This is a genomic window from Bacillus swezeyi (assembly GCF_001969815.1).
Lineage (GTDB): Bacteria > Bacillota > Bacilli > Bacillales > Bacillaceae > Bacillus > Bacillus swezeyi.
This window is the reverse complement of sequence record NZ_MRBK01000001.1, coordinates 57,264-287,949: the sequence shown is the minus strand read 5'-3', so window position 1 is coordinate 287,949 and position 230,686 is coordinate 57,264. Positions and strand designations below refer to the sequence as shown.

The 230,686-nt window shown below is 45.3% G+C and carries 178 protein-coding genes, 8 pseudogenes, 1 riboswitch and 1 other annotated feature (1 of these 188 running past the window's edge); of the genes and pseudogenes, 59 read left to right on the top strand and 127 right to left on the bottom strand.

Annotated features, from left to right (window positions below; all coding sequences use genetic code 11):
- From BTA30_RS01245 to BTA30_RS01200, 10 genes are all read right to left on the bottom strand, one after another.
- Positions 1–14,581 carry the 5' portion of a non-ribosomal peptide synthetase gene (locus BTA30_RS01245; RefSeq protein ID WP_076758251.1) on the bottom strand. 557 nt of this gene lie to the left of the window's left edge, so the window shows 14,581 of its 15,138 coding nt (coding positions 1–14,581); the start codon lies at positions 14,579–14,581; its stop codon lies off the left edge, out of view.
- Positions 14,582–14,644: 63 nt separating this feature from the next.
- Positions 14,645–15,394 carry a polyketide synthase gene (locus BTA30_RS01240; RefSeq protein WP_076758249.1) on the bottom strand — a complete coding sequence of 250 codons (750 nt, stop codon included), beginning with the start codon at positions 15,392–15,394 and terminating at the stop codon, positions 14,645–14,647.
- Between the two features lie 43 nt (positions 15,395–15,437).
- Complete coding sequence (locus tag BTA30_RS01235) at positions 15,438–16,217, bottom strand: enoyl-CoA hydratase/isomerase (RefSeq protein ID WP_094777258.1); 780 nt, start codon at positions 16,215–16,217, stop codon at positions 15,438–15,440.
- Positions 16,205–17,467 carry a hydroxymethylglutaryl-CoA synthase family protein gene (locus tag BTA30_RS01230; RefSeq protein WP_076758245.1) on the bottom strand — a complete coding sequence of 421 codons (1,263 nt, stop codon included), beginning with the start codon at positions 17,465–17,467 and terminating at the stop codon, positions 16,205–16,207. The genes BTA30_RS01235 and BTA30_RS01230 overlap by 13 nt, the downstream gene beginning before the upstream one ends.
- Positions 17,468–18,715 (bottom strand): polyketide biosynthesis malonyl-ACP decarboxylase PksF, encoded by a 1,248-nt coding sequence (gene pksF, locus BTA30_RS01225; protein ID WP_076758242.1) that lies wholly within the window; start codon positions 18,713–18,715, stop codon positions 17,468–17,470.
- Positions 18,693–18,941, bottom strand: a complete 249-nt coding sequence (locus tag BTA30_RS01220) for an acyl carrier protein (RefSeq protein WP_076758240.1) — start codon at positions 18,939–18,941, stop codon at positions 18,693–18,695. The genes pksF and BTA30_RS01220 overlap by 23 nt, the downstream gene beginning before the upstream one ends.
- Positions 18,942–19,045: 104 nt before the next feature.
- Entirely contained in the window at positions 19,046–21,367 is a 2,322-nt protein-coding gene (gene fabD / locus BTA30_RS01215) for an ACP S-malonyltransferase (RefSeq protein ID WP_076758237.1), read from the bottom strand.
- Positions 21,368–21,372: 5 nt separating this feature from the next.
- Positions 21,373–22,338 carry an acyltransferase domain-containing protein gene (locus BTA30_RS01210; protein WP_076758235.1) on the bottom strand — a complete coding sequence of 322 codons (966 nt, stop codon included), beginning with the start codon at positions 22,336–22,338 and terminating at the stop codon, positions 21,373–21,375.
- A 557-nt stretch (positions 22,339–22,895) separates the two neighbouring features.
- On the bottom strand, positions 22,896–23,762 hold the full coding sequence (fabD, locus tag BTA30_RS01205) for an ACP S-malonyltransferase (protein WP_076758233.1): 867 nt from the start codon (positions 23,760–23,762) through the stop codon (positions 22,896–22,898).
- A 392-nt stretch (positions 23,763–24,154) separates the two neighbouring features.
- A complete protein-coding gene (locus BTA30_RS01200; RefSeq protein WP_076758231.1) occupies positions 24,155–24,832 on the bottom strand; it encodes an MBL fold metallo-hydrolase in 678 nt (225 codons plus the stop codon).
- Positions 24,833–25,468: 636 nt separating this feature from the next.
- Here BTA30_RS01200 and BTA30_RS23145 point away from each other — a divergent pair.
- Entirely contained in the window at positions 25,469–25,615 is a 147-nt protein-coding gene (locus BTA30_RS23145; protein WP_158027593.1) for a hypothetical protein, read from the top strand.
- A 65-nt stretch (positions 25,616–25,680) separates the two neighbouring features.
- On the opposite strand, the gene BTA30_RS01185 is transcribed toward BTA30_RS23145, so the two are convergent.
- Positions 25,681–26,535: a LysR family transcriptional regulator gene (locus BTA30_RS01185; RefSeq protein WP_076758224.1), complete on the bottom strand. Its 855-nt coding sequence runs from the start codon at positions 26,533–26,535 to the stop codon at positions 25,681–25,683.
- 128 nt (positions 26,536–26,663) lie between these two features.
- Here BTA30_RS01185 and BTA30_RS01180 point away from each other — a divergent pair, with 128 nt between their 5' ends.
- Both BTA30_RS01180 and BTA30_RS01175 read left to right on the top strand, forming a co-directional pair.
- A complete protein-coding gene (locus BTA30_RS01180) occupies positions 26,664–27,782 on the top strand; it encodes a Gfo/Idh/MocA family protein (protein WP_076758222.1) in 1,119 nt (372 codons plus the stop codon).
- Positions 27,783–27,975: 193 nt separating this feature from the next.
- On the top strand, positions 27,976–28,638 hold the full coding sequence (locus tag BTA30_RS01175; RefSeq protein WP_076758220.1) for a YczE/YyaS/YitT family protein: 663 nt from the start codon (positions 27,976–27,978) through the stop codon (positions 28,636–28,638).
- 29 nt (positions 28,639–28,667) lie between these two features.
- Here BTA30_RS01175 and BTA30_RS01170 read toward each other — a convergent pair whose 3' ends face one another.
- On the bottom strand, positions 28,668–29,531 hold the full coding sequence (locus BTA30_RS01170; protein WP_076758219.1) for an AraC family transcriptional regulator: 864 nt from the start codon (positions 29,529–29,531) through the stop codon (positions 28,668–28,670).
- Positions 29,532–29,570: 39 nt separating this feature from the next.
- Positions 29,571–30,356: an alpha/beta hydrolase gene (locus BTA30_RS01165; protein WP_076758217.1), complete on the bottom strand. Its 786-nt coding sequence runs from the start codon at positions 30,354–30,356 to the stop codon at positions 29,571–29,573.
- A 137-nt stretch (positions 30,357–30,493) separates the two neighbouring features.
- On the opposite strand from BTA30_RS01165, the gene BTA30_RS01160 reads away from it, so the two are divergent.
- Positions 30,494–31,165: a 4'-phosphopantetheinyl transferase family protein gene (locus BTA30_RS01160; RefSeq protein ID WP_076758215.1), complete on the top strand. Its 672-nt coding sequence runs from the start codon at positions 30,494–30,496 to the stop codon at positions 31,163–31,165.
- Between the two features lie 45 nt (positions 31,166–31,210).
- Here the strand turns inward: BTA30_RS01160 and BTA30_RS01155 are convergent, their stop codons facing one another.
- Positions 31,211–32,560 carry an aminotransferase-like domain-containing protein gene (locus tag BTA30_RS01155; RefSeq protein WP_076758364.1) on the bottom strand — a complete coding sequence of 450 codons (1,350 nt, stop codon included), beginning with the start codon at positions 32,558–32,560 and terminating at the stop codon, positions 31,211–31,213.
- A 136-nt stretch (positions 32,561–32,696) separates the two neighbouring features.
- Here BTA30_RS01155 and BTA30_RS01150 point away from each other — a divergent pair, with 136 nt between their 5' ends.
- Positions 32,697–33,608 carry a DMT family transporter gene (locus BTA30_RS01150; protein ID WP_076758213.1) on the top strand — a complete coding sequence of 304 codons (912 nt, stop codon included), beginning with the start codon at positions 32,697–32,699 and terminating at the stop codon, positions 33,606–33,608.
- A gap of 47 nt (positions 33,609–33,655) precedes the next feature.
- Here BTA30_RS01150 and BTA30_RS01145 read toward each other — a convergent pair whose 3' ends face one another.
- The 10 genes and pseudogenes from BTA30_RS01145 to BTA30_RS01100 all read right to left on the bottom strand — a co-directional run bounded on the left by BTA30_RS01145 (position 33,656) and on the right by BTA30_RS01100 (position 68,512).
- Entirely contained in the window at positions 33,656–34,396 is a 741-nt protein-coding gene (locus tag BTA30_RS01145) for a thioesterase II family protein (RefSeq protein WP_076758212.1), read from the bottom strand.
- A complete protein-coding gene (locus BTA30_RS01140) occupies positions 34,397–38,248 on the bottom strand; it encodes a non-ribosomal peptide synthetase (protein ID WP_076758210.1) in 3,852 nt (1,283 codons plus the stop codon).
- Positions 38,249–38,308: 60 nt separating this feature from the next.
- On the bottom strand, positions 38,309–49,081 hold the full coding sequence (locus BTA30_RS01135) for a non-ribosomal peptide synthetase (RefSeq protein WP_076758208.1): 10,773 nt from the start codon (positions 49,079–49,081) through the stop codon (positions 38,309–38,311).
- Between the two features lie 20 nt (positions 49,082–49,101).
- Complete coding sequence (locus BTA30_RS01130; RefSeq protein WP_076758206.1) at positions 49,102–59,853, bottom strand: non-ribosomal peptide synthetase; 10,752 nt, start codon at positions 59,851–59,853, stop codon at positions 49,102–49,104.
- 183 nt (positions 59,854–60,036) lie between these two features.
- Positions 60,037–60,123, bottom strand: a riboswitch (cyclic di-GMP riboswitch).
- Between the two features lie 469 nt (positions 60,124–60,592).
- The gene (locus tag BTA30_RS01125; protein WP_239693725.1) at positions 60,593–61,405 is read right to left on the bottom strand and encodes an ABC transporter permease; all 813 of its coding nucleotides are present in this window, start codon (positions 61,403–61,405) and stop codon (positions 60,593–60,595) included.
- Entirely contained in the window at positions 61,395–62,264 is an 870-nt protein-coding gene (locus BTA30_RS01120; RefSeq protein WP_076758204.1) for an ABC transporter permease, read from the bottom strand. The genes BTA30_RS01125 and BTA30_RS01120 overlap by 11 nt, the downstream gene beginning before the upstream one ends.
- Positions 62,251–63,363, bottom strand: coding sequence for an ABC transporter ATP-binding protein (locus tag BTA30_RS01115; RefSeq protein WP_076758360.1), 1,113 nt, complete (start codon positions 63,361–63,363; stop codon positions 62,251–62,253). Before BTA30_RS01115 ends, BTA30_RS01120 begins: the two co-directional genes overlap by 14 nt.
- A gap of 9 nt (positions 63,364–63,372) precedes the next feature.
- Complete coding sequence (locus BTA30_RS01110) at positions 63,373–64,455, bottom strand: ABC transporter substrate-binding protein (RefSeq protein WP_076758202.1); 1,083 nt, start codon at positions 64,453–64,455, stop codon at positions 63,373–63,375.
- A gap of 4 nt (positions 64,456–64,459) precedes the next feature.
- A pseudogene (locus BTA30_RS01105) lies at positions 64,460–66,452 on the bottom strand (hydantoinase B/oxoprolinase family protein); the annotation flags it as partial.
- A complete protein-coding gene (locus BTA30_RS01100) occupies positions 66,422–68,512 on the bottom strand; it encodes a hydantoinase/oxoprolinase family protein (protein WP_076758200.1) in 2,091 nt (696 codons plus the stop codon). The pseudogene BTA30_RS01105 and the gene BTA30_RS01100, both read right to left, overlap by 31 nt.
- Positions 68,513–68,958: 446 nt before the next feature.
- Between BTA30_RS01100 and BTA30_RS01095 the strand changes: the two genes are divergently transcribed.
- A complete protein-coding gene (locus tag BTA30_RS01095) occupies positions 68,959–69,702 on the top strand; it encodes a ribonuclease YeeF family protein (RefSeq protein ID WP_076758198.1) in 744 nt (247 codons plus the stop codon).
- 237 nt (positions 69,703–69,939) lie between these two features.
- Here the strand turns inward: BTA30_RS01095 and BTA30_RS01090 are convergent, their stop codons facing one another.
- Positions 69,940–70,458, bottom strand: a complete 519-nt coding sequence (locus BTA30_RS01090) for a DJ-1/PfpI family protein (RefSeq protein ID WP_076758196.1) — start codon at positions 70,456–70,458, stop codon at positions 69,940–69,942.
- Positions 70,459–70,598: 140 nt separating this feature from the next.
- Between BTA30_RS01090 and BTA30_RS01085 the strand changes: the two genes are divergently transcribed.
- The gene (locus BTA30_RS01085; protein WP_076758194.1) at positions 70,599–70,976 is read left to right on the top strand and encodes a winged helix-turn-helix transcriptional regulator; all 378 of its coding nucleotides are present in this window, start codon (positions 70,599–70,601) and stop codon (positions 70,974–70,976) included.
- A 382-nt stretch (positions 70,977–71,358) separates the two neighbouring features.
- Here the strand turns inward: BTA30_RS01085 and BTA30_RS01080 are convergent, their stop codons facing one another.
- Genes BTA30_RS01080 through BTA30_RS23285 form a run of 3 tightly spaced genes read right to left on the bottom strand, consistent with a single transcriptional unit; the run spans position 71,359 to position 73,879 of the window.
- The gene (locus BTA30_RS01080) at positions 71,359–72,870 is read right to left on the bottom strand and encodes an FAD-dependent monooxygenase (protein ID WP_076758192.1); all 1,512 of its coding nucleotides are present in this window, start codon (positions 72,868–72,870) and stop codon (positions 71,359–71,361) included.
- 20 nt (positions 72,871–72,890) lie between these two features.
- Positions 72,891–73,703 carry a serine/threonine protein kinase gene (locus BTA30_RS01075; protein WP_083696890.1) on the bottom strand — a complete coding sequence of 271 codons (813 nt, stop codon included), beginning with the start codon at positions 73,701–73,703 and terminating at the stop codon, positions 72,891–72,893.
- A 5-nt stretch (positions 73,704–73,708) separates the two neighbouring features.
- Positions 73,709–73,879, bottom strand: a complete 171-nt coding sequence (locus BTA30_RS23285) for a hypothetical protein (protein ID WP_164470202.1) — start codon at positions 73,877–73,879, stop codon at positions 73,709–73,711.
- Positions 73,880–74,185: 306 nt separating this feature from the next.
- Between BTA30_RS23285 and BTA30_RS01070 the strand changes: the two genes are divergently transcribed.
- Both BTA30_RS01070 and BTA30_RS01065 read left to right on the top strand, forming a co-directional pair.
- Complete coding sequence (locus BTA30_RS01070) at positions 74,186–74,632, top strand: NucA/NucB deoxyribonuclease domain-containing protein (RefSeq protein WP_076758190.1); 447 nt, start codon at positions 74,186–74,188, stop codon at positions 74,630–74,632.
- A gap of 20 nt (positions 74,633–74,652) precedes the next feature.
- A complete protein-coding gene (locus BTA30_RS01065) occupies positions 74,653–75,051 on the top strand; it encodes a competence protein ComJ (RefSeq protein WP_076758188.1) in 399 nt (132 codons plus the stop codon).
- Positions 75,052–75,090: 39 nt separating this feature from the next.
- Here BTA30_RS01065 and BTA30_RS01060 read toward each other — a convergent pair whose 3' ends face one another.
- The 4 genes and pseudogenes from BTA30_RS01060 to BTA30_RS01045 all read right to left on the bottom strand — a co-directional run bounded on the left by BTA30_RS01060 (position 75,091) and on the right by BTA30_RS01045 (position 78,515).
- The gene (locus BTA30_RS01060) at positions 75,091–76,527 is read right to left on the bottom strand and encodes a glycoside hydrolase family 1 protein (protein WP_076758186.1); all 1,437 of its coding nucleotides are present in this window, start codon (positions 76,525–76,527) and stop codon (positions 75,091–75,093) included.
- A 70-nt stretch (positions 76,528–76,597) separates the two neighbouring features.
- Positions 76,598–77,323 (bottom strand): AAA family ATPase, encoded by a 726-nt coding sequence (locus BTA30_RS01055; protein ID WP_076758184.1) that lies wholly within the window; start codon positions 77,321–77,323, stop codon positions 76,598–76,600.
- Between the two features lie 97 nt (positions 77,324–77,420).
- A pseudogene (locus BTA30_RS22455) lies at positions 77,421–77,967 on the bottom strand (ABC transporter ATP-binding protein); the annotation flags it as partial.
- Positions 77,964–78,515 carry an NAD(P)H-dependent oxidoreductase gene (locus BTA30_RS01045; RefSeq protein ID WP_076758356.1) on the bottom strand — a complete coding sequence of 184 codons (552 nt, stop codon included), beginning with the start codon at positions 78,513–78,515 and terminating at the stop codon, positions 77,964–77,966. The pseudogene BTA30_RS22455 and the gene BTA30_RS01045, both read right to left, overlap by 4 nt.
- A 210-nt stretch (positions 78,516–78,725) precedes the next feature.
- On the opposite strand from BTA30_RS01045, the gene BTA30_RS01040 reads away from it, so the two are divergent.
- The 3 genes from BTA30_RS01040 (at position 78,726) to BTA30_RS22940 (ending at position 80,679) form a co-directional block, all read left to right on the top strand.
- Positions 78,726–79,586, top strand: coding sequence for a transporter substrate-binding domain-containing protein (locus tag BTA30_RS01040; RefSeq protein ID WP_076758354.1), 861 nt, complete (start codon positions 78,726–78,728; stop codon positions 79,584–79,586).
- 11 nt (positions 79,587–79,597) lie between these two features.
- Positions 79,598–80,281, top strand: a complete 684-nt coding sequence (locus tag BTA30_RS01035) for an amino acid ABC transporter permease (RefSeq protein ID WP_076758181.1) — start codon at positions 79,598–79,600, stop codon at positions 80,279–80,281.
- A gap of 116 nt (positions 80,282–80,397) precedes the next feature.
- Complete coding sequence (locus tag BTA30_RS22940; RefSeq protein WP_076797444.1) at positions 80,398–80,679, top strand: hypothetical protein; 282 nt, start codon at positions 80,398–80,400, stop codon at positions 80,677–80,679.
- Here BTA30_RS22940 and BTA30_RS01030 read toward each other — a convergent pair.
- The 3 genes from BTA30_RS01030 to BTA30_RS01020 form a co-directional block, all read right to left on the bottom strand.
- Positions 80,638–80,979 carry a DUF3147 family protein gene (locus BTA30_RS01030; protein ID WP_076758179.1) on the bottom strand — a complete coding sequence of 114 codons (342 nt, stop codon included), beginning with the start codon at positions 80,977–80,979 and terminating at the stop codon, positions 80,638–80,640. The genes BTA30_RS22940 and BTA30_RS01030 overlap by 42 nt on opposite strands.
- Positions 80,970–81,392 carry a MarR family winged helix-turn-helix transcriptional regulator gene (locus BTA30_RS01025; RefSeq protein ID WP_076758177.1) on the bottom strand — a complete coding sequence of 141 codons (423 nt, stop codon included), beginning with the start codon at positions 81,390–81,392 and terminating at the stop codon, positions 80,970–80,972. The genes BTA30_RS01030 and BTA30_RS01025 overlap by 10 nt, the downstream gene beginning before the upstream one ends.
- A gap of 96 nt (positions 81,393–81,488) precedes the next feature.
- Positions 81,489–82,445, bottom strand: coding sequence for an acetylxylan esterase (locus BTA30_RS01020; protein ID WP_076758175.1), 957 nt, complete (start codon positions 82,443–82,445; stop codon positions 81,489–81,491).
- A gap of 108 nt (positions 82,446–82,553) precedes the next feature.
- Here BTA30_RS01020 and BTA30_RS01015 point away from each other — a divergent pair, with 108 nt between their 5' ends.
- From BTA30_RS01015 to BTA30_RS01005, 3 genes are all read left to right on the top strand, one after another.
- A complete protein-coding gene (locus tag BTA30_RS01015) occupies positions 82,554–83,177 on the top strand; it encodes a flavin reductase family protein (RefSeq protein ID WP_076758173.1) in 624 nt (207 codons plus the stop codon).
- Between the two features lie 184 nt (positions 83,178–83,361).
- Positions 83,362–84,249 (top strand): permease, encoded by an 888-nt coding sequence (locus BTA30_RS01010; RefSeq protein WP_076758171.1) that lies wholly within the window; start codon positions 83,362–83,364, stop codon positions 84,247–84,249.
- A 4-nt stretch (positions 84,250–84,253) separates the two neighbouring features.
- Complete coding sequence (locus tag BTA30_RS01005; RefSeq protein ID WP_076758169.1) at positions 84,254–85,099, top strand: TIGR03943 family putative permease subunit; 846 nt, start codon at positions 84,254–84,256, stop codon at positions 85,097–85,099.
- An 82-nt stretch (positions 85,100–85,181) separates the two neighbouring features.
- On the opposite strand, the gene BTA30_RS01000 is transcribed toward BTA30_RS01005, so the two are convergent.
- From BTA30_RS01000 to nadE, 8 genes are all read right to left on the bottom strand, one after another.
- Positions 85,182–86,426, bottom strand: coding sequence for a PucR family transcriptional regulator (locus BTA30_RS01000; RefSeq protein WP_076758167.1), 1,245 nt, complete (start codon positions 86,424–86,426; stop codon positions 85,182–85,184).
- Between the two features lie 163 nt (positions 86,427–86,589).
- A complete protein-coding gene (putP, locus tag BTA30_RS00995) occupies positions 86,590–88,038 on the bottom strand; it encodes a sodium/proline symporter PutP (protein WP_076758165.1) in 1,449 nt (482 codons plus the stop codon).
- Between the two features lie 119 nt (positions 88,039–88,157).
- The gene (gene pruA, locus BTA30_RS00990; RefSeq protein WP_076758163.1) at positions 88,158–89,708 is read right to left on the bottom strand and encodes an L-glutamate gamma-semialdehyde dehydrogenase; all 1,551 of its coding nucleotides are present in this window, start codon (positions 89,706–89,708) and stop codon (positions 88,158–88,160) included.
- Between the two features lie 23 nt (positions 89,709–89,731).
- A complete protein-coding gene (locus tag BTA30_RS00985; RefSeq protein ID WP_192855973.1) occupies positions 89,732–90,643 on the bottom strand; it encodes a proline dehydrogenase family protein in 912 nt (303 codons plus the stop codon).
- A gap of 381 nt (positions 90,644–91,024) precedes the next feature.
- On the bottom strand, positions 91,025–91,795 hold the full coding sequence (locus BTA30_RS00980) for a nucleotidyltransferase domain-containing protein (RefSeq protein ID WP_076758159.1): 771 nt from the start codon (positions 91,793–91,795) through the stop codon (positions 91,025–91,027).
- 569 nt (positions 91,796–92,364) lie between these two features.
- The gene (locus tag BTA30_RS23140) at positions 92,365–92,511 is read right to left on the bottom strand and encodes a hypothetical protein (RefSeq protein ID WP_158027591.1); all 147 of its coding nucleotides are present in this window, start codon (positions 92,509–92,511) and stop codon (positions 92,365–92,367) included.
- Positions 92,512–92,658: 147 nt separating this feature from the next.
- Complete coding sequence (locus BTA30_RS00975) at positions 92,659–93,216, bottom strand: shikimate kinase (protein WP_076758157.1); 558 nt, start codon at positions 93,214–93,216, stop codon at positions 92,659–92,661.
- Positions 93,217–93,353: 137 nt separating this feature from the next.
- A complete protein-coding gene (nadE, locus tag BTA30_RS00970; protein WP_076758155.1) occupies positions 93,354–94,172 on the bottom strand; it encodes an NAD(+) synthase in 819 nt (272 codons plus the stop codon).
- A gap of 173 nt (positions 94,173–94,345) precedes the next feature.
- Here nadE and BTA30_RS00965 point away from each other — a divergent pair, with 173 nt between their 5' ends.
- On the top strand, positions 94,346–95,677 hold the full coding sequence (locus BTA30_RS00965) for an amino acid permease (RefSeq protein WP_076758152.1): 1,332 nt from the start codon (positions 94,346–94,348) through the stop codon (positions 95,675–95,677).
- A 7-nt stretch (positions 95,678–95,684) separates the two neighbouring features.
- Here the strand turns inward: BTA30_RS00965 and BTA30_RS00960 are convergent, their stop codons facing one another.
- The 3 genes from BTA30_RS00960 to BTA30_RS00950 form a co-directional block, all read right to left on the bottom strand.
- A complete protein-coding gene (locus BTA30_RS00960; protein ID WP_076758352.1) occupies positions 95,685–96,323 on the bottom strand; it encodes a LysE family translocator in 639 nt (212 codons plus the stop codon).
- A 126-nt stretch (positions 96,324–96,449) separates the two neighbouring features.
- A complete protein-coding gene (locus BTA30_RS00955) occupies positions 96,450–98,072 on the bottom strand; it encodes an L-lactate permease (RefSeq protein WP_076758150.1) in 1,623 nt (540 codons plus the stop codon).
- Positions 98,073–98,108: 36 nt separating this feature from the next.
- Entirely contained in the window at positions 98,109–99,068 is a 960-nt protein-coding gene (locus tag BTA30_RS00950; protein WP_076758147.1) for an L-lactate dehydrogenase, read from the bottom strand.
- A 265-nt stretch (positions 99,069–99,333) separates the two neighbouring features.
- Here BTA30_RS00950 and BTA30_RS00945 point away from each other — a divergent pair, with 265 nt between their 5' ends.
- Together BTA30_RS00945 and BTA30_RS00940 are read left to right on the top strand one after the other, a co-directional pair.
- A complete protein-coding gene (locus BTA30_RS00945) occupies positions 99,334–100,575 on the top strand; it encodes an MFS transporter (protein ID WP_239693616.1) in 1,242 nt (413 codons plus the stop codon).
- A 119-nt stretch (positions 100,576–100,694) separates the two neighbouring features.
- Complete coding sequence (locus BTA30_RS00940) at positions 100,695–101,900, top strand: nitrate/nitrite transporter (RefSeq protein ID WP_076758143.1); 1,206 nt, start codon at positions 100,695–100,697, stop codon at positions 101,898–101,900.
- Positions 101,901–102,151: 251 nt separating this feature from the next.
- On the opposite strand, the gene BTA30_RS00935 is transcribed toward BTA30_RS00940, so the two are convergent.
- From BTA30_RS00935 to BTA30_RS00880, 12 genes are all read right to left on the bottom strand, one after another.
- Positions 102,152–102,853 (bottom strand): cytochrome c biogenesis CcdA family protein, encoded by a 702-nt coding sequence (locus tag BTA30_RS00935; RefSeq protein WP_076758141.1) that lies wholly within the window; start codon positions 102,851–102,853, stop codon positions 102,152–102,154.
- Positions 102,854–103,005: 152 nt separating this feature from the next.
- Positions 103,006–104,100 carry a toxic anion resistance protein gene (locus BTA30_RS00930; RefSeq protein WP_076758139.1) on the bottom strand — a complete coding sequence of 365 codons (1,095 nt, stop codon included), beginning with the start codon at positions 104,098–104,100 and terminating at the stop codon, positions 103,006–103,008.
- A gap of 17 nt (positions 104,101–104,117) precedes the next feature.
- On the bottom strand, positions 104,118–105,722 hold the full coding sequence (locus tag BTA30_RS00925; protein ID WP_076758135.1) for a YceG family protein: 1,605 nt from the start codon (positions 105,720–105,722) through the stop codon (positions 104,118–104,120).
- The gene (locus BTA30_RS00920) at positions 105,712–105,948 is read right to left on the bottom strand and encodes a helix-turn-helix domain-containing protein (RefSeq protein ID WP_076758132.1); all 237 of its coding nucleotides are present in this window, start codon (positions 105,946–105,948) and stop codon (positions 105,712–105,714) included. The genes BTA30_RS00925 and BTA30_RS00920 overlap by 11 nt, the downstream gene beginning before the upstream one ends.
- Positions 105,949–105,959: 11 nt before the next feature.
- Positions 105,960–106,775 (bottom strand): HAD family hydrolase, encoded by an 816-nt coding sequence (locus BTA30_RS00915; protein ID WP_076758130.1) that lies wholly within the window; start codon positions 106,773–106,775, stop codon positions 105,960–105,962.
- Positions 106,772–107,881 carry a cysteine protease StiP family protein gene (locus tag BTA30_RS00910; RefSeq protein WP_076758127.1) on the bottom strand — a complete coding sequence of 370 codons (1,110 nt, stop codon included), beginning with the start codon at positions 107,879–107,881 and terminating at the stop codon, positions 106,772–106,774. Before BTA30_RS00910 ends, BTA30_RS00915 begins: the two co-directional genes overlap by 4 nt.
- Positions 107,874–109,193 carry a phosphoribosyltransferase family protein gene (locus BTA30_RS00905; protein WP_076758124.1) on the bottom strand — a complete coding sequence of 440 codons (1,320 nt, stop codon included), beginning with the start codon at positions 109,191–109,193 and terminating at the stop codon, positions 107,874–107,876. Before BTA30_RS00905 ends, BTA30_RS00910 begins: the two co-directional genes overlap by 8 nt.
- Positions 109,183–110,376, bottom strand: coding sequence for an HpcH/HpaI aldolase/citrate lyase family protein (locus tag BTA30_RS00900; protein WP_076758122.1), 1,194 nt, complete (start codon positions 110,374–110,376; stop codon positions 109,183–109,185). The genes BTA30_RS00905 and BTA30_RS00900 overlap by 11 nt, the downstream gene beginning before the upstream one ends.
- A 93-nt stretch (positions 110,377–110,469) precedes the next feature.
- Positions 110,470–111,243, bottom strand: a complete 774-nt coding sequence (locus BTA30_RS00895) for a TerC family protein (RefSeq protein WP_076758119.1) — start codon at positions 111,241–111,243, stop codon at positions 110,470–110,472.
- A 62-nt stretch (positions 111,244–111,305) separates the two neighbouring features.
- Positions 111,306–111,884 carry a TerD family protein gene (locus BTA30_RS00890; RefSeq protein ID WP_076758117.1) on the bottom strand — a complete coding sequence of 193 codons (579 nt, stop codon included), beginning with the start codon at positions 111,882–111,884 and terminating at the stop codon, positions 111,306–111,308.
- A 69-nt stretch (positions 111,885–111,953) separates the two neighbouring features.
- Positions 111,954–112,535: a TerD family protein gene (locus BTA30_RS00885; RefSeq protein ID WP_076758114.1), complete on the bottom strand. Its 582-nt coding sequence runs from the start codon at positions 112,533–112,535 to the stop codon at positions 111,954–111,956.
- Between the two features lie 27 nt (positions 112,536–112,562).
- Positions 112,563–113,165 carry a TerD family protein gene (locus tag BTA30_RS00880; RefSeq protein WP_076758112.1) on the bottom strand — a complete coding sequence of 201 codons (603 nt, stop codon included), beginning with the start codon at positions 113,163–113,165 and terminating at the stop codon, positions 112,563–112,565.
- Positions 113,166–113,456: 291 nt separating this feature from the next.
- On the opposite strand from BTA30_RS00880, the gene BTA30_RS00875 reads away from it, so the two are divergent.
- Both BTA30_RS00875 and BTA30_RS00870 read left to right on the top strand, forming a co-directional pair.
- Positions 113,457–113,909, top strand: a complete 453-nt coding sequence (locus tag BTA30_RS00875; protein WP_239693613.1) for a helix-turn-helix transcriptional regulator — start codon at positions 113,457–113,459, stop codon at positions 113,907–113,909.
- A 104-nt stretch (positions 113,910–114,013) separates the two neighbouring features.
- A complete protein-coding gene (locus BTA30_RS00870; RefSeq protein ID WP_076758110.1) occupies positions 114,014–114,484 on the top strand; it encodes a DUF4188 domain-containing protein in 471 nt (156 codons plus the stop codon).
- A gap of 307 nt (positions 114,485–114,791) precedes the next feature.
- Here BTA30_RS00870 and BTA30_RS00865 read toward each other — a convergent pair whose 3' ends face one another.
- Both BTA30_RS00865 and BTA30_RS00860 read right to left on the bottom strand, forming a co-directional pair.
- The gene (locus BTA30_RS00865) at positions 114,792–116,684 is read right to left on the bottom strand and encodes a DUF2207 domain-containing protein (protein WP_076758108.1); all 1,893 of its coding nucleotides are present in this window, start codon (positions 116,682–116,684) and stop codon (positions 114,792–114,794) included.
- 134 nt (positions 116,685–116,818) lie between these two features.
- Complete coding sequence (locus tag BTA30_RS00860; RefSeq protein ID WP_076758105.1) at positions 116,819–117,406, bottom strand: TetR/AcrR family transcriptional regulator; 588 nt, start codon at positions 117,404–117,406, stop codon at positions 116,819–116,821.
- Positions 117,407–117,558: 152 nt separating this feature from the next.
- Between BTA30_RS00860 and BTA30_RS00855 the strand changes: the two genes are divergently transcribed.
- The 3 genes from BTA30_RS00855 to BTA30_RS00845 all read left to right on the top strand — a co-directional run bounded on the left by BTA30_RS00855 (position 117,559) and on the right by BTA30_RS00845 (position 119,837).
- A complete protein-coding gene (locus BTA30_RS00855; RefSeq protein ID WP_076758103.1) occupies positions 117,559–118,446 on the top strand; it encodes an ABC transporter ATP-binding protein in 888 nt (295 codons plus the stop codon).
- Positions 118,443–119,255: an ABC transporter permease subunit gene (locus BTA30_RS00850; RefSeq protein ID WP_076758101.1), complete on the top strand. Its 813-nt coding sequence runs from the start codon at positions 118,443–118,445 to the stop codon at positions 119,253–119,255. Before BTA30_RS00855 ends, BTA30_RS00850 begins: the two co-directional genes overlap by 4 nt.
- A 369-nt stretch (positions 119,256–119,624) precedes the next feature.
- On the top strand, positions 119,625–119,837 hold the full coding sequence (locus BTA30_RS00845; protein ID WP_076758099.1) for a lipoprotein: 213 nt from the start codon (positions 119,625–119,627) through the stop codon (positions 119,835–119,837).
- A gap of 460 nt (positions 119,838–120,297) precedes the next feature.
- Here the strand turns inward: BTA30_RS00845 and BTA30_RS00835 are convergent, their stop codons facing one another.
- Positions 120,298–121,632, bottom strand: coding sequence for a coiled-coil domain-containing protein (locus tag BTA30_RS00835; protein WP_076758094.1), 1,335 nt, complete (start codon positions 121,630–121,632; stop codon positions 120,298–120,300).
- A gap of 320 nt (positions 121,633–121,952) precedes the next feature.
- On the opposite strand from BTA30_RS00835, the gene BTA30_RS00830 reads away from it, so the two are divergent.
- Positions 121,953–122,948 (top strand): LLM class flavin-dependent oxidoreductase, encoded by a 996-nt coding sequence (locus tag BTA30_RS00830; protein WP_076758092.1) that lies wholly within the window; start codon positions 121,953–121,955, stop codon positions 122,946–122,948.
- A 73-nt stretch (positions 122,949–123,021) separates the two neighbouring features.
- Here the strand turns inward: BTA30_RS00830 and BTA30_RS00825 are convergent, their stop codons facing one another.
- Positions 123,022–123,450 (bottom strand): cell wall hydrolase, encoded by a 429-nt coding sequence (locus BTA30_RS00825; protein ID WP_076758089.1) that lies wholly within the window; start codon positions 123,448–123,450, stop codon positions 123,022–123,024.
- A 163-nt stretch (positions 123,451–123,613) separates the two neighbouring features.
- On the opposite strand from BTA30_RS00825, the gene BTA30_RS00820 reads away from it, so the two are divergent.
- On the top strand, positions 123,614–124,459 hold the full coding sequence (locus BTA30_RS00820; protein ID WP_076758087.1) for a sulfurtransferase: 846 nt from the start codon (positions 123,614–123,616) through the stop codon (positions 124,457–124,459).
- A gap of 36 nt (positions 124,460–124,495) precedes the next feature.
- Here BTA30_RS00820 and BTA30_RS00815 read toward each other — a convergent pair whose 3' ends face one another.
- The 3 genes from BTA30_RS00815 to BTA30_RS00805 all read right to left on the bottom strand — a co-directional run bounded on the left by BTA30_RS00815 (position 124,496) and on the right by BTA30_RS00805 (position 127,866).
- Positions 124,496–125,887, bottom strand: coding sequence for a YcdB/YcdC domain-containing protein (locus BTA30_RS00815; RefSeq protein ID WP_094777257.1), 1,392 nt, complete (start codon positions 125,885–125,887; stop codon positions 124,496–124,498).
- A gap of 102 nt (positions 125,888–125,989) precedes the next feature.
- A complete protein-coding gene (locus BTA30_RS00810; protein WP_076758350.1) occupies positions 125,990–126,988 on the bottom strand; it encodes a DUF1835 domain-containing protein in 999 nt (332 codons plus the stop codon).
- Positions 126,989–127,089: 101 nt separating this feature from the next.
- Positions 127,090–127,866 (bottom strand): glucose 1-dehydrogenase, encoded by a 777-nt coding sequence (locus BTA30_RS00805; protein WP_076758083.1) that lies wholly within the window; start codon positions 127,864–127,866, stop codon positions 127,090–127,092.
- Between the two features lie 171 nt (positions 127,867–128,037).
- Here BTA30_RS00805 and BTA30_RS00800 point away from each other — a divergent pair, with 171 nt between their 5' ends.
- Entirely contained in the window at positions 128,038–128,994 is a 957-nt protein-coding gene (locus BTA30_RS00800; protein WP_192855972.1) for a trypsin-like serine peptidase, read from the top strand.
- Positions 128,995–129,086: 92 nt separating this feature from the next.
- Here BTA30_RS00800 and BTA30_RS00795 read toward each other — a convergent pair whose 3' ends face one another.
- The 4 genes from BTA30_RS00795 to BTA30_RS00780 form a co-directional block, all read right to left on the bottom strand.
- Positions 129,087–131,168 carry a glycosyl hydrolase family 18 protein gene (locus BTA30_RS00795; protein WP_076758346.1) on the bottom strand — a complete coding sequence of 694 codons (2,082 nt, stop codon included), beginning with the start codon at positions 131,166–131,168 and terminating at the stop codon, positions 129,087–129,089.
- Positions 131,169–131,241: 73 nt separating this feature from the next.
- Positions 131,242–133,032, bottom strand: a complete 1,791-nt coding sequence (locus BTA30_RS00790; RefSeq protein WP_076758081.1) for a glycosyl hydrolase family 18 protein — start codon at positions 133,030–133,032, stop codon at positions 131,242–131,244.
- A 494-nt stretch (positions 133,033–133,526) separates the two neighbouring features.
- Complete coding sequence (gene chbG / locus BTA30_RS00785) at positions 133,527–134,261, bottom strand: chitin disaccharide deacetylase (RefSeq protein ID WP_076758079.1); 735 nt, start codon at positions 134,259–134,261, stop codon at positions 133,527–133,529.
- Positions 134,262–134,276: 15 nt separating this feature from the next.
- Positions 134,277–134,993, bottom strand: a complete 717-nt coding sequence (locus BTA30_RS00780) for a GntR family transcriptional regulator (protein ID WP_076758077.1) — start codon at positions 134,991–134,993, stop codon at positions 134,277–134,279.
- 163 nt (positions 134,994–135,156) lie between these two features.
- On the opposite strand from BTA30_RS00780, the gene BTA30_RS00775 reads away from it, so the two are divergent.
- From BTA30_RS00775 to BTA30_RS00750, 6 genes are all read left to right on the top strand, one after another.
- Positions 135,157–136,494, top strand: coding sequence for a 6-phospho-beta-glucosidase (locus tag BTA30_RS00775; RefSeq protein ID WP_076758075.1), 1,338 nt, complete (start codon positions 135,157–135,159; stop codon positions 136,492–136,494).
- Positions 136,481–137,764, top strand: a complete 1,284-nt coding sequence (gene celB / locus BTA30_RS00770; protein ID WP_076758344.1) for a PTS cellobiose transporter subunit IIC — start codon at positions 136,481–136,483, stop codon at positions 137,762–137,764. Before BTA30_RS00775 ends, celB begins: the two co-directional genes overlap by 14 nt.
- A gap of 20 nt (positions 137,765–137,784) precedes the next feature.
- The gene (locus BTA30_RS00765; RefSeq protein WP_076758073.1) at positions 137,785–138,117 is read left to right on the top strand and encodes a PTS sugar transporter subunit IIA; all 333 of its coding nucleotides are present in this window, start codon (positions 137,785–137,787) and stop codon (positions 138,115–138,117) included.
- Positions 138,114–138,416: a PTS sugar transporter subunit IIB gene (locus BTA30_RS00760; protein WP_076758071.1), complete on the top strand. Its 303-nt coding sequence runs from the start codon at positions 138,114–138,116 to the stop codon at positions 138,414–138,416. Before BTA30_RS00765 ends, BTA30_RS00760 begins: the two co-directional genes overlap by 4 nt.
- Positions 138,417–138,546: 130 nt before the next feature.
- Positions 138,547–139,959 (top strand): glycolate oxidase subunit GlcD, encoded by a 1,413-nt coding sequence (gene glcD / locus BTA30_RS00755; RefSeq protein WP_076758069.1) that lies wholly within the window; start codon positions 138,547–138,549, stop codon positions 139,957–139,959.
- Complete coding sequence (locus BTA30_RS00750; RefSeq protein ID WP_076758067.1) at positions 139,956–141,278, top strand: (Fe-S)-binding protein; 1,323 nt, start codon at positions 139,956–139,958, stop codon at positions 141,276–141,278. Before glcD ends, BTA30_RS00750 begins: the two co-directional genes overlap by 4 nt.
- A gap of 71 nt (positions 141,279–141,349) precedes the next feature.
- On the opposite strand, the gene BTA30_RS00745 is transcribed toward BTA30_RS00750, so the two are convergent.
- On the bottom strand, positions 141,350–143,065 hold the full coding sequence (locus BTA30_RS00745; protein ID WP_076758059.1) for a serine hydrolase: 1,716 nt from the start codon (positions 143,063–143,065) through the stop codon (positions 141,350–141,352).
- 163 nt (positions 143,066–143,228) lie between these two features.
- Here BTA30_RS00745 and BTA30_RS00740 point away from each other — a divergent pair, with 163 nt between their 5' ends.
- Together BTA30_RS00740 and pepF are read left to right on the top strand one after the other, a co-directional pair.
- Positions 143,229–143,495 (top strand): GlsB/YeaQ/YmgE family stress response membrane protein, encoded by a 267-nt coding sequence (locus BTA30_RS00740; protein WP_076758057.1) that lies wholly within the window; start codon positions 143,229–143,231, stop codon positions 143,493–143,495.
- A 319-nt stretch (positions 143,496–143,814) separates the two neighbouring features.
- Complete coding sequence (pepF, locus tag BTA30_RS00735; protein WP_076758054.1) at positions 143,815–145,650, top strand: oligoendopeptidase F; 1,836 nt, start codon at positions 143,815–143,817, stop codon at positions 145,648–145,650.
- Between the two features lie 24 nt (positions 145,651–145,674).
- On the opposite strand, the gene BTA30_RS00730 is transcribed toward pepF, so the two are convergent.
- Complete coding sequence (locus BTA30_RS00730; protein WP_076758052.1) at positions 145,675–147,168, bottom strand: amidase; 1,494 nt, start codon at positions 147,166–147,168, stop codon at positions 145,675–145,677.
- A 90-nt stretch (positions 147,169–147,258) separates the two neighbouring features.
- Between BTA30_RS00730 and BTA30_RS00725 the strand changes: the two genes are divergently transcribed.
- A complete protein-coding gene (locus BTA30_RS00725; protein WP_076758050.1) occupies positions 147,259–147,711 on the top strand; it encodes a GNAT family N-acetyltransferase in 453 nt (150 codons plus the stop codon).
- Between the two features lie 29 nt (positions 147,712–147,740).
- Here BTA30_RS00725 and BTA30_RS00720 read toward each other — a convergent pair.
- A pseudogene (locus BTA30_RS00720) lies at positions 147,741–148,328 on the bottom strand (asparaginase domain-containing protein); the annotation flags it as partial.
- A 233-nt stretch (positions 148,329–148,561) separates the two neighbouring features.
- Here BTA30_RS00720 and BTA30_RS24280 point away from each other — a divergent pair.
- Positions 148,562–148,684 (top strand): putative holin-like toxin, encoded by a 123-nt coding sequence (locus BTA30_RS24280; protein ID WP_350339421.1) that lies wholly within the window; start codon positions 148,562–148,564, stop codon positions 148,682–148,684.
- Positions 148,685–149,101: 417 nt separating this feature from the next.
- Here the strand turns inward: BTA30_RS24280 and BTA30_RS00715 are convergent, their stop codons facing one another.
- Positions 149,102–150,271 (bottom strand): M20 family metallopeptidase, encoded by a 1,170-nt coding sequence (locus BTA30_RS00715; protein WP_076758043.1) that lies wholly within the window; start codon positions 150,269–150,271, stop codon positions 149,102–149,104.
- A gap of 125 nt (positions 150,272–150,396) precedes the next feature.
- On the opposite strand from BTA30_RS00715, the gene BTA30_RS00710 reads away from it, so the two are divergent.
- Positions 150,397–151,797, top strand: coding sequence for a YfcC family protein (locus BTA30_RS00710; RefSeq protein ID WP_076758042.1), 1,401 nt, complete (start codon positions 150,397–150,399; stop codon positions 151,795–151,797).
- A 700-nt stretch (positions 151,798–152,497) separates the two neighbouring features.
- Entirely contained in the window at positions 152,498–153,565 is a 1,068-nt protein-coding gene (locus BTA30_RS00705; protein ID WP_076758040.1) for a DUF5105 domain-containing protein, read from the top strand.
- 32 nt (positions 153,566–153,597) lie between these two features.
- Here BTA30_RS00705 and BTA30_RS00700 read toward each other — a convergent pair whose 3' ends face one another.
- The 3 genes from BTA30_RS00700 to BTA30_RS00690 all read right to left on the bottom strand — a co-directional run bounded on the left by BTA30_RS00700 (position 153,598) and on the right by BTA30_RS00690 (position 156,912).
- Positions 153,598–155,676 (bottom strand): class I SAM-dependent methyltransferase, encoded by a 2,079-nt coding sequence (locus BTA30_RS00700; RefSeq protein ID WP_076758038.1) that lies wholly within the window; start codon positions 155,674–155,676, stop codon positions 153,598–153,600.
- 95 nt (positions 155,677–155,771) lie between these two features.
- Positions 155,772–156,512, bottom strand: a complete 741-nt coding sequence (locus tag BTA30_RS00695) for an SDR family NAD(P)-dependent oxidoreductase (protein WP_076758036.1) — start codon at positions 156,510–156,512, stop codon at positions 155,772–155,774.
- The gene (locus tag BTA30_RS00690) at positions 156,496–156,912 is read right to left on the bottom strand and encodes a tautomerase family protein (protein WP_076758035.1); all 417 of its coding nucleotides are present in this window, start codon (positions 156,910–156,912) and stop codon (positions 156,496–156,498) included. Before BTA30_RS00690 ends, BTA30_RS00695 begins: the two co-directional genes overlap by 17 nt.
- Positions 156,913–157,027: 115 nt before the next feature.
- On the opposite strand from BTA30_RS00690, the gene BTA30_RS00685 reads away from it, so the two are divergent.
- Positions 157,028–157,912, top strand: coding sequence for a LysR family transcriptional regulator (locus tag BTA30_RS00685; RefSeq protein ID WP_076758034.1), 885 nt, complete (start codon positions 157,028–157,030; stop codon positions 157,910–157,912).
- Between the two features lie 94 nt (positions 157,913–158,006).
- Here BTA30_RS00685 and BTA30_RS00680 read toward each other — a convergent pair whose 3' ends face one another.
- From BTA30_RS00680 to BTA30_RS00615, 14 genes and pseudogenes are all read right to left on the bottom strand, one after another.
- Positions 158,007–159,386: a sensor histidine kinase gene (locus BTA30_RS00680; RefSeq protein ID WP_076758032.1), complete on the bottom strand. Its 1,380-nt coding sequence runs from the start codon at positions 159,384–159,386 to the stop codon at positions 158,007–158,009.
- Positions 159,377–160,039, bottom strand: a complete 663-nt coding sequence (locus tag BTA30_RS00675; protein WP_076758030.1) for a response regulator transcription factor — start codon at positions 160,037–160,039, stop codon at positions 159,377–159,379. The genes BTA30_RS00680 and BTA30_RS00675 overlap by 10 nt, the downstream gene beginning before the upstream one ends.
- A 21-nt stretch (positions 160,040–160,060) precedes the next feature.
- A complete protein-coding gene (locus BTA30_RS00670) occupies positions 160,061–160,831 on the bottom strand; it encodes a lantibiotic immunity ABC transporter MutG family permease subunit (RefSeq protein WP_076758024.1) in 771 nt (256 codons plus the stop codon).
- A 1-nt stretch (position 160,832) separates the two neighbouring features.
- Complete coding sequence (locus tag BTA30_RS00665; RefSeq protein WP_076758021.1) at positions 160,833–161,591, bottom strand: lantibiotic immunity ABC transporter MutE/EpiE family permease subunit; 759 nt, start codon at positions 161,589–161,591, stop codon at positions 160,833–160,835.
- Positions 161,588–162,304, bottom strand: coding sequence for a lantibiotic protection ABC transporter ATP-binding protein (locus BTA30_RS00660; RefSeq protein ID WP_076758018.1), 717 nt, complete (start codon positions 162,302–162,304; stop codon positions 161,588–161,590). Before BTA30_RS00660 ends, BTA30_RS00665 begins: the two co-directional genes overlap by 4 nt.
- 147 nt (positions 162,305–162,451) lie before the next feature.
- Positions 162,452–163,519: a YecA family protein gene (locus tag BTA30_RS00655; RefSeq protein ID WP_076758016.1), complete on the bottom strand. Its 1,068-nt coding sequence runs from the start codon at positions 163,517–163,519 to the stop codon at positions 162,452–162,454.
- A 599-nt stretch (positions 163,520–164,118) separates the two neighbouring features.
- Positions 164,119–165,072 (bottom strand): DMT family transporter, encoded by a 954-nt coding sequence (locus BTA30_RS00645; protein WP_076758014.1) that lies wholly within the window; start codon positions 165,070–165,072, stop codon positions 164,119–164,121.
- A gap of 16 nt (positions 165,073–165,088) precedes the next feature.
- Positions 165,089–165,250 (bottom strand): anti-TRAP protein, encoded by a 162-nt coding sequence (gene rtpA / locus BTA30_RS00640; RefSeq protein WP_076758013.1) that lies wholly within the window; start codon positions 165,248–165,250, stop codon positions 165,089–165,091.
- A 97-nt stretch (positions 165,251–165,347) separates the two neighbouring features.
- Positions 165,348–165,599, bottom strand: a binding site (T-box leader).
- Positions 165,600–165,971: 372 nt separating this feature from the next.
- A complete protein-coding gene (locus BTA30_RS23585) occupies positions 165,972–166,049 on the bottom strand; it encodes a putative holin-like toxin (RefSeq protein WP_125921372.1) in 78 nt (25 codons plus the stop codon).
- A 289-nt stretch (positions 166,050–166,338) separates the two neighbouring features.
- A complete protein-coding gene (locus tag BTA30_RS00635; protein ID WP_076758007.1) occupies positions 166,339–167,094 on the bottom strand; it encodes a MerR family transcriptional regulator in 756 nt (251 codons plus the stop codon).
- Between the two features lie 156 nt (positions 167,095–167,250).
- On the bottom strand, positions 167,251–168,066 hold the full coding sequence (locus BTA30_RS00630; protein ID WP_076758005.1) for a DUF4885 family protein: 816 nt from the start codon (positions 168,064–168,066) through the stop codon (positions 167,251–167,253).
- Between the two features lie 27 nt (positions 168,067–168,093).
- A complete protein-coding gene (locus tag BTA30_RS00625; protein ID WP_076758003.1) occupies positions 168,094–168,921 on the bottom strand; it encodes a PPC domain-containing protein in 828 nt (275 codons plus the stop codon).
- A 144-nt stretch (positions 168,922–169,065) separates the two neighbouring features.
- Positions 169,066–170,295, bottom strand: coding sequence for a serpin family protein (locus BTA30_RS00620; protein WP_076758002.1), 1,230 nt, complete (start codon positions 170,293–170,295; stop codon positions 169,066–169,068).
- Between the two features lie 136 nt (positions 170,296–170,431).
- Positions 170,432–171,157, bottom strand: a pseudogene (locus BTA30_RS00615) (MFS transporter); the annotation flags it as partial.
- 16 nt (positions 171,158–171,173) lie between these two features.
- On the opposite strand from BTA30_RS00615, the pseudogene BTA30_RS00610 reads away from it, so the two are divergent.
- Positions 171,174–171,801 (top strand): annotated as a pseudogene (locus tag BTA30_RS00610) (zinc-binding dehydrogenase); the annotation flags it as partial.
- A gap of 119 nt (positions 171,802–171,920) precedes the next feature.
- Here BTA30_RS00610 and BTA30_RS00605 read toward each other — a convergent pair.
- Positions 171,921–173,435 (bottom strand): class I adenylate-forming enzyme family protein, encoded by a 1,515-nt coding sequence (locus BTA30_RS00605; protein ID WP_076757999.1) that lies wholly within the window; start codon positions 173,433–173,435, stop codon positions 171,921–171,923.
- Between the two features lie 280 nt (positions 173,436–173,715).
- Here BTA30_RS00605 and BTA30_RS00600 point away from each other — a divergent pair, with 280 nt between their 5' ends.
- Entirely contained in the window at positions 173,716–174,138 is a 423-nt protein-coding gene (locus BTA30_RS00600) for a MarR family transcriptional regulator (protein ID WP_076757998.1), read from the top strand.
- Between the two features lie 51 nt (positions 174,139–174,189).
- Here the strand turns inward: BTA30_RS00600 and BTA30_RS00595 are convergent, their stop codons facing one another.
- The 18 genes from BTA30_RS00595 to phoD form a co-directional block, all read right to left on the bottom strand.
- A complete protein-coding gene (locus BTA30_RS00595; RefSeq protein WP_076757997.1) occupies positions 174,190–175,098 on the bottom strand; it encodes a macrolide 2'-phosphotransferase in 909 nt (302 codons plus the stop codon).
- Between the two features lie 776 nt (positions 175,099–175,874).
- Complete coding sequence (locus BTA30_RS00590; protein ID WP_076757995.1) at positions 175,875–176,936, bottom strand: DUF3900 domain-containing protein; 1,062 nt, start codon at positions 176,934–176,936, stop codon at positions 175,875–175,877.
- 140 nt (positions 176,937–177,076) lie between these two features.
- On the bottom strand, positions 177,077–177,427 hold the full coding sequence (locus tag BTA30_RS00585; protein WP_083696936.1) for a hypothetical protein: 351 nt from the start codon (positions 177,425–177,427) through the stop codon (positions 177,077–177,079).
- A 15-nt stretch (positions 177,428–177,442) separates the two neighbouring features.
- Positions 177,443–179,359: a DUF6792 domain-containing protein gene (locus BTA30_RS00580; RefSeq protein ID WP_076757993.1), complete on the bottom strand. Its 1,917-nt coding sequence runs from the start codon at positions 179,357–179,359 to the stop codon at positions 177,443–177,445.
- Positions 179,349–180,059 carry a lipoprotein YvcA gene (yvcA, locus tag BTA30_RS00575; protein WP_076757991.1) on the bottom strand — a complete coding sequence of 237 codons (711 nt, stop codon included), beginning with the start codon at positions 180,057–180,059 and terminating at the stop codon, positions 179,349–179,351. Before yvcA ends, BTA30_RS00580 begins: the two co-directional genes overlap by 11 nt.
- 1,018 nt (positions 180,060–181,077) lie before the next feature.
- Positions 181,078–181,776 (bottom strand): ABC transporter permease, encoded by a 699-nt coding sequence (locus BTA30_RS00570; protein WP_076757990.1) that lies wholly within the window; start codon positions 181,774–181,776, stop codon positions 181,078–181,080.
- Positions 181,777–181,790: 14 nt separating this feature from the next.
- A complete protein-coding gene (locus BTA30_RS00565) occupies positions 181,791–182,714 on the bottom strand; it encodes an ABC transporter ATP-binding protein (protein WP_076757989.1) in 924 nt (307 codons plus the stop codon).
- A gap of 95 nt (positions 182,715–182,809) precedes the next feature.
- Positions 182,810–183,745, bottom strand: coding sequence for a HAMP domain-containing histidine kinase (locus BTA30_RS00560; protein WP_076757987.1), 936 nt, complete (start codon positions 183,743–183,745; stop codon positions 182,810–182,812).
- 1 nt (position 183,746) lies between these two features.
- A complete protein-coding gene (locus tag BTA30_RS00555; RefSeq protein WP_094777261.1) occupies positions 183,747–184,427 on the bottom strand; it encodes a response regulator transcription factor in 681 nt (226 codons plus the stop codon).
- A gap of 191 nt (positions 184,428–184,618) precedes the next feature.
- The gene (gene garD, locus BTA30_RS00550) at positions 184,619–186,151 is read right to left on the bottom strand and encodes a galactarate dehydratase (protein WP_076757983.1); all 1,533 of its coding nucleotides are present in this window, start codon (positions 186,149–186,151) and stop codon (positions 184,619–184,621) included.
- Between the two features lie 133 nt (positions 186,152–186,284).
- The gene (locus BTA30_RS00545; protein WP_076757982.1) at positions 186,285–186,998 is read right to left on the bottom strand and encodes a FadR/GntR family transcriptional regulator; all 714 of its coding nucleotides are present in this window, start codon (positions 186,996–186,998) and stop codon (positions 186,285–186,287) included.
- Between the two features lie 102 nt (positions 186,999–187,100).
- Positions 187,101–188,468, bottom strand: coding sequence for a glucarate dehydratase (gene gudD / locus BTA30_RS00540; protein ID WP_076757977.1), 1,368 nt, complete (start codon positions 188,466–188,468; stop codon positions 187,101–187,103).
- A 36-nt stretch (positions 188,469–188,504) separates the two neighbouring features.
- Entirely contained in the window at positions 188,505–189,881 is a 1,377-nt protein-coding gene (locus BTA30_RS00535) for an MFS transporter (protein ID WP_076757970.1), read from the bottom strand.
- Positions 189,882–189,965: 84 nt separating this feature from the next.
- Positions 189,966–191,432, bottom strand: coding sequence for an alpha-ketoglutaric semialdehyde dehydrogenase GucD (gene gucD / locus BTA30_RS00530; RefSeq protein ID WP_076757968.1), 1,467 nt, complete (start codon positions 191,430–191,432; stop codon positions 189,966–189,968).
- Between the two features lie 18 nt (positions 191,433–191,450).
- Entirely contained in the window at positions 191,451–192,377 is a 927-nt protein-coding gene (kdgD, locus tag BTA30_RS00525; protein ID WP_076757966.1) for a 5-dehydro-4-deoxyglucarate dehydratase, read from the bottom strand.
- 201 nt (positions 192,378–192,578) lie between these two features.
- Complete coding sequence (gene tatC / locus BTA30_RS00520; RefSeq protein WP_076757965.1) at positions 192,579–193,313, bottom strand: twin-arginine translocase subunit TatC; 735 nt, start codon at positions 193,311–193,313, stop codon at positions 192,579–192,581.
- Between the two features lie 75 nt (positions 193,314–193,388).
- Positions 193,389–193,601, bottom strand: a complete 213-nt coding sequence (locus BTA30_RS00515; protein WP_076757963.1) for a twin-arginine translocase TatA/TatE family subunit — start codon at positions 193,599–193,601, stop codon at positions 193,389–193,391.
- A gap of 21 nt (positions 193,602–193,622) precedes the next feature.
- A complete protein-coding gene (phoD, locus tag BTA30_RS00510; protein WP_076757961.1) occupies positions 193,623–195,374 on the bottom strand; it encodes an alkaline phosphatase PhoD in 1,752 nt (583 codons plus the stop codon).
- Positions 195,375–195,749: 375 nt separating this feature from the next.
- Between phoD and BTA30_RS00505 the strand changes: the two genes are divergently transcribed.
- A complete protein-coding gene (locus BTA30_RS00505) occupies positions 195,750–196,301 on the top strand; it encodes a GNAT family N-acetyltransferase (protein WP_076757959.1) in 552 nt (183 codons plus the stop codon).
- 48 nt (positions 196,302–196,349) lie between these two features.
- On the opposite strand, the gene BTA30_RS00500 is transcribed toward BTA30_RS00505, so the two are convergent.
- The gene (locus tag BTA30_RS00500; RefSeq protein WP_076757957.1) at positions 196,350–197,285 is read right to left on the bottom strand and encodes a DNA-binding domain-containing protein; all 936 of its coding nucleotides are present in this window, start codon (positions 197,283–197,285) and stop codon (positions 196,350–196,352) included.
- An 8-nt stretch (positions 197,286–197,293) separates the two neighbouring features.
- Positions 197,294–198,622, bottom strand: a complete 1,329-nt coding sequence (locus BTA30_RS00495; protein WP_076757955.1) for a sensor histidine kinase — start codon at positions 198,620–198,622, stop codon at positions 197,294–197,296.
- A 388-nt stretch (positions 198,623–199,010) separates the two neighbouring features.
- On the opposite strand from BTA30_RS00495, the gene BTA30_RS00490 reads away from it, so the two are divergent.
- Complete coding sequence (locus BTA30_RS00490; RefSeq protein WP_076757954.1) at positions 199,011–199,994, top strand: glutaminase; 984 nt, start codon at positions 199,011–199,013, stop codon at positions 199,992–199,994.
- A gap of 27 nt (positions 199,995–200,021) precedes the next feature.
- Positions 200,022–201,452 carry an alanine/glycine:cation symporter family protein gene (locus BTA30_RS00485; RefSeq protein WP_076757953.1) on the top strand — a complete coding sequence of 477 codons (1,431 nt, stop codon included), beginning with the start codon at positions 200,022–200,024 and terminating at the stop codon, positions 201,450–201,452.
- 283 nt (positions 201,453–201,735) lie between these two features.
- Here the strand turns inward: BTA30_RS00485 and BTA30_RS00480 are convergent, their stop codons facing one another.
- Positions 201,736–202,461 carry a vWA domain-containing protein gene (locus BTA30_RS00480; RefSeq protein WP_076757952.1) on the bottom strand — a complete coding sequence of 242 codons (726 nt, stop codon included), beginning with the start codon at positions 202,459–202,461 and terminating at the stop codon, positions 201,736–201,738.
- A 247-nt stretch (positions 202,462–202,708) separates the two neighbouring features.
- Here BTA30_RS00480 and BTA30_RS00475 point away from each other — a divergent pair, with 247 nt between their 5' ends.
- Entirely contained in the window at positions 202,709–203,107 is a 399-nt protein-coding gene (locus tag BTA30_RS00475; RefSeq protein WP_076757951.1) for a ribosomal maturation YjgA family protein, read from the top strand.
- A gap of 21 nt (positions 203,108–203,128) precedes the next feature.
- On the opposite strand, the gene BTA30_RS00470 is transcribed toward BTA30_RS00475, so the two are convergent.
- The gene (locus tag BTA30_RS00470) at positions 203,129–205,270 is read right to left on the bottom strand and encodes a thioester domain-containing protein (protein WP_076757950.1); all 2,142 of its coding nucleotides are present in this window, start codon (positions 205,268–205,270) and stop codon (positions 203,129–203,131) included.
- 304 nt (positions 205,271–205,574) lie between these two features.
- On the opposite strand from BTA30_RS00470, the gene BTA30_RS00465 reads away from it, so the two are divergent.
- Together BTA30_RS00465 and BTA30_RS00460 are read left to right on the top strand one after the other, a co-directional pair.
- A complete protein-coding gene (locus BTA30_RS00465) occupies positions 205,575–206,285 on the top strand; it encodes a gamma carbonic anhydrase family protein (RefSeq protein WP_076757949.1) in 711 nt (236 codons plus the stop codon).
- A complete protein-coding gene (locus BTA30_RS00460; RefSeq protein WP_076757948.1) occupies positions 206,273–206,995 on the top strand; it encodes a DUF421 domain-containing protein in 723 nt (240 codons plus the stop codon). Before BTA30_RS00465 ends, BTA30_RS00460 begins: the two co-directional genes overlap by 13 nt.
- A gap of 49 nt (positions 206,996–207,044) precedes the next feature.
- Here the strand turns inward: BTA30_RS00460 and BTA30_RS00455 are convergent, their stop codons facing one another.
- From BTA30_RS00455 to chbG (BTA30_RS00440), 4 genes and pseudogenes are all read right to left on the bottom strand, one after another.
- The gene (locus tag BTA30_RS00455) at positions 207,045–207,818 is read right to left on the bottom strand and encodes a MerR family transcriptional regulator (protein ID WP_076757947.1); all 774 of its coding nucleotides are present in this window, start codon (positions 207,816–207,818) and stop codon (positions 207,045–207,047) included.
- 147 nt (positions 207,819–207,965) lie between these two features.
- On the bottom strand, positions 207,966–208,172 hold the full coding sequence (locus tag BTA30_RS00450; RefSeq protein WP_076757946.1) for a hypothetical protein: 207 nt from the start codon (positions 208,170–208,172) through the stop codon (positions 207,966–207,968).
- Between the two features lie 35 nt (positions 208,173–208,207).
- Positions 208,208–209,582, bottom strand: a pseudogene (locus BTA30_RS00445) (PTS transporter subunit EIIC).
- Between the two features lie 13 nt (positions 209,583–209,595).
- Positions 209,596–210,336: a chitin disaccharide deacetylase gene (gene chbG / locus BTA30_RS00440; protein ID WP_076757944.1), complete on the bottom strand. Its 741-nt coding sequence runs from the start codon at positions 210,334–210,336 to the stop codon at positions 209,596–209,598.
- Between the two features lie 242 nt (positions 210,337–210,578).
- Here chbG (BTA30_RS00440) and mmuM point away from each other — a divergent pair, with 242 nt between their 5' ends.
- The 3 genes from mmuM (at position 210,579) to BTA30_RS00425 (ending at position 213,389) form a co-directional block, all read left to right on the top strand.
- Positions 210,579–211,526, top strand: a complete 948-nt coding sequence (gene mmuM, locus BTA30_RS00435) for a homocysteine S-methyltransferase (protein ID WP_076757941.1) — start codon at positions 210,579–210,581, stop codon at positions 211,524–211,526.
- Positions 211,526–212,941, top strand: a complete 1,416-nt coding sequence (gene mmuP, locus BTA30_RS00430; protein ID WP_076757938.1) for an S-methylmethionine permease — start codon at positions 211,526–211,528, stop codon at positions 212,939–212,941. The genes mmuM and mmuP overlap by 1 nt, the downstream gene beginning before the upstream one ends.
- A 64-nt stretch (positions 212,942–213,005) precedes the next feature.
- Positions 213,006–213,389: a DUF2512 family protein gene (locus tag BTA30_RS00425; RefSeq protein ID WP_076757935.1), complete on the top strand. Its 384-nt coding sequence runs from the start codon at positions 213,006–213,008 to the stop codon at positions 213,387–213,389.
- A gap of 44 nt (positions 213,390–213,433) precedes the next feature.
- On the opposite strand, the gene BTA30_RS00420 is transcribed toward BTA30_RS00425, so the two are convergent.
- A complete protein-coding gene (locus BTA30_RS00420) occupies positions 213,434–214,315 on the bottom strand; it encodes a Vgb family protein (RefSeq protein ID WP_076757933.1) in 882 nt (293 codons plus the stop codon).
- Between the two features lie 579 nt (positions 214,316–214,894).
- Between BTA30_RS00420 and BTA30_RS00415 the strand changes: the two genes are divergently transcribed.
- The 3 genes from BTA30_RS00415 (at position 214,895) to BTA30_RS23135 (ending at position 216,996) form a co-directional block, all read left to right on the top strand.
- A complete protein-coding gene (locus BTA30_RS00415) occupies positions 214,895–215,659 on the top strand; it encodes a sulfotransferase family 2 domain-containing protein (protein ID WP_076757931.1) in 765 nt (254 codons plus the stop codon).
- 146 nt (positions 215,660–215,805) lie between these two features.
- Positions 215,806–216,570: a SurA N-terminal domain-containing protein gene (locus BTA30_RS00410; protein WP_076757928.1), complete on the top strand. Its 765-nt coding sequence runs from the start codon at positions 215,806–215,808 to the stop codon at positions 216,568–216,570.
- Positions 216,571–216,819: 249 nt separating this feature from the next.
- Positions 216,820–216,996 carry a hypothetical protein gene (locus tag BTA30_RS23135; RefSeq protein WP_158027589.1) on the top strand — a complete coding sequence of 59 codons (177 nt, stop codon included), beginning with the start codon at positions 216,820–216,822 and terminating at the stop codon, positions 216,994–216,996.
- 79 nt (positions 216,997–217,075) lie between these two features.
- Here the strand turns inward: BTA30_RS23135 and BTA30_RS00405 are convergent, their stop codons facing one another.
- The 5 genes from BTA30_RS00405 to BTA30_RS00385 all read right to left on the bottom strand — a co-directional run bounded on the left by BTA30_RS00405 (position 217,076) and on the right by BTA30_RS00385 (position 222,878).
- Positions 217,076–218,137 (bottom strand): sugar ABC transporter substrate-binding protein, encoded by a 1,062-nt coding sequence (locus tag BTA30_RS00405; RefSeq protein WP_411813149.1) that lies wholly within the window; start codon positions 218,135–218,137, stop codon positions 217,076–217,078.
- A 27-nt stretch (positions 218,138–218,164) separates the two neighbouring features.
- Positions 218,165–219,871, bottom strand: coding sequence for a methyl-accepting chemotaxis protein (locus BTA30_RS00400; protein ID WP_076757923.1), 1,707 nt, complete (start codon positions 219,869–219,871; stop codon positions 218,165–218,167).
- Between the two features lie 131 nt (positions 219,872–220,002).
- Entirely contained in the window at positions 220,003–221,058 is a 1,056-nt protein-coding gene (locus tag BTA30_RS00395) for an iron-containing alcohol dehydrogenase family protein (RefSeq protein WP_076757921.1), read from the bottom strand.
- A gap of 60 nt (positions 221,059–221,118) precedes the next feature.
- Positions 221,119–222,189: a saccharopine dehydrogenase family protein gene (locus BTA30_RS00390; RefSeq protein ID WP_076758339.1), complete on the bottom strand. Its 1,071-nt coding sequence runs from the start codon at positions 222,187–222,189 to the stop codon at positions 221,119–221,121.
- Entirely contained in the window at positions 222,189–222,878 is a 690-nt protein-coding gene (locus tag BTA30_RS00385; protein WP_083696901.1) for a class I SAM-dependent methyltransferase, read from the bottom strand. Before BTA30_RS00385 ends, BTA30_RS00390 begins: the two co-directional genes overlap by 1 nt.
- A 113-nt stretch (positions 222,879–222,991) precedes the next feature.
- Here BTA30_RS00385 and BTA30_RS00380 point away from each other — a divergent pair, with 113 nt between their 5' ends.
- Entirely contained in the window at positions 222,992–224,038 is a 1,047-nt protein-coding gene (locus BTA30_RS00380; RefSeq protein WP_239693624.1) for a LuxR C-terminal-related transcriptional regulator, read from the top strand.
- Between the two features lie 213 nt (positions 224,039–224,251).
- Here the strand turns inward: BTA30_RS00380 and BTA30_RS24050 are convergent, their stop codons facing one another.
- Positions 224,252–224,386: a hypothetical protein gene (locus tag BTA30_RS24050; RefSeq protein WP_275667181.1), complete on the bottom strand. Its 135-nt coding sequence runs from the start codon at positions 224,384–224,386 to the stop codon at positions 224,252–224,254.
- Between the two features lie 23 nt (positions 224,387–224,409).
- Positions 224,410–224,852 (bottom strand): annotated as a pseudogene (locus BTA30_RS00370) (helix-turn-helix transcriptional regulator).
- A gap of 148 nt (positions 224,853–225,000) precedes the next feature.
- Between BTA30_RS00370 and BTA30_RS00365 the strand changes: the two are divergent.
- The 5 genes from BTA30_RS00365 to BTA30_RS00345 all read left to right on the top strand — a co-directional run bounded on the left by BTA30_RS00365 (position 225,001) and on the right by BTA30_RS00345 (position 228,414).
- Positions 225,001–225,837 carry an AraC family ligand binding domain-containing protein gene (locus BTA30_RS00365; protein WP_076757919.1) on the top strand — a complete coding sequence of 279 codons (837 nt, stop codon included), beginning with the start codon at positions 225,001–225,003 and terminating at the stop codon, positions 225,835–225,837.
- Positions 225,834–226,745 carry a DMT family transporter gene (locus BTA30_RS00360; protein ID WP_076757917.1) on the top strand — a complete coding sequence of 304 codons (912 nt, stop codon included), beginning with the start codon at positions 225,834–225,836 and terminating at the stop codon, positions 226,743–226,745. Before BTA30_RS00365 ends, BTA30_RS00360 begins: the two co-directional genes overlap by 4 nt.
- Positions 226,742–227,158 carry a DUF2000 domain-containing protein gene (locus BTA30_RS00355; RefSeq protein WP_076757915.1) on the top strand — a complete coding sequence of 139 codons (417 nt, stop codon included), beginning with the start codon at positions 226,742–226,744 and terminating at the stop codon, positions 227,156–227,158. The genes BTA30_RS00360 and BTA30_RS00355 overlap by 4 nt, the downstream gene beginning before the upstream one ends.
- A gap of 320 nt (positions 227,159–227,478) precedes the next feature.
- Complete coding sequence (locus BTA30_RS00350; protein ID WP_076757912.1) at positions 227,479–227,928, top strand: hypothetical protein; 450 nt, start codon at positions 227,479–227,481, stop codon at positions 227,926–227,928.
- Between the two features lie 33 nt (positions 227,929–227,961).
- On the top strand, positions 227,962–228,414 hold the full coding sequence (locus BTA30_RS00345) for a hypothetical protein (protein WP_076757910.1): 453 nt from the start codon (positions 227,962–227,964) through the stop codon (positions 228,412–228,414).
- 33 nt (positions 228,415–228,447) lie between these two features.
- On the opposite strand, the pseudogene BTA30_RS00340 reads toward BTA30_RS00345, so the two are convergent.
- Both BTA30_RS00340 and BTA30_RS00335 read right to left on the bottom strand, forming a co-directional pair.
- A pseudogene (locus BTA30_RS00340) lies at positions 228,448–228,709 on the bottom strand (YiaA/YiaB family inner membrane protein).
- 147 nt (positions 228,710–228,856) lie between these two features.
- On the bottom strand, positions 228,857–230,491 hold the full coding sequence (locus BTA30_RS00335; RefSeq protein WP_076757908.1) for a Na/Pi cotransporter family protein: 1,635 nt from the start codon (positions 230,489–230,491) through the stop codon (positions 228,857–228,859).
- Between the last annotated feature and the right edge of the window lie 195 nt (positions 230,492–230,686).

The following is a 230,686-nucleotide window of genomic DNA, read 5'->3' as shown; positions in this document are numbered from 1 at the left end:
TCATGACTTCCTTTTGCGCCTCCAGATTAGGTGTTGCCGGCCCTGCGGTTCTTCCGTCATTATTGACCGAGGCCGCTTTGACCACAGCATAAATGGTATCTCCGTCTTGCAAGGCATGTTTTACCGTTTTTAACAGAACCATTCCGACACCCTCACCTAAAACAACGCCATCAGCACGCTCATCAAATACATGGAAGGATGATTGCCTGCTTAAAATGCCGCGCTGGTCAAACAGACGGTGAGAGGCGTCTGAACCAAGCAAGCTGACCCCGCCTACTACAGCAGCTTTAATATCTCCGCTAAGGAGGGCCTGAATGGCCATGTTCATGCCGACTAAAGCTGATGAACATGCTGTATCTAACACAACACTCGGACCGCGGACATCAAAAAATTGTGAAATATTAGCCGCTACATAATTCTGGCCGACTGTCACGATCGGATTCTTCGCATGAAGAAGACTCTCTTCATCAGGCTTGTGCTGGCTTCTGCCTCCAAGATAGACGCCGACGGATTCGCCCTTTATTTCCTCTGGTGTATATCCGGCGTGATACCAAAGCTTCAGACACTCTTCCAACACCAATAATGCTTGCGGGTCCATCGCCCTTACATCTTCTTCATGGAGCAGGAAGAAATCAGGGTCGAAATGGCTGACGTGATCAATGACTCCGGCATAATACGGCGTTTGATAACCCCAGCGCTCTGCCGGAACCGGACCGATTGACGAACGTCCCTCAGATAATAATGACCAATATGTCTCCAGTGTATCTGCCCCCGGAAAGCGGGAAGATAGTCCGACAACGGCGATATCCTCTGCATGAGAACCCGGTGAAAAGGACGCTGGCGCTTGTCTTTGGCTGACAGAAGCCCGATTCTCCGCAGGATCAGATCTGACTGCCTCAGTTTTGTTTTCCAATGACGCTTCGGCATTTTCCGACTCTCCAAAAAGAGCAGTTAAGGATTCGGCATAAGATCCGACAAGCCAATCGGCAAAGCGCTGAATCGTTGGATATTCATAAAGAATAGATGGATCGAGCGCTGTGTCTAACTTTCGGTTAATACGCTGGAGCAGCTGCGCCAAGATGATAGAATCCACACCATAATCCTGAAATACATCATCAATTTCCAAGTGTTCCCGATCGATTCTCAGCTCTTCAGAAAACAATTGAACAAGCCATGTCCGTGTTTCATCTAAAAGCAGCTCATGTTTAGCCGATCCTGCGGTTTTCTCGACGTTTTCAGCTTGCGGTCTGAGCGAAGTTTCTTCCTTCAATCCAGCCTCTTGCCGGATCCGCCGCTTCATCAGCTGATCTGGTTTCCAATTTTCCTGATTCGCCACAGCAGGGAGGACAACCGGCTGCAAGGTTCCAGATAATATTTGATCCAGAAAACGCAAACCCTCTGCATTCGTCATACTCAGCAAGCCGCTTTCTCGATAAGCATGATTTGTCACTTCCCCCATACCGGTTTCTTTCCAATTCGACCACTGAATGCTGATAATTGGCGCATTTTCCTTATGTGCTTCTGCAAAATAATCCATATAGCTGTTGGCCATGGCGTAATCAGCTTGTCCCGCTGAAAGTGCCGGAATAATGGCCGAGACAGAAGAACATAATACGAAAAACTGTAACGGTTCATGACTTACATGGTGATACAGGGTTGTAAGCCCCGCCACCTTCGGCTCTAGCACTCGCTGCATATCAGCAGCAGTTTTTCGGATAAACGCCAAGGTATCCATGTCCGTTATGCCTGCACAATGAATGACTCCGCCGATCGGTCCCAATGTTTGATTGATTTCATGTAATGCTTGCTGTACTTGAGTTTCATCAGACAAAGAGAGCGACAGCATTTGTACTTGTACGCCTTGTGCCTCCAGCTCCCGCACCGCTTGGATTTTCTGTGCCGCGGAAGTATTTAATGTCTCAACATGAGCCCACTCCTCTCGCGGAGGAAGCTGCTCACGTCCTGTCAGAACCAGTTTTTTCACTCCATAGTGTTCTGCAAAATGCCTGGCGCATAATAGTCCGATTCCTCTTGTCCCGCCTGTAATGAGAAGCACGTGTTCTTCCGGGAAGGTCTTTCGCTCTTCAGTTCCTTTCCAGGTTTCCGGATTCTCTTTTAGGTAAGCCTGGTATCGCATGCCCTCCCTGTAGCAAACCTCCGTATCCTCAGAATCGGAATAAAACTCCTCAGCGATCTGACCCGCGAGAATATGATGATCAACGGATTCTTCCGCATCCATATGCCTTGATGTGAGATGGCTGTATTCGCTTTGGAGCATACGATACAAACCAGCTCGGGAAGCCCCTGTCATCCGGACGGAGGTGTTTTGGAATGATTCCAGCCCTTTCGTCACACAAAGCAGCATGATTCCATCTTTATGTCCGTCTTCAACCAGCCTTTGAATCCATTCAATCCAATTAAGCTGTTCTTCCTCATGTCCGCCGCAACCGATTAAATCCACAAGGCCGTCAAACCGTTTCCAATCATCGCTTGACTGATCACTTTCGACCCGGCTCACATCTAACATGAGATGATTCGGAAAATACTTAGACACTTCAGCCGCCAACTCTGCCGTCTCTTCATTGCTCAGGATCGCAACGGTTCGTGTCCCCGGCTCTTTCGGGGTAACCGCACTTAAGCTCCATTGTTTTGTCAAAACACATGGGTTGCGTTTTTCACTATGATCTGCGATGTCCGGTTCTGAAAGGTGTTCCTCTGCCGGAAGCCAATAGTGATCCTTCGCAAATGGGTATGAAGGAAGACTGATCAGATGCGGTTTGACCTCACCATACAATTTACCCCAATCGATCGCGACGCCTTTGACCCATAAATCCGCAAGCTTGGCGTATTTCCTTTTTCTGATCCAAGCTTCAATAGCCATTGCCAAGTCCTCATCTGCAGAAAAAATGGCCAAGGTTTCTTTGTTTCGATTAGCCTGTCCGCGGAAGAGCCCCTCAGCCCCTTCCTTGCCGTCAATATACGCTTGCAGTTTCTCTTCAAGCTCCTGCATCGTGCCCGCAATACACGCCAGACGTTCATCCATTCCTTCCCGCCCGACTTGGAGCGTATAGGCGATGCGGTGCAGATCTTGATCTGTATATTTTTTCTGACGAATGGCACCCAGCAATTGCGCAGCCCGATCCGTAAGCCTTTGTTTATTTTTAGCCGACAGTACAATCATGTTCGGCTGTTCGGAAAGCGCATGTCGGGAACCTGCTTTTGGAATATATTCTTCAATCACAATATGGGCGTTTACTCCGCCAATCCCAAACGAACTTATTCCGGCACGGCGCGGCAATTCGTTTCCGTTCCGGTCTTTGACAGACTTCCATTCCTGTTTTTCTTGAACAATGTAAAACGGACTGTCTGTAAGCTGCAAGTAAGGATTGAGCGTTTCGCAATGCAGGCTTTTGACTAAGGTTTTATGCTTCATTTGCAGCAACACCTTAATCAGTCCGGAAATACCTGCTGCAAGCTCTAGATGACCGATATTGCTCTTAACTGAGCCGATCCCGCAATGATGGTCGGGAACTTCTGGCTGGGTATGCTCTTCCATATTAGACAGTTCTTTAAACGCGGCTTTCAGCCCGTTTATTTCTATCGGGTCTCCCAATTCAGTCCCCGTTCCGTGCGCTTCGATATATGTGACTGTACTCGGATCTATGCCTGCCCGGCGATATGCACGCATCAGCAAATCAGCTTGCGCTTTCGGATTAGGCGATGTCAGCGTATTGGCTCTTCCTCCGTGATTTTCTGCCGTACCCCGAATGACGCCGTAGATGTGATTCCCATCGCGCTCAGCATCTGTCAGCTTTTTCAGCATGACCATTCCGACACCTTCACCTCTGACATAACCATTCGCATCAGCGGAGAACGTTTTACATCTTCCGTCTTTGCTCAGCATGCCAGCTTTGCTGTAGCTAATGTGCGCCTCCTCGGTTAATATCGTGTTCACGCCTCCTGCGATTGCCATCTCACAGTCTCCGCTTTGCATAGCGGTCACAGCGCGATGAATCGCAACAAGTGAGCTTGAACATGCGGTTTCTATCGGTTCACTCGGACCGTGGAGATTTAAGAAATAACTCATTCGATTCGGACCGACCGAAGGAATCATATGGCCTGTTGCGGCATGACCTTCAATTGGCAGGTTTGCTTTGTTAAATAGATCTTTATATCCTGTATTTCCTGTGCCGATAAAGAGCCCTGTTGCTGTACCTGAAAGGCTCTGCGGCGAGCACCCGGCATCTTCTATCACCTTCCATGCATATTCCATTAACAGCCTCTGTTGAGGATCTACATAATGGGCTTCTCGCGGTGATATACCGAAAAACAACGGATCAAACTTGGCTACACCATCAATAAATCCGCCCCATTTAATGTCGGTTTTATTGGCTTCTGAGTCAGGGTTTCCATAATGCTCCCGCCAATCCCACCGATCTTTCGGAACTTCCGTGATACTGTCTATTCCTTCTTCAAGATTTATCCAGAATTCATCTATGTCATGAGCTCCAGGGAATCGGCCGCTGATGCCGACAATGGCGATCGGCTCAAAATCGGCTGTTTGATTTGTGTTTCTTTCCTCTTTCGCCATCACAGTCTGTTTAAAGCGCCGTTTTCTCCTCTTTGTGATGCTTGGCGCCGCAGGAGCTGTTTCTTGTAACTCGTCAGGAACCGATGATTTTGCGTGCTCTCCGGCAAAAGCCTCCTTGTATTCATCTATCAGATAGTCAGCCAAACTTTGTATGCTTCCATATTCAAAGAAAATCGTCGGCGTCAATTCCAATTGATAAGCTTCGTTAATCTGATTCGTAAATACAGTGAATGTAACTGAATCAAATCCATACTCACTGAGCTCAGTATTGATATCGATATCTTCAACGTTTACTTTTAAAATGACGCTGACCATGTGACTTAGCGAAGCTTGCAGGCTGTCTGCAGCATGTAAAGAGTTTGATTGCTCATCAGCGCCGCTGACGGATGCATCTTGATGCAGCCATTCATCCTGATATTCAGCCATTACGTATTCAGCCAGGCTTTGTATGCTTCCATATTCAAAGAAAATGGTCGGCGCTAACTCCAATCGGTGCGCTTCGTTAATCCGGTTTGTAAATACAGTAAATGTAACTGAATCGAATCCGTACTCACTGAGTTCTGTATTGATATCAATATCTTCAATGTTTACTTTTAAAATCTCTCCGACCATCTGGATGAAAGATTGCTCCAATTTTCGAGTTTGTCCGTTATGATGATCTGCGCTTTTTTGATCCGGCCGTTTGATTTTAGACCCGGAAGAGAGCAGTTTTTGCTTCATTTTCGCAAGCTGACCTTCCATCACGAATACTTGCGGCTTTTCTGAAGCGATTCCTTGATAAAAGGCTTTAATGCCGTGATCACTTTGCAGCGGGACCATTCCCACGTTTTTCATCATTCTTTTTTCAATTTCAGCATCGACTTGCATACCGCCCTCTTTCCACAACGGCCAGTTGAAGGAAATGGTTGAGCCGTGCCGCTTCTTAGATGCGGCAAGCGCGTTTCTGTATGCGGCAAATGCATCCATAAATGTATTGGCTGCGGCATAGTCTGCTTGTCCGGTGTTTCCTAAACACCCGGACACGGATGAAAACAAGATGAAAAAGTCCAACTGCCAATCCTTGCTGCATTCATCTAAATAAAACAATCCGTCCACTTTTGGCTGTAACACTTCTTGAAATTCTTTATGTGTTTTATGGACAATGAAATGATCTTTTATGACGCCTGCACCGTGCAGGATACCATTGAGATGGCCGTACATCTCTTTGATTTCATCCATGAGCCGCAAGACCGCCTTTTGATCTCCCACATCCGCTTGTTTATAGATAACTTCCGCACCCAAATTCCGGAGAGCATCCAGCTCCTGCTCCTTATGCTCACTTAAGACTGAGCGCCCCGTCAGAATGATTGCGGGATGAACGGTTCGATTGGCAATTTCTTTTGCAAACAGAAGACCTAAGCTCCCCGCTCCGCCTGTGATAAGGTAAACGCCATTATCCTTCCATGGCATATGAGGCTCAGCAGCTGCCGGCAGCTCTATTTCACGCCAATCTTTGACAAAACGGCCTCCAGCTTCATATTTGATCTGTTTGTCATCAGGCCTCTGACTGTCGTCTTGCAGCTTTTGATGAAGGCCAATGATCTCTTCCGGATTCTCGATCTCAATGATCTGGGCTGTAAGTTTGCTGTACTCCAATTCTGCTGTTTTGAGTAATCCGGACATTCCCGCAAACAATTGCTTCTCGTCTTTCCCCGGCACGATAACTTGGATGATGAGATGACCTTCAGCTTTGGAGCGAATCTTCCTTTGAATGAGTTCAAAAACCTGCTGTGTGTAGCTTTGAAAACGTTCAGCGATATTTCCTTCAGCTTCATTTAACGTAATGACACGAACATTCTGCATGCGGGCTGCCATGTCTTCACTGACATTTCGTTCGGTTTCGCAGATGACAACGAGATGCTCTGCGTATGATGTCACATCTTTATCGATAACCTCATCCTGCTTATTCCATATTGGCTCAAGCATTAACTGTTCATGAGTAAATGCAGGTTTTGATGAATGAACCTCTCCTTCCAATACTCTTGTCGAGAATCCCTTCATCCTGACGCATACGTCCCCAGTCTCGTCAAGCAAATCGATATCCGCTTTCTGCACCATCTCCCCGCTGCGATCGCCGTCACTTAAACGGGCATATGCCCACATCGCGGACGTACTTCCTTTGATCACTTCAAGCTCTTCAAGCGCAAACGGCAAAATCAGCTTTTGCTCGGTAAATTCCTGCATGATGCAGATTGTAGCGGCCTGCACAGCGGAATCCATTATACTTGGATGCAGTATAAAACGTTTCTGTGTGTCAGAAACAGAAGCAGGCAGCTGCAATCGTGCCAAAACCTCCTTGTTTCCGATATCCACTTTCTGAATTCCTTGGAATGCCGGACCATGGAACATTCCTCTGCTTCTGCCTTCCTCGTAAAATTGACGAGGCGAAAGCTCCCTCTGGCTGCAGCGGCGCTGTAATTCACCAAGATCCCATGCCGGCTTTTCTGCTGCAGTTATCAGTTCGGCACTGCCTTGACTGTGTATGACTGAGTCTGCCCCTTCTCCTGTACTGTAAATGTCATATGTGATTTTCCCATCCTCTTCCGGAAAAAGACTGATATGCACATGAACCGGCTGTTCCTCGACCACTACAGGCTGAACCCAAACGGCATGATTCAATTTGATTCTGACATCCTGCTCGTTCGCACCGCCAATCGCCTTGTTTACAGCCATTTGCGCCATTTCAAGATAGGCAACCCCAGGGAGCACCGGCTTCCCTCTCACCACATGGTCTGTCAGAAAGAATTCCTCACCTGTTAAAACTGAACTGAATCTCTGCTCAGCAAAGTCTGACGTGTTTTGATGAAGCAGCGGATGCAATACACTGACACCGGTCTGATGAGCGGACATTCTTCCCTTAAGCTTGTGATCATCCTGTGATGCCCAGTATCGTTCCTTTGCAAAAGGATATGTCGGCAGACTCATTCTGTTTGGGCGCACATCTTTGTAAAGCTGCAACCAATCAATATGCGCTCCTTTGCTCCATATCTCCGCCAGCTTGTTCACTTTTCCTTTAGCGATCCACTTTCCAATCAGTTCTGCGCTGTCTTCATCCTCAGTCAGCCATGAAACGTCCTTGGCTTGCTGCTTTTCTCCTTGAAAACAGCCTTCAATCGGTGTTTTTCCATTGATAAAATCAGACAGCCTTTGTTTTAACTCATCCACATGACCAGCGGTAAAGACAACCCGATGCTCCATCGCTTCACGCCCGACCTGAAGGGTATAAGCGAAATCAGACAGCCGGCCGTTCTCAAGCCCGCTTCTTTCTAAATGTGTCAGAATGTCATGCACATACTCATGCAGCCGCTCCTTATTTTTTGCCGATATCGGAATGATGCAGTCCCCTGTTTTTTTCTGATCAGCAGGAACCGTTTTGTATTGCTCGAAAATCGCATGAGTGTTTGTCCCGCCGAGTCCGAACGAACTGAGTGCAGCCCTGTGCGTTTTTATTTCATTACTTAATGCTTTCTTTTGATCGACGACGTAAAAAGGAGAATTGGCTAAGTCTGTATTTGAATTCGGCTCCTTATAATTGATGCTAGGAGCAAGCTCATGATGGTAAAGGCTCAGCACAACCTTAATGCAGCCTGCCAGCCCGGCAGCCGTATCCAAATGTCCGATATTTGATTTCACCGATCCGATTCCGCAAAATTGCTTTTTATTTGTATACTGCCTGTAAACCGCCGTCAAAGCTGACAGCTCGATTGGATCTCCAAGCTTCGTTCCTGTTCCGTGCGCTTCAACATAGCTGATGGATTCAGGCTGGATCTTCGTTTGATTCATGACCTTTTGAATCACGTTCGCCTGTCCTTTTACACTTGGAGCATAAAAACCGACTTTGTCAGCTCCGTCGTTATTTACACCTATACCTCTTAACAACGCATAGATGTGATCTCCGTCTTGTACGGCATCCGCCGCTTTTTTCAGCAATACAACGGCAACGCCCTCACCGCCTATCATTCCGTCGGCAGAAGCGTCAAACGCCTTAATATGTCCATCACTTGAAAAATTCAAACCTGACTGATGCACATATCCGATATTTGACTCGGTGTGCAATGTCGCGCCGCCGACCAAAGCATAAGCGGACTCGCCAGACAACAGGCTTTGATAGGCGGAATGCAATCCGATTAAAGAAGAAGAACAATTGGCATGGACGAAATAGCTAGGCCCTTTCAATCCGAGCTTATGAGAAATCATTGTCGGAATCGTCCCGCTCTGCGCAAGCACCCACGATACATAACCATCCGGCGTTTCAAGGCTCTCCGTTGTTTCATTTGGCAAGAGCGCGCGATATGAATTATTGCTTGCCGACATATAAACACTGGTTTCCGGAATCTGTTTGGAAACGTAACCGGCATCTTCTATCGCTTTCCAGGAGTGGGTCATGAGCATCCGCAGCTGCGGGTCCATAAATTCAGCGTCTTTAGGTGATATTTGAAAGAAGCTTGGGTCAAACCGGTCCTTCCCTTCAATCGAGGATTTAGCCGGGACATAGCGTGAATTCCCTGTCAGTTCCTCTGAAACACCATAACTCTGAAGCTCTTCTTCACTGAAAAATTTTATACTTTCCTTGCCGTCTCTAAGGTTCTCCCAAAACTCAGCATGGTTTTTCGCACCCGGAAATTCACACGATATCCCAATAATCGCTACACTGTCCTCATAATAATCCGGAAGTTCACCAGTGACATTTTGCATATGAATAGGCTCATCTGATTTTTCCGCTGATTCTAACGGTAAAGAGAAACCAGTATCCGTTATTTGCTGTTCAGTGATGTATGTACTGATGCCTTTAATCGTTGAGTACTCAAACAAGTCTGTGACAGTAAACTCACAGGATAGTTCATGTTTGATGCGTTCGGCCGCCGTAACAGCGAGAAGCGAATCGCCTCCCACATCGAAAAATCCGTCTTCCGGCTCAATGTCATAAACGTTCAGTACATCTTGCCAAATGGATAAAATGGTTTCCTGTATCTTTATAGAAGACATATTCCTTTGCTTTGGCTGCTGCGCTGTCATTTCTCGGTTCTTCAGAGTGTTTCTGTCTACCTTGCCGTTCGGTGTTAACGGCATATGGTCAAGCTGGATAAAATAAGAAGGCACCATATAGGCTGGTAAACTGTTTTTCAAATAATTTCGCAGCTCCCTTGATGCAAGAGATGAATTTGCAGCTTTCACTGTATAATAAGCGGCAAGCTTCTCGTCTCCGTCCTGTTCAGCTGCAACAATGACGCTTTCCTGAATAGCTGGATGTTCATTGAGCCGGCTTTCAATATCGCCAAGCTCAATACGGAATCCGCGTATTTTCACTTGGTTATCGATACGGCCGATATATTCAATCCTGCCTCCCGGGAGCCAGCGTGCCATGTCGCCTGTTCTATAAAGCTTTGACACAGGTTCAAAAGGGCTGTCTATGAATCTTTCATTCGTTAATTCAGGCTGGTTGTAATAGCCCTTTGCCACTCCGTCCCCCGCAATGCAAAGCTCTCCCGGGACACCGGCCGGGACAGGCTTAGCCTGAGAATCGGTAATATAAATCCGTGTATTTGCGATGGGCCGGCCTATCGTGATGTGAGAGCTTTCTTCATTCACACGCTGGATCGCAGACCAGACAGTTGTTTCGGTAGGACCGAACATATTCCAGGCTTCGCTGTCCGTATTCAGAAAATACGATTTTAGTTTTTCAGGCAATGCTTCGCCTCCGCATAGAATCTTGACTCTCTCTTCATTTTTCCAGCCTGAATAAAAGAGCATTTTCCATGTGGCAGGGGTTGCTTGCATGATTGTCGGTCTAATATTTTGTATGTCCTGTTTCAGTTTTTCAACGTCTTTTGTATGATCAGTTTGACAAATATGGCACTGCGCCCCATTCATCAAAGGCAGATATAACTCTAAAGCGGCTATATCAAAACAGTAGGTTGTCACGGCAAGCATGTTATCCGTTGATGAAAGACCAGGCGTCTCACTCATGGAAACGAGAAAGTTTGTCAACGCTTTATGCGGAATCATGACCCCTTTTGGTTTTCCTGTGCTGCCGGAGGTATAAATGACATAAGCCAAGTTTTCGGGCTTAACGGTGCGTGAAAGACCTCTCCGATCAGAAGCGGCTTGAGTGATGTCATCCCAGTCTTGATCTAACAGAACCGTCTGGACCCCGTTCCAGCTTAAAGTATTTACTAATTCGGAAGTGGTCAGCGTAATGGAGACTTCACTGTCCTTCAGCATGTATTCCAATCGCTCAGCCGGGTAAGACGGGTCTAACGGCACATATGCTCCTCCGGCCTTGAGAATCGCCAACAATCCCACAATCATTTCCAGCGATCGATCCACATAGATTCCTGCCAAGCGATCCGGTCCCGTTCCATGTGCCTGCAAATACATGGCCAGCTGTGTGCTTTTTTCATCGAGCTCCCGATACGTCAGTGTTTCACCTTTATAGCTGACAGCCGCCCGATTAGGCGTCTTTTTCGCCTGCTGCTCAAATAACTCATGAAAACACGTATATGGATAATTCTTGTCAGTGGCGTTCCACGTTCTGAGAATCATTTGTTCCTCTTCCCCGGATAATAAGGAATACTCTTTTAAAGGCTGAGAAGGATTCACAACGGCCTGTTCTGTTAAATAAATAAAGTGATCGAACATAGCGGAAATAGAAGCGGTATCAAACAGCCCGGTATTGTATTTGATGTTCAGCTCCATTTTTTCTTCTTCTTCCCATAGCTCAAACACCAATTCGTATTCACCCTCTTGATGAATACTCCCAACGAAGTCAACAGAAAAGGAATCCTTATATCCGCTCAACAGACTTTGATAACTTCCAGATTGAAGAAAATTCTGATAGAAAAAAGCTGTCTGAAAAACGGGTGAACCTGCTTGTTGGCGAGAGATATTTAAATCCCGCACCATTTTCGGAAAAGGATAAGATGCATGATCCAGCCCATCAAGGATTGTGAATTGCAATCTTGAAACGAACTCAGAAAAAGTTTCCGCCGCTTTCAGCTCACTCCGAATAGGGAGCATATTGAGAAAATGTCCAATAGAGGAATCAAATCGCTCTTCCGGTCTCACCATTGCAGGCATACCGACAATCAGTTCCTTCTGATCGCAATAACGGCCTAACAGCATCATATAGCAGCTCAGCAATACCGTTGATACATTCGTAGAATGCTCTTTGGCAAACGATCTGACACGATTCATTAAGCTGCTGGGCAGCCGCCGAGCGTATGTGTCTTCCTTAAACTCAGAAACGGACGAACTGGTGCTTACAGTCGGCAGCTGAAGATTCGGCAATGTTCCCGATAGCTGTTTCCGCCAGTACGAACGATGCTTCTCGCCGTCTTCACCGGCAAGCATGTTCTGTTCCCAAGCGGCAAAATCATGATAAACTGCCGGAGAAACAGACTCTTTCGGCTCCCGTCCTTCTAATAGAAGCTTATAGCTGTCAAAAAGACTGCGAATAAACGTCACGGAAGAAATCCCGTCAAAAATAATATGGTGAATGACCACAAGCAAAAAATGCTCTTCTTCTGATCTGGAAAAAACCCGGACGCGCATTAACGAGCTGTTTTCCTTTACATACGGTTCCTTTACTTTTTTTCTAAGATAAGCAGTCGTGTCAGACTCTTTCATACCCGAAATGTCTTCTGTTTTGATGTCAAGAGATAGCGCTGGCTCGTTTTTGAGACAAGGTACTCCGTCTTTCTCTTGAATCACGTGCTTTAATATCGGATGCTGATTTAATAGAAGGTGAAAAGCTTGCTTTAATGTTTCAAGGTGAAGCGCTGACGTAAATCGGAAACAGAGCGGTACATGATAAGCGCTTTTGTCAGGTGACATTTTCTGCAATGTCCACAAACCTTTTTGAACTTGAGAAAGAGATTGAAAGGTTGCTTGCTTTTTTTCTGCCTCTGTTTGAGGTTTATCAATGTTCTCCCTGTCATCAGAAAGAATGCTGCGTATTTCTTCTTTTTCAGATAGATAGTCAGCCAGTGATTCGATCGTAGGATACTTGTATAACTCTCTCGCTGTGAGTCTGATGCGATATTTTTTCTCGACCGCCCGAATGAGCTTGATCATCTTAATAGAGTGAATACCGAGGCTTTGGATATTGGTGTTGGGCTCAATCCAATCGCGGGAAACATTCAGCTCCTCAGTAAAACAGCTGAGCAGATATTCCTGTATACCCTCCCTTATTCTTTTGGCATCAACTGCTTGTTGCTTCTCTCCCTCACCGTTCATGCGGTTCGGTTTGTGCAGCAAGTGATCGAACGCTCCATTTTCAAATGCCGTTTTCAGCTGCGCGCGCTGGATCTTTCCTATAGCTGTTTTCGGAATCTCTTCTTTATGGACCGGCAGCAAAAATTCAGGAGTCACACCGATCGTCTGCGTGACATGGTATTGTACGTTTCTAAGAAGCTGATCGATTTCATCATCATTCATCTCGGTGGAAGTAACAAAGAAGATAGCCAGCTGATCCGTTGTATTGTTATTTACACGAACAGCACAAGCAGCAGTATAAGAAGTTTCGATTTCCGCTAATTCTTCAACTGCGGATTCAATCGCATGACTGTAGTAATTGACACCATTAATAATAATCGCGTCTTTCGTACGGCCCGTAATGGTTAGACGCCCATTGCGCAAAAAACCGAGGTCGCCGGTTTCAAACCATCCATCCTCCGTAAACACGCTCTCATTCAAATCCGGGCGCTGATAATAACCGCTCGTAACAGAGAGGCCGGAGACTTGAAAACGGCCGATCTCGCCTTCCTCAACCAATTCATTATGTTCATCCACAATCCTCATGGAGAATCCCGGAATCGGTGAACCTATTTCCACAAAATCATCATCATCGCTTGTTGCTGCACGGGTAAAATCATGAGAGAAAATCACTCCGGATGATGTTTCGGACATGCCCCATGCAGGACGAATCGCGTCAGCAGGCAATCCGTGAGGTTCTAAAAGCTCCAGTATTCTGCGCCCCACTTTAGTCACCATCGCTTCACCGCCATTGAGCATATAACGCATTGACGACAGGTCCCAGTTTCGATTTTTCATTTCATCAGAAAAATCAGTGACCAGTCCGAAAGCAAAATTCGGCGCCCACGTAACAGAAGCACGGTAATGATCAATCCAATCAAGCCATTTTAGAGGTTCCATCAAAATCGTTTCACTTGCGACGTTAATTTCTTGGCAGCCGAGATAAACATCCCGCAAATGCAGCATCCCGATGCCTCCGACATGGTCAAACGGCATCCAGTTAAACGTGATATCCTCTCTTGTAAAACCTTGCATTTGAATAATACCTTTCACCATGCTCAAAATGTTTTGATGATTGAGCATGACTGCTTTGGGAGTTCCCGTACTCCCTGAAGTCAGCAGCAGAAGCGCCAAATCTTCAGGATGAGCCTGATGCCAGCCGGTTTCCATCTCATCACAGAAAAGGTCCTCGACAGCCAGGGCGCGAAACCCTTCAAGTTCTTGCTCTTTTGCCCAATCGGTCATTTCCTGAAGTAAATCCCTATTTGTAATCACCGGCGGCCTGTCAAGAAGTGTCCATGCGTCTTTCAGCTTTTGAGTGCCGCTGTTCGACTCTGTGTACATCGGGGCAACAGCTAAAGGAGCCGGAACAATTCCAGTTGAAACACAGCCCCAAAAGGCAGGGATAAATTGTGAATTGTCGCCAAGCTGCAAGATCACATGATCCTTTGCTTTCAGACCAGATTGGCGGAGTCCTTTGACGATGCGCAGCGCATCATTCCATAAACGGCCATAAGATTGATGAATCTCAGTTCCATCCGGCTGCAGATAAATGATCCCCTTTGTCTCCCCAAGCTCCGCTGCGGTTTTATATAATACCTCGGGTATTGTAGCCGGTTGATCTTCGGATATATGTAATGGCTCCCCGTAACTGACAGAAGGATTAGCTAATCCGCGGGTATTCACATCATTTCTCATAGAGCTGCCTCCATTTCACCTGCAAATTTTTATGTAGCACACGACGATCGTTTCTATTTTCAGTTAACTCCCGTACAAACCTGTGATTCTCGTTTTGACTTCGTCTTGATGAAATGTTTTCTCATGCATAACGAGCTCCTGTTCTATCACGCCGGGAAGCTGCTCGCGAAGCGGCGCAACCAAGTGGTCTTTTAATGTAATTAAGGAGTTTCTCGGCTTTTCCGCCAGCTCACGCGCCAGCTCCGCAGCATACTCCAATACGTCCGATCGAGGGAGAACTTTAAAAGGTATCCCTCTCTTTTCAAGTTCGGCTCCGCGGTAATTGCCTGCATTCATTAATAACTCCTGCGCCAAGCTGAACCCGAGTTTTTGGGGAACGATAAAAGTAGCACCCATACCAGGCGTAAACCCGTATTTCATAAAATTTGTCGTATACACACTCTCCCTGCTCAGAATAATAAAATCAGCAAAGAGACCCATGACAAAGCCGCCCCCAATTCCGTGACCCTGCATGGCAGCAATGACTGGAATTTTGCAATCAAGTGCCAGAGAATAAAGATTGTCATCAGTAAATTGGGTGATTCCCTGCTGGATTCTCAGCAATCCTTCTTGTGTTCCGCCTGAAGCAAAATAATTGTCGTATCCTGTTAAAATCACTGCTTTATAGCTTTGTTGATTGCGAATGTATTCGAACGCTTGAATTAATCCGTCTGTGAGCTCTTGCGAAAACGCGTTTTTATGAACACGGTCATGCATCTTCACCTGAATAATAGCGGGCTCGATTTCAAAAAGCTCTACAACAGAATGCGTCATGATGTCCTCCTAACTGTTTCTGATTGTATGTATTTTACACAGTTTATTGGTTTTCCCAAGGGAACTGCCCCGTTTCAACGTACCTTATGATTCCCATTTGATTTTGAGGGTCGGAAAACATGTCTTGATTTTCAGTCAAAGCCATGGATTTCGTTCGGCGCGGGTGGTCATCCAATGAATTGATAAACTGTTTATATCGCGCGATTGCCTTTTTATTTAACCGCCGCAGACGCAATAAATGCTTTCTCAGCAGGACCTCGCTTTGAGCGTCACAGGCATCTATCAAGCCCCATTCCCTGGCTTCCTGAACAAAAATCGGTTTTGTCATTAATGTCATATAATGCGCTTTTTGATAGCCGATCCGGCGAATCAGAAACGGCAAAACACAAGCTGGATAAAGACCAAATAATAGTTCAGACAGACTGAATGATGCCGTTTCATCTGCAATGACAATATCACTGGCAGCCACAAATCCAAGACCTCCGGCGTTCACTTTTCCCCGCACATGTGAAATGGTGATAAAAGGACCAGTCTGCAATTTCAGCCACAAATCATAGAGAGGTTCTTGGGAACCAGCTTGGTTTCTGCCGCGTTTCATCTCCTGATATATGTCTTGAAAATCCGCTCCGAAACAAAATACCTCCGGGAGCCCTTCTAAAACGATGACCGTAACGGACGATGTTTCACATTGATTCATCACTTGCAAACATTCATCTATTAATTTGTCATTGATCGTATTATTAGCATCAGGACGATGAAAGGTGAGATAGCAAATTGACCCTTCAAACCGAGCCTTAATTGTTTGATATGTCACGACAACCACCTGTACTTGCGATGAAATTCAGATATTTCTTCCAAGAACAGTCGCGGTTTCTGTTGATGAGACTGCAATACTCCCGGAATCATCTCAAGATCCAGTTTGACATTACGCGTCCCGAACCGGACCATCCCGCTCCCCTTGAACAGCATTTCATATTCATCCATCGAAAGATGATATCGATTGTCTAAGTGCTTCTCTATTTCAAATAAGCGCTGGCGTTCTTGGCCTTGAGGCGTTGTAATTCCGCTGTAAAATTCAGAACAGCAGCCTGATCCGTAGGAAAAACAGCCGATTCGTTTAGGCGAGTCAAGCTGCGCTTTGTCAATCGTACTGGCCAACGCCAGAAGCAATGCAGCCCCCATAATGTTTCCGACCCTTTGACAATAGAGTAAACCAGGCTGTACCCGCTTCAGAAAATCGGTTTCAATCTCGGCCGTTTTCGCCTTTGCCATCTTACGCATCATCGTCCGGTGCGCCCCTTTCACCATCCCGCCAAAAGGCGTATGGTAGGCGAGATATTGAAACGTATCTTGATAATGGGCGCCGGGTACACGTTTTTGATATTCCAAGAATGTTTGTTCACAGCAATCCAAATATGACATTAAAGACAGGTCAGCATCTCCCGCCTCACTGTCGGGGATGGGACGGCATGTATCCATCACTTCATAGCCGTAATAGCCGTTTGCCCCGGGATCTACTTGAAACACCTCGGGATTTTCCCCTACTAAAACAGCCACCGCTCCCGCTCCGGCACTCGGCTCGGCATAAGACCAATCCTCACTTAAAGCGTCTCCGCCTTCAGCGATTAAAAAACGGGAAATATCACTGGCAATGACCAGCGCTTTGGCGCCCGGAGACGTCTGGGATAATATAAAATTCACCGCCATTTGAAATCCGGCAGTCCCTGAATAACACGCCTGTTTTATCTCAAACAAACGGCAATTGCGATTGAGCCCTAAATATTCATGGATATACGTGCTTAACGATTTCCCAAAATCGATCCCAGATTCGGAACAAGTGATCAGCAATTCAATCCGGTCCTTCTCTTGATCACTTAATGAATCGATAATCGGTTTAGCCGCATTCACCCCAAAGGTCACAGGATCTTCGTAAGGCAGTGCCACAGCTTTTTCCTTCATTAATAAATTTTCAAATCTGGCAGTATCTAAATGTCTGTACTTGACTAATTGCATGACATCGAGGTATGCCGTTCCGCCAAAGACATTCATCGCTTCTATTCCGGCAGAAACCATTTATGATTCTCCTTCGCATTTTTCAATGTTTTGTATACATACAGCGGTATTCATTCCGCCAAAACCCATGCTTAAACTCAACGCGTTTTTGATGTTGTGTGAAATTGATTGATCCTTCACCCAATGAAAGGAGGGATCGATTGGATCATGTAAATTCCGGCTCGGATGCAGGCGTGATTCTTTCATTTGAAGCAGTACAGAAATCATCTCAACAGTGCCTGCTGCACTGAGCCCATGACCGGTTATTGATTTTGTTGCGTTGATATAGGCATGAGAAAGACCGCAAGCATGCAGCGCCTTCAATTCAATCTCATCTCCAATGAAAGAACCCGTGCCATGTGGATTAATATAATCAATATCTTCAGGTGAAAGACCGGCTCTCTCCAAAGCCTTTTGTACGACATGAATCTCTCCTTCTAATGAAGGATCAGGGTTGCGGTTCCCGTCTATTTTGATTGACCATCCAGACAATGCAGCATAGGGTTTTACGCCCCGGCGGACGGCCGTATCTTTTCGTTCTATCACCAATGCGCCACAGGATTCTCCATAAATAAATCCATCTCTGTTCTGATCAAATGGACGGCACGCCTTATCCGGCTCTTCAGCATATTTGTCCGTTCCCATAGCGCCTAAAGCCCTGAGCGCCTCACATTCCATATAGGAAATATCCATTAACGCCCCAAGTGCGATGCAAATATCAACCTCTCCTGACAGGACTTGCTGAATCGCTTGAATCACCGCCAACTGGCCGCTTGCGGAAGCACCTCCCGCCGTATAAGCTAAACCGGTGATTCCAAACTGATCTGTACAAAGCCCGCAAAGATCGCTATCCATAAAAGACAGGCCATAAGCCGGCGAAATGAAACCAGAGCGGTCTTTATAATTTTCAAAGAGCTGCAAGGTCTCTCTTTGCTGAAAGTTTGATCCTCCAGCTATTAGCCCTATACGCGCGGAATCAGCACCGTCTAACTTCGCCTCCTCCCAGGCTTCTGAGAGGGTAACCAAAGCAGCGCGGCTGGAAAATGACGCTTTTCTTAACAGTTTTTTAGAAAGCCGTTCCGGATATGATAACGAAGGAATTTCAGCTCCGATAAACCGGCTGTCTTTTTGTCTGCCCGGACGCTGCATCACATCAAAGGCATGCTCCCCAGACAATAACGAAGAAACAAAAGCCTCCTTTCCTTGGCCGATCGCTGCCGTTACTCCGACACCGGTCACCAGCACCTCAGACGGATTGTACTTTGTCATAAAGCACCTCAGCTAATTCGCCGATGTTGTTCACACCAGACAGCTCAACACGAGGAATTTTTAATGATAAATCCTCCAGCACCATCGTTATAATTTCAGCCCTGTCTACAGAATCAGCTCCTAAATCAGCTAATCGATCTTCGGGCTCAAAACGGTGCCCGTCCAATTCCGGAAGCACCTCACATATATTGGTTACCAATACTTCAAAGACTTTCTGTTTATTCATAACGTTCGTCTCTCCTTTGGGCTGAAATGTTTAACATGACTTCAAGTGTTTTGTTATCAATACGATTTCGAAACATTCAGTCTTTTATTATTACAAAATAGGTTTTAAAGTGCCGCTTGAGAAAATAATGCAATTCTGTCGTTAAGTAGCTTTGCGGTTTCCGTCATTAATTTTTTTCCGATATCGTCCACATGGCGGTTCCGCCAGTTCTCCAATTTCGAGCCTTTCACCCATTGATTAAAAGCTCCTAACGCGGGGCCGCAGTGAACTTGATAATCGACTTTAGACTCTTCGCTTCCGCTGATCGCCAAATGCGAGCTGTACCTAAAGTACCATCTGAAAATCAATGCCATTTTATGTTTCGGATTCCGTTCGGCCTTCTCAATCTCTGCCGCTGGATAGTGCAATTTAATATCTTCATATACTTTTTCGATACTGCGTTTAAAGTATTTCTCCTCAAGCTGAGTTAAGGTCTTTTGATCGATTTCACCCAATGATCCAAATCGCTGGTATAATTCATGCAGCTTGCTGGCTCGTGCCGGAAAAAACACGCCTTTTTTCAGCACTTGCACTTTGCTGCCCGATTCGAACATATCACCCGCCGGCGCATACGCCGTATCTTGCACATTCATTTGCTGCAATAAATCTTTCACTCTGTCACTTGTGGCCGCTTCTACCGTACACTGATTGATTGAACCCGTTAAAATAAAATCGGCACCGAGCATAAAGGCAGCCATCGCCGCCTCAGGAGTTCCTATCCCGCCTGCCGCACCGACTCGTATTTTTTTATCGTATCGATACTTTTTCATCATTTCGTCTCTTAATGATGTCATCGCCGGCATCAGGCTGTATGCGACACCGCCGTCAGTATGACCGCCTGAGTCTGCTTCCACACAAATATCCTCTGCCACAGGGATCTTCAGCAATAACTCAGCTTCACTAGTTGTAATTTTATTTTCTCCTAAAAGCTTTTCTACAACATTCTCCGGCGCAGGACTTAGAAATGATTCCGCAACCTCAGGCCTTGAGATTTTCGCTATGATACGATTTGCACATATCACTTCACCGCTTGGACTCCGTTTCAATCCTTTGGCGCGATATCTCACTAAAGCAGGTGTGACACTTAAAAATGCGGAGGCTTCCAAGTTCCTTACCTTGTACTTCAATAAAAGATCAATCATTTTTTCTTCTGATTCAGTATGCTTCATATTGTGCACCAGGTTGATGCCGTAGGCTTGTCCCTGCTCCAATTCGCCTTGAATAGACAAAATCGCATCCTCAACCTTATTCAGATTCAAACCGCCTGTGCCAAAGAACCCCATCATCCCCGCTTTTGACATCTTTACAACCATTTCTTTCGAAGCAATTCCGCGGTACATTCCTCCGGCAAGGTAAGCGTATGTAAGGTTATAATCTTGTTTAAATTCTGTACTTCCTAAGGAAAATGCCGTAATCTCATCAGGAAAACGAGATGAATGGGCATCACGCTCTTCTCGCTCCAACTGCTCAGGGCTTGAAGCAGATAACATCCCGTCACCTGGTTCTTGAACCGCGGCATCATTTTTTATTAATGGTTCCGCTTCGTTTTTAATACGTTGAATTAAGCCTGTTAACACTTTTCCCGGACCGATCTCTTCAAAATCCATGTCTCCTCTTCCCATAAGAAAACGAATACTATCCGTCCATTTCACCGTGCTATTCATTTGTTCAGATAATGTCTCTTTTAACCTCTTCTGATGATAAGGCTCTGCGTATACATTGGAGATCACAGGAATAGACAAAGGCTCAAAATGGAATGTATCAATAAATTGCTTAAATTCCTGTTTTGCTTCATTCATATATCTTGAGTGAAAAGCTCCGCTCACGTTTAAAGGATGGAACAGCTTCACATCCTTGATGGTTTCAAAAACAGTTCCCGCTCTTTCGATATCTTGTTTCAGCCCGGAAATAACAATTTGGCGGGGAGTATTTTCATTTGCTACATCAATCGTATGTAAATGATGTTCTTTTAATACGGCTGCCACTTGTTCCTTATTCAGGCCGATCACCGCGGCCATTCCGCCTCCGGTAATCCGCCCCATCAGCTCCCCTCTTTTTTTCACGAGTTTTAATCCGGTCTCAAAGTCAAATGCGCCCGCTGCAAGCAGCGCATCGTATTCTCCCAAGCTATGACCGGCTACAAAATCAGGTTTTTCACCGGTCTCCTCCACTCTCTTCAGATAGCAGAATGCATTTACAACGTATAAAGCCGGCTGAGTATATTGCGTATGATTTACATCTAAATAGGCTTCTTCTGTACAAAGTTTTTTTATTGAATATCCCAGTATGTCATCTGCTTGGTCCGTCAAGTGCTGATAATGCTCAAAAAGCCCCTGGCCCATTCTTTTTTGCTGGGAGCCTTGTCCCGGAAAAACATATGTAATCATCTTGTTTACTTCCTTTCTAGTTTCTGTAAACACTCAAGCGTCTTCAAATTTTTCAGCTCCTGATGAAATGGTGTGATAATAGAATAACAGCGGTTCGCTGAATCTCCCGAGAGCAGCTGTTTGACAAAAGCAGTCAGGGTTCCTGAAGGCCCTAAATCTACGAACCGGCATGTATGCTGACTTTCCAAAAATCGAATAGCTTCCCGGAATCGTATTGGTTTTCTTACCGCATCCCAAAAAAAATGGTTATGAATCTCATGAATGCCGCTTCCCGTCAGGCAGGATATCCAAGATATTGAAGGACTATCAAAAGATTTTGACCTTAAAAACTCTTTATAGGCTCCTTCTGCAGAATCAATAAGTGAAGAATGAAATCCGTAAGATACAGGCAGCAGCTGATAAAGTATCTGACTCTCCTTTAGAAAATGAATGATCCGCTGTATGTTTTCAATTTCACCCGAAATCACAAAGTGTGAATCATAATGAATTGAGGTTAATTCACTATGTTCAAACAGCTGCGGATAATCATTAAATAATTGCGGTTTATCGAGTATAGCCAGCATATTTCCTTTATCGCAATTTTTTTCGATGATCATGGCCTGCTCAAGTATGCATTCCAACATATCCTCCGCCTCTATAACACCGGAAGCGGCGGCTGCCGCGAATTCTCCTAAACTATACCCCAGCACGTAATCAGGCTTGATCCCGATCTCTGACAAAACCCGATATAAAGAGTACTCAACCATAAAGATAGCCGGATGCGTATAAAGAATGCGATCAAATGGATCTGACACACGTTTAGCGGGATTATACATTTCACTGACAATGGACTTCCCGATTCGCCGGGTAACAATGGCATCCATCTCAAGCATGTAATGACGAAATGCAGTGTTTTCATTAAACAATTCCTTTCCCATATGATAGTACTGGGAACCTTGTCCGGAAAACATCAAAACGATTGGTTCGTTCATTTGCATAACCTTCTTTTTTATGTAATTAACGAGCGAATTGCCGATATGTCCTCAAAAAATATGCTGAAAAAGAAGATACACAGCAGCCTGATACAAAACAAGCAACCGCGTCAAACCGAAAAATATGATGTGAAAGTGAAGAAGAGCTTAAAAATCAACTGAAGATATTATGTAGTGTTGTTCTTGATGTTGAATTCGTTTGTGAAGTGATCTTGGTGTAGTGTTGATATCTCAAACTTAATTTAAATTGACAATGGCATCATCAAAAACATCGTCTCTATTATGGCTTAGGTGTGGTTTAGATAAAACGGGTATGTCTTTTTATAGAGCGATGGTTTTTCATCATGAGCAGACCGACTGGAATAGTGCAAATGTCCAATATGGGACGGACTTTTTTCATCAGCCTCTTTATGTTACAGTATATAAATTTTATTGAACGTTAACAGTGTCCATCGAATCATGCCCCCCCAAACTTCCAACCCTATACACAGGGAGCCGTGCCTTTTTCTCCGGTTTATGAAATGAAGCGCAGTTATGCTCTCTCAAGAAAATCTGTTTTAACGGGGCATTGGTTCTGCATCTTTCTTAATACGGTGAATTAATCCGGTTAGTACATGTCCAGGACCTATTTCCTCAAACTCCATTTGGCCTTTCCCCATTAAAAAGCGAATACTCTCAGTCCATTTGACTGACTGGTTTATTTGATCCGACAACGTCGTTTTGATTGATTCGTTTGTGTAAGGGCGGGCAAAAACGTTTGAAATAACCGGTATAGACAAAGGAGAGAAATGAAATGATTGAAGAAACTGTTCAAATTCTTGTTTTGCTTGATTCATGTATCTTGAATGAAACGCACCGCTGACGTTTAAGGGGAGAAACATCGTAACTTCTGTAATGTCTTCAAAAATGGATGCGGCTTTTTCAATATCTTCTTTTTGACCTGAAATGACAATTTGATAAGGGGCATTGACATTAGCAATGTCAATTGTATGTAAATGGTTTTCTTTCAATGCTTCCGCAACTTGCTCTTCACTCAGTCCCATAACAGCCGCCATACCGCCGTTTCTTACCATACTCATCAGCTCGCCTCTTTTTCTGACAAGCTGTAAACCTGTCTCAAAATCAAAGGCTTCAGCCGCAAATAACGCATTGTATTCTCCCAGGCTATGACCCGTAACAAAATCGGGTTTTGCTGCTGATTCCTGTATTTTCTTCAGATAGCTTAATGCGTTTACCACATATAAGGCCGGCTGAGTAAATTGGGTTTTGTTTAAGTTGGAATAGGGATTTTCTACGCAAAGGCGTTTGATCGAATATCCTAAGATCTCATCTGCTAGTGCCGTCAGTTCCTTGAATTCATCAAATAGTTCGCTGCCCATTCCCTGTTTTTGTGAACCTTGCCCCGGAAAAACATATGTGATCATTCTCTTAAAGCCACCCTTCCCGCTTTTAGATGATTAATTTACAGACTTACGATATAAAATGATGAATGTTGTCCTGATAAAGAAGCATGTCCAAGTTGATGGTAACCTTGTAAATATTATCCGTCAAGTTAATTTTTCCTACAGTCTACACAGCTTCCTCCCTACTTTTTTGCATGCGGGCTTAACGAATCAGAAAATGTAACAAAACATAAGAATATCGGCCTACCTGAGCATTTGTAACAAAAGATGTCAACAATACGTTTCACCTCATGCATAAAACCATTGCTATAAAATTAAGTAATTCTTTGTCATCATTTTCCCACAGACTCATCTTTCGTTTCCAGAAGAAAAATAGTCTATTAGAATCATTTCTAAGAAGATAGAAGAAGGAATTATTTAAAATCAAAAATACCCTTCTGATTTTTTCTATTGCGAAATTTCACAAAATGTTCTTTTTTATCAATTTGAAAATAAATATTATGTTTTAAAAGTTCATCCATCGTGTGACCCGGTGTTTTACCAAATGAGTGGCCCGGGTAAACCCGCACTTCAGACGGAACTTCCGATTTGACCCTTTGAATACTTTCAAACATATCTTCCGCTGAACTGCCATGATCCTCACATATCCCGCATCCTTCTGTAAAAACGGTATCTCCGGTGAATATACTATCAGAAAAAAGATAACACATCCCGCCGGCTGTATGGCCCGGTGTAAGCAAGCACAGCGCTTTCGTGATACCTATGCTGATGGTTTGCCGATCATTTAGCGCGATTAAATTTCTGCATCTGAATTGATAAAAATCAATTTCTTTTTTTGACATATAAACATGGGGATTAAACAATTTCGATAGCGGCTCTACCAGATTTACATGATCATAATGAGAGTGCGTTAATAGAATTGCTGACAAATCAACTTCTAATTCAGAAAGTTTATTTGTTATTTTACTAAGTTCCCACGAAGGGTCAACAACTATTGCAGATCTGCTTACAATATCTACAATTATGTAACAATAGTTCGTCCATCCGCGATGAAATGTTTTGATTGTGTGTACCTCATAAGTAAGATCCATTTTCACCATTCCTATCAAAAATGAAGTTCAATTCTAAAAAGACGGTTATCGACCTGCTTAAACCGCTGCCTGTTCATTTCCACTTTACCAAACGGCATATTGTTTTTCCATTTTTCGGTCATTCCAATAAAAAAGTTATTCTCTTCGGAACTTGTCCAAGAAAAAACAAAATCTCATTTCCTATTCAATTCGTTTCAAGTTTAGATACTTATCAAGGGAAATATTCCTTCTCATATGATGCGACTGAGAGACAAGAAGAAATAACAACAAAAAATAGTCCAAGTAAGAAAAAAGAAAAAGTTGAAACCTCTGAATAAAGTAACCACGCCCTCACTTACCGAGTACAAGAGAATAGTATTGAAGGGAGTCCAGTACCTGTAAATTCGGATGGTTCAGGTGGCTTATTGTTGGGGATGTACCGGCTAATTCAATAAAAAACCTTCTTAACATCTTGTTAAGAAGCGCTTTGACTCATGTCTATTATCTGAATGAATACCTTGGATTCCGCAGGATGAATTTTTATTGTTTGTCGCCGGGATGGCTTAAGTCTATTTCTTTTCAGTTCATGCTCTCCATAAAAAGAAGCGGAATTAATGCTTTTTATTTCCCTTTTTTAAGGCTTTTATTTCAATCTTTATGACAAGATACAGACAAACGGCAAGAGCGATGATGGAAGCGATCCAAAGGGGCATCGCCAAAAAAGGCGCAAATTCCGATACAAACATCAATATGACGGCGGCCAATACATACAGACTGATGAACCTTAAAATGATCAGCAGCTAAATCACCCTTTTTCAATGATGGTATCACAACATTTAACATAAATGAACATTTTCCCAAAATACTATTCAATGATCCATCAGCGTATGGCTCAGCTCTGCGAACTGCTTTTCTATCGGGGTCAGCTGGTGATGAACCCGGGTGATCATATACATATTGACATATCGATAAGACGGTGGCACCTCTAAAAATTGATTGATGTTGAAGCGTTTTGCAATCCGTTTGGAAACAAGGGAAATGCCCATACCGATGGAAGCCAGCTGAACGAGCGTCTGCATATCGCCGACCTCGATGATTTCGCCTTGGTTGATCTTTTTTTCTGCAAAAAGATCTTGCAGGATGGAGAGATACAAACATTTATCTGAAAGCATAAGCAGATTTTTACCCTCTAAATAGGCTTCTAATCCCGTGTTTTCTTCGATGCCGCCCCCTATAATGAGCATCTCTTCAATCCCGGATTTTTCGTAATGGATGTTCTTGTTATCCAATGATCCGATCGTGAAGGCCAAATCAATATGTCCAAGCAGAAGCTGCTCCTCGATGTACTCCGTCGACCCTGTTTTCAATGTCACCGACAAGTCCGGATACATTTGATAAAGCCGGCTTAGAGAGCCGGCAAGCTGTGCTCCGCCGACAGACATCATGGCACCTATCCGGAGTTTTTCATCATACTTTTTCATCTTATTTTCGGTTTCTTCCCATATCAGCAGCATTTTTTTAAACTGATCATAGAGTACTTTACCTTCTTTTGTTAACTGGACCCCTTTAGAGCTTCTGATAAACAGCTCCTGCTCATAATGAGCTTCCATTTTTTTGATTTTAGCCGTCATATTGGATTGGAGATGATTCAGCTTTGCGGCGGCAGCCGAAATACTTTGCAGTTCTGCGGCAGCAACGAATGCCTTCATGTTTTCGATATCCATCTATTTTCGCCTCCTCATCAAAAATTTTGATATAAGCATCACTTATTAACATTTTTCATGATGATCATTTTTCATTATACTTGGATTGAATTGAATTGCCACTTAATCGGCACCGGGGGGGATCATTGATGGAACATCACATCATCAAAACGGGCATCATCGGAGGCTCTATGAATAATCAGTGGGCGAGCCGCACTCATATTCCAGTCCTTCAAGAAAGTCCACATTTTCAAATAACGGCGATCGGAACGTCCAAAATGGAAACAGCGAAAAAGAGCGCCGCTGTCATAAATGCGCCGCTCGCATTTACAGATTACAGGTCATTGACGAAATCAAAAGATGTCGATCTAGTCGTCGTCAGTGTCAAGGTTCCTTTCCATTATGAAGCTTTAATTGCAGCCATAGCGGAGCATAAACATATTTATTGCGAATGGCCGCTGTGCTTAAACACAACTCAAGCCAAAGAGCTGGCAAATTTAGCAGCACAGGCGAAGATCCACCATGCCGTAGGACTGCAGGCGAGACAATCTCCGGAAATCAATTGCTTGAAGCAGGCGGTGGAAAATGGCGAAATCGGGAAAGTGCTGTCCTGCACAATGAAAGTGGCCACTCAAGGAAAAGGCGGAATAACCGACCGGAAAAACAGCTATCTTTTCGAAAAAGAAAATGGCGCAGACCTGCTGGCCATCAACGGCGGACATTCTCTTGACGCGCTTTGCTATATCCTGGGCGGCTTTCATGACCTGTCTGCTGTGATGAACAGCAATTACCCGGCAGCCGTCGTTCAGGAAACAGGCGAAACCATTCCTAAAAACACCGCCGACCAAATTTTAATAAACGGAACGCTGACGAACGGGGCATCAGCCTCTATTCATATTCAAGGCGGGGTTTATCCGGCATTTCTTTTAGAAATCCAAGGGGAAAAAGGCGCTTTTCGGCTGTCACAGCGGAGGTCTCTGGGACATGTGCAATTCGGCAATCTCATCATCGAAAAACTGACATATCCCGACACCGCTTCTTTTTTGAAAGGAACAGAGGATATCTGCTGGAAAGTCATCAAACGCTCCTCAGAAAAAGACATGCATCCGGCAGGATATGTTGAAAAAGCGTATCATGTGTTAGCGAAAGATATGTCGGAAAACACACGGGACATTCCCGACTTTCATGACGCCGTAAAATTGCATGAGCTGTTGGATGCAGTACGCAAGTCTGCTGAGACGGGGAGAAAGATTGTATTAGACAAGTAGGGACAGACCTCGAGTGCTGTCCCTTATACCTATGCAGGATATTATTGGATTTAAGTCAACTCCGCCCCGGGCAAGGCGTTTAGCAGCTGAAATGCTTGTACCACCGGCATTAAGGGAAGAATTCCTATTCTGCTGAGAAGCAGATTATGCTACAATGACAATCGATTGTTTTTTTGGAAAGAGGGGAAATCCATTGAAGCGTGAACTCGTTCTGCGCTGGTTTTTTTATTTTGTCGGATTGCTTGTTTTGTCTTTTGGGGTTTCTCTTACGATTGAAGGAAAAGCGCTCGGCATAGGTCCCTGGGATGCGTTCCATTATGGCCTGTTTATGCTGCTGGGGCTTTCGGTCGGCCAATGGGCGATCATTGTCGGAGCCGTCATCGTAGGCTTAACATCATTGTTTACAAAGGCATGGCCGAAAATCGGCGCCGTGTTAAACATGTTGCTGATCGGTATTTTTATAGATTTCTTTAATTATATTCTTCCAGATCCGAAGACGCTCTTTTCTGCCTCTGTCGTATTCTTTCTGGGCGTCATTTTTATCGGGTACGGGGTCGGCATTTATGTATCGGCAGATCTGGGCGCGGGTCCCCGCGACTCCCTGATGCTTTTGATATCAGAAAAAACGGGCTGGAATGTTCAGTGGGTCCGCAACGGAATGGAGCTGACGATTTTATTCATCGGCTGGCTGCTCGGAGGACCGATCGGCATCGGCACTGTTTTGACCGCCATCATGACAGGTCTGATTTTGCGTTTTTCTTTGCCGCAGTCCAAACAGCTGCTTGTCCTAACAGTAGCCGGACGGCGGCGGAAAGCTGCTGAGCCTGTACATATGTCGTTGAAGAAAAACGTATGACATGCATGTCATACGTTTTTCTCCTGCCATTATTTCTTCACAATCGGTATCCAAATCTGAGTGACATGATCCTTTGCCATAACATCCCCGTCTTCCGGATATGCTTCAAGTTGAGGAGCATTGGCAAGTTCATAGCCTGTTGCCGGAAACCATTCTGAGAAAATCCGATCCCACGTTTGGTGCACAGCCTGATCAACAGGACCGACAGCTTCAAATACAGCCCAAGTCGCGGCGGGAATCTCTTTTACGATACAGCCTTCCGGGAGGTCAGCGGTCGTTTTTTCGATGCCGATGCAATAGTTGAAAGTGTCGGCTTGATCGTTAAAATCCATACATACGCCAAGAAAGCCAAGCGGTCCGGCGTACGGCTGCAAAGAATCAGTGAACCCGTTTTGATTTAATTCGTCCCAAAAAGCCGGAATCGCCGTTTGGTTTTGACCATCCTTCACAGTGACTTCCAACGCTTTGCCGATTATCTGAAACGATTCTTTCTCAATAACTTTGTATTTCATGTCCTCCACTCCTTTGATCCTGATTTGAAAGGAAAGACGCGGAAAAGCCTTGAGCGTCCCGCCTTCTTCACGCGCCTGCGAAGGGCTCATTCCGTGAAGCCTGCTGAATGCCTTGGAAAATGATTCGGGTGTGTTGTAGCCATACTTGAGGGCAACGTCAATGACTTTAACGTCTGATGCAGCCAGTTCCTGGGCCGCAACCGTCAGCCTGCGCTTGCGGATGTAGTCGGCGAGGGTGACGCCTGTCAGCATGTAGAACATCCGCTGAAAGTGAAATTTTGAACAGTAGGCAATCTTGGCGATATCCTCATGCCGCAAATGCTGATCGAGATGCTTCTCAATATAGTCAATGCTTTCAGCCAAACGATTCAGGATTTCCATTATTCTTCTCCTCTCGCTTTCTACAATAGCATCTCTGTTTTAAAAGCTCCTGTCATTCTGTGCGTTGTTGTGACAGGGGCCAAACAGCCATTTGACCGCTTCCGGAAAACGTTTCGCAAACCGCTCAAGCCGATGGGCTCCGCCTTCATCAATGACAAATTTCAGATCTTCCCGGGACATCATGCTTTCGGTTAAAATGCGGAAGGCCTCCTTCGTCCTCGGTATCATCTCCTTCTGAAGATTGCTTCGGTCTGTTCCTTCCGTGCTCCCGACATCCATATAGATGCGCAGATTTGCATTTTCAAAGGTTTGAAAGCGCATAAATTCGATCATTCCCGAAAACCAGAAAGACCCTGACAAAGAGCCGATTTTCCCAAAGGTTTCTGAAGCGAGGTACGCGGTGTAGATTGAGATCAGTCCGCCGAACGACTTCCCAATCATTCCGGTGCTTTCACGTCTTGGATCCGTCCGGTAGCTTCGGTCAATATAAGCCTTTAGCTCATGCGCCAAAAACGCAGCATACAAAGCGCCTTTTCCGCCGTACGTTTGACCAGGCTTTATTAAATGCGGCTCAGAAAAGGGAGTGTATTCGCTTTCCCTGTTCTCTGCAGCCACTCCTACGAACAGCAATTCAGGCAGCTCGTGATTCGAACACAGCTTTTCGATAGCTGACAAACTGCCGCTGTAGGCCGGATCAAACAGATCTCCCCGATCATGAACGTACAGGACGGGATAACGCTTAGCCCCAGTCTGATATGAAGGAGGCAGATAGATTAAAAGCTCCCTCCCGGAAAACGTATCTTTTATCAATGTTCCGCTTAACATATATTTCGCTCCAATCATTTCACATACATTCATATTATGGGGAAATACAGACCTGTACAACACCAATGTATCTTTCCGGCTGTCTGTTTGCTAAAATCAAAATAAGAAAAAAATATCATGTAAAGAGGTTGCATTTGATGAAGATTTACGCTGTTTATATGGATCAGCTGCCCGGGTCCGATCAATTTCAACGGATGATGGACATGGTGTCTGAAGAGAAACGAAAAAAAGTCAACAGATACAAATTTCCGGAGGATGCAAACCGGACACTGATCGGGGAAGTCCTGATCAGGCATATCATCAAAGAAACATTCGATTTGCCGAATGAACAGATCACATTCACGGAGGGACGGTACGGAAAACCGTCTGTCGCAGGCCTGCCCGACTTTCATTTCAACATTTCCCACTCGGGAAAATGGATCGTCTGCGGGGCCGGCAGCACGCCGATCGGGGTGGATGTCGAGAAAATCAAACCGATCAATTTTGCTATTGCGGAGCGGTTTTTCTCACCTTCTGAGCATCGCGACTTGATGGAGAAAAAAGAAGCGGAACGCCTATCTTATTTCTATCATTTATGGACGATGAAAGAAAGCTTTATTAAACAGGCGGGAAAAGGCCTGTCACTGCCGCTTGATTCATTCTCCGTCAAACTCGGAGAACAGGGCCGCGCCTCTATTGAAACGCCGCCGGACTATCCTCCCTGCTATATCAAAACATATGATATCGATCCCGGTTATAAAATGGCGGTTTGTACTGCTGCCGATGATTTTTCAAACGGGATTGTCATGAAAAGCTATGATGAACTGTAATGGCGGCGAATCTGCATCATGGACTGCATGCTCACCGCCGGGCTTTTAGTAGAAAGCTGTTTCAATTACTTGTTTTAATTGTTCGATGCCGCGCCGAATATCTTCTTCCTTTACATTGGATGTATTGATTTTTAATAGATTTCTTTTTTCAAAGGATGACAAATAATGAGGAACAATAGGCTCCAGCAGGATATTGCGCTTTTTCATGCTTTTGATCAGGCGGGAAGCCGAAAGCTTACGGTCCAATACCAGATGAGCATGGATGCACGGCTGTTCAGCAGGCCGGAATTCCGCCGCATGCCCCGCCGCCATAGAAACCTCTTGTAATAAAGCATTCAAGAGGCTTGATCTTTTTTCATATGATGAACGGATTTTTTGCTTATGCTTTTCAAACATCCCGCTTTTTAAATAAATTTCTAAAGCGGCCTGCGACAGCATTGAACTGTCGATGTCGAGCAGCTGTTTATACTGATTGAACACCTTTGCCAACGAATCAGGCAGTACCGCTGCTCCGACGCGCAACCCCGGAAAAATCACTTTCGAAAAACTTTTCAAATAAATCACACGTGAAGAAACATCATAAGCGAATAACGGGTCCGCCTTTTTATTCCCCTCTAGATCGCCGAGATAGTCATCCTCGGCGATAAACACATCGTACTTTTCCGCCAGCCTGACGATGCTCTTTTTTTCTTGTTCCGTATAGGAGGTCCCGAGCGGATTGTGAAACCTCGGCATCGTGTAGAAGAATTTGATGTCTTCTGTTTGAAAGATGCGCTCCAATTGCTGAATATCGATGCCTTGCGCCGTTCGTTCAATGCCGATTGCCGGAAGACCGTGGACTTCGAGATACTTGATCAATAAATGGTAGCTTGGCTGTTCAATTAAAATTTTCCGCTTCCCGTTCGGAAAAGGCATCGAGGCAAGCAATGCCAAAGCCTGCTGGACGCCTGACGTGATGAAAATATTGTCCTGATTTGTGAACACTTGAGTATTTGCAAGCTCTTTTTGGATCACTTCTATTAATGACGGGAGCCCTTTGGGCGTTCCATAAATAAACAAATCATTTTTATATGTATCAATGGCTTTATTGATGCAATGCTGAAAATCAATGTATGGAAAAACATCCGGATCAGGTGCTGAAGCGGCGAAATCAATCACAGTCTGCCGGCGGCTCAGTTGTTTATTTGTTTTTTTCACGACGTAGTAGCCGCTTTTAGGCACTGAATAAATGAGATGCCGCTTCTCAAGTTCGCTTAATGCCCGAATTGCCGTGCTTTTGCTTACACAAAACTGCGCGGCAAGCGTGCGGATGGACGGCAGCCTGTCCCCTTCTTGATAGGATTTCCCTTCGATGAGAGCCTCCAATTCATTCATCAGCTCGACGTATTTTTGCATGTTATTCTCCCTTGTCTGAACTCTGTATCGGTACAGATCAGTATTTTTTGTATTGTGCCAAACTTCGCTTCCAGATAAGATGACAGAAGCCGGCAAATATACAGTATTGCATGCATACGCGACGGAGTTGTCAGCCATGAACAAATCTGCTTATCTTGCAGCTTTATTATACGCTTTTATCATCGGATTTTCTTTTTTCTTTATAAAATTGGCGCTCACCACGGCGGGACCGGTTGATATCCTGGCCCACCGCTTTACCATAGCTTTTTTGGCCGCGCTTTTTCCCCTGTTATTCGGCTGGGTCAACATCAGGCTCAGATTTAAAGACGTGCTGGTGATCCTGCCTTTGGCGTTATTTTATCCTGTCATGTTTTTTGCTTTTCAAGTGTTCGGGCTCGTCTATACGTCTTCTTCGGAAGCAGGCATCATTCAAGCGGCGATTCCGATTTTCACGATGATATTAGCTTCTTATGTTTTGAAGGAACGATTTACGAAACGCCAGTTCTTTTTCACTGTCTTGTCGGCAGCGGGGGTGGCCTGCATTTTCTTTATGAAAAACGCTGATGCCGGAGGCTCCGATTTGAGAGGAGCCGCGCTTATTTTGCTTTCGGCCCTTTCATCTGCAGGCTACAATGTACTGGCCAGAAAGATGACGCGCACCTTCAGTTCTCTTGAGATCACATATGTGACCATCTGCGCCGGCTTTCTCTTTTTCAACGGAATCGCCGGAGTGGAGCATATGGCAAACGGTACGCTCGCCGGCTTCTTTACACCTTATACAGACCCGGTGTTTTTGCTGGCCATCCTGTATTTGGGTGTTTTATCATCGTTGGCGACATCCTTTTTATCAAACTATGCTTTATCAAAAATCGAAGCTGCGAAAATCAGTATGTTTAATCATTTAGCTACATTGGTGACGATTTTAGCGGGAATATTATGGCTTGGGGAAACGCTTGAATGGTTTCATTTCCTCGGAAGCGTGATGATTATCACCGGCATTATCGGCGCCACTGCCATTCAATCAAAAAAGAAATACGCAAATAGCTGAAAAAAGCGGAAGATCGGCTAATGTTATACACCGATTTTCCGCTTCTTTTAAATGGTTTTAACAGATCGCTTGCCGATCGCCGCGACGATTGATCTGATGCGCGCGGCAACCTGCTCCGTTTCTGAAAGCAGAAACATATGGCCGCCCTTAAAATAATGAAAATCAATATCTTTCACCCATTTGTTCCAGCCGAATGCATCCTTCATACATTTCTCATCCTTGTTTCCATTTAAAATATGGACCGGCGAGCTGAGCAAGGCATGGTCAGTATGGCTGAACGTCTCCAGCGCCCTGTAGTCGGCTCTGAATGAAGGCAGGAAAAAGTTCATGATTTCCTTGTTCTTCACCAGTTCCTCGGGCATTCCGCCCAGCTGGATGAGATGGTCGAGAAAAGCATCATCATCATAATGAGAAACTTTTTTCCGCTTGATACAAGGCGGCTGAATCGCTGAAATGATGACAGCTTTCGGATAAATGCCTTCCTTTTCAAGCTTTTGCGCCAGTCTGTATACGACCATTCCTCCCATGCTGTAGCCAAACAGCACAAATGGACGGGAGAGCTTCGGCCGAAGCGCCGTTAAATACATGTCGGCGAGCTTTTCCAAATCATCGACAGGCTCCATTCGATTTGTCCCGTGCCCCGGCGGTTCGATCGCCAGCATCTCGAAATCCCTTTTCAAATGTTCATGAAGCGGACGGAATGATGCCGAATAGCCGCCTGCAAACGGAAAGCAAATCAATTGAATGTCACTGGAAGCAGATCCGAAATGTTTGATTACATCATTCATCTATCTTGCACCTCCGTTTACAGCAGCACGCTCTCCCAAAATGCTTTTGATGAGCTCTGCGTTGCGGCCGGCAAAACCTTCAGCAAGCATTTCATCATGCTTTCCGCAACCTTGATATTCATGATAAGAAGCCCGCGTCCCTTCTTTCCAGGAAGAAAGCCATGCCGGAAGCGGGTTCGTGTGTTCCGACTGAATAAAGTGAATATCGGCGCCGACCCTTCCCTGGTGAATCAAGTTCACAAAATACGAATAATACGCACCCATCTTTTTGGCGATGCCTTCCGCAACCGCCTTGATTTGCAGATACTCATTGTCCTTATTGGCTTCCATCAGCACAGCCACGTCGTCTTCGACTGTACGCCCTTGCAAATCGCTGATATTGTTTTTCATATATGAATCGATCATGATCAATTTTTCAACGTTTCGTCCGTTCTTTTCAAGCTCCTGTGCCACCTCAAAGGCAAGCCCGCATCCGGCTGAATACCCCAGCAAGGTCAGCGGGCCGTCAGGCTGAAGATGACTGATGGTTTCCGCGAAGCGCTCAGCACGATCAGCACTTTCAATAAAATCAAAAGCGTGAAGCTTGTATTCCGGCAATTGTTCGGCAAGTTTGCCGTACATGATGCCATACCCGAGGACAGGCGGGAATGCAAACACTTGCCGGCGGCTTTCCTGATTGAAGACGGTTCTTTCGGCTTCGCCTGTTTGCCCTCCGCTTTCGATGAAAGCGGCAATGTCCGCGATCGTCGGCGTTGCAAACAATACGTTCACAGGAACATCAATATCGAGGCCCTTCAAAATCCGGGAAGTGACAGCCATTGCTTTCAATGAGTGGCCGCCGATTTCAAAAAAGTTCTCATCCATACCGATCTGCGGCCTTCCCAGCACTTCCGACCAAATCGCCGCAAGCTTGGCTTCCGTCTCATTGCGCGGCTCTCTGCATTCTTCTCCACCGGCTTTATGCGCCGCTTCCGGAAGAAGCCGCCGATTGACTTTTCCGTTTGCTGTCAGCGGCAGTTCTTCAAGCATGGTATATGCTGACGGCACCATATAGGCCGGGAGTTTCCGAGCAAGCCGGCTGTGAAGCGCCTCGTCTGTGACCTCAGCTCCAGCCATGGAAACGACATATGCGGTCAAGACCGAGTCTCCGCTCTCACTTCGCTTAGCAAGGACAACCGCTTCCTTGACGCCTTCACAGCGGAGAAGCTGTTCTTCAATTTCGCCGAGCTCGATCCGATGTCCGCGGATTTTCACCTGATCATCGATCCGCCCGATAAAATCAATGTTGCCGTCCGGCAGCCACCGGGCAAGATCGCCTGTCCGATACATGTTTTCCCCACTGTTAAACGGGTGAGGGACAAATTTTTCAGCAGTCAGATCAGGCCTGTTCAAGTAGCCGCGTGATATTCCCGCACCGCTTATACACAGTTCACCGACCGCTCCGAGCGGCTGGAGCTGGCGATTTTCCGTCAGAATGTAAGCCGCGGTTTCATTCAACGGCTTGCCGATTGGGATGGAAACGGCATCGTCACTTACACTGTCGACCGGATAAAAAGTCGCAAAAACGGTTGTTTCCGTCGGACCGTATACATGGATGATCCTGTCAGGCCCCATCGCAGCGAACGCCTTTTTGACATGGTTCACAGATGAACGCTCGCCGCCGAACAGCACTTTGCGAATGCCTTTCATCCAATCCGTTCCTGCGTCGACAAGCAGGTTAAACAGGGCCGTCGTCACAAACATAACGCTGATGTTTTCTTTCTGAATCGTTTCTGTCAGCTTTCCGATATGGAGAATTGTCGCCTGATCGGCAATCACCAGTTTTCCTCCGTTCAAAAGGGCGCCGTATAGATCAAATGTAAAACCGTCAAACGCATAGTTTGAGAGAGACAGCACCGTGTCCCGCTCAGTGAGATCTATATAATTCGTCTCTTTGACGACCCTCGCGATATTGGCGTGCGTCGTCAGATTGCCCTTCGGTTTTCCCGTTGTACCTGATGTGTACATGATGTAAGCGAGGTCATCCGAATGTCGGGCAATACGGAGATTCTCTCCGCTTTCCTCGGAAACGGCGGGACATTCGATTAAAATCGTTTCCTTTTTGAAGGAGAGCGATGCCGCCTGGCCGGAAAGCTCTTCCTGAGTCAGGAGGCATACCGCTCCGCTGTCTTCAAGCATGTATTGGATGCGCTCTTCCGGATACTCCGGATCAATCGGCAAATAAGCTCCGCCAGCTTTTAACACTGCAAGTATCGCGATGACCATTTCTGGTGAACGCCGGAAAAAGAGGGCGACGGCTCGATCGGCGCTGACACCTTTTTTGCGCAGCATATGAGCGAGTTTATTTGCCTTTTCATTCAGCTCGGCATATGTAAGCGTGCGGCCGGCTGCCGACACCGCGGGCTTTTCAGGGATTGATTCAGCATACCGTTCAAACCATTGCGGAATCGTTAAAGCTGTTTTTTCTCCACCCGGCTGAAAATGAAATTCAGAAACGAGACGCTCTTTTTCCTTTTCAGGAATCACACATATATCATCCAGCGGCTGATCCGGGTTTTTGACGATCTGTCCGATTGCCGCCAAAAGCTGTTCTTTCAGGCGGGCGGCGAATGACGAATCATAGACATTCCGATTGTAAGCCAGCTTCAGCAGCATTTCCTCACCCGGCGATGCAAGCAGATTCAGATCGTAATTCGATTTTTCAAAAACACTGACATCTCCCATTGCAAAGCCTAGATTCTCTTCTTCCTGCTGTTTGTTGGCTTCTTGGAGCGGATAATTTTCAAAAACGATGATATGGTCGATTAAAGCCGGCGCTGCCGTATGACTTTGGATATCATAAAGCGGCACATATTGATGCGGCTCAGATTCGAGCGACTGTTTCTGCAAGTCGGCCATCAGCTCTGTAAAAGTCGTCTGCGCGCCAAATGTGACCCGTTTCGGGACGACATTGATAAACAAGCCGACCATGTCCTCCACATCTTTAATTTCCGCGGGTCGTCCTGAGACAACCGTGCCGAAAATCAAGTCGCGGGACCGCTGATAGCGGCTTAAAAGTACGGACCATACCGCTTGCAGAGCAGTGCTTAATGTCGTATTGTGCGCCTTTGTAAGCTGTGTAAAAGCTTCGGTTTCCTCTTTCGGCAGAGAAAACAGAAGTTCTTCAGGCTGATTGCCGGTTTGCTTTGTTTTTTTCCGCTGGTCGCTGAACGTCGCCTGTCCCTCAAAACCGTCTAAATAGGTTTCCCAATAGGCCAGCGATTTTTGTTTATCCTGATTTTCAAGCCATTTAATATATTCTTTGTATCGTTTGACGGAATTCAAGCTGTAAGGCTCGTTTTTGCGAAGGGCATTGTACACCTTGAACAGCTCCTGCACGACAACGCCGAAGCACCATCCGTCAAGCAGAATATGGTGGTAGCTCCATACCCATTCATAATGATCCGGTCCTTTTTTAAAAATAGCGGTCCTCATCGGAATGTCTTTCGAAAGATGAAACCCTTTTTCTTTGTCTTTCTGTTTATAATCTTCAATTCTTTTATGCTGCTCTTTTTCAGAAAAGCCGGATAAGTCGATTTCCTCTACTTGAAAAGATCTTTCTTTTAAAACGACCTGAACCGGTCTTTTCATTTTTTCATGAACGAATACGGTTCGAAAAATGTCATATCTGTCGATGATGACATTCATGCTTTTTTCCAAAATATCTTTTTGGAAGGAGCCTTTCACTTGCATGCTGATCTGTTCAATATAAAAGCTTTGTCCGGGGTGCAGCAGTGTATGGAACAACATCCCTTCCTGCATCGGTGATAAATAATAAATGTCCTGCACATGCTCTTTTTTAAACTGGCTCATGATCGCTTCCCCCTTTCATGGATTCACCCGCTTGCTGTGAAGCGGGTGAATCCTGCATGTTTAGTTCAAATTTTCTTCAAGGACGTCGAACAAGTCGCCCATTTCTTCCATCTCAAGATCGCCGGCAGTGAAGTCACTTGGCGTAAATTCGCGTTCTTCTTTGGCCGTACAATGATTAATTAATGCAATGAGGAAGGATTTAAACCTGTCCATTCGTTCTTGTACGGTCTCCCTGTCAAACTCCTTCTTATTGAAGGAGCATGACATGTTTAATTTTTCTTTGCTGATGATGCCGCTGAAGCTCAAGGCGTAGAGCGCTTCCGACGCTTCTGAGACCTGATTTCCCATATCATAAGAGGACGGTCCGAAGAAATCGGTTTGAACTTCATTGTCAATCTGACCTAAATAGTTAAAGCTGACCTCCGGTTTGATTGAGAAATCGGCATCCGCTTTTTGTTGATCTGTTAAATAGCGGAGGATGCCGTATCCGATACCCTTATCAGGAATCTGCCGCAGATGTTCTTTTACGTTTTTAATCATCTCAGACAAACCGCCGTCTTCAGCACATGTTAAAACAACGGGATATTGTGCAGTAAACCACCCCAATGTTCTCGAAATGTTCATGCCTGGAATGATTTCCTCCCTGCCGTGCCCCTCCATGTTGATGCAGATCTTTAAGTCACTTGTCCATTCTTGGATCATCAGACTGAGGGCGGAAAGGAGGATGTCATTGATATCCGTCCCATATGGCTCGTGAACTTTTGTCAAAAGCAACTTCGTTTCTGCATCACTTAATTCAAATGAAACAGCGGCCGAGTCTTTCACTTTTCTTTCTGCGACAACATGGTCTTTCGGCAATGCCGGAACGGGCTCTTTTTCAAGCTGGCGCCAATATTCGGCAGTCTTTAGGAATTGTTCCGACTGGGCATAGGACTCAAGCTCTTCAGCCCAGTCTTTAAATGAATTCGTTTTGTCCGGGAAGACAATCTCCTGCTGCTTTTCGGCTTGAAGATAACCGGCGGCAAAGTCTTCCAGCAGGATTCTCCATGACACACCGTCAATCACTAAGTGGTGAATGACAATCAGAAAATGGTCGCCTGCAGCGGTTTGATACTGTTCTACCTTTAACAGCGGCCCTCTTCCGATATCAAGGCTTGCCTGCAGCCGCTTCGCTTGAGCGGCTATTTCCGTTTCAATATCTGTGACATACTGAAGATTAACCACTCTGAAGGAAAATGCCTTATCACCAACACCGCGGTTATAAGGAATGATGCCGCCGTTTTCCTTTTTGTACACCATGCGCAGGGCATCATGATGCTCGGTCAATTTCTCCAATGTCTGCTCGATGAGCTCAGGGTCAAATCCTGCCGGGGCATGAAGCATGACAGACTGATTCCAGTGATGCTCATTCGTAAAGCTGCGTTCAAAAAACCAGTGCTGGATCGGCGTCAATGTGACTTCTCCTTCGACAGGCCCCTGATCGATCGGTTTGCCGTCCGTCCATTCGATATACGAACTGATCTCGCCAATCGTCGGATGCTGGAACAAATCCTTCATTTCAAGCTTCCAGCCGTGCTGCTGCAGGCGGCTCGCCATTTGAATCCCTTTGATCGAATCTCCTCCGAGTGTGAAGAAATTGTCGCTGATTCCGATTCGTTCAATGCCGAGAACCTCTTGCCAAACATCCGCCAACAGCTGCTCCGTCTCCGTTCGCGGTGCTTTGTATTCAGCTGTTTTCGCTTCAACGTCAGGCTGCGGAAGCGCCCTCCGGTCGACTTTTCCGTTCGCCGTAATCGGCAGTTCATCGAGCTGTACCCAGTACGTCGGCACCATGTAGTCTGGCAGCACATTCGCAAGCTGACGGGCCATGTTTTCTGTATCAAGCTGATCCGCTGATGTGACATAGCCGCACAGCGCTTTATTGCCGTAGGCGTCCTCGATATCGGCGACGACTGCCTCCTGGACTTCAGCGAGCTGTGTAAGCTGGACTTCAATTTCAGAAAGCTCAATCCGGAAGCCGCGTATTTTCACCTGCTGGTCGATCCGGCCGATATATTCAAGCCGTCCGTCCGCGAGCCATCTGACCGCGTCTCCCGTCCGGTACATGCGCTCTCCCGGCACAAACGGATCTTCTGTAAAGCGCTTTGCTGTTTCCTCAGGTTTGTTCAAGTAGCCGCGCGCAAGCCCGCGGCCGGCAATGCACAGTTCACCCGTGACACCGACAGGCTGTACTTGATTGTTTTCTCCAAGCACATATGCCCGGGTATTGGCGATCGGCTGACCGATCGAAAGCATTCCTTCATCAGGATCGATCGCCGTGCTTGTCGCAACGACCGTGTTTTCCGTCGGGCCGTAGTTGTTGACGAGCGTGTAGCCGCGCTTTTCAATCCGCTTCAGCTTGTCTCCGCCAGTCAAAAGCACGCGCAGTGCACGGTTGTCCAGCTCCATAAACTGTTCGCACAGCTGTGTCGGCAGGAATGTGATCGTGATGCCGTGTTCTTCGAAATATTGATTCAGGCGGACGATATCCATCCGAATCGCTTCATCGATGATGTGGAGCTCAGCCCCGGTGATCCAGTACGGGAACATCTCCCATACGGATGCGTCAAAGCCGAAGCCCGCGTATTTCGCGCTTTTATCCTGTTCTGTGACCTCAAATGCATCATGATGCCAATAGCACAGGTTCACGAGTGAATGGTGTTCGACCATGACGCCTTTCGGCTCGCCTGTCGTCCCTGACGTATAGATCAGGTAGGCAAGATTGTCAGACTTCGCCCCTGAAACTGGGTTGGCTTCATCTTCAGCATGAAGCTCGCCATACAGGATGGAAGCTTCTCCATTCAGGCAAATCACTTCTCCTGTGAATGTTTCTGGCACCATCAGATCGGTTTGCGTCAGAAGCAGATCCGCACCGCTGTCTTTCAGCACATATCCGATCCGCTGGGCCGGATAGTCGGGATCGATCGGCACATAGGCCGCTCCCGCTTTCATAATCGCCAGCACACCGGCCGCCATTTCCAACGAAGGCTTGACCATGATGCCGATCCGCTGGTCAGGGCATGCTCCTTTTGCGATGAGCAGGCGGGCGAGGCGGTTGGCGCGGGCGTTAAGCTCTCTGTACGTCCACCTGCGGCCGTTGTACACCGCAGCCCCGCGGTCAGGTGTGCGGAGGGCTTGCGCTTCAAACAGCTCGTGAATCGTTTTGTCTTCCGGCGCTTCGAGTGCAGTTTCATTCCACTTTTCAACGAGTCTCCGTTTTTCCGTCTCATTCAGCAGTGAAAGCTCTGAAAGGCGGACATTCGGATTATCCGCAACCGCTTCGAGCAGATTGAGCAAATAGCCGCTCCAGCGCTTGATCGTTTCTTCCTTAAACAAATCAATAGCATATTCAAATTGCAGACCGATTGATTCTCCCTGTTCAAAAGCCCCCAATGTCAGGTCGAACTTCGCAGCGGCATGTGAAATGTCATACGGTTTGATCGTTAAACCATCCAAGTCGAGCGTCTCTTTATCAGGGTCTTCTACTGTCAACATGACATTGAAAAGCGGATTTCGGCTCATATCGCGCGGCAGATCAAGCTTTGCGATCAGCTCTTCAAACGGGTAGTCCTGATGGTCAAGGGCAGCGAGGCTGTTGTGTTTGACATCCTCCAAAAATTCGCTGAACGTCGAGTGAAGCGGCACATGGTTTTTAAGCGCCAATGAGTTGACGAACATACCCGGCATGTCTTTGAGGTCGGCGTTTGTTCTGCCCGCTGCCGCCGAACCTATGACAATGTCTTTTTGGCCGGAGAGACGGTTTAAAAAGATATTGAATACGGCCAGCATCACAATATTCAATGTCGTTTCCGTCTCCGCTGCCAAACCGCGGATTTTCAGCGCTGTTTCCTTCGTTGTTTTAAAGTGAACCTGATCACCGGCAAAGCTTTGCACCGGAGAACGCGGGAAGTCTAGTGGAAGGCCGAGTTCCGGAACGGCTTCCTTAAACTGATTCAGCCAAAACTCTTCCTGTTTCTGAATGCTTTCCTGCTGGTGAGGTTCATGCTGCCAAACTGCATAATCTTTGTAATGAAGCTTCGGTTCCGGCAGCGCTTCCCCCCTGTAGAGCATCGCAATTTCTTTGACGAAAAGGCTTCTTGATACACCATCGGCAATAATGTGATGGGAATCAATCAGCAGCAGATGACGCCGTTCATTGATTCGCAGCAATTCAGCGCGGAGCAGCGGAGCGCTGCTTAAAGCAAACGGTCTGATAAAACGGCTGATTTCTTTTTCGGCGTCTTCTTCTTGGATATCGGTGACCTTCAATTCGATGTCCGCTTTTTCGTGCACCTTTTGAACCGGGCTGCCATCGATTTCCACAAATGAAGTGCGCAGCGATTCATGGCGTTCCACCAATGATATGAACGACCGTCTTAACCGATCGATATCAAGAGCGCCTTCCATTAGGAGAACAGACGGCATATTGTAGCCGGTCCCGTTCTTTTCGATATGATGAAGGACATACATCCGTTTTTGTGCGGATGAAACAGGATACCAGTCGCGTTTTTCAGCAGGCTGAATCCTGCTTTGCTCTGACGGCCCTTCAGATGATTCGATATAGCGTGCGAGCCGGTTGACTGTCGGGCACTCAAAGAACGCTTTTAACGGCACTTTTTTCTCCAGTTTGGATTGAATATCAGCCGTCAGCATCATTCCCTTCAAAGAATGTCCGCCAAGATCAAAGAAATTGTCTTCAATTCCGATCGGCCGGATGCCGAGCACATCTTCCCAAATTAGGCACAGTGCTTTCTCCAGTTCTGTTGACGGAGCCGTATAGGAAGCGCCTGGTTTGTTTAAAGTCTGAGGATCGGGCAGCGCGCTGCGATCCACTTTCCCGTTTGCCATAAGCGGAATCTCATCCACCGTAATGAAATATGAAGGCACCATGTATGACGGCAGCCGTTCAGAAAGCTGCTCCCTCAGGTTAGAAGCTGACGGCTTTCCTTTCGATTGAATATAGGCGTACAGCTCTTCCAGCCCGGAATCGGGCGCAAAAGCGAGAACGACCGCTCTTTCAACATCTTCGAGCTCTTTCAAGGCATCTTCGATTTCTTTTAATTCAATTCTGTATCCGCGGATTTTCACCTGATCATCCGTCCGTCCCAAAAATTCAATCTCTCCGTCAGGCAGACGGCGTACGAGGTCTCCCGTCTGGTACATGAACGCGCCGGGAGCATAAGGGTTTTCAGCAAACCGTTCAGCAGTCAGCTCTTGTTTGTTCAAATATCCTCTCGCAAGTCCTTGTCCCATAATATACAGTTCGCCTGCCGCGCCGGGCGGCACAAGGCGGCGGGAAGCGTCCAATACCAAGGCTCCGGCGCCCGAAATCGGCCGTCCGATGGTCGGGCGTTTGGCAAATTCGGTAATCCCGTCCCGATCGATCACTTTCGCGACTGTCCCGATCGTCGTCTCCGTCGGCCCGTAATGATTGATAAACCGGGCATTCGGATAGCTGGAATGGAAGCGCATCACATCGGCCGGATTGATTTTTTCTCCCCCAAGTACGATCAGTCTCAATGACTTGAGCCCCTTTGTTAAAGCAAAGCTTTGCGGCTGAACGACCGTATGGAACAGCGACGGCGTCAGCTTGATATATGTGATCCCCTGTTCACCGATATAATGGCTTAACCGCTCCGGTTCTGTATATGTTTCTTTCGGGACAAGATGCAGCTCACCTCCGGCAAGAAGCACCGGGAAAAGGCTCGTATACCCGAGATCGAATGCATAGGAAGACAAGAGCATTGTTTTATCAGACTCTGACAAATCTGCTACACTGCTGAACCAAGAAACATAGTTCACAAGATTGCGGTGTTCCAGCTGAACGCCTTTCGGATTGCCCGTCGTCCCGGATGTGTAGATGATATACGCGAGACCCGCTCCGTCATGGGTTGAATGAGGGCGTTCAGCGCTTGCATTCAGCGTGTCTTTTGCCATATCTATGAATTTGCCTTTATATTGACCTGAAAGTGCGGTTTGATAGGAAGGCTCAGTCAGCAGCCAGCGGGCTCCGCTGTCTTCAAGCATATATTCCACCCTTGCCGACGGCATGTCCGGATCAATCGGCAAATACGCGCCCCCTGCTTTCATTACACCAAGAATCGAGACGATGACATCTGCAGAACGATCCATCATAATCCCCACGATATCGTCTTTTCCGACGCCTTCTCCCCGCAGAACATTCGCCGTCTGATTTGCTCTCTCTTCAAGCTCCCGGTATGTGAGTTTCGTTTCTCCGCAAACAACGGCCGGCAGGTCAGGCGTCTTGGCTGCCCGTTCTGCAAACAGCACATGAAACGGCCGTTCTTCAAGCTTTTCTGCCTGACAGTGTTTCGCTTCATCCAACAGCATCTCCCACTCTTGATCTGACAGCAGTTCGATATCTTGAAGCTTGATATCAGGATTTTCGCTGATCATTTTGATCACGTTCAAGAAGTGGCTGCTCCAGCGCCTGATCGTTTCTTCTTTAAATAAAGAGACGGCATAGTCAAAGTTCAAACCGATTTCCCCGTCATGTTCAACAGCCTCAAGAGACAGGTCAAACTTTGCGGTGCGGTGCCGTACAGCGTAGGAAGAAATCTGCAAATCTCCTAATTTCAATGTTGGAACATCCATATTTTGCATGTTGAAAAAGACGCTGAACAATGGATTGCGGCTTGTGTCCCTTGCCAATGGCAGTTTTTCAATCAACTCTTCAAGCGGGTAGCTTTGCTTTGAAAATGCCTGCAGGCTTGTTTCTTTGACTTCCTGCAAAAATTGCTTGAATGTTTTTTCTCCCTCAGGACGATTGCGAAGTGCCAGCGTGTTGACAAACATGCCCGGAATGTCATTCACATCGGGATGCGTTCTCCCGGCCACAGGTGATCCGACGATAATATCATCTTGTGATCCATACTTGGAAATCAGGATATTGAATGCGGCCAAAAGGAACATGTAAAGCGTTGCATCAGATTCAGAGAGCATTTTCTTAATTTCATTTGTAAGCTTCTGATCAATGCCAAAGACAACCCGCTCGCCTTGAAAGCTTCGTTTTACCGGACGCGGGAAGTCATACGGCAGATCAAGCATAGGCAGCTCGCCTTTGAAAACATCAAGCCAGTATTGCTCCTCTTCTTTCAATTGTCCTTGGCGCTCCTGATCGTTTTGCCATACGGCAAAGTCTTTATAATGCAGTTTAGGAGCCGGCGCATCGCCGCCATGGTAGAACCGGGCAAGATCGCGGATGAAAATTCCGGTTGAGCTTCCGTCGGTAATAATGTGATGCATATCGATCAGAAGCAAATGGCGTTTTTCTTCCAATTGAACGAGTTCCGCCCGCACAAGCGGCGCCTGATTCAATTGAAACGGCCGGATAAATCCGCTGATTTTCGTTTCCGCTTCCGCTTCTTCGGCTTGAGAAGCCGTCAGCTCAAACGGTACGTTTTGCCGGATGCTTTGAACAATTTCTCCATCGATTAATTCAAACGATGTCCGGAGCGTTTCATGGCGGTTGATTAAAGCTTGAAACGCGGATTCCAGACGATCCTTGTCCAATGCCCCTTCCAAAAGCAGCACGGCCGGGACGTTGTAGCTTGTGCTCGCTTCTTCAAGCTGGTTGAGAATGTACATGCGCCTTTGCGCTGAAGACACCGGATAATAAGGCTTTGGAGGCGCTGGCTCAATCGGCGGCGCATCTTCTTTTGATTCACCTTCTAGAAATGCCGCAAGCCCTCTAATCGTCGGTTTTTCAAACAATACCTTGATCGGAACTTCTTTTTGCATCTGCTCCTGTATTTTGGCAGTCAGCATCATCGCTTTCAAAGAATGTCCGCCGACGGAGAAGAAATTGTCGTCGATTCCCGGGCGCTTGATGCCGAGAATTTCTTCCCAGATAGCAGCAAGGATTTCTTCCGTTTCATTTTCCGGCGCTTTGTATGCAGCATCCGTTTCCTCAGCCTCAGGGGCCGGAAGCTTATGTTTGTCAATCTTTCCGTTGGCCGTCAGCGGCATTTTCTCAAGTTCGATCAAATGAGACGGCATCATATACTCCGGAAGTGATTGAGAAAGCTCTGTCCGCAGCTGTGACGCCGGCCTCGCCCGGGCGACAGTGTAATAAGCGCAAATTTCATTTTCCCCTGCATTGTTTTCCCGTATGACGGCAGCGGCTTCTGCGATGCCGTCAAGCCTGGCCAAGCTTGCTTCAACCTCTCCCAATTCGATCCGAAAGCCGCGGACTTTGACTTGATGATCAATCCGCCCGAGGAATTCGATATTTCCGTCCGGAAGCCATTTTGCCAAGTCGCCCGTCCGGTAAATCCGCTTTCCTTTGGCAAACGGATCGCCGACGAATTTTTCATCAGTCAGTTCAGGCTGGTTCAAATAGCCGCGGGCCACACCGTCTCCGCCGACACATAGCTCACCCGGTACGCCGATTGGCTGAAGCTGGTTTTGTTGATCAAGAATATACGCCGTTGAATTTCCAATCGGCTTCCCAATCGGAACAGTGCGCTCATATTCTTTATCGATTAAAAAACAGGTTGAAAATGTTGTATTTTCCGTCGGGCCGTATCCGTTCCAAAGCGAGAGCCCGGGGGACACGCGTTTAACCTGGTTGACGACTGCCGGTACGAGCGCATCTCCGCCAATCAGTAAATCGCTTAAATTTTTAAATATCTCCGCATCTTGCCGGGCCAGCTGATTGAAGAGCGGTGAGGTCAGCCACATCGTCGTGATCCGGTTTTCCTCCAAAAATGTCCGGAAACGCCTTACATCAAGGAGCGTCTCTTTCGGCACCGGGTATAGAGTCCCGCCGTTTAACAGTGCGCCAAATACCTCAAATGTGCTGGCATCAAAGCTGACCGCACCCGTCTGCGCCATGCGCACGTCTTCGTGCAGCGGGATATAGCCGGCATTTTTGACGAGGCGGACGATATTGCGGTGTTCCACCATGACGCCTTTTGGCTTGCCCGTTGATCCTGATGTATAGATGTAATAAGCGAGATCATTCGGCTTGTTGATATATTCAAGGTTGGCTGCATCTTCTCTTTCAGCGTCCTCCGTATCTGCGGCCATCACCTCATACCCTTCCAATGAAACCTGTGTGCTTTGATTCGTCATGACGATTTTCGCGCCGCTGTCTTCAAGCAAAAAGCGAATTCGCTCTTCAGGGTAGCCTGGGTCAATCGGTACATAAACACCGCCTGCTTTCAGCACTGCCAGCATGCTGACGGCAGATTCAAGCGAACGCTCCATCATGATGGCGGCGGCTCCGCCGTGCACCAGACCTTTTGATTGCAGTTTTCTCGCAAGCTGGTTGGCTTTTTCATTCAGCCTTTGGTATGTAAGGCTTTTTTCGCCCGCGGCGACGGCTGTTTTTTCAGGTGTCTGTTCCGCTTGTTCTTCAAAGAGCTCTGGGATCGTTTTTTCCCGCGGATAGTCCGTTGTCGTGTCATTAAATGCAAGCAGCGCTATTTGTTCCCTTTCTGATAAAAGTCCAGCGCTGCCCGCCTCTGATTCAGGATTTGAAAGCGCAATGCGGGCAAGTCTTGTTAGATGCTCCACAGCCTTTTTAATGAAGGCGGCCTCATAAACCGCACTGTTGTATTTACATTTAATCGTCCATTCTGTTCCCGGATAAACGATCAGATTCAAATCGTAATTCGTTTGTTCAAAAGCTCCGGCTGCCTTGATTGAAAAGCCGAGACGCTCTGTCATCGTTCCGTTTTCGAGTTCTTGATCCAGCGGATAATTTTCAAACGCAACGAGATGGCTGATCAAACGCCCGTCCAACGCGGATTTCTTTTGAATATCATAAAGCGGCAGATAATCGTACTGTTCCGCTTCAATCGCATGCTGCTGCGCCTGTTTAAAAAGCTCGGCAAATGATGCATGCTTTTCAACCTTCAGACGGACGGGAATTGTGTTGATAAACAATCCCGCCATATGTTCGATGCCGTTGATTTCCGCCGGGCGTCCGGACACAACCGTGCCGAACACCACGTCTTCTGCCGCATTATATTTAGCAAGGACCGCTCCCCAAATCGCCTGAAATAGATTGGGAGCCGTTACGTTATAGCGGTTTGCCGCCTTTTGGACGGCATCCACCATATCTTTGTCCCAGACGAAAGCAAGTTCTTCGTTTTGGTAAGATTCTTGGTCCGAAGATGTTTTGCGGCCAGGGATGACGCTCGGGCTCTCCAAGTCGGCAAGACGCTTCTCCCAATAGGATAACGCCTCATCCCTGTCCTGCCGTCCGAGCCATTTAATATAGTCTGCATACGGCCTTCCTTGATCAATCGGAGCTGGACGGTTTGAACGAAACGCTTCATAATGTTGAAAAAGCCGCTTCATCAATATGCCCATGCTCCAGCCGTCCATCACGATATGATGGTTGCTCCAAATCATGTGGTATTGCTGATGGCCAAGCCGGAAGACCGCCACCTTAAACAGCATATCTTTCGCCAGGTTGAATCCGGCTGCCTGGACTTCTTTTTTGTATTGGCCGATGCGCATCGTCTGCTGTTTTTCGTCCAAATCGGCAATATCCTCAAATGCAACCTTCGCCTGCCGTTCGGCCAGGACGACCTGGCGCGGCTTTTGCAATTGCTGATGAACAAAAACCGTTCTAAGGATATCGAAAGAGCGCACAAGCTGATTCACGCTCTTTTCAAAAATCGCTAAATCAAAATCACCGTCTATGAACAGTTCGAGCTGTGTGAAATAAGAGGAAGATTCCGGATCAAGCATCGCATGATACAGCATCCCTTCCTGCATCGGTGTTAAAGGATACACCTTTTGAATCTTTTGTTTCCCCATAAGGCACCTCGTATGTTTTGTTAGAAAATCTCCATCAATTTATCAAGTTCTTCAAGCGTCAGATCGTCATCTCCTAGATCGCTTGGAGTTATTTCGTCTCCATCTTGATTTAAACAATGATCAATCAGCTGCAATAAGTATGCTTTAAAGCTGTCGGCGACTGCTGCGATTGTGGTTTCTTTGAATTCCAAAGAGCTGTAGACAATCGACATCGTCAAAACACCGTCTTCTATAAAACCGACGATATCGAGCACATTCGGCTTTTCCGTGTCAGGGCTCAGCGGGTCGCCGGACGGCATAGATGATCTTGAAAACAGACCGGATTCCGACATTTCCGTAAACTGACCTAAATAGTTAAAGCTGATTTCCGGCTTTATCGGCTTTGTCTGTTTGCCTTCTTCCGTCAAATAGCGATAAATGCCATAGCCGATCCCTTTATTCGGAATGTGGCGCAAATCTTCTTTGATCCGTTTGATTTGATAGCCTGTATCATCAGCATGGCGCATCTGAATCAGCGCCGGGAACTGGCTTGTAAACCAGCCGACAGTCCGGGAAATATTCAAGCCGTCGATAATACCCTCCCGGCCGTGTCCCTCCAGGCTGACGAGTAAATCATCCTGCCCCGTCCACTCTTTTATCGCAAAGCCCAGAGCTGCAAGTAAAATGTCATTCATTTCTGTGTGATATGCTTCATGAACTTTTGTCGTCAGCTGTTCAGTCTGTTCTTTGGAAAGGGAAAATTCCGCTGTTTTCGTGTGGCACATCCGGCCGTCTCTTGCTTCAAAATCTTTAGAAAGCGGAGCTGACGCGGCATTCTCGATCTCCTTCCAATAGCCGATTTCTTTTGCAAAGGCTTTGGAGCCGGCATATTCTTTAAGACGATCTGCATATTCAGCGAAAGAATGAGATTTTTCCGGCAGAACAATCGGTTCTCCTTTTTCAGCCTGAAGATAGCCGGAAGCGAAATCCTCAAGCAGGATTCTCCATGAAATCCCGTCAACAACGAGATGGTGAATGACGATCAGCAAGTGGTCGCCTTGACCTGTTTTAAAGATTGCCGCTTTCAAGAGCGGTCCTTCGGATAAATCAATACTGCTTTGAACTCGATTGGCTTCCCGCAAAATGGCAGCTTCCAGTTCTTCACCGGACTCATTGAAATGAATCACTTCTGGAAGAACCGCTGCTTCTTCAAGGCCTCTGTTATACTGAACCATTCGTTCTCCCTTTTGTTTATAAACGGTGCGAAGGGCGTCATGGTGTTCCATCAGCTTGCTTAAAGCCCGTCCGGCAAATTCCGGGTCAAATCCCGCCGGAGAATGAAGCATAACCGACTGATTCCAGTGATGTGGGTTCGTAAAGCCGCGTTCAAAGAACCAGCGCTGGATCGGCGTCAGTTCGACCTCTCCTTCGACAGGCCCTTGATCAACCGGCTGATCATCAGCCGATTGTACATATGAGCTGATCTGTTCGATTGTCGGGTGCTGGAACAATTCTTTCATTTCAAGCTTCCAGCCGTGCTGCTGCAGACGGCTCGCCATTTGAATCCCTTTGATCGAATCTCCTCCGAGTGTGAAGAAATTGTCGCTGATTCCGATTCGTTCAATGCCGAGAACCTCTTGCCAAACATCCGCCAACAGCTGCTCCGTCTCCGTTCGCGGTGCTTTGTATTCAGCTGTCTTCGCTTCGACGTCAGGATGCGGAAGCGCCCTCCGGTCGACTTTTCCGTTCGCCGTAATCGGAAGATGATCGAGCTGCATCCAATACGCCGGCACCATGTAGTCTGGCAGCACATTCGCAAGCTGACGGGCCATGTTTTCTGTATCAAGCTGATCCGCTGATGTGACATAGCCGCACAGCGCTTTATTGCCGTAGGCGTCCTCGATATCGGCGACGACTGCCTCCTGGACTTCAGCGAGCTGTGTAAGCTGGACTTCAATTTCAGAAAGCTCAATCCGGAAGCCGCGGATTTTCACCTGCTGGTCGATCCGGCCGATATATTCAAGCCGTCCGTCCGCGAGCCATCTGACCGCGTCTCCCGTCCGGTACATGCGCTCTCCCGGCACAAACGGATCTTCCGTAAAGCGCTTCGCTGTTTCCTCAGGTTTGTTCAAGTAGCCGCGCGCAAGCCCGCGGCCGGCAATGCACAGTTCACCCGTGACACCGACAGGCTGTACTTGATTGTTTTCTCCAAGCACATATGCCCGGGTATTGGCGATCGGTCTTCCGATTGAAAGCATCCCTTCATCAGGGTCGATCGCCGTGCTTGTCGCAACGACCGTGTTTTCCGTCGGGCCGTAGTTGTTGATGAGCGTGTAGCCGCGCTTTTCAATCCGCTTCAGCTTGTCTCCGCCAGTCAAAAGCACCCGCAGTGAACGGTTGTCCAGTTCCATAAACTGTTCGCACAGCTGTGTCGGCAGGAATGTGACCGTGATGCCGTGTTCTTCGAAATATTGATTCAGGCGGACGATATCCATCCGAATCGCTTCATCGATGATGTGGAGCTCACTTCCGGCGATCCAGTACGGGAACATCTCCCATACGGATGCGTCAAAGCCGAAGCCCGCGTATTTCGCGCTTTTATCCTGTTCTGTGACCTCAAATGCATCATGATGCCAATAGCACAGGTTCACGAGTGAATGGTGTTCAACCATGACGCCTTTCGGCTCGCCTGTCGTCCCTGATGTATAGATCAAGTACGCCAAGTTGTCGGGCTTCGCCCCTGACTGCGGGTTCATGTCATCTTCATCTGTCAGTTCTCCATTCAGCATGGAATCGAACAGAATGACTCCCCCGTTGAAATCTTCAGGAACGGCTAAAACTGGTTGCGTCAAAAGCAGCTCCGCACCGCTGTCTTTCAGCACATATTCGATCCGCTGGGCCGGATAGTCGGGATCGATCGGCACATAAGCCGCTCCCGCTTTCAAAATCGCCAGCACACCGGCCGCCATTTCCAACGAAGGCTTGACCATGATGCCGATCCGCTGGGCCGGCTGCGCCCCTTTTTCGATGAGCAGGCGGGCGAGGCGGTTGGCGCGGGCGTTAAGCTCTCTGTACGTCCACCTGCGGCCGTTGTACACCGCAGCCCCGCGGTCAGGTGTGCGGAGAGCTTGCGCTTCAAACAGCTCGTGAATCGTTTTGTCCGCCGGGACGTCAAGCGAGGTGTCATTCCATCCGTTCACAATCCGCCGTTTTTCCGCTTCACCCAACAGAGAAATCTCTGAAAGGCGGACATTCGGATTTTCCGCGACAGCTTCAAGAAGATGAAGCCAATATCCGCTCCAGCGCTTGATTGATTCATGCTTAAAGAGAGCCGTATTATATTCCATTTCAAAGCGGACAAGCCCATCTTCTTCCGCTGCGGCCAGGGTCAGATCGAATTTGGCCGTCTGATGTTCAAATTCATACGGCTGAAGTGTGACCCCTTCCATTGTTAATTCTTTCAAATCGGCATTTTGCATGGAAAACACCGCATCGAATAACGGATTTCGGCTCATGTCGCGCTCAACGTGCAATTTTTCGACCAGCTCTTCAAACGGGTAGTCTTGATGCTCAAATGCGCCAAGCACCGTTTTTTTGACTTCCTGCAAGAATCCGGCAAAAGTTTTCTCTCCCTGCGGATGCGTTCTCAACGCCAATGTATTGACAAACATACCGATGATGTTATGCAAATCGGCATGTGATCTTCCCGCAACAGGAGAACCGACCACAATGTCGCTCTGCCCGCTGAGCTTGGATAAAAACGTGCTGTATGAAGCAAGGAGCACCATATATAAGGTCGATTCCGTTTCCTGTGCAACCTTCCTCAGCGACTGCACCAGCTCCGGTTTCAGCGCAAAGCTGAGACGATCCCCTTCAAACGTCTGAACGGCCGGACGAGAATAGTCTGTCGGCAGCGTCAAAACGGGCAGTTCGCCAGCCAGCTCCTTAAGCCAATATTCTTCATGATTGTTATCCTGTTCGGTTTGCAGATTCTTCTGCTGCCATACCGTATAGTCTTTATACTGAATCCGCAGCGGTTCAAGCGTGTCTCCTGCATACAGCCTTGTCATCTCTTCAATCAGAACGCTGACTGAGGCACCGTCTGAAATCATATGGTGCATATCGACTAACAAAAGGTGTTTTTCTTCTGCAAGACGGATGATGTTCATTCGGAATAACGGCGCTTGAGTTAAATCGAACGGCCTGATGAATGCTCCAATCAACTTTTCGGCTTCCCGCTCATCTGCATCTTTTACATCAATCGTAAACCCGATATTCTTCCAAATCCGCTGGACAGGTTCACCGTCCTTGATTTCAAACGATGTTCGGAACGCTTCATGGCGCAAGATGAGACTTTGTACAACAGCTTCCAGCCGCCCTAACTCAAGCTTCCCTTCGAGTTGAAGAACGGCTGGCATGTTATAGCTTTTCTCGGCGCCTTCAAGCTGCTGGAGGACATAAAGCCGTTTTTGAGCTGATGATACAGGGTATGTCTCCTGCTCTTCCGCCGCTCCAATATAGACCGCCGATTTTTTCTCCGCTTCTGCTGCCATTTCTGCCAGGCTTTCGATTGTCGGCGACTGGAACAAATCTTTCAGCTGAAGAGCAATATCCATATCCTGCTGGATGCGGGCAATGAGTGTCATTCCGATTAAAGAATGTCCGCCAAGTTCAAAGAAATTGTCATACACCCCGACTTTAGAGATACCGAGCACTTCCTGCCAAAGCTCAGCAAGACGGGCTTCTGTCTCATTCCGCGGTGCCGTATATTCCGTTTGCACGCTTTGTGCGGCGTCAGGTGCGGGCAGCGCTCTTCTGTCCACTTTTCCATTTCCTGTGAGCGGAAGCTCGTCTAATTGCATAAACAGAGACGGAATCATATAGCCAGGCAGCCCCAAAGCCGCATGTTCACGAAGCTCACGGCTTGACAGCTCTCGATCAGCAGCAATGTACGCACAGATCATTTTATCTCCCGATTCGGTGTCAACAGCCAGAACGGCGGCTTCCTGAATCATGTCATGCGTCAACAGATGATGCTCGATTTCTCCGAGTTCGATTCTCTGTCCTCGAATTTTGACCTGATGATCGATTCGGCCGATAAATTCAAGGCATCCGTCGGCAAGCCATCTCGCCATATCGCCTGTCCGGTATACCTTCTGATCTTTTTTGAACGGATGTGCTGTGAATTTCTCCGCCGTCAGCTCAGGTCGGTTAAAGTAGCCGCGGACAAGTCCGTCTCCTCCGACGCACAATTCACCCGCAACTCCTGCCGGCTGTACTTTTCCAGCCGAATCAAGAATCAAAACCTCCGTATTGCTGACGGGTTTTCCGATCGGCACAGACTGCGCATTGTCAGGAATATCATTGACAGGATGATAGGTCGCAAAGACAGAACTCTCAGACGGCCCGTACATATGAAGAAGACGTCCCTTTCCAACGGCTTTAAGGGCTCTTCTGACATGATCGACAGATGCACGTTCACCGCCGAACAGCACTCTTCGCAAATTCCTCATACTGTCAGGGCGCATATCGACAAGCAGATTGAATAAAGCAGTCGTAATCATTAAGACGGAGATTTTTTCTTTTTCAAGCACGTCGGCAAGCCGTCCCATGTCAAGGATCGTCTCTTTCGGAACAACCACCAGTTTGGCGCCGTTTAACAATGAGCCGAACACATCAAACATGAAAGCATCAAATACATAGTTGGAAATCGAAAGCACAATATCTGAATCCAAGACTTCCAAATAATTCGCGTTTTTCACCGTACGCAAAATATTACGATGTGTCACCATATTGCCTTTCGGCGTTCCGGTTGTTCCCGATGTGTACGTAAGATTTGCTAAAGTTTGCGGAGAAATCGGAATATACAAATTGCCCGCGTAACCTCGATAGAGCTGTTCATCGTCAAGGAAGACCAAATCCCCCGCCAATTCAGCGCCTTCAGCAAGCGGCTTCAGCGCCTTTTGCGTTAAAAGAACCGATGCTCCGCTGTCATGAAAGAAGTGTTTGATGCGCTGCTCCGGATGATCGGGATCAATCGGGACATAAGCGGCTCCTGCTTTTAACACGGCAAGAATTCCGACAACCATTTCAGCCGACCTGGCGGTAAGAATGGCAGCTGTTGTTCCGGTTTTCACACCTCTTTCACGGAGGCGTCTTGCCAATTGGTTCGCTTTTTCATTAAGCTCGGTGTACGAATATACCGCGTCTGCAAATTGAAGGGCTGGACGACCTCCTGCTTTTGCCGCTTGCTCCTCAAATTGCTGAACAATCGTTTGCTCCCGCGGATAATCGCTTCGCCCAGGATTGAACGCGATGAGCTGCCGATTCGTTTCCTCCTCAGTCAAAAGGCTGAAATCGCCGATTTTCCGATGCGGATCAGCTGTCACGTCTTTCAGCAGATTCAGGTAATGCGCCAGCATCCTCTCAGCGGTATCTTTTTTAAACAGCTTTGTACTGTAATCCAAATCGAAAATCAATTCACCGTGTTCTTCTTTCGCTTGCAGTGTCAGATCAAACTTTGCAATGTTGAAATTCGTTTCATGGATTGAGAGGCGCAAGTCGCCGAGCAGTGGAATGTCTTCGATTGAATTTTGCAAAATAAACATCGTATCAAAAATGGGATGGCGGCTTAAATCACGTGGTACATTCAGCTTTTCCGCAAGCCATTCAAACGGATATTTCTGATGTTCAAATGCGTTCAGCACCGTTTCCCGCACATCATGCAACAGATCAGCGAACGTTTTTTCCCGATCAACTTTTGAGCGGATCGCCAGCGTATTGACAAACATTCCGACGATTCCTTCCAAATCGGAATGGCTTCGGCCCGCTGTCGGCGTCCCGACAATCACATCTTCCTGTCCGGCGTATTTTGCAAGGAGCGTGTTGTAAGCGGCGAGCATGACCATATACAGTGTCACTCCGTTTTCTTCCGCCAGCCCAATCATTTTTTCCTTGATCTCTTTTGGCACGACAGCAGAAACTCTGTCTCCTTCAAAGCTTTGAACAGCCGGACGGGGCTCATCTGTTAACAGCTGCAGTACAGGCAGCTCCCCGGAAAAGACGCTTAGCCAATACTCCTCTTCTCTTCGATAGCCGCCTGCAGCCTGTTCTCTTTGCCAAGAAGCGTAATCCTTGTAGTGCAAACGCATCTCAGGCAAGGCTTTACCTTTATATAGCCCGGCCAGCTCTTGTAAAATAATCGAAATGGAAACCCCGTCAGAAACCAGGTGATGCATATCAAACAGCAGCATATGTCTGCTTTCCTCAAGACGGACGAGCCCCACTCTCAGCAGCGGCGCGCGGCTCAGATCAAAACGGCGGACAAAGGATTTCATGATCTGTTCGACAGGTTTGTCTCCGCCTTGGATTATCTCAATATTGAACTGCACCTTTTGATGAATTTTTTGCCTCGGCTCTCCATTGACAGATACAAATGATGTACGGAGCGCCTCATGCCTTTCGATCAGCTTTTGAAAAGCGGCCTCAAGACGCTGAAGATCCAGTATGCCTTCAAGCATTGCAGCGGCCGGCATATTATAGCCGATTCCCGCTCCCTCCAGCTGGCTGACGATATAGATCCGCTGCTGGGCCAGAGAAAGAGGATAATCTTCACTGTCTGCTGCTGGTTCGATCGCTGTGAACCCGTTTTGCTCCGCTTCAGAAACAAATTGACCAAGAGCGGCTACAGTCGGTTTTTCAAACAGGAACTGCAGAGGAACCTCAACACCGAATGTTTTGTGGATTTTCGTCAGCATCGTCATCGCTTTCAGCGAGTGGCCGCCGAGTTCAAAGAACTGATCAAAAATGCCGACTTTTTCAGCGGCTAGCACTTCCTGCCAAATGTGCGCGATTTTTTCTTCACGGTCATTTCTCGGCGCCGTATATTCTGTTCCGCCCGAAGCCTTCACCTCATGGCGAAGCAAAGCTTTTCGATCGACTTTACCGCTTGGCGTCAGCGGCATTTCACCAAGCTCGACGAAATAAGAAGGCAGCATATAATCAGGCAGCTGTATAGACAGATGCTCCCTTAACTCATGCACCGAAACCGCAGATCCGTTTTTCGGAACGACATATGCGCAAACCTCAAGACCGCCGGCTGTTCCCGGCCGTGTGAGCACAACTGCTTTCTCGGTATTTGGCGCCTGCTGTAAAACCGATTCAATTTCTCCGAGCTCAATCCGGTAGCCGCGAATCTTGACCTGGTCATCTTTTCGGCCGATAAAATCAACCGTACCGTCAGGAAGCCATCTTGCCATATCTCCTGTTCGGTACATGACATATCCGGGAACAAAAGGATCCGCTGAAAATTTTTCTTTCGTCATGTCAGGAAGGTTTAAATATCCCCGGCCGGCTCCGTCTCCCGCGATATACAATTCGCCTTCGACACCGTCGGGCAGAAGCGCTCCGTTTTCATCCAAAATGTAGAAACGATTGTTCCCAAGCGGCCTGCCGATCGGTACATAGGCGGTATCATACGGGAAATGCCCGTCATGCGGAATCGTGAATGCCGAGGCGTCGACACAGGTTTCCGTCGGGCCGTAAACATTCGTGATAGAAGGAACCGATTCAGCCGTTTCTGCAAATAATCGAAGCAGCTTTTCGGTCGCCACCCTTGATAATGCCTCTCCTCCCACAAGCATATGCCGCAGTTTTATTCCGCGAAGGTCATCCGCCGCAATCAAAAGCTGTAAATGAGACGGCGTGCAGTCAGTTACATCAATCTGATGACGGCGATAATAAGCGGATAATGCGCGCCCGTCGGAAACGACCCTTTTCGGAACGATATACAGAGACTTGCCAAGCAAAAGGGATGTGAAAATCTGCTGGACGGAAGCATCAAAATGAAACGGAGCCAAAATCGCAATCTTCAAATTGGCTTGATCATATGTATCTAAAGCCTGCTGAAGCCCCCTCACAAGATGATGAACCTGTCTGTGCTCAATCATGACTCCTTTCGGACGACCCGTTGTTCCAGAAGTATAGATAATGTAAGCGAGATGATCGGCGCCTGCTGATGAAGGCAGATTGCCGCTTTCCTTCGTTTCAGAAAGCGCTGCGGAAAACGACAGTACTTCAGCAGTATCAGCCTCAAATGCCTTGTCAGTAATCACGACTTTTGCGTCTGAATCCTTGAGCATGAATTGAATTCTCTCGCTCGGAAAGCTTGGATCGAGCGGCACATAAGCTCCTCCCGCTTTGAGAATCCCTAATATAGCCGTTATCGTCCGTTCTGATCGCTCCATCAAAACGGCTGCCGGAGCGTCCGGACCAATTCCCCTTTTGCGAAGCGTCCTTGCCAGCCGGTTTGCCTGCTCATTAAGCTCCCGATATGAAAGCTGTTTTCCCTCAAACACAAGCGCTGTTTTTTCTGGAATTTTGGCTGCTTGTTGTTCAAATAAACCGTGCAGGGTCATCTGCTTGTCATACTTGGTCAAAGAACCAGAAGCCTTCTTTAACAGCTGCTGTTTTTCCTGTTCAGGAATGAGGTCGAGATCCTTAATTTTTTTGTCGGGCATATTGATGGCATCCTCAAGCAGCGTCATAAGCCTCTCATATAAAATGACCATTTCTTCCGCGCTGAACAGTTCCTGTCTGTAATCAAAGTCGATCGCAAGCGTCCCTGTATCCCATCTTTCTTTCACGTGTATGGAGATATCGTTGACTTCACTGCCGCTGAAAATCGGCTCCGTTAAAAATGAGATCGTCCCTTTTTGCTGCCATTGCATAACCTGATATTCAAGAGAAACAGCGAACAGTCTATTTAAATGAGACTGCCTTTCCCGCAAGTCATTGATCAGCAGATTGTACGGATACTTTTGATGTCTGATGATTTTAAGCTGCTCTTTCATCCTTTCCTGCACAAATGCAGTAAAGTCCTGCTGCGCATCAAGGCTGGCTTTCATCGGAATAGTCGAAACGAACATGCCGAGCATCTGTTTTTCTTTTGCATTTGTCCTGTTTCCCATAAATGTGCCGAGTACGACATCTGTTTGGCCGGTCACCCGATGCATATAAATGTGTAAGATTGATAGGAACAAGGAGAGCACACTAATGTTGTAATCCTTACAATACGCTTGAATTTTCTTGTACAGGGCAGGGGAAATCTCTTTAGAAAGACGAACCGCATCTAAACAAATTTGGTTAGAATCACTTTGCTTTAAAGATAAGGGTTCCGGAATGTCTTCATATTGCGCGTTCCAATAAGCTTTATCTTTTTGGAACCGTTTGGAGTCTTCGTAATCCAATTCACTTTGAATGTGTTCCGTAAATGATGACTGTACAGCTTCGAGGTCAGTTTCCCCATTGGAAAGCTTCAAATAAATATCTGTGATGCGGTTACCTAGGAGTGTCATAGAAATGCCGTCAGAGATGATATGATGAACTTTTACAAAAAACCAGCTTTCTACAGGGCTGATATGTACGACTGCAAACTTAAATAATGGATTGTCATACAGAGGCAGAGGCCGGCGTGCTTCAGCTTGTCCCCATTTTAAAATCTCACTCACATTGCCTGTTTTTGCGGCATCAAAATACTCAATTTCAAACGGTTTATGTTCGGCTACATATTGTTTTGGTTCATCCTCTTCATCAAACATCAGCCTAAAACGCATTGTTTCATTTGTGCGGACAAACTGCCGAATCGCTTCAGTCAATATACCTGGATCTATTCCTGATTCTGATTTCAACTTTCCAAAACCGCTCAAATTTGAAACGCTTGTAGCGGGATAAAACTTTTCTGTATACCAAATTCGTCTTTGAGCATGTGTCAATGGGTAGTATGTGTTTTCCATTTTTTATTTTCCTCCTTTATGCTTTGTTATTTATGACGGGCCTAAAGCAAACCGCAAAACTGTTTTGCGGTTTTGCGATGTGTGGATAGCGCTGTCACTGATTGATCACTTCCAATAAAAAGTTATATTGGGAATAAAATGAAAAGAGTCCACCCGAATAAAAACGGGTGAACTCCCTGTTTATTCGGCAACCTGTCAACCTTAGCACCGTCCGCACCTTAGGCCATGGCTTTGCGTCCCTGCGTTTCCGCAGGTTTGCCTTTATCTGCTTTTTCTGAAATATATTCATTTTCTGCTCACAGTTCACTTTAAATGAAAAATTTGTTTTTTTCACCGAAAAATAGGTGAAAAGATTCATGCGGGATACCGAAGAGTAGGCGAAAAGATTGATGCGCGATTCCGAAATTTCTAAAAAAAGATGCGGGAAAACGAAAAAGAATCGTTTTAACCCGCATATTTCCAATGGCAGTTTCATTTTTTATTAACATTTCTTAAAATTTGGGTGAAATTATTTTTATAATATATTTTTTTGGTATTTTATTTCACAAAATTTTTAAAGGTCATACAGATATTGGTCCCGCCATGTATCCCTTCTTACTTTATAGAAAAAGAATCATAGGTAGAACTTAAACTATATTAAACAACTACCGGCAAACTACTTATTTGATGCGTGATTGTCAATCCTTTTACAAAAACAAAAAAGACAAGCAGACTGCTTGCCTTAAATCAAAAAACTGTCCTACATCGTTTTTGAAAGCCCGATCGTCCGCTCAATGATCATCAGCGCAATGACGGAAATCACAATAAATATGACAGAAATGGCGTTGACGCTCGGATCAAATGTCTGCTCAATGTAGCTGAACGTTCTGATCGGTACGGGTGTAACCGTTGGTGAAGATACAAAAAGGCTGATTGAGATTTCTCCAAATGACGTCACAGCAGAAAACACCGCTCCCGCAATCATGCCCGGTTTCATCAGCGGCAGGGACACGTTCAAAAAGGTTTGGACAGGTCCTGCTCCAAGGTTCATGGAAGCCTGCTCGAGCTTTGGATCCAAATTCGACACGCTGACTCCGACCGTCCGGACCACATATGGGAGACTGATCAGCATGTGTCCGATCACCAGCCCCGCGACACTTCCGTTCATCCCCATCATTGTGAACAAATAAAGAAGAGCCACTCCCAAAACAATTTGGGGAATCATCAGCGGAGATAAAATAAAAGATTGAATCGCATCCTTGCCCGGAAACTGGAGTCTTGCCAAAGCATAGGAGGCTGCGGTTCCAAGGATGACCGTAAGCGGCGTCACAATCATTAGCAGCAGGCAGCTGACCCCAATGGAATCCATCCATTCACCGCTGCTGAAAACGCCGGCAAACCAGCGAAGAGAAAAGCCCGACGGCGGAAATTTCGGATACTCGGATGGACTAAACGCCGACAGAACGATGACAAATACGGGAAGTGCCAAAAAAAGATAAACGAAAATCCCTGTGGTCCAAACGAATACATCAATCCACTTCCCTGAGGACTTGCGGCGCAATCTACTGCCCACTCATTCTCGCCTCCCATCGTTTGAGGAGTATCCCCAGGATAGCAATGATCACACATACAGCGGCCAATAAAGTAAAAGACATGGCAGCCGCAAGCGGCAAATCAAACACTTGCATCACCTGCTGATAGATTGAAAGCGGGAGCAGCGGCTGCATCCTTCCCCCGACTAAAAGGGGCGTAATATAGCTTCCGGCAGCCAGCGAAAAAACGATCATCGCTCCTGTGATTATTCCGGGAATTGTCAGGGGCAGCGTGACGCAAAAAAACGTCCGCAGCCGCCCTGCTCCAAGACTCATTGAAGCATATTTGAGATTCGGTTTTACTTCGCCTAAAGATCCGGCAAGGGGCAAGACGGCAAACGGCAGCATGACCTGAACATATGCGATGATAACCGCGTTCATATTCCATAAAAGCGGCAGGGGCTTTTCAATCAGCTTCATACTGAGCAGCGCTTCATTGATGATTCCGTTTTGCGAAAGCAGCACAATCCAGGAAAACGTCCGGATCACGACACTTGTGAGCAGCGGGGAAACAAGTAAAATATAAAACAATGCCCGCCATTTACGAGTTGGCGCCTTAACGAGCAAATATGCCGCCGGATATGCCAAAAGAAGGCAGAAAACGGTTGTTTTCAGTGCTGTCCAAAGCGTCGTTCCGACCGTTTTTAAATAGACGTCTGAAGTAAACACTTCGATGTAATGAGAAAAGCTGTACGTATCCAGCATATTCATCATCCCGTCTACATCTCTGAAACTTAAAATCAGCAGGAGGACAAACGGAAAGACGAGGAAAACGCCGAGAAACAAAAGCGCAGGCATCAGTAAAATCCAATAAAATCGTTTTTGGTTATCGCCCGCCATTTGGCTCCTCCTTTAAACCAAGAGGCACAAGGTCTTCCTGCTCCCAGTCAATATAAACTTTATCTCCCGGCTTCGGCAGCCTGGGAAACTGCGGATCAGGCGCTTGAATGGTAATTTCGCCCTTGATTAAAGCCGCTTTCAGCCGGAGCGCATTTCCAATATAGCCAACCTCCGTTAGTGTAGCTGGCATTCCATTTGACTGGCCGTTTTGCTCTTCGGGAAGAATTGAAATTCGTTCGGGGCGCAGCATAAATAACACAGAAGGGCCGTGTTCCCCGCTCACTTCAATAGAGAGCGGTACACCTTCATCAACTTCAAAACCAGGCACCTCATATCGATATCCTGATGAAGCAGGCTGCATGTCTGCCGAATAAGCCTCAAACAAATTCACCTGTCCGATAAACTCCGCAACAAACCGATTTGCCGGCGTCCGGTATACATCCAATGGGGTTCCGAGCTGCTGAAGCTTTCCATCGCCAAGAATTCCAACCCTGTCAGATAAGCTCAAAGCTTCCTCTTGATCGTGAGTCACCAGGATCGTTGTAATGCCGACACGCTTTTGAATGCTGCGCAGCTCAAACTGCATATCTTTTCTCAGTTTTGCATCAAGATTGCTTAACGGCTCATCAAGCAACAGCACTGATGGCTGAACCGCCAATGCACGGGCAATCGCCACACGCTGCTTTTGCCCGCCGCTAAGCTGATGGGGCATTCGCTCTGCAAACGCTTCAAGCCTGACTAATGCCAGGCATTCCATTACCCGTTCTTTGAGCTTTTTCCGCGGCATTTTTTGAACCTTTAAACCATATGCAACATTGTCAAAAACATTCAAATGAGGGAACAAAGCATAGTCTTGAAAAACCATGCCGATATGTCGATGATATGGCGGCAAATCAGTAATATTTTCTCCTCCTATATATACAAAACCAGAAGTTGGTTGAAGAAACCCGGCTATGATATTAAGAAGTGTTGACTTTCCGCAGCCGCTCGGACCAAGCAAAGAAAAAAACTCCCCTTCCTTGACTTCAAGCTGTACGTCTTCTAATGCGATGGTATCTCCGAAATGCCGGCTGACATGCTGAATCTGAATTGCACTCATGATTGTCACCTATTTTCCGCCTAGTACTTGATTCCAGCGATTTGTCCAATCGCCTAATTCTTTTGCTGCAGTTTCATAGTCCACCCATTTTAAATTGCTGTAATAAGCTTCTCCGACTTTCACCTTCCCTTTTAAATCATCGCTGTATTTCACTTTTTTATTGGTCATGCCGTAATACGTTTTATCAGAAAAGTCCTTTTGAACATCGGGACTGATTAAATGATTGAGAAGCTTGTAGGCATTTTCTTCATTAGGACTTCCTTTCATTAAAGCCCAGCTCGCGACAGCTGCCACAGCACCTTCTTCAGGATATGCAAACCCCAAATCAAGCCCTGAGTGCTGAAGAGAAAAGGCACGGCCGTCCCAGAATGGAACTACCCAGGCGTCTCCCCGTTCAAGAAGCGTTTGAATCGAACCGGGATTATCAGGAAAGGCTACTACATTCTTTTTTAAATCCGCCAAACTGTTGAATGCTTTGTTCATATCTCTTTGATTTGACTCCAAACCGCCCTGAGCATTAATCAAACCGGACAAGAACTGAAGACCTGCCGAATATGCTGGAGAGGAGATGGCTACATGGCCTTGATAGCTGCTGTTCCAAAGATCCGTCCACCGCTTCGGCTCCTGCGGTACGAGATCTTTTCGATAAGCAATCCCGAGCTGCCCCATGCTGAAACCGGCGGCATATTGCTTTCCGTCGAAAGTAAAGCGTTTCTGAACGGAACGATACAAATCGCTTAAATTGGGAACCTTCTCTTGATCGATAGGCTCCAACAGGTCTGCCGACTGAGCCCGCTGAATCGTATCAGGCTGCAAAATCAAAAGATCGTATGGCGCATTTTTGCCATTAGAGGCTTTAAGCTTTGTGTACCACTCAGAGTCTGTTCCAGAGACTACTTTGACTTTCAGTCCCGTATCTTTCTCAAATGCTTCAACGCTCGGCTTTATATATTTTTCCCAATCACCGCCATAGACACCGATAACGACTGTATCGGATTTTTTGCTTTGCTGGCCGCCGCCTCCGCCGCAAGCGGAAAGCAGAAGCATCAAAACAAGAGACAGAATAAACAAAACAGAGATGTTTCTTTTCATTGTTTCTCACCATTTTCGTATTATTTTTTTCCTGCCAGTTTCTCAAAAACAGCTGCAACAGCCTGTGTATTGATCAGCCGATGATCTTCTTTTGAAAAATAGCGGTGCACCAAATGTTTTACATGCGATCTTTGATTTGCCGGAAGCTGTCGAAGCAGCTGAGCGAGGGTAGTACTGGCTTCCTCTGTCCATAGCCCTTCGTACGCTTCCCTTGCCACGCCGAAATCCCACTGTTTCAGGTGCTCACCTGCTCTGTTCTTTCTGATTTTGCTTGTTTCTTCCTTATCGATGGCAAAGCGTCCTTCACCATTTTTCTTCAGTACCACACCGTATTTTTGATAGGCTGCATCCTCGCTCAGCAGCCCAGCCTCAACTTCCCTTAAAATAAGCTCTGGTTCCCTTGTGAACGGATCTCCCCAACCGCCTCCGCCCGGTGAATGAATGCTGAGGATGTCCCCTTGCTTCAGCTTTAGCACATCAATTTTAGGAATCATTTTTTCGCGGGGCTCATTTGGATGAAGACGAACCCGTCCGAGGGCTCCTGCTGTTCCGCCTGCAAGTCCCCAAGGCTGAAAACGCAAACGCTCCATTCCCCTTGCCGTTACCATTGATTCAGATGCGGTGATTTCGAACTCGAGCCCGATCGCATGACCGCCCCTGTGAAAGCCAGCTCCAGCAGTATCTTTAATCAGCTCATAACGATGAACATGGATGTCGATATGCTGCTCAAGACTTTCGATTGGCGTGTTTTTTAAAAATCCCGATGCATGGTCAATTCCGTCTGCGCCGTCCATGTCATGCTGGCCGCCGCCTCCGCCGCCCATCGGTTCCACAACAGACATCTTCCTGCCGTCCGCTGATTCATCGGGCGCTGAAAGAACAACAATGGCCGACTGGCCTGCTCCCGCAGCGGGAATGTCCTCCGGCAGCGCCTTGGCCAATGCACCGAGCACAGCATTATACAGCCTCATCGTGATCGAATGACGAATCCCCACTGAGGCGGGGTATTCCGGATTGACCAATGTTCCCCTTGGAGCGATGACGCCAATCGGCCTCGTCAGTCCCCCGTTAACCGGAATAAACGGATCTTCACTAATGATATAATTGATCAAACCTTGATATAAAAATGAGTGTTTGCTTCCGTTTGTAACAAGATTAAAAGCGGTCTGCACCTGCGGATCACAGTCTGAGAAGTCCAGTGTGATTTTCCCATCGGAAACCTTTGCGGAAACAGCAAGGCGGATCGGAACGTCAGAGACCATATCATCATCAAGATAATCAGAAAAACTGTACGTTCCTTCAGGGATGCGGCCGATGACTTTGCCGGCCCTTATGGACGCTTGCTCAAGCAAATCTTCCATTCCCTGCTGAACTTCTTTTTTTCCAAACTTCCCGATCATCTCCTTCAATCGGGCTTCCGCTGTATTGACTGCCGCAATCATCGCGTTAATGTCCCCTTCGTTTAATCCCGGCGCTCTGCTGTTCGCCCGGAGAACACTTAATATATCGCGATCCGCTTTCCCTTCTTTGTAAATCTTGACAGGCGGAATTCTCAAACCTTCCTGGTGGATGTCGGTCGCCGTTGGCGAAATACTGGCGGGAACCATTCCGCCTACATCGCTGCAATGGACAAAGGCCCAGGCATAACTGATAATCTCACCGCCGCTAAAAATCGGTTTAAAAACGTGTAAATCAGGCAAATGAGTCGCCAAGCCGTCTGTTGAATAAGGATCATTTGTCAGGACAATGTCTCCCGGTTTAAACGGTCCGCTTTCCTTAATTGCGCGTTTTAACGATAACCCTAAAAAAATCGTCACACCAACTGTTTTTGGATAAACGTAGAATTCTCCATCAGGGGTTGCAAGAGCAGTTGCAAAATCTGCAGACTCTTTCACAAATGTTGTAAAGGAAGTCCGTTCAATGACGTGCCCCATCCCCGCGGCTATTGCATTAAAATAGCTTCTCATCATTTCCAGCCGGGCAGGATCTGTTCGCATGATTTTTCGCTCTCCTTCCGCACAATGATAAAGTTGCCCGATTGATCCGCGGCTCCCTGCCAGTTTGGCAAAATCAGCGTAGTTGAATCATCCTGCTCAATAATGGCCGGCCCTTCAATCCGCTGACCGCATGGCAGATCACAGCGGTTGTACACAGCGGCTTGGTATATGCTGCCTTTAATCATGACCGCCCTCCGGCTGAACGGCAATGCTTTAGGCCCTGCGGTTCGGCGGCTTTCTTCTACTGAAGGTTTTGGCGTCTTTCCTATGATCCGTACGCGCAAATTCATTAGTTCAATGCTCGTTTTTTCATCACTGTGTCCATATTTACGCTGATGGATGCGATGAAAGGATTTTGCGATTTCCCGTATGTTCTTTTCTTCGATACATACCTGTGAAACAGGCAGTTCAATCTCGTATGCCTGCCCTTTATAACGGGCATCAAGCAAGCAGAAAAGAGATGTCTCCGTCAGCACCTCTACACGTTGTTCAGCAAGCCATTTTTCCGCTTGTTTTGTCAGTCTTGAAAACTCTTCCTTTAATTGGTCCGCATCCAGTTCGTCAAGAAGAACCTGCCTTGAAAGTACAGCATCATAGACAAAATCAGCGGTTAAAGCCCCTAAAGCGGATAGTGTGCCGGGACTCGGGGGAATCAGCACGTTTTTCGCTTGAATTTCTTCCGCCAGAAAATTTGCTGTTACCGGGCCGGCACCCCCAAATGCCAGCAGACTAAATTCACGGGGATCAAACCCGTGCTGCTCCATCACATTGCTTAACTCCGTATACATATTGGCAACAGCGACCTGAATCATTTGGTCGGCAGCCCGCTCCACATCTGTGCCTAAATGTTCCGCAACAGGCATGAGCGCCTGCTCGGATTTCTCCCGGAAAAGCTTCATATTCCCGGATGCAAACCGATCAGGATTTAAGTAACGGCAAATCAGAAACGCGTCGGTCAGTGCAGCCCGCTTCCCTTTTCCATAACATGCTGGGCCCGGGTCAGAGCCTGCCGATTCCGGCCCCACTTTCAAAAGTCCGCCATTATCAATCCAAGCAACAGACCCACCGCCTGCTCCAATTGAATACATCGCAACAGACGGAATGGTGATCGGGAAGCCCGAAATTTGATTGGACTGGGTCAGTGCTGCTTTTCCTTCTTCTACAATGGAAATATCAGCACTTGTTCCTCCGACATCAAACGTGATCACATTTCCTGAGCCGGCGGATTCAGCGGCGCGAATCGCTCCGATAACACCTGCCGCCGGACCTGAGAAAAGCGTTTTGACAGGTGCCGAGGCAGCCGTTTCAATATCCATCAGCCCTCCGTTTGATTGGGTAATAAACGGCTCTGCCGGAATACCGGCCTCAGTGAGTCTATCTTTGAGCGTGTTAAAATAGCGCTGCACATTAGGCTTTATGTATAAATTGGCGACTGATATGACAGTTCGTTCGTATTCCCTCAGCTGCGCCCAAAGCTCCGAAGACGCCGCGACTTCCAACCCAGGCGCTTGCTGTTTGATTCGCTCAACAGCTTGACGTTCATGAACAGGATTCCGGTAGCTGTGAAGAAAAGAAACAACGATTCCGGTTATTCCTTCTTTCAAAACTTTGCCGACAGCTTCGTCAATGTCTTCTAAATGAAGCGGCAGCTTCTCAGATCCATCGTGAAGCATTCTTTCTTTAATTGGAAATACGTATTTACGGGGAATAAGCGGCTCCGGCATTCGCGACCTAAAATCGTACGGAATCGGGAGGCGAAGACGCTGAAGCGAAAGAATATCACGGAAGCCTTCTGTTACAAACAGGGCGATTTTGGCTCCTTTGCGCTGTATTAATGTGTTTAAACCGATTGTCATACCGTGTACAAAATAGTGAATCTGCGACGGCTGAATATCATTCTCCTTTAAAAGCGCCAGCCCATTGATAATCCCCTGAGCAGGATCTTCCGGAACTGTCGGTGTTTTGACGGCTGTCATGCTGCCATCTTTCAGGTTCAGCAAAGAAAGATCAGTAAAAGTCCCTCCAATATCTATTCCAATCCGGTATCCTTCTTCATTCAATTCTAGTTTTCCCCTTCCCCAAGGTTTCTGCAAAAAATACCTTCTTTTTAAAATATTTGACTATAATACTAATAAAGTGAAAGAAGACAGTCAATTTTATCTTTTTAAATTTTTCGAAGTCTTTTTTCTTTAATTTTTTATTTTAAGATACCATAAAATCACATTTTCATTAGATTTGTTCACAGTATTTCACAATTTTATCACCAGGGGCCTCGCCCTTTTCCTTGGAGACGTTTTGGTTTTAAAAGCTGAATCCTAAACTCACCATACTCGAATCAGGACCTATGAACTGCTAAAGTATTCATTTGTAATATGCTAAAACTCCCATTAGGTTTTTGAAACTAATCTAAATGATTCATTTTTATGGATATTCAGGATTTTTGCCCAACTTTTTTCTGTAAAGTGGTAAACTCTGTACTAAATAAGACTTAGAAAGGGCACAAAAAATGAAGGTCTATGAAGCGGAAACTTTACAATCAGCCATGAAGCAGCGGGCAAATGATTACAAAAGTTTGAGAGAACAGTTCGTCAGCTTAAAGAATGCGTTTCAAAGCGTGGCAGATTTGGATGAAGATTTCCAAGGGAAAGGCGCTGACACAATTAAAGCGTTTTATAGAGACCAATCCGGAATCGTAGACGGATGGCTTGACCTGACCGATATGCAGATCCAGTTTCTGGACGGGATATCAAATGCTGTCGAAAATGCTGGGCTTTCGGGAGAGACATTTGTTGATGTTCAGTTTCTTGAACAAGAACTCGTAAACGTCCATACTCACTCTTATAACATGGTGTCCGCGCAAAAAAAAGAACTGAAAAATATTTTAGTTAAGATCGACGATTTAATTTCCTTAGAACCTTTTCCAGCTGATGAATTTAAACAGCAGCTGAATGCCGCAAACCAAAAACGAAAAGACACCATTAAAGCCGTCGGGGATCTCGACGAACTGCTAAAAAACGAATACGGAGCCTCTGAAATGGCTCAGCAAATGATTACCGCCGACTACTCCGCCTTAATCGGTGCAACCCGTCAAGGAAAAAGCTCCTCTCCCATCCGCTACAATGCATCAGCTTACCAGAAAAGCGAAGCCTATAAGCTGAAAAAGGATGTACATCAGCAGGTCAAAGGCTACATGACATATAAAAAAGACCAAGCTGAAGCCTTGACGACCGCTAAGGAAGCAAGGACGTAATAAAGAACCTGGGCGACACTGCCGCTAAAAACCCCGTTACCACCGGAGTTTTTAGGGTTTTGTCATTCTTTTATATGCCGATCAAAAATCAGAGGGTGATGTAATCGGCATTTTTTATACAGGAGCCTGGCTCTTCAGAAGACCAAAACGTTGATTCACCTAATTATGAAAAGAAGCCGTTCGAATAACTTCCGAACGGCTTCATATCCAAACAAGTTTTTCACTTAAATTTAAGAACTAACTTAATGCTTCAACAAGGCTCTTTCCAAATTCTTTTGCACCATCTGGTCCATCGCCTGTAATAATATCATCATGCGCTATGACATGTTGTTCAACATACTCTACGTTATGAGCTTTTAATTCGTTCTTTTGTACGTCAACTGGGTAGCAAGTAGCTTTTCGGCCAGTAAGTAACCCTGCTTTAGCTACAGTTACAGCCCCGGCACAAATTCCTGTTACAAGAACATTTTGTTTATGAGCTTGTTTCAAGCAGCTTAGCAATTCTTGATTTCCCCATAGATGATCGTTCGTACCAGATCCCCCTATGACAGCAAGAGCATCATAATCAGTGGCTGAAACCTCGGAGAAGATCACTTCAGCGTTTGTCTTTCCTTGATAGTCACCAGTAATTTCACCTGTTTTTGTACTTGCAATAGTTACATCAATTCCCGCATTTTTTAAAGCTTCTTTTGGTTGAAATAATTCATCTTCATTAAATCTTTCTGGTGGTATAATAAATAAAGCTTTTTTGCTCATATCATTTGCCTCCTGTAATATAAAAAATTGATCTTAAGATAAATTCATTCTACCGGCGCTTTTCTGCTTTGTGAAGAATGCACTTTTTTGTGCGGAGGTTACCAAACGGTTACTATTATAAGAAAAGGAGTTTACTCCCTATGTCAGATACATTAAGAGAAGAAATTAAAGAGAGAATATTAAATCATGATTATCATTGTGAAAAAGAACTTACCTTATCGATTATTAGTGGAAAATGGAAAGTTGTTATTTTGTGGCATTTAGGTGTGGAAGGGCCACATCGATTCAGCGAACTCCAAAGACTTTTCTCAGGAATATCTCATAAGGTATTAACAAACCAATTACGTGAACTGATAGAAGATGGCATTGTTCATAGAGAAGTAATTCCGGAAATTCCTCCAAAAGTCGAATACTCAATGACTGAGCTTGGAATGACATTGCTACCAATCGTTGAGATGATGTATGAATGGGGAAAAAAACGAATAGATCAAATTAAACAAAATAATTTTTTTGAATAAGAAAAATAACAAGAACGTTTCCTTAAATCAATCACCTTACTGTTAGCAAAAATTATACAGAATATAATGAAAAGATATTTTGATGAGTAAAAACCTGGGCTTATGCCGAGGTTTTCATTTTTACTTATGTTAAAAAAGCAGCAAGCGAAATAACTTTTTTCTTAAATCACAAAAGGGCGCGACACAGGAGTAAACATGATCAAACTTTATTTTAAACCAACATTTCTTGAAATCGGCAGCATGCCTTACAGATGAGCAGCAATGGAAGAGGTTTCAGCCTCCGCAAACGAGCTGGCCAAGCTGGCTGAAGATTTGCGGAAACTGATTGAAGAAGTCAAAATGAAATAATCGAAAATACGGCTGCCGGCTAATCGGCAGCCATTTAGTTCCTGATTTTAAATTTAGAAAGATACTCTGTCAGCTTGTTGATAGTCTGTTCACTGTCTGCAAGAGCAATATATCCGTCAGGGCGAACAAGGTAGAGAGCATCGCGCCGTAAACCTGCATTAGCACTGGCCCTGCTCCATGCAAACTCATGCAATGGGAGGTTGTGTTGTTTAGCGATTGTTAACAGCCCCGGGTTTGCCTTCCCATAAATATGAACCTGCCAAGCGGCGGTCTTCAGCGCTTCAAAATTGTCATTCCTTCCAACGCTGATCCAGGGCAGACGATCTCCGCCTTGAAGTTTTCCGGCCTTTCCCATGCTTAGTAGGCTGTCTCGATAATGAATGCGAATTTGCGACACTCTATTAAAAGCCGCCTTTTTTATAGGCGGGAATCGAAGAAAGAACGGTGCAATTCGGGGAATAAGCACAGTCCGAACCAGCCTTCCCCTGGCATTTTGTCCGACCACTGCCTGAAACGCCCGATCAGTAGTAGCCACAAGGGAGCGGGCAAATGCAATCCGTTCCGTCTCATAGCTGTCCAAAATTATTTCATCCACACGTTCATTAAGCACTCCCGCCAGTTTCCATGCTAAATTGACGGCATCACCGATACCTGTATTCATCCCTTGACCGCCGACAGGACTGTGAATATGTCCCGCATCTCCTAAAATAAAGACACGCCCTTTTCTGAACTGATCAGCCACCCGATGATGAACGCGATAGGTTGAAAACCAGTTGACTTCATGTACTTTGACATGCAGAAGCTTTTCTGCAAAGGGGGCGATATCCTTAAAGGAGAGGGCCTCCCTGTTTTCCAAAGCAGAGGGCACAATGCCGACAAACCGATTCATGCCGGTGCTTCTTACAGGAAAAACAATACAAAAGCCGTCTTCCTCAAGACAAAGATTCAGATCATGCTTTGAAGCAGCTTCGCCTGATGCTTTAACATCTGCTACATAAAAAGTATGCTCGTACGTCCCTCCCGGAAAGCCTAAATCCAGCTCGCGGCGTACAGTGCTGTGAGCTCCGTCGCAGCCGCAGAGAAAGGCCGTTTCGATCACTTCCGTTTGTTCCTCTTTCCTAATCTCTGCCTCAACAAAGCCGCCCTTATCCGTATAAGAAACCAGCTCTGTTTTCCATTCAACTTCGACTCCTGCCGCAATAAGATGCTTAAGTAAAAATCGCTCATGCTCGTCTTGGGCAAAGCTGAGCACAAATGGATACGGGCTTAATCCCTCTCCAATGTCCCCAAGATTGACACGCCCCTTTTCCTTATGACCTTGACGTATATGAACGGCATTGACTTTAATGCCCTTTTGAACCGCCTCTTCAGCTATTCCAAGCTGACGGTAGAACTCAAGGGTGCGGGCATGAACCGCCATTGCCCGTGATGTCCGGCCAGGGCCTGTATTTTTATCAATAATGCGAAGCGGCACTCCTTTCCGGGCTAAAAACAGCGCCAGCACCAATCCTGTCGGCCCGGCTCCGGTTATTAGAACTGCATTCATTGAAGACCCATCCCTTTTGGTCAAATATTTTCTTGTATTACTACACGGGAAGTCATATTTAAGGATGCCAAATCATCGATGATGTCCTGCGCGCATTCATAAGGTGAATCAATCTGCAGCATTTTTCGCAAAACAGACTTTAGACCGGACGAAATGCTAAGCTCTTCCTCCCAGCTTTTTTCCTTCTTTGCCGCCGGAATATACCCGGAATAAAGAAGGAAAAGTGCAAAATGCCCCAGCGCATAAAAATCGCTTTTTACAGAAACAGATCGCATCAGCCTTTTTTCGGGTTGTCGGTAAAATGCGGTTTCGCTCTCGGTCAGTCGGCATGCCAGCCCGTAATCGATGATGCGAATGCCTTCTCCTGTCTGAAGAATATTAGGCATTCGCAAGTCGCGGTGAATCAGTCCGCGTGAATGAAGCAAAGCGGTGATTTGGAGCGCCTCCAGCAATATAAGAATGGTTTGCTGTTCATCGAATATGCATCCGTCATAAAAAATCAAATCTTCGAAATTCTTCCCATCAACATATTCCATTACGATAAACCAGCTGCGCCCGCTTCTATGCACATCGTAAAGCCGGGGCGCCGCAGGTAAATCCAAACCCTGCAAAATTTCAGCTTCCCGATCAAAAGACCGCCGCCCGCTTGATGTCCATACTTTTGTTTGCCGCAGCTGTTTGACAACACAGACATCCCCCCCGCCAAGCTCGCTGGCAAGATAAGTGATGCCATAGCTTCCCATCCCGAGCACATTCCGAATTTGATATCGTCCGCAGATTTGGGTTCCCTTTTTGAGGGGCCGGTCAAACATCCATCTAATAAAAGCTTTCACATCAATCAGCTGCTGCTGAAAAATTTCTTATGTTTTCTTTTGTAATGATGATGGCCATACCCTTTTTTTCGATAATCGCTGCTGCTGTATTTTTTATAAGGCCTCCGCCCGTAGTCGCTGCTGCTGTATCGGCGGTAACCGCTGTTTTTCAATGATCTAAATAGCTTGCGAAACAAATCTATCAGCTCCTTATCCGGTGATCTGTATTTTTTTATATCATTCGAGCAGCACCCTTTTATAAGGGGCATGATTTGAATGAATATTTTTCTTTGCTATGAGAAAATTAGATTTTTAATCTTCAAAACCTCTTTTTTATCGCAGATTTTTTAAAAATAGATTGTGAGGCCCGGCAATTCTATTTTTTCTCAAGGGAAAATCTAATAGTCTCCCCTTTATTTCTCAGGCCATCTTTACGATAATAAGGTTGTGTTTATTTTCGGCCGCGGCCGAATGATTAACTATCAGAAAGCAGGACAACAAGAATGGACAAAATTAAATCTTTGCTGATCGGCTTGGTCGTAATAGCGGCCGTGATCATCGGAATGACAACGGGAGATTTCTTTTCTTCAGAACACGAGCCCGCCGGGCATAAGAGAAGCTCCGGCTATGATGAAGTGCTTGATTTCCCAGCGGATCGCTATCCTGAAACAGGAGTCCACATTCGAACCGCCATAAAAAAGGGGCACTCGAAGATCTGCACGATTGACAGGGACGGTGCGGATGAAAGGCGGAAGGAATCATTAAAGGACGTTCCCGCAAAATCAGGCTATGATCGTGACGAATGGCCAATGGCCATGTGTGAAGAAGGCGGAACAGGAGCGTCGGTTGAGTATATCAGCCCGTCTGATAACCGCGGAGCGGGGTCTTGGGTCGGCAATCAGGTGAGCGACTACCCTGACGGAACAAAAGTGCTTTTCAACATCAAATAATACAATTGGAGGAACGGCCTTTGAGGAAAACATGGGGACCCCAGGAAATGACGATGTCATACCATCAGTTTACCGTTTATCAAAAAGGCGGCAAACCGCCTGTAATGGATTGGACAGACGAAGATATTAAAAGAGGCTATACAGCTCTAGAGGATGCGGTTTCGTTTGAAGCAGCCGAAAACACAACATCTTTAGTGCAAGTCCGTTTAAACTGCCCTGAGCCGGTGGAATCCTTTGAAAGGCAAATATCCGTTTCTTTCGAAGTGCTTGAAGGCGGAATCGAGATTACCAGCGTCCTATCAAAAAAGCTGACGTGCGATATTCCGCAAGGATCCTATCAGCTGACATGCTATACAGTTATGCCTGATCAAGTTCATTCGCAAGCCATCACCTACATTCTCGACTTTAGGAATGACTGAGCAATTGATGAAGGCGCTGAATTGCACAGCGCCTTCATGTTAAAGCTCCTCACCGTTTGTTTTGATCACATTTTGATACCAATAAAAGCTATCCTTTTTTATTCTTCTTAAATCTTTTAGATGTTCTTCATCACGATTGACATAGACGAATCCGTATCTTTTTTGATAGCCGTTGAGCCAGCTCAATAAATCCGTAAAGGACCAGCTGCAGTAGCCGATTAAATCGACACCGTCATGAACTGCCTGTCTGCATTGTTTAAGATGTGCACGCAAATAAGCAATTCTGTATTCATCATGAATCTCACCGTCTTTTTCAACCTTATCAAATTCCCCCAAACCGTTTTCCGTTATAAAGACAGGAAGATGATAGCGGCTGGAGATCCTGCGCAGACCGATCCTCAACCCGATCGGATCAATGGCCCAGTCCCAATTCGATGTTTCCAGATGAGGGTTCTTTTTTGTTTTATATAACCCTGGCATTCCGGTTTCCTGATTGCTTCCCTTTTGGCCGGTCGTGTTCATTTTCCCTTCTGATACGCCGTCAAGAGGGTTCATTTCATATGTGATGGTCTGATAATAATTGACCCCGACAAAATCAGGTTTCCCTTTTGCCAAAAGCTCCATATCCCCATCTTGTACCGTCGGCGCCCATCCTTTTTCCTTCAGATACTGAAATGGAATACTCGGATATGTTCCCCAGCAATATATATCTAGCCACCAATTATTCGTAAATTCCTCGGCATTTTCGAAAGCAAGAATATCATCCGGACGGCTTGACAACGGATATGCAGGGGAATAAGCAAAGCTTGGCCCTATTTTTCCGTCGGGAACATATTGGCGAAACGAATCGATTGCCTTGGCATTGGCTAAAAACGCAATATGGTTTGCTTCATAAAAACGTTTTCTGTCCTTTACTCCCGGAGGATGCATAGCTGTAATAAACGCATGGTTCAAGTTGTAATTCTGTTCATTAAGGGATACCCAATATTTCACCCTGTCTCCAAAACGTTTGTAGAGCGTTATACAATAGGTATTGAAATCTTCAATAATCTGTCTGGACTCAAATCCGCCATACTCCTCCATTAAAGCTTGGGGAAGATCCCAATGATATAGCGTTAAAACAGGCTCAATATGATGAGCGAGCAGCTCATTTATCAAATCGTCGTAAAATTTTAAGCCCGCTTCATTGACCTCTCCTCTGCCTTTTGGAAAAATTCGCGGCCAGCTTACTGAAAAGCGGTATGCTTTTAATCCTATCTCAGCCATCAAAGCGACGTCTTCTTTAAAGCGGTGATAGTGATCGACTGCAATATCTCCGTTGCTGCCTTTAAACGTCTTCCCGGGAATTTTTGTGAATACGTCCCAAACCGATGCGCCTTTTCCGTTCTCATCCCAGGCCCCTTCTATTTGATAGGCCGCTGAAGCCGATCCCCACAAGAAATGATCCGGAAATGGCCGTAACTGTTGATGAATCATATTGTTCCACTCCTATATCGTATTTTGATCCGGTTTGATCCTTATCATATCCTATGAAACGCGTTTCACATCAAACATCTTCTGAAAACAGTTCAGCAAGAAGCCTTTCACGATGCTCCAGGAAATACTTTGTCAAACTGTAATGATCGGTATCTTCATAGCTGACTTCAGCAATGTTTTCACCGTCAAAGCTGAAGATTTGAGCTTCCGGATATCCCAATAAAATCGGAGAATGCGAGGCGATGATGAACTGAGCTTGTTTATTCCTGGTCAGATCATGGAGGATTTTTAAGAAAGCCAGCTGTCTTGCCGGAGATAAAGCTGCTTCAGGCTCATCAAGAAGGTAGATGCCCTTTCCTTTAAAACGGTGCTTGAAAAGCGACAAAAAAGATTCGCCGTGTGACTGCTCGTGAAGAGACCTGCCTCCGTAATTGATAAAGCCGTTGTTGTCCATTTCATCAATATGAGAGGCAAAATGATAGAAGGATTCGGCCCGCAGAAAAAAGCCATTTGTGACTTTAGGAAGCCAGGAAAGTCTGATAAAGTCCCCAAAGGCAGAAGCGGATGCATGTACTTCATACGTATTATTCCTTCCCCCGCCGGCCGTGTTAAATTCGCACTTATCAGCGATCGCTTCAAGCAGTGTCGATTTCCCGGAGCCGTTTTCGCCCACAAAAAAAGTGACATCTTTCTGAAACGCCAGCTCTCTTAAAGATTTAAGCGCAGGAATTGAAAAAGGATATTTTGAGTAAGAAAGGACTTTTTCATGAAGCACAGTCAGTTTTTTCAAAAACATATGACATCACCTGTTTAGTTTTTATCTTAACTGTAACATGACCTTTTGATTAAAAACGAAAAAAGAGGCTTGTGCCAGCGGCTCAAACCTTCATTCTTCAATATGATGTTGTTTTTGCCAGCGCCCTTCCGCACAGCCCTGTCGGCAGACACATCGGCTTTTGGTCCACAGGGCTTTTCATAATAGCACTCAAGCCCGAAACGCCGCGGAACAGATTCGGCGTAAATACTTCTTCACGCGCTCCTGCACTGTATACTTTGCCATCCAATGCTGATTAGCGTATTGGGAAGCTCGATTTAAATCGTGCAGTACATAACAATCGTACGGCCGTGCTCCTGATCCAGCTGCTTTAACAGCTCCAGTCCTTCTATTTGACGGCTATACCTAGAAAGGGAGTAGGTTCATCAAGCAAAAGCATGTCCGTCCCTGAGCTAATGACATCGAAATCCAGGCCCTCTGCCTTTGTCCGCCTGAAAGAGCATCAAGCGTCAGGCTGCGCAATCCCGTCATACCAGTTGCACCAGGCCAACCATTTCATGATCTTCCTTTGTATAATTTGACAGCAGCTTTTTATGGGGATGTCTTCCGAAATAGCAAAGCTCTTCAATCGTCAGGCCTTTCGGCGCCTGAGGCAGCCGGTTTAAATTGAAAATACTTCTTTTAAATGTACATCAAGATCTTTAATGTATTGATCAACATTCGGATTGCTGATGACGTCATGCACAGAAAAAGTTTTTAAAGGTTTCATACCGACGAATTCCTGCATTTTGTGAAGGTGGAACAAGGCTTCGTCCAGACTTTTCCCTTCAAAAAAAGTTCCCTCTTTGGAGAATACGTCCTGAGGCGCATTCCATGTTGTCGAAAACATGTACTTTTTATCCGTAAACAGACCGCCGCGGCCATAATCTTCTGCCCCTTGATAAAAAAGGCCGTATTCATATATTTCATCAATATATTTTTTAAATAATGCCGGCAGGCTGAACCAGTAAATCGGCGTCTGATAAATGACGGCATCCGCCCACTTGAATTTTTCGTGTTCTTCCGTGATCTCATAGCCATCTGCGACAACCGTTTTTTTAATATTATATTTTTCGTCCAGCTTATCTGCCATCGCTGAAAAGATGGTATGATTCAGCCGGCCTCTCGCATGCGGATATGCTTCGTGTCCGTTAATGATTAAGATATTTTTCATCATTCAGATCCTCCTTATTTGTTTATATTACCTGATTTTTATGATCCGCCTTTCACTTTCAAAAGTAAAGCAGGGTGCATTCACCTGCTTCAAATTAATAAATTTTTATTTTATTCCAATACAAATTAACTTATTGCCTATTGTCTGCTTCAATGCTATGGTTTACTTGACTAAAGGAATAGGAGGATTGTTTCAGTGAAAATATTTCGTATGTATAAGCCTTTCACTTTACTGATAACAGTGATGGCGTTTGCTTTTATAACCGCTGCATGCAGCACCACTCAAAAAGAGGCTGAAAATAAAAATACAGCCTGGGATGATATAAAAGAAAAGGGAAAAATCGTTGTTGCGACTTCAGGAACACTTTATCCCACTTCATATCATGATACTGAATCAGGCAAGGACAAGCTGACTGGCTATGAGGTTGAAGTCATACGCGAAGCGGCTAAACGGCTTGATTTGGATGTCGAATTTAAAGAGATGGGCTTTGACGGCATGCTTACGGCAATAGGCAGCGGCCAGGTTGACGCAGCGGCCAACGACATCACAATGACAGATGACCGCAAAAAGAAATTTTTGTTCACAACGCCTTATAAATATTCATATGGTACGGCAATCGTCCGCAAGAAAGATTTATCAGGCATTCATACGCTGAAAGACCTAAAAGGAAAGAAAGCTGCAGGCGCCGCAACGACGGTTTATATGGATATCGCCCGTCAGTACGGAGCTGAAGAGGTGATTTATGATAATGCCACGAATGAACAGTATTTAAAAGATGTGGCTAACGGAAGAACCGACGTCATTTTAAACGACTATTATTTACAAAAACTAGCGCTCGCCGCAATGCCTGACCTTGATCTGACGATTCACCCGGATCTTAAATATTATCCGCACCAGCAAGGCATGATCATCAAAAAAGACAGCACAGAGCTGAAAAAACAATTCGACCAAGCCATCAAGGATATGCTGAAAGACGGTACAATCAAGAAGATTTCCAAAACATTCTTTGGTGATGCCGATGTTTCAAAAAAACAGGATATCGACTTTGCTGACGTCGATCAGAACAAATAGAGGGATTCGAAGTGGGCTCTATTCAATGGGAGTATATTTTCAATGCAGAATTAGCTGCTAAATCATTCCCTTATGTGATGCAGGGCATCTGGAATACGCTTTTGATCTCCTTTGCGAGCATGTTTGCCGGACTGATGATCGGCTTTTTCATTGCGCTCGGCCGGATGTCCAAATTTGCTTTGCTCCGATGGCCGGCAAGGGTTTACATCTCATTTATGAGAGGCGTTCCGATTTTGGTCATTTTATTTATTTTATATTTCGGTCTCCCTTATATCGGGATTCAATTTACGGCGCTGTCCGCTGCGATAATTGGCTTCAGCATCAACAGCGCCGCTTACATTGCCGAAATTATTCGTTCGGCTTTATCTTCGGTAGACAGAGGCCAGTGGGATGCAGCAAAGTCGATCGGTTTTTCCTATCGGCAGACGATGCTGCATGTCATCGTTCCTCAATCAATGAGAATCGCTCTGCCGCCACTGACAAACGTTATGCTCGACCTCATAAAAGCTTCCTCCCTCGCCGCTATGATTACGGTGCCGGAGTTATTTCAGCAGGCAAAAATCGTAGGCGGACGAGAGTTCGACTATATGACGATGTATATTTTAGTTGCCATGATTTACTGGGGCATTTGCTCGGCTGTCGCTTTGCTCCAAGATTACTTGGAAAAGCGGACTGACGTATATATTAAAAAATAGCATAAGGCTGCCGGATTTGCCGGCGGCTTTTTATGCTATGAGATGGAGTCGGTATATCCATACGATTCGATCGCCCGTTTCCGCACCGAAAGCCTTTAGATCATTGAATCAAACAAATGAAGCAATCAAACCGACATCACCAAAGTATATACATCTACTGTAATAAAAACCATGATGAAAACCGCATCCGCATCTCTGTCGTCTTTGAAGGAAATGAACCGCCCCCGCCCATTCATCCCACCGTCAGGCTGCAGCATGTTCCTGCAGGCAGACATATCGTTTCGTTCGACTTGCAGGCAAGCAGCATCGAGCCGGCTCTATGGAAATATAAGACCATTCAGGAAGACATTAAAACTTCAGCCGAAGATCGTACGGATTACGGCCTTTTGCAGCAGTAAAAAGCCACCCCATCCGCATACTCCAAAAATAAAAGACAGCACCATCGGAAATGACGCCTTTAAACTGATCACCACAATAAAAAGGAGAAATGCAGTTGCGGGAAAACCCCATAACACCCCTGCCGCAAATTGGCTTAAATGTTTTGGAGACTCCCCTTGTATGCTTAGCCAAAACAAACTGAGCAGACTGACGAGGGGCAGAGCAGCAATGATTCCTCCAGCCTCGGGGGACTTTCTTGCGATTTCGGTTACAATTCCGATCAAAACAGCAGAAACTGCGATTTTGATCATCAAAAACATGACTTTACCTCCCTGCTTAACATAGAAAATGTGGTTTTAACCGTTTTGATTTCATCCTCATTTAATTGCTGCAGCACCTTTTCCAGTTTTTTTGGATCAAGCCGGGTATGCTGATTTACTGCCGCTTTACCTTCAGCCGATAGTGTCACATAAACCTTTCGTTCATCTTTGCTGTCCCTTTTTTTCTGAACAAAATTCTTTTGAATCAGCCGTTTTACATGCTCTGATGCGGTATTGTGGGACACATCTAGCAGCTCGGCTAAACCGCCGATAGTGACATATTGATTTTTTTCAATATGCTGCAGCAATCGAACAGCATGATGCGAAAGGTTGTCGTCATGCTTATAGTGCAAATTGTAATAAATGTCTGTCCAGTCTTGATTAATCTCTTGAATCAACTCTTCAAAATCCATTACACTCACCCTCTCTATTTATATCTTACAATACGATATATTCTTTAATCAAGACATAAAAAAACACCCGGCAGCCTGACCGGATGTTCTTCACATTTATTTTAAGTACTTTTTCAAAAAGGCAAGCTTTTCGGTTTGGAATGCCGGAATATATTCATGTCCGAAATAGCGGTACACTTTAATATCTTTGTCTGTGTTCAAATGATTGTATGCTGCAAATACGGTTGATGGCGGTGTGATGGTGTCCACCAAACCGATCGACATAAGAACGGGTGCTTTTACTGATTCAGCAAGGTTCATAATGTCGAAATAAGTCAGGGTGTTCAGCGCTGTCTGTTCAATGTCCGGGCTGCTGTTCTTTCTGAAAAATGAGTTGATTTCAAGGTAAGGCTGATCTATCGCCGTATCGATGGCTCTCTGAAAGTTGCTCAAATATGGGAATTCAGAAACGGACGCTTTTGGGATGTCGGACAATGCGGAAACTGCGATAGCCAGTCCGCCGCCCTGGCTTGCACCGATCACGCCGATTCGTTTTTCATCAACTTCGGCGAATCCGCTGACAACCTCGACCGCTCTTACTGCATCAAGGTACACACCTCTGTAATAATATGTTTTCGGATCAAGTATCCCTTTTGTCATCCAGCCCGGCACATGTCCATGAGGAGAGACGCTTGTGTCTTCACTGCTGTTCTGTCCGCGGACGAGCATTCCAAATGCCGCGTAGCCGTGCAAGGCCCAATTGACAATGTCATGAATATCCCCGTCGTAGCTGGCATTATAGCCGTGGTGTTTGATAATGGCAGGATGCGGTCCTTTCCGGTCAGGAACTGCATACCAGCCTTTAATGCGCGCTCCCCCGATGCTGCGGTATGTAAGCCAAAAGACTTTTACGCCATCGGCTGGATAATCATGCGGCTCGAGATGAGGCTCCGCTTTTTCTTCAGAAAGTTCAGCGAGCGCTTCATTCCAGAAATCTTTAAAATCCCCATGGGCCGTCCGTTCAGGTTTATATGTATATAGTTGTTCCAGCGGCAAATCATAAGGCTGCTGCATGCTATTTCGTCCCCTTTTCATTTAGTTGTTTGAATATTTTTATCATACCAGAAATGTGAATTTATTTCTTTCGTGTTATCATGTGTTCAAAAAGAAGGAGGCTTTAGTATGTTCACTCTTTTCCCAAGGAATTTAACCGTGAAAGAGACTTATAAACTGATGTCAGGGGCTGTCGTCCCAAGACCGATCGCGTTCGTGACAACAGCCTCGACTGTCAATGGAGTAGTCAATGCAGCACCGTTCAGCTTTTTCAATGTGATCAGCGCCGATCCTCCGCTCCTATCCATTTCTGTCGGGAGAACCCAGGATGGTGAAATGAAAGACACAGCCCGCAATGCCGCTGAATCGAAGGAATTCGTTGTTCATATCGTCGATGAGAATATAGCTGAAGATATGAATCAGACGGCAGCAGCTCTTCCTGCCCATCAAAGCGAGCTAGACCTGACCGACCTCACAACAATTGAAAGCGATCAAGTTTCAGTTCCCGGTATTCGGGAAGCCCGGGTCCGTTTCGAATGTAAGCTGGAACGGCATTTGACATTTCAAAATGATCAAGCAGAAACTGTCAATGACTTGCTGATCGGACGGATTGTGTGCTTTCATTTAGCAGATGAAGTATATGACGCTGAAAAGGGATACATCCGGACAGACGCGCTGCGTCCCATCGCAAGACTTGCGGGAAACGATTATGCCAAATGGGGTGAGACGTTCACCCTTATACGCCCAACTTGATCATGATGCATGCGGATAGACAGACCTATCCGCGGCTGCTCACTTTTGGCGCGCCTCTCCGCCCCCAGCTTACATTCGATGAGTTCTTTCCACATATATGAAATTAGTCCTTCTTATTAAAATCAATTCTTTTATGATATAATGCTAGATTGGAACTAAAAAATGCTATTGCGGAGGTTTTTTTGTGGCTTCACAATCCTTTCTGCAGCTCAATTCAATCTTTATCAGTATATTAATAGAAGCAATTCCGTTCGTTTTAATCGGAGTTTTTATATCAGGTTTGATTCAGATGTTTGTGACGGAAGAAATGATGGCGAAGATTATTCCGAAGAACCGATTCCTCGCTGTTTTGTCCGGAACATTTGCCGGTGTGTTGTTCCCGGCCTGTGAATGCGGGATCGTACCGATTGCCCGGCGCCTGCTTTTAAAAGGAGTGCCGCTGCATGCGGCTGTGGCATTTATGCTGACGGCTCCGATCATCAATCCGATTGTTTTATTTTCAACGTTTATCGCTTTCGGAAACAAATGGGATGTCGTGCTTTACCGCGGCGGCTTGGCGATTGCAGTTTCTCTTATCGCGGGAATGATCATCTCATTTCAATTTAAAGGAAATCAGCTGCTTGAGGGCGAATCACACGGGCATCACCACCACGGACATGCTCATCAGTCCTTTTTGAAAAAGCTTGGCGGAACGCTTCGCCATGCGGTTGATGAGTTTTTCTCAGTGGGAAAATACTTGATCATCGGAGCATTTGTCGCAGCGGCCATGCAGACGTATATTAAAACATCGACCCTTTTGGCTATCGGCCAGAATGACGTATCTTCTTCACTCGTCATGATGGGGCTGTCATTTGTTTTATCTCTTTGCTCAGAGGTTGATGCCTTTATCGCGTCTTCTTTCAGCAGTACGTTTTCTCTTGGCTCTCTTATCGCATTTCTCGTTTTTGGAGCAATGGTGGATATCAAAAATCTGCTGATGATGCTCGGCATCTTCAGAAAACGTTTTGTGTTCGTTTTGATCGCCTATATCGCTGTCATCGTCTTGGCCGGATCACTTTTGGTAAAGGGGTGAGATCATGTTTCGCACATTCATTTTGATGTTTTTTACGTTCTTCTTTTTTCATCTTCATGCTTCCGGGAATTTAACGAAATATATTAATATGAAATACGCTTATCTTTCCTATATTGCAATTTTTCTGCTGGCCATTCTGACGGCGGTGCAATTTTATATTTATATGAGAGGCACGGACGGGAAAGAATGCGGTCATGACTGCGGTTGCGGACATGATCACGATCATGAGAAAAATAAGCCTTTTCTCAAAAGAATGCTGATTTATTTGGTGTTTCTATTCCCTTTATGCACCGGGCTTTTTCTTCCGGCTGCAACGCTTGATTCAAATATCGTCAAATCGAAGGGCTTTTCTTTTAAAGCGATCGAGCAGCCTGATCACTATGCTCAAACCCAGTATCTTCGTCCCGATACAAGCGTCTATTATGGCCAGGAAGGCTATGATGAACTGATGGAGAAAGCGATGAAGGACTATGAAGGAAAAAAGCAGATCCCTTTGAAAGATGACGATTATTTGAAAGGCATGGAAACCATTTATAATTATCCAGGGGAGTTTCTTGACAGAACGATTGAATTCAACGGTTTTGCTTTTAAAGGAGAATCGATTAATGACAGACAGCTTTTCGTGCTCCGCTTCGGAATCATTCATTGTATCGCCGACTCTGGGGTCTACGGCATGCTGGTCGAATTCCCGAAAGATATGGATATAAAAGACGATCAGTGGCTTCATGTAAAAGGAACGCTGTCATCGGAATATTATCAGCCGTTCAAATCTACGATCCCGGTTCTGAAAGTGAAAGATTGGTCAAAGATAAAAGAACCAAAAGATCCTTATGTGTATAGAACATATTAAAGGCCGGTGCATCATGTACCGGCTCTTTTTTAGACAAGGGGAACAGAACCCCGGCTACCGGGTGTTCTGGTTTACATAGCTTTTACGATTTATAGCCGCCTTTTTTCATCAGCATCAAATCGATAAATAACTGACACCTTGTATTAAAATCGTTCAGATCGATCGATGTCATATCCAATATCTGTTTAATTCGGTAGTTTAGTGTATTTTGGTGGATAAACAGCTGCTCTGCGGATGGTTTGACTTTACAGTTATTCACAAGATAAATCTCAAGGGTTCTTAAGAATTCGGTGTGGCTTTCTTTATCTTTTTCTTTCAGCAGCAGCAGAGCTGGGTTCACATATTGCAGATGGTCGTTTTTTGCGGCGATTTGGTCAAGATATCTGAAAAGGCCGAGCTTTTGGTATTCATAAGGAATGTGTTCCTGGCTTCCCGTGATTTCCGCTGCTTTTGTCACTTGCAGCGCCTCCCTGTAGCTTTTGCCGAGCGACAGCAGGCTGCTGTATTCATTGCCGACCCCGATAAAGATGAGGGGCAGCATTTGTGAGCGCAGATGGGTTAAAAGCCGGTTGATTAACTCCGAGGCCGCAGCCATAGCAGAACGCTTGCGCGACACACTGCCGACAATGATGGCGATGTTGGAATGATCCTCTAGGACATGGCTGATGTTGTCTTTCAGATTTAAATACGATCTGATCGTCTCCTTCAGATCATCGAGCAGTTCATCCTCCCCGTCAACGACTTGAAGCACCATGACGGTATACACGGCAGGCAGAACAACACCGGCCTTATCAGCGGCGGCTTTCAGCTCTTTCTCCGTCTGAAACTGGTCGTTTATCGCTTTTTTATAAAGCTCTTCCGCCTCTTCATCTTTCTCTTGCTTAAGTTGCTTTTTCTTGTAAATGATTTTTCCGACATGAAAGGAAGCTTTATATAAGAAATCAAGTTCTTCATCAGACAGATTGTCTTCAATCTCCTGTATCCAAATATAGCCCATGACTTCATCTTTATGTTTGGCGCTGACGACGACCCGCTGGTTTAGACCGATTTCTTCAATTTGATTTACCCGAAAAGGAGTCGGAATTGTTTTGAGTTGATCAATGATACCTTCCTCGACAAATTTTTCAAAAATCGACAGCGGACATTTTTTGGAAAAAATCGTTTGCTGGTTTGCTGCATCAAAATGGTTAATATAATAGGAGTTATAAGCCAATAAGAAAAAATCTGCGCTTTCCAGAATGACCGGTTTTTTCAACTCATCGCTGATAAAATCAATGATCTCGTTAATGTTTGAAAGAGAAACAACTTGTTCTAATAGCTCTTCCATATCCTTTCTCCTACTCGTTTTTAACTTAATCATACTTCTCCTTTACAATCTTGTATAGACTTATATCGGACTTTTTAGAAATTCAGGACGGCCCCTGCCGGTTGAGACAGAGGCGTCCTATAAAAAGAGAGACGGAGAATGGTTCACTCCATCTCCATCATCATCAAATCACTTTTTTATATTCATCAAATTCCTCCACAACCTGCTGATTCGGTTTTGAAGTCAGCAGACTGACGACAAATACAAACAATAAGCTTGCTGCAAAGCCTGGAATGATTTCGTACAGCACATCGGAAAGCCCGGCTTCAGCCCAAATGATAACGGTAAGTGCCCCGGCAACCATACCTGCAAGCGCTCCCCATTTTGTCATCCTCTTCCAATATAGGCTCAAAATGATCACGGGACCGAATGAAGCGCCGAAACCCGCCCAAGCGTAACTGACAAGTCCCAATATTGTGTTGTTTTTTGTCCATGCGAGACAAAGCCCGATAATAGAAACAGCTAGTACAGAAAGCCGGCCGATAAAGACGAGTTCTTTGTCAGAAGCAGAGCGTTTGAATAGTGTTTTATATAAGTCTTCCGTTAAAGAGCTTGAAGTGACAAGCAATTGAGAGGATATCGTACTCATAACAGCCGCTAAGATGGCTGAAATCAAAAACCCTGTGATCAGCGGATGAAACAGGATATTGCCCAATTGAATAAAAATGGTTTCCGGATCATCCAGTTGAAGCCCATTTTTTGAATAATACGCAAGTCCGATTAATCCGGTCAGCAATGCGCCTGCACTCGAGAAAATCATCCATCCCATGCCGATCCGGCGGGCTTTTTTTGTTTCTTTCACTGAGGATATAGCCATAAATCGCACGATAATATGAGGCTGTCCAAAGTAGCCGAGACCCCATGCAAATAAGGAGATGATGCTGAGGACGCTCGTTCCTTTAAAGATATTGAGAAGGTTCGGATCGATTGAACGAATTTCCGTAAAGGCTTCAGAAGGCCCTCCCGTCTGAATCACCGTCACGATTGGCACAAGGATTAAGGCGACGAACATAATGATGCCTTGGACAAAATCAGTCCAACTGACTGCCAAAAAGCCGCCAAAAAGCGTGTAGGCCACGACAACGCCTGAGATAACCCAGAGGCCTGTATGGTAATCCAAATCAAACATGCTGTTAAACAGCACGCCGCCGGAGACCATGCCCGATGATACATAAAATGTAAAAAAGGTAATAATGATGAGTCCTGAAAAAATTCGGAGAATCCTTGATTTGTCATGAAAGCGGTTTTCCAAAAATGCCGGAATTGTAATCGAATTGCCCGCTACTTCAGTGTAGGTTCTTAAACGGGGCGCTACAAAAAGCCAGTTTGCCCATGCGCCGAGTACAAGCCCGATGACGATCCATGAACCGCTCAAGCCTGTGGCAAACATCGCTCCCGGAAGACCCATCAGCAGCCAGCCGCTCATATCTGATGCACCTGCGCTAAGCGCTGTAACCGCGGGACCGAGTGTCCGTCCGCCAAGCATATAATCCGAAAGATTCGCTGTCCGTTTATATGCGTAATACCCGATAAAAAGCATACCAATCATATAAATGACGATCGAAATGACCAATTGTACGTTCTGAATAAGAATCCCCCCCAGGATGCCGTTTTATCTAAATTTTTAGATTAATTTTTCTTTTTTTGAAGGCAGCCTAAAAAGGCTGCCTTCACCCCCGTTTGACCCCTTTTTTAGAACATTTCGCTGATCGTTTTCGCCTGCATGTGGAGAGCCAGATAATCCGGTCCACCAGCTTTGGAATCCGTTCCAGACATTTTAAATCCGCCGAACGGATGGTAGCCGACGATCGCACCTGTACAGTTGCGGTTGAAATACAGATTCCCTACATGGAATTCTTGTTTTGCTCTGTTGATATAATCGCGGTTTTTGGTGATGACCGCGCCTGTCAATCCGTATTCAGTGTTGTTGGCCACTTCCAAAGCCTCATCAAAGCTGCTTACTTTTGAAAAGGCAACGACCGGTCCGAAAATTTCCTCCTGCATCAATCGCGCATTTGGATCTAAATCAGCAAAGATCGTCGGATCGATGAAATAGCCTTTTGAATCATCGCCTTTTCCTCCGCTGACCAATCGACCTTCCTGTTTTCCGATTTCGATATAGTCCATGATCTTGTTGAAGGAAGCCTGATCAATGACAGGGCCCATATAAACGTCCGAGCTGACAGGCTCTCCGACTTTCTTGGATTCTGTAATTTCAATGACGCGCTTCAAAACTTGGTCATACACTTTTTCATGAACGACAGCACGTGAACCTGCAGAACATTTTTGACCGGCAAAGCCAAATGCAGATGCGAAAATGGATTGCGCAGCCAATTCAACATCACAGTCTTCATCAACGACAACCGTATCTTTTCCGCCCATTTCCGCGATGACCTGTTTTAAGTGCATCTGGCCAGGCTGAACTTTCGCTGCCCGCTCAAAAATGCGCGTTCCGACTTCTCTTGAGCCTGTGAATGTGATGATGCTTGTTTTCGGATGATCCACAAGGTAGTCTCCGACTTCAGCGCCGCTTCCAGGGACAAAATTGACGACCCCTTTTGGAAGACCGCTTTCTTCGAGAATTTCAACAAACTTTGCCGCAATGACTGCCGCTGCGCTGGCCGGCTTCAGAACAACCGTGTTTCCCGTAACGATCGGGGCTACTGTTGTACCCGCCATAATGGCAAACAGGAAGTTCCATGGCGGAATAACAACCGTTACCCCAGTAGGTGTATACACATATTGATTTCGTTCGCCCTCACGGCTGTTGATAGGCTTTCCTTTTGCAAGCTCAATCATTTGCCGTGCATAATATTCCATAAAGTCGATTGCTTCTGCCGTATCTGCATCCGCTTCATTCCATGGTTTCCCGGCTTCCTTGACTAAAAGCGCCGAAAATTCATGTTTTTGGCGGCGAACTTTAGCTGCCGCACGGAATAAAACAGCCGCTCTTTCTTCAGGATCAGTATATCTCCATGTTTCAAACGCATTCGCTGCCGCTTGGATAGCCTTTTCAGCATGATCCTGGGTCGCTTTTGATACTGTGCCTACGACTTCTTCTTTGTTTGCAGGGTTGATCGACACAATCTTGTCTTCTGTTTCGAATCTTTCTCCATCGATAACAAGAGGATAGGATTGACCCAGCCATTCATTATTTACCGTTTCCAACGCCTTTTGAAATGCTGTCCTGTTTTCTTCGATCCCGAAATTTGTAAATGGTTCGTGTTTGTAAGGTGTTGTCATTCTAATCTCCCCTTTTTATCGTTTTATTTTTTGGTCATGCCTTTTAATGCAAATGCAATATTGGCAGGCCGCTCGGCAAGCCGTCTCATAAAGTATCCGTACCAGTCATCTCCGTAAGGAAGATAGACGCGCATATTATAGCCCTCTTTCGCTAATTCCAGCTGGGTTTTGTTGCGCATGCCGTACAGCATTTGAAATTCGAAACGGTCTTTGCCGATTTGATGCTGATCCGCAATTTCTTTTGTGAAATCAATCATCTTGTCGTCATGAGTTGCGATGGCTGTGTAATGGCCGCTCAGCAGCTGCTTTTTAATGAGCTTTTTATAATTCTCATCCACATCTTTTTTGTCCGGAAACGCCACGTTTGGCGATTCCTTATAAGCTCCCTTCACAAGACGGAAAAACGGATCATACTGATTTAGCTCCTCCAAATCCTGTTCAGTTCTGTATAGATAAGCCTGGAGAACGGTGCTGACATATTCATATCTCTGCCTGAACTCCTTAAACAAGTCAAGCGTCTTTTGACAGCGCACTTCATCCTCCATGTCAATCGTTACCATTACTTGATGCTGTTCAGCACATTCCAAAATGCTGTTCATGTTATCCCTTACAAGATCAAGGTCAATATCGAGCCCCAATGACGTCATCTTCAAGGAAACATGTGACTCAAGCTGTTCCTGTGCAATCAATTGAATGGCCCGAATGCATTCCTGTGTGCGTTCTCTTGCGACTTCTTTGCTGTCAACAAATTCGCCTAAATGATCAACAGTAACAGTCAACCCTTGCTCATTAAGCTTTCTGATAATCGGAATTGAAGCTTCAAAATCTTTTCCTCCGATAATTTTTCCAGTCGCTACAGAACTCCCCCAATTTCTCGCTAGGCGATTCAGGATGCTGCTTTTAGATAAGAATAGAAAAAAGTCTCTTGTTATCACTTCCATTATCACACCCCGCCATCTCATGAAATATTTCTTTATATTCTTAATTCTATAAGAGCCAAGGGTTGATTCACAATATTTCGAAAAAACAAAAAAGCTGACGATTTTTGTGTTTTTCCCACAACGTTTTACATCTGCTGGTATTTTATTAGAAACTTTTGGCCTAAAACATTGAAAGGTATACGACTATAGAATTAGGAGGAAACTTCGGTAAAGAATAGGATGCGTTTTCGAATGCCTTGAGCTTTTTTTGCTGTTCTAAAGCAGTATTTTCCTATTTAAGAAAAACAAAATTGAAAACGCTTTCTGTTATACTAAACCCTTTCCCCAAGAATGCAAAGAAAAAACCCTTTAAGAATTCTTAAAGGGAATATCATGTTATGCCCAAACCTCGTCTAGCGTTTCTCTAAACAGTCTGTCAAGCTCTGGCGTCAAATCTGCCTGATTGGTTTTAATTGCCTTTGCCGCCGGCTGCAGCCGCTCAAGTTCGTTGGCGATAAACTCGTGAAGCAAAGGATTTTGCGGCTCAAGATGAAACTCCTCTCCCATCTTTTTCAGCTCAAGCAAATGATGAATTTCAGTTTTTAGCGGTCCCTCATCAAGAAGCGCCTCAAGCAGCGTTTGAAACTCAATGGGCGGAACCGTATGCCGGCTTTCAATCCACTGGCATGCAAGAATCGGCCGGAGAACGTAAAAATATGTTTTAATCTTTACCTGCTCCCGCTGCAGGTAGTGGCGAAAGTTTCCCGAAGCCATGTTTAAATAATGATGCATGCAAGCGGCTGGTGAAAAAGCCCGAAACTTAAGCTGCCTCATTTTTTCTGCCAAAGAAAAAGCTTCATCATAGACCATTCCTGAAGAGAGCCATTCAAGCAGCGGGGGATTTGATTTACGGAACAGCCGTAAAGCCTTTGTCAATTCCCATCCGCTGATATCCAGCAAGTCATGAATCGGCAGTTCGATGACATCGCGCTTTGCGTCAATTGACAGGTACCAATCCTTTTGATGAACATAAATAAATCGGACGTCATAATCACTGTCCTGTGACGGAAATCCCCAAGCCCTGCTCCCGGATTCCACTGCATAAAGGATTTTCACATTATATGTTGATTCGATATTTTTCAGCTCTTGCCGAATACGCTGTTTCATGTTGAGATGCACCGCCAGTCTGTGTTTTCTATTAAACCATTATAAGGTCATAGCCAAGAGTAAGCGACATTTCTTACCATGCATTTATCTTGTTGAATCTATGAATTGTATGGCCTCATCAGCTATCACAAGCAGAGTAAACGTCATAAAAAAGCTTGCTGCTTCGCTGTCTTTGGCAGTAATGCTCAGTGATGATCCGCCCAGAGGCGGCTAAATGCCCTCAAACCAAACACGTACAAATCACAACCCGGCCAATACTGCCTGATGAAATCCTTTCCGGCGGGGCGAAAAATGGATCAGCAATCTCTGCAGCAGAGAACCGCATAGCGGCTGGAAAACTGATGATGCTCACCTGAGCTCTTATACTGTATCAAAAGGACAATCCTTCAAACAAGGCCAGAAGATCGGCGCTGCCGGACGGGCGGATCAGCCAATCTTCTGGCTTTCCGATCAAGCTTGGAGCACAAGGCGTCTATACGGGCCACATCCAAAAGCACCCGGAAAAGTGTATCAGCTTAAATGCCCGTTCAGAGCTGAAACATCCAGTAAAAGTGCCGGCTCTCTAAACCTCAGCCAAGTGAAATGGGAACCATTAACGGCACATATTGCGGCATAAAACAGCCGCCTTTCTTATACAAGTTCAATCGGGCAGATCGCGTCTTCATAAAAAAGACAATGACCAGATGATCATTGTCTTCCACATTATTCAGACGCATTCTTCAGCGCCTCTATATCGCTTTTAACAATGGTGCAACCGGTATTGATTCGTTCAATATCTCATTTACATCACTCAGACCAAGCTGCGCTAACTTCATCAAAAAACGTTTTTTCAATTGTTTAGAGGGGGTTAATCAAACGTTTGTTTAAGACTGATAAAGCTCTCCGCCCGGGTTCAGCGCGTCCACAATGCAGTCGGCGACTTCTTCGGCGGAAAGATTGTCTGTTTCAACTCTTAAATGGTGGAGGGCATAGATGCTCTTTCTTTCATTGAACAGCTGTTTCACTTGTTCAATTGAGCGGTTGTGAAGAATCGGTCTGTTTTCAAGCAGCAAATCGATCCGCTCTTTCCAATTCTCCCATGTTAAATCAAGGAAAATGACGAAGCAGTGTTCAAGGCATTTCTTTCTGATCTCCTCCTGCTGAAAAGAGCCGCCTCCGAGAGAGACGATTTTGCCCTTCGTATGTTCACACATATGAACAATATATTCTTTTTCCGTCTTCCGGAAAAACGCTTCCCCTTTTTGTGTAAACATCTCGGGAATGCTCATCTGAAAATCTCTTTCAATTTCTTGATCAATATCAATAAAGTCGCGGTACAGTTTTTCTGCCACCAGCTTGCCGATCGTCGTTTTGCCGACACCCATAAATCCGATCAGCACGATATTCTTTTCTCTCACAGGAATGGCTCTTTTGGCATTCATCTCTAGGCTTTACTCCTCCTTGTATAAAGGAATCAACAATTATATTTAGTATATGATAAATCTAATTTTAATGATATAGAAGTAGACAGGACAAAAATACAAAAGAGGCTGAGTCTAAAACAGCCTCTTTCCTTCATCTATTTCCACCAATCATCAAACATTGAAGCAGGCACTTGGCGTTTGTGCTCAGACACCCTATAGCGTTTTTCGATCGCCTCGGCCACCTCGCTGGAGACGGCTTTTCCTTCAAGGTAATCGTCGATGTTTTCATACGTCAAGCCGAGCTCTGTTTCATCAGCCTGCTGAGGTTTTTCATCAAGCAAATCGGCTGTCGGTGATTTCGTATAAAGCCGCTCAGGCGCGCCGAGCTCCTCAAGCAGGCTGCGGCCTTGGCGTTTTGTCAGCCCTGTCAGCGGCAAAAGATCGGCGCCTCCGTCTCCATACTTGGTGAAAAAGCCTGTAACAGCTTCTGCCGCATGATCGGTTCCGATTACCAATAACTGATGCTGTCCGCCTATTGCGTATTGTGCAATCATCCGCACCCGTGCTTTCACATTGCCTTTATGAAAATCGGCAAGCGTTTCTCCTGTAACAGACTTAAATTGCGAAACAAAAGCGCTGACCGTTGACGCAATGTCAAAGGCAAGCGACTTGTCCGGCTGAATAAACGTCAGCGCCAGCTGGGCATCATCCTCATCCTGCTGAACGCCGTGCGGCAGACGGACCGCCGTAAATTCAGCCTGAACCCCTTCAGCTCTCAATTCTTCCACAGCCAGCTGAGCAAGCCTGCCCGCAAGTGAAGAATCCTGTCCTCCGCTTATCCCTAAAACAAAGCCTTTAGCTCCGGTTTTTTTCAAATAGCTTTTTAAAAAGCCGACCCGCTTTTCTATTTCCTGTTTTGGATCGATAGAAGGCTTTACATTCAGTTCATTGATGATTTTTTCCTGCAAAGACATCTTCATTTCCTCCTTATGCCTGATGAACCGTTTCTTACTATGTATTAACTATAGCATATGTTTCGTTTTGAAGTGAATATCAACGCACGTCCCATGCCGCTTTCAGACTGCAGATACGCATAAAAATGAGAGCCCGCTGGCAAAATAACGATGACATCAGAGGGGTTGAAATTATGAAGCGACAAGCGAAAAAAGGAGATTTAAAATGGTGGCAGCTGTCATTAATCGGTATCGGCTGCACGATAGGAACAGGGTTTTTTCTAGGATCAAGCATTGCCATAAAAAAAAGCGGCTTTTCAGTTTTAGCCGCCTTTCTTCTTGCTGCCCTCGGAACTTTTCTCGTCTTTCAGCAACTGGCAAAGCTGACAGCCGACCACCCTGTTGAGGGGTCTTTTTGTTCCTATGCAAGGGAAGCGTTTGGGAACTGGGCCGGTTTTAGCAACGGCTGGGTCTACTGGTCATCTGAAATGCTGATTATCGGAAGCCAATTGACCGCGATCTCACTGTTTACGCGCCATTGGTTTGACCAGACCCCGCTGTGGGTGTTTGCATCGATTTATGCCATTCTCGGGTTGATCGTGATTTTCACCGGCCGCAGCAGCTTTGAAAAAACAGAAAACATATTGGCGGTCCTGAAAACGGCGGCCATTGTGATGTTTATCATTATCGCAATTCTGGCATTATGCGGCGTTCTCCCCGGGAAAACTCCCGATGCGCAGGTTCCCGACCGGATTCAGGAGCTGTTCCCTTTCGGCTTCATGGGATTATGGACGGGATTAATCTATACGTTTTACGCCTATGGCGGAATTGAAGTCATGGGGTTGATGGCGATTCATTTAAAAGATCCGAAAGACTCCGCGAAATCGGGCAGCCTGATGCTGATAACACTTGCTGCATTTTACGTCGTGTCGATCGGTCTGGCCATGCTGCTCGTTCCTCATGGGGCATTTACTGAACAAAACAGCCCGTTTATTACTTCATTAAAAGATTTTCATCTTGATTTGATCATGGACATTTTCAACGGGATTTTCATCATCGCCGGGTTTTCTACCTTGACCGCCTCCTTGTTTGCTGTCACAACATTGATGGGAACAATGGCGAAAAACGGTGATGCACCGGCGTGTTTTGCCAAAAAAGAAAAAGCAAAAGTGTCATGGCCGGCACTGGGACTGACAGTACTCGTTCTTGCTGTCTCCATCATTTTATCGCTTCTGCTTCCGAAAGCGCTTTACGAACACATGACAACCGCTGCCAGTCTGATGCTCCTTTACAATTGGATGTTTATCTTATTCTCAAGCAAAAAACTGACGAAACCGAAGCTAAAAGGAAATATTCAAATCACAACGGCGCTTGTTTTGATTTTATTTGCCGTTTCCGGTACGTTATTTGAAAAAAACAGCAGACCGGGCTTTTTTGTCAGCCTGCTGTTTCTCGCCATTATCGCACTTGTGACGCTGCTGATGAAAAAGAAATGGGCTGCTCAGCAAGAACAAAAGGAGCCATGATCCTTTGTCAGTCCGCTGGCTGCATCAGTTCATGAACTCCTTGGTAACCGAAATAACAGCCGAAAACGATTAATGTGAGCCCCGCGATCCATGTCGTCGCCTGAATCATTCTCGGACTTAAAAACGTTCTGAATGTCCCGGCCAGAAAAGACATCGCCAAATCCCACAAAAAAAGGCCGATTAAGATGCCTGAACTGCATATCAGGAGCTGATAGGATTCATAGGCTTCAATCGTCTTCGCCAGGATGCTGCCGTAAATGCCGAGCCAAAACATGATGCTGAGAGGGTTTGAAAGCGAGATCACCAGGCCGGAGAAGAAAGATTTACGGTACGCCTCCTTACCTTTATCCTCTCTCATGAGCGATACTTTCTTTGCCTTGACCAGACTCTCGATTCCTGTATAGGTTAAAACAAAAAAACCAAACAGCCATAAAAACGTTTTTAAAAATGGCGCCGTCAGAAACTGAGCGACCCCAAAATAAATCAGCGCCATATACAAGACATCAGCCGTAACAGCGCCGAGTCCAAAAAGCCAGGCGTGGAAAAAACCGCCTTTCATTCCTCTGTCAATCTGCGCCGCATTCACCGGACCGACCGGTGCGGCCAAAGACAGACCCAAAAAGACATAGCTGAGAAAAATGTTCAACACACCGCGTTCCCCCTTCGCGATAACTTGTACAAATGTATTCAAAAAGGGGCCCGGATAGAACAACCTGTTAGAAGACAGCTTCAGCAAAAAAGCCTTTTCCCGTTAGAGAAAAAGGCTTTTTCTTTATATTCCAAGTTTGGAGAGGACAAACGTCCAAATACATATGATAAGAAGCAGGATGAGACTGTATTTGACGGTTTGACTGAATAATTTTGATTCTTGTCCCGTCTCTTGAACGGCGGCTGTTGCTATCGCAATCGACTGCGGCGAGATCAGCTTGGCCATTACGCCGCCCGCGGTATTCGCGGCGAGCAGCAATGCGGAACTTGTCCCGATTTGGGCTCCGGTGACTGCCTGCAAATGGCCGAACAACGCGTTGTTGCTGACAACAGAACCGGTTATGAATACGCCGATCCAGCCCAATACGGGGCTGAAGAACGGAAAGATATCGCCGGCTTTTGCAAGCGCCAAGCCGATGGAAGAACTAAGTCCTGCATAGTTTGCCAAGTTGGCAAAGCCCATGACGAAGCAAATGGTGAGAATGGGAATCCATAATTCCCGGCCCGTTTCCTTCAAACAGGAGATGCCGCCGCGGAAATTGATGTTTCGGCTCAGCAGAATCGTGACGATCGCGGCGAGCAGAATGGCCGTTCCCGTTGCTGAAACCAAATCCAGTTTCAGCACGGCATCAAGCGGTGCCGCTTCAGGAGAAATCGGCGGTGTTTTCAACACTTCCTGATGAAGGAAAGGGATTTTGTATAAGATCGTTGTTTTCTGAAGCAAACCGCCTTCCTGAAAGAGCCCTTTAAAAGCCGGCAGGCTCCATAGGGCAATCACGCCTGTCAAGATATAAAACGGCGACCAGGCTTTGATGATGTCTGCTGCACTGTATCTCTCAGCCGACTCCTGTTCATTACCCGCTTCCCTGTATATATGGCGCGGCTGCCATTTTCTGAGGAACAGCGCCAAAGCGCCCATGCTGATTAAAGCAGCTAAAATGTCGGCAAGCTCCGGCCCAAGAGCAATCATTGTAAATGCCTGGACGGCCGTATAGCTTCCGCTCAAGACTAGAAGGGCCGGCAGCGTTTCTCTTATTCCTTTGAACCCGTCCAAAATGAAAACGAGCAGGAAAGGAACGGCAAAGGCGATGACCGGAAGCATCCAGGCCAATGTCCTGGAAAGTTCAAGCGGTGTCAAACCTCCCATTTGCGCCCCTGTAATAACAGGAATACCAATCGCTCCAAAAGCGCCGGAAGCCGCATTTGCGATTAAACAGAGGGACGCCGCTTTCAACGGTTTAAAACCAAGCTCGACAAGCAGAACGGCACTGATCGCTATCGGCACTCCGAAACCAGCCGCACCTTCCAAAAAGGCGTTAAAACTGAAACCGATAAGCAGCAGCTGAAGCCGCTGATCGGACGAAATACCGGCAATGCTCGCTCTGATCACTTTAAACTTCCCTGTTTTAACAGATATTTTATAGAGCCATACAGCCATCAGCACAATATATCCGATCGGCCACAGACCGTTTGCTATCCCCAGAAAAACAGCGGAGACAGCTTTAGCGGCCGGCATGTGAAAAAAGAACACGGATACGAGAAAGCTGACCGCAAGCGTTAAAAAGGCGGCAATAATTCCCTTCATTTTCAATACGGTCAGCGCAAGCAGAAAGAAAAGAATCGGCAGAATGGCGACAAAAGCACTAATAAATTCATTCCCAAACGGATCGTATATCTGCTGCCACATTGTCATCATCTCTCTATCTTTATAGTGTTCATTAGATTACGCTTTCGGTCCAAAATGCGGTTCTAAGATCTCTTTTAACACGCCTGCACTATGCTTGAACTGCTCTTTTTCTTTTTCATTCAGATCAAGCTCAATGATTTTCTTTGCTCCGTCTCGGCTGACGACTGCCGGAACTCCGATATAAACGTCTTCTTCGCCGAATTCGCCGTCAAGATGGGCGCTGACGGTTAAGATCGCTTCTTCGTTGCGGTAGATGGCTTTCGTGATACGCGCCAGGCTCATGGCAACGCCGTAATATGTCGCACCTTTTTTCTCGATAATGTGGTAAGCTGCGTTTTTCACATTGTCAAACAGTTCATCTAGATCTTCCTCTTTGCAGTTCTCATTCTTTTTCAGCAAATCGCTGACGGGTACTCCGCCGATATTCGCATGGCTCCAGACAGGCAGCTCCGTATCCCCGTGTTCACCGATGATATAGCCGTGCGCATTATGGGCAGCGACACCGAAGTATTCGCTGAGCAAGTAGCGGAAACGTGCAGTGTCAAGAGTCGTACCGCTTCCGATCACGCGCTCTTTCGGAAGGCCGCTGAACTTCCATGTGGCATAAGTGAGGATGTCGACCGGATTTGTAGCAACTAAGAAAATACCGTCAAATCCGCTGGCCATGACCTCTCCGATGATTCCTTTAAAAATCCTCAGATTTTTTTCGACTAAATCCAGGCGGGTTTCACCGGGCTTTTGGTTTGCTCCTGCGCAAACGCAGACAATATCGGCGTCCTTGCAATCTTCATACGTGCCGTACCAAGTTTTCACAGGATGCGGCGCAAATGCTTTCCCGTGGTTTAAGTCCATAACATCGCCCATTGCTTTGTCTTTATTTAAATCAATGATCACAAGTTCGTCTGTGATTCCTTGGTTAATTAACGTAAACGCATAACTGCTTCCAACAAATCCAGCACCGATTAAAACTGTACGATTGACTTTTTGGTTTGCCATTTTTCATCATCCTTTGCCGTTAGTTTTAATTCTAAGTTGTTTGTGAAGTATTTCACATTCATATTGTGCAATATTTCACATACTTTTTCAAGAGTTATGCATTTATATTTTTGTCTTTTTTGTGTCTCCACTTATTTCTTCCCTAAATTTGTGCATTTATTGGTAAAAATATACCTTATTGTTGTATAAAACAGCCAAAAATTATAAAATTCATCCATGGAAATCCATTAGGGAGAAAGAAGGGGAAATGGTAATGTCTCAGACGGTGAATGGTTTTATTAAAAACAGATCCTTTCTTGCGCTATGGCTCGGACAGGCTGTCTCAGAGCTTGGCGGCGCGATTGGAGCCCTTTCCAATTCTTTGCTTGTATATGAATTGACGGGTTCTAAGCTTGCCATGAGCAGTTTCTGGCTCGTTTATTTTATTCCCTCTCTTGCCTTGCAGCTGATCATCGGCCCTTTTATAGACCGATGGAGCAGAAAAAACATCATGCTGTTCTCCCAGCTGACACGGGCATTCGTATTTCTCTTCCCGATCTTAATGATTTTTTGCGGAAATCTTGAATTTTGGAACCTGCTGCTGCTGCAGGCGGTGATTGGGCTCATTCAGCCTCTCTATGCTCCGGCCGGCACGGCCATGATCCCGACCCTTGTGAAAGAGAAACAGCTCATACAAGCCAATGCTTATATCGATGGAACGCTGCGTCTCATGGGGTTTATCGCGCCTCCGATCGGGGGTTTTTTGGCCGCATGGCTAGGCCCGGAAGAAACGCTCGCTGCCGCTTCATTGTTTTTCTTTTTGAGCGCTGGCTTCCTTTTCACTCTTAAAGAAAAACGGCCGGAATACAAAGAAGAAAGACAAAGCTGGCTGGAGCAATTATCAGGGGGAATCCGGTATTTCTTTAGGCAGCGGCTGCTCGCCTGGCTCGGCATTTTTCTCGCCTTTGTCCAATTCGGCGTCGGCGTCACAATGGTTCTGAACGTCCCGTATATAGTAGATGAGCTTGGCGGCAGTGAACTGGACTATGGATATTTTATGGCTGCATTCCCGCTCGGCTATTTCGCTGGCTCGATGGCCGCCGGAAAGCTTGGCTGCTTGACAAGCCGGCGCCTGATGATGCTCGGCGCGCTGGCTGCCGGAGGGGTTTCCTACATTTTCTTAAGCTTTGCCTCGGCAATTTGGGCAGCCATTCTGATTGAAGCTGCCGCAGGGGTTTTTATTCCCTTTTTCAATGTTCACAATACATCCCTGTACCAAAAAAAGGTTCCCCGCCGCCTTTTGGGAAATATACTTTCCGTCCGCCTTTTCATCAACCGCGGTGCCATGATGATCGGCGTTTTAATTGGAGGAAGGTTCAGTGAAATATTCGGAATACGCCCGATGTTTTTCATGATCGGCGCAATCATTTGTATAGCAGGATGCCTCGGTATTCTCCTGCCTTACTTTAAATTCTTGAATGATGACTCATCACCTGCTCAACATTCCAAAACAGACACTGCGGTTTAATATTAATATTTTAAATATTCAATCTTTTAGTTTGTAAGTAAAGCTGACAAAAATACTGCCAACCCCATTTTATTTTGTCATGATAAGTTCTAGAATCTATCGGATGGGGAGTGTTGCAATTGAAATTGGCGGATTTGAGGAAAAGCGGGCATGCGCCTTCCTTGTTGTCTTCTTTTTTATATTTCGACGTCAGCTTTATGATTTGGGTTTTGCTTGGGGCGCTTGGTGTTTATATCACGGCGGATTTTGATTTATCACCTTCACAGGTTGGATTGATTGTCGCTATTCCTACGTTGGCCGGGTCTGTTTTCCGCATTGTTTTAGGCATTTTAACCGACCGTTATGGTCCGAAGAAGACGGCCATCGGCGGAATGCTGGTGACGATGATCCCGCTGATATGGGGATGGCAGTTCGGATCAACTGTCGCCGAACTGTATGTTATCGGGATTTTATTAGGTGTTGCCGGAGCAAGTTTTTCCGCTTCTCTGCCAATGGCGAGCCGCTGGTATCCGCCGCATTTGCAGGGTCTTGCTATGGGTATAGCCGGTGCGGGAAACAGCGGAACACTGCTTGCCACGCTGTTCGGCCCGCGTATTGCGGAGCATGCGGGCTGGAACGGTGTGATGGGATTGGCGCTGATTCCATTAACGCTCGTTTTTATCAGCTATTTCCTGATGGCGAAAGAGCCTCCGAATCAGCCTAAGCCAAAACCGATTAAAGAATATTTTACTGTCTTTAAAGAAAGGGACACTTGGTATTTTTGCCTTCTCTACAGTGTGACATTCGGGGGATTTGTCGGCCTGTCAAACTTTTTAAGCTACTTTTTCGCATCCCAGTATTCCGTCCCTGCGGTCAGAGCCGGCGAATTTGTAACGCTTGTGGTCGCATCCGGAAGCTGCCTCCGCCCTGTCGGCGGATGGATTGCCGATAAAATTGGCGGTGTGCGTTTGCTCCAATTTTTGTTTGTCGGTGTGGCTCTTTGCATGTGCTCCGTCAGCATGCTCCCGTCGCTCGGGGTTGTCACGGCAGCATTGTTTATCGGGATGGGCTGCCTCGGCATGGGGAATGGCGCGATATTCCAACTTGTGCCTCAGCGCTTTCAAAAAGAAATCGGAATGGTGACCGGGATCGTTGGCGCTGCCGGGGGAATCGGCGGATTCTTTCTCCCGAATATTCTTGGAACGCTAAAGCAAATAACCGGCACTTATTCAAGCGGATTCCTCACCTTTTCCGGCATCGCTTTTTTAGCCCTGGGGCTGCTTTTACTCGCTCAGGCCGGCTGGAAAAAACAATGGAAAGCCGCGGAGAAATCAATCAGAATTTAGAAAGGGCTGCCTCAAAAGCCCCCTAAAATATAAAAGCTGGTGAACCGTTCAAGACGGCCCATCAGCTTTTTGTATTTGGTCGTTCTTTCGTGCGGCAATTCACCGCCGCTCGTTTCCTCAAGGTGTGAGACCGAAGCCGGTGGTCATTTTTCAGTGCCGCAAAGAGAGCTTAGTTGTATATGTTGTTGGCGTAAGGCAGGGTGATTCCCGCGTCCTCCAGTGCATCTGACGCCGCAGGGCGCGGAGGGAATCTAGAAAAGGTTTGTCAAATTCGAATACCAAATATTAAACCATATCATATTGTCTGTATAAAGAAGGACACCGATGATAATCATGATGGCGCCGCCCGCTTTCATCAGCATATTCGAGTATTTCATGAACAGCTTTATTTTTCCGATAAAAAAAGCCATCAGCAAAAAAGGAACCGCAAATCCCAATGAATAGGCGGTCACCGTCATAAAGGTGTAAGCGGGATTGGGGTTTTCAAAATTTGCATATGCAATCGTGCCAAAAATAGGGCCGATGCAAGGCGTCCATCCTGCGGCAAAGATCACCCCCACCACCATCGAATTGAATAGGCCTATTTTTCCTTTTCTAAATGAAAACCGCCGTTCCTTCAACATGAATGCAGGGCGAAAAACCCCAAGTAAAAACAGCCCCATGACAACGATAAAAATTCCGCCCAGCATCCGGATCAAATTGTGGTACTTCACAAATAGCAGTCCGATTGAGCTGGCCGAGAAACCCAGTATGTAAAAGATAACGGAAAACCCAACCAAAAAAGATGCTGCATGAATCATCACGGATTGATTCATATGTTTTGAGTTTTGATGTTTCAAATCGCTGACTGAAATCCCGGTAATGTAAGAAATAAAAGAAGGATACAAAGGCAGGCAGCACGGAGAAATAAACGACAAGAAACCGCCGCCGAACGCCAACCACCATGTGATCATGATTTCCACCTGCTTCATTTTTATATATTTTTTTCCATATCACTCTCGTTGTCCATCATATCACAAAACAGCGCCCCTCATGCCGAGATTTTCTTCATTTCTATGAACATATTGAAATGAAAAAGCCGCCCGAGGGCGGCTCACTTTCCGCATTAACCGTTCAATGCGGTTTTTTTTATATTGTTCTGAAGCTCAAGAATACGTTTTGATCCTTCCTCGCGCAGACGTTTGTTTTCTTCTTCGATCTGCTTGGTTTCCTGCATCCCCTTGACAATCGTATTCCAAGATTGTTCGATTGTTTCAATATCGATGCTAGGTCTGCCTGACATTCTGGCAATCTCGACGGACTGGCTGGAAATGTTCTCGGCATTTCGTTTCAGCATTTCGTTTGTACGGCGGTCGAGTTCGCTCATTGAATCAGCGACAAGCTTCTGGCGCTTGGCGGTAACAGCCTGGATGATGCCGTTTTTGAAGATCGGAATCGTGATGATGAAAGCGGAGTTGATTTTTCCGATCAGCTTTGTGTTTCCTCGCTGAAGCAGGCGGATTTGCGGTGCTGTTTGGATCGCAACCATCCGCGCCATGTCTAGATCATACACTCGTTCTTCCAATGCCTGAATGCCGTTACGAAGCGTGTCGAGCTCCATCTGCGCCATTTGGTTGCCGCTGGCCGCTTTCGCCTCATAATCAGGGATCAGCTGCTGCAATTCTTCTATTTTCATTTGGCCGGCCACGACATATTTTTCTAGTTCCACATAGTAGTTGAGATTGCTCTCGTACATTTCATCGAGCGTTACTGTCGATTTTGTCATTTCATCTTTATACTTGGAAATTTCGACATTGATTTTTTCAATTTCACCGCCGAGGGTTTGATATTTTTTAAATATCTTCTCAATTAAGCTATTGCCGCGCTTGAAGAATTTAGACAGAAGGCCCTTCTGTTCTTCAAAATCGTTTTTGTCAAAGCGGTCCATGATTTTGCCGAGCTGGGTCAGCATGGCTCCAGAATCTGTGACACTGTTCGTTCTCATCATTGAGAGAATGCGGTCGGAGAATTTGGAAATTTCAAGAGCAGGTTCCTTTCCGAATTCTAAAAGCGCCACTTGATTTTTCGCGTCAATCTGCTGGGCAAGGCTTTGCACTTCAGGTTCCTGGCGCAGTTTGACACGGATATCCTCCGCTTTTTCAACCGTGATTTCTTCCTCTTTATTGATGTTGACGATGTTTGTTTCATTCGTATTTGCCATCTGGATGGCCCCCTTATTTAAAAGATTTTATTGATGAACTTTCGTACGATTGACGGCTCCTTGAACTCCTGATTGAATGACATTTCATCAAGCCAGTGAGTATCAAACTGCTGATCATCAATATAGTGGTCGATGCATTTATGACCCGGAGGATTATAAACGATGATATCGATGCCGATTTCATTTAATAAAAGCAGAGCCGCAGCATCCGACCGCGATAATGCGCCTGTCTGTTCGGTATGATACAAGATCAGTTTCGGCACTGTCTGTGAATAGTCAAAAGTCTGAATCAGGTTCACAAGCTCCGGCGGAAGGCATACTGCCTGTGTAAACAGATACAGCTGCACATCCGCTTCTTTTTCATTGTTTAATGCCAAAAGACTCGGGTTTTTGCACATCCTTGAAACGGCTTGGGCTATGCCGCGCTGAACGCCCTCAGGCAAATGCTTGTAGCGCCAGACATTGCTTTCCATCAACCGGCCGGGATCGATCCCGCCTGTTTGATCAAGAGCATGGCCGTAATGGAACTGATAATTCGACTTCTCTTCACTTGTAAACGGAAAGCGCCGGATCGTATAAGACTCCTTATACTCCGTCAATGTCTGCAAACGGTCCCAGTACTCTTTCTCATTGCTGGAGACACCCATGACCATCGCAAACAAGTTAGGAATGTCCACTGTTGTTTTGGACGCCTGAAAATTCGGCCTGATAAAAGCGCGCTCTTTTGCGATTAAAAACAGCTCATCATAGGTGGTTTTCAGTGTGACGGAAACCGGTGTGTGCTCCCTGAATTGCCACGGTTTATACATCAGGGAATCTTCATTGTGCAGCACAGTGTCCAATTCCTTTGTTGAGCGGTAAGCCACCGTTGATTTGCGCTGCGGTTTTTCTGTCGGAAACGGCTCGAGTGCGGAGGTTCCCGGATAAGAGTAGACAAAAGAAAGCTTTTGATCCGGATCGATTTCCTGAAATGGATCTTTTCCCTCCGGATGAAAAATCAGCACATCACACCCGATGAGCATCAAGTAGTATAAAAAATACCTTTGGCTTTTTGTTGTATCCCCGTACCAAATCACTTTCGGCATGTCATTTTCAATATCGGCCTCTTTCAGCCACTTCTCAAGATGATTGCCCATCCATTTGACAAGATCAAGAAGAACCCGGCGAAAGTCAGGATCGTTAAAACCCGTTTCATGGGAAGACTGAAACGTCTGCAGCACTTCGATAAGCGACTTCCTTAAATGCCGGTGCATGGCGGGATTGGGATGCTTGACGATAAGCTGCTCTCCGTCAAGAAAAGCGACAAACCGATTGACGGAAAGCCCTTTTTCTTTCTGATTGATCATATGGATTTGCTGTATGGCCTGAAACCTTTCCGGAGCAATTGTCTTCTCAAGCGTCTCGCTCAAAACATGAAAATCGTCTGACACATACAGCTCATGCAAATGGATATAGTAATCTGTTTCATCATGCGGCGTCCCGAGAATCCGCCCGGCCACACGGCTGATCGTCAGTCGATCGCCTTTTTCATAAGGGGTTCTTTCTAATAGCGGCTTATGGACGATCTGCTTCCATTCATCATCATTAACCTGTGCGTTTTGAATGTTCACATCATGATTCATAGCGCTCAGCCGTCCCCCCTTTCTTCATTTGGGTTTCATTTTCCCGACCAAAAACGGCGCACATGCCGGCTCTGGTCACAGCATAGGTTGTCCCAAACTTTCTGATTGTTCCTACAGGAAAATCGTGTACTCTTTTGCGGAGCGTTGACGAGTCAATTCCCCATTCTTCACAAGCTTGCTGGGAACTGAGAATGTCGCGGCTGCTGAGATCAATTATTTTAATCATGACTGATCATCCTAAAATATTGTTTGTTTTCTTTGGCTTGCAGGAATCAGGAGGTTAACAATATGTTCCGTTATATCGTCTGCCGATTGCATGCCCGGCCGGACTGTTGCATTGAGATCGGGATGATGTTGCAGCACTTCTCCGTGGGCTGGAGAAACACCGTAATCAGCCTGCGCGATCAAATCAAAATCAAGCAGCGAATCCCCAGCCGCATATACTTCGTCAATGTTCAGCCGGTTTTTTAAATAATCAACCGCTCTCCATTTATTCAGCGGCTCTGGAATAAAATAAAGCTTTCTCCCTTGCAGAGATGCCTGCCATCCTTTATCAGCCGCCCATGCTTTTGCGGCAGAGGCATTGATCTTGCCCACATTTTCTTCACTGAAAATCAAATATACAAAATAGTGGTGTGCCGTCCTGACTCTTTCTGCCAGCTGTGACAACGGAAGCTTGGCGATTTCCTCCAGCATGTCCTTGATCGGCATGCAGGATTGAAGCTGTCCATCGATGAAGCTGGACCATTCCCTGATTGGACTGCCGTTTTTTAAAATGCAGCCTCCATTCGTTGTAATCGCGTATTCAGGAATGACGGCCTCTTGAAAAAAGGTGATTCTCTTGTATTGCTCAGTCGTCCGGGTCGTGACTGGAATAAACAGCATTTTTTCATGGATCTTGCGAAGGTTCTCCCTCGTCTTCTCCGAAATAAAGGAAATCTCTCTGCCGTCAAGCGTTTCGATCAGCTGGCAGCCGGCCTCTCCCCCATAGGTGTCGATCATTTTTTTTGAATAAATCAGCGTTCTGTCTAAATCACTCGCGAAAGCTTTCATTTGTCCCTCCCGACCGGACGTATCAATCCGCAGCAGCTGTATGACATATCCGTGTATTCTTCCACCGGGACGTCCCTGTCTTCGGCAAGAAGCAAGATGTGTTTCAGCCGTTTTTCTGAACCGGGCTTGATTAAAATTTTCCAAGGCACTCTGCGCAGCAGGACACGCGTTGTCTCACCAACACCGGGTTTAATGAGATGCGTGTTATCAATGCCAAACTCTTTTTGAATGCTGTTGATTGACGCCAGTCCGCGCCAATCCGGTTCCTCCCTGTCCTCCATCAGCACGGCTGCCGTTTCCGCGGCCGTTTTTTCTACTGCGGGAAACTCGGCGGCAATTGCATCGACATAGAGATTTGATACATCTTCCTCAAGCAGATCAGCATAATATTTTGCTCCGTGGAAATCGTCTTTTCCAATCCATTTTTCATTTAACACGGTTCTGCTGACAAGACCGGATACCGTGGAATTCAAGCAGGCGCTCGGAATAAGAAAATCTTCCCTCGTTCCAAATAACGATGAGCAGTATCCCGGATCTGCCAGGACGGCCAGCTCAGAAGAAAGCGCTGTTCCGTATTTATTATTAAAATCGGAAACAGCCCTCGTTAATTCTTTTGTAATCGCGCCTTTTCCCGTCCAGCCGTCAATAAATGCAACCGAATCTCCGGGGTGGCGCCGAAGGATATAGTGCAGCCCATTCTCGTCAATTCCTCTGTCGCGGATGATCGAAACGCTGTAGTGAGGGAGCGCTTTATGATGCTTATATTCAATATACCGCTTAATCAGCACGCCGATCGGCGTCCCGGCCCGCGCCAAACTGCACAGCACTGTATGTAATCCGCGCTTTTGAACAATTTGTTCAGCGACAATCGCGACAGCTTCGGCTACCTTTCGCTTGCTGTCTTCAAGCGACGCATAAAACAAATTCATATATTCGCCTGTCGGTTTATATTCAACAGGCAGCATTTCTGAATAATGTGTGCCGCTTTGAATCAGATTTTCCCTTTCCTTTGTACTTTTTTCGATTGAAATGCCTGACAGGTCCTTTAGAAGAAAGGTCACATCAGATGCTGGATAACTGCCCATCCTCACCGCTCTATCAGTCATGGCTATCACTTCCTTTTGAAAAAGTCGCAATGGTGACATTCTCTATGTTTCTATCGCTGCAAATCTCAAGGAGCGGCCGCAGCGACTTTTGCGTGACCGGCTTTTCAACAAACACAAACACTTCATCATAGCCCTGCTTTGGGAGATTATAGACAAAATGCTTCACAGCCTCATCTTCCGGATTTGGGAAGGAGTAGCCGTTCTTTACGGCATAGCGTTCTCTGTCAGACGGATGAATCGGGCTTCTCGTTGTTGATTGATAGGAAACATGTTCCCCCATAAAAGCCGCGATTTTCATCGGAAGATACATAAACTCGCCTGTCCCTAAACACAGCACGCGCTTCCCTTTTCGAATTGTATGAAGGCGATTGCCCGCTTTCTGACAGGCCTTCTCGATATCCCCTCTATCATGTTGAGTGATGCCAAAACGGCCGGTCTCTTTCACAAATGAGGCTTCACCAGTCTTTTCTGCTGCATGCGGAAGCGCTGTGAAGTACTCGCCAAGATCAATTTGGCGGACGGAAACGTTCCGTGCAGCGCCCTCCGGCTCATAATCATAGGATGATTGATCCAGCGTTGTTCCATGAAATGCGACAGACCCGGACAGCAAAGCGGTCGTCGAGATGGTCACACCGAGCTCTGCTTCCGCTTTGCGGAACTCTTCTTTATGCGCCTCAGAGCGCCAGTCTAATAGAGAAAGAATTGCATACGCCTTCCGCGGGTGCTTTTTCTGGATATCTTTGATGATGTTCAGCGCCGTTTTTCCGGTTGTGATTTCATCGTCTACAAGAATCACAGGTCCCTCAGAGGCAAACACCGGCCCGCCTGTATAGCATCGCTGATCAACGGCGTGAGAATGTTCTTCTTCAAATACAAGATCCGGATGAATGTCCTGCAAGGCCTCTCTTGTTGTATGAATAAACGCCGCGTCTTCAATACAGTCAAACACACCGTGCCCAAGCGCTGTCGCCGTTTCCGCAAACCCGATGACGATCGGAGATTCAGACAGCTGAATGCGCTGCTGTTTCAGAAGATCATAAGCCTTTTTCACACTCTCATGATCCTCCTCTAAAAGCCCTGCCGCCACTTCGGCTTTCACATCCATCACAGCCCCGGAAGTTCTCTCGGCATGCTCCATCGCCAACAGCCCTGAGGCAAGCAGCGGCTTTAAAGGATGAACCGGTATGTGTTTGCCGAGGACTTTGCTGACAAACAAAAAGCCCCGCTTTTTATTGATTCTCGCCGCCATCTCGAACAACGCCTGGGGCGGGATAGAGAGCGGATTGTCAGCAATCGACAATTCAACTTCCATATGATCCAATATTCGAAATCGGTTTTTGTGCTGCAAGTATGTCCATGTAGCTGCGGTTTTCATGATACACCCCAAATATCTCTGACTTTAAAAGTATTTTTTTCGCCCAGCTCAAGTGCGGCTTGATTTCGTTCATCTTATTGGAAAAAGAGCTTTTCACAACACCGCGGGTGCCGTCAGCACTTTCGACAATACTTAAGGCGTCCAAGTACTCCTCAATTGAAATGACATGCAGGCTTTGCACCGCTCTTAAATGTGTCGGATGAATCACGGTTTTGCCGTGAATGCCGTTGGCGAGATCAAGACGTGTTTCATTGATCAGTCCGTCCATATATGCATTGAAACAATGCAGATCTCCACCTCTGCCTTTTGTCCAATACGAAGTCTGGCCCGTAAGAAGCGCATCGGTTTGGGCAGTGTCTTCGAAGTACTCCCATACAGGTCCGGATATCACAAACTGCAATCCGAAATAATTGATCATGTCTTTGATAAAATCAGCGATGACCATAATGCTGTATATCGGCGTATGCGGCTTCCTTCTTAACCCGTAGAGGCCGCACAGATCAGTGGCGCCGATCCGTATGTTCAGAATGACATCCTGATAAAAGACGAGCGTCGATTTCAATTCCTGCAATGCTTTTGTCCTTGTTTCCATCGCTAGTAAATCAGGCGTCTCAAAAATCGGCATTCCATATAAGGTGATGCCGGATTCTTTTGATAATTTTGATAACGTATCGAGATAGTGCTCAGCATTAAATGTTGAAAACTTAGGGAAAACAAACCCGGTAAACAAGTGCAGCGCCCGGCCCAGCTTATTGCCCAGTTCAAGCATTTGTTCAGGCTCCCGCACACGGATGAACATCAGCGGCAGAACATCGCTGTCTATTGTCCGCAGTTTTTGAGCCTGATAAATGATATCGGCCTGACTGACAAGATTGTTTTCAGCCTGAAGAACTTCACAGTCACCGATTGAATCTTCAAGACAAAAAACAACCGAGCAAAGTTCGGGATATTTTTGCTTAATGATCATGTCCGCAATATCTTTGCGGTTTCCCGGAACATAAAGCGTAGCTCCCAGCGCATACTCAAGTATGTGTTTCGGAGAATCTTTCGTCACCGGCTCCGGCTGTTTGAAAAAGACATGTTCTTTTTGAGAGGGGGATAAAAAATGAAAGTATTGCACACGGGTCACCTTCTTCTGAATAGGAAATTGATTTCTCCTATGATGTAAAAAGGGACGGAGCAGATCCACTCCCCCCCTTTTTGTATTTGCGTTTTATTCTTCTTTTGAAGCAGCCGTTTGTTCTTTGACAGCCTTTTGTTTGTTCATATAATGAATGATAAATGTAGCTGCGAAAGCGACAATCAGAATGATAAAGAACACGCTGTGCGGCATTTCAATGTGCCATATACTTCCGGCCATTTTCAATGCGATGATTCCGATTAAAACAAATGCCGTTGTTTCCAATTCTGGCACTTTATCAATCAGCTTAAGGAAGAATTTCGCGACTGTCCGCATCATTAAGATGCCGAGCATACCGCCGATCAACAGCACCCAGACTTTTTCAGACACCGCAAATGCGGCAAGAATGCTGTCTACTGAAAAGGCAAGGTCCATGAGTTCCACAGAAATGACTGTAGCCCAGAAAACCCCGAAAACTCGAACCATCCAGCTGTCTTTTTTCAAGGCGTTGGATTCATCATCGCCTTCACCGATAAAGAAATGCTTGATCACGAGCCACGCCAGATATGCGGCGCCGACCAGCTTGATCCACCAGAATTTAATCAGGATCATGCCGAGCCCGATAAATAAAAATCGAAAGAAATATGCACCGATCAAACCGTAGGTCAACGCTTTTTTGCGCTGTTTTTCCGGAAGGTGTTTGACCATGACAGCGAGAACCAAGGCATTATCCGCTGATAAAAGTCCTTCCAGCACAACGAGAGAGCCGATCAGCCCCCAAGAGACTGGATCGGTTAAGACCTCGACCCACATGTCCCAGTCAAAAAACGAGGCGTAAACTGAAATAATATGATGAAATAAATCCACTTTTGGTTACCTCCTAATATTGAAAAGCAAGACTGAACCACAGCGTGGTTCAGTCAGCAAAACTAAACTTGCAAGCCGTAATTGCGGCAAAGCGATGCCAATCCTCCGGAAAATCCGCTGCCGATGGCATTAAATTTCCAATCTGATCCATGGCGGTACAATTCACAAATCACAACCGCTGTCTCAATCGAAAAATCCTCGCCTAAATCAAAGCGAAGCAGCTCTTCATTTGTAAACTCATCAACCAGCCGGACAAATGCATTGGAGACTTGTCCAAAGTTTTGGCTGCGGCTTTCTGCGTCATGAATCGTAACCGTGATGCCGATTTTCTCAACATGTGCAGGGATTTTGGAAAAATCGACAATGATTTGCTCATCATCGCCTTCACCTTCGCCCGTCCGATTGTCGCCCGTATGGATGACAGCACCGCTCGGATGTTCAAGATTATTGTAAAAGACAAAGTCGTGATCGTTCACACATTTGTCGCTGCCATCGACAAGGAAGGCGGAGGCGTCCAAGTCGAAGTCTGCTCCGCCGGTATATTTGTTTGTATCCCAGCCTAATCCGATCAATGCCCTTGTTAGGCCCGGATTCGTCTTCGTTAAATCGATTCGCTGTCCTTTAGATAACTGAATAGCCATGTGTAAAACCTCCTTACGAAATATCAGGCCGCTGCAGTCAGTGCATTCTGTGTCTTCCGATCCAAATAGCTAGCCGATTTGCAGGCCGAAATCAGTGGCAATCCGCGCCAGTCCGCCTTGATAGCCTGAGCCGATCGCTGAAAATTTCCACTCTCCGCCATGACGGTAAAGTTCACCGGTGATCAGCGCCGTTTCAATCGAGAAATCTTCAGCCAAATCATAGCGGATTAACTCTTCGCCGGAATCTTCATTGATCACGCGGACATAGGCGTTTGACACTTGACCGAAGTTTTGGCTGCGGGCTTCCGCCTCATGAATTGTAATGACAAAAGAAACTTTATGAATATCGGCAGGTACGGAGTTCAAGTCGATCGCCACCTGCTCATCGTCTCCTTCGCCCTGGCCTGTCCGATTGTCGCCTGTATGTACAACAGAACCGTTGCCGCCTTGTGTTTGGTTATAGAAAATAAAGTCTTTTTCTGAAGCGCATTTGCCTTCGGCATCCAGCAGGAATACGCTGGCATCAAGGTCAAAATCGGCTCCTCCGTCATATTTATTGACGTCCCAGCCCAATCCGACGACTACCTTTGAAAGCCCGGGATTTGTTTTGGTTAAATCGACCTTCTGCCCTTTCGCTAGTGAGATTGCCATCTCCATCGCTCCTTTTCGCTTTTTTAGTTAGGCGTAGCGTTTGACGATTTCCGTAATGCTCGTATCGTTTGTGCCTTCTCCGACAGCCGTGAATTTCCATTCGCCTCCGTCGCGGTATATCTCTCCCGCAATCAGGCTTGTCCGTCCTGAATAGTCGTCTTTGAGATTGTATTTGACCATCTCTTGACGATGATTCATATCAACAACGCGTATGAATGCATTTTCGATCATTCCGAAATGCTGGTTTCGTTTGACGCAGTCGTATATATTGACGACAAACACCAGCTTGTCAATATGTGCGGGAACCTTGTGAAGATCTACGATAATCTGCTCATCATCGCCGCTTCCTTCCCCTGTCAAATTGTCGCCTGTATGCTCAACACTGCCGCATCTGCTTCTTAAATTTCCGAAGTAAATGACATTCTTCTTTTCTGTCATTCTGTTATTTTCCAGCATCAGCACAGAGGCATCACAATCGATATTCGGGGCGCCCCCTCCAAACAGTTTACCAAAAAAACCGCCGCTGCCAGAAGCAACAGGATCCCAGCCGAGGCCGACCATAATTTTTGAAAGCCCCGCATTACCTTTTGTTAAATCAACCCGCTGACCTTTTTCTAAAGAAATAGCCAAATCGTTCACTCCCTCATTCATCATAAACTTTGCTGCATAAGTTAAAAAGCTTTAAAAAATCTAATGATCACGCCAGCGTGATTCATCTCTGCACAAATACACGACTAATGAATCATTATTTAACTCGCTTAACTATATATACGGCTTGATCCATCTAAAAGTTTCGTATAAATTCATATTTTTTTATAATCTTTTGAGCCTAATCCATTGATAGAGAAATTGTGTCATCATATTGCAAATGAAAAACGGTTTCGCTACCATATATCAAAAAGATATAGAGAGGCGGCATTCATGACAAAGAGAAACCAGACGACTTATGCATTGCTCGGATTGATTACAGCCGGCTATCGGACAGGATATGAAATGAAGCAAATGATCGATCAAAGCCTGCATCACTTTTGGAAAATCAGCTACGGCCAAATCTATGCAGCTCTCAATCAATTAACAGAAGCCGGATTGGTAACGGCTGCACCAGCTGAACAGGAAAGAAAACCGGACAGAAAGGAGTACCAGATCACAGCCGAGGGAAAAAAAGCGCTGCAAAGCTGGCTGGAAGAGCCGATCAAGGAAATTGCAACAGAGAAAAACGAGTTTCTGCTGAAACTTTTTTTCTGCAAACAGCAGGAGCGCTCGGTGACTGCCGTGAAAGTCAAGGAATATCAGCACAAGCTGCAAGAACGGTATGAGACGTATCAAGCAATCGAACACGATCGTGTCGTGCAGCGATCATTCAACAGATGCTGAGTACTGGCTGTTTACACTGGATTTTGGAAAGCGCAGCACACTGGCCGGAATCGAATAGTGTGAAGCGACAATCAGACGGCTGACAAGCGGAAAGGACGAGACAGATGGGAAAAACGATCATCACTAAGCCTTTTACGGCTGATCCCGAGGATGAAGTGGTTGTATTTGTGATTGGCATGAGAATCAACAAATGGCATGCAGTTCATAAATGGTGGCCGGTTTTTACTGCTATGCCTCCAATGATTCGCGAGCTTTATCAAAACAAGGATCTTGGCTTCCTCTCTTTAGAATCATCCATTAATTTCCGGACGATCTTTCTTATTCAATACTGGCGCTCTTTCGAAGCTTTGACCGATTATGCAAAAGGGAAAAAGCATATGGCAGCCTGGCGCCGCTTTTATCAAAAAACAGCCGCATCAGGCGCTGTCGGCATTTATCATGAAACATATACGATCCCGAAGGGCCGCTACGAAACTTTTTATCACAACATGCCGGCATTCGGCCTGGCGAAAGCCTATGGGCATAAACCCGTCACCCCAAGCACAAAAACGGCGGAACAGCGGATGCGGGGATAATCTTTACAAGACCGAAATCGCCAAGCTGATGAAAAAGCTATCGCAAAGTCGATAACCTCAGCGTGTCGACAAACCATCGCATTCGTTGTCAGGCCTGCTGAGTCGGTGCTCACGTTCAAGGAAGGCTGCTGATCACTCAGGCGTCCTGCCTGAACTCCGCCGTCATCACATCTAAAAGGAAGGAACGACGGTTAAGTGCGCGGACGTCCTGTCCGAACACCGTCGTCATCACATCCTGTTAAAGCCCGAGACCCGCCCTTCCTGGACTGCAAAGATTTCGGGCCACACTTTAGTTGTTGGTCGTCGATTAGAAAGCCCCTGCTCCGCTGCCCCCGTCCGATCCCGAACTTCCCGCCTCATGGGCATGATTCTGAGCAGCCGCTGATTGCTGCCAGCTGTAAAACGGATAATGAAAATAGCCGGCAGCGGCCATTCCAAGTATAGGAAAGACATGTTCAAGTCTGTTTTCCGATTCTTTGATAAATGCCATGGATTCACCCTCAATGTCAAGCACAATCGCATATACCATGATGTTTTCATTTTCAGAAAGGCTTCTGCCTGAAAGGCATTCTCCTTTTTTCAGCTGATTTCTCCATGAAAGAACCGAACTCCTGTAGATGGAGGCACACCTGCTTTCCTTAATAGACGGAATGAGGGCAATTAACAGAATAGACAGCCCGAGGCATACACCGTAAAACATAATGGTATGGATGCTGTCCGTAAAGACAGATGCAAAAAACAGCCCAAGAAAAAACAAGATGGAATACAGTTTAAACTTGGCCAGAACAATCCCCGCCGATAAGGCAAACCCAAATATGATGCACGCCGACATAAAACCGGCTTGAGGCGCAATATCCGCATACAGGATATAGAGCAGGAGCCCTGTATGGACGAAAAGCAGTGAAAGCGACAGCATCCGGAGCCAGCGGTTCTCTTGGAAAAACTCTTTATATACAGCATCTTGTCTAATGCTTTCCGTCCATTTTTGAACGACGTTTTGAAGAATGATTCTCTTTCGCTCGTACTTCTCCAATCCTTCCCCCTGTTCAATTTCCTCCTCGGTCGGTCCGCTGAGCGAGTCAAGCCTGAACGAATAAGTGTCATTTCCCTTTTGTTCAAACAGCTTTTCAATTAAGAGCTGATCCGGCTTCGGCAGCTCTGATTTATGGCCCGAGAATTCGAATTGATATGTCTCATCAGGCGCTTTGCTGTCACGAAGAAACCGATCTTCCGCCTTCACCTTTTTCATTGTGATCAGCCCCCGCTGATAAAGCGACAGCAGACCGGCCAGCAAGTCGGAGTCTGTGAAGTTTCCTTTTTTGAATAAGAAAGCAACCAGCACAGGATCAAAGTTTTCCAGCCTTTCAATCGGCAGCAGCTTTTGGCGCTTCTTTTTCATCAATGAAAGAAAGAGGATAAAGATAATCAGCAAACCGATAATACTGGAAAAAATCCATGTCAGCCTATCTGCGCTTCCCAGCCGTTCATCCCGCTTGGCATAACGGTGTGCCTCACTCTTTTCCTCTGCCAGCAAATCTTCTTTCGTCTCGTAGGACGGGTGGCGGACCGCCTTTGGCAGGGCGCTTTGCGGGAAATATATTCTCAGCTCTGAGCTTGTCCCCGCCCGGAAAAAACCGCTTTGGTAAGTAACGGTTCGGTTGTGAACTTTAGTGATCTCACCGTCACCTTTATCACGCAGGAACGCATGAATGTCGGATGCCTTTACCGAATCCGGCAGCTTCACCTGGATCTTCACATGATGATAGTCTGTGTTTGTTTTTTCATAAAAAGAATGACGTAAAACAGAGGTGTCTTCAAATTTTTGCGCGGCATCTTCGACAACATAGTGAAACAGCACTTTTTTTCTTTCATCTTTAGATGAGGTATAAGCAAAGTAGGTTCCATCTTCCAGTGTTGTTTTTAACGGCCGGTCCCCGCCTCGTTTTCCCCCGTCTTTCGGAAGCAGGTACGCTTTAAAGCCTTTGATGCGCCCTGTTTCATCCTTGCTGAACGATCTTGTCGCCCCATTGAAGGAGCCCTTGAAATCGTATGTATACATTTCCTGAACATCCAAATCGCCATTTTCTTTGACATTGGCTTGAATATCAACACGGTCAATTGAAAAAGATTGACCCGCTATAGAAAATCCCGAGAGAAGAAAAAAAGCAATGAGCATAAAAAAGAAAAAGGAGTACTTCATCATTGGTAAATCCTTTCGTTTTTTGTATCTGCCTTATATACGGAAAAGCGAGGAAATTGTTTCACCCATTCACAGAAATGACAGAGATGACACAATTGTTCAAAACGAAGGATATTCCCTTGCCCGCCCTGTGGCTAAGGCCTTCCGCAAAGGCCGTAAAAAAAAATATGCTGCATCTCTTCCGCAAATTGTCTGTTCTTTTCATATTCTTCGCCCAATGTTTTGGAATGTTCAATAATCATGTTCATAAAAACGAGAAAGCCCTGTGCGGTGACTTTAGGAGAGATCTCGCCTGACCGGCGGCCGTCTTCTATCATTTGGAGCATCAGGGGGATGATTTTGTCGTCATATTGTTTTTTTATATAGTCCATGATTTCGTTATCCTCAATCATCAGCTCCTTCACCATCGTCAAAGCAAACTGTTGATCATTGGGTTCTTTCTTTTGCAAAATCATCAATTCGATCTTTTCCTTTACCGGTATATCTTTTTTCATATATTCTTCAAACTCGCCGACGGCTTGGTCAATATATTCTTTGAAGACTTCATTCAACAGCGCTTCTTTGCTGCCAAAATAATTATAAATCGTCACTTGTGATACGTTTGCCTGTTTTGCGATATCGGTTATCCGGATTCGCTTTGGTTCCCACGTTTTAAGCATTTCCAGCGTCGTTTTCCTGATCCTTTCTTTAATCAGCAAAGCTCTTTTTTCAAATCCGTTCATATAACCATCCTTATTAAAAATCCTTAATGAAATTATAACATAAAAATATTTCATCAATTCTCATTGACAAAAAAGTTCATATGAACGTAAAATAAATTATGTAATATTTTCATTTAATTATTTCATATCTTTCATTTGTTGGAGGTGCCACCATGCTGACAGTTCAAGGACTGACAAAGCAATTTTCAAACGGAAAAGGCATATTTGATGTATCATTTGCCGTGCAAAAAGGAGAAGTTTTTGGATTTTTAGGACCGAACGGCGCCGGAAAATCGACGACCATCCGCCATATCATGGGCTTTATGAGAGCTGATAAAGGTGACATAAAAGTAAACGGGATGGACATTTTGAAAAAACAAGGCGAGGTTCAGCGGCATATCGGCTATCTCCCGGGGGAAATCGCTTTTATCGAGGGGATGACAGGAAAAACGTTTCTCGATTTTATGGCAGACATGCAGGGCGTTCATGATACGGCCAAGCGCAACGAATTGATCGAACGGCTGCAATTCGATGTTCACACGCCGATTAGAAAAATGTCAAAAGGCATGAAGCAAAAGGTCGGGATTGTCGCCGCCTTTATGCACAGTCCTGAAGTGATCATCCTTGATGAGCCGACATCAGGCCTTGACCCGCTGATGCAACAAGTGTTTATTGACATCGTGCTCGAAGAAAAAGCCAGAGGAACGACTTTTTTAATGTCCTCCCACAGCTTTCCGGAAATCGAGAAGACCTGTGACAGGGCCGCCATCATTAAAGACGGCATCATCATCGCTGTCAAAGATATTCGCGAGCTGCAGTCGATGCAGCGGAAGGTGTTTGAAGTAACGTTTGAAAACCCTGCCGACATTCCGGCATTCATGGAATCCGGACTGCAAATCGAATCCCGTCAGGACAATCGGGTCAGGGTCGCCGTCTTGGGTAATCATGACCAATTGATTAAAGAAACCGCCAAATATCAGATTCGGCACATCGATGTTTCATCACAAAGCTTGGAAGAAGTGTTTATGGATTACTATGACAGAAAGGGGTCAGTGCAATGAATCTTGCCCTCTACAAACAAATGATGAAAACGAATATGAAAGGAATCATGAGCTATGCGATGGGCTCCGCTTTCTATATTCTACTCATATTGGGCATCTATCCGAGCATGGCAGGAAATGCAGAGGATATTGAGAAACTGATCAAATCGATGCCTGAAGGTTTTCTAAACGCTTTTGGATTTGAAAACGGGCTCGGAAACCTTGAGGATTTTATGTCAGGAGAATATTACGGCCTTATCTTTATCGTTATTCTTTCGATCTTTTCTGTGATGCTGTCGACTAAGCTTTTGGCAAAACTGGTTGATCAAGGTTCAATGGCTTATATATTATCAACGCCGACAACGAGGGGAAAAGTTGCTTTCACACAAGCAAGCGTCCTGACTACAGGTTTATTTGTCATCATGGCCGTGACAACCATTGCCGGGCTGGCAGGCTACCACTTGATGCTCGGGGATGAGTATGACTTCAATATGTCCAGGTTTCTTATGCTCAATCTGCTTGGTTTCTTGCTTTTCTTTGCGGTCAGCGGCATTTCGTTTCTCTTTTCGGCCATTTCAAATGATGAAAAAAGAGCCCTCGGGCTTTCCGGAGGCATCACATTTTTATTCTTCAGTTTAGATCTGATCGGCAAATTAAGCGAGAAAACAGAATGGTTAAGAAACATATCGATTTTCTCTTTATTCAGACCGAGCGATATTGTCAACGGCAATGCCAATATCGCGGAAGTATCTCTCATTCTATTCACCATCGGCTCGGCCGCTTTTCTGATCAGCATTCTGATCTTTAAAACACGCGACCTGCCGCTGTGAATAATCACCACCCGTGATAAACGGATGGTGTCTTGTAACGTTGAAATCCATAAATTTTTCGATAACATAATTAACCTGATGTTCCTATAAACCAAATTTGAAATTAATTAAGTTAGGTCCAAAAATTATTTTCCGGTAGTACCGTTTGTAACTGCTAATTTCCCCTTCACAATCCTCACCAGACTTCCCTGTTTAACCATTTTTCTAAAGTCTTACTATAATATGTATAATAGTTTTGAACCGCAAGAAATCTTCCAGTTTCATTGTTACTAAGATCCATTTCTTTATCTATCCCTTTGGATGTAAATTCTTGTGCATTAGTTCTTAATAGATGGAAAGAATGTTTCAAAGAAGGGAAGGTGCCTTTTATTGAAGAAAATAATTATACTTATTTCTATCGCTTGTTTTCTTTCAGCTTGTCAAAAAAACTATACAGGTAAGGATGTACAGTGGGGAGCAGACACTGTTACCGAGGAAAACAAAAAATGTTTAAGGGAGAATCAAATTCCTTTCAAAGATAAGGGCGGAAAAACATATATTCCTGAAGATGCATTTGATATAGCTATCAATAGCTGTTCTTAGAATACAAGGTTGGAGACTTTTCAGTTTCAAAAATCTTTAGACTTAACGATTTTAAATAAATTTGTCTCACCGCCCTTTATCTTGGGTGGTTTTCTCTGCGGCCAAAATTTATTGTTACTATCATAAAGTTTCGCCTTGTGTACTATTTCCCCCAACGGAGATTTTTCTTCAACAGTAAAACAAAAGTCAAGTAATGAATGAGACAGTCTTTTCTTCTGGCTTATTTTTAAATGATTAACCCAAAAATGCACTCAGCCCATTTGGAAGCTCCAGCTTTATTAGCAACTTAGGGAATGATTCAAAACCCCATTAGATTTTTGAGCGAGACCAACAACAGGCATGGAGAAATAGTCGAGGTAAGATAAATGTTTACAATCATCGTTTGGGTTTACAAAAATTCAGTACTTGCGAAAAAAACCGCCAATTCCTTTCGGAATGGCGGTTTTTCTTCTTCTGCGTGTTACTCAACGACTCGTCTTACAACTCCGTTGAAATGTGATTTCCAATAAGAGTTGCTCATGGAATCGACCGATACTCCGCGTGAGCTATTATCGTTTAAGAAAGTTCCGTTGCCTAGATAAATTCCCACGTGGCCGTTTGTTTTATATGTGTCAAAGAAGACCAAGTCTCCGCGTTTCATCTCAGATGCGCTGACAGCGCGGCCTTTGCCGACAAGTGTGCTTGTTGTGGCGCCGAATCCCAGCTCTACGCCAGCTGACGCATAAGCCCAGCGTACAAAAGATGAACAGTCAAAACGACGGTTGTTAATATCAGCTTGAGAGCGTCCGCCTCCCCATTTGTACGGAGATCTGCCGACGATGCTTGAACCTGTGCTGATCGCCCCTTCAATCGCACTTCCATTGCTGCTTACAACCGAGCCGGAAGAATAGTTTCTTGACGGACTGCTGCTTTTGCTGCTGCTTGATGAACCCTTGTCAGAAGAACCGCTGGATTTGCTGATTGAACCTGAATCAGACTTTTTCGCTGTAGCTGATTCATGTTTTGCTTTTTCTACAGCGGCTGCTGCAGCTTTTTCTTCTTTAATTTTTTGTTCAAGTGCGGCCTCTTCTTTTGTAAGCGAGCCGGATTCTTTTTTCAGGTCGCTTAACTCTGATTCAGCTTTCGCCTGCTTGGACTTCAGCTGTTCAGAAAGACTTGCCTGGTCTTTCAGCTGCTTATCCAGATCTTTTTTAAGAGTTTTCAGATCAGCCAATGTTTTCTGGATTTCATCCAGCTTCGTATTTAAATCAGTCATTGCTTTTTCAAGCTTGTTTTTATCTTTTTCCTGCTCGTCCAGCAGGTCTTTATCCGCATCGACAATCGTTGAAACAGCAGTTGCGCGGGTAATGAAATCTCCAAAGCTTTGCGCGCCTAGAAGAACATTGATGTAGTTTTGCGATCCGCCGTTTTCCTGCAGGCTGCGCACGCGTTTTTTAATCACTTTTGAACGCTCTTCAATCCGCTTTTCAGTATCTTTGATTTCTTTTTTCAGAGATTCCACTTCTTCTTTCATTTTTTTATTTTCTTCTTGCTTTGTTTCAATTTTATTGCTTGTTTCAAGCGCTTTTTGATCAAGCTCTTTGATTTTATCTTCCAGCTTTTTCTGCTCATCTTGAAGCTTTGCAACTTCGTTTCTTTTGCTTTCAATGCTAGAGTTAACTTCCGAACGTTTTTTCTGGATTTCTTGCTTCTGCTGGGATGTTTCCGCTGATGCCGTGTTGTTCATAAAAGGGGTAAATAGACCAGCTGTCCCGATAACCGACGCCAAACCAAAAGCATAAACTTTTTTCTTCACTTTTACTCCTCTTTCCTTATGTATTCTTTGTCTTTCAATATGTAAATTCGCAAAATATGAATGTGTGAAAAAATGATTCTTTAAGACTTATGACCTATGGTAAATATATCCGAAACTTATGTACAAACGTTATTATAACATCTATTTTCGACAATAGGTGCCAAGTTATATTACATTTATATTTCGTTTTTGTTTCAACCCTGTCATGTTTTGACTGATTCTGTTTATCATCAGGCTGATTCTATTGATTTGACCCTGCCGGCCTTTTTTCATATGCTTGTTTTACACTTATGAGGAAGCCAAAAAGGAGGCCGGAGACGATGATACAACTCAGCATTCTCGACCAAGTACCTGTATCAAAAGGCTCAGATGCGTACACGGCGCTGAAGCATTCGACAAAGCTGGCGGAATTTGCGGATAAATGGGGCTACAAACGATACTGGTTTGCCGAGCATCACAATACACGCGGCCTCGCAAGCACTGCTCCCGAAATCATGATCGCCCATATCGCGGCAAAAACCGCCAACATCCGTGTCGGTTCCGGCGGTGTGCTGCTTCCACAGTACAGCCCTTTTAAAGTAGCTGAAAACTTCCGTCAGCTTGAAGCGCTTTATCCCGGACGAATCGACCTGGGTCTCGGCCGCTCCCCAGGCGGTGGCGCTAAAACACGTCTCGCGCTGACGGATGGAATCAATAAAAGCCTGGAGGATTTTCCGAGACAGCTTCAAGATCTGATTTACTATCTGACAGACGCCATTCCTTCCGGACACGACTATGCCGGAATAAAAGCCGCACCCCTCACGACAGCCCCGCCGGAGCCTTGGCTCTTGGGGCTCGGAGAAAACAGCGCAAAACTGGCTGCCGATATGGGAGCCGGATATGTATTCGGCCATTTCATCAATCCCGAAAGAGGGGAAAACGCCTTTAAAACCTATCATGAAAGCTTTCAGCCTTCCTCTTTCTTTCCCCGGCCCCATTCATTAGCCGCTGTCTTTGTCGTTTGTGCAGCAACCGATGAAAAGGCCGAGGAGCTCAGCTTAAGCCAGGATCTGTGGCTGCTTCGGGTCGAAAAAGGGCTGTCCAGCCTCGTTCCGAGCATTGAAGAAGCAAAGTCTGCATCATACACTGCCTCAGATAAAATGAGAATACTCAAAAACCGCGCACGAATGGTCATCGGCTCTCCTCAAACAGTCAAAAGAAAACTGCTTAAGCTCTCAGGACGCTATCAAACAGAAGAAATCATGGTTTTGACGAATGTATACCGGTTTGAAGACAAAAAGCAGTCGTTTGAAAGGTTGGCAGAGCTTTTTCTATAGGTCAGAGCGAGGTTTTTAAAAACAAAAAACCCTTTTCAGAAGGTGCTGATCCATCTGAAAAGGGATTGCCGTGTTAAAACGTATTATAAACATTTTCACACTCTTCAGCTGTCGGTTCATAAAAACAGTGTGCTTTGTAGCGCCCGACATGCGGCTGATTATACCACTGTCCGGGACACGCCCCCGCCGGTCTGAAATACCACAAACTGTACTTCGCCGGCCAGAGCCGCTCCCCGTTGATCGTCCTCCGCGCCAAACGCTTTTCCTTGTCCCGCGCCCTTTGATAGAAATACCCGTGTGTCACAGCCTCAAAGGCATGCGGCTGATGAATCATCTGCGGAATGGTGCGCAACCCTACAAAGTCGGAACAATTTGCTCTGATCCGGTTGATGCCGACATTTCCGACCATAAGCATTCCTTGCACCCCTTCACCTTCAGCTTCCGCTCTCAAAAGCCTTGCCAAAAGGTCGATGTCCTTAGCTGTAGCCTTAACCACTGCCATTTTTATTCCACCCCCATTGTGTCGTCACCTTTATCATATTCTTTTTCATTTGGGTGATGACCAAGAAAAATTGCCTCACAGCTTTCTTTGACATCCTGACTGGAATAAAGCTATTCTTCTATTATCAGAATTGCACAAAAAAGTCGAAGCGGAGGGGTGCAAATTGTCAACAGTCAAAAGCCCGGAATGGGTATACAAACGATTGAAGGAAAAACCTGAGCAAACGGTCATTGCTGATGTAAGATTCCAATTGACGAGACCTGAAGAAGCCCGGAAAGCGTATATGAAAGGACATCTGCCTGGAGCCGTATATGTTGATTTGAAAGAGGATCTATCAGGGGAATTAGAAAAACACGGCGGCAGGCACCCTCTTCCTTCTCCGGAAAAACTGGCAAAGAAACTTGGCGAAATCGGAATAGACCGCCATACTGCCGTAGTGGTCTATGATGACAGCGGCGGCATGTTTGCGGCGCGCTTTTGGTGGCAGCTCCGCTACCTCGGCCATGACAGTGTCTATGTTATGGATGGCGGATTCTCTAATTGGGTAAAGGCCGGGTATGACGTCACGACTGAAATCCCGCATCCTGTTGCGCGTGATTTTGAGCTGACGCTTAAAGAAGTGGAACTGTTGAATGCCAAACAGGTACAAGACCGGCTCAACCGAGAAGATACCATCTTGATTGATGCGCGTGCACCGGCCAGATACACTGGAGAAACCGAACCACTTGATCAACAGGGGGGCCATATTCCTGGCGCCAAAAACTACTTTTGGAAAGGCAACTTGACAGAAGAGGGTAAATGGAAAAGCAAAGAACAGCTGAAACAGCACTACGCCTCATTAGACAGAAGCAGCGAAATCGTCGTCTATTGCGGGTCAGGTGTATCAGCCTGCCCTAATGTGCTTGGTTTAAAGGAAGCCGGATTTCAAAATGTGAAGCTGTATGCCGGGAGCTGGAGCGATTGGATCAGCTATCCCGATCATCCGATCGCCACAGGTGCTGAAGACTGAAACGGTATCCCGGCCGCACGCTGTCATCATCGTTTCTCAGATCGTTTTCATCATAAAAACTTTTCCGTCATGGGCATCGATAAATACCGGGTATACAGGGCGATAGACGAGCTTGTAAAGATCATTTATTTCCCGTTTGTAATCCCTCTCCCATTGCAGCGAAACATCAAAGGCTGAAGCAAAAACGGCTTTTGCTTCTTCAGCCGAAATAGCGGGCGCCGGATTCAGCCTTTTCAGCGTTTCCGGCTCAATATCAGGACCGAGATATCCGGCGACCCGGCCGTTTGTCCGGTCGATGCTGATATTGGCAAATCCCAATCTTAACGGCACGCCTTCATATTGGAGGTCAAACTGAAAATGGGCTGTGCGCTCATTCTCTTCATTTTCCGAAGGATGCATTCGGAAAAGTTTTTCAGCCTCTGGGTAAAGCTGATAGAGAAACTGCAATGCCCGTTTAAGGCATGCTTGTTCGGTCCAAACGGGAGGTCCTTCGTTTTGAATAAAAGATGCCACCCCCTTTAGCTTCCCAGTCTTCTTATCTTTCGTGATTTTCAGCGTGTTTTGATTATGCTTTTCAAAATACCCCGCTATACTCCGGTCGCCTGGCTCTGGATCGCTTCCTTCGCGCCAGACGGTTCCAATCGAATCTCCCAAGTCTGCTTCGCGAATTTTCCGAAAAGACGGACTGAACCCGATCATTTCATCGATATCTGCTTCACGCTCAGCTCCAGACAATAAAGGAAGCGGCAGCATTTCTGCCTCATCATCATCGACAACTTGTTTTTTTTCACATTCGGCAGAGGAAGAGGCAGGATAGCTGATAAACGGCAACTCTGTTTCATAGATGAGATGCGGCTGATCATCTCCTCCTTCATACAGTTCTTGACGAATGTGTTCTATCGCCAGTTCAAATTCAATTTGGTCAAGATAATGAGAGATCACTTGCTGTTTATCAGCAATCTGTTTTGGAATGGAATAAGAATGCGTTCCGCCGTCATAGCGAAACTTCATCACCTCTCCGCTTTTGGCGATGTTCACATAGAAGCCGGTTTGCGGAAGCGGAAGGTCAAGTGCGGTCTGAGCGTACGTATATTGAACAGCTTGTTCTGTTTCTTTTTTCTCTTGAAAAACAAATTCTTCAGCCGCATGCGGATAATGGTGTTCGACAAATTGAAGGGCCATCTCCAGCAACCGGGCCTCCGGGAGGGCATCTTTTTCGAATGGGACGTTTTCTTTTGAAAGACTGATTAATCGTCCATCATGGTCCAATTCAACCGAAATGTGTTCTTCGTTGTCAGCGTTTTGCCAAACAAAAAAAGCCCCTCCTTCTGTTCCACGATCTTCGCCATACTCTTCGATGATGAGCTGATATTGTTCTGGAATCGCACCGATTTGCCGCGCCTTTTGTTTTAACTGTTCACTGGCCAAATCTAATTCTCCCTCTCTTTCCATTTCTTTTAACACTATGTACGAAAGGGCGGTCTAATAGTTTCATAAAAATTGAGATAAATGGGATTTGATTAGCAAAACCTATCTCAGCCTTACACTGTAGTATCTCATCGCTTTTGGGACGCCTTTGATCTCAAAAACCCCTTTATAAATTAACGTTCGGATGCGATATTCGATAAATTCATCGCCGATACGGTCATCTAAATGGCCGAGAACTTCTCCGATGACCCTCGGGCAAACAATAAAGTCTTTTTTTGAACGGCTTCTCTGAAGCTGTTTTGCCTTTTCAATGATGAATGAATCATAGAAGGTCTCTTCCACGCTTTTTATTCTGCGGTCTTCCCAAATTCTCAGCACGCTGTCCTCCTGAGACAAAGCCTTCCATTCCTCTGCCAAGCTCAGCCGCTCTTCAGCTGTCACGCTTGACTTATGATGACCTTTCTCATAAATCAATCTAAGTTTTTCATCACTCAATTCACCTGAATGAATGATATAAGGAAAAGCCTTTGAAGTATGGATGTGAAAAATGTCATTTGGCTTCTTATGCAGCAATTGGTGCACGAATCTCAAACCTGTCTGCTCATATGCATTCTCTCCTGCCCAAATGATGACACCGGTATGCTCAGAAATGCTGTTTAATGCGGCAATCTCTTCTTCAAAGCAGTGATAATCTTCTTCAAGCTCATCAAAAAAATCGTTGAGCCGCTCCTTCAGCCATTCAAGGCGTATCATACGGCCTTCTTTTGAATCCAATTGATGAAGCGGACCGATTGAAAATATTTCAGGAAGGGTGATAGTGCTTTCTTCATGTTCCTTTCCCAGCTGTTTAAGCATCATTTTTAGAGTTCCGGCAGCCGCACGGCCAAAAGTGATGTGAACAGCTTTAACTGCCCGACTGCGCTTCGGGCGATCCCGGGTTTTCTTCAAGTTTTCGCATATATCAGCCATTTGCTGATAAAATTCTTTCTTTGAATTTTCGGATTTCTGATGCATGTCAATCGTCAGCAAAATGTTAAGCAAAACGCTTTTCGCTTCCTGTTCACTTAACTTGCCGACGGTTTGCTTGAGTTCTTTAAACATCATATATACTCTCCCATCCAGCCGGTTTGTTTTGGTTTATTTTCTCATTTTCCGCCTGAAAATTCAAAATGCACCGGCTGGCGAAAGAGCAGACCATTCAGTTATGATTCCAGCTGTGAAGGATACAGCGTCATCCCGCCGTCAACAAATAATGTAGCGCCTGTTACATAGCCGGCTTCCTGCGAAACGAGCCAAGCCGCTGCTGAAGCCACTTGTTCAGGTCTGCCAAATGCGTTCATCGGGATCTTTTTAAGCTGTTCTGTTTGATGGCTCCCTTCCAAATCTTCATTGCTCTCTGTTGCAATCGTTCCCGGGGCGATCGCATTGACGCGGATGCCTTTTTCTGCGTAGTCGAGTGCGAGTGTTTCGGTTAAAAGCTTCATACCTCCTTTTGATGCTGCATAATGAACATTGTTCGGCCTCGGAATTTGCTGATGAACGCTTGATATATTGAGAATGGTTCCTTTGACATCTCGCTCCAGCATATATTTTGCAGCTTCTCTGGCACCGAGAAATGAACCGGTTAAATTGACATCCATCACTTTTTGCCATTCATCAATGCCCAGCTCATGAGGAAGTGCGCCTTTGCCGTTGAAGCCAGAATTATTCACCATGACATCAATGGCTCCAAAATGTTCAGCTGCTGCTTGAAGAAGCGCGTTGACTCCCGCTTCTTCAGAAACATCCGCCTTCACCGCATGAGCGTCGCCTCCGGCTGCTTTAATATTGTCAACCGCTTCTCGCGCACCTGCGGAATCGCTGTGATAATTGACAATGACATTCATTTTTTCCTTGCCAAACCGTTCGGCAATCGCCTTTCCGATTCCCTTGGAAGAACCGGTTACGATGGCTGTCTTCCCTTTTAAATCTTTGTACACAGAAAGCCCTCCTCTTACATTTCTTTCTCTTGGATTACCCGGAATACTTCATATAAAAACAAAATCGTATTATCTATCTTTAGGATGATCTTTTATAATTATATGGAAAATTCAGAATTATTTTGTTAATATCTAACTTGCAAATAAAACAAAATAAGGAAGTGATATGATTTGGTTATGAAAAAAAGCGTCAAACGTACTTTTATCACCGGTCTTATTGGAATTTCTATCTATTCTATGGGCATTCACTCCGCACAAGCCGCACCATCGCCTCATACTCCGGTTTCAAACGATCCTTCATACCATTCTGAATCATCGGTTACCTATGACCCAAATGTTATGAGCGACCAAAACGGAGCATATGCAAAAGCATTTAGGGGCACCGGTAAAGGCAGCGGTTCTGTTCAAGGTGAAAAAACGGTAAAAACAGCGCCTGCCAAATCCCCCTACAGCATTAAATCAGTGATCGGATCAGATGATCGGGCAAGAGTCACCAATACAACCGCATATCCTTACAGAGCAATCGTTCATATCTCAAGCAGTATCGGCTCTTGCACCGGCTGGCTGATCGGTCCGAAAACCGTTGCAACGGCGGGACACTGCATCTATGACACATCAAGCGGTTCATACGCGGGAACAGCCACCGTCTCCCCTGGCCGAAATGGTTCAAGCTCCCCTTACGGATCTGTTAAATCGACGCATTATTTCATTCCGTCGGGCTGGAGAAGCGGAAACACCAATTATGACTACGGCGCCATCGAACTCAGTGAGCCAATCGGCAACACCGTCGGTTATTTTGGATATTCATACACCACTTCATCCCTCGTTGGGACAAGCGTGACCATCAGCGGATATCCAGGTGACAAACCATCGGGCACTCAGTGGCAGCATTCAGGATCGATCGCCATATCAGAAACTTACAAACTGCAATATGCGATGGACACTTACGGAGGGCAAAGCGGTTCACCTGTATTTGAACAAAGCAGTTCACGGACGAATTGCAGCGGCCCATGCTCTCTTGCGGTTCATACGAATGGAGTATACGGAGGTTCTTCATACAACAGAGGCACCCGCATCACAAAAGAAGTCTTTGATAATTTAACAAACTGGAAGAACAGCGCACAATAAAACAATAAGGACAAGAAGACAGCCCGCTTCCCTCGGGAACGGGCTTGTCTTCGTTTTTTGCTACAGCTGTGCTTGCCGGAATAGGAGCCGCCTCACTTGCTTTTCAGGCTGTACTTTTTCCCATCTATGGTGACGGTGAAATGAGATGGTCCGCTGATAGGCAAGTAATAGACAAGCTGAAACTCCTCTGTCTCACCTGGTTTAATTGACTTCCAATTTGATAGGGTCACCCCGATGCGGTGGAAATCTCCTGTCAGCCCGCCAATGTTCGGTCCTGTATGCCCTTTAGAAATCACTTCAACCTGGTCACCGCTCCAGCTTCCAAATCGGGGTGAAGTAGAAGTAGGTACATCAAATTCGATCACAGATCCTCCTGTTATTGTGACATCACTGTTATTCGTCAGCCTCATTTTCGGATGGATCGGGTAATTTTGATCTCCTAATGGATAATCGGTAAACTCTATGTTGATATCAAGTGATTCGCCAGGCAAAGGTGACGTGCTGAGCCGATTATCGTATGGTGTCGCGTCCGCAAATTTATGATATAAGGTTCTCGTTAATGTACTGCCGATACCGTACTCTCCATTGTTGTCATTTCTGTCGGGATACCAGTCATAGTCACCGCTTAAGTCCCAAAACATGACACCGCCGATTCCTTTTTCAATGACATAGTCAGCCTTTGTTTCTATTGATTCCTCGTCTTCAGTAGATAGAAACACCTTCTTTTCGTCATTCCATAGCCAAGGTGCCGCAAGCGCTGAGTCATAATGTCTAGTGTAAGAGCCTTTTAAATCGGCTTTGCTTAGTCCATACCTTTCTAAATAAGAACCGGCAATGCCTTTTTCAAGATTTTTGGCGTGCCACATCGGATTTGCCCCTGCTCCCAATTCATTTCCCTGCTCATCTTGATCATGCCAAATATTATCGATCCCGACTGCCCCGTCGCCGCATTTGGTAAGGCCTTGAGGACAATCAGAACTTTTAGCGCTGCCCCACAAACCGTTTACTCCTCCGCTCACGTTTTTCCAGCCTCTCGTATAATAAGGAACGCCGATATTGATCCGGCCTGCCTCCATTGCTCCCCTAAAATAATGGTAAGCCCAGTCTGTATTTAAATAGCCGATCCCCCCATATTCCGGCGTGCTGTATATGTTGGACTGCTTTAACTCTGCATCCTCGCCGTTATCATATAAGGAAGCGTTAGGTCCGACAAACTCATTCCAGGCTCCATGGAGATCATAGGACATGATGTTGACATAATCGACATATCGGAGCGGTTTAAATGTTTCCATACCCCTCAGCAAATAGGCTGATGATGGCGCCGCAATGGTTAGCATGTAATATTGTTCATCTTCAGCAGATGCTTGATCAAGTTTTTCTCTTAATGTTTTCATCAATACATCGAAGCTTTGATTTAATCCCTTGCGTCTCGGGTTGGATATGCTCCAATCTGACGGATTACCGGCATCTTGCATAGTTGTGGGATATTCGTAGTCAATATCAATTCCATCCAATTCATATTTTCTGAGAAACGCTACGACAGATTCGGCAAAGGTGTTGATTCCCTCGTGGTTCACAGATCCATCACCATTCGTTGTCATAGAGTAAAAGCCTCCGCTTGGTATTCGGTTCCCATCCTTATCAACATAACCGCCGGTTTCAGCCCATCCGCCGACTGCCGCCAACACTTTTACATCCGGGTATTTCTTTTTAAACTGGTGAAGAAGGTTAAAATGGCCTTTATACGGCAATGTTTGATCCATCTTTACATCCGGATACTCCGGCCAGGTCATCCCTAGAGACGGGTTGTTTACATCCGTCTCGCTCCCGATTGAAACCCGATGATCCTCCCCGATATGAGCAAATGCATAATTAATGTGGCTTAAGTACTTCCAGGGGATATCGTTTACTAAATAACGATCTTGATTGCCTTTTCCTGTACGCCAGCCCGGAAAATAGCCGATCATTCTGCGGTCCAAATCATTGGCCAGCTTTTCGCGCCCCTCCCGATCGTATACATCGCAATATGGAATATTTGCAACGCCGGAATCCCACAGCCCTTCTGGACGGCAAGCCTGTTTTTTGCTTGGAGAGTCTGCAGAAATATTCTGGGACGGGATCAAAAGTGACAGGAGCAGCATCGATGATAAGGTAAATAAAGCGGCTCTTTTCACTTCATCCATACTCCTTTCTCATAAAGAGAGACGGGAATCCCAATCTCTCTTTATCGTTTTCTATCAAACTGATTTATTTGCAATCACCGATTAATTTCCATACACCCGACTCACCGGCCTGATCCGGCTGCTCTCCTTTTGTCCACCATTTCGCTTCATACACTTTACCGTTAAAGACGACTCGATCTCCGCCTGTGTAGACGGCTGTATCTTTCCATTCGTTATATTCACATGTTTGATCAGAATTTGTTGCTGCCTCTATAGTTGGTCCGGTATGGAGCTTTCCGTCTGCATCCTTTGCTGATACTGTAAATGAGTATGTCGTATTCGGCTTTAAGCCGGTTATTGTCGCCGATGTTTCCTTAACCGCTACGGACCGGCCTTCATATGACAGCACATACTCTGCGATGTTTGCTCCGTCGCTTGGTGCATCCCACGCCAGACTGATACTGGTTGCGGTTTTTTCGGTCACACGCAAATTACCCGGTGCAGATGAAGGCGGCTCTGGATGATCCCCACCCGGAACGAACCCCAAATCGGCTGCTAACTTGTTGAGCAAAGTTTGATTTGAATCACCGCTGAAATCCCAAAACATAGCCCCGCTTAATCCGTTTGATTGAATAAAATCGGTTTTGTATCCATATGATTCTTCATCATCGTAGGTAATGAAGTTTCCATTCTCCGCATTATACAAGAACGGCACTTTTGCTCGATCATTCCAATATCTTTTATATCCGTTTTTATTGATGTAGTTCTTTTCAAGATCTGAAAAATCAAATACCCCCTTTTCCCACGTCCCTTCTTTAGCCGGTCCGCATTTTTGATATTCTCCGTTGTCTGCAGATTCACAATCGCTCCAGCCTCTGCCGTAGAACGGTGTTCCAAGCACTAATTTGTCCGTTTTGACACCGGCTTCCTTGTAGCGCTTCACGGCGCTTTCAATGTTATATGTCTCAGCGTTTGGAACGCCGGCTTCTTTCGCTTTTGGATCATAGAATAATGGGGCGTTATGGGCGCTTATACTTTGCCATCCGCCATTAAAGTCATAGGTCATAATGTTAATCCAATCAACGGTTTCAGCAATTTTATCTAATTCAGTGTTGCTTACATATTCAGGGCTGGCGCCGGAGGCGATCGTCAGCAAGTATTTCTTGCCATCCTTCGCTTCTGCGGCGTCAAGCTTTTCGCGCACATCCTGCAAGAGTAGCGTGTAGTTTCTTTTATCCTCCGGACGGGTGCTGTTTCCCGGCAGCCCTCCGCTAACCGGGTATTCCCAGTCAAGATCGACTCCATCAAACCCATATTTTCTTAAAAAATCTACTGCTGAAGCAGCAAAATTCTCTCTTGCCGCAGGATCTGCCGCAACATCTGAAAAGCGATTTGACCAAGTCCATCCGCCAACTGATATGAATGTTTTCAAATGAGGATGGCTCTTTTTCAGCTTCAATAGTTGTTTAAAGTTGCCCCGAATCGGCTCATCCCAAGTATCACCGGGATTTGACTTTTGCGCATCGATCCATGGGTCTCCCATAACGATTGATCCATTTGGAACATCAATCACTCCGTTTTCATCCTGGCAAGACCATGTCTGAGGATTCGGGCCTGTCGGATCAGGGTTTCCATGCCTCCCCTCCCAGCAAATATCAGCAAATGCATAATTAATATGGCTGACTTTAGAAGCATCCATATCCCATACTTGAAAATCCCTTCCATAAGCGCCCCAGGACGGATAGTAGCCGATAATTTTATAGCTTTTGTCAGAACTGGCTTTTGCACTTTCCCCATTAAAAAACGACAGACTTAAAATCATCGCAAAAATGAAAGAACAAACGAGAAACTTTTTGTTTGAAAACACTTTTTTCATCTCCTTTTCATCAATTTTTTTGGCTGTTCATCAATGAAACTCTATTTTGTTCACCCCCTTTTCAATAGGTTTATATTCGCCTTGTCATGACATAGCAGCTGATGACAATGAAGACGACAAGGAGAAAACGCTTACATTTTTGGGTTTCATATGCGGATTCAAACCGTAAGTGTGGATGGAGGTCAAACATTAGAATGGCGGTTTGAATCTATCCTGATGGAAAAATAGCGGGTTTATATCGGTTAAAGCAATATGAAGCTGAAACACGTATAGATGTCTAGACCTTATATAGCAAGAATAGCTTCATGCAAAAGCTTTATGACGCAAAATTTGTTATGACAAATTTATAATAATTAGAATATTATGAATTGTCAATGCTGTTTATGTATTGAATGCTTGGAAACGCCTTGGACATTTCCAGCATCCAGACTTGGAGAACCGGCAAGCTGACGATAAACATGAGCCCTTTTCATGTTTTTACAAGAATTGTAGATTTAAAGACAGGCATAAGAAATAAGGCGAATATCCGAACATTGTATTAAAGCCGCTTTCAACGAAGGGTCTGTCAATAATGAAAGCTCATAGACCCGCGGATAATGGAATGAAGATTTTTCGAGCAGTAATTTATCAACATAAGCCGGGTGGCACATTACTTCAATGACTTCCGCGTCTTTATGAAGATCAAGGAAGGATGATAAGTCTTTCAGTCTGTCCACTTTCAACTCAAAGGCATCATTCGATCTCACATTCTTCCACAAGGAAGGATGATGATCGTTCACGTTCCTGCAGGGCAGATCATACTCTTTCGCCAGCTTCACAAACACCTCGGGAAGATTTCCGTATGTATGAATATGATGGTGGCTGTCGATATGCGTCAGATGCAAGCCGCAGGAGAGGGCTTTTTCTATCTGTGCTCTCCATTCCTTATACACTTCATCAAGGTCGATATCGAAAAAGCCTTGATAGTATGAAAGCTTGCGAAAATTCCCATCTTCATCCGTAACCGTTTGCAGCCCGCTGAGAAGCGGACGTCCTGCTGTCAATGTCAAATGAACGCCGACCCCAAGTTCATGATTTTCCCTTGCAAGTAAGACGGCATGTTCCATTTCTTGCATATTGGTCATGATCGTAGTCGATGTGAGCACCCCGCGCTGGAACGCGTCAATGATGCCGAGGTTGACTCCCCTTGAAAATCCAAAATCATCGGCGTTTATGATTAAAGATTTCATCCTCCATAACCCCCTTTATTCATAGTCGCGTTCTATGAAGAATTCAACGCGGTCTCCGCGGAAATAAGCCAGAGAAAACTCCACGACTTCTTCAGACGCCAAAAATGTTTGTGTTGCAATCTGGAAGCAAGGCGTGCCTTGTGTGATATTCAAATGCTGTGCAATTTCTTCATCGGAAATAAAGATTTTGATTTGCTCTTCGGTTCTTTTAATCGTATTTCCTTGACTGTTAATGCACTGGTACAGTGAAATATTGGCCATTTCTTCCGTTATCTCCGGCACGAGATCCGCTCTGATAAAGGCTGTTTCAAACTGGATTTCTTCCTCATCTGCATACCGAATCCGCTTCACCTGATAGACCATTTGTTCACCATCAATCCCAAGGCGATTTTGGATCTTTTTGGCTGGTTTTATTTTTTGCAAATCGACAACTTTGATTTTCGGTTTAATACCTTGCGCTTTTAATTGATCTGCATAGCGAAGATTGCTGGAACTTAAGATCTGCTTTACTTTTCCTTTGGCGACAAATGTCCCTTTCCCCTGTTTGCGGTAAATAGCTCCTTCCATAAGCAAATGGTTCAAGGCGGTCCGCAGCGTTGTTCGGCTGACATCATACATTTTGCAAAATTCGGACTCCGTCGGAAGCAGGCTGCCAGACGGGTAATAGCCGCTCTCTATTTTATCTACAATATCTTGTTTAATTCGACTGTGGAGTTGTGGTTGCTTTGCCATTCATTTTCTCCTTTGGCGTGAAATTATTAACTATAGAATAACACAAAAAGTTCTCAAAAAAAATAATTTGTTATAACAAATATGTATGGACAAATTTGTTACTACATGTTAAGTTTCAATTGTGTTAAGCGCTTTCAAAAATAGAGATTTGAGGAGGGGGATTATGGCGCTGAAGTTAGTCATTATAGGCGGGGGATCAAGCTACACACCAGAAATCATTGAAGGAATCATCAAACGGCATCAGCATTTTCCAGTGAAAGAGATTGTTCTCGTCGACATTGAGGAAGGGGAAGAAAAAGTACGCATCACTTCAGAACTCGCGAAGCGAATGATCAAACATGCGGATGTTCCGATTGAATTGAGCTATACAAAAGATCGTGCGAAAGCCCTTAAACATGCGGATTTTGTCACAGTTCAAATAAGAGTCGGAGGATTGAAGGCCAGAGCGCTGGATGAAAGAATCCCGCTCAGTCATGGACTTATCGGCCAAGAAACAAATGGAGCCGGCGGTATTTTTAAAGCTTTGCGGACCATTCCCGTCATGCTGGACATCGCTCGCGATATAAAAGAGATTTGTCCAGAAGCGTGGCTGATCAATTTTACAAATCCAGCAGGCATCGTGACTGAAGCTTTATTGAAGCATGGAGCCCATCAAAAAGTCATCGGGGTTTGTAATATCCCTTATAACATGAAAAACAGCATCGCAGAAATTTTCGACGTGAATGTGAACCGTGTCATGATTGAATTCGCAGGGCTCAACCATTTCGTCTTCGGACAAAAGGTATGGATAGACGGAGTAGACCGCACAGAGGAGACAATAGATCATCTATTGAATGACACCATAGACTATTCTCCTTCCAATATTGCGATGCTGCCTTGGAATCGCCAATTTTTACGTTCTTTGCGCATGCTTCCGAACCCGTATCATCAGTACTATTATCAGTATGAAGATGTGCTCGCAAAAGATATCGAAGCATACAAAAACAAAGGGACACGCGCAGAAGCCGTCATGGAAGTAGAAAAGCAGCTGTTTGAAAAATACAAAGACGCAGACATCCATGAAAAGCCTAAAGAATTGGAAGAACGCGGCGGGGCTTATTATAGCGAATCAGCCTGCTCATTAATGAACTCGCTTTATCATCATTCGATGGATATTCAGACCGTCAACACATTGAATAAAGGAAGCATACCAGATCTTCCACATGATGCTGTGATCGAAGTCAACAGTGTCATCACAAAAAGCGGACCCATACCGCTGACAGTCGGAAAACTGCCAGATTCAATCAGCGGTGCGGTGATCTCTATGAAAAAATTCGAACAATTAGTCATCGAAGCAGCGGTCACGGGTGATGACAACATGTTGTATTCCGCTATGATCATGAATCCGCTGATTTCATCTGATCATAAAGCCCAATCGGTGATGAATGAAATGCTTGAGGCTCATAAACGTTATCTCCCGCAGTTCTTTGAGGAGGCAAATGTACATGATGAAACAAAATAAAATCATGGCGTTCATCGAATCTAAAATCATGCCGATCGCTGGAAGAATCGGCTCCCAAAGGCACTTAATTGCCATACGCGATGGATTCATTGCCATTATGCCTTTAATCATCATCGGCTCTCTTGCCATACTGGTCAATCATTTCCCTATACCGGCATTTCAAGATTTCATGACTGGCCTTTTTGGAGAAGGATGGACGGCTGCCGGCGGAGCTATATGGAATGGTTCATTTGCCATTTTAAGTCTGCTGGCCGTTGCAGCTGTCAGTTTCAAGCTTGCAGAGTCTTATAAAACTGATGGTCTTTCCGCCGCATTAATCGGGGTCGGGGCATTCGCCGTACTTACGCCGACGACAGAAGACTTCGGTTTTTCAATGACTTGGCTGGGGGCTCAAGGCCTTTTCGTCGGATTAATCGTGGCTTTGCTATCAACGGAAGCATTCAGGCTCTTCTCTCAAAATGAGAAACTTAAAATCAAAATGCCTGATGGTGTACCTGATGGCGTTACAAAATCCTTGAACGCTTTATTGCCGGCTGCTGTGATATTGGCGGCAGCAGGATTATTTAACACTCTGATCGTTTATTTTTTCGGACAAAGCATACATGAGCTGGTCTTCAGCGCGATCCAAGAACCGCTGCAAGGCCTTTCCAACACGGTTGGATCAGCTTTGGTTTTTACTTTTTTGAATCACTTGCTTTGGTTTTTCGGATTGCACGGAACAAATATCCTGGGACCGATCATGGAATCCATCTACCTTCCGCTCATTCAGGAAAATCAGCATTTATTCTCGCAAGGAATGAGCGCTTTTGAAGTGCCTTATATCGTGACCAAGCCCTTCTTTGATTCCTATGTGTTTATGGGAGGATCGGGGACAACATTGGCTTTGCTCGCTGCTATTTTCATCGGCGTGAAATCGAAGCACTACAAAACAATCGGAAAGGTATCCTTCGCACCCGGCCTTTTTAACATTAATGAACCTGTTCTGTTCGGCCTTCCTATCGTATTAAATCCGATTATGTTCATTCCATTTTTATTGATTCCATTAGTTTTAACGGTTACATCGTACATCGCTTTAGCCTTTGGGCTCGTTCCGAAAACTGTAGCCATTCTCCCGTGGACGACGCCGCCGATTGTCAGCGGTTATCTCGTAACCGGAGGATCAATCCGGGGAGTCTTTTTGCAAATCTTCAACCTCGTGCTGGCTGTCTTGCTCTACCTGCCATTCATTAAAGCGGCAGAACGATCCGCTCTGCATCAGGCAACAAAATAACTAAACAAGGGGTGAATTTCATGGCGGATACACTACATTTAGAACAGGTCTCATTTGAAATCATCTTGCATGCTGGAAATGCGCGTTCATCTGCAATGGAAGCATTACAGTATGTGAAAAATAACGAGTACGATTCAGGGAATCAAAAGATCCAAGAAGCAGAAGCGGAACTGCTTCAAGCGCATCAGGCGCAAACCCGCTTATTGCAAAAAGAAGCACAAGGCGAAGGCCTTTCACCCAATCTATTGTTAATCCATGCACAAGACCATTTGATGACGTCAATGACTTTAAAAGATGTAGCGAAAGAAATGATTCATTTATATCAAGAGCTGAGGAGAGAAAACCAAAAATGAAGATAGCACTTGTATGTTCTGCCGGAATGTCGACCAGCATGCTGGTGAAAAAAATGAGAGAAGAAGCGGAAAGCCGTGAAATAGTCGCAGAAATCAACGCTTATGCTGAAGCGGATTTACAAAGCCATATGGATGAAATTGATGTCATATTGATCGGACCGCAAGTCCGCTATTTAAAAAAACAAATTGCAGAACGAGCGGAACAATACCAGACACCGGTCGATATCATTGACCAAATGGCATATGGAATGATGAACGGAGCAAAAGTTCTGGACCAAGCGATCGAGCTGACACAATAATGCCTTCTCTTCACACTGAAAACAACCCATTTCTTTTGAAAGCGGGTTGTTTTTAGTTTATAAGGTTAAAAGAATGATTTTTTGAAAACGTTTTATTTTGTATAATGATTGGTAAAGGATGTGATCAAAAATGATTTCCCCCCAAATCAAATCCAAGCTGATTGCTATCGTCGGGCGGACAAATTATGATGATTCAAACGCCGGGCGGCTCGTCTATTCTTATGATGCCACACCACAGTTCCAGTCAATGCCTGATGCCGTCATCGCGCCGCGCAGCAAAGAAGAAATATCAAACATACTGAAAATCTGCAATGCTCATCACATCCCGATTGTGCCGCGAGGTTCGGGTACAAATCTCTGCGCAGGCACATGTCCGACAGAAGGCGGAATCGTCCTGCTGTTTAAACATATGAATCAGATTTTGGAAATCGACGAAGAAAATTTGACCATGACCGTTCAGCCCGGCGTCATCACTCTTGACTTGATTCAAGCAGCAGAAGAAAAAGGGCTGTTTTACCCGCCTGATCCAAGTTCAATGAAAATTTCAACAATCGGCGGAAATATCAATGAGAACTCAGGCGGTCTGCGCGGCCTGAAGTACGGGGTGACCCGCGATTATGTGATGGCTTTAGAAATCGTTCTGGCAAACGGAGACATCATCCGCACCGGAGGCAAGCTCGCCAAAGATGTCGCCGGCTATGACCTGACACGTCTGTTTGTCGGCTCTGAGGGGACGCTGGGCATCATCACTGAAGCGACATTAAAATTAATCCCGGCTCCTGAAACAAAGAAAACCGTCCTCGCCCTCTATCAAGATATCGACTCTGCAGCCAAATCCGTATCCAACATCATCGCTCATAAAATTATTCCGACAACACTTGAATTTCTCGATCAGCCGACATTGCAAGTCATTGAGGATTTTGCAAAAATCGGCCTTCCGGTCCATGCCAAAGCAGTTCTCTTGATTGAGCAGGATGGTTCGCCTGAAACGGTCGAACGAGACATCGGCATCATTGAAGAGATCTGCAAAAAAGGAAATGCCGTATCTGTGCAGACAGCACAGACGGAAGCTGAAGCTGAAAACCTTCGCAATGCGCGGCGAGCTGCACTTTCCGCTTTAGCGCGCTTGAAGCCGACAACAATTTTGGAAGATGCCACAGTCCCCCGTTCAGAAATTGCCGAAATGGTTAAAGCGATAAACAGCATTGCTGAAAAGCATCAAATCACCATTTGTACATTCGGCCATGCCGGTGATGGGAATCTTCACCCGACATGCACGACAGACGTTCGGAACAGCGAAGAAATGGAACGGGTCGAACAGGCTTTTGAGGATATCTTCAAAAAGGCCGTTGAACTCGGAGGCACAATCACCGGGGAACATGGGGTCGGCGAAATGAAAGCCCCTTATCTGGAACTTAAAATCGGGGAAGCGGGAGTGGCCGCGATGAAAGCCGTAAAGCAAGCATTTGATCCAAACAACATTCTAAATCCCGGGAAGATATTTGCGAAAGAATCCCGCAAACGAGTGGTGGTGGCAAGATGACGACAGCCGAAGAAAAAATGGCGATACAGCAGCAATTTAAAGAACGGATGGATGAAGAAGAACTGCTCAATTGCATGCGCTGCGGATTCTGCCTTCCATCCTGCCCGACCTACATAGAATCCGGCTATCAGGAGAGCCATTCCCCGCGGGGACGCATCGCTTTAATGAAAGCGGTCGTTGACGGGGTGATTGAGCCTGATGAAGATGTCGAACGCTCGCTTGACCTTTGCCTCGGCTGCCGCGCCTGTGAACCCGTATGTCCGTCAGGCGTTCAGTACGGGCGTTTATTGGAGGAGGCAAGAGACATTGTTCAGCAGCATAAAAAACACTCATTTCCCGCAAGAGTTCTTCGCAGTGCTGTATTTAAAGGGCTTTTCCCTCACCAAAACAGAATTCGGGCATTGACCGGAATGCTTGGCCTTTATCAGCGTTCCGGCATGCAAACCATCATCCGCAAATCCGGGATGCTGCGGATATTGCCGGAGCATCTTGCAAAAATGGAAAGCATTTTGCCCAAAGTCCCGAATCTAAAACAACTGAAAAAACGGCCGGACCGCCTGCCGCCGGTCGGCGAACACAAAAAGCGCGCCGCTTTTTTCTCAGGCTGTCTCATGGATACCTTGTTTTTAGATACAAACATGGCGACCATAAAACTGCTGCAAATGGCGGGATGCGAGGTCGTCATCCCCGGGCTCCAGGCCTGCTGCGGCGCCCTGCACGGACACAGCGGAGAGAAAAATCTGGCCGTTCAATTGGCAAAACGGAACATTCAAGCATTCGAAAAATCAGATGCTGATTACATCGTGACAAATGCAGGAGGATGCGGAGCATTTTTAAATGAATATGATCACCTTCTGAAAGATGATCCAGACTGGTGCGAACGGGCAAAGGCTTTCACAGAAAAATTGAGGGATTTTTCCTCAATCCTCTTGGAGCTGGATTTTGAGCAAAAACCCCTTGAACTGCCGGATCAGACTGTGACCTATCAAGATTCCTGCCATCTGCGCAATGTGATGAAAACGTCTGCCGAGCCCCGCAGGCTTCTCCAGAGCATTAAAGGAATTGAGTTTAAGGAAATGAAAAATGCGGACAGCTGCTGCGGCTCAGCAGGAATTTATAATATTGTCGAAGCAAAAATGTCGATGAAAATCCTCGATTCTAAGATGGAAGCAGCAAAGTCGGTTCAGGCGGAAACGATCGTCACAGCAAATCCCGGCTGTCTGCTGCAAATGCAGCTCGGCATCGAACGGGCAGGACTGTCAGACCGAGTCAGAGCCGTCCATCTCGCAGATCTGCTTTTGGAAGCCAGCGCTGAATAGCAGCAGAATTGAGTCTGTTCGACAACCTTGTATATTTCTCGGGAAATAAAGCATTGATGTCCCCTGAGCGGTTATTTCCGGACAGCAGGAAACTCCCCGTTCGGCTGGATAAACCGAAGGCCTTTCACCTGTCCGGAATCATCCGTCTCAAACCGAATGCTGTATCCAGGAAGATTTTTCAATTGGAACGTCATCTCACGGTAAGGTAATAGCTCGTAAACAGGCTGTCCAGGCAACGCAACCGACAGCGTCCGCTCTCCTCTGAGGGAAACGGCAACCTCTGTTCCGTCTTCCAGCACATATTTCCCTGTAAGCGATGCGAGAAATTCAGGATCGTGCAATCGCTCATCAGGCTTTTTGACAAACTCGATTCCTTTCGCGCCCGGCGCCATTTCAAACGGAACAGATAACCTGCTGATATGTCCGTTTACATCTGCGGTAAATGACGCCAGCATTTTCGTCTCGGTAAGCTTCAGCTCCATCTCGAACGTATCATAATGATAATGAGTCAAAGGCATCACAAACGAATTGAACAGCGCTTGCAATGTTCCGTCCGCCAGCTCTATTTTCATTTCACCGTAGCCCGGGTGCTCGTATATCCCCGTATAATCCTCAAGACCATGGGATGGCTCCGTTCCTTCGATCCTGCTTAAATCTGCAGTGCGGTCCTGTCCAAAGACAGTTTTTTTGATTTTTTCCGTTTCACCTTTCAGCCGGCCGCTCCAGTCGATTTCCTCGAGACCGAGCATACGGTCAAATATATTGTATGCCAGCACATTCGGAAGCAGGCTGCCGTTCATATTGGTCAAAATGACGATGCCGATTTTTTCATAAGGCATGAAAGCTACAAGTGATGAAAAACCGTCAATATTTCCTCCGTGATGAATCATGTGATATCCCCGGTAAGGTTCAATAAACCAGCCAAGTCCGTAGCTGCAAACCGGAAGCTCCTTCGCTTTAAAAAGCGAGTCGCATGGAATGCAAGGGGTATGCATTTCATTCAGACTTGCAGCCGATAATATTCCGCTGAACTTGCCGCTGCCAAGCTGAAATCTCACCCAATTGGCCATATCCAGCACATTCGAATTGATCGAACCCGCCGGTCCGATCATATCAATATTGCGGAAAGGGATTTGTTCAGCCGATTCGCCTTTTTCCTGATATGGGAGGGAATGGTCAGGATGCTTTTGCATGTCTTCAACTGAAAAATTACTTGATTTCATATTTAAAGGGTTAAACAGCCGCTCGCGCACAAAATCTTCCCACGTCGTTCCGACAACGCTTCCCACTAGGTAGCCGGCTGTCGTATACATGAGATTCTGATACTGCCACACGGACCGAAAATCCTGATTCGGCTCCAGATATCGAATCCGCCTCAGAAGCTCCTCTCTTGAAAAAGGGGAATTGTACCACATCATATCGTGCCGGGGAAGGCCGGAACGGTGGCATGCCAAATCTCTGGGGGTCAGCCGTTCAGCCGCCACAGAATCATGCATGTCAAACTCCGGCAGGTATTCCCTGACCGGCTGATCCCATTCCATTTTTCCTTCATCAGCCAAAAGCGCCATCGATGCGGTTGTAAAGGCTTTAGTCGCTGAACCGATCGCGAACATCGTGTTCGGATTCACTTTTAATTTCCGTTCTTTGTCCTTATATCCGAAACCTTCCGCCATCACGACCTCATCTTCCTTTATGACCGCAACAGCAGCGCCGGGAACTTTCCACCGTTTCATTTCTTTTTCAGCAAACTCGCAAAAACCTTTTAACTCTTCCAAAGGTTGTCTCATGTCAAGCTCCTCTCTGGTTTTTAAAAGTTGTATGCCGTTTCATGATGTTTGTATGTCATACGTTTGATAATCCGAATGGTTTCATGTAGAAAAAAGGTGTATAATTCTTCATCAATTTCAAAAACTAACCTTAAGACGGAAAGAATCAAGGAGGTATGAATCCGTGTTTGGATTTATTTGGTCATTAATTATCGGAGGTATTTTGGGCTGGCTTGCCGGCCTTATTATTAGACGGGATGTGCCAGGAGGGATTATCGGAAACATTATTGCCGGGTTTATCGGTTCATGGCTGGGGTCAACGATATTAGGACGCTGGGGGCCGACGATTGGCGGCTTCAACATCATTCCCGCCCTGATCGGCGCGATCATACTCATCTTTATCGTCAGCCTTGTGATGAGAAGCATGGGCGGACGGAACAACAGAACCTAATAAATAAACGACGGTTTCGTTAGAAATCGTCGTTTCCGATTGTTAACAAAATCCTGAAACGGTTTAAAGTTTTAGGATTTTGTCATCCTTTCAGCGTGATTGAAAACCCTTGCAGTCTAGGAAGGACGAGCATCGGAGCGGAGCGAATGTTGCAATTCGTGAGCACCGACGCGCAGGCCTGACAACGAATGCGAGGGTTTGTCGACACGCTGAAACGACGGTTTCGTTAGAAATCGTCGTTTTTTATTTATTTCATTCCCCCTCGAACTTCTATATAATTAATTAGAAACACGAAATATTTTGAATTGGAGGATATACATTGGAAAAAATGGCTGAAAAGAGATTGAACCGTTCAGAAGTGCCTGAAGAACTGACCTGGAAGCTGACTGATTTGTTTCCCTCAGATGACGCTTGGAAAGACGAGCTGCTTAAAATTGAGCGCGAGCTGTCAGAAATCGCCGCCTTTAAAGGCAGACTTCATGAAGGAGCGAACGTCCTGCTTGAGTGTTTAACGATGCAAGAGAAGATCATGCAGCGTTTGAACCAGGCCGCCGCCTATACTCACCTCAAAAAATCAGAAGATTTGACGAATCCCATCAACCAAGCCAATGCTTCAAAAATGGCCGCGCTGCAGGCGAAAATCAATGCAGGCCTTTCATTTATTCAATCAGAGATTCTTGACCTTCCTGAAGCTTTCATTGAAACGTACATAAAAAATGGAAAAGAACTGGAACCTTTCCGAAAAATGCTGACGGAGATTTTAGAGCGCAAGCAGTACAAACTTTTACCGGAAACGGAAGAAGCGTTGGCCGTTTTGGGCGAAGTATACGGAGCGCCCTACAAAATCTTCGGAATGGCGAAACTCGCAGATATGCAGTTTGAGCCGATTCAGAACCGCGAAGGCAAAGAGCTTGCAAATTCGTTCGCTCTATATGAAGGCCGTTACATGTTTTCCCCTGATACGGACATCCGCAGACAAGCTTTTGATTCCTTTGTCAATACTTTGCAAAATTATAAAAATACAATAGCCGCCGCCTATGAAACAGAAGTCAAAAAACAAGTGGCCATGTCCCGCCTGCGCGGATATGAATCGGTCACCCATATGCTCCTTCAGCCGCAGAGCGTTACGCTTGATATGTATCATAACCAGCTTGATGTCATTAAACGCGAGCTTGCTCCTCATATGCGCAGATATGCCGGCTTGAAAAAACGCATGCTTGGTCTGGACGAGATGCGTTTCTGCGATTTGCAGGCCCCGCTCGACCACGGCTTCAACCCCAAAACCACTTTTGCAGATGCAAAAAACATGATTGTCGAGGCTTTACAAGTGATGGGCCCTGAATATGCGCAAGCGATGCAAACCGCCTTAACGGAAAGGTGGGTCGATTTGGCTGACAATATCGGCAAGTCAACAGGTGCGTTTTGTTCAAGCCCGTACGGTGTACATCCATATATCCTGATGACGTGGACAGATACGATGAGGGATGTCTTTACACTTGCCCATGAACTCGGCCATGCCGGCCATTTTTATTTCGCAAACCGCCATCAGCGGATCATGAACGTCCGGCCGTCATTATATTTCATTGAGGCGCCTTCGACGATGAACGAAATGCTCCTCGCCCAGCACCTGTTCTCAAAAACCAATGATCCGAAAATGAAGCGCTGGGTCATCAATCAGCTGATGGGTACGTATTATCACAATTTCGTCACCCACCTGCTTGAAGGGGAGTATCAGCGCAAAGTTTATCAGCTTGCTGAACAGGGCCATGCCCTCACCGCGTCTGTGCTGTCCGAACAAACAAGTGAAGTGCTGTCTGAATTCTGGGGCGGGGAAGTGGTGCTTGATGAAGGTGCAAGCTTGACTTGGATGCGCCAGCCTCACTATTACATGGGATTGTATCCTTACACGTATTCAGCAGGATTGACGGCTTCAACAATTGTCTCACAGATGATCAAGCGTGAAGGCCAGCCGGCCGTGGACAGATGGCTGAACGTCTTGAAAGCAGGCGGAACAATGAAACCTCTCGACCTCTTAAAGAACGCCGGCGTCGATATGTCGACTGATGAATCGATCCGTCAGGCTGTTGAATATGTCGGATCCTTGGTCGATGAGCTTGAAATGCTGTATGAAAAAAAAGAAGAACGGCCCGTTTAATGCCGTTCTTCTTTTACTGGCTATTTATACGAGCATCGGGTTTCCTTTCATGCCAATCCATAAATCAGACTGCTCTAATGTGAAGGCGATTCGAAGCAGCCAATGTTCTTTTCCTTTCGGCGCCGTAAACTGAACCCCCAGCGGAAGCCCGTCGTTTGTCATATGGACCGGCACGCTCATCGCCGGCTGTCCGGTTAAGTTAGCAAGCTGTGTGAATGGGGTATACGTCAAGCTCTTCAAAAACATCTCATACACAAGCGCCTGCTGCTCGCTCTTTTCCATTCCGCTAACCTTCATGAGTTCTTCGGTTTCTTTTTGTGTATGGGTCAGCTCGCCGATCTTTGGAGCTGGGAATGCCGTTGCAGGCGTGACATATACATCATATGTTTCATGAAATGCCGCCATTTGCGCGGCCGCTTTATCCCACGAGGCCAGGCTTGCCGTAAATTCAGCGGCCGTCACTTTTTTACCGGCTTCATTCAGCGCCCATGTGACGATTTCAACATCCTGCGCTGTGATCGGTCTTCCAAGCGTTTTTTCCATACCTAAAACCATTGCGGAAATTTCACCGCTGTTCATCAAATAGTAGTTTTCCATTAAACGGAGTCCGTCAACTCCATTTGTCTGTTCCTCAACATCATGCCCCTCTGCTTCAAGCCATTTAACGGTGTGATAGACGGCTCGTTTTGCCTCATCACTGACAGGCGTGCCGACTGGAGATTGTACAGAAAAGGCGATTTTCATAGGGCGGCTTGCCCCTTTTTTCATATCCTCGACATAACGGCCGGGGAATAAAGGTGTATGAAAAGCGGCCTCAGGCTGGATCGTTTGGAGAATGTCCAGCAGTGCCGCGCTGTCCCTGACAGTTCGAGAAAGAACAAAATCAATGGACGCACCCTGCCATTGCCGCCCGGCTCCAGGCCCTACAGGCGTTCTGCCGCGGGTCGGTTTCAGACCGAAAAGGCCGGCAAAAGAAGCCGGAATCCGGATGGAGCCTCCCCCGTCACTCGCTCCCGCCACGGGAACAACTCCCGCTGCCACCGCCGCTGCCGAGCCGCCGCTCGAACCTCCCGGCGAATAAGCGGGATTCCACGGATTCCGCGTGGGCCCGTACAGCTCAGGCTCAGAAATATTTTTCAATCCGTATTCAGGTGTATTCGTATGCCCGAGAAATAAAAACCCTGCATCGCGCAGCCTGGCGACAAAATTCGAATCGCGCTTTGCGGTGTATGACTTGAGCAGCTTCGCACCAGCTGTCAGCGGCTCCCCTTTTATCGCTTGGGAAATATCTTTTAACAAAATGGGCACACCGGCGAACGGCTGCCGTGAAACATCAAGCTGTCCGCTTTCACTCTTGACCCGGTCTTTTCTCGTCCGCACGACCGCATTAATCCCGGGATTGACTTGCTCCAGGCGGCCGAAAGCGGTATCGATTAATTCGTCTACTGCCACTTCCTTTTTTTTGATAAGCTTAGATAAGCCAACGGCGTCATACGCCATATATTCAGATATATTCATATCGGTACCTCTCTTTTGAGTTCGCTTGTGTTTACTATTTTGCACGAGCCCCTCGAGGATTTCAATTGTTTAGGATAGGAGGAAAATAAAATGATCATTCGAAAACTTCCATCGGAAAACGCACTTCCGATGGACTTGCTGCTGTCGGCAGATCCTTCAGAAAAACTAATTAAAGACTATGCCAAAAGAGGACAATGTTTTACTGCTGAAATCAACCGGGAAATTGCCGGGGTTTATATACTGCTGGCAACAAGGCCTGAAACGGCCGAATTGGTCAACATTGCAGTCAAAGAAGAGATGCAGGGAAAGGGAATCGGCAAACAACTGATCATGCATGCACTAAAAACGGCAAAATCAGAGGGGTTCAAAACGATTGAAATCGGCACCGGAAATTCAAGCATCGGACAGCTGGCTCTCTATCAAAAATGCGGATTCAGAATCACAGGGGTAGACCGGGATTTTTTTATAAGGCATTATTCAGAACCCATTTATGAAAATGGCATCCAATGCATCGATATGATCCGGTTATCACAGGATTTATAAAAGCTGCCGAATCGCCGGCAGCTTTCTGATCAATACTCATTAAAATATTTCTGGATTTTTTCAGGGTCATCTGTTTTGGTCAGTTCCAGCATTAGCAAAATCCGGGATTTTGGCGGGTTCAACGAATTGGAGGCCGACAGATGTTTCTTTTCCAGCTCCGGATTCGGTGTTACGATTCCGCTTCCGGTGCGGCTGGAGCGAATGACGGCCGCGCCTTTTTTTGCTTCATTGGAAATCGAGCCGTTTCCGCTTCCCGCATAGATGATCCCTTTCGCCCCTGCTTTGACAGCGGCATCGAATAAATAGCGCCCGTCGCTTTGATAACCATAAATAATATCGACTTGAGGAAGCTTATCGATTTTTGAAATGTCAAAATCCGTTTCTATCGTATGCTTTTTCGTCACTTCATTATGAAAATAAATGTCGTCGGCAATATTGCCGAGAAAGCCCATCTCTTCCGACTGAAATGTATCAGGAGCAGTTGTATTGGTTTTTGTCACGTACCGTGCGGCTCCGATGCGGTCATTCATGACGATAAGCGTTCCTTTCCCTTTCGCCTCCTCGCTCGCCGCTACTTTTACGGCATTGTATAAGTTCGCAGGCCCATCGGCTCCGATTGGAGATGGTAAAGGCCCTTATGGATTCCACTCGAAGATCTGACGCACCGCCGGCTCTTTTTTGATTAACAGAGCTATACTACCCACTAATCGAGCCTTATTCCTTTCTAGGAAACCCAAAAAAGGACACCTTGTTTTTTCAACCGCTTTAGATAAAGTAAAACTAACAATAGAATCAACTTCTAAAAGGGTGATCAGCTCACCTCCATTTCTTGACGAAAGGGGGTGAGGGTATGGCAGTTGAAAGCGCGATCCAACTAATGTTTACATTTGGCATTTTGATTGTGGCTATAATGTCATCAGACAAAAAAAGTAAGAACGTCCTGGCCGCTAAACTAAGACGATCTTACTCCTGAAAAATTAGGCTGAAGCTGACTCCTTTACAGGAGCTGTTCTATTGTCGATCGGTTAGATGTTGGCGCATCTGCCGATCTTTTTTTAAAACCTTAATAACAGTGTACTCAAAAGTTCAATATCTATTCAGTATACACTTATTATACCATTGAAGGGTTCAAAAAATTAAGGAATAATCGCATTAGCGCCTTTGATCTGCCATTGTCTTCGATTACTGATCAGAGGCAAGCCGCTAGCTTTAAACCTCAATTGTGATTTAATTTTGTCGGCATCTTCTTGAAGAGGTAAAAAAGCTTACTGGAAGGAAAGCGCAATATCGAGCCTGCTTGCTTCTTATAGGTAATAAGGCATCCGTTTAACCTTCTTGCCCTGAATTAGACCATCCGGGGATTTTTTTTGTAAAATAACCCCCGCTCTGTCTATTGTTTCAGCTGCCTGAATTCTTCTTTCACTTTTTTCACAAGCTCTGCATTCGTCAACAGGTCATAGGCGGTAAACGCCATCGACTTTGCACCGAGCATCAATCCTTCAAACCCTTTGCTGCTCATAGCTGCTTCGCGAAACTCCGGCGTATGACACGCGTACGGTTCATCGCAAATTTGCACATATGGATGAATGGATGGTGCGACCTGGCTGACATTCCCCATATCAACCGAACCTCCTCCATCCGCTTTTTCATGAATCGCATCAGGATCGACGCCTAGTTCGATCATATTTTTTGTAAATACGTCTGATAATGCTTCATTTGTTTTCAAGTCGTCATAGGATAATTCGTAAAAAGAGCTTTCAAGCCGGGCGCCCGTCGCAAGTGCAGCCGCTTTTGCACAATTTTTCACTTTTTCGAGCAGTTCATTGACATAGGAGCGTTCAGCTCCCCTGACGTAAAATTGTGCGACTGCATAATCCGGCACGACATTCGCCGCTTTTCCTCCTTCAGGAATGATGCCGTGAATCCGTGCATCAGGCAGAATATGCTGTCTGAGCGCATTTATGCCGTTGAATGTTTGAATTACGGCGTCAAGGGCATTGATTCCTTCATGCGGCGCTCCGGCGGCATGTGAAGCCTTTCCGAAAAATTCAAATTGAATGGCGTCCATCGCCAGCGATGTTCCGCTTTTTTCATGTCTACAGTAAGGATGTACCATCATGGCAGCATCAAGATGGTCAAAAACCCCTTGTTCGGCCATGGTTACTTTGCCGCCTTTCGTTTCCTCGGCAGGTGTTCCATATACATACACTTTGCCTCCGCATGATTCAATGACTTTGCTGACGCCGATTACAGCTCCGACAGACATTGTCCCGATCAAATTATGGCCGCAGGCATGACCCAGGTCGGGAAGCGCATCATATTCCGCCATAAATCCGATGGAAGGGCCGGGCCGGCCGCTGTCATATTCAGCTGTAAATGCCGTAGCAAGTCCTGATGTTCCTAATTCCACTTTAAAGCCGTGTTTTTTCAGCTCTTCTGAGAGGATCCTTGAAGCTTTGAATTCCTCATGGCCAAGTTCAGGATGGTTGCCTATATACTGGCTGATATGCAGCAAATCTTCACGAATATTTTCGATTTCTTTCTCAATTTGTTTTTTCATAACTGTTCTCCCTTCTGCTTTTGAACCTTATATTCCAGGGGATTGACAAACTAATGTTTATATATTAATAATGTTTAAATATAAAAATATTTGTATAACAATACATTATAAAGGAGATTTGCTGAATGAGCAATGACGCCCCGAAGAAAACACGATTACGATTTCCCCACACATATGCACTGATTTTTTTCATTATGATTCTGGCCGCTATAGCGTCTTATATCATCCCTTCCGGAACATTTGAACGGGTTGAAAAAAACGGACAAACGGTAATCGTTCAAGGAAGCTACCAGCAAACAGATGCCGGCCCTGTTGGTTTATTTGATTTATTCAAAGCCGTCCCGGAAGGTATGATGCAGTCGGCAGACATTATTTTTTACATTTTTTTGATTGGAGGCGCTTTTGGCATCATCCATCAAACAGGAATGATCAATGCCGGTGTCAATGTATTGGTGCGGCGGCTGAAAAAACGGGGCGTCCTGCTGATCCCGGTCATCATGTTCGCCTTTTCACTCGGCGGCGCGACCATCGGATTGTCTGAAGAAACGATCATTTTTGTTCCGATCGGTATCGCCGTTGCAAGAGCGCTTGGCTATGATTCATTGACCGGGCTGGCCATAATCTCTCTCGGCGCCGCAGCGGGCTTTACCGGCGGCATGCTGAATCCTTTCACCGTCGGAATCGCGCAGACGATTGCTGAAGTTCCTATTTTCAGCGCCATCGGTTACAGGCTGGCTGTTTATGTTGTGATGCTTGGCTTTTCCATATTTTACGTCATGAGATATGCACAAAAAGTAAAAGTGAGTCCGGAAACCGGATTGATGTATGGGACAGCTGCCGAGATGAACGAAGAGGTCGCGGCAGGACAGCCTGCTGTTTCTTTCACACTAAGGCACGGCCTCGTTTTTCTGATCGTTGCTTTGGGCTTTGGGATCAATATTTTCGGTGTGTTTAAATGGGGCTGGTTTTTAACCGAACTGTCGGCCGGCTTTCTGATCATCGGACTCGCAGCCGGCTTTGCCGGCGTGCTCAGCATCAACAAGACGTTCGGTTCATTTGTTGACGGAATGAAGCAAGTTGTATACGGAGCGCTGATTGTCGGCTTCGCCCGGGCGATCGTCGTCGTGCTGGAAGACGGCCAGATCATTGATACGATCATCAGCAGTCTGGCTTCTGCGATCAGCACGCTTCCAAATGAAATCAGCGCCATCGGCATGTTCGTCGTCCAAGTCGTGATCAATACGTTTATTCCATCAGGGAGCGGGCAGGCTGCAACCACAATGCCCCTTATGGCGCCGCTGGCCGATTTATTGGGATTTGAACGACAGATTGCCGTATTTGCTTATCAATATGGAGACGGTATTACCAATTCCATTATTCCGACTTCAGGTGTACTGATGGCTTCGCTCGCGATTGCGGGCATTCCTTATGAACGCTGGATCAAGTTTGTCTGGAAACTGATCGTCGGCTGGTTCATCATCGGCGCTGCCGCAATCATCATCGCAATGATGATTGGCATCAAGTGAAGAGCCTTTTCGGCTTTTCACTTCATGTTGAGCCGGGTGCCTTTACCCTCTCCAGCATCGGATGTTCGCCGATTCTTCATTTGAGCCGATCACCGCCGGCTGTTTTAACAAAAGCATTCCTCTTGTGAACTGCCAGTCCCCTCTAATCATTTCTGCGCCATCAACCAGAGAGAAAATCTCAAGGCATTCTGCATCGATTGATCTACTAAATTTTAAGCTTAAGTTAAGGAAACCCGAAACCAGGACTATTTATTCATCCGCAGGGATTTGTCCATCGGTTTCTGCTTCACTGACTTTCCGAAACGATTTCTTATGTTTCTCTAGTGAATATTTATGCTGAACGCTGAAAAAAATGGATTTTCTTCAATTTAATACACACTTGTGTCATCCTAAAGTTTTAGTCTCTTTGTACCACCCAAACTTTGAAATCATGTCTAATCTTGCAAATCATTGTCCAAAATTAGTATTTATCACCTATTTATTAATGATTCTTTAAACCTTAAAATGAGTGATGTTGTTTCTGTTTTTTTATAGAAACTGAGGAAAAAGGAAGATTTATAATCAAATTTTCACTGTTAGATAAATGAAATGACCGGGACTTGAGTAAGATCCATCCCGAAGAGAGGGCTTTATGCCCTAAACCGGCATTTTCTTTTCATTTACATAACATTGAAAAAATTAATAAAAAAGGAGACAGACCATGCGCAGCAAAAAGTTTTTTCTGATGATGCTTTTGATGATCGTAGCCGTCGTGTCAGCAGCTTGCGGAGGCAATAAAAGCGCAAGCGGTGAAAAAGAAGATACAAAAAAAGCGGACAATGCAGAGGTTAAAGTTGTCAGCTCCGAATATACACTGCCTGAGGATTCAACAACAAAACTAGGTGAAGGCGAACTTATCTTAAAAGTAAAAGTGTCCATAAAGAATACAGGCCAAAAACCATTGTCCATCAACAAGAGATCGTTCAGTCTTTACCAGGACGACTCTAAAGTTTCGGATGTGTCAATGTATTCTAATAATGAAGGGCTTTCGTCCGCCTCGCTAAATCCTGATAAATCAACCGAAGGATATATTTACTACCAGGTTGATAAAGGCGAAAAGTTTCAGCTTGAATATACACCTGAAACTTATGGCGACGAAAAAGTCGAGCCGATTGAATTCACAATCGACGGCGGCAGCAGCGACATTTTAGATACTGCCAAAAAGCTTGACGATCCGGCCAAAGCCTTGCTTGCTTATACAGATATCACGCTTTTCGGCAAGGATAACGACAACTTTGAAAAATTGACGGGCGAAAACAAACGTGAAATCGTTACTGATTATCTTGAAGGCGGCCAAAAATCGCTTATCAAGAATATGGGCATCTATGATGAAGATCAAGTCGATAAAAAGAAATTGAACAAGCTGATCAGCACTATTCAAAACGTCTATCAGGACAAAGCAAAAGTCAAAGCGGTTACAAAAACGATTACAAGCGACGAAGCGACAGTTGAAACAACAGTCACACCGATCGATAGCTCAGATCTCGAAAAAAGAGTTCAAAAGAGAATGGAAGAATACGTCAAAAACAGCGGAAAAGATTACATTTCCCGCGAGGAACTAATCAGCCCTACAATCGACGCCATGGTGGAAGAACTCAAAAAGGTAGAGACCGCTTCAAGCGAAAAAACCGTTGAAGTCAAAATGAACAAAACAAAAGACGGCAAATGGCAGCTTGACCTTAATGATTACACGACTGAGGATTACTTCAGCAGCTTCTTTAAAAACTAACGCAAAAAGCACCTTTAGAAGGTGCTTTTTTGCTATCTTTTCTCAATGACAATAAAACAGGTGCTGTCAGGCAAAGAAACGGGATCACCATGCCGGTCGGTCAATTCAATTTTAGGAGAGAGATGCTCTTCATACCCTTTCTGCAAATAATGCTCGAACACAAGAATATTCGCACATTCCCCAAGCTCTTTCTCAATACAGGCTTGAAACTCCGAAGGCGTAAAATAGCCAAACTGCTCCTGCACTTCATGAGGGTACGCTTCTTCCCCCCATGTATATGTATAGAGAAATTCCATCGCATCATTGACATACAGCATCGCCGCATCCTTCTCCATCTTGAGAACCTGTACGCTGCGCCCTTTAAAATCGCGGACATACCTTTTCAGAAAATCCATTCCGCGCGGATCTTTAAAGCGGATACAGCGCAGCTCACCCTTGTCTTCTGTCATGATTCCGTCCCTGATAATGATTCTGCCCCCTGCCTTCAGTACGTCAAAGGAGCTTTTTAATGCTTTCGAGATGACGCGGTGATTAAATTTCCTACCTTCATACGGAATATATGAAAACAGTTCATGCAAAATGGATGAAAAAACGATGGTGTCGACACTTTCTTGTTCAAAGTACTCAGGCAAATCCAATGCATCAGCCTGTTTGACCTGCCACGGTTTATGCTCCCGCACTTTTCTTTTTTGCAGCTCTTCAATGACGTTGACCGACAGATCGATTCCGATGATTTCGGCTTCCGGATGATGCTCTGTCAGCAAATCAAGCATTACTCCGCCGCCGGCTCCGATATCAAGCATCTTCTCTCCTACGGCATAATCTGCAATCTTCTTTTTATAATCTTCCGCACCATTCATATCAGACAAATAAGCCTGCTCATTTTGCAGGCGGTCAAATGAATCCTTGCGAAACTCAAAAAAGTCATAAAGCAGTACGATCGCCCGTTCATATAAAGGCGACTTCTCCGCTTCCTGGCAAAATTCGATCAGCTTCAGTCCGGCCTTTGAAAACGAAAAAGTGACACCTACAATTTCAGAAGCTTGATCAAACGGCTGGACAGAAAGCGATACATGCTCATTCACCGGCACCTCGCCATAAAGCAAATCGCTGATGGACATGTCTTTCAGGCATGCTTCGATAATCCGCTTCTTATAAATATTTGTATGCCGTACACCTTGATAGTCGCGGTACATATCCTTCATCAGCGGTTCAAAGCTGATGTGCCTGATTGATAAAGGATTGGCTGAACGAAGGATGAGCAAAAAGATTTTGACAAACTCTTCGAAACTGAACGCAGAAAGTGCAGATTCCACATACCACAAGTCTGCTTTCTCAAACAACCGCCGCAGTACCTCTTCAGCCGAATGCTCCTTCAGAAATCGCTCATAAAAGCTGCTGTCTTCCCCCAAACTGAGCGCTTGTTTCCGTAATTTTTTCATTCTTTCCGGAAACGGCCAGTCCATGTTCCTTTTCCCTTTGGCAATCTGCTTAATGACCTGGTTCACGTCTTGCTCAATTGATTCCCAAAGCTCAGGCGAAACCCCTGCAATAATACATTTGTTCAGTCCATACAGAACCCGTTTCATGTCGATGTCCGCCGATCTAGATGCTTCAATCCAATCAATCAGAGGCGTGAATTGCCGGTACCTCGTTTCCCCGCGGATATACTGTCCGACAAGACCGTGCGTCAAAATCAAAATATATACCAGTTCCTCAATGTCTTGCCGTTCAGGCATAAGTGTCTTGTTCCGATTTGCATAAATCTGCGCCGATCCTATATTATGAATCGCGAGCTGGAACCCTTTGTCCCGCCACTCCTTTCTTTTATGGGGCTGACCGCATTTAGCTGCCTCACTCCAAATGAGAACCTCTTCGATGATGTCTTTTTCATGTTGCGGAATATCGGTTTGCTCCAAAATGTGCAGCGTTTTTTCAACATAAAGAAGAACGGGGTGAGAAGGCATCTTTTCCAGAGAAGAAACCCGCTCCAAATTAATATTTTGTTCCTCTGTCAAAAAAAGATATTTTAACCATTCCGCATCCCGTAAAATATGCCGATCTCCACTTTTTACTTTTTCGATTGCTTCTAAAGATTGTAAACGTCTCATACAGACTTCCCTCTTTTTTCTATTTCTATATGTTTCATCATAAGGTAAATAGTTTCATATAGGAATAGGGAAAAATACTCAGAACAAGAGGATTGCTACAACGTTTGACCACAGTCTGCCGTTATAATTTGGCCTGTGATTGCTTCTTGTTCCAAAACCGCGCAGATCAGCATGGCGATGTCTTCCGGTTCCGCGACCCGCCCGAGCGGGAGCTTTTGGCTGAGCCGCTTCATTTTTTCTTCATGCCCTTCCCACCATCTCGTAGAGACCGCACCGGGCGCCACACTGCAAACTCTAATCTCCGGCGCAAGCGCATGTGCCAATGATTTCGTAAGCCCGTGAACCGCAGCTTTCGATACGGCATATGGCAGAGATGAACCAGAACCTGTCAGCCCGGCGATGCTGCCGACATTTACGATGGCACCTTGTTTATTTTTCTTCATGAAAGGAGCCGCCGCCCTGGCGCAGTAAAACATCCCTTTGACATTAACGGCAAACAGTTCATCCCAGACTTCCTCAGTAGCCGCATCCAAGTCGCCAAGCTCAATTTGTCTGGTGATGCTTGCGTTATTGACGAGAAAATCAACAGTCCCGAACTCCTGTACCGCTGTTTCAAACATGTCTTCTACTTCACTTACCTGTGAAACATCTGCTTTCACCGCGATTGCGCGCCCGCCTTCACTTTTAATCATCTCAACCGTTTCTTCAGCTTCGGCTTTTGAACGTGAATAGTTTACAACAATCGACACGCCGCGGTTTGCTAAGGCAATGGATACTGCTCTTCCGATCCCCGTGCCGCCTCCTGTCACAAGAGCCGTTTTATTTTTCATGTCCATTTTTCAGCACTCCTTTTTCAGTTGATGCAAGCTGTGCCGTACCATTTCCAAACGACCAGTTCTCTTTCACATTTTCGGTTACAATGATCATGACGTCCTCCTTGCGAATGTTCGCGTCATTCTTCAATCGATCTGCAATATGTTGATATAAAGAGCGCTTCTTTTCGAGCGGCCTCTCTTTCATTGTGATTTGAACATAGATCAGACCCTTCGTTCGCTGGATGTTCATGTAGTTCGGATCAAAGAAAAACTCTTCCTCATCATGCTGTGTGATGACTTGAAAATAATCGTCTTTCGGAACATCGATTGACTCCGTCATCGCCTGGTGAACAGATCGGCTGATGCAGCGAATCTCTTCGTTTGTTCTGCCTTTTACAAGATCAATTCGGACAAACGGCATTTTATCACTCCTCCTCTGATTTGATTTATAGTGTATAATGGTTTTTTAGTTTTGTATAATTGAATCATTTGAATGATTGGTTCAATTTTATTGAATTGATATTGAGGTGATGGTGATGGATCTGAAAACGTTAAAGACATTTCATAAAATCGTGACATGCGGGAGTTTTAACCGGGCGGCAGAGGATTTAAATTATGCCCAGTCCACGGTTACGATGCAAATCAAAAAACTCGAAGAAGACGTCGGAATTCGTTTGCTTGAACGAGGGAAAACCTTCAGGCTGACTGAAGCGGGCAGGCTTTTTTTTGAACAGAGCAGACATATTGTCAAGGATATGGACCACCTTCAAAACAACATGGCAGATTTATTGCTTGGAGAGGCGGGACATATTCGTTTAGGGGCAGTCGAACCGATCGCAAGCTCCCAATTGCCCCGGATTTTGGAGAAATTTTTAGCGGATTATCCGAAGATTCGAGTATCCGTCGATATTGCGAACTCGACGACATTGGGAGAACGGCTCATTCAGGGAGATCTCGACCTTGCCGTCTGTTCAACTCCGGCAATGGGAACAGACCTCTATTTTGAACCGCTTTATGCTGAGGAACTGGCGGTGTTAATGCCTGAAGGACACCCCGCCGGCAAAAATGAGAGCATCATTCTTAAAGATATCAGGGATCACCGTCTGTTGATCACGGCCAGCAACTGCACATACCGAAAAAAAGTCGAAATCGCTTTTCAGGAGATGCCGGGAAGTCAAATGAATACAATGGAGGTCGGCAGCATGACCGCTTTGAAAAACTATGTGGCCGCAGGGCTCGGCATCGCCCTTATTCCCAAAAGCATCATTTCTCCCCCTCCCACTGGAACAGCGGTCCGCCTCATCAAGGACAACCCGATCAGCGTGACGTTCGGCATCCTTTGCAAAACGTCAGCCTATCCGCTTAAACAGGCGGGTGCGCGGCTTTATCAATGTCTAAAAAAGGAGCTTCAGGAACCGTAAAAAACCTTCCGAACGGCTTCGGAAGGTTTTGAGGTTTATCAGTTATCACCGTCAATCGTTTCGGAGCGTCATCTACCCGAAACGGAAAAAGCCCTTATTCTGTAAACAATGGAATGGTTATGCTGACTTGGCCGCCCCCCGTCTCTGCATTTTTTATCGCCAAATCGCCTTGATGAAGCTTGACAACGCTGAGCGCAAAGGTAAGTCCCATGCCGTAATGTCCATTGGATGTCCGGCTTTTATCCTCCATGTAGAAAAGCTGGGCTGCTTTTTTTAGCCCTTCCGGAGAAAAGCCTTTTCCGCTGTCTGTAATAGTAAAAATGAGAGTATCGTTTGTACAGGCGGCTTCCAAAACAATCTTCCCCCCTTGAGGCGTATAATCTGCGGCGTTCGACAGAATATTCATCAGCGCCCGGTGAAGAAGGCCGATGTCGATTGCCGTTTTTTGCCCTTCCAAGTTCTGTTCTTTTACTACAATTTCAATATCTTTGCTTCCTAAGTAAGCTGCCGTATCATTCAGCACGCTTTCGACCAGGTCTTTCACCTTGGTTCTTTTCAGCTCGATATGCAATGTCTCCTCTGTTTTCGACAGATGAATTAATTGGTCAATGTATTGGTCGATTTTATCTCCGGCATCAAGAATATACTTAATATAATCGGACTGCTCTTGATTGTGCGGTGATAGACTCAGCAATTCGGCATTTCCTTTAATAATCGTCATTGGAATTTTAATATCGTGGGCCAATGCGCCGATCTGTTCCTTCTTCGTTTTCTCTAAATGCCATTGCGCCTGAAGAGAGGCTTTCAGGGCATCCCTCATATCAATTAGCGAGTCAATCACATGATCAAACTCTTTAATATTTGAAAATTCCGGTGTGAAATGAAGGTTCTGCTTCTTGATATGTTTGGCCATTGTGTTCAATGTTTCAAAATGTTTTTTTAATCGATTGGCAAAGAGAGTCGTCACAATAAAAATAACTGTCATTAGAAGGATCACCATGATGCATAGACTTGTCAGCTCATAATTCGGAAAATACTTTCTCAGAAAAGAAGAACGGAATTCAGCCCGCATGGAATACTCTAGTACGCAATATTCATCTTTGCGTTCAATGATCAAGTAACCTTTTTGCTTATAATTGACATACGGCTTGTTGCCTATTTTTTTCCTCACTAGAGGAAGGTCGGATTCCTTTATGTTTCCTGCCGTTTTTTGTTTTGATTTCTTATCAAGAACGGCATATCTCATCGTATCCGGAATCATGCCTTCCTCTATTCGTTCAGCTGATTGAATCAGGGGCTTCAGCTTTTCAGCTTTGTGTTCATAATAATTGGCCGGATAAAACAAGCCTGCATTCATTCCCAGCGTATTGACGGCAACATATAGCGCAGTGACTGCGATTAAGCTGAAGGACAAAGTCACCATATACTTGATCAGCTCTTTGCGCAGCGTCTTTTTTCTTTTGCCTACTCCCATTTGTATCCAACACCCCATACTGTTTTAATGGGGTCTGCATGATATTCTTTGCATTTTTTTCGAATCGTTCTGATAAATTCGGTTATCGTGGAATGCATTGCATCTCCATCCAGACCATATACTTGATCATAAATTTCTTCTCTTGTAAAAATACGCCCTTTATGTACAGCCAATAGCTCACATATTTTATATTCATTTTTTGTCAAATTTAATTTTTGATCATGAATAAATACTTCCTTGCTGTCAAAGTGAAATAAAAAACCAGAAATCAGCCGTTTTGTCTGATATTTTTCCCTCTGTTCTCTTCTTAAATGGGCGTTGACTCTGGCACTGAGTTCAAGAACGCCGAATGGCTTGGTAATATAGTCGTCTCCTCCTGTCATGAGGCCTTTCACAATAGCTTCTTCCTCTGTCTTAGCTGTGAGAAACAGAATCGGACAGTCTACAATCGGGCGGATTTTCCCGCACAGTTCAAATCCGTCCACTTCCGGCATCATGACATCAAGCAAAATTAAATCATAGCCTTCAAAAACGTCGAGGGTGTCCATGGGAACCTGATCCAGTGTATGCACTTGGTGCTCATCTCTGCGCAAAATATTTTGTATGAGTATCAGAATATCTTTCTCGTCATCTACTACTAAAATCTTTGCCACTCAGCGACCACCCTTTTCACATTACTCATAAGCCTTTTTTCCCTCCCAGCGGATAAACCAAATCATGCTCACAATGAATAAAGTTATTATAGCAAACACCATGATCAATGCCCCTCTGTTGATTTCTTGATGCAGGAGAGATAATAAGAAAGCATCGAATTGGCTGAATTGCTCGGCTCCTTTATATTCTGCCAATCTAATCCCCCATGCCCAAGGATTATATTTCCAGACCGCATCCCCCAGTCCCGTATTCATTAAAGCGGTCATCAAAAGACCAGCTCCTCCTATTAAAACTGATGCTCCCATTCCAAAGGCGCAACTGATAAAAAAATAGATGAAATAGAGTGCGACGCTTCCGGCGGCAAGCCATGCCCCGCCCTCTACAAAAAGAGAATATGGAAGATTCGGCACATGAAAAAGAAATCTCAATCCCAACAGATACAGACCGATAGCCAGGTAAATTGCACAGATGTTCATAACGATTAGCAGCGTCATTTTACTTAAATAAGCCGCCAGTTTGGGAGATGTACCTCCCAACAGGACTTGAAATTTGCCTGCCTGCTCTTCCAAAGACGCTGCCATTCCGCACACAATCCCAATGAGAAGCGGCAGAGCAACTGCAATAGCTTCGATATATGCCCGATACAATTGATCTGGCTGATGCTCCCTGTGATAGAAATAAAGCAGAAAGAAACCGGCGCATATGAAAGGAATCGTTGCATGCAGCCATATAAAAGAGGTGCGTTTCGTTTTTCTAACGTCAGCAAGCAAACATCTGAAAAATAACAACAAATCAAACCGCCCCCCGTTTTTTTGTTCCACGGTCGACAGCAGGAGAAAAATACCGCCTGGTCAACATCAACAAAACAGTACAAAAAAGAACAGAAAGCACCGCTGCTAAAGGAACAACCGACCAGCTGTTCAAAGGATCGCCGGTTTCGAGCGGCAGACCGTTTGGATGAATGCCAATCGCGGGGCACATGACTCTGATCGGCCAGCTCCACGGGTTTACCCACCAAAAAGGGCTTGCTGCCGACATAATGCCGAAAATGACGCTGCCCAGCAGATTCAACATGACGGCAGCCGTAAACCCGCACTTTCTCGCGATGAATAAACAGAGCGGTATCTCCCATAAAGTAGTGATCCAAAGCAGCAGATTCGCGCTAACAACAGTTAAATTGACAGCTGGAAATTGAGGAATGATCAGCTGCATGACAAACATAAAGCCTAAGAAAACAACTTGAGACGCTAATGAATAGATAGCAATGACTCCTATTTTTGCATACCACATCATATGCAACTGAATCGGCGACGAAAAAATCCCGTTGTAATTTGACGCTTTCTTTTCCTTTTGATGAGACAGCGCACACAGCAATGCGATCAGCACCGGCATCAAAATGATAGACCACCAATTATATGTACCTGATACAAAGTATCCGGGGTTCATGAAAAAGGCGTAGCAAATATTGATAAAAGGTACAAGAAAAATCATTTTTCTCGAAAAGGTTCTTTTAAACTTCAGATTTTCCGCTTTTACATATTGTCCGATCATCTTTCTCCACCTTCTATCCCGCGGGTTGATTTGACAACCTCCATAAAAAGGCGCTCCAGGTCGTCCCCCTTATTTATTTTCCCTTGATATCCGAGGCAGCCGCTGCTGATAATTCCTATATGGTCTGCGATCTGCTCTACTTCTGACAACATGTGGCTTGATAATATGACAGTAATCCCCTTCTCGGGAAATGATCTGATGAGCTCTCTCAACTCTTGGATGCCGATCGGGTCGAGTCCGTTTGTGGGCTCATCAAGTATTAATAATTTAGGGTGATTCAAAAGAGCAATGGCGATCCCAAGCCTTTGCTTCATCCCCATCGAAAACTGACCTGCCCTTTTTTTCCCGGCGTGTTGCAGATCAACGATTTTGAGCACCTCCTTTATTCTCGCATCCGGAAGACCCAATAATGTCGCATGAACCTTAACATTTTCAAAAGCAGTTAAATTGTTGTAAAGCGGCGGGGATTCTATTAATGAACCGATGTCTTTTAAAACGGACCTCTGCCATTTCCGCCCCGCAAAAAGAATATCCCCTGAAGTCGGATTCAAAATTCCGGTTAATAGTTTTAAGGTCGTGGACTTTCCGGCTCCATTAGGCCCCAAAAGCCCGTAAATGCTGTTTTTATAGACTGTCAGTGAGACATCTGAGAGAGCTGAAGCTCTTCCAAACTTTTTCTGAAGATGATTTGTTTCCAGTAGAATCGTATCCATCGTATAACCCTCTCCCTGTTTTATTGTTTGGGCTACGATATCTTAAAACATTTTTCTCAAGATTTAATCAAAATGTATAAAACATAAAAAAACCTTCCGATTTCCCGGAAGGTTTTAGCGGCCCTGAGTCCACAGCGTATATTCATTTTAAGAAGGCATCAGCTCAAGATGATGATCTAGCTCTTCTTTTAAGACAGATTCAATATCTTTGAAACGATTCGATACGGTCGATGCGCTGACACCGTATTTTTTCGCAAGCTTTGCCTGTGATACCGATTTGTCCGATTTGGAAACCGTATTGATAAAATACTCTAAGGCAGCCGCAAATGCTTCGGTTTTTTTGATGACCGGCGCTTTTTTGGCGCAATATGACTTCCATAGTCCGACCGCCCAGGAAGCAAACGTTTCCGAATGTCCTTCATCAAGCATCCCTTTTTCAATGACAAGCGCTGTCTCTTTTTCCATGTCATTGGCCCATTCGATTTCTTGAGGAGCCTGTTCAGGCGATGGATGCTCTTCTTGTTGGCAAAGTTTCATTAAAACATGGTGAAAATCTTCTCTCATCAATTGTTCTTTCGCTCCGCCTTCTCCTGTAAACCGATCCAAAGCTTCGCTTAGCCTGCTTTTAAGAGCCTCTGCCATTTTTGCAGGATAGATCGTGAATTGCAAAAAGAATTCCGTATGGCCGCCGACCTTGATCGGAAATCCGAGCACATACTCGCCTACAAAAGGCCCTTCCCGCTTCACATTCATCTTCACGGTTACTTCTTCATTTGTAACGGCATCCTCAAAACGAATCAGAGCATCTCCGATATGTTTCACGCGCAGCAAAGCCGGGGCTAGATTTGTCCATGTTTCAACGGCTTCTTTTGTCTGCGACCTGAGAATGGATGAACCTTTTCTCTTCAGGTAGTCTTCAAAAATCGTCAACCCGCCTTCTGCGAGCGGCTGGGAAAATACCCCCCATACCCCTAAATTAAAGACGCATATTTTTTGCGCGGATTGTTCTAAATCTGATAGAAAAGAATATTGGTTGAGAAATTGATCGATCGTTTCTTTATGTTCCGTAAAAGCAAATTCCATGACATCTTTCTGTACTTGTTTCAGTTCCTGCACCGCAATAGACGGAAATTCCGCCTCCGATTTGCCGCAGCATTTTTTATATTTCAGGCCGCTTCCGCAAGGGCAGGGCATATTTCTCTTTACTTTTCCCACGATTAAACCTCCGTATCATTTACTACAACTTATTTATTTTATCAAAACTTTGGAGAGTGGGAAATCGGTTAGTGCAAATGAGTATGATTTAGCGGAATAGTCAAATTTTATCATCCTATAAAAATACTTGTCGAAAATCAGGATTCGTCCCCCATTTATAGCATCATAGAGAGGACGTTATACACATTGCAATGTACAAGGCGCACTGTTGACCGACTGTCTGATTACGGTTGGGTTGCACGTCTCGTCTGACTTGAAGTCGGTTCTCCATTTGTGATCACAGCAGCAGTACTCGTATACATTTTGTATCCGCTATTGATACGGTTGACAAAGCTTCAAGGCACTATTGGAAAGGCGGTTTTTAGAATTCGCATTATCTCTTCGCTACCGGTCAGCACATCATGGCGTCCGCTACATCCCTTCATGGGTGCTATCATATCAAGGCTGTTTTATCTCACAGTCGTTTTTTTAGAAAAAAAAGAAACAAGCTGTTCACGTCTTCGCGGCTAAGACATACGTTATCAAAAAAACATAGATGTACAGCTGCCATCTGAAAGCATGTGCGTTTCTAGATCAGATGTGCAACTGTACTAACAATTCTACCGCTTTAGTTTTCGGTATTCTAATAAACTAATGACCAACAGCACAATAAAGCATCCAAGCCACTGGATGGAGCTTAAACGCTCGTTTAAAAACAAGACCCCAAAGAAAATGGTGAGCACAGGGCCGGCCATTGAAATGAAAGCCCCTCGCTCCGCTCCGAGCCGCTTAATGCCTTCAAGCATGAAGACAAAAGGAATGACCGTCGTGACCACCGCAATCATGATAAATAAACCGTACATTGAGGGATGGTAGGAAACCAAGTTGACCGGCTGCTCTCCCGCTGCTTGAACCCCTGTATAACCGGCCATTGCCAGGCTTGCCGCCGACATTCCGTATGCATTCATGCGAATGCCGCCGATTTGATGGACAAGTTGTCCCGATACAACCAAATAAACGGCATAAAAGATGGCCGACAGAATAATCAAAGCCGCTCCCGCCATGTTCGCTTTGACCGCTTGTGCATCCCAGCCGCCAACAGCAAAAAACAGCCCGCCGATCACAAGCAAAATCGCAATCAGATCACGAATCGGCATCATCTGTTTTTTCCACACAACGGATATAATCAATACGAAAATCGGATAGCTCATGACCAGCATCCGTTCGACAATCGCCGAGACATGATGAAGGCCGATGAAATCAAACAATGGCGACAGAAAAAAACAGAGCAGCCCCGCCATGCAGGCTTTGATGACATCCTTATGTTTCGGTTTAGCCGGCAGCTTTGAACGGTAGACCATATAAATCAGCCAAAACATGGGCGCCGCAATCAATTGCCGAAATAACAATACCGCCTCGGGTGCTGCCCCTTGCTCATAAGCCCATTTGACAAAGATCGATTTTGATGCAAAACACATCGTCCCAAATACCATGAAAAATAGGCCGGCAGCCACATGAAGACTGCCCCGCAAATCTTCGCTCTGCTCAACTATGCTCTTCTCAGCTCGTTTCATTTCTTACACTCATCCTTTATTCATGAAGATGTTTTTTGATAAAATGAAGCAATGTATTTCCTTGCCCTGTCAGGATGACACCTTTTCCCGAGCATTTCGGACAAGGGAGCCGATCTTCTTTGCCGCTTCCTTTACAATTTGGACACGTGGTTTCCAGATCATCTGTCGTGATCACCAATTCGTCCACCTCCTTTCCGATTTGAACCATATGGCCACACCGGCCAGCCTTCTTCCATGGCCACCACCTCCTTAAAAAATACAAAAAACCCTCGTCACAAAAGGACGAGGGTCTCGCGGTACCACCTTTATTAATCGCATAAACGATTCGCTCACAAAAATACGGAAAGGAAATACCCTTTCGATATTTTTCTCTTGATAACGGAGAGAACATCCCGGCATCGCCTACTGCGCTTCAGCGATGCGATTCAGAAGCCCATTCGGCATCAGGGGGGTATCGGTTCACACCAGCCACCGACTCTCTAAAACCCCAGCTCTGACACGTACTTGCTCTTCTTCAATATCGTTTGACCGTACATGATTTGTAAAATATATTACTTTGAAAATGGGCATGTGTCAATCAGCGTTATATGTTCATTTTTTGAATGAACTCATCGCGCGTTATGAGTTGCTTTTGCAGACTCGAATTAGTAATATAAATGTATGGAATAACCTATTTTCATAAACCTAATTCTTCTTTGCCATGCATTTCACATAGGAAGAAACACTATATGATCACCACATGTAAAATGTATTTCTTCTTTAAGAAATGCATAAAATAAAAAAGACCCGACTGCGCCAACAGTCGAGTCGTTGTACACAAAGCGGCCCATCAAGGGGCTTGCTCAGATAGCTCTAATGTAGACACTATCCCTTTCACTTGCTAGGGCTTAAGGGAGTGTCTATTTTTCTTTCTTAGACAACACGGCAATTAACATGCCAAAAGCAATCATTAAAGAGATTGTTTCATATGTTGTCATGATGCATCACCCCCTTTCAAATGGGGATGAGCAAGAACTCCCTCAAGTGAGCACATAGCTTTTGTGTACAAAGAATATTTTACCATACCGCTCTCAAATGCCGAGAGCGTTTTCTTACTGCAAAACAAAATGTTGAAGCTGAATGAAGGAACGAAAAAAGCCATGAATACAATACCTGATTCATGGCTTTCTGTTGAAACAGCCTTATGGCTGTGTGAAAATCGCCCCCTTATGCTATAAAGGAGGCGATTTTGTCATTTTCTATAACCTTTTGAAAAAGCACCAACTATTATGATTTCTTATTCCGATCCGCAAACACCGCCATGGCGTCGCACATGAACTTCGCCAAGCCGGCGCCGTATTGATCGATGTTTTTCGTAAAGCGTTCGTCATCGACATACATTTGCCCGAGGCATTTGAAAGCTTCAAGCGAATAGTGATTGCCTGTATTGGTGTTTAAAAAATCATACCACTCTTTAATGGCCGCCTGTGCCTCTTCTGAGTCAGGCTCGCCTTTTCGGATGGCGGCGATTTTTCTGTAAATGGCGTCATATCGCTGTTCCATCGCTTTTCGCTCATCTTCAGACATGGCGGCGATATGAGCCTTCGATTTGTCGACGGCTTCATCACCCCAGCGTTCACGCGCTTCCTCTTCATATGGGTTTTGGCTGAAATCGAAGCCTGCGAATTTTTCTTCATTTGTCATTTCAATTTCCCCTTTCGCAAATTGTATCGTTTTGTCGATTGTCTCAATCATTTGATCCAGCCGCCTGCGTTTCTCCAAAAGCATTTTCCGGTGCATCTGAAGCGCTTCATTCCGGTCAAAAGAAGGACTATCGAGAATGTTTTTAATCTTTTTTAAAGGGAAGTCGAGCTCTCTAAAGAACAAAATCTGCTGCAGCTTTTCCAGATCGTCATCTGAATAGAGCCGGTAACCGGCCTCGGTTATCTCCGCCGGAGTCAACAATCCGATTTCATCATAATGATGCAGTGTGCGCACACTGATGCCGACTAGATCAGCAACTTCCTTCACCTTCATTTTCATGAATCTGACCTCCCTTTGATATTGACTATAAAGTATCACGCAACGTGAGAGTCAATGCGAAATTTTTAATTTTTTTGTCTTAAAAAAAAGCAAGCCCCCCGGCCTGCTTTATACTTCATAGCTTGTTTTTGCAATATGACAATCTATTTCCCACGATCATCCATTCAGGATGGCCTTTCTTAAAAACGAATCATCCAGCCACTCCTCAATCTGACCGGTGGAGAATCCTTTTGAAACGCCCAGATCGATGAGCGTTCCGCCGGAATAGCCGAACGAAGCGGATCTGTCGGCGATTGTTTCAGGTCCTTTTTTTAGTACATTCTTCAGCTTTTTCAACATGTTTTGAAAGCTGTTTTCCAAATCGCTTTTCGGATCGGCGGCTGCTTGTATAATGTGGTCGAGCTTTTCATTTCCGCCTGTTATTTCTCCCGCTTCATTCAAACCGACGTCAGACAGAGTCAGCCCTGCCATCGTTTTTAAAAACTCATTGACATGCCATTTTTCGTAAACGGCTTTGTTTATTGGCGTTCCATTCTGTTCACCGACTAAGTCCCAATGGCTCAACAGCCTCGCTCCCAGCTGTTCTACTCCATTCAGCGCCTTTTCTATTTGCGCTCTTTTTTGATCATCAAGAGTCCCTTCAACTGTAATGTGATTTTTGCCATCGATATGAATCTGGATGCTTTCATTTTCTGCAAGGGTGATACCGTTTTCGCTGAGGGTTTCTTCGATCGTGCTGCTGAGGCGCTGTCTGTCTACATAGAGAGAATAAATGGCAGACTGTGCACCATTCATTCGCGGTTTTCCAGATTGTCCGTTTTTTTGCGCTTCTTCAGCCTCTTTGCTGATAGTCAGCGTATCTTTTTTTGCAGCGGTTTCGGTCTCAGACTTTTTTGTGTTTGACTGCTTTGAAAGTGAATCCATCAGCTTTTCTGTAAAAAGCGCAAGTTTTACCGTATCTCGAATATTCATGGGAGCTCCTTTCTATATCGGTATTTTTTACCAGTCGTGTGTTTGGTCATATTGGTAGTTGATCTTCAACTGCGGTGATTTCCAAGTTGAACTGCTCCATGCAAGCGAGTAATACCTGGCATTCCATGTCGTTTTGACAGGCAGTCCGTTTTCCAATTTAATGTCCGGGAACAGTGTTCCTCCGGAAACGGTCGTATGCCAGACGCCTTCTTCTTTGTTTAACACTTCTCTAAAGGTGTTGCCAAGACTCGGGGAAATCGTTCCTTCTGCCGATACGCTCTTTACGACCGCTCCGTCAGGAATGGCTGAGACATTTGCCAGATTCACGACAGCCGTTGGCGAGACGGTCCCTTTTCCAGGGCTGGATATTGCTGATGGAGACAATCTGGCCGTATATGTGCCGCTTTTCATTCTGTCTATAAATTCAAGCCTGTAAAACCCCCATCCATCATATGTGCCATTTTTCGATTTGACAGCGGCGATATACTTTCCCGTTTCAGGAACATCAAAACGAATGATTTCATTTTGGGTTCCCGTTCTTTCGGAAGAATCGACGGCGGGATAGCCGTAGGTGTCTTTTAATAAAACGAGATCATAATCTGTACCTGCCGGGATGTTCTTAAGGTGAACGGCAAGCTGTTCCCCTTTTGTGGCATAAAACTTAAAAAAATCTTGATCTTCGGGACTATGAATCGTCGCGGAAATCGTCTTATATTTCCACAATCCGATATCATACGCGTTAGCGGCTGAATTATTTGGTTCGTACTCGTCTTCGTATACGCTCGCTGAAGCCGAATACACGGGAACCGATAACAACAAAAGACTGAACATCAAAAAGCATAAACTTTTTTTCATTTGTCTTGCCTCCCATTCATTGATCTCCAAAAAGGAACTCCCTTTCCTTATATCGGTAATAAAATGTAAGTTTTAAGTGATATTAATAAATAATGGTAAAAATATACCCTCCGCGTGTTTGTTCCTTGATTTGGAGGATTTCAGCTAGTCTTTCGCAGGGTCAACAACACTGCCGAGAAATAAAATGATGCCGGTTTTTTCATCCATCACCGCAAAATAAAACGGACGGTCGGCAGTCATCACAACATCAGGCACAGATGCTGATTCAACGATTTCGACTTTCGTTGCAGCAGCGGCTTCAGTACCGGCTTCATTCACTTTGATAAATGTGTTGTGCTTGACTTCATTTATATAAGCCTCGTCTTTTCCGGCAAATAGATTTGAAAAATCCGCCTGCTGAAAAACCGTTCGCATTCCCAACTTTTTCAGAGGCGTATTTAAAATGGCTTCTGTTTCAAAAGAAAACTTCGGCAGTTTGAGCTCCACCTGTTTCATTTTCCATCCCGCTTGCCACCTGCGCCAATTTTGATAGGTTAATCGCTTCAGAAAGGACTGGAGATTTTCCGTTTTTTCCGGAAGAAAAACGGCTAAAGACAGGCGTTCGTCTTTATAGGGAAGCTTGACGGCTTGAAAATGCTTGTTTTGCAAATATGGAAAGCGGTTTGTCTGTGTCATCATGGGGTGTTTTTTGGCAGAGCCGGCTGGTGAATAAAACGGTTGATCAACGGTCAAATGTTGATCAAACTCTTCTTTCCAGCTTTCTTTAAAATAGACGGTGTTAATGATGTAAGCGAGAATGTCAGGGCCGACATCATCAATGATTCGATCGATGCGTCCTTTAGTCTTCTTTGATACCCAGCCGTTCACTTGATCAGCGGCCTGTTTCGGGTCTTGATCAAGCTGATAAGCATTCCCAAGACCTGTGATCCTGTCTATAAAGCTCTTTTTGATCTCCCGCTTTGACCACACCGAATTGGCGGCGGACAGCTCACCGTTTGGAAGTGATCGAAAGGATTGAAGAAGAGATTTTGACGTTTTGTTGATATCTGAGATGTTCATTTGATGAAGATATAAAGTGTCTAGAATCTCGGTTCGGCTGTCTCCCCGGGCGCCGTTGGCCGTCATGGCCAAAGCCTGCTGAACACTGTACGGGGAGATCAATACATTTTCGGAAGTCCCTTCTTGTTTGATGATTTCGTGAAATAAAGCGAGAGCGAATTTCTGTTCACCTTCTGCAAAAGACTGTTCGATATTCGATGATGACCGTTGTTTAGGAGATTCCTTTGAACGGTCAAGAATCTCCGTCTCCCTTCCACAGCCCGCCATCAGCAAAAGCAAGATAAGTGTCATCAATGTTTTCCGCTTGTAGCTCATCTTTTCCACCTCCTATTGTTGTAGTGGGTTCGAAATTGGGAAAGGTTACAAAAAGCGGGAATATAAATCGCCATATCGCGGCTGGACGATAAAAAGCCAATGCCTTTGTACAAACGAACGCCGGTTTTGCAAAAGCCTAAATAGATTTAACACCGCTGTTTTCGGATTTTTTGAGAATACGTGACTTAGTGGATTCCAATATCTGCAGCACAAGCACAAGAAACAGCATAATGACCCCTAAAACAGTCAATAGCCAAAATGCCGTTTGAATCGGAAAGCGATCCAAGCTCTCCCCATGGCGATCGGCAGCATTGCGCCTCCGAGTCCATTGGAAGCAAGCAAAATGCTTGTCGTTTCCCGGGGAAAAACTGATTGGTAATGATCAAAGCGATCGCGAACATTCCTGCCATAAACAGCCCGATCAAAAAACAAAGGGCAAACCCCGCCCAAACGCTGCCGATGACTGCTAATGCAGCAAGTGCAGCCAAGCTGCCGATGTTAATCAGCCTGAGAAAACGATGGTAGGTGAGTTTCTCGGACACGATCCCCGTTAATGCTCGTCCAATGACCATTCCCGACCAGTAAATCGTCACCGAAATCGTTGCCACCGAATTGGAGATCTTCCAGTTTTTAGCGAAAATCGCCGGCATAAAATTGACGATGGATACTTCACTGCCTCCATAAAAAAAGAAATAAACAGCAGACTTTTTTCACGATAGCTTGACCGGTGCTGGACCTTTTGATTCTGACCGCCTTCTTGATCAGCCAGCAGTCCATCCAAATGTCCGAATTTCAGTCGTTTTCAGCCGATCATAAGCATGAATGCGCTTAGCCCTAATACAAGAAAAGCCCATGTCCATAAGCCTTTAATGGAGTAGGAGCGGGCCGTTTTAATTGAACCCCTGTCTTGCGTTTTGAATGTGTTGGAAAAAGCTGCAATAAAACCGGATGACTCCGTATTGGTATTAGGATCGACCCAATCGGCCTGCTTGTTCAGATGATGGCAAAAAAATCGGCAAGGCTGACGGTTGCAACAGAGATCGGAGACTATAGAGCGGAGGCCGCGCGCCGGCTATCTGATCACGTATATCATCCTGAAGAATTAAACCTTGAGGAAGTTTACTGAATAAATCAAGGAAGAAAATTCGACGTCATTTTTGATGCCATTGGCAATCAGCTGGAGTGGGCTTATCCATTGTTTGAAAAAGGCGGAAGACTTATTCCCATGGGTTTTGATGACACATATGAAATGAAGGTCAAACCTTTTCAGCTGCTCTCAAATGGCGTAACCATTGTGGGAACCGGAGAGGCAAGACAGATCATGGAAGCGGCTTTAGCCTGCGCCTCAGACCTTCCTCATCTCTCAACGCTGATCACAGAAAAGGTAAAGATGGACAATTTTGAAGAGGCCATTCACAACCTGATGGGCATTGACCCGGCAACAAAAGAGAAAAGAAAATTACATCCATTAAGACGATCCTTGTGACAGATCCAGAGATGATGTAGTCATAAAAAACCGGCTCAGTTCCCTTGTTCCTGAGCCGGTTTTTTACTTTGGCAGACTACCGCTTATTCGATCCCCTCTGGCAGCCGCTTCAGCAGCCGTAGTTCAGCTCCCGCTTTTCTCACTGCTGCCCTTTTAGAGCCAGCTCCCGCAAATCTTTTTTGACAATTTTGCCGAGCCTGTTTTTCGGAAGATTTTCCGCAAATACGATTTCAGGAATTTTATAGTCTGACAGGCGTTCTTTACAATATGATATGATGTCTTCCTCACACAGATTTGAGTTTTCATTTTTTACGACATATGCTCTTGGAACTTCTCCGTACATCTCATCAGGAACGCCGATAACGGCTGATTCCACGACGCCAGGCACTTGGTCGATAATTTCTTCCACCTGGTCAGGGTATATATTATCCCCGCCATATACAATCACATCTTTATAGCGTCCGGTAATATATAAAAATCCGTTTTCATCAAGTCTGCCCGAATCTCCCATATAAAACCATCCGTCCTTCAGCACCTTTTGCGTAGCAGACGGGTTTTGATAATATCCTTCGAAAACATAAGGGCTTTTGATGACGATTTCCCCGACTTCACCTCTTGGAAGCTCTTCATGTGTGTCCGGATCTTCGATTTTCACACTGACATTCGGAAGCGGTTTACCGGCCGAATTGGCTTTATCCCAGCCCATGTCAGGCCGCCACACACTGACCGTCCATGCCTCTGTACTTCCATAACCTTGCACCATTTGGATTCCGCAGTCATTGTAATCCTTGATCAAACGCACCGGCACCTTTGTTCCGCCTGAAACAAACATCTTAACCGATGACAGGTCAAATTGGTGCCTTTTCATTTCCTCAAGCATATAAGTGTAAACAGAAGGAAACGCCATCATCATTTGAATCCGTTTTTTCTCGATCTCCTGCAGTATCTCATACGGTTCCGGGTCCCATAAGAAATAAAGCGCAATTCCTTCAAAAGCCGCCTGGAATACATGATTGAGCGAACTCATGTGATACAGCGGGTGGCTTGCTAAAAAGCGGGTTCCTTTCAGCCGCTTCGCTTTGACATTCACCTCTGTCAAATAAGCTGTCAGACTGCCATGGTTCACCATGCAGCCCTTCGGATTCCCGGTCGTGCCCGAGGTAAACAGCATTAAAGCCAAATCATGTTCTGTCACCTGCTCAGCCTTGACCTGCAATGGCCGATCTGTAAAAAGGCTTTCAAACTGTTCGGTCGTATTCATTCCTGCGCCCGCTTCGATCATCAGGCAGAACTGAAGCTGCTTGCGAAGCGGTGACAATATATCGGCAAACTCCATGTCGTAAAACATGACCTTCGGCTGGCAGTTATTCAAGATTCCCTTTAACTCATAAGATGTCAGCTGCCAGCTTAAAGGAACGACCGTCGCGCCGATTTTTAATGATGCCAGCAATATGACGGGAAAGTGGTGGTTATTTTTACATAAAACCGCAATGTGATCTCCCTTTTGAACACCTTCCTCCAGCAGATAATGAGCCAGTTGGCTGATCCGTTGATGGTATTCCTTAAACGTAAATGTTCGGTTTCCCCCGGACAATGCTTCTAACTCATCTGAGTTTTCCATATGATCATTGATTAGTTGCTGAAGTGTACCCAAAATTTTCATCTCCAAATTTTCTTTGTTTCTCACAAAATCTGGTTAGATTATGTGACGCACAAATTCATTCTAAAACAAAAAATATCCATTGTAAAACAATTTCATTATGGAATTGTTATGTTTATGAATTAATAACAAAAGTAATTAATTTGGATGATTCACAAATAGCTAAAACATTTTTTCAACGCCTTGACTTATGATAAAATTGACCTATGTTTGATTAGATCAGTGGATTGATTCTGATCCCCTTTTACACGATGCCGGAAATGAGGAAACCTTCATGAAGCACCATCGGATTGAAGCCCATCTATTGGATCATGCCTTGACGAAATATTTGCGTTCTTCAAAAAAACTAGACGAAGAAACGCTCCCCAAAAACGTCACAAGCGTTAAAGGGTTTATTTTGCGTATCATTTACAGACACGAAACATGTACGGTAAAGACCATTTTGCAGGAGGTATCGCTTTCTCCCTCGGCGACAACGACTGCTCTGAACCATTTGGAAAAAGAAGGGCTTGTCATCAGATCAAGAAATAATGAAGACCGCCGCACCGTCTGGCTTGAACTTTCACAAGAGGGAAAACGGATCGCCGCGCAAATGGTGGAAAACCGTCAAGCATTGATTGACAGAATGTTCGACAAACTGCCAAAAGAGGAAAAAGCGGCTTTTTTTGCGTTGGTAGAAAAGGTTTTTCTGTCATAAAAAACGGCTATCGAATAGATCGATAGCCTCAACTCATTATCAACCTCTTCCCTATTTTACCCCTAGCGCCTCATGCGCCATCTCCAGGTGCTCTTTTTGTTTTGTCTGAAGAGCAAACATGCCGATTTCAATACCGTAGGCGGCTTGCATTTCAGCAATGTGCTCTTTCATCCGCGGCCAGACGCGGCCACCTTCCTCCTCATAATGAGCGATCAGCCGGGCCGTCTCCTCTTCTCCCAAAATTGTCTGATAAAGGAGGAAATCTTTCGCCGGATCGGCGACTTTTGCTTCCGTCCAATCCAACAGGCCTGTGATTTGATCATTTGCGTCAATCAGAATATGGGGCGGATGCAGATCTCCGTGAATAAACGCGGTATACCAAGGCCAATACGAGTCGTCATACAGCCATTTCTGCCATCTCTCCCAGAGAACGTCACTGACACCAAGCTCTTCTTTGATCCGCTCCATCTGCTCCGCTTTTGTTTGCCGTACGTCATGCGGATTCATCACTTGTATCCCCGCTTCAGCCGCGGTCTGATGATTGATTCCATGCAAAGCTGAGAGCGTTTTGGCTAACGATCTGACAAACGCTTCAGACGGCGGCTGATGATTCATATTCCATACATAATTTTTAATCTCCATATCAATGACTGCGGCGGGAACTCCGACAAGCTTCGGATACGCAATCAATTCCGGTGTATGGATGCGCCAATCCGGCACGTCAACAGGGAGGTGGTGCTGAAGTAGCTTCAGCACCCTGCTTTCAGCCGCGGCCCTTTCAATCACATCTTCGCGCCTCGGCTTCCTCAGCACCCATCTCATCCCAGATGCATCATCGGCAAAAACGACTTGAAAATCCATGCCCGACTCATTCATCTGTGCATTTTCCCTATTTAGCTGAAGTCCGTGTTTCTCCGCCAATTTCAACATGTTTTCAATTTGCTCATGTACGTTTGTCATCTATGATTTCCCCTTTACTGATTTTCTCCATCAAAAAACACAGGTCATCTGCCTGTGCTGTCAGTAAACGGAAAAAAGATATGAAAAATAAACTGAAGGTTATTCTTCAGCAAGAGCGGTTTTCCATTTTTAAAGAAAAAAAAGAGGCGCAGGAATCCGCGCCTCCCCCTCTTTTATTGTATAAGGGTTCCCTAAAAATAGGCAGACCAATCCCGATTACCCTGCACACAGGCAGAGACTTTGTTCACTATTTAGTTAGCGAGGACAAAGTTCAATCGGAATCTAATGTATGCCATTTTAGGAAATCCCTCCGTTCTTTATCATTAGATTTATTTTAACAGGTTTTCTGATGACTCACAACGAAAAATTCAAGTATCATGTAAATCATCCTGATAAAGGAAGTGCACTTATGAAAGCAGAAAAAAGGGCATTAAAATTCAGCCTTCAGGAATTCCCGCACATCTAGCGGCGGTCAGCCTGAACGAAGCCATCAGCGATGAAAAGTGCTTTTATGCAGGTTCCGCCAAAGACACCGCTCTTCATCATTAATCGTTTGAAAAACTCGAATGAAACAAAAAAGTCATCTGGATCGCCGCCCCAGCTTTCATTTCTAACATCATGAACACCTCATTCATCTAAAATAGTTAATGTACATTCCTAAGTTTATTTTCGATCCTACAACCGTCATTTCATTTCAAGAAAAGCAAAAAGTGAAATAGACAAAAGGCACCCCACATGTGCGGATGCCTTTTTCCAATAAAAGTGTCCAACTTTCTCTAATCCTTATTCCGAATCCGCTCAATCACTTCATGCAGCCCTTCAGGCTTATAAAACTCCACCGGAGAACTGCCTTTCTCAAACGAAATCGTCTCCGCTTCAATCAGCGCCACATAGCGGCCGTTCACTTTTGCGAGGTGGATCGAGTCCCCGAAGTCGGCAAGCAATCCTTTAATCTCGGTTTCTCCGAGCTTCATTTTCAGCTCTGCCTCGGGAACATGCTCGACGATCTGGGCGGCGGCTTCGACCACCTGATGCGTATCAAGGCGTTCCTGAATCTCCCGCTTTTCGCTCGCTTCCCAGATTTCGAGGTCGTGTTCAAACTGCTGGCGCTCTTCGCTGCTGTCCTCATATGTTTCATACACATGCTCCTGCACCATGTTCATCACTTGCGATTTCATGATTTCCGGCATCGACTCGCCGTACTCGACGAACTTTAAGAAATCTTCAAAGTAGCGCGCGTGTGAGGCCTGGTGGATTTTCACTTCGCTTTCCTCCGTCATCCCCTCTTCAGGCATGTGCGGATACTGGATCGATTTCATGTTTTTCGTCGTGATCGCCATTTCGACCTTTCTGATCAAAGAAGATTCATCAGCAATCGAAGCGACCTTCGGTTCAAAATCGCATTTCATGACAAAGACGAACGAATCATCGAAGTATTTGCGCGGCACCGCCGTCGCCACTAAAAAGACGCCTCCCCTAACAGCGCTCGTGTCAAGGTATGTGCGGACGAACTGTTCGCTCAGTTCATTGAAGTCTTCTTTTGTTTCCGCTTGTTTTGTACGATGAAACAGATTGTAGTTTGGATTGGAGTCAAGCTCATGCCCCGGCTCTGTGATGAAGCGGCCGATTTTCGTCGGCACCTGCTCAGACTTCGGATGGCGCTCCGCCTTCCGTTTGACGATTTTCTTCAATTCCCCGTCTAAAAAATCTTTCAGCTCGCTGCTTTCAAATTCTTCCCTATCAAGCGTCTGAAAGTGTTTAAACTGCTTGTTGGCCTGTTCGTCCTTGCCGTCGACCTGGATGACGTAAAAAGAGATGTAGCGAATTTCAAAATCCATGTTATGTTCACCCGTTTTCCTTGTTGTTTCAGTTCTTCAAGTATAGGTAAATCCGGAACGTCCGTCAATTTTAGACTGATAAGAGGAAATGGAGGTTTTAGTTGAAAAAAGATGACCACTGATTGCAGGGGCCAGCTTTTTTAATCCAGGGGCTTATTCTTTTTATAGTGGAGCGTCACGTTTTGTTTCCGCAGATTTTCAATGATGTTATGATAGCTGCCGGCAAACTGCTCATTATCTTGTTTCATGCGGGTAATGACCGTTTTGCGGTTTTCGCTTTTGTGATCCAGTTCTTCTTTGATTTTCTTGATGATCATGCCTTTTTGCCCTTCAATCTCACTTTTTAGCTTCTTGTCAAACTCGTTCAGCTCTTTCAAAATGCCTTTCAGCGGAGCGTTCAGACGAGCCGCTTTTTCCTTTGCCGAAATGCTGCTTAAAAACATATATGTTGCCGAAACCGTTTTAGTTTCCTCGAACAACGGTTTTACCATCTCTATTGAATCCTCCTATGCCTTAAAATCAAATAACGCCGAGATTTGCTTGTCCTCATCACAAAGTTTCTCAATGCTTGAGCGGATGTCTTTCACAAATCGTTTTTTGTCTGAGGTTTGTTTTTTTAATTCGCTGATGACTCCGTCACACTCGGGAAGCGCAGCTGTGTGGAACGACTCGTTGACGCTGATTTTGTCCAGCTTGCTGCCGAATCCGGCGATGTCTGAGGCAAGTTTGAACTGAAGGTCATATTGATATTGGGAGGGGTTGGCTTCCATGTCATGAATCGCTTTCGTAAGCGCGGTTTTTTGATTTGCAAAGTGATCGTGAATTTCGTGGTGAAAAACGCGCTGATAACGGTCGATTTCATCCTCAATCTTTGAAATGGCGGCCATCCCGACCTGATAAATCCTGACGGCCGACGACAGATTGACTTTAATCTCTTTTCCGTCTTTGCCTTTCTTGGAAAAATAAAGATCCCCGCCTTGGTAGTTGATGCCTTTCTTTTTGGATAAGGCGTTTAACATCGGTGTCAATCCATGGCCTTCGCCGATGAGGCTGAGAAGGTCTTTTGTATCTTGGTCCAGTTTGCCCAGGGCTTTTCCCAACTCTGTACAGGTAGCATAAAATGCGATTAAATTGTTTATTAGTGATTGAGAAAGTTGACGATTACTAAGAGTGAATACAACAGTCTTCCAGTCGACAAGGAATTTGATCTTTTCATATAAAACATCCAGTTTCCCAGTCAGCCGATCTACTTCATCTATGTCTTTTTGGATGGTCTTTTTTTTCGTTTCATCAATATAGCCGTTTGCTTCAAGCTGATCGAGAATAGGGCCGCTGTAATCCTTGACTTTTTTCAAAAATTCTTTGAATTTAGGCAGCTTTTGATCCAGTGCACCAATCATATTTGATAAACGGATCGGGTTTTGTGCGCAATATGCGATTTGTTGAACTGTCCCCTCTTCATTCATTAAATCGTTTAAAAAATCCATATCAGCGCCTATTGCACTCATAGCAAAACCTTGAATACCGCCCTTTTGATAATCAGCCGCATATTTCTGAAAGTATCTTTTCAGTTTCCGCACATCTTCATCAGGAATATGATCAATGACGCTTCGCAGCCCTTTGATATTCGGATTTGTATCCGTCATCCTCACATCGCCGAACGTGATGAAATCCCCTCTGCTACTGACTCCGTAAAGCGGGTCGTCTTTGGAGACGCGTTGGGTGATGTTGGCGATGACGCCTTTGTCGTTGTAGTATTTGATGATGGCTTTGTTGAGTTTGGATTTTGGAATATTGAGTAACTGTTTAAATTTATCAACCTTAAATTTTTCAAGCATGGTATATCTTAAATGTTTATCCGCTTTTAATAAGTGATCTATACTTATTTGTGCACCATTTACACCATATACCTCGTCATATTCTCCATCAATTAACTGAACTATTACTTGATTATTATTTGCCAATGAATGTCCTAATGCAAAAGTTTGCAAATTCTCTTCATTTCCAGCCTTTTTCTTAGCACTTCTTGTGAATTCTTTTGTAGCTTTGTATTGATTATCATCCATTCCAAGAAACAATCCAAAAAAGTTGTAAGACCAATCTTTATTATCTGCGCTTCCTTCCGAGATGATATGAAGCTGATCAACTTTATGTTTTTTGTCTACTATATGAATAGCAGTACCGTCATAGCCTGATTCTTTATTCTGTTTAACAAGATCTTTTGATGTATAAATTTCAATACTTTGGGTAAGATCTTTATTAGTTTCTTCTTTGTAGATTCTACGAATGTCTGATTCAAATTCTTCTTTAGCCTTTTTTACTTCAGCTGGATTCGATGAAGCAAATTTCTTTTTATAGCTATACTCCAAATCTATTAAGCGCAATTTCACATTTTCATTTTCAAAAATGTTTTTACTTCCCATCTTCCTTCCCCTTTTTATCTAAATTGAAAGTAATGGATTTCAGCATTTTTTTAACCTTTTTTTCATACTCATCTGGCTTCTGGCTGCATGTGTCAACTTTTGCAGAACAGCTAAATCTATATGAATATGCTATCCCTAAGTAACTTTGTTCTGTTGATTTTATATAGCCAAGATAAATATAGGAAGGATTGCTTTCCTTGTTAAAAAACTCTTTTTTAGATGCGAAAAAAATGTCTTTCCCTTTTAACGCTAGCTTATCAAAGTCACCTTTATACTCATTTTCTCCACTAACGATATCCAGCATCGTATCAGGGTCATTTATAAATGATTCATTGCGATAAAACTCTATAGAAGCATTCATTACTATATTTGTTTTTTTATCTACACTATCAAAGAAAAGTGACTCATTCTCATTAGATATTTCAGAATCAGAGTACTCCCCATCCTCCGGAAACAACATCGTAAACCCCTTCAACTTAGACACAAGCAGATAATATCCGGGCTCCGCTTCCTTCGTTGATGCCATGTATTCTCTTGTTTTCTCGTCTTGAAACGCCGGAACTTGCGGCAGATCTTTCGGATCCATGTCTTTCGGTTTGATGGCTTCTTCTTGATTGCCGTTCTTTTGGCTGTCGCTCATACTGCATCCCCCTGTAAAAGCTAGTATTATTGCAAAACACATCATCATGATTTTTTTCATTTTTTAAAACCTCCAAGGGTCTATATGGTAAACTGACTTTCAAATATTTCGTTTTGATTCGATTGACCCACTTGAAAACGATCCTTTCTTATGTTACAACATGGAATAAATTAGATGAATAGGAAAAATGTCTTGAACATTCTGCCAATGAGAGGGTGATTCGTATAGGAAATAGGCTAAATGGTTATTGTGACGGGGAATAAGAAAGGTCTTCGGTTTGTTCTTCAAACCGAACAAATCATACAAAAGTCTCATCTGTCGATAAACATTTCCATAAAGCAGTTCCTTACTTAAAAGTGAATATTTGATGTAGTTTCAATCCCAAGCACTCTTCGCTTAATGTGTATACGAAATTAATGACACGAAGTTTCGCTTCAATTAGTCTTGATCGAGATGTTCATCAGATTTGCTGCAAAACAGGCTGTATGTTTGATACACGGGGACAAGTAGAGGAATTATGGAAACATTTAAAAGGGTGAGGCGAAGATTGCTGGACCGATTATTTAGCGGAGAGGTTCTTTTGGACATACATTTTCCATTTCTTCTGAAAGTTCATTATCAATTCTGCAAATTTTCATTTAAAGTTTCTTTTTAAGTCATACCATCGGTTCGAGATTTTATGTGAACGGCTGACAGATGAAAATGAGCTCATGATTTCTCAGATCAAGGGCTGGCACTGCCAAATGAATCCTTATCGTCACACCCAAAAAAACGAAGTAATATCAGAATTTCTTTATTTTGAGAAATTCAAAACATGGAACATATCAAGCAAAATACATGGATCATAAGCGGATTAAAAAAGGCATGAGCCCCGAACAATATCGGATTCATGCCAATCAGTTGGCCTGTTCATCCTTTCCATCGACTTGAATGACGCAAAAAGAGATGCCGCGATTTTCAAAACTCACCATGTTCACCCAATTTCCTTGTTGTTTTCTATAAATGGCGAACTAACCATAGTCATGACGTTTTCTTGTTATGAAGCAACTTGGTTTCATTAGTAGTCAAATCGCCGTTCTCATAAGACATCTTCGCGATCAATTTTTCGAACAGACCAATAGGCAATAAAAACCCCTATTACCGCCAATGTAAGAGGAATATAAATAATAGATGCAAGTGAAAATCCAGGACTTTGCTGACTAGTCAGCGTAATCAAGATGCATGATGCCACAATAGTTGCAGGAACTGATTTTTTGCGCATTCCAAAGTATAAGGAGATAAAGCTCAATCCCGCGGAGGCAACCGCATAGATGAGGATATTGGCGACCTCGTTCCCTATTTCGTGCAGGGTCAGCTTAGCCGAGCTGAATGAAAAAAATTCATTAAGATATGAAAAGATAACTGCAATCGTCAGTTCCGATACAACAATTGTAAAAAACGTAAGTCCTCCTATTAGTAAAAGTTTGGCGGCCATCAGCTTTTTGCGGCTGACTGGGTATGTAAACATGACCGTGATCGTTCTGTTTTTGTACTCGCCGATAATGAGTTTTGCAATCAGCACGCTTGCAAAAACAATAAATACTGATCTCACAAAAGCTCCCAAAACCAACAGTGTTGAAGCTGTATCTGCCATCGACATTTCTGCTTGTGGAAGGTTTTTCTCCTCTGATCCGATCAGGCACATAAAACCGAGAATACATAGATTTGCGATTACTGCACCTTTGTAATACCACGCCAATTTTGTTTTTTTCATCTCTAATTTTATCAAGTTTAACAAGGTGTTCTCCCCCTTTACGTGGTAATCGTATTGTCGTTGATTAAACTAACAAAGTATTCTTCAAGTGATGTATACTTTTTATTCATGGATTCAATTTCTACATCATTCAAAATCAGGGCTTTAGAAATGGCTGTCTGAGAAGCTTCGGCATCATAAATTCGGATCGTTTTATCATTTAGGATTTTAAAATTAGCAATCTGAAGCTCATGTTCAAGCACAAAGCACGCCTGCAATTGATTCGGCGTCACGAGTTCAATATACTCAGTGTTCCGTCCCCTTACGCTTTCCATAGACACTTCTTCAACAAGTCTGCCATCCCGAATCACTCCGATTGTATCTGCAATTTGCTCTACTTCGTTCAGGATGTGGCTTGAGATGAGCAATGTCATTCCATACTCTTTGCTCAATACTTGAAATAAGTTTCTGATTTCTTTAATTCCGATGGGATCAAGGCCATTAATCGGCTCATCCAAGATGAGCAAGTTGGGTTTGGTGAGAATGGCCCGCGCTATTCCAAGACGCTGCTTCATACCAAGCGAAAATGTTTTGACCGGTTTGCTGTCGATATTTTTTAAATTCACCATGTCCAGCACTTCTTGAATCTTGGCTTTATTGTGATATCCCATATACTCGCAATGCAGATTTAAATTTTCTATAGCTGTCAGATTTTCATAAAAAATCGGGTATTCGATCATGCTGCCTATTTTGCCGAGAATCTCGTATGATCGATTTGTCAGCTTATGCCCAAGGATATTGATTTCGCCGCTTGTCGGTTTTACAAGGCTCGTCAGCATCTTCATGATGGTCGTTTTCCCTGCTCCGTTCGGGCCGAGAAAACCGTAGATTTCTCCTTTTCGTATATGCATGCTTACATTTGAAACAACTTCTTGACCTTTGAATGTTTTGGTGAGCCCGCTTGTTTGTACGATGTAAGTCAACTCTGTTTCTCCTTTCCTGTCTCTGTTCATGTGTTTATTGTAGCGATCGACACTGTCTTTTTTATTTCTTGTTTCTTAAGAAATTCTTACGTTTGCTAATAGGTCATTCGTTTTAACGTGATGGAAAACGCTGTCTGTTCATACGGCTTGCTTTGGAGAGAAATTTCCCCTCCCATTTTTTCAACGAGCCTTTTTGTAATCGTTAAGCCGAGTCCGCTTCCTTGGAACGCTTTATTTCTTGATTCCTCAAGGGTGTACAGTCTTTCAAACACCCGCTGCTGATCATGCTCACTAATCCCTTTTCCACGGTCCCATACGGTGATGACAGTCCGCGTGTCATCATATGTCAGCGATAATCCGATCAGCTTTCCGTCTGCCCCATATTGAATCGCGTTTGATAAGAGGTTTTGCAGAATCCGGTCAAGCGCCTCTTCATCTCCATGCGCATAAACCGGGGTGTCCGGGATGTCGATGACTGCTTTAAAACCTTTTGCCTGAACAGCGTCATAATGTTGCAGAATGTTTTTTCTGCATATTTCGTTGATATGTATTTTAGTGAGCAGCATTTGCTTATCTTCTGATTCCAATTTGGCCAAATCAAAGAAAGAATTCATCAGCCGAATAATTTCACCTGTTTTTTGATGAACCTTTTCCAGCAGCCTTTCCCGCTCTTCTTCCGTCATGTCCGAACCGCTTTGGATCGCCTCGATATACCCGAGCACGACAGTCAGCGGGGTTTTTAGATCATGGGACATATTGGTCAGCATCCGTTTCATTGACTGCTCTGTTTTTGCAAACCGGGCCGTTATGTGCTGATGATCTTCAGTAAACAGGTTGATTTGCACGAGCAGAGCCCGCAGCGCTTTATCATCCGTTCCTAGTAAAATCTGATCGGCTGAATGCTCTTTTAGCATCACATTGAGTTTTTCCGTTATGTACTTCAAGTTTCGGTTCTGATGCTTTTTCATTTTATATTGAGAAATATTGAGAGACGCCAAAATAATGACAGTGAAAATCCATAACAGTGTCATTCTAAAACTCTCCTAATTTATAGCCGATGCCCCAAAGCGTTTTAATATATTGCGGGGAAGAAGGATCATCCTCTATCTTTTCTCTCAGTCGCCTCATATGGACGTTAATAATATTTTGATCGCCAAAATAATCATCATTCCAAACCGAACGGTAGATTTGTTCTTTTGTAAATACTTTTTTAGGGTTCGTTACAAATAAATCCAGCATCTTCCATTCCGTTGACGTCAGCTGAAGCGGTTCGCCATTTTTTTGTACGGATACATTTTCTATATCAACCGTAAGCTCGTGAACCCGTAATATTTTTTTATTTGCCGGCTCACTGACTGAATATTGCGTTGCCCGCCGAATGGCGGCTTTTATTCTTGCGGTCAGTTCGATCATCGAAAACGGTTTGGCAATATAATCATCCGCACCAAAGCCAAGCCCCAGCGCTTTTTCCACATCCCCGTCTTTTGCAGAAATCATTAAAATCGGGACCTTGCTCTGTTCGCGGATTATTTTCAGAAAATCCATTCCGTTCAGTTTAGGAAGCATGACATCGAGCAGGATCACATCATAATTGTCCTGCTGAAACAATCGAATGCCCTCTTCTCCATCAAAGGCAAGGACGACCTGAAATCCTTCTTTTGTTAAATAATGATTGACCATTTCACTGATCGAATGATCATCTTCAATTAGCAATATACGCTGCATCTCTTCACCCATCCTTTTCAAAATAAAAAACACACGTGCAATTACACTCATTGTAATTGAAAAGCGTGTGTTTTTTACAAAATTATTTATTTTTCTAGTTAAATCCCTCTCGATTTTCCAGGGCTTGCGACCGATATATCAATCTGCCTTCCACACTAATGAAGTAATAACTATTCAGCTCAAGTGACAGGCGCCGGATTGAACAAACACAAATCATTGGAGAGTCCCCAATGTTCAGCCCACGTTTTCCTCCCGCTTGCAACATCCAGAATCGTCCGGAAGATCTCCCAGCCGACATCCTCTATTGAGGCTTCACCGGTTGCGATCCGCCCGGCATTAATGTCGATTAAATCGCGCCAATCTTCTGACAACGAATGCCGGGTTGACACTTTGATAACCGGAGCCATCTCAAGGCCGTACGGCGTGCCTCTGCCTGTGGTGAACACTTGGAGATGCATTCCCGAGGCCAATTGCAGAGTGCCGCACACAAAATCACTGGCAGGCGTAGCCGCAAAAATAAGCCCCTTCTGCACCGCCCTTTCACCGGGCGCCAATACGGCATTGATCGGACTGCTTCCCGATTTCGCAATGGATCCGAGCGATTTTTCCACCACGTTTGCCAGCCCGCCTTTCTTGTTCCCGGGCGACGGATTGGCGCTTCGGTCTGATTCACCTCTTTCCAGGTAGCGATCATACCAGGCCATTTCTTGAATCAGGGCGCGTCCGACTTCTTCATTGACAGCGCGCGGTGTTAATAAATGAACGGCATCGCGAACTTCGGTTACTTCTGAAAATAACACCGAGGCACCCGCGCGAACCAGTAAATCGGCTGCATACCCCGCAGCCGGGTTGGCGGTTACACCGGAGAAAGCGTCGCTGCCCCCGCATTGCAGACCGATGACCAAATCTGAGACCGGGCATGTTGTCCGCTTTCGCTCATTCAGTCTTTGCAAACGCTCTTCGGCCATTTCCATAATCGATTGTATCATTTGCTGAAACCCTTGCCGTTCCTGCAATGAGAGAATGTTTTCGGCGCCGCCTTCAGGCGCTATCCTCGTCGGAAGCAGCTTCTCACAGCCTAGTCCGATCACCATCGCTTCACCTCCGAAATGAGGATGCCTGGCGATATTTTGAATCGTTCGAATCGGAATGTTTGCTTCAGGAGCGTTGATGGCCACTCCGCAGCCGTACTGATGATTTAATGCAGCCACTCCGTCAACGTTAGGATATTTAGGAAGGAGCTCTTCTTTAATTCGTTTAACGGCGTAGTCGAGAACGCCTGCCACACATTGTACGCTTGTCATAATGCCGAGGACGTTTCTCGTTCCGACACTCCCGTCATCATTCCGATATCCTTCAAATGTGTACCCTTCAAGAGGCGGCATTGATTCTGGAATTCTGTTCGAGATCGGCAATTCTTCGAGGGGCGGGGCTTCCGGCAGTCTGATATGCGATTCAGAAATCCACCCGCCTTTTTCAATCGGCTTGACGGCATAGCCAATGATTTCACCGTAGCGGATAATAGCGCCGCCTTGGCTTATGTCTGCCAAAGCCACTTTATGCCCTTGGGGAATGCGTTCTTGCAGCTCGAGCCCGCAAGGAAATACCGTTCCTTTGGCAAGACCCCCTGTATTGACGATAATCGCTGCATTGTCTTTTGCATTCACCTTAATGTAAAGCGGGGCTTCGTTTTGATTTACATGTGCAGCCATAGGTTAAGACCAACTCCCCTTTTTAATCATCGATTTTGAAGCGGTGCAGCAAGTATGATCAGGCGTACCGCTCCAAAAATAGAAAGCGCTGTCAAACGACTCAAGACTGTCCTTTTTCTAATTGTCCAAACGGCTAATGAACAGTATTTTCACCATTTAGACCATTCAATATCTTGTCGCGCACAAATTTCAAATGCTCATACATATGATGATAGGCTTGATAAGGATCTCTTTGTTGAAGGGCTTTCAAAATATTCGTATGGTATTCGACAGTCCGGCCCCTTTCTCTGTACGGAATCTGGCTGTCGATTTTGGCGTGTGTGATCAAGAGTGATTGAATCATGCCTTCCAGCACCGGGTTGTTCGCGCTCAAGGCGATAATCCGGTGAAATTCCTTATCCGCTTCTCCGTAATTATTATCCGTGCTGTTTGCAATGACATCGATCGTTTCCTGCAGCCTTGCCAGCTGGCTGTCATTGATCTTTTCGGCGGCAATCGTGACCAGTCCGAGTTCAAGCGCCATGCGCGCCTCGATAATGGCCGGCAAATTATCGACCGCCAAAGCCAGCATGACAGAAAACGGCTGGATGCCGATTTTATCATTAAAATACGTGCCATCGCGTGTTTTTCTTTTGATGATTCCGAGTGTTTCGAGTGATATTAAAGCTTCCCTTAGAACGGGTCTGCTGACATTCAATTTCTCCATCAGTTCGATTTCCGTCGGTAATTTATCACCAGGCTTCAGCTGGCCGCTTGATAATAAATGAACGATTCGTTCAACAACCTGCTTTGCCAATGTTTTTCGATTGACTGATTCAACTTGCAATGTTTCCATATCTTCTTCCATGGATGTGGCCCCCTTCCAGTTGTTCATATTGTAAGACAAAATACAACATATGACAATGTCGAATTGGGGCCGCTCGAGTCACCGAAAACCGCTGATCCGTTTTTATCGAACAAGGCACGGGCGTTTCTGGTCAAACCGCCAATTTTCAATTAAAAATTGCATGGCGGCGGCATCGTCTCTCGCTCCTAGATTCATTTTTTCATACAGTTCATTCGCCTCTTCAACCTGTTCCATATCAATTTCAACGCCGAGTCCCGGTTTCTCAGAGACATGGACGTGTCCGTCAATGATTGAAAAAGGCTGTTTTGTGAGGCGCTGGCCATCCTGCCAAATCCAATGTGTATCAATCGCCGTGATCTCGCCTGGAGCTGCCGCTGCAACATGGATGAACATCGCCAGTGAGATATCAAAATGATTATTTGAGTGAGAGCCCCAAGTCAGTCCCGATTCATGGCACATTTGAGCAACGCGCACAGAACCTTGCATCGTCCAAAAATGCGGGTCTGCCAGCGGAATATCCACAGCGTGCAATTGTATCGCATGCCCCATTTGCCGCCAGTCGGTGGCCATCATGTTGGTGGCAGTCTGAAGACATGTCGCACGGCGGAATTCAGCCATGATTTCCCGTGCGGAATACCCCGCTTCCGCTCCGCAAGGGTCTTCTGCATATGCAAGCACATCGTGTTTGTCTTTACAAAGCTCAATCGCTTCAGCCAATGACCACGCACCATTTGGATCAAGTGTGATCCTTGCATCAGGAAACCGTTTGGCCAAAGCTGCGGCTGCTTCGATCTCTTCTTCTCCCGCCAAGACGCCGCCTTTTAATTTAAAATCATGAAAACCATAGCGATCATGGGCTGCTTCAGCCAGGCGGACGATCGCTTCGGGTGTCAGCGCTTCTTCCCGCCGCAGACAGAACCATTCATCATGTGCTTCTTGTTCACTGATATATGGCAGTGTCGTGCGATTTCGGTCGCCGATGTAGAACAAATATCCGAGCATCTTCACTTTATCCCGCTGCCGGCCTTCACCTAACAGCGCCGCAACAGGGACGCCGAGAAACTTTCCCAGCAAATCAAGCAACGCCGCTTCCAATGCCGTTACTGCATGAATTGTCGTCCGCTGGTCAAAGGTCTGCATCCCGCGGCCTCCTGCATCCCGATCTTTAAACCGCCGTTTGACAGACTGTAACATAGAGTGAAACGCACCGATTGATTGATCGATGACCAGCGGCTTCGCTTGCTCCAAAGTATGGCGAATCCGCTCTCCGCCCGGTACCTCGCCGACGCCGACAGCTCCGGATGAATCTTTTAAGATGACGATATTCCGGGTGAAATACGGTCCGTGAGCCCCGCTTAAATTCAAAAGCATGCTGTCATGCCCGGCCACAGGAATGACCTGCATATCAATAACTGATGGAGTGTTTGATGTTTTCTCCTCTTTTACTTGCTGGCGGATATGTGAATTCATATTGATTTAGCCCCCTTCTGATAAAGCGCTTACATTTCAGATGGACAAAGATGGATCTGATGCGTCTTCTTCTTTCTTCAGCTTCACGCGCTTGATCGGTCCTACGAGAAATAAATAGCTCAATACCGCGGCAATCGCGTTGGCGCCGACAAAAACAAGCGCTCCGTTAAACGAGCCTGTCGCATTAACAATATAGCCGATCATAATCGGAGTCGTGATAGATGCGATATTTCCGAAGGTGTTGAAAATGCCGCCGCTCAGCCCCGCACACTCCTTTGGAGAAGTATCCGAAACAACGGCCCAGCCCAATGCACCGAAACCTTTTCCGAAAAAAGCCAGCGACATAATGAAGACGACAAGCCAAGCCGAGTCTGCATAATTGCAAATGATCATAGTGCAGGACATCAGCATGCCGAGGATGATCGGCGTTTTTCTGGCAGTCGTTAAGGAACAGCCTTTTTTCAGGAGCAGGTCTGATACAAATCCGCCCAATAATCCTCCTAAGAATCCGCATATTGCAGGCAGTGAAGCGACGAATCCCGCTTCAAGAATCGACATGCCGCGCGCTTGAACCAAATAGACCGGAAACCACGTCAGAAAGAAATAAGTCAGAGTTGTGATACAGTATTGGGCAATATATACCCCAATCAGCATTCGGCTGCTTAAAAGCTGTTTAATATAGGGCCATTGCGATTCCCTGACTTTCTTTTCCGCTATCTTTCCTTCATCCATTGAAACAAGCCCGCCGCCTTTTTCGATGTACGCCAATTCGGCAGCATTGATTTTTGGGTGTTTTTTAGGTTCGTAAACGGTTTTCAGCCAAACAACAGACATAACAATCCCCAAAGCTCCCATGATAATAAAAACCGTATGCCAGCTGAAAGAATGAACGAGCCACCCCATCAGCGGTGAAAAAATAACCAAGGCAAAATACTGAGCCGAATTAAAGATCGCCGAAGCCGTTCCGCGCTCAGAACTGGGAAACCAGGAAGCAACTACCCTGCCGTTTCCCGGAAATGACGGCGCTTCTGACAACCCGACGAGAAAACGAAGGGCGAATAAGAGAATGATGGCCGTTCCGGCAGCAAAAAAACCTAACATTCCCTGCAAAAAGGTAAATAAAGACCAAAAGAAGATACTGGCGGCAATGACGATTTTCGATCCAAACCGGTCAAGCAGCCAGCCTCCGGGAATTTGGCCGATCACATAGGCCCAGCCAAATGCGGAAAAAACATACCCCATCGCAACCGAACTCAACCCAAGCTCATGCTGCACAGAATCGCCGACAATCGATAGTGTCGCGCGGTCAGCATAATTAATAGATGTGACGAAAAACAGCATAGATACGATAAACCAGCGGACTGAACTCTTTTTCCCCGCGGTTTGGGACAAGGCTGCACGATTTTTTTTCATAGCATCTTCTCCTTTATTCATTTGTACGGAAGGAGGTTTTCAAGTTCAAGACTCCGGAAAGAGGGGGCCCTCTTTCCGATTAAATTACGATTTGATAAACACGGTTTTTACAGCTGTGAAAAATTCTTTGGCTGCCTCACCCTGTTCCCGTGAATGTGAACTGGATCGTTTGACACCGCCAAATGGCGCCTGAAGTTCGACGCCTGCGCTTTCTGCGTTCACCCGAATGAGCCCGGCTTCAATATCCTCTATGAATGACAGCATATGGCCGATGTTTTGCGTGAAAATGGAGGCGCTCAAACCAAATTCGACATCATTGGCTGTCTCCAAAGCTTCCGGCAGTGTATCCGTTTTGATTAAAGCGATGATAGGACCGAATATTTCCTCTTGCGCGATGGACATGCGGGATGTGACGTGATCAAAAATGGCAGGCCGGATATAATAGCCGTTTTCATATTTCCCGGCGGTCAGCCTTTCACCGCCGAAAATAAGATCTGCTCCTTCTTGTTTGCCTTTTTCAACATAGGACAGACAGTTGTCGAGCTGCTGTTTGCTGGCGATCGGTCCCATCCACACATCCTCCTTTAAGCTGTCGCCGATTGTAATCTTTTTTGTTTGCTGGAGCAGCTTTTCTTTAAAAAGGTCATAAATATCGCTTAATACAATGACGCGGCTCGTTGCCGTACATTTTTGGCCTGTTGAGCGAAACGCACCGCTGATCACAGCTTCAACCGCAAGATCAAGATCGGCATCATTTGCTATGATCACAGGGTTTTTGCCTCCCATTTCAAGCTGGTACTTCGCCCCGCGTTCAAAAGCCGTCCGTCCGATTGTTTTTCCTGTTTGATTAGACCCCGTAAATGTAATGCCGTTCACATCAGGGTGCTCTGCAAGCCGACGGCCGGCTGCAGACCCCGGACCTGTCACCGCATTGACGACTCCAAAGGGAATTCCGGCTTCTTCAAAACAGGATATGACCTTTAGACAAGTGACCGCTGTTTCCGTTGCCGGCTTGATGACAACTGTGTTTCCATAGATCAGAGCCGGTGCCATTTTCCAAATGGGGATCGCGACCGGAAAATTCCAAGGCGAGATCACGCCGACGACCCCGAGCGGAACCCTGTCGGTGTACATGAAAGCGGATTTGTTAGTCGACGGAATGACATCGCCTGTTTTACGCATGCCTTCTCCGGCATAGTATCGGAGAATGGCGATCCCCCGGGCTGTTTCTCCTTTTGCTTCAGGCAGCGGTTTTCCCATTTCCCGTGTCGCACATTCCGCAATTTCATCAAGGCGCTGTTCCATGATGTCGGCTGTTTTGTATAGGTATTGCCCCCGCTCCGCTCCCGACAGCTTTCTCCAATCTGTTTTCGCTTGCATCGCAGCCTCAACTGCCCTGTCAACGTCTTGTTCCGAGGATTTTTGCACAAGTCCGACGACATCGCGTATATCAGCCGGATTCATACTCTGTTCCATACCGCCTGATTCGGCCTTCACCCATCGGCCATTGATAAAATTGAAATAAGTTTTGTTTTCAGTTGCAACAGACATCTCCATACCTCCTTTTGTTTATATGGCAGCGGTTTTTTTCGGAAAACGCCCCATTGCGCTTTCCAATATGTTTTCAAGCTGCCGGCAATGTTCTTTTTCTACCGGAACAATCGGCGGCCTCGCGGTGTTTTTCGCATGAAGCCCCATGATTTCCATGCCTGCTTTAATCAGGGACACGGCATAGCCCTTTCGCTGTTTGCGGATTTCATTGATTGGCATAATGACATGCTGATAAATCTCCCTCACCAGCTGAACATTTCCGTTTAATAATGCCTCGTAAAACATTCTTGAAATATGGGGAATATAGTTGGAAATCGCTGAAGAGTATGATGTAAAGCCAATCGGAGCATATGCCGGCATCGTGATCTCAGCCATCGGCATTCCGTTGAGCCAGCCCAGCCGGTCTCCCAGTGTATAGGACAAGCTGATATTCAAGGCCATATCTCCTATCCCGTCTTTAAGCCCGACAAGCTGCTCGAGTTCTGTGAGGCGCTGTATCTGTTCTAGCGTCAGGACTGCATTATCGCGCTGATAAATAATCGCATTTAAGTCTGTGCTTTCAATGATCGTTTTCGTATACTGGTAAAGGCCTTCCTGCTCGCCGTGAATTAAATACGGCGGCAGAATCAAATAGCCGTCAGCCCCTTTATCCTCGGAAATTCGCGTCCATTCCAACGCGGTGCTCAAATTTCCGCCCACCCCGGTGTATACCGGCACCTTTCCGCCTGCTGCCGACACGGCGATTTCGACCATTTGTTCATATTCCTTCCCGCTGAGAGAGTGGAATTCCCCTGAGCCGCAAGCGATGAAAATCGCTTCAAGCCCTTCATCCAACAAAAATTGGATGTTCTGATAAAGCGCTTCTTCCTCCAATTTCCCCTGCCCATTAAAGGGCGCTACAGGAAAACCCAATATTCCTTCCGGCGCCTTTCGAATTTGACCCATATACGTCATCTCCCTGTCGTCATTTTCCATGTTTACGAAAGCGTTGTCATTTAGCTAAAACGCCAATTAATCTGCATCCTAACCTCCTTCATTTATCTTTTTGTTTAATTGTAAGACAAATAAACAAATTGTCAATATCTTTATTTTCTGATTTTTCAAATTCTATGGCGAAAAAAAAGAGACTGAAGACAGCCTGTCTCTTCAGCCTCGGGCCTCAGCCCCTGTTTCTTCAGCGATTTTTTTCCTGTAAATAAATGCTGATAAAGATATGCTTAATTCATATAAAACAAGCAGCGGCACGATCACCAAGACGTCTGAAATAAAATCCGGGGGCGTGATCACAACCGATATGACGATTAGCGCAAAATAGGAGATTTTTCTCATTTTTGCAAGCCTGGTCGGATTTAAGATCCCCAAACTCGTTAAAAACATGACGATGAGGGGCATTTCAAATAAAAAGCCAAATGGCAGCGTCAGATTGATCATAAAACGGAAATAACGTTCCGCCGTAAACACCGTTTGAAAATGGCCGGCAGAAAGATTGATCAAAAATTGAAGAACGAGCGGAAACAGTACGAAATAACCGAACAAAACCCCCAGAATAAAAAAGATAAACAGTCCGGGGATATAAAATAAAGCCACCCTCCGCTCGTGTTCGCTCAGCGCCGGGGCCACAAACCGCCATGTCTGAAAAGCAGCCACAGGTATCGTTGCCGCAATCGCCAAAACCCCAGAAATCATCATATATACCCACAAAATATCCCCAGGCCCCAAGACGGCAAGCTTGGCGTCAAGGTCTCTGATCAGCCAGTCATAAATGTCCTGTACAAACAAAAAACCCGTGATGAGAAACAGAATAAACGTCAGCAGCGTTTTAATGATCCGCTGCCGAAGTTCTTCGAGATGGTCGATCAAATGTATTTCCCCGCTTTTCATCTTTTGATGCCTCCCGCTTATCTTTACATGTCTAATTAGAAAAAGAAGCAGACGGGATCACCCGCCCGCCTTCATTCATCCTGCCGATTGATCTCGCTTCTTTTTTAGCTCAGGTGCCTCTCCGGTTTCATTGTCATCAGAAGATACCAAAGATTTGGTCGCACTTTTAAATTCGGTCAGCGTTTTGCCAAAAGCCCGGCCGATCTCGGGGAGCTTTGAAGGGCCGAAAATGATCAATGCAATCACAAGCACCAAAATGAGACCCGGAATACCGATATTAGAAAGCATTTGCCGTCATCCTTTCATAGATTACTGGGTTACTTTTTTCTGCTGTTGCTTCATTTGTTTTTGATGGGCTCTAGTGTGTTCCGTAAAGCGGTCTTCTTCGACTTCGTTCGATTTTTTCACGCCTCCCGGGACGATATTGGAAGCTGTCCGTTTTAAACCTGTATGGTCTTTATGGTAAACATATGAAGCCCTTGTCGAAATCGCAGCGCCCGGCTCTGTCACAAATGGAACGACGCGGTAGTCGGCCCGCCACTCCTCAGGTGTAACCGTACAGCGCACATAGCCGCGGTAGTCATTGAAAAATTGAATGTGGGGATTATTCGATAAAATCTTATCGGTATCCGCCCTTTTATCCGCGCCGTTTCCTCCCGATGTAATCGATGTGCCGACGAATTCCGCTCCAAAGATGGCTGATTTCGAATCGTCAAAATCGATAAGCAGATTGTTTGCCCAGCTTGCATGAACATCGCCGGTCAGGACGACAATGTTATTCATGTTTTTAGCTTTGATAAAGTCGATGATTCGTTTGCGCTGAGCAGGATAGCCGTCCCATGAATCCATACTGTAAACCGGCGCCGAGCTTGTCCCAAAGTTCCATTGGGCAAAGAAAATCTGCTGCGCAAGAATATTCCAATGTGCTTGAGAACGGCCTAGATTGTCAAACAGCCAAGCCTCCTGTTCGGCTCCAAGCAGCGTCCGCTTTGGATCATTTGATTCATCGGAAGGGGGTTTGTTTCCATCGCCATTTGCCTGGTCATCACGATATTGGCGGGTATCAAGAACATTGATATCAGCCAAATTGCCATAAGAAAAATTCCGGTATAATTGCATATCAGGACCGTTTGGCAGAGATTTGCGGCGGAGCGGCATATGCTCATAGTAAGCTTGATATGCAGCCGCACGGCGTTTGATAAATGCTTCAACAGATTGGCCTTTTTCAGGAATCACATTTGCATAGTTGTTTTCCACTTCATGGTCATCCCATGTCACAACCCATGGAAATGCGGCATGAGCCGCTTTCAAGTTCGCATCGGAACGGTATTGGGCATGGCGGTTGCGGTAATCAAGAAGCGACATAATTTCCGGACCGCTATGTGTTCTGACATTACCGGTTTTCGATACATATTCATTCGGGCCGTATTCATAAATATAGTCTCCGAGATGAAATACGAGATCGAGCTTTTCTTTTGCCATATGCTTATAGGCGGTATAGTAGCCGTGTTCATACTGCTGGCATGAAGCGAAAGCGAATGTTAATTTAGACACATCCGATCCCGGCGCCGGAAGCGTTTTTGTTTTTCCAACCGGGCTTATCTGGTTGCCGCATTTAAAGCGGTAATAGTATATATGGTCAGGCTTCAGCCCCGATACCTCGGCATGGACCGAATGGGCAAGATGCGGTGTCGCCTTTTCCGTCCCGTGTTTGACGATATGGCGGAAGCGTTCATCTTTTGCAATCTCCCATTTCACAGATACGGCTTCGTTCGGCATACCGCCCCCATTAAGCGGATCAGGCGCCAATCTTGTCCACAAAACGACACTGTCTGAAAGTGGATCTCCAGATGCAACACCAAGTGTGAAAGGATACTCAGAAAATCTCGGTGCCGCATTGACTTCCATTGCCCCCATCGATTGTGCGATCGCAAGCCCGAGCGAAAGCCCGGCGATTTTGCCGGCTCCCTGAATAAAACGGCGGCGGTCAAACGTATTTTCTTTCAAATTTTCCTCATTCAGCTTCTTGATCCAGTCCTCCAGCGGCCCTTCTTGTGTCATTCGTATTACCCCTCTCTATACAAATGATTGATCGGGTTCTATTATAGGGAGTGTTTGTTAATACACTGTAAAGTATTGTAAATCGAAGATAAGACGAGATACATGGATGATCAAGTCACATCGCCTTGGACCATATCGAAATTTGTCGAAAACCAATCGTTCCGCCTATGATTTCGACAAAAACCCGGTCGTTTCCCGCAGATCTATTCTCCCGTTTTTCTTCACATTTTCTTTAAAGAGAGACAACAAAAAAATGCGCATCATGGTAAAATAAAGTAATCAAGTCATAGAAGGGAATGAACAATGCGCAGATAGATAAATGGTCTTTTCACTATTCCTAAACATACAAAATCGACAACTTTAGGAGGCAAGACCATGGAAACGCTTTATACTGAAAGATTGATGTTGAGAGAAATGATAATCGAGGATGCGGAGACCCTCTATCATTACTGGTCAGACCGTGAAGTCACTAAATATATGAACATCTCACCTTTCACAAGCGCCGCCCAAGCGAGAGAGATGATCAAAATGATCAGCGATTTAAGCCTAGAAGGGCAGGCAAACCGCTTTTCAATCGTATCAAAAGAAACGAATGAGGTAATCGGAACATGCGGTTTTAACATGATTGATCAAGAAAACAGCAGGGCTGAGATCGGCTATGATTTAGGAAGGAGCCATTGGGGAAAAGGCTTTGCTTCTGAAGCCGTCAAAGAGCTGATTCATCATGGCTTCACAGAGATGGGCCTCAACCGGATTGAAGCGAAAGTAGAGCCTGAAAACACGCCTTCAATCAAGCTTCTTCAGCAATTATCCTTTCAGAAGGAAGGTCTTTTAAGAGAGTATGAGAGAGCGAAAGGTGTGCTGATAGATGTATACATGTTTTCGCTGCTCAAGAAAGAATATGCGGAGGAAGAGACTCTCAGATAACACATGAATAAATAAAGGCTTCCTCGAGGTTCGAGGAAGCCTTTTTCTTCAGCCTCTTTTTCCGGCGCTCTCATTCAAGCGCTTGGCTTCTAAAAAGAAGACTTGAATGAATTTTTTTGTATTGACTCGTGCGGACGTCATTGCAGCAGCGGAGTCTTTTTGCAGCTCTTTCATTTTTTTGCTGATGACTGTAAAGTCAAAAAACCTTGAAGCATAGCTTTCAAACTTCGGATTTGAAAAGTCTGTTAAACCGAGTGATGCAAAGTGATTTAACGAATGGCTGACAGCCCGCCGTATCCGCTGCTCAGACGCTTTGACCTCCCGGTTGATATCTACGGGGGGAGCGGCTGGTCCGAGCTTTTCCTCTGCGATCTTGATAAAAATGTGTTTAAGCGGAGGAAAATTCTTTTCGTATAGTGATGTTTGTTCATCGTCAAATAAATATTGAAGGATGGCAATTAAATCTTTAGATCCGCTTTCACCGACGATGCCAAGCTCAGAAAGGAGAAATTCCCCCGTTTCCTGAATGCTTTTTTCTCTCAGCGCGTTTCTTCGTCCGCCATTCACATTGACGAGACGATTTAAAGAAGACTGTATATCTTGAATCGATCGTTCAAGGTCAATCCGTTCCTTGACTTTTTGAATGACATTTAAAATTTCAATTCTGTTAATCGGTTTATGGATATAATATTCGATCCCGAGAGAGTACGCCTCACCGATCATTTCTTTTGATTCGACCTGGGAGATCATGATGATTTTTCCTGAAAAAGACCCCTGCAAATGGCGGATCGTCTCGATCCCGTCACGAATCGGCATTAAAAGATCGACAAATAAAATATCAATTTGCTGCAAATTTAAAACATGTCCTTCTAATTGACAGCCGTCCTCCGCTTCACCGGCTGCCTCTCCCAAATCTTCGTCTTCAATAATTTGCTTTAAAATGGATCGTACAGCACGGTCATCATCAGCGATAAAAAAACGCATAAGGTGGTTCACCCTTTCTGAATCAATGGTTGAATGGGAAGTCTGATCGAAAAAACGACACCGTTCGGATGACTGCGGAATGCGATTCCGCCTCCAAGCTCTTCGACAGCTTCCTTTACATAAGAAAGTCCGATTCCTGTTGAAGGGGTGCCAAACTCATCATACTTTGAAGTATATCCAGGCTCAAACACCACATCTCCGATTTTCTCGGGAATGCCGGGTCCGTCATCCTCCACTTGGCATTCCATCATTCCTTCGCCGCTCCGATAGAGGCTGAGACGGATGCAGCCGGTTTCTTCAATAGCCTCCACTGCATTGGCCATTACATTATTGATCATCGACAATATTGTATAAACATGGTATTTCGGATGTTCTCCCGAAATTGTATATTGAAAGTCTATATCCTTTCCAAGCGATTCGGCATACTTGTGATTAATTCCAATCACAAGGCGGACCAAATCATCCGCATTCATATAATCTCTGAAGTTTTCATTAGAGATTAATTTGGAAAGTCCGGCAAAAATACGCTGATTATCCTTTTTGACTTCGTGAATTTCACCTGCAAGCCTCAACACCTTCTGGCTGAGCGATTGCTCTAAAGGATTTTCCCGGCTGCGTTTATTCAGGAGCCGGTACAGCTGATAGGAATCATTTGTGATCTGCTCTGTGTTTTTCAGCGTTTTTTTTAAATGAATGGTTTCTTCATATAAGTTTGAAATGATCATCAGCATATGCTCATTTTGTTCACGGATTTGCTTTTCCCTTGATTGTGACTCATACAGCTTCATAACATTAAAAAAGCTCAGCACGATAAAACTGTGGGAAAAGGCAATCGCCATGATATCGCGTATTTTCTCCGGTGTGACGGTGGATGCGAATGTCAAATATTGAACGGTTAATTCCGCTCCGTCTGCAATGATTTCAATGGCAAAACCGAGAAACCCAATGAAAATCGGCCGATATTGAAATCGTTTCACCTTTGCCAAATAAAACAGAAAAGCATACGTGAAATAAAAGAAAGAAGTTGGATAATGGTGATAAAAGGCTGACAGCCAATCGGCATTTTCCCGGCCGAGAACGTCAAGCAGCACCCGAAAGGCGACAATCGCCGCACCGGTTAACAGACCAGGCAGCACAGCCGGTACATTTCTTAACAGCAGCAAAAAAAAGAAAAATGTCGGTACGCCAAAACTAATGCGAAAGGTCTCATTCAGGGGGTAGAACTTCAGTTCACCTGCAAGCGGCACCGTTAAAAGCATCAACAACAAAATATAGCCGTCTTTTTTGACAAGCTGGCCGACTTTCTTAATCAAATTTCCCCATTTTTCACCAAACATGCTGATCCCCCATTATACTGTGTTGCTTTATTTTGACGTTAATTGAACATTATTCGCAACTCCCATTTTACCCACTGTCCATTCGATTTTTAAATCCATCGGCTTATTTTTTAATTAACTTTGTCGTTTTTTGTATGATCTTGTAGGTTCTATTATAAATTGAATTTATATTTTCTCAATTTGAAAACGCTTATATTTTCCCGCAAATCACTCCCTTGTGTTTATCCAAACCCCTTTTACCCAAGAAAGAACAGACTCTGAATCAATCATCGCGGCAGCGGCAATACCCCTTTTGCTCGCTGCCGCCATGCCTAAATCGCCGCTAACAGAGTCCCGTATTTTTCAGTAAGCTTGCGACTTTATCAAAGGTCAGATTGGAGGAATTTCGATGAATGAAGCTGTAAAAGAACGTTATGACGCCGATTTCTGGCAATCACGCCTTGAGAATTTAGTCGAACACTATCGTCCTTTTTCCGTCAGCGGACGCAACGCCGAATATATCCCTGCTTTAGGAAAAATCGATTCGAGCCAGCTCGGCATTTGCGTCATTGGCTCTGATCAAACCATGATCAAATCGGGGGATTGGGATGTCCCCTTTACACTGCAAAGCATCTCTAAGGTGATCAGTTTTACTGCCGCTTGTTTGACGAGAGGAATTTCGTATGTATTAGACCGCGTCGATGTAGAACCGACAGGAGATGCGTTTAATTCCATCATCCGCCTTGAGATGCATAAACCGGGAAAGCCGTTTAATCCAATGATCAACGCCGGAGCGCTGACTATCGCTTCGATTCTGCCGGGAGAAACGGCTCGGGAGAAAACAGATTCGCTTTATTCAACCATTGAAAAAATGATCGGAAAACGCCCTGTCATCAATGAGGAAGTCTTTCAGTCAGAATGGCAGACCGCCCATCGGAACAGAGCTTTGGCTCATTATTTGAAAGAAACCGGGTTTTTGGAAGCCGATGTCGAACAAACGCTTGAGGTTTACCTTAAACAATGCGCCATGGAAGGAAGCACCGAGGATATCGCCCTGATTGGCATGATTCTATCAAACGACGGATATCATCCTTTCCGCGGCGAACAAGTTATTCCAAAGGATGTCGCAAAACTGACAAAAGCTTTAATGCTGACATGCGGCATGTACAATGCATCAGGAAAATTCGCAGCCTTTGTCGGCATTCCCGCAAAAAGCGGCGTTTCCGGCGGAATCATGTGTGCGGTGCCTGCCAGCCTGAAAAGGGAACAGCCTTTTCAGACCGGATGCGGCATCGGCATCTACGGACCGGCCATAGATGAGTGCGGCAACAGCGTAACAGGCGGAATGCTTTTAAAACATATGGCCCAGGAATGGGATCTTAGCATTTTTTGAAGATAAAACGAAAAAAGAGGTGAAAGTATGCAGCAATTCCTTCAAGAAGTCATCGGTGTCACAAATGATTTTCTTTGGTCAAAACTTTTAATTATCATGCTTCTTTCTTTAGGATTATTTTTTACGTTTAAATCGAAGTTCTTTCAAGTAGGTTTACTGAAAGAGATGTTTCGGGTTTTAAGAGAAGGAGCGCCTGATAAAAATGGAATATCACCGTTCCAGGCATTTTGCATCAGCATGGCTGCCCGTGTGGGGACAGGCAATATTACGGGGATTGCGATTGCGATCGCCTTAGGCGGGCCCGGGGCCATCTTTTGGATGTGGGTCATCGCCATTATCGGTTCGGCTTCAAGCTTTGTCGAAAGCACGCTGGCGCAGATCTATAAAGTGAAGGACAAAAACGGCTTCCGCGGAGGACCTGCTTATTATATGGAAAAAGGGCTCAAAAAACGCTGGATGGGTGCACTGTTTGCCGTGCTCATCACCTTGTCGTTCGGTATCGTGTTTAACGCCGTCCAATCCAATACGATAACGGTTGCCTTTGAAAATTCATTCGGCACAGACCGCCTGACGCTGGGTATCATCATCACCATAGCGTTCGGCATCATTACCTTTGGCGGAATCAAACGCATCGCCAAATTATCTGAATATATTGTCGTTTTTCTCGCTGTTTTGTATATTGGTGTGGCCGTATTCGTGATGCTGATGAACATTACGAAACTGCCTGAAGTCATCTCTTTGATTGTGGGACATGCATTCGGCCTTGAACAAGCCGCAGGCGGAGCCGTCGGTGCGGCGCTGATGAACGGAATCAAGCGCGGTCTCTTTTCAAATGAAGCAGGGATGGGGAGCGCGCCGAATGCAGCGGCGGCGGCGACCACGAGCCATCCGGTCAAACAGGGTCTTGTCCAGGCTTTGGGGGTCTTTACAAGCACATTGGTCATCTGTTCAAGCACAGCCTTTATCATCTTATTTTCCGATGCATACAAACAGCCGGAACTGAGCGGCATCGAATTGACGCAAGCAGCCCTCAGCACACACATCGGCGCATGGGCATCAGGCTTTCTCGCCATCATGGTGTTTTTGTTCTCGTTCAGCACCTTAATCGGCAATTATTACTATGGGGAAACAAATATTGAATTCCTGCATACGAATAAAGCTTGGCTGATGGTTTACAGAATCTGTGTCCTTGCCATGGTTATCTTCGGCTCTGTATCAAAGGTTCAGCTTGTCTGGGATCTGGCCGATTTGTTCATGGGCTTTATGGTCATCGTCAACTTGATTGCAATTTTCCTGCTGTCCAAAGTGGCATTCGCCGCCTTGAAAGACTATGTAAAGCAGCGAAAAGCCGGCAAAGATCCGGTCTTTTATAAAGATGTCATTGAAAACCATGAAAGCATCGAATGCTGGGAACACTCCGAAACTGCCCAAGATGCTAAACGCAAAAATGCGATGTAAATAACATGCCGCCCTGGTAAGGCGGCTTCAGATTGTTGACAAAATCCTAAAACGGTTTAAAGTTTTAGGATTTTGTCATCCTTTCAGCGTGATTGAAAACCCTCGCAGTCTAGGAATGACGAGCATCGGGCTTTCACAGGACGTGATGACGGCGGCGTTCAGGCAGGACGCCTGAGCGATTAGCCCGCCGTTCCTTCCTTGAACATGAGCACCGACGCGCAGACCTAACAACGAATGCGAGGGTTTGTCGACACGCTGATGCCGCCCTGGTAAGGCGGCTTTTTTATCTTCTAAACAGCATGCTGAAAATCCCTCTTTTTTTCGGCTTCTTGGGCTTCGCCTCCTCTTTTAAAATACCTTTCTGTTTTGCTTCGTTTAGCCATTTGGGAAATTCATTGAGAAGCGAGTCATATAATTCGTTATCTGAAAGTCTGTCAATATCTTCTATTTGGATAAAATTGGCGTTGTCGACATAACGGCCCTCCATCGTATCTAGTTTTTTAAGAAAATCGAAGTTTCCACTCCCAATCCCGACAAACTGCCAGAATAATGGTTGATCTGAGGACGCTTCTATAATAGGTTTGATCGACTTTTTACAGCCGCCGTCATTGATAAAAATGATAAAAGCAGGATATGAGCTCGGCTCTTCAACCGTATATTTTTGTAAAACATCTTTCATAACCGGCGGCTCATTATTCCTTCCAAACTTATGCACTGAATCATTTTCGATGATTTCCCTGTTTACATACCCAGAAAAATCCCTTTCTGTCACCGGAGTCAACCGCGAAAATTTGTGGTCATATACCCAAACATCAAGCACACCGTCATCATCAAATCGATCGGCGACAGCCAGCAGCCTTTCAACGGTCTTCTGCACGGTTCCTTTTTTATAGAGGCCTCTCATTGAACCTGTGATATCCAGCACTAAGCCGACTCTGGCCGTCACGCTGGTTAATTGTTTTTTCTCCAGAACGATATTCAGACTTTTCTTTTGCAGGTCTATTGTCATTTCCAAATCTCCTTTTTATAAAAAACGCTTGTATCACACCAGTTTTTTACGAGTCCGGCATATCAAAAGTTTCAGTTTGCCATTAACTAAAAACCTTAAATTGGATAACCTCCTTCAGAGTTAGTTAATCAATGCTAAAATGAATGTAAATAGGCTCTGTTTGAAGCCATGTTCTCAGGTAAAATGTGGCGGGAATGATCAATTTAGAGATGCTTTAGACAAAAGAATGCAAGAAATGAGGTTCCAAATGACAAAGAAACGCAGCCGCATATGGCAGGCATCACTGACGTTGGCAGCCATGGCGGCGGGATTATTATCGAGGAAAATGTCCGGTATGCTGCCGGACATTGTGAATTCATATGCAGGGGATGCTCTTTGGGCGCTGATGATTTTCTTCGGCTTTGGATTTTTGTTCAGTCGGGCCGCTACGAAGACCGTTGCACTTGCCGCACTCTCATTTTGCTATTTGATTGAATTCAGCCAGCTTTACCACGCCCCATGGATTGACGATTTGAGAGCTGCGCCGCTCGGAGGACTCATCCTTGGGTACGGATTTTTATGGAGCGATTTATTGGCTTATCTGCTGGGCACAGGAGCAGGAGCCATGTTTGAACGCATGATGCACACAAGAAAAAGACAGCCGTAAAGCTGTCTTTTTGGGGAAGATTTACACCCTCTGATTTTGAGTCTTTTTACAGTTTAAAACAAACATGACAAGTCCGATAATAAGAAGGATGGGTCCAATGAGTAAAGCACGATACAGGCCGTCATTTCCTGTATTCGGCAGCAGGTTGCCTCCTGTTTTTTCGACATGCCCAGTGTCTCTATCCTTTTTGGCAGGAGGAGCTGCGGTATTTGTCTCTTCCTTATGATTCTCTACCGCATGCTTTACGATTTGCCCATCTTTTTTGATTTCAAATGCGAATGTCTCTTCATTTAAAATATATCCTTTCGGGGCGATCGTTTCCGTGTATGTGTACTTCCCGTAAGGAAGTCTGTCAAAACGGGCGACTCCGTTTTCATCTGTCTTTCCTCTCGCAATTTCTGCGCCTTCTTTATTATGAATGACAAATTCCGCACCTTTTAAACGGGTATTTCCATCGGCTACATCCGTTTTGGTCAGTTCAAGCGATCCGGTGATTTTTCGATTGGATGCTTTCAGCTTTACGGTCTCACCGAGTTTTGAAACCGAAAATCGAAGCGGTTCAGGGTTTAGCACATAACCGGCAGGCGCTTTTTTCTCTGTGAATGTATAAGAGCCGTACGCTAAGTCTTGAACAGAAATTCTTCCGTCCTCGTCTGTTTCATATTCGCCGATTAGAGCGCCATCTTCGTTTTTCAGCTCAAAAACCGCACCCTTCAGCGTTTTTTCCGGGGATTCTTCATCAACCTTGATGAGCTCTGCATGACCCCGGATATGTTTGTTCTCAATATGAAACTCTACAGCCTGCCTGTGCTCCGTGATATTGAGCGGATGTTTAGTCGCATCCGGCACAAAGCCTCGCGGGGTCTTTGTTTCTTGAACGGTGTAATGCCCATAGGCGACATTGTCAAAGTAGGCTTCGCCTTTCTCACTTGTGACGGCGGTTTTCAGCTTTTCCCCGTTCTCTCTAAACAGGGTAAATTCAGCCCCTTTCAGATCATGGCCGTTTTCATCCGTCTTCTTGATCTTTACGCTCCCGGAAACCTTTTGGTTGATAAACGTCAATGTAGAGGTTTCATCTGTATGAACGACCACGGTTTTGGGGTCAGGGTTTAATACAAATCCCTTCTTTGTTTTTGTTTCAACCGCTGTATATTGGCCCAATGGCAGATCATGAACCATAGCTTGTCCATTGTCATCGGTCACAACAGAAGTTATTTTTTCACCGCTCTCATTTTTAATATCAAACGCTACGCCAGAAAGAGGCGTATGATCCTCATCCGTTTTTACAATTTGAATGGCGCCTTTTGTCTCCCATGATGCCGCCGCAGTTGCCTGAATATGTTTCGTTACGCTTGATAATGAGACAACATCTTGATAAGTGCCGTCAGATAGATACTTCATCGTCACGAATTGATTCAGTTCCGCATCGATGAACACTTCCATATTTGACGTCGGGGTATTTTTCGGCAGCATGATTTTAAATGATTCATTTGTTTTAAATAAATTTTTCTTGTTTCCGTCGGTATCCGTCACCACAGCTTGTTTCGGTGCATTTTTTAACGATACCGTATATGTACCCGTTGCAGTACTTTTTACCGTATAAGGCTCTGTTATCAGATGGTTTCCGTGAATTGACGCTTTTGCGTGGTCAGGCGTCACTGAAACCTTGATGTCCTGTGTATCATCTGTATGTTCCGCTTTCTCTAAAAGGGAATGAACTGCTTCTTCAATACTCTCATCACGATATGTAAGGCTGCTTTGTTTTACTTCACCGACCGCAATCCAAACAGCCATTTGCGTCGCATAGTGAGCCTTTGCCTTGCTCGATACTCCCAGCTCAGAAGGGGCTGCGTTCGGATAACCGTATGATAATATGCGATACACCTTATCACTCATCTGTCCGTTCGACGGCATATCGGTATGATCAGGCGAGCTTTTTCCCGGCTGCAGACAGTATGCCAGCCTTGTCGGATCATCCGCCGCTTTAATCTGCTCTGTCGGCAAATAGCCGCCAATGCTTGAATCAAAAGCCCAGCCGGTTACTTTCGTAGTGGGATCGCCGGCAAATGTATCGGCCAATGCCCGAGGGGATGTTAAAGTGAATAGCGAGCTTAAAATCATCAGAAAAACAGTCAACAGCAGAAATGGCTTCTTTACATTCATGGTCTCACTTCCCTTTCTTTTAAAAGCGTTTTAGATTCGTTTCTAAAAAGGAAGTGAAGGGCTTAACCTGAATCAAAAAAGAAGACCAGGCAATGGAGTGTTGAAGAAGATGCCAGAATATCAAACACCTCCCTCCTGCTGCTTCATCATACCATAATTACCAGAAAATTCTGAGAGAAATTCGGATTATTTCCACAATCCCTTTATAGCGCTTTTTTCTTATGATTCATCCCTCTGCTCGGGCTAATTTCATAAATAATATCCCGTTTTAGAGACAAACTATTGAATAAAGGAGGCGGATAATATGAAGTTGAGCAACAAACTTATCCTGGGATTAACGGTTTCGTCGCTTGCCGGCAAGTTTCTTGAAAAGATGCTGATAAAAGACAATGTCAGTCCCAATACGGTCACCTCATTCAATGAAGACTCAGATATTCCAAACATAGATGCATCCTCATATATCCATCATTTTGCATCAGTTATCGGCAGTGTCACAATCGGGCGAAACGTTTTGATCGGGCCTTTTTCATCGATCAGGGGAGACACGGGATTGAAAATCTTCATTGGCCATGATTGCAATATCCAGGACGGAGTGGTCATGCACGGTTTAAAAAACTATGAATACCACAATCCCATTACAGAGCATTCCGTTTTTAAAGACCGTGAAGCGTATTCCATTTACATAGGCGAAAAAGTTTCACTTGCCCCGCAATGTCAAATTCACGGCCCTGCCCGGATTGATGGAAACGTTTTTGTCGGTATGCAAAGTCTTGTTTTTGATGCTTATGTTCAAGAAGATGCAGTGATCGAACCGGGGGCAAAAGTCATCGGTGTTACCATCCCGCCGAAACGATATATTCCGGCAGGGCAAGTGATTGCAAACCAGGAGGATGCCAATCAGCTTCCTGAAATAACCGATGCCTATCCATATCATGATCTGAATGCAAAAATCACAGCCGCCAATCTTGAATTGGCAAAAAGTTATAAAAAGGAAGAAAGACAATGGAAACAGTGAAAGAAATTTTACTCGTTTATGGACGAATCATCACCATTCTGCCGCTTTTACTAATCGTCACATTGTTTATGGGAAAACGCTCGATCGGGGAAATGCCCGTCTTTGATTTTTTAATCATTCTTACACTGGGAGCCGTTGTAGGAGCTGATATTGCCGATCCAAGGATTGAACATTTGCATACTGCCGCTGCTATTTGGGCGATCGCCCTGTTGCAAAGGCTGACTTCAAAAATCATGATAAAAAACAAGCTGCTGGGACGTCTGATTACATTTGAACCGACCATCGTCATCAAAAATGGAACATTCATCGTCGGCAATTTAAAGCGAATCAGATATTCAATCGATAATATTCTGCAAATGCTTAGGGAAAAAGACATTTTCAATGTCAGTGATGTTGAAATGGCGTTTGTAGAGGCAAACGGAAATTTAACGGTATACAAAAAGCCAAATAAAACAGAAGTCACGGTAGAAGATCTGGGGATTCAGAAGAGCCGCGGGGGATTCTCATATCCGGTGATCGTTGACGGTAAAATGTATACGTCTGTCCTTTACCAATTGAATTTGACTGAAAACTGGCTTAAAAACCAGTTGAAAAAGAAAGGGATCAAACGAATCGACGAGATTTTTTTCGCTTCTGTAAATGACAATCATGAACTGCATTTTTCGCTGGATAATGATACGACGAAGGTTGAACCTGAGGTATTGCATTAAAAAGTTCCGGCATGTTTTAGGCGCACACCGGAACGGATTTTTCCTTTCATCAATCGTTTTCAAAACAGTAGTCATTGTGAATCATATAATATTCGAACACTTGCTGCAGCCACTCTTCTTCTTCTTTTGTATAAGGCGATGGAAACTTGTTTGCCAGCTGCTGCGATTCTATCGTCTCCATCTGTCCTAATGACGACAGCACGCCCTCTCCGACAAATTCCAAACTCGCCTTCATATGCCGGTCGGCCATCTCCTGCACCTCAGGATCATCAACCGGCTTCCCCTTAAGCCTTTTGACTTCCTTAGATAAACGAATAAACGCTTGATCCAATTTAGCCATCTCTTCTTCGGGTTTATTGAATAACTGGTCAGCAAAGCTTTTTGACATCTGCTGTTCAAGCCATATGCGCTGCTCCTTCTCTGTTTGAATGCTGCTCATCAGGCTCATGAAAACAGAGCTGTCCATTTCCTCTTCCTCCTCCAGCAGATGGATCGCCCGGCTGATCGCTTTCAATCCTGTTTCAATATGCTCCTTTTTCTCCTCAAGCACCCTTTTCTGTTTCTGCAGCGCCTCAATCAGACTGGCATCATAGCGGGATTCATTCATGAAAGCGCGAATTTGTTCAAGACTGTACCCTAGAAACTTAAAACATGTCATTCTCTGCAAATCCATCGCATCCCTGTCTGTGTAGAGACGGCGGCCGGAACCCGGCTGTTTTTCAGGTTTCAATAGGCCGATTTCATCGTAATAATGGAGCGTCCGAATGGATATTCCAGTCATTTCCGAGAAAACGCCGATCGAATAATACTCATCTTTTTTCATATGAGACACCTCCTACTGACGATTCATATCAATCATAGCGCCTCACGCTGCTGGAGGTGCAAGCTTATCTGTTCAAAAATTCCACATATTCTATAATGGAGCCGTCGGAATGCCTTAAAGTCATGTTTTTTGTCCGCGCAACTTTTTTCATGTCGCGAATGACGGCAGCTCCTCTGCTGATGATTTACATTCCTCCAGAGAATCTCGTTTTTTAATAAAGCCTCTTTTGAACCAGTAAGAAGGAAAAGGCTGCATTTCCATATTCATCTCACGATATTGAAACCTAAAACCCGCTTTTCGATTCAAAAGCTGATTGTCTGTATAAAGCCTTGTTTCATTTTTGAGTACTTGCAAAAAAACAACCGCCGATCCATTGGTTTTGTGCCATTTTAATGCGGTGGAGGCTCTTCGATCATGTTCTGCAAGTCTTTTTTTACATTGCCCGCTTCCGTTCCGATCACAATCTGGATATGATGCCGGTCAATCTTGATCACACCGTGCGCTCCTAATTGCTTTAGTTTTGCTTCATCGGCCAATGACGTATCTTTTAATTTCATTCGCAAACGGGTCATACAGTTTTCACATACCACAACATTCTCACGGCCGCCGATATGCTTGAGAATGCCTGCAGCCATAGTCTGATGCGGCTGATTTTCTCCAGGTATTTCCCTGTTCTCTTCCGATCAATGGAACGTTTCGCTTTGTAATCACAAAGTAAAATGTAACATAATAGAGGGCAAAAAAGGCAAGGCCGACCGGTATGATCAATAATCCGCCATCTGATAAATTAAGATTCAGCATATAATCGATGGCGCCCGCTCCCCATGAGAAGCCATGCCGAATTCCCAGCAAACAGAGCACTGCTCCGGCAAGCCCCGTATAGATCGAATGAAGAAAGTACAATAAAGGTGAAGTAAATAAAAACGTAAATTCAACCGGCTCTGTGATACCGGTGATAAATGATGTCGCAGCTCCGGAAGACATCAATGCTTTCGTTTCTTTTTTTCTTTTTCTTGCGGCCTGTGAAATGGCCAATGCGATAGCCGGAATGCCGAACATCATCGTGATAAAAAAACCGCCGAGAAAATATCCGGCTGTCGGATCTCCATTTAAAAACCGCGTAATTTCTCCTGTTAACGCCTCTCCTGAAGCCGTCTTATAACGCCCGAGTCCAAAATAAACATACGTATTCATCACATGGTGAAGCCCGAATGGAAGCAAAAATCGGTTGAGAAATCCGAAAACAAACACCCCGAAAGCGCCGAGCCCCACAAGCGTCTGGCTAAAAGCATCGATCGCCGCCTGGGCATAAGGCCAAACGACGGAAAACAGCCCCGCCACGGGAATCATGATCAAAACGATCATGGTAATCGGAAACTTCTCTCCGCCAAAAAATGAGAACATGCTTGGAAGCTGCGTATGCTGAAATTTGTTAAAGATGAAAGCTGCCATTAAACCTGCAATCACCCCTCCGAACACACTCATGTCAAGTTCCGGATTCATGATACCCAGCCCTTCTTTTAATACGGCGATCGCCAAGTATCCCGTAAGAGCGGGTATTCCTTTATTTTTGGCATTCGCCAGGCCCATGGCAATGCCAATGGAAATCAACACATCCATATTGTTCAAAATGACGCCTGACGCCTGAAAAAGCGGAATATTAAGCATGTCTTCCGCAGAAAGACGGAGCAATAAACCTGCGATCGGGAGGACGGTAATCGGAATCAGCAATGACTTTCCTAATAACTGAAGAAAGTGTTTCATTCCGGTATTCTCCTTATGTCAGATTCCTAAATGATACAAGCTGGATATCCCTGAGCGTGTTCACACGGATGACGACGTCCGGATCGGTTAAAAATTCAAGTTCATCGACTCTCGGATAAGTATATGAAGAGTGAGCCAACAGCTCTTTGTCGAGATAAGCGGGATGTGTCATGACCTCAACCGTATCATGCTCTTTAAAGAGCGAGGAGATGGCTTCTTCATCCTTTAAAGCGCCTTCAAGGACAGGAGAAAAAAAGTCCGTCGTTTTCACATTTTTTTCTGTCATCATTTTGGTCTCCATATTATGTCTGACCGGCAGGCGATACTCATTTGCAAGCGTCAAAAATACGTCGGAAATCTCCGGATAAGCATTGATATGATGATGGCTGTCCAAATGATCGGGCTCCAAGCCAAAAGCAAGAAACTTTTCAATCTGTGCTCTCCATTCGTTATAGACTTCATCAGCATCTATCGTAAATGCCCCTTTATAAAAAGCGAGATCGCGAAAGTTTCCTCTCGCATCAACAATTGTCCGATGACCCGGCAAAAGCGGCCTTCCGCATGTGAGGACCAAGTGGACGCCGACCCCCAATTCAGGAGACTCACGAGCAAGACGGGCCGCATGACCGGCGCCCGGCATATTCGTCATGAATGTGGCTGATGTTAAAATCCCCAGCTTATGGGCATCAATAATTCCGTAATTCACACCTCTTGAGTAGCCAAAATCATCAGCATTGATTATTAATTTTTTCATCGGCTGATTCTCCTTCTTTTGATTCATCTCTTCATTTACCTGCCGCTCTTATCAAAATATGCGCCTGCGGACGGTTTTATCATTTCTGAGTCCTAAAAAGGAAAAATACTCAATCATCGTTTATAAAATCGATTTTCGGTAGATTGACAAAAGCTATCTCGTCTTTTAAACTATTTTTCATATATTTTTAAAAACTCTGAAAGGGGGCTGGGGTCTCGAACGGCGGAGCCTCATTTAATAAGATGACAAACACAATTCAGTCCATTTTGAATAAATTTCCTTTAATCATCCTTGACGGCGCAATGGCCACTGAGCTTGAGCGCTATGGCTGTGATTTGAATGACAGCCTGTGGTCTGCCAAAATCCTCATGGAAAATCCCGATCTGATCAAGCAGGTTCATTTGGATTATTTCCATGCGGGAGCAGACTGTGCGATTACAGCCAGCTACCAGTCAACGGTAGAAGGCTTCACAAAACGAGGCCTCAATGAAGCAGAAGCGCTCCATCTCATACAGGAATCGGTTCGTCTCGCTGTAAAAGCGCGCGACGAATTTTGGGCGGTTCCAGAAAACCGGGAAGGACGGCCTAAACCCATTGTGGCCGCTTCAGTAGGTCCTTACGGCGCCTTTCTTGCCGATGGTTCCGAATATCAGGGAAATTATAAGGTCACAGAAGATAAATTGGCCGATTTTCACAGGCACCGCATGAGCGCTTTAATCAATGCCGGTGCCGATATTTTAGCGTGTGAGACAATACCGTGCCTTTCAGAAGCAAAAGCAATCGTTCATTTATTAAAAGAATTCCCAGACACGCATGCGTGGATCAGTTTCAGCGCAAAGGACGGGCGCCATATCAGCGACGGTACGCGGGCTGCCGATTGCGCTAAATGGCTTGATCAGCATGAACAAGTCGCCGCCGTGGGAATCAACTGTACACCGATCGAGCACATTCCTTCACTCATCGGTGAAATAAAAAAACAGACAGCTAAACCGATTATCGTCTATCCGAATTCCGGGGAAGCGTACGATCCAGAGACGAAGACATGGCATGGGAATGCATGCAGCGAGTCTTTCGGAGAAAGCGCCCGCCGCTGGTACGACTCAGGCGCTCAGCTGATCGGCGGCTGCTGCAGAACGAAGCCCGAAGACATTAGAGCCGTAGCTGAATGGTCAAGAAAGTTGGAGGTATGATGGAACAATCAAACAGTAATCGTCAGAACTTTCAAAGAAAAATGCAAAGCAGACACCTTGTCATGCTTTCATTGGGAGGTGTCATCGGAACAGGGCTTTTCTTAAGCTCGGGCTACACGATTTCTCAAGCCGGGCCGGCCGGAACGATTCTGGCTTACTTGGTCGGCGCCCTTATCGTTTATCTTGTTATGCTTTGTCTTGGAGAATTATCGGTGGCCATGCCTGTTACAGGATCGTTTCACATGTACGCCGCCAAATTCATCGGACCCGGAACGGGATTCACGGTTGCCTGGCTTTACTGGTTGACCTGGGCTGTCGCATTAGGCTCGGAATTCACCGCTGCCGGCTTATTGATGCAGCGCTGGTTCCCAGATACTTCGGTCTGGATGTGGAGCACCGTCTTCGCTGCCTTGATTTTCTTGTTAAATGCTTTCTCAGTGAAGTTTTTCGCAGAATCGGAGTTTTGGTTTTCAAGCATTAAAGTGCTGGCTATTATATTGTTTATTATTTTAGGAGGAGCCGCAATATTTGGTATGATTCCGATGAAAAATGCCGATGCTGCCCCGCTGTTATCAAACTTTGCGGGAGAAGGCGGACTATTTCCAAACGGTTTTCTTCCCATCTTTATGGCGATGCTTTCCGTTAACTTTGCCTTTTCGGGAACAGAACTGATCGGGATTGCGGCCGGAGAAAGCGCCGACCCGGAAAAAAACATTCCGAAAGCCATCAAAACAACAATTTGGAGACTCGTATTGTTCTTCATCGGTACAATCGTTGTGCTCTCATGCCTGATTCCGATAAAAGAAGCCGGGGTCATCAAAAGCCCGTTCGTTGTCGTTTTTGACCGCATCGGTGTGCCCTATGCCGCCGATATCATGAACTTTGTCATTCTGACGGCCTTGCTTTCCGCGGCCAATTCGGGTTTATATGCCTGCTCCCGGATGCTGTGGTCACTGTCCAAAGAAAACACGCTGCATCCCGTTTTTCAAAAGCTGACACCCAGGGGAATACCTTTTAACGCGTTGATCTTCAGCATGATCGGAGGTATTTTGTCACTGCTTTCAAGCGTGTTTGCACCAGATTCGGTTTATATTGTCCTTGTGTCGATTTCAGGCTTTGCCGTGGTTGTCGTCTGGATGAGCATCGCGGCCTCACAGTTTATGTTTCGCAGGCGTTTTTTGGCTGAAGGAAACAGCACAGCCGATTTGAAATACCGAACACCGCTTTACCCTGCGGTCCCGATTGCCGCTTTCCTGTTATGCCTGGCTTCCTGCATCGGGATCGCATTTGATCCGAATCAGCGAATCGCCCTTTATTGCGGTGTGCCGTTTATGGCCTTATGCTACTTGATTTATTATGTTAAAAACGGAAAAAGTCATTTGCAGGTGTCGGAAAAGGTAAAGGATGCGGGATAAAACGTTTGGATCTCTGAATATGAGGAAAAAGTGAACTAACACCTCGTATAAAGGAGTGAATGTGATGGAACACGTCAAAGCCCTTGCAATCAAAGGGGCCATGACCATTGTGATCCTATATCTTGTACTCGGCCTCGGATCTGGCTTTCATTTTGAACATACGCTTTTTATTACGCTAGTATTGGGAGCCGTTTCCTATTTGCTCGGTGATTTGTTTATTTTGCCTAAAACAAATAACATCACCGCAACACTTGCGGATTTAGGCGTCGCTTTTCTCACCATTTGGCTGATGTCTCTCGCTATGGGAACGACAGCAGACACGGCTGCACTCGCTGCATTTTTTGCAGCAGCCGCAATGGCAGCGGGAGAATACATTTTCCATTTTTATCTGATCCATAAAAACCTCGGCTTTTCCAATCACCGCCGATTGGAGACAAGAACGGAATAATGGCCTGCAGAAAAAAAGCACGTCCAGCATGGCTGGGCGTGCTTTTAAATCGTGATTCGGCCGATTTTGCCGCATTCTTCTGCAAACCAGATCGATTTGTCAGGACCAGCTGCAATGCCATGCGGTTCAGATTGCTTTGTCGGAATCGGATATTCTGTGATTTTTCCATCAATTGTGATTCGGCCGATTTGTCCCGTCCCCCATTCCGTAAACCAAAGCGCTCCGTCTCCGCCCGCAGCAATGGCATGAGGCCGGGCATGTTCGGATGGAATCTGAAATTGGCTGATCGTTCCGGATACAGTGATTCTCCCAATTTGATTTCCGTTTATTTCTGTAAACCATAATGCGCCGTCAGGACCGGATGCAATTCCGACAGGACCGGATTGTGGGGTGGGAATCGGGTATTCACTGATTTCTCCGTTCACAGTGATTCGGCCGATCGAGTTGCTTTGGTTTTGTGTAAACCAAAGCGCTCCGTCAGACCCTTCCGCAATAAATGATGGGAATGATCCCGGACTTGGCAGCTCATATTCCGTTAACTTCCCTGATGATGTCATTCTGCCAATGCTATGGCCTGCCATATCCGTATACCACATGGCACCGTCTGAACCTTTAGTGATCCCAAACGGCGCAGCTCCGGACGGAAGAGGGTATTCAGTTATGGCGCCTTCTGCCGTGATGGCACCGATTTTGCCCGCTTTATATTCTGTAAACCACAGATTGCCGTTGATTCCAGGGGTGATAATAGACACACCCGCATTCGCAGTCGGAACATTATATTCGGTGATGTCTCCAGAAGCCGTTATCCTGCCGATCCGATTTCCCTTCTGCTCCGTAAACCAAATATGTCCGTCCGCACATGAAGTGATTCCATAAGGACCTGAGGAAAGATCAGGAACCGGATATTCATTTATGTTGATTTTCATGTATGTCCCCCTGTATGTTTTAGAATGATGGATCAAGCCTGCTGATTCTTAAAATAAAGCGTCAACTTCCTTTCCCTCAGACTTTCCATAGTCATGACAACAGTCTGCTCATAAGAGATTCAGGCTTTTTTGATACGAATGGACTGTTCACAAAAAAACACCTTCAACTTTTTCCATATTATATCACGTCATCATTTAGTTAAATAGGAGATTGATGATAAACAGCTGTTTGAATCGCCCTAGCATTCCCCTACATTGCAAAGCTCGACTCAGATGCTGAAGCCAAAATAGCTTCTCCTCCCCAAACATGTATAGATCAATATGACCTATACAGCCTCGCTTTCATTTAATAAGATGGTTTTATCACATTCCTTATTTTTATAAATAAGGAATTAAAATGGATGATGAAGCCTTTATAGAGGAAGGGCTCTATTGATTCCATCTTATTATTTTAGGGGACTCACATTTTCGCCCTATCAATTCAATAACCGCGGCATATTTTGTTTATAAAGGCGGACGCTGTTCATTGTCCTATTTACAGCGCAGGCAATAAACTAAATTGGAGTGGATGTGTTCAATATGTTTGAAGATGAGAGACTGGAGCATTTGATATTTCCCTATACCCCGCTTTATAAAAAAGACTTTCCTCTCATTCTGTTTTGGATCCCGAAAAGCGGCTGCACAACCTTGAATCGCTGGTTCTTTTTTCAAAATGGACTGCTTGAAGACGTCGGGCAGCAATCCGAAGGAGAGGTTCATCATTACAGAAATACGATCTATACACAACAGCCTGATTACACGAAAGACCTTTCAGAGCATTTGCTGGAGAGTAAAAAGGATGCTTACAAGCTTGTACGCAACCCCTTCCGGAGGGCGGTAAGTTCATTTCTGGAAACGATTTGCTCTCCAAATTTTATTTGTCTGTTTGACCGCGACATCGACACCGGACTGTCTTTTACAGAGTTTTTATATCAGCTGAGAGATCTAGGTTCTGAGATTGATTCGATCGACCGCCATCTCGGGCCCCAGTATTTAGAGGGAGAAGAGGAATTTGTAAACAACTATATCTATCTGGAACAATTTAACGCCCAAATTAGAGAAATCGAAAATAAATACAGATTGTTAAAATCGCCTCTGTCACAGCTGTCAAAATCACCGCACCATTTATCAGCCCTCATGCTGAAAAAAGGAAAGTTCGCAGACGCCGTGCTGACCATGTCATCATTTGATTGGGTTTTTCCGACTTATGAGAGCTTTTACAACAAGGAAACAAAAGAATTGGTGCAGGACATTTTTGCGAAGGACTTTGACATGTACGGCTTTGACCCGAATCATTTAAAATAACGAAAAAACATTACGATCTCCTTTCAATTCGATTACAAATTGGAAAGTTGATGGAAAATGGTTTATTTTTAAGAAAAGTTCGTTTAGAATGCGCACTAGATCCATTTTTTAAGATTCACTTCTGATGAGAAGAAAGGAGATATATCATGAAAAAAATAATGTCCTCTCTCATGGTCGGATTGATGGCTGTTGTGCTAGCAGCCTGCGCTTCAAATGATGACGCTCGGTCGAATGCAGATGACCAAGGCAAAACGGCTCAAAGCGGGCAGCAGGACCAAGAAAAACAAATGAAGGCCATGCAGAAGAAGCTTGATAAGCAAAAAGTGGATGATACGAAAACCGTAGCTGTCGTAAACGATGAGAAAATCACCGGCAAAGACTTCAACAGTTTATTATCCACTGCTCAAATGCAGTATCAGCAAACCGGACAGGATCCGACTTCTGATGATGCCGCAAAGCAGATCAAAAAACAAACAATCGACAGCTTAGTCGGACAAGTTCTGATTACTCAGGAAGCAGACAAAAAAGGCTATAAAGCCTCTGAAAAAGAGATTAATAAACAACTGGACAACAGCAAAAAACAATATAAAGATGAGAAAGCATTCAATGAAGCTCTAAAAAAAGCCAACTTAAACTTGACGACGCTCAAATCTGACATTGCAGACAGCATTAAAACAGAAAAATATATCGACAAAGAACTGCCAAAAGATAAAGTCACAGACAAAGAAATCAAAGACTATTATGACCAATATGCAGCACAGCAAAAGGAAAACAAACAGAAAGATACGCCAAAATTTGATGATGTCAAACCGCAAATTAAAGAACTGCTTGAACAGCAGAAAAGGCAGGAAAAGCTCGGACAGCAAGTTGAGAAATTGAAGAAAAACGCCGATGTTAAGGTGGAAATTTAACATTGCAAAAGCGGACGGTTTAAACAGATTATTGCTCAGTTCGTTGACATAAAAGGCCGGATTCATAGAATCCGGCCTTTTAGCTTGCGGTTGCTGCTTTATGCAGCATTGGAAATCATTCTACTACGTATGTATCTGGGAAGTGATTAAAAAGTTCAAATGACCGGACTTACAATGTGCACTTGGATGTGGCATAATTGCTGGAAATAGGGTATGTGGTTAATATCCTCATCAGGAGGTCTAGCATCTATGAAATCTAAGACTTTACTATGGATTTTAATCGCTGTTATGATCTTTGTTGCAGGTATATTTATTCGATATATCAACACCGGAATCGTAACAGCGGGTACCGTTCTGGGATCTCTTGCTTTTACTTTAGCATTCAGCCTTGTCTATTTTATTGGATTCAAATTAAAAAATAAATAAGGTGAGATTGTTGACAAAATCCTAAAACGGTTTAAAGTTTTAGGATTTTGTCATCCTTTTCATAGGATGGCTGCTTCAATTATTTATAAATATCCTCTTTTGACAAATGTCCGTCTTTGACCACGGTCTCATTAATATTGCTTTTCGTGACCGCATATGGCTCAAGCAGAATCGAAGGCACTTTAGTTTTACCGTTATCAACGGTTGTGTCCGTTTTAATATCTTCCCCTTTGGCTGCTTGAACGGCCGTTTCAGCAGCCTTTTTGGCGATCGTGTCAATCGGTTTATAAACGGTCATCGTCTGCGTGCCGTTCACGATCCGCTGAACCCCTTCGAGTTCGGCGTCCTGTCCGGATACCGGAATTTTTCCGGCCAAGCCCGCTTCCTTAAGAGCCTCTATTGCTCCGCCCGCGGTACCGTCATTGGCAGCGATGACCGCATCGATATCTTTGTTCTGCTTCAGCGCTTTTTTCACATTCTTTTTCGCTTCTTCAGGAAGCCAGTCTTTCGTATATTCGTCAAACACGATATCGATTTTCCCCTGCTTCTTCAGCGGTTCAAGCACCTTCATGGCGCCGTTGCGAAATAACACGGCATTGTTGTCAAGAGAAGATCCGCCAACATAGACAAAATTGCCTTTCTTCGCTCGTTTGACAATTTCTTCAGCCTGCAATTCACCGACTTTTTCATTGTCAAATGAAACATAATAATCAACATCCGCATTGCGAATCAGCCTGTCATAAGAAATCACTTTGACATCAGCTTTATGGGCCATTTCCACAATCTCCGCGGCGGCATCGGCATCCGTCGGGACGACAACGAGTACATCAACACCTTCACTGATCAAAAGCTCGGCTTGCTGGACCTGAACATCTTTATTTCCGTTTGCCGCCAGCGTCTTCACTGATGCGCCGAGGTTTTCAGCCTCTTTCTCAAACGCCTCTTTATCTTTGTACCAGCGCTCTTCTTTCAGCGTGTCGATCGCAAAGCCGACATATAATTTATCAGAGTCGGCAATCAGCTTTATTTTTTCTTCTTTCTGAGCACTTTTTTCCGCCGTATTGAGCGAGCACCCTGCCGCGGCGAACAGCAGGCCGAGCAACGCGAGCGAAAACAATCCTCTTTTCAAATATGTTGGCAAAATGAAAACCTCCCATTCATTGAAACATCAGAGTTTAAACCGTTTGATCATCCCGTTCATCCGCTCAACCATCTCTCCCAGCAGCTGGGCGCTTTCATCCATTTTTTCAATGGAACCGCTCTGCTCATGAACAGATGCAGAAATTTCTTCAGACCCTGCTGCACTTTCTTCAGATATCGCTGCAATGTGTTCGACTGAACCGTTGATCTCTTCGCTTGAACGTCTAAAATTGGATAATGCAGCGGAAATGTCCGATACTCGCTCAGCCATATCAGTCACTTTATGTTTGATCTCTGAAAAATACTGTCCTGATGTTTCAATCTGGTTTTTTCCTTTATTCACTTCAGAAAAACCGATTTTTAAATCTTCTGCCATAGAAGATGTCTCCGTCTGAATCGTGCTGACGATTTCGGTGATGCTTCCGACAGAGTTTTTCACTTCTTCCGCGAGCCTTTTGACTTCACCGGCCACAACCGCAAACCCCCGTCCGGCATCACCGGCTCTCGCCGCTTCAATAGACGCATTTAATGCGAGTAAATTCGTCTGTTCAGCCATGCTCGTAATCACTTCGACAAGCTGATGAATGGATTGCGTTTGTTCTTCAAGTACACTGACCTTTTCAACAGACGCCTCCATCACATGATTGATAACATGCATTTGCTGCAATGATTGCGTCATTTGCTGATCACCGTCGACAGAAACATGCAGCACTTCTTTAGAAAACTTCGCCAAAGTTTCGCCATTTTCATTGGCATTCTGTATTTGTCCGGCCAGTTCTTGCGTCTGTTCGGAAATGTTCGCCGCCTCATTGGCCTGATTGCTTGCCCCGTTTGCCAGTTCTTCAACGGTAACCGCGACCTGTTCGCTGCCCTCTTTTACTTCAGCAGAGACGTTTGTAAAAGTGAGACATTGCTTGTCGACCTCATTTGCGATACTGGACACTTCAACGATCATCTCACGCAGGCTTTTTCCCATATCATTGATCGATTGGGATAGCTGGCCGATTTCATCTTTTCCTTTATAGTCAAGGGCTTCAAAATTTAAATGACCTTGTGCAATCTCATCGCTTGCAGCGACCACACGATTGAGATTTTTCTTGATCTGCCGGCTGACGATGATGAGAAGTCCTGCTGACACGACCGCTGAAACAAGAATAGACACCGCCAGAATGAAAATGGTCTTCGAAATATTGGACTGTGCATCCCCTATTGATTCAACATTTGATCTGACAGCATTTTCTTTCAATTTATCACCGAGCGCCAAAGTCTCCTCTTTTAATTGACTCGCTTTTTTCTGAAGCTCTAAAAACTTCTTGGTGTTGATCTGCTGTACATTCGGCACAATGTCGCTGAAAAAATATTCATCTAAGGAATGATTGTTTTCAATAATTTGATGAAACATCTCAAGCTGTTCAGCTGAATGCAGCTCTTTTTTCAGCTTTTTTGCCGTATCTGCAAACGCTTGGCTGTATTTCATGTAGTCCGACAATTTTTCATCTTGAGCATCAATGATATATTCGGGAATATGTAAATATTTATTTTGGTAAAGCGACATCAGCTTAGCTGATTGAACCGCTGTATCATTTTTCGATTTCGTATCTTGAACCGTCTGGCTCGTATCCTTTAACAGACCGTACGTAATCAAAACAGATGCTAAAAATGCGGCTAGCATTACAAAAAAGATGATACCGTATTTGCCGCCGATTGTGATATTGCTCCATCTCGGGTTCTTCACATTGCTCCCCCTTCTCTTCAGCCAAAGTATTTTTATTTATATCGGCAATTGATTGAACTTTTTCACGAAATAAGAGAAAGGGGAAATACGAATAACGCCCTTGAAGCCATCTTCAAGGGCGTGTTCTTGTTTTATTCAAGCGATGCTATCGCCGCAATCACATCAGCTTCACGAAAAGATCCCATCAAACATAAAGATTCATCCGGTCTGCAGGCATGGGCCGCGATGGTCTGTTTGGCCCGCTCTACATGTTCGACAATTCCCAAGTCACTCAATGTCACCGGAAAGCCGAGCGCTTGGTAAAATGGAAGCAGCTCCTGAATTTCATCTGTCCGCCCTTCCAAAGCAAGCTGTACCAATATTCCGTATGCAACCTTCTGGCCGTGCAGCACTTGATGGGTTTCTTCGATAAATGTTAAGCCGTTGTGAATCGCGTGGGCACCGGCCATTCTGCCGTACCTTCCCGCATAGCCGCCCACCGTTCCCGCAAGTGCAATGACCGCTTCCAAAACATTTGTTAAAGATGAAGATGATTGGCCTTTTTCAATGCTTTCCACAGCCTTCAGACTTTCTTCCAACAGGATATCGCGAATATAGACGGATTGCCTGAGTCCCGCCTGAACCATAATGGAAAGCGAATCAGCCGTATTTCTGATGATGGCTTCCGCTTCATACCATTTCGCCAGTGTATCGCCGATTCCGCTTTTCACATAACCGATCGGTGAAGAAAGAAGCAATAGCGGATCAACCAGCGTCAAAAAGCTTGAGCGCTTATGGTATTGCACCCCTGAAAAGTTCCCTTCATCATCATAGATCACACTTAGCGGTGTGCTCGCTGCACATGTCCCCGGAATCGTCGGAATTGTCATGACTTCAATGTTTAACAGGTCAGCGACGGCCTTCGCCGTATCTAAAACAGTGCCTCCGCCGATCCCGATGATAATATCGGCTGAGCCGGCGCGCTCGGCCGCATGTCGTATCCCTGCGAGCGAACTGTAGCCTTTATGCTGAACGACTTTCCAATCAGCGGGAAGCTTCGCGTGATTTGTAAAAGCCGCAAACGATTGAACACCGGTTATAATGACAGGACGGTCAAACTCTTCTAAAAATGACGGCAGCTCTTTCGCGATCCCTTCTTTGCATATGTATTGGTTCGGGCCGCTTCTGACGATATCTTCAGGCTGCATGATCCCCATCTCCTTCTATTATTTTCTAATTTTCATCATCTCACTTTCTTTGAAAATATGTCAAATTATATAACGTTCACCGGTTTCCTTCAGCTTTAAATACATCGAGCCCTCTTTTCGCTCCAGCTCAAACAGCTGCTCCAAATGATACATCCCCTGCGGGAACGTTCCGGTAAACAAAGCAGAAGCGGCGGCAAATGCGACCCGCGCCGTGATCAATGATTCATTTTCTCCATACACGGAAAGACCGATAGCTTGATGCAGGCCGTCTTTCAAGCCTTCCGCATCCACTTTGACCGCGTACTCCGCCGAACCGGCTTTTAGCAATTCCAGCAGCTTGACTGTCCATCCGCGGATGACGCTGTTTTTTAAAAGGCGAACAGCACCGCTTTTTCTCAACCGCGCAATCACGAAAGTCGCCAACCTGGAATCAAAACAAAGCCGGGTGGAAACGGAAGGAACCTCCAATGTGCGTGGCAGTGTGGCCTGATCTGAAAAAGGAAATCGATAAGCGGTCCTGCATCCTAAACGGCCGCCAAAGTCTGTTTGCCGGCCGTCTGTGAAACTGCTTACCTTTTTGATGTCACCTTTTTCTATGACGTCAAACACCGAATGCAAATGATCGACCGTCCATTCAATAGCCGCTTTTCCATGGCTGTCTCCCAAACCGAGCATGATCGCTATGTTGATGCGGATCGTCTCATCTAACGCCTTCGCTGCTTCCTGCGACAGCAAATTGGTTAGTCCCGGTGCCAAACCGACGCTCAGCAAGCCTGTTCCTCTACAATGTCCGTTATTCAGTCGTTCAAGCTGTGTCAGAAACGACCCGTTTGCCGTAATGTCTAAATAATTCGCACCGTTTGCCAAACAGGCCTCAGCTAAAACCGTATTCTCCTGATCAATACATACGATCACAAGCTTCGTCTGTTCAAGCCAATCCCAATCAGCCTCCGCATCTCTATTGAAACGCATCGGCTTCACTTTATCTCCTGTTTCCCGACAAAACCGCTGAGCGCGGTCTAGATTTCTCCCTGCCGCATACACAAGCCCAGGGTACTTCTCTCCGAGCATCCGGCTGATGTGACCGCCGACATGACCGTATCCGCCAATGACGACAATATACTGTTTCATCATTTACCGCCTCCTTTTACAGCAAACCAGCCATCGATTAAATAAGCGCTGAAAAACCGCGTCACATTCGTAAAACCCGATTCTATCAGCATAGCCTCTACCTCTTCAGCCGGAATCGGATGTGAATGCCTGCCGATTGAATCCGCAAACCGCTCCCACTCCTGTTCAGCAATTCCGTTTGCCAGCATATGCTCCTTCCAGGCCCTCATCTGCCACCAAAATGATTCAGAATCAAGATCACCTTGAATCGCCGCAATGAAAAATGGCGCCCCCTCAGCTAAACGGTCTGCGATATGCTGCAAAAACTTGCGCTTATCTTGCACAAAATGCAGGACGAGCATACAAGTCGCCGCATCATATTGATGCTTCCGCTCCAGCTGCTTCACTTCCCTTTCAATGAAGTCGGCGTTGAGCTGAATACCGGCGATTTTCAGCCTTTGCCGCGCCAAATTAAGCATATTGGCTGATGTATCGACCCCTGTAAACGACCAATCCGGATGTCTCCTGCCGAGTGTCAGCAATTCCTGTCCGCCCCCCGCTCCAACAACCATCACATAGGCCGCATCCTTATCAAGCCGAACCGTCAGCAGGCGGTCCATCATTTCGTATAACATGTGATAGCAAGGGATTTTCAAAGCGATCTTTTTTTCATATTGATATACATCAGGATGATTCCAATCCATATTCATGACAAGGCGTGCTCCTTTTAGTAAAATTAATTAAGAATTGTTCTCAATTATAAAGGAGATTTTCAAAAGCACCATCCCACAAATATGGGATTTTCTAATGAGGAGGAGCCATAGTGAACCGACCGTTAAAAGATATAGTCAATGAACTTGAACGAACATCTGAGACTACCCCGCAATACATCGAAGCGGTGATCTCCGCATTGCGAAGCGCCATTCCATTTGATGCATCATGCTGTACAGCGGTCGATCCCAAAACCCTCCTGTCCATCGGAGCCGTCACAGACGATCTAATTGAAAGTATACATCCACAGCTATTTGAGCTCGAATATACGGATGACGATGTCAACCAATACGAAACATTAATCAAAACCTCGCAAACGGCCGCCATTTTAAGTGAAGCCGTAAAAGGAGATCTCAAACGAAGCAAACGGTATCGCATGATTCTCGAACCGGCCGGTTTTGGAGATGAACTGCGAGCAATCCTTTTGAATAAAGGAGAATGCTGGGGCTATCTCACACTGCTTCGAAAAATCGGACAGCCTCCATTTAATGAAAAAGAGCGCACCTTGGTCGCTTCACTGGCTCCGATCATCGGCCGGCACTTGCAGCGATTAAGACATAACCGGCCAAAAAAAGACATGTTTCACATGAAACATGTCGGAGGCATACTGATTTTGTCGGAGGACCTCATTCCCTTATCGTGTAATCAAGCGGCGCTTCACTGGCTGAACGTCCTGCGAGGCTGGGAGAAAATCGACAGCGCGGTACTGCCAAGACCCGTCCGTGCCGTCTGTTCACGAGCTGTGGCAGAAACGGATAGTCCGGCGAAAACCGTCATCTCGATTCCGGGCCAATGCTTCCTTTCCATCAAAGCGAGCCGCTTGGACGGCTTAGGCCCGTCAGAACAAATCGCCGTTTCATTCGAACCGGCTTCATCCGCAGAAACGATACCGCTCATTGCAGACGCGTACGGCCTGTCTGAACGGGAAAAGGACATCGCATACCGGATCATCCGCGGACTTTCCACAAAAGGCATCGCTGATGACTTGCACATTTCAGCTTATACCGTCCAAGACCATTTGAAGTCGATTTTTTTGAAGGCTGAAGCGGGAAACCGGCGGGAATTGATTTGGAAGCTGCTTGATGATGTTTTGGAGTGAAAAAAGGGCGGCGGAAAGCACGCCCTTAGGTATTGGACGCACAATGTTTTTCACTATACATTGACTTTCCAACACGCATGTCATTGCGTTCATCCTTCTCACAAAATTGAATGATGTCACCCGTCTTTTTGTTCCCGTCATAATACGTCACATGAGCTCATCTTTAAAGACAGCCATATATTGTGTATGGAAATAATCGTTATCAATGTCCGTCTAAAGGTGCTCAGCTTCCGTGCGAATCCACGCATTCATGATCGGATTGCCGTGCTCAAGTACATATAAAACAACATACGGGCCTACCAGCAGTACCAAACTGATGATGTCCAATATGAGATTTAACTTTTTCACCCTTCAACCTCTTCATTTTCATTTTATAGCTCGTCCAAACGCGCGAGGGCATCCTTTTTTTCAAATGTGCTGAACCATAGATCATCATAGGAGTCTAAAATCCGGTAATGGTGAGAAAACAAATTTTGCTGCAAACGAAATTCCTCTTTTCTTTAAATTTCTCTCGACCAAATCCTGCCGCCGAGCGTCTTCCCTTTCGGCCTGTCAATGCTCCTGCGGGCCACAGTCTCAACAGCCTCCAAAGGCTCATCACCGAGCACAGACTGCAATACCTCACTGTTCTGAAATAGCGCACACACAGCCACAACATGCGCCCAACGGCAGTCGACCTGCCCTTTTCAATTTGCACAAGCGTCTTTTTCGAAATCCCGAGCACATTGGCCATTTTTTCTTGGGTATAGCGGCTTTCTGTCCGGATTAATCTTAATTTGGATGAGATGAGCTCTGTTATGTAGTCTTTGTCCATGAAAGACCTCCATTTGTTACTTTTAGTGCAATATTACATTTTTTGTTTTTTTCAATAATTGACTGTAATGAAAACAGCAACATCATACAAGAAATCCCCCAAAAACATGCTAAACTAAAAAAATCATCATACCGACAGGAGGCCCGCCATGCGAAACGAAACCCGCACCCTTTTCCTTGATCTCGATCTGCAAGTTGAAGCTTATCGCTTTAAAGGCATCATGCAGAAATTTCCGAATCACTTTCATGAATATTATGTAATCGGCTTTATTGAAAAGGGTCAGCGCTATTTGCTTTGTCAGGGGCAGGAATACATGATCAACCCAGGCGATCTCGTGCTTTTCAATCCGTATGACACGCACAGCTGTGAACAAATTGACGGTGAGGCGCTTGATTACCGCTGCATTAATGTGATGCCTGACGTTATGAAGAGATTCGTGATGGAGATAACCGGGACTGACAGCCTCCCATACTTCACACAGAATGTCTTGTTCCGCCATGAGCTGAACGCCAGTTTGAAGGAGCTTCACATACAGATTTTGCAGAAAGAAAAAGCCCTTAAGAAAGAAGAGCTGTTTCTAAACCTTCTTGAAGAGCTGATCCGGACGTATTCTGATGTCACGTTTCTCGAAAACGCGCCTGAACCGTCCGATGAGGTCAAAGCGGTATGCGGTTATTTAGAAGCCCATTACACGGAAAACATTACCCTTGATGATCTAAGCAAATTGACGGGCTGGAGCAAGTACCATCTCCTGCGGTCGTTTACAAAGCAGAAAGGGCTTTCCCCATACAGCTACTTGGAAACCGTGCGCATCAACCGTGCGAAAAAGCTGTTGGAACAAGGCGTAAAGCCGATCGAAACCGCATTTCAGACGGGTTTCAGCGATCAAAGCCACTTGACCAAATTTTTTAAACGGCAGGTCGGACTGACGCCGAAGCAATATATGAAAATCTTTGAATATGACAGACAGGAGCTTGAAGGATGAATACTCGACGAGAAACCGCCGGACATCTTGCGGCTGTTTTAACCATTCTCATCTGGGGCACGACCTTTGTTTCGACAAAGGTGCTGCTCGAGGATTTCTCGCCAATTGACATTTTGTTTTACCGCTTTTTGCTCGGATTGATCGTGCTGATCATTGTCCATCCGCGTTTTTTGAAAGTGGCAAGCTGGCGGCGGGAGGCTCTTTTTGCCGGAGCCGGGCTGTGCGGAGTGACGTTATATTTTTTGCTGGAAAACATCGCGCTTACCCTTTCCTATGCCTCAAATGTAGGGATGATTGTGGCGGTCATTCCAATGATCACCGCTGTACTTGCTCACTTTCTGCTTGACGGTGAAAGATTGCAGCCTCACTTTTTCATAGGATTTGCGGCAGCCTTTATCGGTCTCCTGCTCATTTCTTTCAATGGCAGCGCGATGCTCCATTTGAACCCGCTCGGTGATGTTCTTGCCGCTGCCGCAGCCTTGGTATGGGCAATATACGCGATTTTAATGAAGAAAATCAGCACATTCAAATATCATACCATCCAATGCACACAGCGGATCTTTCTGTACGGACTGCTGTTTATGATTCCGGCTCTGTTTCTGTTTGATTTCCGCTTCTCCTTCAGTCCTTTCACCTCTCCCGTCAATTTGTTGAACATCATTTTCTTAGGCGCGGGTGCATCGGCTCTTTGCTTTGTGACGTGGAACTGGTCAGTCGGAGTGCTGGGAGCTGTAAAAACGAGCGCCTACATTTACATGGTGCCCGTCATTACGATTGCCGCGTCCATCATTATTCTGCATGAAAAAATGACGTGGATTGCCCTCTTTGGAGGAGTTCTTACATTAACAGGCTTGTATATTTCAGAAATGAAAGCAAAACCTCAGCTGAAGGAGGAACAAATCTCATGAATGAAACAAAATGCGCACTGATTATTGATGAAAACCTGCCTCTCGGACTGATCGCCAATACAGCGGCGATCCTGGGGGCTGCGCTCGGCAAAAACAAACCCGGCCTGCTCGGGGAAAATGTCACAGACGGATCGGGAATCGAACACTTGGGAATCGTCAAAGTCCCCATTCCTATATTAAAAGGAAATGCCGAGTTGCTTCATGAGTTAAGAAACAAGCTTCTGACCGACGACTTCAACGATATACTAACAGTTGATTTCACCGATGTCGCGCAAAGCATTCATACATATGAAGCATACACTGAGACATTTCAAAGCACCGCTTCTTCCGATTACCGCTATTTTGGCATTGGCATATGCGGGGATAAGAAGAAGGTCAACCGGCTGACCGGGAGTTTGGGATTGTTGAGATAAATCCGGGTACCGGCTAACATTATTCGATAAGTTAGTCAGCACCCGTATTTTTTATTTATCAATTTAATTTACGGCTCCTAAAATCCCAATAATAGCTAATATACAACTGGACATTTTACTATAATAACATTTAAAATGAAAAGTATTAGTTACATAATTTCTCCTTTTAGGAGATTTTTTTCGTTTGTTCAGGCTAGAATGGCTACAACCGTGCCTTTCATAAACACTTCCATTAGTTGAAGCAGGGGCAGGTTCTACTGTAGTTTCTCTTTCAATTATATAAAAAGATTAAAATTTCACTATTTTAGAGGGATTATAAAATGAAAAAAGACAAAGAAGCATTCCAAAAAGCAAGAAGTATGATTGATACCATAAAACTGTTTAAATATGACGAAGAACTGATGAATTTTCTTTCCAGACAGGACTCTCTTTCTCTCAGCCAATTGAAAGTGTACTGCTCTGACTCTGGATTTCCGTCCAGTTTGTTTATGAAAATTGGATTAGCTTGCAACATTTCCGCAACGACATTCAATGTTTTGTTCTTAATCAAAGCGAAAGACTTCTTCCCCAGTCTGCCGATTATTCCTCTGCTGTTCTTACTGTTCACAACGGGCTGCATCTTTTGGTTTCTCTTTCAGGTGATCAAATGGAAAAGAAAACCGGTGAAGCTCACCTCACACTTCGAACATAAATCAGGATTCGCAAAAATGAATAATATGATTGATTTGGTGTTAGAACAAAGATACAAAAACACTCTAAAACATGACTAAATAAGACATATATATAAAGTGAGGGCCACCGTAATGAAAAAAGATAGACAAATATTAAAAGAAACGAAAGAAGCCGCTGACATTGCTGTTTCCTACGGCAGCAAAAATGATGAAAAACTTCTCGCTTATCTTGCCAAACTGGATACTCCCGTATTAAGCCGATTGAGAGTCTATTTTTCGAACCCAACTTTTACATTAATCTATTTTATTAAATGGGGATTTGCCAGCAGTCTTATTGGCGTATTCTTACCAATTGGCGCTTTGGGAGCCGTACCATATATCCCTTCAGTCGGCTTTTTACCTTACCTGATAGCCGTTGTGTTTTTGTTATGCATCATCTTGTTAATTAGATTGACAATAATTTCTAGAAAAGGCGTTATACAATCTATTTTACACTTCGCCAAAAGATCAGAAAACGCCAGAATTGTAAGTATGATTGACTTTGTTTTAAAGCAAAGATTCGCTAATGAACTTTCTCAGCATTAAAAAAGGCATCCCTAAAGATGCCTTCCTCCACGATCACTCACCACTAGACATATTCTGTCTTCTCTCCTGCTCAGCGATGATTTCATTATCTTCAGCATTGTCTCTCGTCACTTTCTGCGTCAGAATCGCGCCGACCGCCACTAAAATCATCACTGCGATGTAATAGCCTTTTTCATTGAGCTGCAAGTTGTCAGCATTGTAAAGACCGATGGCCGAACAAAAAGACACCCGCGAAAAATGTGAAATATGACATAATCGTAAATGCCGTTGTATTTCTTCTTCTGTATTTCTGCATCTTAATACCTCCTAAAGAATAAAACTATTATACTTTATTTAGGTCTCCAGAAGAAGAATGTTCTTCCTTTTCGCTCACAATTTAGTAAATATGTCACACTGCAATAAAATAGACCTACATAAAAAACCGGGGTCATCCCCCCGGTTTTTAATGCTTTTCTTCGCCTAAAACAGCTTCTGCAATATTGACGGCATGGTCGCCGATCCTTTCCAGGTTGCTGGTGATATCAACGAAGATCACACCGGCTTGTCCGCTGCATAATCCGTCGTTTAAGCGAAGAATATGCTTTTTGCGAAGCTTGCGTTCCATTTTATCAATTTGATTTTCTTTCTCGACCACACTTCTTGCGGCTACTTCATCATTTTGCGCTAGAGCGGTGAATGATTCTTTGACTGTCGAAATGGTCAGATCAAGCATTTCCGTTAAATCCGCCATCGCCGCTTCAGAAATTTTCACTCGGTTGGATTGCTGGTACTCGCCCAGCTCAACCAAGTTTTCAAAATGGTCGCCGATTCTTTCAACGTCTCTGACGGTGTCCATTAACTTATGATGTTCTTCAGATTCTTGTTCAGAAAGCGTTGTGGCTGACAGTTCGATCAAATAATCCGTAATCTTCCGGTCTAAATTGTTGATAGCATCTTCTATCTGAAAAGCGTTTTGTGCATGCTTTGCCTGTTTTGTGCTTAAAAATTCCTTTGTTTCTTCAAGCCCTTTCACAGCAAATTCACCCATGCGCAACACTTCTTCTTTCGCCTGGCCAAGAGCAATTGAAGGAGACTGCTGAATGAACAGCGGATCAAGATGTGTTGCTTTATAGTCCACAACTGTGTCCTTGCCGGGGATGAGCTTCGTGACGACCAAAGCCAATACTCCGACAAACGGAAGCTGAATCAGCGTATTTGACGTATTAAAGATTCCGTGGGCAAACGCAATCAACATTTTAGGATCAAGTCCCAAAGAGGATTGAAGCATTAAGATTAAAGCTGTGAACGGCTTCAGCAAGATGAGGAAAATCGCTGTCCCAATAAGGTTAAACATTACGTGAACGGCGGCAGCCCGTCTTGCTGCGACAGATGCGCCGAGAGATGCCAATACAGCGGTAATCGTCGTACCGATGTTATCTCCAAATAATACAGGCAGAGCACCGTTTAGATCTATTAATGAATCGGCAAACAATCCTTGCAGGATACCGATGGTTGCACTTGAACTTTGAACAAGAACTGTAAAAAGAGTACCGACAAGCACACCGAGAACAGGGTTCGTACTCATGCTGACGGTTAAATCATGAAAGGCCTCAACCGTCCGGAGCGGCTTCATACCGCTGCTCATCAATTCCAATCCATAGAAAAGCGCACCAAACCCAAACAAAACTTGTCCGATGTGTTGAGACTTTTTGTGCTTAAAGAAAAACAGCAAAAACGATCCGACAGCGATGATCGGCAGCGCATATGCACCGACATCAAAGCCGATAATAAAGGCCGTGACCGTCGTTCCGATGTTTGCACCCATAATGACGCCGATCGCCTGGCGAAGGGTCATAAAACCGGCGCTGACAAGACCGACAGTGATAACGGTCGTGCCAGAACTGCTTTGAATTAAAACCGTGACAATAATACCTGCCAGCACACCCATTAGTGGGTTGCTTGTAAAACGATCTAAAATGTCTCTCAGTTTATCTCCTGCTGACTTTTGGAGCCCTTCCCCCATAAACTTAATACCTAAGAGGAAGATACCGAGACCTCCTATAAATTCAAAAAGCAATTGCTGCACATCTATTTCCAAAGTCTTGCCCCCCTAATTCGACATAAATCTACAAACACTATGATTATGATGGAGATCAGAGCTTATGTAAACGATTCACATTAAAAATTTACAATAACTTAACATTGAACTGCTGAGGATTTACATTCTCTTAACATTGCCCCCTCTCATCGCGAATATACGCGGTATCCGATTGACGAAAATCACGAACTTTTT

Excerpts from the sequence above, each read along its gene's own strand:
- BTA30_RS01240 (WP_076758249.1), bottom strand. The coding sequence starts at position 15,394 with ATGACGCATTCTGTTGTAGAGCTTTTTGAAATCGAGCCCGCTATTATT.
- BTA30_RS01230 (WP_076758245.1), bottom strand. The coding sequence starts at position 17,467 with ATGGTTTCTGCCGGAATAGAAGCGATGAATGTCTTTGGCGGAACGGCA.
- pksF (WP_076758242.1), bottom strand. The coding sequence starts at position 18,715 with ATGACAAAGTACAATCCGTCTGAGGTGCTGGTGACCGGTGTCGGAGTA.
- BTA30_RS01220 (WP_076758240.1), bottom strand. The coding sequence starts at position 18,941 with ATGAATAAACAGAAAGTCTTTGAAGTATTGGTAACCAATATATGTGAG.
- fabD (WP_076758237.1), bottom strand. The coding sequence starts at position 21,367 with ATGATTACATATGTTTTTCCGGGACAAGGCTCCCAGCAAAAAAGAATG.
- BTA30_RS01210 (WP_076758235.1), bottom strand. The coding sequence starts at position 22,338 with ATGAACGAACCAATCGTTTTGATGTTTTCCGGACAAGGTTCCCAGTAC.
- fabD (WP_076758233.1), bottom strand. The coding sequence starts at position 23,762 with ATGATCACATATGTTTTTCCGGGGCAAGGTTCACAAAAACAGGGAATG.
- BTA30_RS01200 (WP_076758231.1), bottom strand. The coding sequence starts at position 24,832 with ATGGATCTTACTTATGAGGTACACACAATCAAAACATTTCATCGCGGA.
- BTA30_RS23145 (WP_158027593.1), top strand. The coding sequence starts at position 25,469 with ATGACAAGATACAGACAAACGGCAAGAGCGATGATGGAAGCGATCCAA.
- BTA30_RS01185 (WP_076758224.1), bottom strand. The coding sequence starts at position 26,535 with ATGGATATCGAAAACATGAAGGCATTCGTTGCTGCCGCAGAACTGCAA.
- BTA30_RS01180 (WP_076758222.1), top strand. The coding sequence starts at position 26,664 with ATGGAACATCACATCATCAAAACGGGCATCATCGGAGGCTCTATGAAT.
- BTA30_RS01170 (WP_076758219.1), bottom strand. The coding sequence starts at position 29,531 with ATGGAAATCCTGAATCGTTTGGCTGAAAGCATTGACTATATTGAGAAG.
- BTA30_RS01165 (WP_076758217.1), bottom strand. The coding sequence starts at position 30,356 with ATGTTAAGCGGAACATTGATAAAAGATACGTTTTCCGGGAGGGAGCTT.
- BTA30_RS01160 (WP_076758215.1), top strand. The coding sequence starts at position 30,494 with ATGAAGATTTACGCTGTTTATATGGATCAGCTGCCCGGGTCCGATCAA.
- BTA30_RS01155 (WP_076758364.1), bottom strand. The coding sequence starts at position 32,560 with ATGCAAAAATACGTCGAGCTGATGAATGAATTGGAGGCTCTCATCGAA.
- BTA30_RS01150 (WP_076758213.1), top strand. The coding sequence starts at position 32,697 with ATGAACAAATCTGCTTATCTTGCAGCTTTATTATACGCTTTTATCATC.
- BTA30_RS01145 (WP_076758212.1), bottom strand. The coding sequence starts at position 34,396 with ATGAATGATGTAATCAAACATTTCGGATCTGCTTCCAGTGACATTCAA.
- BTA30_RS01140 (WP_076758210.1), bottom strand. The coding sequence starts at position 38,248 with ATGAGCCAGTTTAAAAAAGAGCATGTGCAGGACATTTATTATTTATCA.
- BTA30_RS01135 (WP_076758208.1), bottom strand. The coding sequence starts at position 49,081 with ATGGGGAAACAAAAGATTCAAAAGGTGTATCCTTTAACACCGATGCAG.
- BTA30_RS01130 (WP_076758206.1), bottom strand. The coding sequence starts at position 59,853 with ATGGAAAACACATACTACCCATTGACACATGCTCAAAGACGAATTTGG.
- BTA30_RS01120 (WP_076758204.1), bottom strand. The coding sequence starts at position 62,264 with ATGGCGGGCGATAACCAAAAACGATTTTATTGGATTTTACTGATGCCT.
- BTA30_RS01115 (WP_076758360.1), bottom strand. The coding sequence starts at position 63,363 with ATGAGTGCAATTCAGATTCAGCATGTCAGCCGGCATTTCGGAGATACC.
- BTA30_RS01110 (WP_076758202.1), bottom strand. The coding sequence starts at position 64,455 with ATGAAAAGAAACATCTCTGTTTTGTTTATTCTGTCTCTTGTTTTGATG.
- BTA30_RS01095 (WP_076758198.1), top strand. The coding sequence starts at position 68,959 with ATGAAGGTCTATGAAGCGGAAACTTTACAATCAGCCATGAAGCAGCGG.
- BTA30_RS01090 (WP_076758196.1), bottom strand. The coding sequence starts at position 70,458 with ATGAGCAAAAAAGCTTTATTTATTATACCACCAGAAAGATTTAATGAA.
- BTA30_RS01085 (WP_076758194.1), top strand. The coding sequence starts at position 70,599 with ATGTCAGATACATTAAGAGAAGAAATTAAAGAGAGAATATTAAATCAT.
- BTA30_RS01080 (WP_076758192.1), bottom strand. The coding sequence starts at position 72,870 with ATGAATGCAGTTCTAATAACCGGAGCCGGGCCGACAGGATTGGTGCTG.
- BTA30_RS01070 (WP_076758190.1), top strand. The coding sequence starts at position 74,186 with ATGGACAAAATTAAATCTTTGCTGATCGGCTTGGTCGTAATAGCGGCC.
- BTA30_RS01060 (WP_076758186.1), bottom strand. The coding sequence starts at position 76,527 with ATGATTCATCAACAGTTACGGCCATTTCCGGATCATTTCTTGTGGGGA.
- BTA30_RS01055 (WP_076758184.1), bottom strand. The coding sequence starts at position 77,323 with ATGTTTTTGAAAAAACTGACTGTGCTTCATGAAAAAGTCCTTTCTTAC.
- BTA30_RS01045 (WP_076758356.1), bottom strand. The coding sequence starts at position 78,515 with ATGAAAAATATCTTAATCATTAACGGACACGAAGCATATCCGCATGCG.
- BTA30_RS01040 (WP_076758354.1), top strand. The coding sequence starts at position 78,726 with ATGTATAAGCCTTTCACTTTACTGATAACAGTGATGGCGTTTGCTTTT.
- BTA30_RS22940 (WP_076797444.1), top strand. The coding sequence starts at position 80,398 with ATGAAGCAATCAAACCGACATCACCAAAGTATATACATCTACTGTAAT.
- BTA30_RS01030 (WP_076758179.1), bottom strand. The coding sequence starts at position 80,979 with ATGTTTTTGATGATCAAAATCGCAGTTTCTGCTGTTTTGATCGGAATT.
- BTA30_RS01025 (WP_076758177.1), bottom strand. The coding sequence starts at position 81,392 with ATGGATTTTGAAGAGTTGATTCAAGAGATTAATCAAGACTGGACAGAC.
- BTA30_RS01020 (WP_076758175.1), bottom strand. The coding sequence starts at position 82,445 with ATGCAGCAGCCTTATGATTTGCCGCTGGAACAACTATATACATATAAA.
- BTA30_RS01015 (WP_076758173.1), top strand. The coding sequence starts at position 82,554 with ATGTTCACTCTTTTCCCAAGGAATTTAACCGTGAAAGAGACTTATAAA.
- BTA30_RS01005 (WP_076758169.1), top strand. The coding sequence starts at position 84,254 with ATGTTTCGCACATTCATTTTGATGTTTTTTACGTTCTTCTTTTTTCAT.
- BTA30_RS01000 (WP_076758167.1), bottom strand. The coding sequence starts at position 86,426 with ATGGAAGAGCTATTAGAACAAGTTGTTTCTCTTTCAAACATTAACGAG.
- pruA (WP_076758163.1), bottom strand. The coding sequence starts at position 89,708 with ATGACAACACCTTACAAACACGAACCATTTACAAATTTCGGGATCGAA.
- BTA30_RS00980 (WP_076758159.1), bottom strand. The coding sequence starts at position 91,795 with ATGAAACAGCGTATTCGGCAAGAGCTGAAAAATATCGAATCAACATAT.
- BTA30_RS23140 (WP_158027591.1), bottom strand. The coding sequence starts at position 92,511 with ATGCGTCTGAATAATGTGGAAGACAATGATCATCTGGTCATTGTCTTT.
- BTA30_RS00975 (WP_076758157.1), bottom strand. The coding sequence starts at position 93,216 with ATGAATGCCAAAAGAGCCATTCCTGTGAGAGAAAAGAATATCGTGCTG.
- nadE (WP_076758155.1), bottom strand. The coding sequence starts at position 94,172 with ATGTCTTTGCAGGAAAAAATCATCAATGAACTGAATGTAAAGCCTTCT.
- BTA30_RS00965 (WP_076758152.1), top strand. The coding sequence starts at position 94,346 with ATGAAGCGACAAGCGAAAAAAGGAGATTTAAAATGGTGGCAGCTGTCA.
- BTA30_RS00955 (WP_076758150.1), bottom strand. The coding sequence starts at position 98,072 with ATGTGGCAGCAGATATACGATCCGTTTGGGAATGAATTTATTAGTGCT.
- BTA30_RS00950 (WP_076758147.1), bottom strand. The coding sequence starts at position 99,068 with ATGGCAAACCAAAAAGTCAATCGTACAGTTTTAATCGGTGCTGGATTT.
- BTA30_RS00935 (WP_076758141.1), bottom strand. The coding sequence starts at position 102,853 with ATGATCACATGGTGGTTGGCGTTCGGCGGCGGTTTCTTGTCGTTTATT.
- BTA30_RS00930 (WP_076758139.1), bottom strand. The coding sequence starts at position 104,100 with ATGGCAAATACGAATGAAACAAACATCGTCAACATCAATAAAGAGGAA.
- BTA30_RS00925 (WP_076758135.1), bottom strand. The coding sequence starts at position 105,722 with ATGAATCATGATGTGAACATTCAAAACGCACAGGTTAATGATGATGAA.
- BTA30_RS00920 (WP_076758132.1), bottom strand. The coding sequence starts at position 105,948 with ATGATTAAAATAATTGATCTCAGCAGCCGCGACATTCTCAGTTCCCAG.
- BTA30_RS00915 (WP_076758130.1), bottom strand. The coding sequence starts at position 106,775 with ATGAAAGCTTTCGCGAGTGATTTAGACAGAACGCTGATTTATTCAAAA.
- BTA30_RS00910 (WP_076758127.1), bottom strand. The coding sequence starts at position 107,881 with ATGACTGATAGAGCGGTGAGGATGGGCAGTTATCCAGCATCTGATGTG.
- BTA30_RS00905 (WP_076758124.1), bottom strand. The coding sequence starts at position 109,193 with ATGGAAGTTGAATTGTCGATTGCTGACAATCCGCTCTCTATCCCGCCC.
- BTA30_RS00890 (WP_076758117.1), bottom strand. The coding sequence starts at position 111,884 with ATGGCTATTCAGTTATCTAAAGGACAGCGAATCGATTTAACGAAGACG.
- BTA30_RS00885 (WP_076758114.1), bottom strand. The coding sequence starts at position 112,535 with ATGGCAATCTCACTAGCGAAAGGGCAGAAGGTCGATTTAACCAAAACA.
- BTA30_RS00875 (WP_239693613.1), top strand. The coding sequence starts at position 113,457 with ATGACAAAGAGAAACCAGACGACTTATGCATTGCTCGGATTGATTACA.
- BTA30_RS00870 (WP_076758110.1), top strand. The coding sequence starts at position 114,014 with ATGGGAAAAACGATCATCACTAAGCCTTTTACGGCTGATCCCGAGGAT.
- BTA30_RS00865 (WP_076758108.1), bottom strand. The coding sequence starts at position 116,684 with ATGAAGTACTCCTTTTTCTTTTTTATGCTCATTGCTTTTTTTCTTCTC.
- BTA30_RS00860 (WP_076758105.1), bottom strand. The coding sequence starts at position 117,406 with ATGAACGGATTTGAAAAAAGAGCTTTGCTGATTAAAGAAAGGATCAGG.
- BTA30_RS00855 (WP_076758103.1), top strand. The coding sequence starts at position 117,559 with ATGCTGACAGTTCAAGGACTGACAAAGCAATTTTCAAACGGAAAAGGC.
- BTA30_RS00850 (WP_076758101.1), top strand. The coding sequence starts at position 118,443 with ATGAATCTTGCCCTCTACAAACAAATGATGAAAACGAATATGAAAGGA.
- BTA30_RS00830 (WP_076758092.1), top strand. The coding sequence starts at position 121,953 with ATGATACAACTCAGCATTCTCGACCAAGTACCTGTATCAAAAGGCTCA.
- BTA30_RS00825 (WP_076758089.1), bottom strand. The coding sequence starts at position 123,450 with ATGGCAGTGGTTAAGGCTACAGCTAAGGACATCGACCTTTTGGCAAGG.
- BTA30_RS00810 (WP_076758350.1), bottom strand. The coding sequence starts at position 126,988 with ATGTTTAAAGAACTCAAGCAAACCGTCGGCAAGTTAAGTGAACAGGAA.
- BTA30_RS00790 (WP_076758081.1), bottom strand. The coding sequence starts at position 133,032 with ATGAAAAAAGTGTTTTCAAACAAAAAGTTTCTCGTTTGTTCTTTCATT.
- chbG (WP_076758079.1), bottom strand. The coding sequence starts at position 134,261 with ATGAAATCTTTAATCATAAACGCCGATGATTTTGGATTTTCAAGGGGA.
- BTA30_RS00780 (WP_076758077.1), bottom strand. The coding sequence starts at position 134,993 with ATGGCAAAGCAACCACAACTCCACAGTCGAATTAAACAAGATATTGTA.
- BTA30_RS00775 (WP_076758075.1), top strand. The coding sequence starts at position 135,157 with ATGGCGCTGAAGTTAGTCATTATAGGCGGGGGATCAAGCTACACACCA.
- celB (WP_076758344.1), top strand. The coding sequence starts at position 136,481 with ATGAAACAAAATAAAATCATGGCGTTCATCGAATCTAAAATCATGCCG.
- BTA30_RS00765 (WP_076758073.1), top strand. The coding sequence starts at position 137,785 with ATGGCGGATACACTACATTTAGAACAGGTCTCATTTGAAATCATCTTG.
- BTA30_RS00760 (WP_076758071.1), top strand. The coding sequence starts at position 138,114 with ATGAAGATAGCACTTGTATGTTCTGCCGGAATGTCGACCAGCATGCTG.
- glcD (WP_076758069.1), top strand. The coding sequence starts at position 138,547 with ATGATTTCCCCCCAAATCAAATCCAAGCTGATTGCTATCGTCGGGCGG.
- BTA30_RS00750 (WP_076758067.1), top strand. The coding sequence starts at position 139,956 with ATGACGACAGCCGAAGAAAAAATGGCGATACAGCAGCAATTTAAAGAA.
- BTA30_RS00745 (WP_076758059.1), bottom strand. The coding sequence starts at position 143,065 with ATGAGACAACCTTTGGAAGAGTTAAAAGGTTTTTGCGAGTTTGCTGAA.
- BTA30_RS00730 (WP_076758052.1), bottom strand. The coding sequence starts at position 147,168 with ATGAATATATCTGAATATATGGCGTATGACGCCGTTGGCTTATCTAAG.
- BTA30_RS00725 (WP_076758050.1), top strand. The coding sequence starts at position 147,259 with ATGATCATTCGAAAACTTCCATCGGAAAACGCACTTCCGATGGACTTG.
- BTA30_RS24280 (WP_350339421.1), top strand. The coding sequence starts at position 148,562 with ATGGCAGTTGAAAGCGCGATCCAACTAATGTTTACATTTGGCATTTTG.
- BTA30_RS00715 (WP_076758043.1), bottom strand. The coding sequence starts at position 150,271 with ATGAAAAAACAAATTGAGAAAGAAATCGAAAATATTCGTGAAGATTTG.
- BTA30_RS00710 (WP_076758042.1), top strand. The coding sequence starts at position 150,397 with ATGAGCAATGACGCCCCGAAGAAAACACGATTACGATTTCCCCACACA.
- BTA30_RS00705 (WP_076758040.1), top strand. The coding sequence starts at position 152,498 with ATGCGCAGCAAAAAGTTTTTTCTGATGATGCTTTTGATGATCGTAGCC.
- BTA30_RS00700 (WP_076758038.1), bottom strand. The coding sequence starts at position 155,676 with ATGAGACGTTTACAATCTTTAGAAGCAATCGAAAAAGTAAAAAGTGGA.
- BTA30_RS00695 (WP_076758036.1), bottom strand. The coding sequence starts at position 156,512 with ATGGACATGAAAAATAAAACGGCTCTTGTGACAGGAGGCGGCACGGGG.
- BTA30_RS00690 (WP_076758035.1), bottom strand. The coding sequence starts at position 156,912 with ATGCCGTTTGTCCGAATTGATCTTGTAAAAGGCAGAACAAACGAAGAG.
- BTA30_RS00685 (WP_076758034.1), top strand. The coding sequence starts at position 157,028 with ATGGATCTGAAAACGTTAAAGACATTTCATAAAATCGTGACATGCGGG.
- BTA30_RS00680 (WP_076758032.1), bottom strand. The coding sequence starts at position 159,386 with ATGGGAGTAGGCAAAAGAAAAAAGACGCTGCGCAAAGAGCTGATCAAG.
- BTA30_RS00665 (WP_076758021.1), bottom strand. The coding sequence starts at position 161,591 with ATGATCGGACAATATGTAAAAGCGGAAAATCTGAAGTTTAAAAGAACC.
- BTA30_RS00660 (WP_076758018.1), bottom strand. The coding sequence starts at position 162,304 with ATGGATACGATTCTACTGGAAACAAATCATCTTCAGAAAAAGTTTGGA.
- BTA30_RS00645 (WP_076758014.1), bottom strand. The coding sequence starts at position 165,072 with ATGAAACGAGCTGAGAAGAGCATAGTTGAGCAGAGCGAAGATTTGCGG.
- BTA30_RS23585 (WP_125921372.1), bottom strand. The coding sequence starts at position 166,049 with ATGACAACATATGAAACAATCTCTTTAATGATTGCTTTTGGCATGTTA.
- BTA30_RS00635 (WP_076758007.1), bottom strand. The coding sequence starts at position 167,094 with ATGAAAATGAAGGTGAAGGAAGTTGCTGATCTAGTCGGCATCAGTGTG.
- BTA30_RS00630 (WP_076758005.1), bottom strand. The coding sequence starts at position 168,066 with ATGAATATTCGAGATACGGTAAAACTTGCGCTTTTTACAGAAAAGCTG.
- BTA30_RS00625 (WP_076758003.1), bottom strand. The coding sequence starts at position 168,921 with ATGAAAAAAAGTTTATGCTTTTTGATGTTCAGTCTTTTGTTGTTATCG.
- BTA30_RS00620 (WP_076758002.1), bottom strand. The coding sequence starts at position 170,295 with ATGAGCTACAAGCGGAAAACATTGATGACACTTATCTTGCTTTTGCTG.
- BTA30_RS00600 (WP_076757998.1), top strand. The coding sequence starts at position 173,716 with ATGAAGCACCATCGGATTGAAGCCCATCTATTGGATCATGCCTTGACG.
- BTA30_RS00595 (WP_076757997.1), bottom strand. The coding sequence starts at position 175,098 with ATGACAAACGTACATGAGCAAATTGAAAACATGTTGAAATTGGCGGAG.
- BTA30_RS00590 (WP_076757995.1), bottom strand. The coding sequence starts at position 176,936 with ATGGATTTTGAAATTCGCTACATCTCTTTTTACGTCATCCAGGTCGAC.
- BTA30_RS00585 (WP_083696936.1), bottom strand. The coding sequence starts at position 177,427 with ATGGTAAAACCGTTGTTCGAGGAAACTAAAACGGTTTCGGCAACATAT.
- BTA30_RS00580 (WP_076757993.1), bottom strand. The coding sequence starts at position 179,359 with ATGGGAAGTAAAAACATTTTTGAAAATGAAAATGTGAAATTGCGCTTA.
- yvcA (WP_076757991.1), bottom strand. The coding sequence starts at position 180,059 with ATGAAAAAAATCATGATGATGTGTTTTGCAATAATACTAGCTTTTACA.
- BTA30_RS00560 (WP_076757987.1), bottom strand. The coding sequence starts at position 183,745 with ATGACACTGTTATGGATTTTCACTGTCATTATTTTGGCGTCTCTCAAT.
- garD (WP_076757983.1), bottom strand. The coding sequence starts at position 186,151 with ATGGCTGCACATGTAAATCAAAACGAAGCCCCGCTTTACATTAAGGTG.
- BTA30_RS00545 (WP_076757982.1), bottom strand. The coding sequence starts at position 186,998 with ATGGAAGAAGATATGGAAACATTGCAAGTTGAATCAGTCAATCGAAAA.
- gudD (WP_076757977.1), bottom strand. The coding sequence starts at position 188,468 with ATGAATTCACATATCCGCCAGCAAGTAAAAGAGGAGAAAACATCAAAC.
- BTA30_RS00535 (WP_076757970.1), bottom strand. The coding sequence starts at position 189,881 with ATGAAAAAAAATCGTGCAGCCTTGTCCCAAACCGCGGGGAAAAAGAGT.
- gucD (WP_076757968.1), bottom strand. The coding sequence starts at position 191,432 with ATGTCTGTTGCAACTGAAAACAAAACTTATTTCAATTTTATCAATGGC.
- kdgD (WP_076757966.1), bottom strand. The coding sequence starts at position 192,377 with ATGGGTCAAATTCGAAAGGCGCCGGAAGGAATATTGGGTTTTCCTGTA.
- tatC (WP_076757965.1), bottom strand. The coding sequence starts at position 193,313 with ATGAAAAGCGGGGAAATACATTTGATCGACCATCTCGAAGAACTTCGG.
- BTA30_RS00515 (WP_076757963.1), bottom strand. The coding sequence starts at position 193,601 with ATGCTTTCTAATATCGGTATTCCGGGTCTCATTTTGGTGCTTGTGATT.
- phoD (WP_076757961.1), bottom strand. The coding sequence starts at position 195,374 with ATGACACAAGAAGGGCCGCTGGAGGACTGGATCAAGAAGCTGAATGAG.
- BTA30_RS00505 (WP_076757959.1), top strand. The coding sequence starts at position 195,750 with ATGGAAACGCTTTATACTGAAAGATTGATGTTGAGAGAAATGATAATC.
- BTA30_RS00500 (WP_076757957.1), bottom strand. The coding sequence starts at position 197,285 with ATGCGTTTTTTTATCGCTGATGATGACCGTGCTGTACGATCCATTTTA.
- BTA30_RS00495 (WP_076757955.1), bottom strand. The coding sequence starts at position 198,622 with ATGTTTGGTGAAAAATGGGGAAATTTGATTAAGAAAGTCGGCCAGCTT.
- BTA30_RS00490 (WP_076757954.1), top strand. The coding sequence starts at position 199,011 with ATGAATGAAGCTGTAAAAGAACGTTATGACGCCGATTTCTGGCAATCA.
- BTA30_RS00485 (WP_076757953.1), top strand. The coding sequence starts at position 200,022 with ATGCAGCAATTCCTTCAAGAAGTCATCGGTGTCACAAATGATTTTCTT.
- BTA30_RS00480 (WP_076757952.1), bottom strand. The coding sequence starts at position 202,461 with ATGACAATAGACCTGCAAAAGAAAAGTCTGAATATCGTTCTGGAGAAA.
- BTA30_RS00475 (WP_076757951.1), top strand. The coding sequence starts at position 202,709 with ATGACAAAGAAACGCAGCCGCATATGGCAGGCATCACTGACGTTGGCA.
- BTA30_RS00470 (WP_076757950.1), bottom strand. The coding sequence starts at position 205,270 with ATGAATGTAAAGAAGCCATTTCTGCTGTTGACTGTTTTTCTGATGATT.
- BTA30_RS00465 (WP_076757949.1), top strand. The coding sequence starts at position 205,575 with ATGAAGTTGAGCAACAAACTTATCCTGGGATTAACGGTTTCGTCGCTT.
- BTA30_RS00460 (WP_076757948.1), top strand. The coding sequence starts at position 206,273 with ATGGAAACAGTGAAAGAAATTTTACTCGTTTATGGACGAATCATCACC.
- BTA30_RS00455 (WP_076757947.1), bottom strand. The coding sequence starts at position 207,818 with ATGAAAAAAGATGAGTATTATTCGATCGGCGTTTTCTCGGAAATGACT.
- chbG (WP_076757944.1), bottom strand. The coding sequence starts at position 210,336 with ATGAAAAAATTAATAATCAATGCTGATGATTTTGGCTACTCAAGAGGT.
- mmuM (WP_076757941.1), top strand. The coding sequence starts at position 210,579 with ATGACAAACACAATTCAGTCCATTTTGAATAAATTTCCTTTAATCATC.
- mmuP (WP_076757938.1), top strand. The coding sequence starts at position 211,526 with ATGGAACAATCAAACAGTAATCGTCAGAACTTTCAAAGAAAAATGCAA.
- BTA30_RS00425 (WP_076757935.1), top strand. The coding sequence starts at position 213,006 with ATGGAACACGTCAAAGCCCTTGCAATCAAAGGGGCCATGACCATTGTG.
- BTA30_RS00420 (WP_076757933.1), bottom strand. The coding sequence starts at position 214,315 with ATGAAAATCAACATAAATGAATATCCGGTTCCTGATCTTTCCTCAGGT.
- BTA30_RS00415 (WP_076757931.1), top strand. The coding sequence starts at position 214,895 with ATGTTTGAAGATGAGAGACTGGAGCATTTGATATTTCCCTATACCCCG.
- BTA30_RS00410 (WP_076757928.1), top strand. The coding sequence starts at position 215,806 with ATGAAAAAAATAATGTCCTCTCTCATGGTCGGATTGATGGCTGTTGTG.
- BTA30_RS23135 (WP_158027589.1), top strand. The coding sequence starts at position 216,820 with ATGAAATCTAAGACTTTACTATGGATTTTAATCGCTGTTATGATCTTT.
- BTA30_RS00395 (WP_076757921.1), bottom strand. The coding sequence starts at position 221,058 with ATGCAGCCTGAAGATATCGTCAGAAGCGGCCCGAACCAATACATATGC.
- BTA30_RS00390 (WP_076758339.1), bottom strand. The coding sequence starts at position 222,189 with ATGAAACAGTATATTGTCGTCATTGGCGGATACGGTCATGTCGGCGGT.
- BTA30_RS00385 (WP_083696901.1), bottom strand. The coding sequence starts at position 222,878 with ATGAATATGGATTGGAATCATCCTGATGTATATCAATATGAAAAAAAG.
- BTA30_RS00365 (WP_076757919.1), top strand. The coding sequence starts at position 225,001 with ATGCGAAACGAAACCCGCACCCTTTTCCTTGATCTCGATCTGCAAGTT.
- BTA30_RS00360 (WP_076757917.1), top strand. The coding sequence starts at position 225,834 with ATGAATACTCGACGAGAAACCGCCGGACATCTTGCGGCTGTTTTAACC.
- BTA30_RS00355 (WP_076757915.1), top strand. The coding sequence starts at position 226,742 with ATGAATGAAACAAAATGCGCACTGATTATTGATGAAAACCTGCCTCTC.
- BTA30_RS00350 (WP_076757912.1), top strand. The coding sequence starts at position 227,479 with ATGAAAAAAGACAAAGAAGCATTCCAAAAAGCAAGAAGTATGATTGAT.
- BTA30_RS00345 (WP_076757910.1), top strand. The coding sequence starts at position 227,962 with ATGAAAAAAGATAGACAAATATTAAAAGAAACGAAAGAAGCCGCTGAC.